Annotated in this window: 161 protein-coding genes, 1 tRNA gene, 4 pseudogenes and 1 riboswitch (1 of these 167 running past the window's edge); of the genes and pseudogenes, 60 read left to right on the top strand and 106 right to left on the bottom strand. The window is 72.4% G+C overall.

Going from position 1 to position 200,816, the window contains the following annotated elements; all coding sequences use genetic code 11:
• The 11 genes from PUR26_RS16965 to PUR26_RS16915 all read right to left on the bottom strand — a co-directional run.
• The coding region (locus PUR26_RS16965) for a carbamoyl phosphate synthase small subunit (RefSeq protein ID WP_329873211.1) at positions 1 to 801 on the bottom strand (801 nt) is incomplete at its 3' end.
• Positions 798 to 2,048, bottom strand: coding sequence for an ATP-grasp domain-containing protein (locus PUR26_RS16960; RefSeq protein WP_329873210.1), 1,251 nt, complete (start codon positions 2,046 to 2,048; stop codon positions 798 to 800). The genes PUR26_RS16965 and PUR26_RS16960, both read right to left, overlap by 4 nt.
• The gene (locus PUR26_RS16955; RefSeq protein WP_329873209.1) at positions 2,045 to 2,338 is read right to left on the bottom strand and encodes a hypothetical protein; all 294 of its coding nucleotides are present in this window, start codon (positions 2,336 to 2,338) and stop codon (positions 2,045 to 2,047) included. Before PUR26_RS16955 ends, PUR26_RS16960 begins: the two co-directional genes overlap by 4 nt.
• A gap of 117 nt (positions 2,339 to 2,455) precedes the next feature.
• Positions 2,456 to 3,709, bottom strand: a complete 1,254-nt coding sequence (locus PUR26_RS16950; protein WP_329873208.1) for an ATP-grasp domain-containing protein — start codon at positions 3,707 to 3,709, stop codon at positions 2,456 to 2,458.
• Between the two features lie 67 nt (positions 3,710 to 3,776).
• Complete coding sequence (locus PUR26_RS16945; protein ID WP_329873207.1) at positions 3,777 to 4,730, bottom strand: TauD/TfdA family dioxygenase; 954 nt, start codon at positions 4,728 to 4,730, stop codon at positions 3,777 to 3,779.
• A gap of 41 nt (positions 4,731 to 4,771) precedes the next feature.
• The gene (locus PUR26_RS16940) at positions 4,772 to 4,921 is read right to left on the bottom strand and encodes a hypothetical protein (protein ID WP_329873206.1); all 150 of its coding nucleotides are present in this window, start codon (positions 4,919 to 4,921) and stop codon (positions 4,772 to 4,774) included.
• 267 nt (positions 4,922 to 5,188) lie between these two features.
• Complete coding sequence (locus PUR26_RS16935; RefSeq protein ID WP_329873205.1) at positions 5,189 to 7,027, bottom strand: carbamoyltransferase family protein; 1,839 nt, start codon at positions 7,025 to 7,027, stop codon at positions 5,189 to 5,191.
• A gap of 78 nt (positions 7,028 to 7,105) precedes the next feature.
• Positions 7,106 to 9,364, bottom strand: coding sequence for an iron-containing redox enzyme family protein (locus tag PUR26_RS16930; protein ID WP_329873204.1), 2,259 nt, complete (start codon positions 9,362 to 9,364; stop codon positions 7,106 to 7,108).
• A gap of 569 nt (positions 9,365 to 9,933) precedes the next feature.
• Positions 9,934 to 10,944 (bottom strand): Inducer of phenazine A, encoded by a 1,011-nt coding sequence (locus PUR26_RS16925; protein ID WP_329873203.1) that lies wholly within the window; start codon positions 10,942 to 10,944, stop codon positions 9,934 to 9,936.
• 19 nt (positions 10,945 to 10,963) lie between these two features.
• The gene (locus PUR26_RS16920; RefSeq protein ID WP_329873202.1) at positions 10,964 to 11,725 is read right to left on the bottom strand and encodes an SDR family NAD(P)-dependent oxidoreductase; all 762 of its coding nucleotides are present in this window, start codon (positions 11,723 to 11,725) and stop codon (positions 10,964 to 10,966) included.
• Between the two features lie 921 nt (positions 11,726 to 12,646).
• Positions 12,647 to 13,885 (bottom strand): MBL fold metallo-hydrolase, encoded by a 1,239-nt coding sequence (locus PUR26_RS16915; protein ID WP_329873201.1) that lies wholly within the window; start codon positions 13,883 to 13,885, stop codon positions 12,647 to 12,649.
• Positions 13,886 to 14,253: 368 nt separating this feature from the next.
• Here PUR26_RS16915 and PUR26_RS16910 point away from each other — a divergent pair, with 368 nt between their 5' ends.
• Both PUR26_RS16910 and PUR26_RS16905 read left to right on the top strand, forming a co-directional pair.
• Positions 14,254 to 14,826, top strand: coding sequence for a carboxymuconolactone decarboxylase family protein (locus tag PUR26_RS16910; protein WP_329873200.1), 573 nt, complete (start codon positions 14,254 to 14,256; stop codon positions 14,824 to 14,826).
• A gap of 240 nt (positions 14,827 to 15,066) precedes the next feature.
• Positions 15,067 to 15,684, top strand: coding sequence for a TetR/AcrR family transcriptional regulator (locus tag PUR26_RS16905; RefSeq protein WP_329873199.1), 618 nt, complete (start codon positions 15,067 to 15,069; stop codon positions 15,682 to 15,684).
• Between the two features lie 23 nt (positions 15,685 to 15,707).
• On the opposite strand, the pseudogene PUR26_RS16900 reads toward PUR26_RS16905, so the two are convergent.
• Together PUR26_RS16900 and PUR26_RS16895 are read right to left on the bottom strand one after the other, a co-directional pair.
• Positions 15,708 to 16,499, bottom strand: a pseudogene (locus tag PUR26_RS16900) (SGNH/GDSL hydrolase family protein); the annotation flags it as partial.
• Positions 16,500 to 16,761: 262 nt separating this feature from the next.
• On the bottom strand, positions 16,762 to 17,688 hold the full coding sequence (locus tag PUR26_RS16895; protein WP_329873198.1) for a M23 family metallopeptidase: 927 nt from the start codon (positions 17,686 to 17,688) through the stop codon (positions 16,762 to 16,764).
• Positions 17,689 to 17,690: 2 nt separating this feature from the next.
• Positions 17,691 to 17,850: riboswitch (cyclic di-AMP (ydaO/yuaA leader) on the bottom strand.
• Between the two features lie 1,354 nt (positions 17,851 to 19,204).
• Here PUR26_RS16895 and PUR26_RS16890 point away from each other — a divergent pair.
• Positions 19,205 to 20,017, top strand: coding sequence for a tyrosine-protein phosphatase (locus PUR26_RS16890; RefSeq protein WP_329873197.1), 813 nt, complete (start codon positions 19,205 to 19,207; stop codon positions 20,015 to 20,017).
• Positions 20,018 to 20,078: 61 nt separating this feature from the next.
• Here PUR26_RS16890 and PUR26_RS16885 read toward each other — a convergent pair whose 3' ends face one another.
• From PUR26_RS16885 to PUR26_RS16805, 17 genes are all read right to left on the bottom strand, one after another.
• Entirely contained in the window at positions 20,079 to 20,228 is a 150-nt protein-coding gene (locus PUR26_RS16885) for a DUF6126 family protein (RefSeq protein WP_329873196.1), read from the bottom strand.
• A 20-nt stretch (positions 20,229 to 20,248) separates the two neighbouring features.
• Positions 20,249 to 20,917 (bottom strand): XRE family transcriptional regulator, encoded by a 669-nt coding sequence (locus tag PUR26_RS16880; RefSeq protein WP_329873195.1) that lies wholly within the window; start codon positions 20,915 to 20,917, stop codon positions 20,249 to 20,251.
• A 119-nt stretch (positions 20,918 to 21,036) separates the two neighbouring features.
• Positions 21,037 to 22,422, bottom strand: coding sequence for an aspartate aminotransferase family protein (locus PUR26_RS16875; RefSeq protein WP_329873194.1), 1,386 nt, complete (start codon positions 22,420 to 22,422; stop codon positions 21,037 to 21,039).
• A 170-nt stretch (positions 22,423 to 22,592) separates the two neighbouring features.
• A complete protein-coding gene (gene hpnH, locus PUR26_RS16870) occupies positions 22,593 to 23,615 on the bottom strand; it encodes an adenosyl-hopene transferase HpnH (protein WP_329873193.1) in 1,023 nt (340 codons plus the stop codon).
• Positions 23,616 to 23,620: 5 nt separating this feature from the next.
• Positions 23,621 to 24,274, bottom strand: coding sequence for a phosphorylase family protein (locus PUR26_RS16865; RefSeq protein ID WP_329873192.1), 654 nt, complete (start codon positions 24,272 to 24,274; stop codon positions 23,621 to 23,623).
• Positions 24,274 to 26,376, bottom strand: coding sequence for a squalene--hopene cyclase (gene shc, locus PUR26_RS16860; protein WP_329873191.1), 2,103 nt, complete (start codon positions 26,374 to 26,376; stop codon positions 24,274 to 24,276). Before shc ends, PUR26_RS16865 begins: the two co-directional genes overlap by 1 nt.
• Positions 26,377 to 26,483: 107 nt before the next feature.
• Complete coding sequence (locus PUR26_RS16855) at positions 26,484 to 27,584, bottom strand: polyprenyl synthetase family protein (RefSeq protein WP_329873190.1); 1,101 nt, start codon at positions 27,582 to 27,584, stop codon at positions 26,484 to 26,486.
• Positions 27,581 to 28,966, bottom strand: a complete 1,386-nt coding sequence (gene hpnE / locus PUR26_RS16850) for a hydroxysqualene dehydroxylase HpnE (RefSeq protein WP_329873189.1) — start codon at positions 28,964 to 28,966, stop codon at positions 27,581 to 27,583. The genes PUR26_RS16855 and hpnE overlap by 4 nt, the downstream gene beginning before the upstream one ends.
• A 100-nt stretch (positions 28,967 to 29,066) precedes the next feature.
• Positions 29,067 to 30,017 carry a presqualene diphosphate synthase HpnD gene (hpnD, locus tag PUR26_RS16845; RefSeq protein WP_443077090.1) on the bottom strand — a complete coding sequence of 317 codons (951 nt, stop codon included), beginning with the start codon at positions 30,015 to 30,017 and terminating at the stop codon, positions 29,067 to 29,069.
• A complete protein-coding gene (gene hpnC / locus PUR26_RS16840) occupies positions 30,014 to 30,925 on the bottom strand; it encodes a squalene synthase HpnC (RefSeq protein WP_329873187.1) in 912 nt (303 codons plus the stop codon). The genes hpnD and hpnC overlap by 4 nt, the downstream gene beginning before the upstream one ends.
• 399 nt (positions 30,926 to 31,324) lie before the next feature.
• On the bottom strand, positions 31,325 to 32,086 hold the full coding sequence (locus tag PUR26_RS16835; RefSeq protein ID WP_329873238.1) for an ABC transporter ATP-binding protein: 762 nt from the start codon (positions 32,084 to 32,086) through the stop codon (positions 31,325 to 31,327).
• A gap of 58 nt (positions 32,087 to 32,144) precedes the next feature.
• Positions 32,145 to 33,074, bottom strand: a complete 930-nt coding sequence (locus tag PUR26_RS16830) for an ABC transporter permease (protein ID WP_329873186.1) — start codon at positions 33,072 to 33,074, stop codon at positions 32,145 to 32,147.
• A gap of 98 nt (positions 33,075 to 33,172) precedes the next feature.
• A complete protein-coding gene (locus PUR26_RS16825; RefSeq protein ID WP_329873237.1) occupies positions 33,173 to 34,045 on the bottom strand; it encodes a glycosyltransferase family 2 protein in 873 nt (290 codons plus the stop codon).
• A 20-nt stretch (positions 34,046 to 34,065) separates the two neighbouring features.
• Positions 34,066 to 34,845 carry a CDP-alcohol phosphatidyltransferase family protein gene (locus PUR26_RS16820; protein ID WP_329873185.1) on the bottom strand — a complete coding sequence of 260 codons (780 nt, stop codon included), beginning with the start codon at positions 34,843 to 34,845 and terminating at the stop codon, positions 34,066 to 34,068.
• Entirely contained in the window at positions 34,823 to 35,884 is a 1,062-nt protein-coding gene (locus tag PUR26_RS16815; RefSeq protein ID WP_329873184.1) for an iron-containing alcohol dehydrogenase family protein, read from the bottom strand. The genes PUR26_RS16820 and PUR26_RS16815 overlap by 23 nt, the downstream gene beginning before the upstream one ends.
• Complete coding sequence (locus PUR26_RS16810) at positions 35,872 to 36,606, bottom strand: phosphocholine cytidylyltransferase family protein (protein ID WP_329873183.1); 735 nt, start codon at positions 36,604 to 36,606, stop codon at positions 35,872 to 35,874. The genes PUR26_RS16815 and PUR26_RS16810 overlap by 13 nt, the downstream gene beginning before the upstream one ends.
• The gene (locus tag PUR26_RS16805) at positions 36,603 to 38,330 is read right to left on the bottom strand and encodes a DUF5941 domain-containing protein (protein ID WP_329873236.1); all 1,728 of its coding nucleotides are present in this window, start codon (positions 38,328 to 38,330) and stop codon (positions 36,603 to 36,605) included. The genes PUR26_RS16810 and PUR26_RS16805 overlap by 4 nt, the downstream gene beginning before the upstream one ends.
• A gap of 305 nt (positions 38,331 to 38,635) precedes the next feature.
• Between PUR26_RS16805 and galE the strand changes: the two genes are divergently transcribed.
• The 4 genes from galE to idi all read left to right on the top strand — a co-directional run bounded on the left by galE (position 38,636) and on the right by idi (position 42,928).
• Positions 38,636 to 39,619, top strand: coding sequence for a UDP-glucose 4-epimerase GalE (gene galE / locus PUR26_RS16800; RefSeq protein ID WP_329873182.1), 984 nt, complete (start codon positions 38,636 to 38,638; stop codon positions 39,617 to 39,619).
• Between the two features lie 145 nt (positions 39,620 to 39,764).
• Positions 39,765 to 40,706 (top strand): cation diffusion facilitator family transporter, encoded by a 942-nt coding sequence (locus tag PUR26_RS16795; RefSeq protein ID WP_329873181.1) that lies wholly within the window; start codon positions 39,765 to 39,767, stop codon positions 40,704 to 40,706.
• Positions 40,707 to 40,953: 247 nt separating this feature from the next.
• Positions 40,954 to 42,213, top strand: coding sequence for a bifunctional class I SAM-dependent methyltransferase/N-acetyltransferase (locus PUR26_RS16790; protein ID WP_329873180.1), 1,260 nt, complete (start codon positions 40,954 to 40,956; stop codon positions 42,211 to 42,213).
• A 121-nt stretch (positions 42,214 to 42,334) separates the two neighbouring features.
• Positions 42,335 to 42,928 carry an isopentenyl-diphosphate Delta-isomerase gene (gene idi, locus PUR26_RS16785; protein WP_329873179.1) on the top strand — a complete coding sequence of 198 codons (594 nt, stop codon included), beginning with the start codon at positions 42,335 to 42,337 and terminating at the stop codon, positions 42,926 to 42,928.
• On the opposite strand, the gene PUR26_RS16780 is transcribed toward idi, so the two are convergent.
• Positions 42,894 to 43,385 carry an ATP-binding protein gene (locus PUR26_RS16780; RefSeq protein ID WP_329873235.1) on the bottom strand — a complete coding sequence of 164 codons (492 nt, stop codon included), beginning with the start codon at positions 43,383 to 43,385 and terminating at the stop codon, positions 42,894 to 42,896. The genes idi and PUR26_RS16780 overlap by 35 nt on opposite strands.
• A 305-nt stretch (positions 43,386 to 43,690) precedes the next feature.
• On the opposite strand from PUR26_RS16780, the gene PUR26_RS16775 reads away from it, so the two are divergent.
• Complete coding sequence (locus PUR26_RS16775) at positions 43,691 to 44,452, top strand: enoyl-CoA hydratase/isomerase family protein (RefSeq protein ID WP_329873178.1); 762 nt, start codon at positions 43,691 to 43,693, stop codon at positions 44,450 to 44,452.
• Positions 44,453 to 44,573: 121 nt separating this feature from the next.
• Here the strand turns inward: PUR26_RS16775 and PUR26_RS16770 are convergent, their stop codons facing one another.
• On the bottom strand, positions 44,574 to 45,536 hold the full coding sequence (locus PUR26_RS16770; RefSeq protein WP_329873177.1) for a GlxA family transcriptional regulator: 963 nt from the start codon (positions 45,534 to 45,536) through the stop codon (positions 44,574 to 44,576).
• Positions 45,537 to 45,701: 165 nt separating this feature from the next.
• Between PUR26_RS16770 and PUR26_RS16765 the strand changes: the two genes are divergently transcribed.
• From PUR26_RS16765 to PUR26_RS16755, 3 genes are all read left to right on the top strand, one after another.
• On the top strand, positions 45,702 to 46,565 hold the full coding sequence (locus PUR26_RS16765) for an SCO6745 family protein (RefSeq protein WP_329873176.1): 864 nt from the start codon (positions 45,702 to 45,704) through the stop codon (positions 46,563 to 46,565).
• A gap of 89 nt (positions 46,566 to 46,654) precedes the next feature.
• Positions 46,655 to 46,792 (top strand): LPFR motif small protein, encoded by a 138-nt coding sequence (locus PUR26_RS16760; RefSeq protein WP_329873175.1) that lies wholly within the window; start codon positions 46,655 to 46,657, stop codon positions 46,790 to 46,792.
• Between the two features lie 312 nt (positions 46,793 to 47,104).
• Positions 47,105 to 49,531, top strand: coding sequence for a Tex family protein (locus tag PUR26_RS16755; RefSeq protein ID WP_329873234.1), 2,427 nt, complete (start codon positions 47,105 to 47,107; stop codon positions 49,529 to 49,531).
• 137 nt (positions 49,532 to 49,668) lie between these two features.
• On the opposite strand, the gene PUR26_RS16750 is transcribed toward PUR26_RS16755, so the two are convergent.
• Together PUR26_RS16750 and PUR26_RS16745 are read right to left on the bottom strand one after the other, a co-directional pair.
• The gene (locus tag PUR26_RS16750; RefSeq protein WP_329873174.1) at positions 49,669 to 51,306 is read right to left on the bottom strand and encodes an ABC-F family ATP-binding cassette domain-containing protein; all 1,638 of its coding nucleotides are present in this window, start codon (positions 51,304 to 51,306) and stop codon (positions 49,669 to 49,671) included.
• Positions 51,307 to 51,441: 135 nt separating this feature from the next.
• Positions 51,442 to 52,548, bottom strand: a complete 1,107-nt coding sequence (locus tag PUR26_RS16745) for an oxidoreductase (RefSeq protein ID WP_329873173.1) — start codon at positions 52,546 to 52,548, stop codon at positions 51,442 to 51,444.
• Positions 52,549 to 52,615: 67 nt separating this feature from the next.
• Between PUR26_RS16745 and PUR26_RS16740 the strand changes: the two genes are divergently transcribed.
• On the top strand, positions 52,616 to 53,572 hold the full coding sequence (locus PUR26_RS16740; protein WP_329873172.1) for an NAD(P)/FAD-dependent oxidoreductase: 957 nt from the start codon (positions 52,616 to 52,618) through the stop codon (positions 53,570 to 53,572).
• Positions 53,573 to 53,674: 102 nt separating this feature from the next.
• On the opposite strand, the gene PUR26_RS16735 is transcribed toward PUR26_RS16740, so the two are convergent.
• The 4 genes from PUR26_RS16735 to PUR26_RS16720 all read right to left on the bottom strand — a co-directional run bounded on the left by PUR26_RS16735 (position 53,675) and on the right by PUR26_RS16720 (position 59,141).
• Positions 53,675 to 53,965, bottom strand: a complete 291-nt coding sequence (locus PUR26_RS16735) for a hypothetical protein (RefSeq protein WP_329873171.1) — start codon at positions 53,963 to 53,965, stop codon at positions 53,675 to 53,677.
• Positions 53,966 to 54,041: 76 nt separating this feature from the next.
• On the bottom strand, positions 54,042 to 55,859 hold the full coding sequence (locus PUR26_RS16730) for a BCCT family transporter (protein WP_443077089.1): 1,818 nt from the start codon (positions 55,857 to 55,859) through the stop codon (positions 54,042 to 54,044).
• A gap of 67 nt (positions 55,860 to 55,926) precedes the next feature.
• Positions 55,927 to 57,228: a M14 family metallopeptidase gene (locus tag PUR26_RS16725; protein ID WP_329873170.1), complete on the bottom strand. Its 1,302-nt coding sequence runs from the start codon at positions 57,226 to 57,228 to the stop codon at positions 55,927 to 55,929.
• On the bottom strand, positions 57,225 to 59,141 hold the full coding sequence (locus tag PUR26_RS16720; protein ID WP_329873232.1) for a Xaa-Pro dipeptidyl-peptidase: 1,917 nt from the start codon (positions 59,139 to 59,141) through the stop codon (positions 57,225 to 57,227). The genes PUR26_RS16725 and PUR26_RS16720 overlap by 4 nt, the downstream gene beginning before the upstream one ends.
• A gap of 321 nt (positions 59,142 to 59,462) precedes the next feature.
• Here PUR26_RS16720 and PUR26_RS16715 point away from each other — a divergent pair, with 321 nt between their 5' ends.
• The gene (locus PUR26_RS16715; RefSeq protein ID WP_329873169.1) at positions 59,463 to 60,986 is read left to right on the top strand and encodes a M1 family metallopeptidase; all 1,524 of its coding nucleotides are present in this window, start codon (positions 59,463 to 59,465) and stop codon (positions 60,984 to 60,986) included.
• Positions 60,987 to 61,160: 174 nt separating this feature from the next.
• Complete coding sequence (locus PUR26_RS16710; protein ID WP_329873168.1) at positions 61,161 to 62,201, top strand: LacI family DNA-binding transcriptional regulator; 1,041 nt, start codon at positions 61,161 to 61,163, stop codon at positions 62,199 to 62,201.
• Between the two features lie 83 nt (positions 62,202 to 62,284).
• Here PUR26_RS16710 and PUR26_RS16705 read toward each other — a convergent pair whose 3' ends face one another.
• Positions 62,285 to 65,086, bottom strand: a complete 2,802-nt coding sequence (locus tag PUR26_RS16705) for a glycosyl hydrolase (RefSeq protein ID WP_329873167.1) — start codon at positions 65,084 to 65,086, stop codon at positions 62,285 to 62,287.
• 243 nt (positions 65,087 to 65,329) lie between these two features.
• On the opposite strand from PUR26_RS16705, the gene PUR26_RS16700 reads away from it, so the two are divergent.
• From PUR26_RS16700 to PUR26_RS16685, 4 genes are all read left to right on the top strand, one after another.
• The gene (locus tag PUR26_RS16700; RefSeq protein ID WP_329873166.1) at positions 65,330 to 66,634 is read left to right on the top strand and encodes an ABC transporter substrate-binding protein; all 1,305 of its coding nucleotides are present in this window, start codon (positions 65,330 to 65,332) and stop codon (positions 66,632 to 66,634) included.
• A 185-nt stretch (positions 66,635 to 66,819) separates the two neighbouring features.
• Entirely contained in the window at positions 66,820 to 67,764 is a 945-nt protein-coding gene (locus PUR26_RS16695) for a carbohydrate ABC transporter permease (RefSeq protein WP_329873165.1), read from the top strand.
• Positions 67,761 to 68,669 (top strand): carbohydrate ABC transporter permease, encoded by a 909-nt coding sequence (locus PUR26_RS16690; protein WP_329873164.1) that lies wholly within the window; start codon positions 67,761 to 67,763, stop codon positions 68,667 to 68,669. The genes PUR26_RS16695 and PUR26_RS16690 overlap by 4 nt, the downstream gene beginning before the upstream one ends.
• Before the next feature lie 75 nt (positions 68,670 to 68,744).
• A complete protein-coding gene (locus tag PUR26_RS16685) occupies positions 68,745 to 70,145 on the top strand; it encodes a GH1 family beta-glucosidase (RefSeq protein ID WP_329873163.1) in 1,401 nt (466 codons plus the stop codon).
• Here PUR26_RS16685 and PUR26_RS16680 read toward each other — a convergent pair.
• Entirely contained in the window at positions 70,117 to 70,992 is an 876-nt protein-coding gene (locus tag PUR26_RS16680) for an oxygenase MpaB family protein (RefSeq protein WP_329873162.1), read from the bottom strand. The two genes, PUR26_RS16685 and PUR26_RS16680, sit on opposite strands and share 29 nt — an antisense overlap.
• 208 nt (positions 70,993 to 71,200) lie before the next feature.
• Here PUR26_RS16680 and sph point away from each other — a divergent pair, with 208 nt between their 5' ends.
• Both sph and PUR26_RS16670 read left to right on the top strand, forming a co-directional pair.
• The gene (sph, locus tag PUR26_RS16675; protein WP_329873161.1) at positions 71,201 to 72,217 is read left to right on the top strand and encodes a sphingomyelin phosphodiesterase; all 1,017 of its coding nucleotides are present in this window, start codon (positions 71,201 to 71,203) and stop codon (positions 72,215 to 72,217) included.
• Between the two features lie 78 nt (positions 72,218 to 72,295).
• On the top strand, positions 72,296 to 73,327 hold the full coding sequence (locus tag PUR26_RS16670) for a cation diffusion facilitator family transporter (protein WP_329873160.1): 1,032 nt from the start codon (positions 72,296 to 72,298) through the stop codon (positions 73,325 to 73,327).
• Here PUR26_RS16670 and PUR26_RS16665 read toward each other — a convergent pair.
• Positions 73,309 to 74,088, bottom strand: coding sequence for a GNAT family N-acetyltransferase (locus PUR26_RS16665; protein WP_329873159.1), 780 nt, complete (start codon positions 74,086 to 74,088; stop codon positions 73,309 to 73,311). The two genes, PUR26_RS16670 and PUR26_RS16665, sit on opposite strands and share 19 nt — an antisense overlap.
• A gap of 273 nt (positions 74,089 to 74,361) precedes the next feature.
• Between PUR26_RS16665 and PUR26_RS16660 the strand changes: the two genes are divergently transcribed.
• Positions 74,362 to 75,105 (top strand): MerR family transcriptional regulator, encoded by a 744-nt coding sequence (locus tag PUR26_RS16660; RefSeq protein WP_329873158.1) that lies wholly within the window; start codon positions 74,362 to 74,364, stop codon positions 75,103 to 75,105.
• Positions 75,106 to 75,278: 173 nt separating this feature from the next.
• Here the strand turns inward: PUR26_RS16660 and PUR26_RS16655 are convergent, their stop codons facing one another.
• The 4 genes from PUR26_RS16655 to PUR26_RS16640 form a co-directional block, all read right to left on the bottom strand.
• Positions 75,279 to 77,450, bottom strand: a complete 2,172-nt coding sequence (locus PUR26_RS16655) for a 3-hydroxyacyl-CoA dehydrogenase NAD-binding domain-containing protein (protein WP_329873231.1) — start codon at positions 77,448 to 77,450, stop codon at positions 75,279 to 75,281.
• A 43-nt stretch (positions 77,451 to 77,493) separates the two neighbouring features.
• Positions 77,494 to 78,708 carry an acetyl-CoA C-acetyltransferase gene (locus PUR26_RS16650; RefSeq protein WP_329873157.1) on the bottom strand — a complete coding sequence of 405 codons (1,215 nt, stop codon included), beginning with the start codon at positions 78,706 to 78,708 and terminating at the stop codon, positions 77,494 to 77,496.
• Positions 78,709 to 78,809: 101 nt separating this feature from the next.
• Complete coding sequence (locus PUR26_RS16645) at positions 78,810 to 79,952, bottom strand: acyl-CoA dehydrogenase family protein (protein ID WP_329873156.1); 1,143 nt, start codon at positions 79,950 to 79,952, stop codon at positions 78,810 to 78,812.
• The gene (locus PUR26_RS16640; protein ID WP_329873155.1) at positions 79,949 to 81,091 is read right to left on the bottom strand and encodes a CaiB/BaiF CoA transferase family protein; all 1,143 of its coding nucleotides are present in this window, start codon (positions 81,089 to 81,091) and stop codon (positions 79,949 to 79,951) included. The genes PUR26_RS16645 and PUR26_RS16640 overlap by 4 nt, the downstream gene beginning before the upstream one ends.
• 465 nt (positions 81,092 to 81,556) lie before the next feature.
• Here PUR26_RS16640 and PUR26_RS16635 point away from each other — a divergent pair, with 465 nt between their 5' ends.
• A complete protein-coding gene (locus tag PUR26_RS16635) occupies positions 81,557 to 82,750 on the top strand; it encodes a saccharopine dehydrogenase family protein (protein ID WP_329873154.1) in 1,194 nt (397 codons plus the stop codon).
• 79 nt (positions 82,751 to 82,829) lie between these two features.
• Here PUR26_RS16635 and PUR26_RS16630 read toward each other — a convergent pair whose 3' ends face one another.
• The 6 genes from PUR26_RS16630 to PUR26_RS16605 form a co-directional block, all read right to left on the bottom strand.
• Positions 82,830 to 83,207: a VOC family protein gene (locus tag PUR26_RS16630; RefSeq protein ID WP_329873153.1), complete on the bottom strand. Its 378-nt coding sequence runs from the start codon at positions 83,205 to 83,207 to the stop codon at positions 82,830 to 82,832.
• A gap of 136 nt (positions 83,208 to 83,343) precedes the next feature.
• Complete coding sequence (locus tag PUR26_RS16625; RefSeq protein ID WP_329873152.1) at positions 83,344 to 84,048, bottom strand: endonuclease V; 705 nt, start codon at positions 84,046 to 84,048, stop codon at positions 83,344 to 83,346.
• Positions 84,049 to 84,080: 32 nt separating this feature from the next.
• Positions 84,081 to 84,512 carry a hypothetical protein gene (locus tag PUR26_RS16620; protein WP_329873151.1) on the bottom strand — a complete coding sequence of 144 codons (432 nt, stop codon included), beginning with the start codon at positions 84,510 to 84,512 and terminating at the stop codon, positions 84,081 to 84,083.
• 246 nt (positions 84,513 to 84,758) lie between these two features.
• Complete coding sequence (locus PUR26_RS16615) at positions 84,759 to 86,345, bottom strand: alpha/beta fold hydrolase (protein WP_329873150.1); 1,587 nt, start codon at positions 86,343 to 86,345, stop codon at positions 84,759 to 84,761.
• Positions 86,342 to 87,529, bottom strand: coding sequence for a macrolide family glycosyltransferase (locus PUR26_RS16610; RefSeq protein ID WP_329873149.1), 1,188 nt, complete (start codon positions 87,527 to 87,529; stop codon positions 86,342 to 86,344). Before PUR26_RS16610 ends, PUR26_RS16615 begins: the two co-directional genes overlap by 4 nt.
• A 412-nt stretch (positions 87,530 to 87,941) precedes the next feature.
• Positions 87,942 to 88,892 carry a GDSL-type esterase/lipase family protein gene (locus tag PUR26_RS16605; protein WP_329873148.1) on the bottom strand — a complete coding sequence of 317 codons (951 nt, stop codon included), beginning with the start codon at positions 88,890 to 88,892 and terminating at the stop codon, positions 87,942 to 87,944.
• A gap of 356 nt (positions 88,893 to 89,248) precedes the next feature.
• Between PUR26_RS16605 and PUR26_RS16600 the strand changes: the two genes are divergently transcribed.
• The gene (locus PUR26_RS16600) at positions 89,249 to 89,554 is read left to right on the top strand and encodes a YciI family protein (protein ID WP_329873147.1); all 306 of its coding nucleotides are present in this window, start codon (positions 89,249 to 89,251) and stop codon (positions 89,552 to 89,554) included.
• Between the two features lies 1 nt (position 89,555).
• Here the strand turns inward: PUR26_RS16600 and PUR26_RS16595 are convergent, their stop codons facing one another.
• Positions 89,556 to 90,740 carry a WD40/YVTN/BNR-like repeat-containing protein gene (locus PUR26_RS16595; protein WP_329873146.1) on the bottom strand — a complete coding sequence of 395 codons (1,185 nt, stop codon included), beginning with the start codon at positions 90,738 to 90,740 and terminating at the stop codon, positions 89,556 to 89,558.
• 162 nt (positions 90,741 to 90,902) lie between these two features.
• Here PUR26_RS16595 and PUR26_RS16590 point away from each other — a divergent pair, with 162 nt between their 5' ends.
• From PUR26_RS16590 to PUR26_RS16570, 5 genes are all read left to right on the top strand, one after another.
• Positions 90,903 to 91,319: an SsgA family sporulation/cell division regulator gene (locus PUR26_RS16590; protein WP_329873145.1), complete on the top strand. Its 417-nt coding sequence runs from the start codon at positions 90,903 to 90,905 to the stop codon at positions 91,317 to 91,319.
• 390 nt (positions 91,320 to 91,709) lie between these two features.
• Positions 91,710 to 93,359 (top strand): ABC-F family ATP-binding cassette domain-containing protein, encoded by a 1,650-nt coding sequence (locus PUR26_RS16585; protein ID WP_329873144.1) that lies wholly within the window; start codon positions 91,710 to 91,712, stop codon positions 93,357 to 93,359.
• Between the two features lie 339 nt (positions 93,360 to 93,698).
• The gene (gene ddaH / locus PUR26_RS16580) at positions 93,699 to 94,475 is read left to right on the top strand and encodes a dimethylargininase (RefSeq protein ID WP_329873143.1); all 777 of its coding nucleotides are present in this window, start codon (positions 93,699 to 93,701) and stop codon (positions 94,473 to 94,475) included.
• Between the two features lie 115 nt (positions 94,476 to 94,590).
• Positions 94,591 to 95,565: an acyl-ACP desaturase gene (locus PUR26_RS16575; RefSeq protein ID WP_329873142.1), complete on the top strand. Its 975-nt coding sequence runs from the start codon at positions 94,591 to 94,593 to the stop codon at positions 95,563 to 95,565.
• 209 nt (positions 95,566 to 95,774) lie between these two features.
• Positions 95,775 to 96,692, top strand: coding sequence for a chitosanase (locus tag PUR26_RS16570; protein ID WP_329873230.1), 918 nt, complete (start codon positions 95,775 to 95,777; stop codon positions 96,690 to 96,692).
• 3 nt (positions 96,693 to 96,695) lie between these two features.
• Here PUR26_RS16570 and PUR26_RS16565 read toward each other — a convergent pair whose 3' ends face one another.
• Positions 96,696 to 98,048, bottom strand: a complete 1,353-nt coding sequence (locus tag PUR26_RS16565; RefSeq protein ID WP_329873141.1) for an SDR family oxidoreductase — start codon at positions 98,046 to 98,048, stop codon at positions 96,696 to 96,698.
• Between the two features lie 111 nt (positions 98,049 to 98,159).
• On the opposite strand from PUR26_RS16565, the gene PUR26_RS16560 reads away from it, so the two are divergent.
• Genes PUR26_RS16560 through PUR26_RS16545 form a run of 4 tightly spaced genes read left to right on the top strand, consistent with a single transcriptional unit; the run spans position 98,160 to position 100,981 of the window.
• The gene (locus PUR26_RS16560) at positions 98,160 to 98,462 is read left to right on the top strand and encodes a hypothetical protein (RefSeq protein ID WP_329873140.1); all 303 of its coding nucleotides are present in this window, start codon (positions 98,160 to 98,162) and stop codon (positions 98,460 to 98,462) included.
• A complete protein-coding gene (locus PUR26_RS16555) occupies positions 98,455 to 99,687 on the top strand; it encodes a hypothetical protein (RefSeq protein ID WP_329873139.1) in 1,233 nt (410 codons plus the stop codon). Before PUR26_RS16560 ends, PUR26_RS16555 begins: the two co-directional genes overlap by 8 nt.
• 47 nt (positions 99,688 to 99,734) lie before the next feature.
• Positions 99,735 to 100,391 (top strand): hypothetical protein, encoded by a 657-nt coding sequence (locus tag PUR26_RS16550; RefSeq protein ID WP_329873138.1) that lies wholly within the window; start codon positions 99,735 to 99,737, stop codon positions 100,389 to 100,391.
• A 20-nt stretch (positions 100,392 to 100,411) separates the two neighbouring features.
• Complete coding sequence (locus PUR26_RS16545) at positions 100,412 to 100,981, top strand: hypothetical protein (protein ID WP_329873137.1); 570 nt, start codon at positions 100,412 to 100,414, stop codon at positions 100,979 to 100,981.
• Positions 100,982 to 100,984: 3 nt separating this feature from the next.
• On the opposite strand, the gene PUR26_RS16540 is transcribed toward PUR26_RS16545, so the two are convergent.
• From PUR26_RS16540 to PUR26_RS16530, 3 genes are all read right to left on the bottom strand, one after another.
• Positions 100,985 to 101,236, bottom strand: coding sequence for a WhiB family transcriptional regulator (locus PUR26_RS16540; protein ID WP_329873136.1), 252 nt, complete (start codon positions 101,234 to 101,236; stop codon positions 100,985 to 100,987).
• Positions 101,237 to 101,368: 132 nt separating this feature from the next.
• Entirely contained in the window at positions 101,369 to 102,169 is an 801-nt protein-coding gene (locus PUR26_RS16535) for a VOC family protein (RefSeq protein WP_329873135.1), read from the bottom strand.
• Between the two features lie 333 nt (positions 102,170 to 102,502).
• On the bottom strand, positions 102,503 to 103,492 hold the full coding sequence (locus tag PUR26_RS16530; RefSeq protein ID WP_329873134.1) for a multicopper oxidase domain-containing protein: 990 nt from the start codon (positions 103,490 to 103,492) through the stop codon (positions 102,503 to 102,505).
• A gap of 195 nt (positions 103,493 to 103,687) precedes the next feature.
• On the opposite strand from PUR26_RS16530, the gene PUR26_RS16525 reads away from it, so the two are divergent.
• A complete protein-coding gene (locus PUR26_RS16525) occupies positions 103,688 to 106,168 on the top strand; it encodes a ThuA domain-containing protein (RefSeq protein ID WP_329873133.1) in 2,481 nt (826 codons plus the stop codon).
• Between the two features lie 62 nt (positions 106,169 to 106,230).
• Entirely contained in the window at positions 106,231 to 108,375 is a 2,145-nt protein-coding gene (locus PUR26_RS16520) for an OmpL47-type beta-barrel domain-containing protein (RefSeq protein WP_329873229.1), read from the top strand.
• Between the two features lie 463 nt (positions 108,376 to 108,838).
• Here PUR26_RS16520 and ligD read toward each other — a convergent pair whose 3' ends face one another.
• Entirely contained in the window at positions 108,839 to 109,858 is a 1,020-nt protein-coding gene (gene ligD / locus PUR26_RS16515; protein ID WP_329873132.1) for a non-homologous end-joining DNA ligase, read from the bottom strand.
• A 75-nt stretch (positions 109,859 to 109,933) separates the two neighbouring features.
• Between ligD and PUR26_RS16510 the strand changes: the two genes are divergently transcribed.
• On the top strand, positions 109,934 to 111,010 hold the full coding sequence (locus tag PUR26_RS16510; RefSeq protein WP_329873131.1) for an ATP-dependent DNA ligase: 1,077 nt from the start codon (positions 109,934 to 109,936) through the stop codon (positions 111,008 to 111,010).
• Here the strand turns inward: PUR26_RS16510 and PUR26_RS16505 are convergent.
• The 16 genes and pseudogenes from PUR26_RS16505 to PUR26_RS16430 form a co-directional block, all read right to left on the bottom strand.
• On the bottom strand, positions 110,987 to 112,309 hold the full coding sequence (locus tag PUR26_RS16505) for a lytic murein transglycosylase (RefSeq protein WP_329873130.1): 1,323 nt from the start codon (positions 112,307 to 112,309) through the stop codon (positions 110,987 to 110,989). The genes PUR26_RS16510 and PUR26_RS16505 overlap by 24 nt on opposite strands.
• Entirely contained in the window at positions 112,306 to 113,061 is a 756-nt protein-coding gene (locus PUR26_RS16500) for a hypothetical protein (protein WP_329873129.1), read from the bottom strand. The genes PUR26_RS16505 and PUR26_RS16500 overlap by 4 nt, the downstream gene beginning before the upstream one ends.
• Before the next feature lie 11 nt (positions 113,062 to 113,072).
• On the bottom strand, positions 113,073 to 113,600 hold the full coding sequence (locus tag PUR26_RS16495; protein WP_329873128.1) for a nuclear transport factor 2 family protein: 528 nt from the start codon (positions 113,598 to 113,600) through the stop codon (positions 113,073 to 113,075).
• Between the two features lie 42 nt (positions 113,601 to 113,642).
• A complete protein-coding gene (locus PUR26_RS16490) occupies positions 113,643 to 114,230 on the bottom strand; it encodes a hypothetical protein (protein ID WP_329873127.1) in 588 nt (195 codons plus the stop codon).
• A 10-nt stretch (positions 114,231 to 114,240) separates the two neighbouring features.
• A complete protein-coding gene (locus tag PUR26_RS16485; RefSeq protein WP_329873126.1) occupies positions 114,241 to 114,780 on the bottom strand; it encodes a hypothetical protein in 540 nt (179 codons plus the stop codon).
• Positions 114,777 to 116,009, bottom strand: coding sequence for an MlaD family protein (locus PUR26_RS16480; RefSeq protein WP_329873125.1), 1,233 nt, complete (start codon positions 116,007 to 116,009; stop codon positions 114,777 to 114,779). Before PUR26_RS16480 ends, PUR26_RS16485 begins: the two co-directional genes overlap by 4 nt.
• A complete protein-coding gene (locus PUR26_RS16475) occupies positions 116,009 to 117,109 on the bottom strand; it encodes an MCE family protein (RefSeq protein WP_443077088.1) in 1,101 nt (366 codons plus the stop codon). Before PUR26_RS16475 ends, PUR26_RS16480 begins: the two co-directional genes overlap by 1 nt.
• Positions 117,106 to 118,266, bottom strand: a complete 1,161-nt coding sequence (locus tag PUR26_RS16470; protein WP_443077087.1) for an MCE family protein — start codon at positions 118,264 to 118,266, stop codon at positions 117,106 to 117,108. The genes PUR26_RS16475 and PUR26_RS16470 overlap by 4 nt, the downstream gene beginning before the upstream one ends.
• Positions 118,230 to 119,306: an MCE family protein gene (locus PUR26_RS16465; RefSeq protein ID WP_329873123.1), complete on the bottom strand. Its 1,077-nt coding sequence runs from the start codon at positions 119,304 to 119,306 to the stop codon at positions 118,230 to 118,232. The genes PUR26_RS16470 and PUR26_RS16465 overlap by 37 nt, the downstream gene beginning before the upstream one ends.
• Positions 119,303 to 120,334 (bottom strand): MCE family protein, encoded by a 1,032-nt coding sequence (locus PUR26_RS16460; RefSeq protein WP_329873122.1) that lies wholly within the window; start codon positions 120,332 to 120,334, stop codon positions 119,303 to 119,305. The genes PUR26_RS16465 and PUR26_RS16460 overlap by 4 nt, the downstream gene beginning before the upstream one ends.
• Positions 120,331 to 121,584, bottom strand: a complete 1,254-nt coding sequence (locus tag PUR26_RS16455; protein ID WP_329873121.1) for an MCE family protein — start codon at positions 121,582 to 121,584, stop codon at positions 120,331 to 120,333. The genes PUR26_RS16460 and PUR26_RS16455 overlap by 4 nt, the downstream gene beginning before the upstream one ends.
• On the bottom strand, positions 121,581 to 122,387 hold the full coding sequence (locus tag PUR26_RS16450) for an MlaE family ABC transporter permease (RefSeq protein ID WP_329873120.1): 807 nt from the start codon (positions 122,385 to 122,387) through the stop codon (positions 121,581 to 121,583). The genes PUR26_RS16455 and PUR26_RS16450 overlap by 4 nt, the downstream gene beginning before the upstream one ends.
• Positions 122,388 to 122,389: 2 nt before the next feature.
• Positions 122,390 to 123,243: pseudogene (locus PUR26_RS16445) on the bottom strand (MlaE family ABC transporter permease); the annotation flags it as partial.
• Positions 123,244 to 123,378: 135 nt separating this feature from the next.
• Positions 123,379 to 124,362 (bottom strand): ABC transporter ATP-binding protein, encoded by a 984-nt coding sequence (locus PUR26_RS16440; RefSeq protein WP_329873118.1) that lies wholly within the window; start codon positions 124,360 to 124,362, stop codon positions 123,379 to 123,381.
• 199 nt (positions 124,363 to 124,561) lie between these two features.
• The gene (locus PUR26_RS16435; protein WP_329873117.1) at positions 124,562 to 126,079 is read right to left on the bottom strand and encodes a DUF6801 domain-containing protein; all 1,518 of its coding nucleotides are present in this window, start codon (positions 126,077 to 126,079) and stop codon (positions 124,562 to 124,564) included.
• Positions 126,080 to 126,232: 153 nt separating this feature from the next.
• The gene (locus PUR26_RS16430; RefSeq protein ID WP_329873116.1) at positions 126,233 to 126,886 is read right to left on the bottom strand and encodes a hypothetical protein; all 654 of its coding nucleotides are present in this window, start codon (positions 126,884 to 126,886) and stop codon (positions 126,233 to 126,235) included.
• Between the two features lie 551 nt (positions 126,887 to 127,437).
• Here PUR26_RS16430 and PUR26_RS16425 point away from each other — a divergent pair.
• From PUR26_RS16425 to PUR26_RS16415, 3 genes are all read left to right on the top strand, one after another.
• On the top strand, positions 127,438 to 128,652 hold the full coding sequence (locus PUR26_RS16425) for a helix-turn-helix domain-containing protein (protein WP_329873115.1): 1,215 nt from the start codon (positions 127,438 to 127,440) through the stop codon (positions 128,650 to 128,652).
• Positions 128,653 to 128,857: 205 nt separating this feature from the next.
• A complete protein-coding gene (locus PUR26_RS16420) occupies positions 128,858 to 129,118 on the top strand; it encodes a hypothetical protein (protein ID WP_329873114.1) in 261 nt (86 codons plus the stop codon).
• Positions 129,119 to 129,271: 153 nt separating this feature from the next.
• Positions 129,272 to 131,356, top strand: a complete 2,085-nt coding sequence (locus tag PUR26_RS16415) for an MDR family MFS transporter (RefSeq protein ID WP_443077086.1) — start codon at positions 129,272 to 129,274, stop codon at positions 131,354 to 131,356.
• A gap of 39 nt (positions 131,357 to 131,395) precedes the next feature.
• On the opposite strand, the gene PUR26_RS16410 is transcribed toward PUR26_RS16415, so the two are convergent.
• The gene (locus tag PUR26_RS16410; RefSeq protein WP_329873113.1) at positions 131,396 to 131,830 is read right to left on the bottom strand and encodes a YchJ family protein; all 435 of its coding nucleotides are present in this window, start codon (positions 131,828 to 131,830) and stop codon (positions 131,396 to 131,398) included.
• Positions 131,831 to 132,040: 210 nt separating this feature from the next.
• On the opposite strand from PUR26_RS16410, the gene PUR26_RS16405 reads away from it, so the two are divergent.
• The 3 genes from PUR26_RS16405 to PUR26_RS16395 all read left to right on the top strand — a co-directional run bounded on the left by PUR26_RS16405 (position 132,041) and on the right by PUR26_RS16395 (position 137,251).
• Positions 132,041 to 133,822 carry a hydroxysqualene dehydroxylase gene (locus PUR26_RS16405; RefSeq protein WP_329873112.1) on the top strand — a complete coding sequence of 594 codons (1,782 nt, stop codon included), beginning with the start codon at positions 132,041 to 132,043 and terminating at the stop codon, positions 133,820 to 133,822.
• 97 nt (positions 133,823 to 133,919) lie between these two features.
• Positions 133,920 to 135,266, top strand: a complete 1,347-nt coding sequence (locus PUR26_RS16400) for a 6-phospho-beta-glucosidase (RefSeq protein WP_329873111.1) — start codon at positions 133,920 to 133,922, stop codon at positions 135,264 to 135,266.
• Positions 135,267 to 135,334: 68 nt separating this feature from the next.
• Positions 135,335 to 137,251 (top strand): M64 family metallopeptidase, encoded by a 1,917-nt coding sequence (locus PUR26_RS16395; protein ID WP_329873110.1) that lies wholly within the window; start codon positions 135,335 to 135,337, stop codon positions 137,249 to 137,251.
• A 50-nt stretch (positions 137,252 to 137,301) separates the two neighbouring features.
• Here PUR26_RS16395 and PUR26_RS16390 read toward each other — a convergent pair whose 3' ends face one another.
• From PUR26_RS16390 to PUR26_RS16380, 3 genes are all read right to left on the bottom strand, one after another.
• Positions 137,302 to 138,111: an SAM-dependent methyltransferase gene (locus PUR26_RS16390; protein WP_329873109.1), complete on the bottom strand. Its 810-nt coding sequence runs from the start codon at positions 138,109 to 138,111 to the stop codon at positions 137,302 to 137,304.
• Positions 138,112 to 138,210: 99 nt separating this feature from the next.
• Entirely contained in the window at positions 138,211 to 138,447 is a 237-nt protein-coding gene (locus PUR26_RS16385) for a DUF397 domain-containing protein (protein ID WP_329873108.1), read from the bottom strand.
• Positions 138,448 to 139,311: a helix-turn-helix domain-containing protein gene (locus tag PUR26_RS16380; RefSeq protein ID WP_329873107.1), complete on the bottom strand. Its 864-nt coding sequence runs from the start codon at positions 139,309 to 139,311 to the stop codon at positions 138,448 to 138,450.
• Positions 139,312 to 139,511: 200 nt separating this feature from the next.
• Here PUR26_RS16380 and PUR26_RS16375 point away from each other — a divergent pair, with 200 nt between their 5' ends.
• The 4 genes and pseudogenes from PUR26_RS16375 to PUR26_RS16360 all read left to right on the top strand — a co-directional run.
• A complete protein-coding gene (locus PUR26_RS16375) occupies positions 139,512 to 139,973 on the top strand; it encodes an ATP-binding protein (protein ID WP_329873106.1) in 462 nt (153 codons plus the stop codon).
• 5 nt (positions 139,974 to 139,978) lie between these two features.
• Positions 139,979 to 140,389: a hypothetical protein gene (locus PUR26_RS16370; RefSeq protein WP_329873105.1), complete on the top strand. Its 411-nt coding sequence runs from the start codon at positions 139,979 to 139,981 to the stop codon at positions 140,387 to 140,389.
• A 715-nt stretch (positions 140,390 to 141,104) separates the two neighbouring features.
• Positions 141,105 to 142,808: a S8 family serine peptidase gene (locus PUR26_RS16365; protein WP_329873226.1), complete on the top strand. Its 1,704-nt coding sequence runs from the start codon at positions 141,105 to 141,107 to the stop codon at positions 142,806 to 142,808.
• A gap of 395 nt (positions 142,809 to 143,203) precedes the next feature.
• A pseudogene (locus PUR26_RS16360) lies at positions 143,204 to 146,140 on the top strand (AAA family ATPase); the annotation flags it as partial.
• 91 nt (positions 146,141 to 146,231) lie between these two features.
• Here PUR26_RS16360 and PUR26_RS16355 read toward each other — a convergent pair.
• The 3 genes from PUR26_RS16355 to PUR26_RS16345 all read right to left on the bottom strand — a co-directional run bounded on the left by PUR26_RS16355 (position 146,232) and on the right by PUR26_RS16345 (position 152,243).
• Complete coding sequence (locus PUR26_RS16355) at positions 146,232 to 147,338, bottom strand: glycoside hydrolase family 43 protein (RefSeq protein WP_329873104.1); 1,107 nt, start codon at positions 147,336 to 147,338, stop codon at positions 146,232 to 146,234.
• A complete protein-coding gene (locus tag PUR26_RS16350; protein ID WP_329873103.1) occupies positions 147,325 to 148,683 on the bottom strand; it encodes an MFS transporter in 1,359 nt (452 codons plus the stop codon). Before PUR26_RS16350 ends, PUR26_RS16355 begins: the two co-directional genes overlap by 14 nt.
• Positions 148,684 to 148,988: 305 nt before the next feature.
• Positions 148,989 to 152,243 carry an amidohydrolase family protein gene (locus PUR26_RS16345; RefSeq protein ID WP_443077092.1) on the bottom strand — a complete coding sequence of 1,085 codons (3,255 nt, stop codon included), beginning with the start codon at positions 152,241 to 152,243 and terminating at the stop codon, positions 148,989 to 148,991.
• Between the two features lie 444 nt (positions 152,244 to 152,687).
• On the opposite strand from PUR26_RS16345, the gene mmuM reads away from it, so the two are divergent.
• On the top strand, positions 152,688 to 153,608 hold the full coding sequence (gene mmuM, locus PUR26_RS16340) for a homocysteine S-methyltransferase (RefSeq protein ID WP_329873101.1): 921 nt from the start codon (positions 152,688 to 152,690) through the stop codon (positions 153,606 to 153,608).
• Between the two features lie 430 nt (positions 153,609 to 154,038).
• Here the strand turns inward: mmuM and PUR26_RS16335 are convergent, their stop codons facing one another.
• The gene (locus PUR26_RS16335; protein ID WP_329873100.1) at positions 154,039 to 154,605 is read right to left on the bottom strand and encodes a YcxB family protein; all 567 of its coding nucleotides are present in this window, start codon (positions 154,603 to 154,605) and stop codon (positions 154,039 to 154,041) included.
• 511 nt (positions 154,606 to 155,116) lie between these two features.
• Between PUR26_RS16335 and PUR26_RS16330 the strand changes: the two genes are divergently transcribed.
• Together PUR26_RS16330 and PUR26_RS16325 are read left to right on the top strand one after the other, a co-directional pair.
• Positions 155,117 to 155,857 carry a Clp protease N-terminal domain-containing protein gene (locus PUR26_RS16330; RefSeq protein ID WP_329873099.1) on the top strand — a complete coding sequence of 247 codons (741 nt, stop codon included), beginning with the start codon at positions 155,117 to 155,119 and terminating at the stop codon, positions 155,855 to 155,857.
• Positions 155,858 to 155,941: 84 nt separating this feature from the next.
• Positions 155,942 to 157,078, top strand: coding sequence for a sulfite oxidase (locus PUR26_RS16325; protein WP_329873098.1), 1,137 nt, complete (start codon positions 155,942 to 155,944; stop codon positions 157,076 to 157,078).
• Between the two features lie 139 nt (positions 157,079 to 157,217).
• Here PUR26_RS16325 and PUR26_RS16320 read toward each other — a convergent pair whose 3' ends face one another.
• Entirely contained in the window at positions 157,218 to 157,610 is a 393-nt protein-coding gene (locus tag PUR26_RS16320) for a DUF4180 domain-containing protein (RefSeq protein ID WP_329873097.1), read from the bottom strand.
• Between the two features lie 809 nt (positions 157,611 to 158,419).
• Between PUR26_RS16320 and PUR26_RS16315 the strand changes: the two genes are divergently transcribed.
• The 5 genes from PUR26_RS16315 (at position 158,420) to PUR26_RS16295 (ending at position 165,497) form a co-directional block, all read left to right on the top strand.
• The gene (locus PUR26_RS16315; protein WP_329873225.1) at positions 158,420 to 158,647 is read left to right on the top strand and encodes a type A2 lantipeptide; all 228 of its coding nucleotides are present in this window, start codon (positions 158,420 to 158,422) and stop codon (positions 158,645 to 158,647) included.
• Positions 158,648 to 158,798: 151 nt separating this feature from the next.
• Positions 158,799 to 159,605 (top strand): HlyD family efflux transporter periplasmic adaptor subunit, encoded by an 807-nt coding sequence (locus PUR26_RS16310; RefSeq protein WP_329873096.1) that lies wholly within the window; start codon positions 158,799 to 158,801, stop codon positions 159,603 to 159,605.
• On the top strand, positions 159,590 to 161,851 hold the full coding sequence (locus PUR26_RS16305; RefSeq protein WP_329873095.1) for an NHLP family bacteriocin export ABC transporter peptidase/permease/ATPase subunit: 2,262 nt from the start codon (positions 159,590 to 159,592) through the stop codon (positions 161,849 to 161,851). The genes PUR26_RS16310 and PUR26_RS16305 overlap by 16 nt, the downstream gene beginning before the upstream one ends.
• A 1-nt stretch (position 161,852) precedes the next feature.
• The gene (locus tag PUR26_RS16300; RefSeq protein WP_329873094.1) at positions 161,853 to 164,777 is read left to right on the top strand and encodes an NHLP bacteriocin export ABC transporter permease/ATPase subunit; all 2,925 of its coding nucleotides are present in this window, start codon (positions 161,853 to 161,855) and stop codon (positions 164,775 to 164,777) included.
• Between the two features lie 159 nt (positions 164,778 to 164,936).
• A complete protein-coding gene (locus PUR26_RS16295; protein WP_329873093.1) occupies positions 164,937 to 165,497 on the top strand; it encodes a hypothetical protein in 561 nt (186 codons plus the stop codon).
• 148 nt (positions 165,498 to 165,645) lie between these two features.
• Here PUR26_RS16295 and PUR26_RS16290 read toward each other — a convergent pair.
• The 18 genes and pseudogenes from PUR26_RS16290 to PUR26_RS16205 all read right to left on the bottom strand — a co-directional run bounded on the left by PUR26_RS16290 (position 165,646) and on the right by PUR26_RS16205 (position 188,283).
• Positions 165,646 to 165,733 (bottom strand) — tRNA-Leu (locus PUR26_RS16290).
• A 281-nt stretch (positions 165,734 to 166,014) separates the two neighbouring features.
• Positions 166,015 to 166,450: pseudogene (locus PUR26_RS16285) on the bottom strand (aldehyde dehydrogenase family protein); the annotation flags it as partial.
• 201 nt (positions 166,451 to 166,651) lie between these two features.
• Positions 166,652 to 167,701: a sugar phosphate isomerase/epimerase family protein gene (locus PUR26_RS16280; RefSeq protein ID WP_329873092.1), complete on the bottom strand. Its 1,050-nt coding sequence runs from the start codon at positions 167,699 to 167,701 to the stop codon at positions 166,652 to 166,654.
• A 33-nt stretch (positions 167,702 to 167,734) separates the two neighbouring features.
• On the bottom strand, positions 167,735 to 169,129 hold the full coding sequence (locus PUR26_RS16275; RefSeq protein ID WP_329873091.1) for a nucleotide pyrophosphatase/phosphodiesterase family protein: 1,395 nt from the start codon (positions 169,127 to 169,129) through the stop codon (positions 167,735 to 167,737).
• Entirely contained in the window at positions 169,126 to 170,295 is a 1,170-nt protein-coding gene (gene eboE / locus PUR26_RS16270) for a metabolite traffic protein EboE (RefSeq protein ID WP_329873090.1), read from the bottom strand. Before eboE ends, PUR26_RS16275 begins: the two co-directional genes overlap by 4 nt.
• A 13-nt stretch (positions 170,296 to 170,308) precedes the next feature.
• Complete coding sequence (locus PUR26_RS16265; protein ID WP_329873089.1) at positions 170,309 to 171,157, bottom strand: TatD family hydrolase; 849 nt, start codon at positions 171,155 to 171,157, stop codon at positions 170,309 to 170,311.
• Positions 171,157 to 171,777 carry an EboA domain-containing protein gene (locus PUR26_RS16260; RefSeq protein ID WP_329873088.1) on the bottom strand — a complete coding sequence of 207 codons (621 nt, stop codon included), beginning with the start codon at positions 171,775 to 171,777 and terminating at the stop codon, positions 171,157 to 171,159. Before PUR26_RS16260 ends, PUR26_RS16265 begins: the two co-directional genes overlap by 1 nt.
• Entirely contained in the window at positions 171,774 to 172,697 is a 924-nt protein-coding gene (locus PUR26_RS16255; protein ID WP_329873087.1) for a sugar phosphate isomerase/epimerase family protein, read from the bottom strand. The genes PUR26_RS16260 and PUR26_RS16255 overlap by 4 nt, the downstream gene beginning before the upstream one ends.
• Entirely contained in the window at positions 172,694 to 173,992 is a 1,299-nt protein-coding gene (locus PUR26_RS16250) for an SCO3242 family prenyltransferase (protein ID WP_329873086.1), read from the bottom strand. The genes PUR26_RS16255 and PUR26_RS16250 overlap by 4 nt, the downstream gene beginning before the upstream one ends.
• Complete coding sequence (locus tag PUR26_RS16245) at positions 173,989 to 175,104, bottom strand: inositol-3-phosphate synthase (RefSeq protein WP_329873085.1); 1,116 nt, start codon at positions 175,102 to 175,104, stop codon at positions 173,989 to 173,991. Before PUR26_RS16245 ends, PUR26_RS16250 begins: the two co-directional genes overlap by 4 nt.
• Before the next feature lie 89 nt (positions 175,105 to 175,193).
• Entirely contained in the window at positions 175,194 to 178,907 is a 3,714-nt protein-coding gene (locus PUR26_RS16240) for a ThuA domain-containing protein (protein ID WP_329873084.1), read from the bottom strand.
• Between the two features lie 620 nt (positions 178,908 to 179,527).
• Entirely contained in the window at positions 179,528 to 180,529 is a 1,002-nt protein-coding gene (locus PUR26_RS16235; protein WP_329873083.1) for a sugar phosphate isomerase/epimerase family protein, read from the bottom strand.
• Between the two features lie 12 nt (positions 180,530 to 180,541).
• On the bottom strand, positions 180,542 to 181,756 hold the full coding sequence (locus PUR26_RS16230) for a Gfo/Idh/MocA family protein (protein ID WP_329873082.1): 1,215 nt from the start codon (positions 181,754 to 181,756) through the stop codon (positions 180,542 to 180,544).
• 46 nt (positions 181,757 to 181,802) lie between these two features.
• On the bottom strand, positions 181,803 to 182,849 hold the full coding sequence (locus PUR26_RS16225) for a substrate-binding domain-containing protein (protein WP_329873081.1): 1,047 nt from the start codon (positions 182,847 to 182,849) through the stop codon (positions 181,803 to 181,805).
• 67 nt (positions 182,850 to 182,916) lie between these two features.
• Positions 182,917 to 183,948, bottom strand: coding sequence for an ABC transporter permease (locus tag PUR26_RS16220; protein WP_329873080.1), 1,032 nt, complete (start codon positions 183,946 to 183,948; stop codon positions 182,917 to 182,919).
• Positions 183,945 to 185,462 (bottom strand): sugar ABC transporter ATP-binding protein, encoded by a 1,518-nt coding sequence (locus PUR26_RS16215; RefSeq protein ID WP_329873079.1) that lies wholly within the window; start codon positions 185,460 to 185,462, stop codon positions 183,945 to 183,947. Before PUR26_RS16215 ends, PUR26_RS16220 begins: the two co-directional genes overlap by 4 nt.
• 379 nt (positions 185,463 to 185,841) lie before the next feature.
• Positions 185,842 to 187,023 carry an ROK family transcriptional regulator gene (locus PUR26_RS16210; protein WP_329873078.1) on the bottom strand — a complete coding sequence of 394 codons (1,182 nt, stop codon included), beginning with the start codon at positions 187,021 to 187,023 and terminating at the stop codon, positions 185,842 to 185,844.
• A gap of 321 nt (positions 187,024 to 187,344) precedes the next feature.
• Entirely contained in the window at positions 187,345 to 188,283 is a 939-nt protein-coding gene (locus PUR26_RS16205) for a beta-ketoacyl-ACP synthase III (RefSeq protein ID WP_329873077.1), read from the bottom strand.
• Positions 188,284 to 188,850: 567 nt separating this feature from the next.
• Between PUR26_RS16205 and fdhD the strand changes: the two genes are divergently transcribed.
• Positions 188,851 to 189,699 (top strand): formate dehydrogenase accessory sulfurtransferase FdhD, encoded by an 849-nt coding sequence (gene fdhD / locus PUR26_RS16200; RefSeq protein WP_329873076.1) that lies wholly within the window; start codon positions 188,851 to 188,853, stop codon positions 189,697 to 189,699.
• A 70-nt stretch (positions 189,700 to 189,769) separates the two neighbouring features.
• Here fdhD and PUR26_RS16195 read toward each other — a convergent pair whose 3' ends face one another.
• Positions 189,770 to 190,156, bottom strand: a complete 387-nt coding sequence (locus PUR26_RS16195) for a (2Fe-2S) ferredoxin domain-containing protein (protein ID WP_329873075.1) — start codon at positions 190,154 to 190,156, stop codon at positions 189,770 to 189,772.
• A complete protein-coding gene (locus PUR26_RS16190) occupies positions 190,153 to 190,674 on the bottom strand; it encodes an isochorismatase family protein (RefSeq protein WP_329873074.1) in 522 nt (173 codons plus the stop codon). Before PUR26_RS16190 ends, PUR26_RS16195 begins: the two co-directional genes overlap by 4 nt.
• An 887-nt stretch (positions 190,675 to 191,561) precedes the next feature.
• Here PUR26_RS16190 and PUR26_RS16180 point away from each other — a divergent pair.
• The 3 genes from PUR26_RS16180 to PUR26_RS16170 all read left to right on the top strand — a co-directional run bounded on the left by PUR26_RS16180 (position 191,562) and on the right by PUR26_RS16170 (position 194,915).
• On the top strand, positions 191,562 to 193,361 hold the full coding sequence (locus tag PUR26_RS16180) for an AMP-dependent synthetase/ligase (RefSeq protein ID WP_329873224.1): 1,800 nt from the start codon (positions 191,562 to 191,564) through the stop codon (positions 193,359 to 193,361).
• 159 nt (positions 193,362 to 193,520) lie between these two features.
• The gene (locus PUR26_RS16175) at positions 193,521 to 193,793 is read left to right on the top strand and encodes a hypothetical protein (protein WP_329873073.1); all 273 of its coding nucleotides are present in this window, start codon (positions 193,521 to 193,523) and stop codon (positions 193,791 to 193,793) included.
• A gap of 288 nt (positions 193,794 to 194,081) precedes the next feature.
• Complete coding sequence (locus tag PUR26_RS16170; protein ID WP_329873072.1) at positions 194,082 to 194,915, top strand: aldo/keto reductase; 834 nt, start codon at positions 194,082 to 194,084, stop codon at positions 194,913 to 194,915.
• 117 nt (positions 194,916 to 195,032) lie between these two features.
• Here PUR26_RS16170 and PUR26_RS16165 read toward each other — a convergent pair whose 3' ends face one another.
• The 4 genes from PUR26_RS16165 to PUR26_RS16150 form a co-directional block, all read right to left on the bottom strand.
• A complete protein-coding gene (locus PUR26_RS16165; protein WP_329873071.1) occupies positions 195,033 to 195,449 on the bottom strand; it encodes a universal stress protein in 417 nt (138 codons plus the stop codon).
• Positions 195,427 to 196,944, bottom strand: coding sequence for an APC family permease (locus tag PUR26_RS16160; RefSeq protein ID WP_329873070.1), 1,518 nt, complete (start codon positions 196,942 to 196,944; stop codon positions 195,427 to 195,429). Before PUR26_RS16160 ends, PUR26_RS16165 begins: the two co-directional genes overlap by 23 nt.
• Before the next feature lie 207 nt (positions 196,945 to 197,151).
• Entirely contained in the window at positions 197,152 to 198,060 is a 909-nt protein-coding gene (locus PUR26_RS16155) for a hypothetical protein (RefSeq protein WP_329873069.1), read from the bottom strand.
• Positions 198,061 to 198,244: 184 nt separating this feature from the next.
• Positions 198,245 to 198,763, bottom strand: coding sequence for a hypothetical protein (locus PUR26_RS16150; protein ID WP_329873068.1), 519 nt, complete (start codon positions 198,761 to 198,763; stop codon positions 198,245 to 198,247).
• Between the two features lie 344 nt (positions 198,764 to 199,107).
• Here PUR26_RS16150 and PUR26_RS16145 point away from each other — a divergent pair, with 344 nt between their 5' ends.
• The 3 genes from PUR26_RS16145 to PUR26_RS16135 all read left to right on the top strand — a co-directional run.
• Entirely contained in the window at positions 199,108 to 199,875 is a 768-nt protein-coding gene (locus tag PUR26_RS16145; protein WP_329873067.1) for a hypothetical protein, read from the top strand.
• 286 nt (positions 199,876 to 200,161) lie between these two features.
• Positions 200,162 to 200,695, top strand: coding sequence for a DUF4232 domain-containing protein (locus PUR26_RS16140; protein WP_329873066.1), 534 nt, complete (start codon positions 200,162 to 200,164; stop codon positions 200,693 to 200,695).
• 93 nt (positions 200,696 to 200,788) lie between these two features.
• Positions 200,789 to 200,816, top strand: the 5' end (the start) of a protein-coding gene (locus PUR26_RS16135) for a permease (protein ID WP_329873065.1). It continues 974 nt past the right edge of the window; only the first 28 of its 1,002 coding nucleotides appear in the window; it begins with the start codon at positions 200,789 to 200,791; the stop codon falls past the right edge of the window.

Raw genomic sequence — 200,816 nt, 5'->3', positions numbered from 1 at the left:
GAGGATCTGGTTGCCGAAGCAGATACCGAAGAGCGGCGTCCCGCGCTCCAGGACGGCCCGCATGACGGCGACGGGGCCGTCGGCGGTGGCGGGGTCGCCGGGTCCGTTGGAGAAGAACACGCCGTCCGGGTTCACCGCGTAAATGTCCTCGGCGGTGGCGGTGGCGGGCAGGACGTGGACCTCGATGCCGCGCTCGGCCATCCGGTGCGGGGTCATGCCCTTGATGCCGAGGTCGACGGCGGCGACGGTGAACCTCTTGCCACCGATCGCGGGAACCACATACGCCTCCGCGGTCGCCACCTCCGCCGCCAGGTCCGCACCCTCCATCCGCGGCGCGGCCCGAACCCTCGCCAGCAGCGACGCGTCATCCGCCACCGCCTCGCCGGAGAAGACACCCACACGCATCGCACCCCGCTCCCGCAGATGACGGGTCAGCGCACGCGTGTCGATACCCGAAATACCGACCACACCCTGACGCTCCAGCTCCTCATCCAGTGTGCGCACAGCACGCCAGCTGGAGGAAACCCGCGCAGGATCACGCACCACATACCCCGAAACCCAGATCTTCCCGGACTCGGGATCCTCATCATTCACACCCGTATTACCGACATGCGGAGCCGTCATCACCACAACCTGACGGTGATACGACGGATCGGTCAGCGTCTCCTGATAACCCGACATACCCGTGGAGAACACCGCCTCACCAAAAGTCTCCCCCACGGCCCCATAAGCACGACCGCGAAACACACGGCCGTCCTCCAGGACAAGAACCGCCCGAGTCTTCGCCGTGCGTTCGGTCATCGATCCAGCCCGCACACCACACGTCCTCCACTCTCGGGGATGCACTCCATGCGGAACTGAGCCGCCGTGCGCAGTACGGCCTTCTCCACGTCGCCACTCGATCCGCCGCGGAACCGGAACCGGGCGCCCACGTGCTCGTAACCGCCCACGCGCGGGACCACCTGGCCCACGGCGGGGATCACGGAAGCGTAGGGGCCTTCCTCGGGGCTCGGTGCCTCGGGGAGTTCCCATGCCGTCACCCGGCAGGGGGCAGGAACGGGTGAGGGCACCAGGAGCCACCCTCCCGTGCGCCAGCTGTCCGGCACGGGGAGCGCCGGCCTTCGGCCGAGCTGGATGTCGGCGGCGGCGTGCATCAGGTCGATGCCGTGCACCTCCCGCCACACGAACGGGATCTCCGCCCCGCCGACCCGGTAGCCCGCCTCCAGGAACTGGATCGAGGTCCGGCCGTCGGGTGACGTACCGACGAACGCCTCCAGGTGGAAGACCCAGGGTTCCGGGCCGAGTGCGCCGGCGACCCGGGCGGTGAAACCGGAGAGGGGTGCGAGGACGGCCGGGTCGTCGACCTCGACCGAGCCGAGGGCCTCGCCCTGGGTGAAGTCGACGCAGGTGTTGACGTAGCGGGAAGCCCGCCAGGGGCCGAGCTCGTCCCCGGTCCACAGTCCGTCGATGTGGAAGATCGTGTCGGGGCAGAACGCCTGCACCAGTCGCGGCTCCGGTGGCAGGGCGCGCAGCCTCGGCAGGTCGGCCGGGGAGTCGAGGCGCATGACGCCCCGGCTCGCGGTGCCCTTCCGCGGCTTGACCACCACGGGCCAGCCGTGCTGGTCGGCGAAGGCCAGGACGGCCGCCTCGTCGGGGGCGTCCGCGAAGGCGGGGGCCGGTATGCCCGCCCCGGCGACCACCTCGTTCATGGTCAGCTTGTCCCGGAAGCGGGCCAGCGGGCCGGGGGTCTGGCCCTCGCAGCCGAGCCGCTCGCGTACCAGAGCGGCGGTGTCGAGGTCTCCCTCGTTGAGCGCCACCACCCGCGCCGGCACACCGAAGTGGGTGCGCAGTTCGGTCACCGCGCGCCAGACCGCGTCGAAGTCGTCGGTCGCCGGGACCACCCGGGCGGCCGCCGCTCCACCGGGCACGGATCCGATCGCCAGCTCCGTCGTCACATAGGTGACCCGGTGGGTCCGGTGGTCGAGGTAGTCCTCGTAGCGGGCGTGCTGGTCGCGCCAGCGGTGGATGACGACGATGTGCCCGCTCATGCCGGCTCCGTCCCGGGGACGGCGGCCATGTCACGGATCCGGCCCACGGCGAAGGTCGCCGAGACCACCGCGGCGCGGGCCGAACCGAGCGCACCACGCGCCGCGTCGAGGTCACCGTCCGGGAGCTGGGCCACGATGTCGGTCGCGCAGTCGATCAGGTGGAGCGCGGCGCGGGCGAGCGGCTGTTCGCTGCTGTACTGCTCCTCGACGAGCCGGCGGACGGTGTGCAACTGGGCGACGGGGTCCGACGTGGAGCCCTCCGCCAGGACAGGGGAAGTGATCGTGTTCACGGGCGTTTCCATCCCAGGAGGCGATGAGGACGCCTTGCCCAGGCGGCCGGGCGGCCGGGACCACAGCTCGGGGCCCGCCGCCCGGCGGGGCAAGGAAGGGAGTCCAGCGGGCAGCCTTCAGCTCGTCTTGAAGCGGATCCGGTCGTTGACGGCGTCGCACTTGGCGACGGCGTCGTTCGCGTCGCGCCCGGAGGCGATGACGTACCCGGAGACGCAGTCGGCGACGGTCAGCAGCGGCGGCACGGTCTCGCCGACGCTCTTGCCGATCACCGCCGCCACGTCGGTGTCCATGAACTCGTCCAGGTAGGGGAGGAAGACGTACTGCTTCTCGCCCTGGGGGACCCGGCGGATCTCGTCGGCCGCGTCGTCGGGCACCTCGATCGCGTCGATGGTGCCCGGCTCCGGGGTGAAGAAGCGGACCGCGGCGCCGCCCAGCGGTTCGGGCGAGGTCTGCGGCAGCTCGTCGATGCCGAGCGGCACCGTGAGGAACATCCGGTTCAGGTTGAGTCCGAAGGCGCGGCGAACGAGCTCGGGTGCGCCGCTGCCGGCCAGCCGGGCGTGCGATTCGAGGACGCGCGGGCCCTTCTCGGTGAGGACGTACTCGCTGTGCGAGGGCCCTTCGGTGAGGCCCACGGCGTCCAGGAACTTGGGGGTGAGCTCGCGGAGTTCGGCGAGCCACGGCACCGCGTAGCGGCTGGGGGTGCTGACCTCCCACTCGACGTACTTGTCGTTCATGCGGTACTCGGAGTAGCCGATGGTGAGGTGCCGGCCCTCGTGCGAGAAGGAGTCCACACTGACGACGGGGCCGTCCAGGTACTCCTCGGCGATGATCGCGGCGATGCCCGCGGCCTGCAGGGCCTGCCAGGCCTTCTCGGCGTCCTCGGGACCGTCGACGGGGTGGATGTGCAGGCTCGCCACGCCGTCCACCGGCTTGACGATGATCCGGTCGCCGACCTCGGCCTGGAACGCGGCGATCTCGTCGGCGCTGTTCACCATGCGGTACTGCACCGGGCTCAGGTCGTGCTCGGCCAGCAGCTGCCGGGTGAGCGCCTTGTCCTTGAGGGCGCGGGCGGTCGCCTCGGTGACGCCCGGCAGGCCCAGGGAGTCCACGACGAAGCCGGTCGACTCGGCGGCCGGCTCCGTGGTGGTGAGGACGCGGTCGAAGGGACGCTCCTCGTGCAGCGGCTTCAGTACGTCGAGGATGGCCTGCCCGTCGGCGATGGGGGCGTGCACGATGCGCTCGCAGTGCTCCGCCACGGCCACGTCGTAGGCGCCCTCCTCGTGGACGAGAACGACGTCGATGCCGAGTTCCTTGGCGCCCGCGACGGGTGCCGGCCTGCCGCCGATGACTGCCACGCGGTACTTGCCCATGACGTTCCTTCCGGTGATGTGCGGTGTGTTGTGGTGGGGTGGGGGGTGGTGGGGTCGGTGCGGGCGGTCAGGCGGCGTAGCAGCGGCGCAGCCAGCGGGCGGTCGTGTGGGGACGCGGGGTGAACGCCTTGCGACGGTGCAGCACCCGCAGGTTGTCGAAGATCATGAAGTCTCCGGTGTCCAGCACGAGGTCGGCGGACGGAACGGTCTTCAGGACCTCTCCCCACTGCTCCAGTGCCTGCTGGGCGGCGGGCGTGACACCGACCGTCGTCCCGCGGTCGTAGCGCACACGGTGGCGGCCGTCCGGCGCGGGCTCCAGGACCGAGGCCTTCACCAGCGGGCCGATCGCCTCCCCGTCGTTGGAGTCGGGCGCGCCGACCTCGAACTCCGGGGCCAGGAGGCCGAGCCGGGTCTCCTCGTCGAGGCGTACGACGACGTCGTCGAGGGCCGCGATCTCGGTGGGTACCCGCTCTTCGTTGCGGATGGCGTAGAAGGTCAGGTACGGCGGTGTGTACAGCCGGGGGTCGGAACCGGGAGGGCCGAACGGCTGGTGAGGGTTGTCGGAGTGCCAGAAGAACTCCGAGTCGGCCCCCCAGGAGCTGGTGGTCCCGGAGGCCGCCGGGTTGGGCACCACGTTGCGGATGAGGCGGCCGTCGTTCTCGTAGCTGACGGCGAACGGGGTGCACCCGAGGATCCGTATGAGTCCCAGGTGGATCGCGTTGGTCACGGCGAGTTCGGACTCGTCCCCGAAGCCGCTGACCGGTGTGGCCGGGAAGTCCTGCGTGGGCAGGTTGGACAGCAGGAACGCGTGGAAGCCGGCCGCGGTGAACACCTGGATCCCCTGCAGGATGTCTCCGGGCAGGTGGCGCCGGAGCGCGTACGCGCCGATGCCGCCGAGGATCGCGTCGTCGAGGTCCGAGTCCAGTTTGGTTTCCGAGACCCGCGCCGAGATCTCCTTGCCCAGAAGATCGCGGACGCTGTCCTCGATACGGTACCGGGCGAACTGGAGCAAGCTGGTCATCGATGTCTCCGTTCAGTCAGTTGCACGCCCTTGTGCGCCACTCAGCGAGCCGCTGACGAGGCCGACGAAATCCAGTAGGTGTCCGCGCTCCGGTCCCAGCGGCGTGCCAGTGGGTCGTTGAGGATCCGGCTCAGCAGACCGACGGGCGTCACGAACACGTAGTAGACGATGAGGAGCAGGAAGGTACGCATGAACGTTCCGTTCTCTTGGCGGGTGACGCGGAGCCGGGGAAGGGCGACGGCGTCGTGTCGGACGCGCGTGGGGCCCGCGTCCTGGTGTGGTGCGGCGGGGTGGTCCTGTGGGCTTCCCTCTCGGGTCCTGCCGGGCCCGCGTGCCCCGGCGCCGCGCCTCGCCCGTGTGGTGGCCGGTCGCCGAAGCCGCGCTTCGGGTCCCTGCTCCACCCGCGATCCGCGGCACCGGATCCGCTCGCCGGTCCGGCCCGATCGGCGGGACACGACCTAGTCGAGGGGGATTTCCTCCCGCCAGTCGGACGCCTCGGTCCACTGGGGCTGCTCGCTCTTCTCCAGCAGGAAGTTCCCGAGCGCCAGCATGTCGATGTTGGTGCGCATGAAGCAGGTGTAGGCCTCGTGGGGGGAGTTCACGATCGGCTCGCCGCGCACGTTGAAGGAGGTGTTGACCAGGACCGGGCAGCCCGTGCGGGCCTTGAAGGCGGTCAGCAGCCGGTGGTAGGGCTCGTTGCTGTGCTCCGTGACCGTCTGGACGCGCGCCGAGTAGTCGACGTGGGTGACGGCGGGGATGGTGGAGCGCTGCACCTTCAGCAGGTCGAGGCCGGAGACGCCTTCGTTCCGGGCCTCCAGCCGCTGGGCGGCGGCGACCTGGGAGACGACCAGCATGTACGGGCTCTCCTGCGGCAGGTCGAAGAAGTCCTTGGCGTCCTCGGCCAGTACGGCGGGCGCGAACGGCCGGAACGACTCCCGGAACTTGATCTTCAGGTTCATCGCCGACTGCATCTCCGGATTGCGGGGATCGCCGATGATGGAACGGGCGCCCAGTGCCCGGGGGCCGAACTCCATGCGCCCCTGGAACCAGCCGACGATCTTCCCCTCGGACAGCCCCTCCGCGACCTGCGTGGCCAGCGTGGCGCTGTCCAGCCGCTGGTGCGGGATGTTGTTGGCCGTCAGGTAGGCGGCGATCTCCTCGTCGTCGTAGGCGGGGCCCAGCAGCGAACCGCTCATCGCGTCGCGGCCGGTACTCAGGTGGTCGCGCCGCACGCCCCGCTCCATGGCGACGGCCTGGGCCGCGCCGAGGGCGCCTCCGGCGTCACCGGCGGCGGGCTGGATCCACACCTCGTCGAAGATCCCCGCGTCGATCACCTTGCCGTTGGCCACGCAGTTCAGCGCGACACCGCCGGCCATGCACAGCTTGGTCTCCCCGGTGCGCTCGCGCGCCGTCTTGGCGAGCCGGAGCACGACCTCCTCGGTCACCTCCTGCACGGAGGCCGCCAGGTCGAACTCCCGCTCGGTGAGCGGGCTTTCGGGGGCGCGTCGCGGTCCCCCGAAGAGCTTCTCGAAGCCGCGTCCGGTCATCACCTGACCGCGCAGGTACTCGAAGAACCGCATGTCCAGGCGGAAGGATCCGTCGGGCTTGAGGTCGATGAGCTGTTCCCGGATGAGGTGCGCGTAGCGCGGCTTGCCGTAGGGCGCGAGGCCCATGAGCTTGTACTCGCCCGAGTCGACCTTGAAACCGCAGAAGTAGGTGAACGCGGAGTACAGCAGGCCGAGCGAGTGCGGGAAGCGCAGCTCCGCCACGGGCCGCAGGTCGGTGCCCCGGCCGTGCCACAGGGTGGTCGTGGCCCACTCGCCGACGCCGTCGATGCACAGGACGGCGGCGGACTCGTAGGGGCTCGGGAAGAAGGCCGACACGGCGTGCGACTCGTGGTGGCGGCGTACGGAGAGGGCCGGGACCCGGCCCCGGCGCAGCGCCTTGAGTTCGGCCCGCACGGTGTCGTCGGTGCGCAGCTTGCCACCGGGCCCGAGCCAGGCGGGCAGCGTGTCGCGGAAGGAGGGGAAGCCGGTGGGAGCGGCGCCGGCGAAGGTCGCCATCACCCGCCGGAACTTCAGCCGGGGGTCCTCGTAGTAGGCGACCGCGGAAATGTCGTCGAGGCTCACGCCCTGCTCGTCCAGGCAGTACTCGACCGCGCGCGAGGGGAACGAGGAGTCGTGCCGCCGCCTGGTGAAACGTTCCTCTTGTGCTGCGGCGACGGGCACGCCGTCGGAGATCAGCGCGGCCGCGCTGTCGTGGTAGAAGGCCGAGACTCCGAGAATCAGGTCAGACACCGCTGCGTTCCTCCGCCGGGATCGGGGCCACGCCCACGCGTGACCGGGTGCGTATGTACGTCGCCACGTCCACGGGCCTCACCGGCGCCGGCCGGTGAGACGGCTGCGGCGGGCGGCCAGGCGCGCGCCCACGCCGCTCGGCGGGTTCAGTGAGCGGTAGCCCACCCGTACCCGCTCCCAGACGTCCGCCCTGTTGCCGGGCCCTGGGGCGTCGGGAAGCGCGGACAGCAGGGTGTCCACGGCGTCGGCCGCCCAGGCGGAGTGCCCGGTGGCCACGTTGTCGATGGTGTTGTGGATGTCCACGAAACGGGTGTTGAAGCCGTACGCCTTGAGGGCCAGCCGCGCCCTGCGGTACGTACCTCCCACGCCGGACAGTTCCATGGCCAGGTTCAGCCCCAGGATCTCGGGCAGGAAGGTCCGCGGGAAGCGTCCCACGCACAGCCAGTACACGGGCAGTTCCAGCGACTCGTCGCGGAACCCGGACCACCGCGCGAACTCGGCCGAGGCCGTCGGCGGCAGTTCCACGCCCATCTCCTGCAGCACGTCGCGGTAGATGAGCGGGTGGTTCAAGGGCGGCTCGCCGTTGCCGAGTTCGTCCCAGTAGGTCTCGAAGAGGGAGTGCCCGATCGCGGACGACGCCTGCTCGTAGTCGGTGAAGCCCTGCAGCCAGCTGCCGTCGATCAGGGTCAGTGGCGCCGTCTGGACGGTGTCGTCGACGACGGCCTCCCTGGAGGGCAGCGGGATCGCCGCGTTCTCCTCGAACTCGGCTCCGTGCCGGTCGTGCTGGGACTGGAGCCATGGCCGCAGCCCCTCATGGCCCCAGCGCTCGGGCAGGGGCATGGTCGTACGGTCCATGCCGTGGCGGGAGCGCGCGAGCCAGCCGTCCACGTACTCCAGCGCCCAGGAGCGCAGAGCCGGGGTGTCCGTGCGGCGCATCAGCAGGTGGTACGCCTCGCGCAGGCCCGAAGGGGTACGGCCCTGGGAACGCGGCTGGGTCCGCAGCACTCGCGCCACGGCCGCCAGGGCGTCCCCGCCGCCCGGCGCGGCCGTCCGGGGGGACGGCCCGGACGGGCCGGCCTGTTCGGCCGTGTCGGGCGAGTCGGCGGGCTGCTTCGCGGGGAGGGAGTCGATCCAGCGGCGGACGACCGTCAGGTCCTCCGGCGAGAAGACCCGGAACATCGGGCCCCGCTCGCTCACCAGCCCCTTCACCAGCGAACTGGATCCGGAGCGGCCCGGCTTGATCAGCTTGCTGCGCGCCAGTACGCCGAGCAGCGGCCCCGGGTCGGTGCGGCACTCCGCCAGCCAGGTGGCCAGCGGCTTGCCCTCCAGCAGGAACTGGTGGTGGTAGACGGCGCCTTCCCGCGACCGCAGGCGCATCAGCTCCGCCATGTCGAACGCCGGGTCCCCGGCCGCCACCAGCTCGGCGTGCAGCGCCTCGGACCAGTCGCGCAGGGTGGCCAGCGTCCAGGCGAAGCCCTTGCGCACGGCCTCCGCGGCCCGCTCGCCCTCCAGCTCCAGCAGCTCGTCCACCGCGGTGCGGCACTGCTCCGCGGGTACCGGGCCGTCGTTCCGCTGGTGCGCGGGATCGATGGCGGCCCAGTCCGCCTCCGTCGGCAGCGCCTGCCGGACCATCGCCAGTGCGGGCAGCAGCCCGACGGCACGCAGGCACAGGTCGGCTCCGAGGATCTCCCCCCGGAAGTCGTCCGGTCGCCTGCTCATCGCCAGCAGCAGTGCCGGAAGGTGGAACGCGCCGTCCGCGATGCGCTGGTCACCGGTGAGCCGCACGGTCGGCTCCGCGTTCTCCGCGAGCCTCAGCCGGCGCAGCAGTTCCAGGTAGGCGTTGCCCCGGGAGGCTCCCGGGTGCCCCGCGCCCACGTCCGAGGCGTACAGCGCGAGGATCCTCAGTACCACCGGAGCGTCGGCGTTGCCCGGGGCGCTCAGCCACTGGAGCCACGCGCCGGACGTGAGGGACAGCGGGGCGCAGCTGAGGACGGCCCTTCGGACGAGCACGTCGCGGTGCCCCTCGGGGAGGTCCCCCGTCCCCTCGCCGTCCTCGCTGCCGAGGAGCGCGCGGTACCGCTCGCGCTCGTCGGCCGCCCAGTCGGCGGCCCGCCGGACGAGAGCGTCCAGCGTCCCCTCGCCCCCGGCGGGGGCGTGGCGGCGGAGTTCGTTGTGGACCTCGTCGACGAACCTGCCCTCGGGAAGGGACGCCTCCGGGTCGGCCGCCTGCGCGTAGACCGCCCGTGCGGAGCCACCGCCCTGCGACGGCCCGTGCGGGCCGTCCGTCCGGTGCTGTGCGGACAGCGTCGCGGTGGAAGCTGCCTCTTGGCCTTGCATCGTTCCCCTCTCTCCTGCGTGGTCGAGCACCCGGGCCGTGCGGTGCACGGCCGGTTGTCCGGTCAGAACATGGGGTAGATGGATGCGTCGTTCTTGGGCTTCCTCTTGCGCCTGAACAGCTTCGCGATGATGTTTCGCACGAATGACATGGCTGATGCCTCTCTTGGGTGCTGGTCGGGGTCGCGCGGGCCGGTGCCGGGGGGGCGTCCGCGCTGTGGCGTGGTCCGCCCGCCGGGCGGGTCCGCCGGGGAAGGGGGTGCGTGCGTGGGGCGCGGGAGGTGGCCGATGCGGTGGGGTGCCCCCCGGCCCGCGGGGCGAGGGGGTCGTCGACGACCGCCGATCCCGTGGCGGGACGGTGGGGGCCCGCCGCCGGACGGCGGCCGTGGACACGGCCGGGAAGCGGGTGATTATGGGGGGGGATCGTCCGGAAGGGCTCGGTGTGCGCCCTGAGGCGGGTCCCGGCGCGTCCGGTGCGTGCGGTCGCACGGCGGAGGAAGAGGCCATGGCGACCGACCACAGCGCGCCGAGCAGGCGTGGGGAGGGACCGGACGAGACCTCGCGGACGCTGCCTAGGACAGGCCGAGGGAGTCGGCGAGCAGGCCGGAGACGATCTCCGTGCCGTGGTCGGTGAAGTGGGCGCGGTCCACGTACAGCCAGTCGCTGCTCGTCACCGCGTCGGCGACCACCGGGCTGATGTCGAGGAAGCGCACGTCCTGTGCTTCACAGGCCACCCGGAGCGCGTCGGCGTACCTGCGGCCGGTCTCGATCGTGGCGATGTCGCCGTACAGCTCCCAGAAGTTGGACACCTCGTCCAGTTCGCCGAAGATCGCCTTCTCCTCGGTGGATCCGGTCTCCCTCACCCAGGTCGCCAGCGGCTGGAGCACATAGGTGATCCGCGCACCGGTCGGGGCCGCCAGCAGTTGCAGGGAGGCGAGGTGCCGCGAGGTCAGGTCCACCGCGTACTCGATCCGGTCCTTGAGCGGGGGCACCACGTGGTTCTCGCTCTTCACCGCTGCGGAACGCCGGCCGAAGCCGAGCTTCGTCTTGCGGTTCCTGGCCCGCAGCTCCTCCATCTGGTCGAAGTACTCGCCGCAGTTGAAGAATCCGCCGTGCTCACCGCGCTGCGATTCCGGGAGCCTCGCGAGCGCCAGGTCGTTGAGGCCCGAGAAGACGATGATCTCCTCCACCTCGGGCAGCAGCTCCCGATGCATCATGAACAGGAGGAGTTCCTGCATCGAGTTGTGGCTGCGCCCGGCGAAGTTGAGCCAGGGGACCGACGGCGCGTACTGGGACCACAGGCGGGACGCCATGGTGGCGGCGTCGCTGGTGGCGCCGATGCCGAACGGGGTGGAGCTGCCGGCCAGCAGGCGGACCGGGCCCTTCGGCTGGTTCAGCACGGAGGCCTTCTCGTCGGCGCCGTGCGAGATCCGGAACCCGAGCCGGTCGGTGTTGATCGTCTCGGAACGGTAGCCCGCCCGGTGGAAGTACATCAGATAGGGAAGGTAACGGGTCTCCGCACGGTCGTCGAAGTCGTCGTACCGCAGCATCTGCGGGGTCAGGAGTTCACGCTGGGAAGTCAAGGGGAGAACGCTCCTCGATTCAGTGCTCATTCTTCCGATTCATGAGCGGACCACGGTGGAGTCTGTGCTGGGCTGCCTGAGCGAGAGGGCGCACCACGAGCTGGTCGACGTTCACGTGCTGGGGCAGACCGACCGCCAGCGCCACGCACTCGGCGATGTCGTCCGCGGTCAGCGGGTGGTCGACGCCCTCGTAGACGGCGGCCGCCTTCCCGGCGTCACCGCGCAGGCGGTTGAGGGCGAACTCCTCGGTCCGCACCATGCCCGGAGCCACCTCGATGACCCGGACCGGCTCACCGCACAGCTCCAGCCGCAAGGTCTCGCTGAGCGCGCGTTCGGCGGCCTTGGCCGCGCTGTATCCGCCGCCGCCCTCGTAGGCCGTGAAGGCCGCCGTGGAGGTGATGGTCACGACCGTGCCACCCGCTCCGTCCCGCAGCAGCGGCAGGAGCGCCTGCGTCATCCGCAGGGTGCCGAGCACGTTGACGGAGAACATGCGCTCCCAGTCGTCGACCGATCCGGTCGCCACGCTGTCCGCGCCCAGGGCGCCGCCGGCGTTGTTGACCAGGAGGTCGCAGGTGTCCAGCTCACCGGCGAAGCGCCGGACCGCCTCGGTGTCCGTGATGTCCAGGCAGCCGACCCTCGCACCGGTCTCCTCGGCCACCTGGAGAAGCCGGTCCGCGCGCCGGGCCACGGCCACGACGTCGAATCCGTCCTTCACCAGACGGCGCACGGTCGCCGCGCCGATCCCGCTGCTCGCACCGGTCACCACCGCCGTACCGGCCACCGGGCACCACCACCTCTCCGCTCTTTTCCGTATTCCGCCGCGCGGCCGGCCGCGGAAATCCGCTCCGGATGACTCCCCGGGCTTTCCCCGGTGAGCCCGATGCTTCTTCTCGCGGCCGGCCCTCAGTTCGCAAGCGCGGGAGGAAGTGCTTTACGACGCTCCCGATTCGACTGACGTCGACTCCGTACGGTTCGAGCTTTCCCGGAACGCGTCGCCGACTGAACCGGTCCCCCTGGTCGGGAACGCGCAACGCGAGATCCCGAAGGGGCGACATAATCGGGCAAAGGTGCAAATATATTGGCATTCCCTGGCGGCTCGTCGGACGACGTGGGTCCGAGAGCCCCTTCGGAAGCCGGCTCGACGGGTGCGCCGCGGGGACATGGCGCCCGGCCGGGATGACGGCCCGCCTCGGGCGAGCCGCCGGATCATACGTCGGCGCCTGCCCCGCGAATGATGGTTTCGCACACCGAAGGCCACTTTTGTTTGGTGCGAAACACCAGCAACTCCCGCCTTGACGGAGGACGTTCACCGTTCTGGCGCGCAAAGCGGCCTGGTAGGGGGGTGGAGGAGCAGCGGGGCGGGCCAACCCGACGGAAAACGGGCCCTGTTGGGACGCGGGCGCGAAACGCTTCCTGACTCCCCCTGCGGGGCCGACCGCTCCGCGGCCTGGTTCGGCGGCCGCCGGCTCTCACCGGCAGCCGTCGCCCGATACCGGGTCCTGCCACAGCCGTGGCCCGGACCCCGGGGGGGGGATCCGGGCCACGAGGCGCGGGCGTCGGCGACGGGAGCGAGGGCCCGCGTCAGCGGTGCGGGGGCGGGCCCTCGGTGCCGGACAGCCCGCCGGGCGCCCTTACGCGACCGCGCTCGGCGCGACGGCACCCGAGGGGGCGGGCCGGTCCGTCCGGCCGGTCCTGCCGGCGGTCAGCGCTCGCCCGCGAGGTCGAGGTCACCTCGGTCGACCGGTGCCGGATCCGGCCACGTGGAGCCGCGCCACGGTCGCTCGATGGGCCTGGAAACAGCCCGCCACCAGGGGGCGTCCGGGAACTCCTTGGCAGGCTCGAACGACTCGCCGGGCCGGGGGAAGGCAGTGGCCTGTCCCGCCTCGTCGGCGACGTCCTTCGTCCATTCGCCGGGCTCCGCCCAGGGGTGCGGCGCGAGGTTGAAGGTGCCCCAGTGGATCGGCAGCAGCACCCCGTGCGGCTTGCCTCCCTGCAGATCGAGATGGGCCTGTACGCCCTGGTCGGGAGGCATGTGGATGTCCGGCCACGCTCCGGGCAGCGGGGTGCGGTCCTTGTACCCCTCGGGCCAGTACTCGCTGTACGCGCCGATCTGGATCATGGTGGCGTCGAACGGACCGTGGGCCGCGCCGATGTCCTTGAAGCCCGGGAAGTAGCCGGTGTCACCGCTGTGGAAGATCCGGTGCTCCGGTCCCTCGACGACCCAGGAGGCCCACAGGGTGTGCTGCTGGTTGCGCAGACCGCGTCCGCAGAAGTGACGGGCCGGGGTGGCGGTCAGCCGAACGTCACGGATCTCGGTCGACTCGTTCCAGTCGAGCTCCCGCAGGCGTGACGGGGAGACGCCCCAGTGCTCCAGATGGGCTCCGATGCCGAGCGGCACCGCGAAGAGCGTGTCCGTTAACGCGAGGGCCCTGATGGTGGGCAGGTCCAGGTGGTCGTAGTGGTCGTGCGAGATCACGACGACATCGACCGGGCCGAGCGCGGCGAGCGACAGCGGAACGGGGTGCATCCGCTTGGGCCCGGCGAAGGTGAAGGGTGAGCAGCGCTCGCCCCAGACGGGGTCGAAGAGGACCCGCAGGCCGTCGATCTCGGCCAGCACGCTGGAGTGGCCCAGCCAGGTGAGCCGCAGTCCGGATACCGGCGGCCGGGCGAGGTCGGCGACGGTGGTGGCGTGGACGGGGATCGGGCCGGCCGGAGCCCGCCGTATCCGCGCTTCCTTGCTCAGATAGAGCTTGGCGAACTCCAGGGACGAGCCGGAGGGTCTGTGCACGTCTGCCTGTGGGTTCTGGAACACTCCGTCCGCGAAGTTCGGCGAGCTGCGAATCCGTTCCAGCCGCTCACCCGTGGCATCCGCGCCGAAGGCGGCGGGACGCAGGGAGCGCACTCGGGAACGCAGCGAATGCTCGAAGTCAGCGCCGGTCACAGTACCTCCAGAGGTTTGGGGTCCTTCCATTATGGGCGGGGGGTCCGGGCACCACGGGTGCGGGCCCGCCCCAGGCCCGCCGGACCGGCGCCCGCGCAGGTCCGGGCGGGGCTCCGGGCCGGGCGCCCGCGCAGGTCCGGGCGGGGCTCCGGGCCGGGCGCACGGGACCGGACCGGGAGGGGCAGTCGCCGGAGAGGGGGCGTCTGCCGGAAGAGCGCGGGCCCCGGGAGAGGAGGCGGGCTTGAGGGGAGGGCACAGGCCCGACGACGCGCGGCTCACCCGGAGAACCCGGCGGGATGTCACATCCGGCGGCGCCGGGTCCGTCGTAGCGGTGAAAGGCACACACACCACTTCAAGGGAGGCCGCACATGGCCCGCATCTCGCTCACTCCTCCGCGCACGCTGCTCTTCCGTGCCATGGAGTGGTACTCGAAGCGGACGTACGGCAAGGTGCTCGACCCCGCTCTCGCCCTGGGGCACAACGCGCGCGTGCTCCGCACCGATCTCCGTCTGGAGATGGCCGTCGCCCGGTGGAACCGGCTGGACGAGGACCTCAAGGCCCTGGCCGTGATGGCGTCCGCCGCCTCCATCGGCTGCAGCTGGTGCATGGACTTCGGCCACTGGGAGAACACCCGGCGCGGCATGGACGTACGCAAGCTGCGCGAGGTCCCGGTATGGCGCGACAGCGACGTGTACACCGCGCTGGAACGGGACGTGATGGAGTACGCGGAGGCGATGACCGCCACTCCGCCCACGGTCGGTGACGAGCTGGCCGAGCGGCTGCGCCGGGCCCTCGGCGAACCGGCGTTCGTCGAGCTGACCGCGATGGTGGCGGTGGAGAACCTGCGCTCCCGTATGAACGCCGCCCTCGGGCTGACCAGCCAGGGATTCAAGGACCAGTGCGAGGTCGCGCCCCGCCGGGAGGCCTCGGCCCGCCGTTGACGGGCCTGCCACCGCCCTCCGGCACGGACCCGTTGTCCGGTGACACCGCCCCGGGAATCCCGCCCGGGGCCGCTCCGGCCGGTGCGCGGGGCCGTCCGGCGGGAGGCTGGGCGAGCCCGGCGGGTTCCCGGGGAAGGCACCGGGGAGTGGCCGGAACGTGTCGGTCTCCGCCCGGGGGGCGGGGCCCACGGGGCGTCGCGGCCCGCGCGAGACCTTCCGGACACGACCTAAGGTGACGGCGTGGGCAGAGTGCGGTTGAGCGTGGCCGAGCGGCGCGAGGAGCTGCTGCGGGCCGCCGTGGAGCAGATCGTGGCACGGGGCGTGGTGGCGGTGCGGATCGCCGATGTGGCCTCCGCGCTGGGCGTGAGCAACGCGCTGGTCCTTTACCACTTCTCGACGAAGGAGAAGCTCGTCGCGGCCGCTTTCGCGTACGCCGCCGAGGGTGAACTGGCGCATGCGCGCAGGCTGCTGGCCGGCCGCACCCCCGCGAGACGGCGTCTGCGGGCGGCCGTGCGCTGGTACGCCCCGGCCGGGCGGTCCCGGGGGTGGCGGCTGAGGGTCGAGGGCTGGACCGCCGCGCTGCGCGAGCCGGCACTGCGCGAGGTGGCCGGAGACCTCGACCGGCGGTGGAGGGCGGCGCTGGCCGAGGTCATCGCGGAGGGCGCCGAGGCGGGCGAGTTCCGGTGCCAGGACCCCGCGGCGGCGGCCCGCCGGCTGACCGCCCTGCTGGACGGCCTGGCCGTGCAGAGGACCTGCTACGCGGGGTCCCTCTCGCGCGCCGCCGTGCTGGAGTGGGCCGACGAGGCACTGACCCGTGAACTGGGGCCGCCCGCCCGGGGGGCTCCGCCCCGCGCGTGAGCGCCGAACGGGGCCTGCCGCTGCAGCGGTATGAGGTCCGGGCGCTTGGCGGAGACGTGGTCGCCGGACGATTCACCGCGCAGCCGTCGGCCGATCCAGGGCACCAGGTACTCGCGGGCCCAGTGGATGTCGTCGCGGCGCACCTCCAGGGTGCCGCGCGGCGGCTGCGGCGGCCACGGCTGCTCGGGGTCCGCGGGCACTTCGAGCCCCAGGACCTGGCCGGCCCGGAGCGCGACCCGGGTGTGGCCCTCGGGCGAGAGGTGCAGCCGGTCGTCGTCCCAGGCGCGCCTGTCCTGAACCGTCTTGAGGGACCAGAGGTCGAGGACGGGGCAGCCGTACCGGTCGGCGACGGCCCGTACATGCCCGTTGTACGTGGCGATCTTGCCGCGCAGATGGCGGAGCACCGGCACGCCGCGGGTGTCGAAGCCGGTCGTCACCACGACGGTTCCGACCGCCGAGGTGAGGTCGGCGACGGCCTTCTCGAAACGCTCGGCGACCTCGTCCGGGTCGCCGCCTGGCCGAAGGATGTCGTTGCCGCCGGCGGCGAACGTCACCAGATCGGGGGCGAGTTCCTTCGCGCGCGGAATCTGCTCCTCGACGATCTGGTCGAGCAGCCGGCCGCGTACGGCGAGATTGGCGTACCGGAACCCCGCGTCCTCCGGCAACCGGTCGGCGAGCAGCACCGCGAGGCGGTCCGCCCAGCCGACGAACATCCCACCGGGCCCGGGGTCGCCGACGCCCTCGGTGAAGCTGTCACCGATCGCCGCGTACGACCCGAATGCGTCACTGTCTCTGAATCTCGAATCGTCTGCCACGGGTGCACATCCTTCACCCGGGGGTGTGACCTACGCGACCGTAAGGAGGGGTTGACGTGGGGTGACATATGCCACCGGTCAAGATTCCGCCAAGCCGGAATACGCCTGCGCCCGGCACGGGAGGGTGCCGGGCGCAGGGCGGTCCGCGTGTCCGTCGGTGTGTCGGGGGCCGGCGCGTCAGGTTCGCCGGCCCCGGCCGGCACCCGTGCGGATGCCGCGCGAGCGGGGTGCGCGGGTACGGGGCGGAGCGGGTGCGGTGACGTCAGATGGAGACGCCGTGCTGGCGCAGGTAGGACACCGGGTCGATGTCCGAGCCGTAGCCGGGGCCGGTCCGGACCTCGAAGTGGAGGTGCGGGCCACTGGAGTTGCCCGTGGAACCGGAGAGGCCGATCTGCTGCCCGCCGCTGACGCTCTGTCCGGAGGAGACGGCGAGCGAGGAGAGGTGGGCGTACTGCGAGTAGTTCCCGTCGGCGTGCTGGATGACGACCTCGTTGCCGTACGCGCCGCTCCAGCCGGCGGAGACGACCGTGCCGGCGCCGACCGCCTTGACCGGGGTGCCGGAGGAGGCCGCGAAGTCGACGCCGGTGTGGTAGCCGGAGGACCACATGGAGCCGGAAGCCCGGTAGGGGGTGGTGACACCGGCGGAGACCGGGGCGGTGAAGCCGGAGCCACTGGCCTGCGCGGTGGTCCCGCCACCGGAGGAGGCGGCGGGGGAACCGGAGTCCTGGGCCTTGGCGGGGGCCTCGGGCCGGGCGGCGGAACGTGAGGCCCGGCCGTCGTCGGCCTTCGGCTGCTCCTTGGGCGCGGCCGTGGCCTTTCCGCCGAGCGTGAGCTTCATGCCGGGCAGGATCAGGGACGGGTCCTCGCCGATGACCTGGCGGTTGTCCTTGTACAGCTGCTGCCAGCCGCCCTTGACGCCCTTGTTCTGGGCGATCTTGGAGAGATGGTCGCCCGCGACCACGGAGTACGTCCGGGGGGCGGCCTTCGCGGCGGTCTGCGCGGCGGGAGCGGCCTTCGCGGCGGTGACCGCCTGCTGCGGGACCGCGGCCGGGGCGCTCTGCTCCGCCGCGTGGGCGCCGGTGGCGCCGAGCAGCGGAAGGGCGATGGCGGCGCCGCCGGTACCGGCGGCGACGAATCCGCGGGTGAGCGGGCTGGACTTGGGACGGCGGTGCTTACCCTTCGCGGGCATGACGGATTCCTCTCCGGCGCCTGCGAGGTGAGCTGTCGGGTTCGGGCTGGAGATGCCCGGCCGCGCTGTCGCACGGCTTCACCCCTAGCCGTACCGGGAATTACCCGTTCCGGCGTATCACCTGGGTCCCCCGCTCCTGCCACACATGGGTGGGTTCGAATTCCGGTCGGCGGCAGGATTCGGCGGTCCGTCCGGATTGACGGTGACCGTAGGCGAGGCGGGGCGGCACGAACAAGCCGCTGATTTCCTCAAAGGCATTCCGGTCGAGGAATTCCGGAGAATTTCCGGTCACCCTCCGTGGATATCGGATCATGGATTTCCGTCCGGGGCACGGCTTTTGCGCTCGACGCGCCACCACGGACGGTCACGGTTATGACGCTGCTCACGTGTCCCGGCCCATCTCCTGCGCGACCGGGGCACGTTATAACCAAAGCTCCAATACGGACAGATCCGCCATTAACCGACGAGCTCCCGCATTGCTCCCACGACATGACGTCAGTTGCGGTGCGACACGATGACGGTGGCGTCCCGGCCGCCCCGCGGGCCCGCCGCCACACCATGACGAGATGGACAGAACTCCTAAGAAATGTCCGGATATATACTTATGCGCGGGTGGCGTGAGGGTCGATATCGAGCAGCCGCAGCGCGGGGCGCCGGTTCCCCGTGGCTCGCGACTGGGGCCAGGCCGGGACGACGGAGTCGCCGCCGTACACGTACCGCACCGCACCGAGCCCCCTCGTCCGGGGCAGGCAGCCGGTACGGGGAACCCCGCCGCGCCCCGGGCCTGATCGCCTTGAGGGGCTCCACCCGGCGGCGCGCCCCGGCCGGTTCGGCCGGCCTCCCCCCGGCGAGGCCGCCGCACCCCGAGCACCACCATCACCCAGGCCGTGGCACTGGCGGGTGCCGGTCCCCCGTACGGCCGTGCCGGCTGCCGATGACCCTCTCGCCGTAGGTGAGTGGAGAGCGTACGGGCCAGGACGCGGCGCCCTGCGGCCGTGGAGCTCCGGGAGCCGCCAGGCGTCACGCGCGCGCGATCCCGGCGGCCGCCTCGGCGCGCGGCACCTCCAGGGCGGGCCGTGCGAACCGGGGACCACCCTCGACGGGGTACTCCTCATGCCCGTCGCGCCGCGACCCGACGGGTCGGCAGGGTGCAGGGCGGCCCGCTCCCCCAGCGCCACGGCGCCGTCGGCGGCGGTACGGGCGCTGCCGTGCAGATGCAGCGGATACACCAGGTACAGCGGACAGCAGGAGCACACCGGCGTCGGTGGGGCGCGGCGCCTGGCTGCCGACCGCGCCCGGGAAAGCGGACTGATCCCCCTCTCGTACCGTCTCGATCATCGAGATACCCAGATACGAACAGCAAGCGTCAGGTCCGCACATTCTTGGCCCTCGACCTCCGGCAGGGCAACGGATGTACGAGCTGCACGGAGATGATTGCCCCACGAATCGATGTCGTATCGTCGGACCCGCGACATCGTCGGCGACCAGCGCCGACGGCAGACACGGAGGAGCCCCCGTGACGCAGCAGCTGCCGCAGGTCCCGTCGACCGAGCCCGAACTGACCGGGGTGCGCAACTTCCGCGATGTGGGCGGGCTCCCGACCGTCGACGGCCGCCGGGTGCGGTACGGCCGCCTCTACCGCAGCGGCCACCTGGCCCACGCCACGGGCGAGGACGCTGCCTTCCTGGCCTCGCTCGGACTGCACACCGTCTTCGACTTCCGCAACGCCGCCGACCAGCGGCTGGAGGGTCCGGACGTCGAGCTGCCGGGCGTGCGGAACGTGAACATCCCGCTCACGGACCCGGCGGACGGTGCCGAGTTCTGGACCATGGTCCGGGACGGCAACATCGACCAGCTCCGTCGGATCCTCTCGGACGGCAAGGCGGCGGCGCGGATGTCCGGCTCCTACCGCGCCATCATCAAGGAGCGCACGGCCGAGCACAGCCGGGTGCTGCACGCGCTCGCGGAGGACAGCGTCCCGGCGCTGATGCACTGCGCGGCCGGCAAGGACCGTGCCGGGCTGTCGATAGCGGTGGCGCTGCTGGCGGTCGGCGTCGAGCGCGACGCCATCGAGGAGGACTACCTCAAGTCCAACGACCCGCACCGCCGTTACAAGGTGCGCCGCAGCGACAACTCGCCGGCGGGCATGTCCGCCGAGGTGATGGAGCTGCTCAGCCCGCTCTTCGACGCCCGCGCCGAGTATCTGGCGACCGCGTTCACCACCATCGAGGAGACCTGGGGCGACACCGATCGCTACCTCGAAGAGGGACTGAAGGTGACCCCGCAGACCCGTGAGCGGCTGCGCGAGCGGCTCCTCGACGAGGGCTGACCCGCCGTACCCGGCCCCGCCGGGCTCCCTGGCCCGCGCGTTCCGGCCTGCTGGTTCCGGTCTACTGGTTCTGGCCTCCCAGCAGGAAGAGCAGGTAGAGGAAGGCGGCGAACAGGTGGCCCGCCACCAGGTAGGCGAAGAGCCGGATGATCAGCCCGCGGGGGAACTTGCGTTCTTCCGTCCCCGAGCGGGAGCCGGTTTTCTGCGACATGGTGGAGCACTCCGATCGGATCAGCGGCGAAGGGCGCCGGCGCCGAGACACAGCTCGGCGGCGGCACTCTGCATCAGGGTGTGCACGAAGAGGATCTCGGCCCCGGCGCGCGTCGCCGCGGCGATGCGGTGCGGGGTGAGCGAGTCGAAGTGGGCGCTGTCACCGGGGTCGAGGACGTGCACCGAATCGCCCAGGGCCAGTCGCACCCGGCCGTCGAGCACGTACAGCCACTCCTCCCCCGGATGGACGCGGACGAGGTCGCCCTGGGTGCTGTGCGGCACCCGCACGCGCAGTGCCTGCATGGCCCGGCTCGGACCGCCGGCCTGGTAGTACGTCCAGCCGTCCGCCTCGGCCGGCTCGGCGGCGGCGCCCCGGACGACCGGGTCGCGTTCCGGCGCCAGCTCTCCCAGCAGCTCGGAGACCGTCGTACCGTAGATGCGGGCGAGTGCCAGCAGCATCGGCAGGGACGGCTGGCGCCGGCCGGTCTCCAGCCGGGACAGATGGGCCGGGGACAGACCGGCACGCCGGGCGGCGGCCTCCAGGGTGAGACCGCGGCGGCGGCGCAGGGCGCGCAGCTGCGGTGCCACGTCCGGCAGCGCCGTTGGCAGGGCGTCGGATCCCGCCTCCGCCGTCTGGTCGGCGACCGGGCGGGGCTCCGGGGACGATGCCCCGGCGGGAGAACTCGGCATGACGCCATTGGGCCAGGAATTCTCCTCTGAGGCAAACTTATTGCCTCAGAGGCAAAAGGTCCTGTTCCCGCCCTCCGACTCGTCGCTCCCGCACGTCTCCGGCGGCCGGTGGCCGCCGGTCAGCGGTTGCCGACCGCCTGCTTCATCAGCGTCCGGCCGAAGTCCCACATCAGCCCGCCGCCGCCGTGGGCGTCGTCCATGACGGCCGTGAACGCCTCCACGAACCGGTCGACCTCCCGTTCGCCGATGACGAGCGGCGGAATCAGCTTGATCACCTCCAGGTGATCGCCCGAGACCTGCGTCAGGATGCGGTGCCGTTGCAGCAGCGGCACCACCACCATCTGCGCGAAGAGACCCTTGCGGGCGGCCTGGAGCATGGCCCAGCGGCTGCGCAGGCCCAGCGACGAGGGGCGGCCGAACTCGATCCCGATCATCAGGCCCCGCCCCCGCACCTCGTGCAGCAGCTCATAACGGTCCACCAGAGCGGCGAGCCGTGACTTCAGCAGTTCCCCGGTGCGCCGGGCGTTCGCCACGACCCCCTCGTCCTCCAGCACCGAGAGGACCGCGAGGCCCGCCGCCATGGCCTGGGCGTTGGCACCGAAACTGGCCGAGTGGACGAGCACCCGGTCCATCGACGAGTACACCTTCTTGAAGATCCAGTCCTTGCCGAGGGTGGCGCCGACCGGCACGTAACCGCCCGAGAGCGCCTTGGCGACACAGACCAGGTCGGGCTCGACGCCGGGCTCGTGCTGGTACGCGTAGAAGTCTCCCGTGCGGCCGAGGCCGGTCTGCACCTCGTCGGCGATCAGCAGCGCCTTGTGCCGGTGCAGCAGTTCCTGCGCGGCCCGCAGGAATCCCGGCGGCGCCTCGTGCACGCCCTTGCCCTGGACGGGCTCGACGACGAAGCCAGCGACATCGCCCCGCTTCAGCTCCCTCTCCAGCGCGTCGAGGTCGCCGAGGCCGATGGCCGTGTCCGGCAGCAGCGGGGCGAAGCCGTCCCGGAAGCCGCTCTCGCCGTTGACCGACAGCGACCCGGTGGTCAGGCCGTGGAAGGCGTGCGCGCAGTACAGGACGCGCGGCCTGCCGGTCGCGTACCGGGCGAACTTGAGCGCGGTCTCCACCGCTTCCGTGCCGCTGTTGCCGAAGAAGACCCGGTCCAGGTGCGGCGAGTACGTCAGGAGCTTCTCGGCGAGCAGCCCGGGCAGGGGCTGGCAGTCGAAGCGGGTGAGATCGGCGAGCGAGGCGTCGAGGACGTCGTGGAGCGCCTTGCGGACGACGGGGTGGTGCCGGCCCAGCCCCATGACGCCGAACCCTGCCAGCATGTCGAGGTGGTCGTTGCCGTCGGCGTCCCAGAAGTAGGCGCCCTCGGCCCGCTCGTAGACCTTGTCGAAGCCGATGGTGCGGAGCATCCGCGGCAGCTGGTGGTTGAGGTGCCTGGTGTGCAGTTCGTAGCGTTCGGCGCCGCGCTCGGCCAGCAGTGCGGCCAGGTCGAACTCCTTGCTCATGCCTCGCACTCCTCGATGGTCCCTGGACCTCTCGGCCCCGTCCTCGGCCCGCCGTCCGCCGTCCGGGAGTGGAGCGGCGCCCCCTCGCCCCCCGTCCCGGCCCTCGCCGCCGGACCCGCCCGGACGGGCGGGCGGGTCCGGCGGGCACTGCCCCCGCTTCCGTCGTCACGTCACCCGCGGTTGCCGGTGACGGTCTCGCGGGCGGCGCGGATGGACTCGCGCAGCGATCCCATCGTGGCCAGGACGGCCGTGGGCTCGTAGCCGCAGTGCGCCATGCAGTTGGCGCAGCGCGGGTCCTTGCCCCGGCCGTACTTGCTCCAGTCGGTCTCCTCGACGAGCTCGCGGTACGTGGGGACGTAGCCGTCGCTCATCAGGTAGCAGGGGCGCTGCCAGCCGAAGAGCGAGTAGTTGGGGATCGCCCACGCGGTGCAGGGAAAGTCAGCCCTGCCCTCCAGGAAGTCCAGGAAGAGCGGGGAGTGGTTCAGCCGCCAGCGCCGTCTGTTGCCTCCCGCGAACGCCTTCCTGAACAGCTCGCGGGTCTGCTCGACGCCCAGGAAGTGCTCCTGGTCGGGGGCCTTCTCGTAGGCGTAGGCGGGCGAGATCATCATCTCGTCGACCTTCAGGTCGTCGTTGAGGTAGTCGAGCACCTCGATGACGGTCTGCGGGGTGTCGGTGTTGAAGAACGTGGAGTTGGTGGTGACCCTGAAGCCGCGCCGTTTGGCCTCCTTGATCGCCTCGACCGCCTCGTCGAACACGCCCTCCTTGGCCACCGACTCGTCGTGGCGCTCGCGCAGGCCGTCGATGTGCACGGCGAAGGCGAAGTAGGGGGAGGGCGTGAACTTCTCGATCTTCTTGCGCAGCAGCAGGGCGTTGGTGCAGAGGAAGACGTACTTCCGCCTCGCCACCAGCTGACGCACGATCTCGTCGATCTGCGGATGCATCAGCGGCTCGCCGCCCGCGATGGAGACCATCGGGGCCCCGGACTCCAGGACCGCGCCGACGGCCTGGGCGACCGGCATGCGCTGCTTCAGGATCCCGGCGGGATGCTGGATCTTGCCGCACCCCTCGCACGCGAGGTTGCACGCGAAGAGCGGTTCCAGCTCGACGATGAGCGGGAACTTCTCACGCTTGCGGAGCTTCTGTTCGAAGAGATAGGTCCCGACCCGGATGGTTTGGCGAAGCGGCATGGCCATCTGGCTCACCTCCTGGGGAGCAGCAAGGAACGGTGCCATTCATAGAAAGCCGGCAGGACTGAACGCAGGACACGGAAGGCTGATATTCCACCTCGAACCGTTCCGATCCGGACCAGTTCGTGTTCGGGGGCGTCCACGACCACCCGGACGGCGGCGACAGGGCGCGGCCCGGCGCCCAGGGCGGTCCGCAGGGTGGCCGCCGATTCCATGTCCACCGCGATCGCGCCCGTGGCCCGCAGCTCGGCCCGCTCCCGGCCGCGTACGACATGGTCGGAGCCGGTCAGCAGGCCGGTGTGCACGGCACGGCCGGGCGCGGCCCGCGCCAGGGCCTCGACGAGCAGCCGCGTGCCCGTACAGGCGCTGGAGCGGCCGGGGCCCCGGGTCTCTTCGGCGACGACCAGGTCACCGGGGTGCATGCCCGGGGCGAGCCCGGCGCAGAACCCGGCCGCGAGGACGGCGGCGTCCCTCAGGGCCCGGTCCGCGAGGGCCCGGGTCACCGCCCGCTCGGCGTTCACCGGGCCCATTCCGGTACGCAGCACGGTCAGCGGGCCGGACATACCGCTCCGGCCGCCGCTGCGCAGGGCGATCTTCTCGATGCCGAGCGCACAGGCGATCAGCAGCGGCGCGGCCCGGTCGGGCGGCTCCCGGTCCGCCGCCATCAGGATTCCTCGCTCCGGACGCCGGGGACGCCCGGGGAGCCGCCGACCGGCGTGGTGCCGGCGCGGGCCGGGGCGGGGGGTCGCGGTGAGCCGGTGACGCCGGAGCGGCCGTTGACGCCGGCCCCGCCGGGGGACGGTTCGCCGTGCACGTACCTGCCGAGCGCCGTGAGCGGGAAGACCTGCCGGTACAGGTGGTAGTTGATGGAGAAGTCCCAGGGGAAGCCGGTGCCCGTGAAGTACGGCTCGTCCCAGGAGCCGTCCTCGCGCTGGGTCCGGGCCAGCCACAGGACACCGCGCTCCACGGACCGGGCGTCCCGCTCCCCGGCGGCCAGCAGGGCCAGCAGGGCCCACGCGGTCTGGGAGGCGGTGGAGGCGCCGTGGCCGATCCACGCCTCCTCGCGATAGGAGCGCAGGTCCTCGCCCCATCCCCCGTCGTCGTTCTGGACCGATTCGAGCCAGGTGACCGCACGGCGGATCGCCGGGTGCGAGGAGGGCATGCCGGCCGCGATCAGGGCGGGGACCACCGACCCCGTGCCGTAGACGTAGTTGACGCCCCAGCGCCCGAACCACGCCCCGCTCGCCTCCTGTTCGGCGAGCAGCCACTCGATGCCCCTGCGGGTACGGGGGTGGCGGGCCTTGCCCTCGTACGCCAGCATCTCCACCACGTGCGCGGTGACGTCGGCGGACGGCGGGTCGATGACCTCGCCGAAGTCGCAGAAGGGCAGCCGATCGGGGAAGGCGCTGGTGTTGTCGGCGTCGAACGCGCCCCAGGCGCCGTTCCTGGACTGCATGCCGAGGTTCCAGCGGACGCCCCGCTCGATCGCGGAGTCGACCCGGTCCGGGTCGGGGTGCCTCACCCGGCGCAGCGCGAGGACGACCTCGGCGGTGTCGTCGATGTCGGGGTAGTTGTCGTTGTGGAACTCGAACGCCCAGCCGCCGGGTGTGAGACCCGGTCTGCGCACGGACCAGTCGCCCGGCCGTACGACCTGTTCGCCCAGCATCCAGTCGGCGGCCCTGACGAGCGCCGGGTGGTCGGGGCGTACCCCCGCGTCGGCGAGCGCGATGGTGGCCAGGCAGGTGTCCCAGACGGGCGACTGACACGCCTCGATCATGCGGGCGCCGTCGTCCCGCCAGACGGCGAACCGGTCGAGCGACTCAAGACCTGCCCGCATCACGGGGTGGTTCAGGTCGTAGCCCAGCAGGTGGAGGGCGATCACCGAGTACACGGCGGGAGGCTGGATGCCGCCCCAGCAGCCGTCGTTCTCCTGCCGTTCGATGATCCAGCGGGCCGCGGCGTTCATCGCTGCCCGGCGCAGCCGGCGCGGCGCGACCTTCCGGTAGGCGTGCAGCGCCTTGTCGAGCCGCTGGAAGGCGCCCTCCCAACTGGCCGCCGGAGCAAGGGGTTTGAGGGGTACCGGCCGCCGGGGGTCGGTGTGGAGTTCCTCCAGCGCGAAGGGGGCGGGGCGGACCGGCCGCTTGGCCGAGACGATGGTGAGGGGCACGATGGTCTGCCGGGCCCAGCAGCCGAAGTCGTAGATGTTCAGCGGGAACCAGGCGGGCAGGAAGATCAGCTCGGGCGGCAGCTCGGGCAGGTCGTCCCACTTCCACCAGCCGAACAGGGCCAGCCAGACGCGGGTGAAGACCCGGCTCGCGGCGATGCCGCCCTGTGCCCTGACCCAGCCGGCGGCGCGCGCCATGTGCGGCTCGTCCGGAGTGTCCCCGGCCAGCCGCAGGGCGACGTAGGCCTCGATGGTGGCGGAGAGATCGGCGGGCCCGCCGAGGAAGGTGGCCCAGGTGCCGTCCGCGCGCTGTTCGCCGCGGATGAACCGCGCGGAGGCGGCGGTGACGGCCTCGTCACCGATCCCGAGGAACTGCCGGAGCAGTAAATCCTCGGCGTCCATGGTGACGTTGGTCTCCAGGTCGCCCTTCCACCAGCCCTGGGCGTCCTGTCTGCCGAGGAGGTGCTCGATGGAACGTTCGGCGGCCCGCCCGGCGGTTTCGAGGACACCGTCCGGGGCGGGGATCGTGAGGGATGTGGTCTCGGTGGCCGAGGGGGCCCGGGGCGTGCCGGCTCCGGTGCTGCCGTCGGTCGTCGCTGTCATGGCTTCCCCTTCGTGCAGTTGGCGTTCTGCTGCTGCGGGTGGGCCGTCGGCCGGTGCCCGGGGGCACCGGCCGGCGACGGCGAGTCATATGGTGGCCGCGATGGCGATCATCTCTTTCGTACGACGACGAAGTCCGCGAGTGCGACGAGCTGGGCGCGGACCCGTTCCGGCATGTCCACACCGTCGAGGGCCTCGATGGCGACGGCGTGCTGGCGACGGGCCTCCTGGGAGGTCCACTCACGGCCGCCCGCCTCCTCGATGAGGGCCGCCCGCATGGCGAACTCCTCCTCGGAGAAGCTGTCGAAGTCGTTGCTCTTGGCGTCCGCCGAGAGCAGTTCCCCCAGACGCCGCGAGGCCGGTCCGCCGGCGGCGAGCGCGGCGACCACCGGCAGGGACTTCTTGCGCTGGCGCAGATCGCTCCAGGTCTGCTTGCCCGTCGACTCGGGGTCGCCCCAGATGCCGAGCAGGTCGTCGACGGCCTGGAAGGCCAGGCCGAGGTGGTAGCCGTACGCCTCCAGCGTGTCGGCGGTGCGATCGTCGGCGCCTCCGAGGACCGCGCCGATGGAGACGGCGCAGGCGAGCAGCGCGCCGGTCTTGTTGCCCTCCATCTCCAGGCACTCCTCGACGGTGACCCGCTCGCGGTGCTCGTAGGAGATGTCCTGGGCCTGGCCGTCGATCAGCTTGCGGGTGGCGGTGGTCAGCCGCCGGGTGGCCCGGCCCGCGTCGACGGTGCCGAGCTCCAGAAGGATCTCGTTGGCCAGCGCGAAGAGCGCGTCGCCCACGAGGATGGCCTGGGCGGGGCCGTGCACCTTCCACACGGTGTCGCGGTGGCGGCGCTGCTCGTCGCCGTCCATCAGGTCGTCGTGCAGCAGCGAGAAGTTGTGCACGAGCTCCACCGCGACCGCGCCGGGGACGCCGACCTCGGGCGCCCGGCCGGCCGCCTCGGCGGACAGCAGGGCGAGGGCGGGCCGGACGGCCTTGCCGCTGTCGCCGTGCGAGGGCTGTCCCTGGGCGTCGATCCAGCCGAAGTGGTACGCGGCGACGGTGTCCATGGGCGGCGCGAGCCGGTCCACGGCCGCCCGCAGCACCGGGGTGGACAGGGTCCTCCCGCGCTCCAGCAGGGCGGTGACGTCCGCGGTGTCGACGGCCGGATTCGCCGGGGGCACTGTCGGCACGGTTTCTCCTCTTGTTCCGGTACTCATGCTCATGCCGCCTCCTTGAGCGGATGTACGTGGGGGCGGCCGAGCGCCGAGAGGGCCGCGCCGGCGGCGGTGAATCCGCTGCGCACCGCGCCCTCCATGGTGGCGGGCCAGCCGGTGGCGGTCCACGCTCCGGCCAGATACAGACCGGGCGCGTGGGTGCGGGCACCGGGGCGCAGCCGCCCGACGCCGGGGGTCGGGGCGAACGTCGCCGTCCGCTCCCGGGTGACGAAGAAGTCCCGTACCTTGGCGCCGCGCGTGGCGGGCAGCAGCCGTTCGAGCTCGGGCAGGTAGCGCTCGCGCAGGGCGGCGACGGGCTCGTCGATCTCGTCCTGGGCCGCCGACTGCGACAGGGCCAGGTACTGGCCGTCCTTGAGGCCCGAGGCGTCCGTGCGGTCGAAGACCCACTGGACGGGCGAGCCGAGGGCGGTGAAGAAGGGCCGGCGCAGCACCTTGCGGTCGTACAGGACGTGGATGTTGAGGATGGGCGCGGTACCGATGTCCAGCAGTCTGCCGGGGTCGTCCAGCGCCCCTTCGGGCAGCAGGGCGTGGGTCTCGCGCTGCGGTACGGCGAGGACGACGGTGTCCGCCTCCAGTGTCTCGCCGGGGACCTCGACGGCCCAACGACCGTTGGCCGCGCGGGTGACGGCCGTGACCTTGGTGCGCGGTTCCGTCCGCACCCCGAGGGAGTCGAGGGCCTTGCGGGCGAGGGTGTCGTGCAGGTCTCCGAGGGGCACGTGCGCCCAGCCGATGTCGGCGGCGCCGGGGTAGGAGAGGAGGCCGGTCTTGAAGACCTTGGCGGCGAGCCCCATGGAGGCGTTCGCCGCGGTGGCGTTGAGGGTGGCGACGCCGACCAGGTCCCAGAGCGCTTCGACGGCCCGCGGCGACTGGCCGTGGCGGGCCAGCCAGGTGGCGAAGTCGATGCCGTCGAGTGCGGGGTCGGCGGGGTCGAGCGTCCGCAGGGCGAACGCGGCACGTCCGACGGCTGCCCGCTCGGCCGGCGAGAGGTGCGGATAGGTGGCGAGGCCGGCGGCCAGGTGGAGCGGGACGGGCAGACGGGTGCGGCGCAGCCGGCCGAGGCGGGGGCCGCGCGGACCGTCCGCGTCCAGGACGGGTACGTCGAGGCGGTCCTGGAGCGGCGCGAGGTGGGCGCCCTCGATCCGGTCGAGGAACCACCGGTAGGCGGTGCAGCAGCGCAGGTAGACATGCTGGCCGTTGTCGACGGTGAGGTCGCCGCGCCGGAAGGAGAAGGCGAGGCCGCCCAGGCGGGGCCGGCCTTCGAGGAGCGTCACGCGCAGGCCGGAGTCGGCGAGGCGCAGCGCCGCGGTGATGCCGGCGAGCCCGCCGCCGACGACCACGGCATGCCCCGCCGGTGTGGTGTCGTCCGTCATGCGACCGTCTCCTTCCGGGCCGTCCTCGTCAGGGACGCGGTGCGGCGGCCCGGGGTTGCGCTTCCGCGGTCGCGGCTGTCCGTCCGCGCGGTCACGGCCCTCACGCGCGCCTCCTCACGTACTGGCGGGAGATCGTCCGGGCGTCCAGACCCGACAGGCCGCGCACCGCCACATACGCCTTCTCGTGGCCGGGCAGGGAGACGCGGCCCCGCAGCACCGCCTCGGGTTCGCGTTCGATGCGGTCGAGCAGGCGCCGGTAGATACCGGCCATGGCGGCGACGCACGCGCCGCTGCGCCGGTCCAGCATGGGCAGCAGCCGGTAGCCCTCGGCGAACAGCGCGCGGGCCCGGCGGACTTCGAAGTGCACCAGGCCGGTGAAGTCGGCGCCGGGCGGCGGGGTCGCGGTGCGGAACCCGTCCGCGCAGCCGAATTTGGCGAGGTCGTCCGCCGGCAGGTAGGTGCGGCCGTTGTGGGCGTCCTCCCGGACATCTCTGAGGATGTTGGTGAGTTGGAGGGCGAGCCCCAGCGTGTCGGCGTACTCGGCGGCGCGTTCGGCGCCCCGAGCGCCGGGGGTCGTACCGAACACGCCGAGCGAGAGCCGCCCGATCGCGCCGGCGACGCAGCGGCAGTACGTCCTCAGGTCGTCCCAGGTCTCGTACGTCTCGCCGCGCACGTCCATCAGGACGCCGTCGATGAGCTCGTCGAGACCGCCGAGCGGCAGCGGGAAGCGGCGCGCCGTGTCGGCGAGCGCGACGGCCACCGGGTCGGTGTCGTCCTCGTCGACGGCGTCCCGGCGGACACGTTCCAGCAGTTCCCTGGTCGATTCGAGGCGCTCGCGCTTGGCTTCGGGGGCGAGCACGCCGTCGCCGATGTCGTCGACCCGCCGCGAGAACGCGTACAGCGCCGACATGGCCTGCCGCTTCTCGGTCGGCAGGAGCCGGATGCCATAGGCGAAGTTGCGGGCCTGCTGTCCGGTGACGGCCTCGCAGTAGCTGTACGCGGCCTGTACCGGCGCCGGCATCTCCGTCTGTCCTTCCACGATCCCGCTCACCCCTTTCTACGCGCTCTGCGCAACACTGTTCCCACTTCGCGCATCAGGTGCGGCTTGGACGACGCGGGCGGCCCGGGGAGCACGTCGTGTCCGGCGTCCGCGATCGCGTGGAGGGCCGCGTTCCCGCCGGCCACGAATCCGGCCAGCAGCAGCCGGAGTCTGCCGTGGACGCTGCCCACCAGCGGGATGCCCTCGTCCAGCAGCAGCCGGGCGCGTCCGGCCTCGAAGGCGACCAGGGCGCGCACCGACGCGCTCCCGCTGGGCCGGGCCAGGTCGGCCTCGGTGACGTGGAACCGGCGCATGTCCTCGGCGGGCAGGTAGATCCTGTCGCGGGCCAGGTCCTCGGAGACGTCCTGGAGGTGCTCGGCGATCTGCAGGGCGGTGCAGACGGCGTCGGAGCGGCGGACGCGTTCGGGGCTGGCGGTTCCGGTGACCGCCAGGACGAGGCGGCCGACGGGGTTGGCGGAGAGCTCGCAGTAGGCGAGGAGGTCGTCGTACGTCTCGTAGCGCCGCACCAGCTGGTCCTGGCGGTTGGCCGCGATCAGGCCGAGGAAGGGGCCGGGGGTGAGCGAGCGGCGCCGCACGGTGGGCTGCAGGGCGCGCAGCAGCGGGTGGGACGGGGTTCCCTCGAAGACGCGGCGCAGGTCGGCCTCGAAGGCGTCGAGGAGGGCCACGCGGTCGTCCGCCCGGTCGGCGGCGACGCCGAGGTGGCGGGCGTCGGCTCCGCCCGGGGCGAGGTCGCCGTCGCCGATGTCGTCGACCAGGCGGGCGAAGCCGTAGACGGCCATGAGGTCGTCGCGCCAGGCGCGCGGCAGGAAGAAGGGGGCCACGGGGAAGTTCTCGTCGGCGGCCTTGTCGAGTGTGGCGCGCGCGGAGGCGTCGGGGCGCACCTGCCGTACAGCCGTCACTTGTGGCTGCCCGGCGCGGGGACGGCTGGACCCTCGCGGAGCTGGAGATCTACCGTCATTGCCGTCACATCTCCCGTTCTACACTGCTGACCCAAAACATCCTATTTCGGACACGCCGCCGGTCCTCTCCAGTGGAGTGACCGCCCGGCGGGGCCGGGGCCCCAGGGGTTATCGCCCCACTTGCCGCGAATCAGCACCGGTACAGCTTACGTTGTACAGCGTCGGAACCGGTGTCGGGGTATTACGCGCAGGGGAACGACGACGCGTCCGGCGGCAACCTCCCCGGGCGCCAAGGGACTTGACCCGGCCCTGGCCCGCGGCGTCGGAGCCCGCCCGGCGGAAGGGCCCCCGCCGGGTGCTCCGGCGGGGGCCCTTCCGGTGGCGGTCGCGGCGTGCGTACTACTTGCCGGTCTCCTTCTCATACGCCTTGAGGACCTCGTCCGCGGGACCGTCCATCAGCAGCTCGCCCTTCTCCAGCCACAGGACGCGGTCACAGGTGTCCCTGATCGACTTGTTGCTGTGACTGACCAGGAAGACGGTGCCCGCGGTCTTGCGGAGCTCGCGGATGCGCTGCTCGGAGCGGATCTGGAACTTGCGGTCACCGGTGGCGAGCGCCTCGTCGATCATCAGGACGTCGTGGTCCTTGGCGGCCGCGATGGCGAACCGGAGCCGGGCGCCCATGCCGGAGGAGTACGTCCGCATGGGCAGGGTGATGAAGTCGCCCTTCTCGTTGATGCCGGAGAAGTCGACGATGTCCTGGTACCGCTCGCGGATCTCCTCGCGCGACATCCCCATGGCCAGTCCGCCGAGGATCACATTGCGCTCGCCGGTCAGATCGCCCATCAGCGCCGCGTTGACACCCAGCAGCGAGGGCTGCCCGTCGGTGTACACCCGGCCGCTCTCGGTGGGGAGCAGGCCGGCGATGGCACGGAGCAGGGTCGACTTGCCCGAACCGTTGGTGCCGATGAGACCGATGGCCTCGCCCCGGTACGCGGTGAAGGAGACACCGCGCACGGCGTGCACCTTGCGCACGCCCCGGGACTCGCCCTTGTCCCGCCGGACTATGCGGCTGAGCGCCGCGGTGGCGCTGCCCCTGCCTCCGCCACCGCCGCCGTTGACCCGGTAGACGATGTGGACGTCCTCGGCGATCACGGTGGGGATGCGGGCGCCGTCCGCGGTGACCGTCTCGTCGACGGCGGGGGTGGTGTCGTTGGTGTCCTCAGCCACGGCCGTACCGGTCCTCTGCCTTCCAGAAGTACACGAAGCCCGCGAAGCCGACGAGGACCGCCCAGAGGAGTCCGGCGAACCAGACGTGGGCGGGCAGGTTGTCGGAGCTGTAGCCGTCGATCAGCGCGAAGCGGATGAGGTCCATGTAGATCGCCGCCGGGTTGTACATCAGCACGTCGGCGATCCAGGCCGGCTTGTCCTTGAGCATCACCGGGATGGAGAACATGACACCCGACGCGTACAGCCAGGTCCTCATGATGAAGGGCATCAGCTGGGCGAGGTCGGGGGTCTTGCTGCCCAGCCGGGCCATGATCAGGGCGAGGCCGATGTTGAAGACGAACTGCAGCGCCAGGGCCGGCAGGACCAGCAGCCAGCTCAGCGACGGGTAGCTGCCGAACGCCACCACGATCAGCACCAGCACCAGCATCGAGAACATCAGCTGCTGGAGCTGCTGGAGCGCGAACGAGATGGGCAGCGAGGCGCGCGGGAAGTGCAGGGCGCGCACCAGGCCGAGATTGCCCGCGATGGAGCGGACGCCCGACATCACCGAGGTCTGGGTGAAGGTGAACACGAAGACACCGGTCACCAGGAACGGGATGTAGACCTCCTTGGGCATCCCCTTGCTGGCGTTCAGGATCAGCCCGAAGATCAGGAAGTAGACCGCGGCGTTGAGCAGCGGCGTCGCCACCTGCCACAGCTGGCCGAGCTTGGCCTGGCTGTACTGGGCCGTGAGCTTGGCCTGCGAGAAGGCCAGGATGAAGTGGCGCCGCCCCCACAGCTGCCGGACGTACTCGGCCAGACTCGGCCGGGCACCGCTCACCGTGAGGTTGTACTTGGCGGCCAGTTCCGCCGGGGACAGACCGTCGTCGGGAGATGGCGGGGCGCTCACGGCGATCGCTCCGGCATGGGTTGTCTCACTCACAAGTTGAAACTTTCGTGTTCAAGATGCGCGGCAGATGGGGCGCGGGTCAGGTGGCGGCCAGGTCCCGAACATGCCCGATGCTCTCAGATCCCAGCGTGTCAGATGACAGGAGGGCGGCCCAGTCGTGTCAGGCGCCACACCGTACGCCACCTCATCGGCCGCCTGGGTCCGCACGGGCTCGTCCAGCCCTCCTTGAAGCCGCCGAACCACGCCTTCAGCGCGGGCCCCGAGGGGCGCCGGGCCAGGGTGAGCAGCAGCCAGACGCCCAGGTAGAGCGGTACCAGGGGGGCGGGCAGGTTGCGCCGGGCCAGCCAGACCCGGTTGCGGGCGACCATCCGGTGGTACACGGCGTGCCGGGACGGCGCCGTCGTCGGGTGGAGCAGCACCATGTCGGAGCGGTAGTCGATCATCCAGCCGGCGTCGAGCGCCCGCCAGGCGAGATCCGTCTCCTCGTGGGCGTAGAAGAACTCGCCGGGCAGCGGTCCGACCTCGGCGATGACCTTCGTACGGACGGCGTTGGCGCCGCCGAGGAAGGTGGTCACCCGTGAGGAGCGCATCGGGTCGGAGGCGCGCAGCCGGGGCACGTGCCGGCGCTGGGTCGCACCGGTGTCGGGGTCGGCGATCCGGAAGCTGATGATGCCCAGCTCCGGGTCGGCCGTGAACGCCTGGCGGACCAGCTCGGCGGTGTCCGTGCGGGCCAGCAGACCGTCGTCGTCCAGGAACAGCAGGACGTCCACGTCGGTGCCGCCGGGGCCGAACGCCTCGATGCCGACGTTGCGGCCGCCGGGGATGCCCAGGTTCTCGGGGAGGTCGACGGTGCGCACGCCCTCGGGGACGCCCGTCACCGGGGCGCCGTTGCCGACGACGACCACCTCGACCGGGTCGCCGTCCTGCTTGGCGACCGAGTCGATCAGGGCGCGCAGGTCGTCGGGGCGGTTGCCCATCGTGATGATGACGGCGCCCAGCTTCATCGGAGGAGTCATGGCCGCGCTCACTTCAGCCTGCTCGACGCGAGGATCGACACCAGGTGCAGCACGGTCTGGAGCAGCGCGATGCCGGCCAGCACGGCGACGCCGAGGCGGGAGAAGAAGAGGTCACCGCGGACGGTGTCCAGGACGGCCAGCACCAGGATGAGGAGGGACGCCTCGATGCCGAGGACCAGCCGGTGGAACTTGAGCGCGGCGGCGGCCCTGCGGGCGAGGGCCACACCGGACGAGCGGGGCTCGGCCGCCGCGTCCTTGACCGGCGGCAGGCCGCCCTGGTGCCGGGCGACGCCGACCAGGTCGGTCTCCGCCTTGATCAGGATCGCGCCCAGCGCGGCGAGGGTACCGAGAAAGGCCCACAGCCAGTCGATCCGCCCGGAGCCCCACAGGTCGGCGGCGCGCAGGCCGAAGCCGACCAGGACCGCCGCGTCGCACAGGTACGCGCCGACCCGGTCCAGATACACCCCGGAGAGCGAGAACTGCTTCTTCCAGCGGGCCACCTCGCCGTCGACGCAGTCGAGCAGCAGGTAGAGCTGGACCGCGACGACGCCCAGGACGGCACCCCAGACGCCCGGCACCAGGAGGGCCGGGGCGGCGAGGACGCCGCAGAGGGTCATCAGGTAGGTCAGCTGGTTCGGCGTGACCTTGGTGGTGACCAGGCGGCGGGTGATGCGCAGGGAGATCTCACGCATGTACAGGCGGCCGCCCCAGTGCTCGCCGCTGCGCCGGTCCTTGACACCCGCCGGGTGAACGACGGGGCGGAGTTCAGCTACGGATGGTCTTGGCATAGTCGGCGTACGCGTCCCTGATCTGGTCGTGGGTGAGGTCGAGGTGCTCAAGGATGGTGAAGCGTCCGGGGCGGGTCTGCGGGGCGTACGCCACCGCCTCGACGAACTCCTCGGCACTGAACCCGATCTCCTCGGGCAGCACCGGCAGACCGTGCCGGCGGAGTACCTCGGCGAAGAGTCCCGACTGCTCGCGGGCGCCGCGCAGGTGCATGGCGAAGGCGGCCCCGAGGCCGACCTGCTCGCCGTGGAGCGCGGAGCGGGCCGGGTGGAGCAGGTCGAAGGCGTGCGAGATCTCGTGGCACGCGCCCGAGGCGGGGCGGGTGTCGCCGCTGATCGACATGGCGATGCCGGTCAGCACGAGGGCTTCGGCGAGCACGATGAGGAACTCGTCGTCCGCGACGGTCCCGGGGTGGCGGAGCACCGACTCGCCCGCCGTGCGGGCCATGGCGGCGGCCAGACCGTCGACCTGCTCGCCCGTGTGCCGGTGGGAGAGTTCCCAGTCGGCGATGGACGAGATGTTGGAGATCGCGTCCCCGATGCCGGAACGGACGAACCGCTCGGGGGCGTCCCGGATCACGTCGAGGTCGATGACCATGGCGATCGGCGAGGGGACGCCGTAGGAGCCGCGGCCGTTGTCGTTGTCGAGGGTGGAGACCGGCGAGCAGATCCCGTCGTGCGAGAGGTTCGTCGCGACGGAGACCATGGGCACGCCGATCCGCGCCGCGGCGTACTTCGCCACGTCGATGATCTTGCCGCCGCCCAGTCCCACGACGGCGTCGTACCGCTTGCCCTTGATCGCGTCGGCGAGCCGGACGGCGGAGTCGATGCTCCCGTCGGCCACCGGGTACCAGTCGGCGTCCGGCAGCACCGGCGCGAGCTTCTCGCGCAGTGCCTGGCCGGAGCCGTTGCTGATGGCGATGGCGAGCTTGCCGGAGGCGGAGATCCGCTGGTCGGCCAGGAGGCCGGCCAGGTCGTCCATCGCCCCGCGGCTGATGTCGACGACGACCGGCGAGGGGATGAGCCGGGTCAGTACAGGCACGCGATCCCACGGCCCTTCGCGAGGTCGTCGTGGTTGTCGATCTCGACCCACCTGACGTCGCCGATGGGCTCCACGTCGATCTGGAAGCCGCGGTTCACCAGCTCCTGGTAGCCGTCCTCGTAGTAGAGGTCCGGGTCGCGCTCGAAGGTGGCCTTCAGCGCGTCGGCGAGGTCCTCGGCGGCCTCGGGCTCGATGAGCGTGACACCGATGTACTCGCCGGTGGCGGTCGCCGGGTCCATCAGCTTGGTGATGGACCGGACGCCCCGGGCATCGGTGATGACCTTCATCTCCTCGTCGGCGAGGGACTTCACCGTGTCGAGGGCGAGGATGATCCGCCGCCCGTCGCCACGGGCCGCGAGCAGGGTCTTCTCGACGGAGACCGGGTGCACCGTGTCGCCGTTGGCGAGGATGACACCCTGCTTCAGGACGTCACGGGCGCACCACAGGGAGTAGGCGTTGTTCCACTCCTCGGCCTTGTCGTTGTCGATCAGGGTGAGGCGCAGGCCGTACTTCGCCTCCAGGGCCGCCTTGCGCTCGTACACGGCCTCCTTGCGGTAGCCGACGACGATGGCGACCTCGGTGAGGCCGACCTCGGCGAAGTTGCCGAGGGTCAGGTCGAGGACGGTGGTGTCGCCGTCCACGGGCACGAGGGCCTTCGGGAGCGTGTCGGTGTAGGGGCGCAGACGCCGTCCGGCACCGGCTGCCAGTACGAGGCCGATCATGCTGGTTCTCCTTCGTCGTGTACTGCGGGCGCTCCGGAGGACACCCAGAAACGGATGGACTCCACGAGCACGACCAGGGCCACGGCCACCGCGAGCGCGGTGAGGGCGAGGGTGAAGCCGTCGCCCCGCGTCGCCGTGACGGCGGCGAGGACCGCCACCACCAGCGTCCGCCCCTCGTGCCCGCCGATCGTCCGCACCAGCCACACGGGCGGCGCGCCGGTGCCACCGCGGATGCGGTACACCGTGTCGTAGTGATGGTAGGCGACTGCCGCGACCAGGCCGAAAGCCGCCGGGAGGGCCTGCGGGAGGTCCGAGCGGGCGGCGAGGACCAGGATCGTGACGTACTCGGCGGCCCGGAAGACGGGCGGGACGAGCCAGTCGAGCGCGCCCTTGAGGGGGCGGGCCACGGCGATCCCCGAGGTCAGTGCGTAGACCAGGGCGGCGACCACGGGCCAGGGGCCGCCGAAGGGCGCGAGGGCGGCGGTGGCGACGACGGCCGCGGCGCCGGCCACGGCCAGGGCGAGGGGTGCGAACCCGGGCAGGGCGCGCGCGGCCTTCGCGAAAGCGGCGGCGAAGCCCTGGGCGAGGGGGCCGGAGTCGGCGAGGTCGGCGAGGGCCTGGGCGGCCCGGTCCGTCCGGCGGGCCTTGCGGGTCAGCGAGCGGAGCAGGCGGCCGGCGGTGGTGTAGCAGGCGGCGAAGGCGCAGCCGATGAGCAGGGCGTAGAAGACGACGCGGGGCGTGGTGAGGGCCGTCAGGACGGCGATCATGGCCCAGCGTTCCCCGATGGGCAGGACTATCATCCGGCGGACCCAGACGGTCCAGCCCTTGGCGTCCAGCTTGTCGGAGAGCGCGGCGGTGGGGCTCGTGTTGGCCGTCGCGTCGTGGTTCGCCTCGTTGAAGGAGAAGTCCACGACGTGCCGGCAGGTCTGGAGGACCATCGCGCCGAGGGCCAGGGCCCATACGTCGTCCCCGCCGCGCGCGGCGCCGAGGGCGAGGCCCGCGTAGTAGGCGTACTCCTTTGCCCGGTCGAAGGTCGCGTCCAGCCAGGCGCCCATCGTCGAGTACTGCAGCGAGTAGCGGGCGAGCTGCCCGTCGGTGCAGTCCAGGACGAAGGAGAAGAGGAGCAGCAGGCCCGCGGCGACGTATCCGGCGCGGGTGCCGGTGGCCGCGCAGCCGGCCGCGACGAGCGCGGTGACCAGCGAAGCGGTGGTGACCTGGTTGGGGGTGAGACCGCGGCGGGCGCACCAGCGGGCGATGTAACGGGAGTACGGGCTGATGCAGTACGTGGTGAAGAAGCCGTCACGGGCCTTCACCGCGGAGCGCAGGCGCACGGCTTCGTCGTCGACGGCCTCGACGGCGTCCCGGGTCTCCTTGCGGGCCTGCGGGTCCGTGGGCACGGCGGCAACGAGCGAGCCGAGCTCGGGGCGGTGCACGGCGACACCGTCGGCGTCCAGCGTCTCGGCGAGCGCGTCGGTGCTGACGGCGGCCGTGCCGGCCAGCGCACGGGTGAGCGCGGGCCGGGCCTCGGGCTGGACGGTCAGCGCGCCCGGGGACGAGGCCGCGGGGAAGCGCGGGTCGGTCAGGGTCAGCCGCAGCGCGTGGACGTGACCCACGAAGCGCGGGTCGACGACGGCCACGCGCTCGGCGGCCGGGACGGCGGCGAGGAGTTCGGCGGTCTCCCCGGGGCCGGCGGCGATCCGGACCTCGAAGCCCAGCGACCGCAGGTCGCCCTCGAGCGGCGATCCGGGTACCGGAGGACCGGTGAGGATGGCGGTCGACAGACGAACTCACTCCTTGGCGCTGACTGGGCTGGTGCACGGCGGCTCGGCCCGGTCACGGGCGGCGGCACGTCGGCAGAGGCTATCGGATGAACGGAAGAGGAAGTCCACCGAGGTTTACGGGGAGAACGCAGCGGTCCCCGGCAGCCCCGTACGGCACGGGCCGGGCACGGAGGACCCGCCGGGATCATCATCGTCGATCGGCACCTCGCCCCACAAACCGCGCCCGCCCAGGGCATAGGCTGACCGTCATGACGTGGCTGATCACAGGCGGAGCTGGATACATCGGGGCCCACGTGGCGCGAGCCATGGCGGAGGCCGGCGAGCGGGTCGTGGTGCTCGACGAGATGTCCTCGGGCGTCCGCGAGCGGCTGCCCGCCGGCATGGCCCTGGTCCAGGGGTCGGTGTCGGACCGCGAGGTGGTGGACCGCGCGCTCGGCGAGCACGGGGTCACCGGTGTGGTGCATCTGGCCGCGAAGAAGCAGGTCGGCGAGTCCGTCGCCCAGCCGCTGCACTACTACCGGGAGAACGTGCACGGGCTGACCGTCCTGCTGGAGGCCGTGGTCGCCGCCAAGGTGGAGCGGTTCCTGTTCTCCTCGTCCGCCGCCGTGTACGGCGTGCCGGACGTGGAGCTGATCGGCGAGGACGCCCCGGCGGTGCCGATCAACCCGTACGGCGAGACCAAGCTCGCGGGCGAGTGGCTGGTACGCGCCACCGGCCGGGCCCACGGGATCGCCACCGCCTGTCTGCGGTACTTCAACGTGGCGGGCGCCGCGCGGCCCGAACTGGCGGACACCGGGGTGTTCAACATCATCCCGATGTTCTTCGACCGGATCACCCGGGGTGAGGCCCCCCGGATCTTCGGCGCCGACTACCCGACACCGGACGGCACGTGCGTCCGCGACTACATCCATGTCGCCGACGTGGCCGGGGCCCACCTCGCCGTCGCCCGCCGGCTGGCGGAGCGCACCGGCGCCGGGGATCTGACGGTGAACATCGGCCGGGGCGAGGGCGTCTCGGTGCGGGAGCTCGCCGACCTCGTCGCGGAGGTCACCGGTCACACGATGGAGCCGGTGGTGGAGCCGCGCCGGCCGGGCGACGCCGCCAAGGCCGTCGCGTCCGTCGACAGGATCACCGAGGAACTCGGCTGGACGGCCTCCCTCGGGGTACGCGAGATGGTCGAGTCGGCCTGGGAAGGCTGGTGCCTCCGTCACCCCGGAGCCATCGCCGACTGATCGTCGCACGGCTCTGACCTGTGGACATCACCGCAGGTCAGGGCAGATGACAACGGTGTTCAGTGCCGGGTTGCAGATACCCCCCACCCGTAGTTGACTGGCCGCTCGTACGGACGTTGCCGTCGATCAGCGGGAGGCGGAATCCATGGGGGCTGGGCACGACCACGGGCATGGCCACGGCGGGCCCCCGCCGACCGGTACGGCGGCGGCCTCGTACAAGGGGCGGCTGCGGGTGGCCCTCATGATCACCCTCGTCGTCATGGTGGTGGAGATCGCCGGCGGCCTCCTCGCCGACTCCCTGGCACTGATCGCCGACGCCGCGCACATGGCGACGGACGCGGTCGGCCTGGCGATGGCCCTGCTCGCGATCCACTTCGCCAACCGGCCGCCCTCGGGCAACCGCACCTTCGGGTTCGCGCGGGCCGAGATACTCGCCGCGCTGGCGAACTGCGTGCTGTTGTTGGGCGTCGGCGGTTTCCTGCTGTTCGAGGCGGTCCAGCGGTTCATCACCCCCGCGGAGACCAAGGGCGGCCTGGCCATCGCCTTCGCGCTGTTCGGCCTGGTCGCCAACATGGTCTCCCTCTCCCTGCTGGTACGCGGGCAGCAGGAGAGCCTCAATGTGCGGGGTGCCTATCTGGAGGTGCTCGCGGACGCGCTCGGCTCGGTGACGGTCCTGGTGGCGGCCGGCGTCATCCTGACCACCGGCTGGCAGGCGGCCGACCCGATCGCGTCCCTGGTGATCGGGCTGATGATAGTTCCGCGCACGGTGAAGCTGCTGCGGGAGACGATCGACGTGCTGCTGGAGGCGGCGCCCAAGGGCGTGGACATGGCGGAGGTGCGCGCGCACATACTGGCGCTGCCGCACGTGGACGACGTGCACGATCTGCACGCCTGGACGATCACGTCCGGGATGCCGGTGCTCTCGGCCCATGTGGTGGTAAACCAGGACGCGCTGGACACGGTGGGGCACGAGAAGCTGCTGCACGAGCTCCAGGGATGCCTGGGGACGCACTTCGACGTCGGCCACTGCACGTTCCAGCTGGAGCCCACCGGACACGCCGAGCACGAGGCGAAGCTCTGCCACTGAGCCGTCCCCGGCCGGGATCGCCGAGGCCCGTCGCTGCTAGGCTCGCGGGCGCACACTCGTACCCCGTGAGAGGAGCTGAGGTCGATGACCGTCACGCAGACGGCCGCCCAGTGCGGCCCCCGGACCGGCTTTCACTTCGGCTTCCGGGTTCTCGGCTGACCGGCGATCTCGTTCGTCCGACTGATCTCGTACGTCCGACCTGATCCGGCATGTCGGCCGGGAGCCCTCACACACAAGGGTTTCCACGTTGTCCGACAACGACGCGCACAGCGCTCTGTACGAGGCGTTCTTCGCCCTGCACCACGGGCTGCCGAGGCAGGGCCCCGGCTCCGACGACACCACCCGCCGACTGCTGTCCCTCGCGGGACCGCTGCCGGCCCGTCCGCGCGTGCTCGACCTGGGCTGCGGGCCGGGGCGCGCCGCCCTGCTGCTGGCCGCCGAGGCCGGTGCCCGGGTGACCGCCGTCGACCTGCACGAACCGTTCCTTGAGGAACTGCGCCTGGCCGCCGACGCCCGCGGGCTCGGCGACTCCATCCGCACGGTCAACGCCGACATGGGCGAGCTGCCCTGCGCGGACGGGTCGTTCGACCTCGTCTGGGCGGAGGGCTCGGCGTACTCGATCGGCTTCGACCGCGCCCTGCGCGCCTGGCGCCGGCTGCTCGCCCCCGGCGGCGCACTCGTCGTCACCGAGTGCGAGTGGACGACCGACCGGCCGGGACCGCAGACGCGGGCCTTCTGGGAGGAGCACTACGCGCTGCGCACCACCCGGGAGAACAGCGCGGTCGCCGTCGCGGCGGGCTACCACCTCCTCGGGACCTACGCGCAGCCGGAGAGCGACTGGGAGGAGTACTACGGGCCGCTGGCGGAACGCGCCGACCGGGCCGATCCGGCCGTGCCGGGCATGGCCGAGGCGCTCGCCGCGGCAAGGGCCGAGATCGGCCTGCGCCGCTCCTACGGGACGGAGTACGGCTACACCGGCCATGTCCTGCGGGCGGCGGACCCGCGCTGGCGGACGCGCCCGGAGACGGCGGCCGACGTCGCGGCCGTGCGGGCGGTCAACGCGGCGGCCTTCCCCACGGAGGAGGAGGCCCGGCTGGTGGACGCGCTGCGGGACGATCCGCAGGCCTGGCTGCCCGGGCTGTCGTACGTCGCGGAAGCGGCGGACGGCACGGTCGCGGCGTACGCGCTGATCACCAGGTGCCGGGTCGGGGACCGGCCGGCGGCCGCCCTGGCGCCGGTGGCGGTGGCTCCCGGGTACCAGCGCCAGGGGGCCGGGCAGGCCGTCGTCCGGGCGGCGCTCGACGCGGCCCGGCTGAGCGGCGAGCAGCTCGTACTGGTGCTCGGGCATCCTGAGTACTACCCCCGGTTCGGCTTCGCGCCGGCTTCGCGCCACGGGATCGCACCTCCGTTCGAGGTTCCGGACGAGGCCATGATGGCGCTGGTCATGGACGGTTCCGGGCCCGTGCCCCGGGGCATGATCCGTTACCCGTCCGCGTTCGGCGTCTGATCCGCCGGGCCCCCGGCCGGATCTGACATACCGGACGGGGGCCATGGTGTGCCGACAAGCCTCTTTTGTACGGCAGACTGAGGGTGCCCCACAGGGCCGAGAACCGAAGCGAAGGATGGTTATGCCGACCACACCAGCCACCGCGGCGAACAGCTCGTCGAACGGAACCCAGCCGTCGATCATGCTCGAACTGGTCGACGAGCACGGCAACACCATCGGTACCGCGGAGAAGCTGGCCGCCCACCAGGCGCCCGGCCGGCTGCACCGGGCGTTCTCGGTGTTCCTCTTCGACGAGGAGGGGCGGCTGCTCATCCAGCGCCGGGCGCTGGGCAAGTACCACTCCCCCGGCGTCTGGTCGAACACCTGCTGCGGACATCCCTACCCGGGCGAGGCGCCGTTCGCGGCGGCGGCCCGGCGGACCTTCGAGGAGCTCGGGGTCTCGCCCTCGCTGCTGGCCGAGGCGGGCACGGTCCGCTACAACCACCCCGACCCGGCATCGGGTCTCGTCGAGCAGGAGTACAACCACCTGTTCGTCGGAATGGTGCAGTCCACCCTGCGGCCCGACCCGCAGGAGGTCGAGGAGACGGCGTTCGTGACGGCGCGCGAGCTGGCCGAGCGGCATGCCTCCGCCCCGTTCTCCGCGTGGTTCATGACCGTGCTGGACGCCGCGCGTCCGGCCGTCAAGGAGCTGACAGGGGAGACCGGGGGCTGGTGACCCCAGGGGCGGGCCCGAGGGGCAGTGCGGCCCAGATGATCTTGCCACCGCTCGCGGTGTGCTCGACGTCGCACTCCCCGCCCGCCTCCCGCGTGACCTCCCGCACCAGCAGCAGGCCACGCCCCCCGGTCCGGGCGCAGTCGGTCTCCAGCGCCTTGGGCCGGTAGGGGTGCTCGTCCTCCACGGACACCCGGATCCACTCCCGGCCGATCGCGATTTCCACCGCGAGCTCGGGCGAGAGCAGGGCGGCGTGCCGCACGGCGTTCGTCACCAGCTCGGAGACGATCAGCAGCAGCGCCTGGACCAGGTCGTCGCCGGCCGGCACGTGCCGGCGGTCCAGCAGGTCTCGCACCGCGTGCCGGGACCGCGGCACGGAGGCGTCGACCGCCGGAGCGGTGAAACGCCAGACGCCTTCGTACGACGGTGGCCGGACCCGGGCTTTCCCGCCACCGTCCATGGCCCGGCTCCCGCTTCCCTCGTACTCGATTGTCGCCACGTCATCGAGTGTTGGGGTGAAGGGGCGCCACCCGGGCCACTGTCCATAAGTCGACGTGTATCGACGGCTTCTGACCGTGGCGGTAGGCCGGCGTCGGCCCGCCGACCGATCCCGGCTTCATTCTGACGGCTTGATGGCATCCACCGGCGCCGGCAGCCGGAGGGCCGCCGACGGAGCGGTCCCGTCACCCGCGCCTCGCCGCACCTCCTCCTGGTGCGGCACCCCCTCCCCGGCCGTACGGACGGCCCTCCCGTAGCATCCGGCCCATGGAGCCACAGCTTGAGCGGACCGTCATCAAGGGTGTGGACGGGGTGGCCGTCCTCGTCATCAGCAACCCCGCGAAGCGCAACGCCATGACCGCCGGCATGTGGCGGGCGTTTCCCGCGTTGCTCGCCGAGCTGGCCGCCGACCCCGCCGTGCGGGCCCTGGTCCTGACCGGGGCCGGTGCCACCTTCTGCGCCGGGGCGGACATCTCGACGCTGAGCGAGCCGGGCGACGAACAGCAGGCGCTGGCCGTGCGGGCGGAGGAGGCCCTGGCCGCCTTCCCGAAGCCGACGCTCGCCGCCGTGCGCGGCTACTGCGTGGGCGGCGGCAGCCAGCTGGCCGCGGCCTGCGATCTGCGGTTCGCCGAGGAGGGCGCGCTGTTCGGGGTCACCCCGGCGAAGCTCGGCATCGTCTACCCGGCCTCCTCCACCCGGCGGCTGGTCTCCCTGGTGGGGCCCTCCGCGGCCAAGTTCCTGCTCTTCTCGGGCGAGTTGATCGGTACGGAGCGGGCGCTGCGCACCGGCCTGGTGGACGAGGTGGTGGCCGGGGGCGGACTGGACGAGCGGGTGGCGGAGTTCGCGCGGGTCCTGGTGTCCCGCTCGCTGCTGACGCAGGAGGCCGCCAAGGAGTTCGCCTCCGGGCGTACCGACCGGGACGGGTACTGGGCGGATCAGGCGCGCGGAAGCGGCGACACCGCGGAGGGGGTCGCCGCCTTCCTGGAGCGCCGGTCGCCCCGTTTCACGTACGGCGCCGAACCCGCCTGACCGCCCGCCCGGGCGGCAGAGGAGCGCCCCCCCGGCCGAGCGCCACGCCACGTCACGTCACGTCACGTCACGTCACGTCACGTCATGTCAGGGGCAACGGCCCGACCGGCCGGGCGGGGCCTCAGCCGACGGGCGCGTGGAAGCGGCGGCGGTACTCGGCGGGGGCGGTGCCCAGCGCCTTGACGAAGGCCCGGCGCATCGCCTCGGGCGTGCCGTAGCCGGAGGCCCGCGACACCTCCCGCACGCCGTCGCCGGTGTCCTCCAGCAGCCGCCGGGCGTGTTCGAGGCGGACGCGGTCGACGTAACGTCCCGGTGTGGTGCCGGTCTCCGCCTGGAACGCCCGGGCGAAGTGGCGCGGGGAGAGCCGGGCGCGGGCCGCCAGGGCCTCGACGGACAGGTCTTCGCCCGGGTGCTCGGTGATGAACTGCTGGAGCTCGCGCAGCGGTTCACGGCGAGCCGTCTGAGCCGCCAGCTGGACGCTGAACTGGGCCTGGTTGCCCGGGCGCCGCAGGAACACGACGAGGTGACGGGCGACGGTGAGCGCCGCGTCCCGGCCCAGGTCCTCCTCGACCAGGGCCAGGGCCAGGTCGATCCCGGCGGTGACCCCGGCCGAGGTCGCCAGTTTTCCGTCCCGTACGAAGATCGGCTCCGGGTCGACCCGCACGGCCGGGTGGCGGCGGGCCAGGCGGTCGCAGAAGGCCCAGTGGGTCGTCGCCCGGTGGCCGTCGAGCAGTCCGGCCTCGGCGAGCAGCGCGGCACCGGTGCAGACGGAGACGATGCGCTCGGCGCGGGGCGCGTTCCCCCGCAGCCAGTCGATCAGCCGGGGATCGGGATGCTCGGTGCCCAGTCCGCCGGGGACGAGCAGGGTGTGCGGTGCGGCCGCGGCGTCGAGGCGGCCGTCGGGCACGAGGGTCAGGCCGCTGTGCGTACGGACCGGTGCGCCGTCGAGCGAGGCGGTGCGGATCGGGTAGGCGTCGGGTGCGCCGATGGCCCCGCCGGCGCCGGCGAACACCTCCACCGGCCCGGTGACGTCCAGGCTCTGCACCCCGTCGAAGAGGACGACGAGTACGGGTCTCTGCGTCATGTCCTCATCCTTGGCGGCCGGGCGGACGTCCGCAATGCCGCCCAGGCCACCTTTTCGGCCACAGGCGGCGGCCGTGCGCACGGGATCGAGCGGCCTCCGACGGCCGCCCGGGAGGGCCGGGCCCCGGCTCCATGAACGTACCAAGCAGTCGGTAACCTGCTCGCCATGACGACTCTGCCGCCGCGCGCCGGACGCCGCTGCCACAACGCCCTCAACCCGCTGCACTCGACGGTCTACTTCTCGCCGGACTACCTGAAGGAACTCGGTGAGCTGGGCATCGAGGACTTCGGCGCCGCCTACTTCGCGGGGCGCGCGGCGGCGATGGGCGCCGTCGGGCCGGGCGTCGTCGCCGCCTCCTTCTACAACTTCAACCACGAGCTGATAGCCCGTCACCTCCCGGGCGTCTGGGCCATCGCCTCCCCCGAGGCGGTTCTGGCCGCGCGGCTGCGGGCCGTCGACGTCACGCTGCGGCGTCTGCTCGGCGACGAGGTGGTCGAGTCGGCCGAGATGGCGGAGGCCGCCGGGCTGGCCCTGCGCGCCACCGAGGGATGCACCAGGCACGCCCGGCCCCTGTACGCGGCACACGCCGACCTGCCGGTGCCCGAGCAGCCGCACCTGGCCTACTGGCACGCCGCCACGCTGCTGCGCGAGCACCGGGGCGACGGGCACCTGGTCGCGCTGCTCTCGGCCGGCCTCGACCCGCTGGAGGCCCTGGTCAGCCACACCGCGACCGGTGAGGGCATGGCGCCGCGCTGGGTCCTGTCCACCCGCGGCTGGCAGCGGACCGACTGGGACGCGGCGGCCGGCCGGCTGCGCGAGCGGGGGCTGCTGGACGAGGCGGGCGAGCTGACCGGGGCGGGCACCGCTCTGCGCGCCGAGCTGGAGGAGCGTACGGACCGGCTGGACGCCGCCCCGTACGACCACCTCGGTGCCGAGGGCGTCGCGCGGCTCACCGAGCTGGGGCGCGGGTTCGCCGCCGCGGCGGTGGGCGCCGGCGCGTTCCCGGAGGGCCTCACCGGCAAGGCGTGACCGGGACGGGCGCCGGGGGTGCGGGTTTATCGGTGAGCCCCCCGGCAACCCGGAGGGCGGCCATCGAAGTCGTCCCAGGAGGTACTCCCTTGCGTACGATCGCGGACGCCCTGCGCACCGTCGGTTCCGCCGTCGCCACCGTGGTGACCCTGCCCTTCAGGCTGTTGGCCAAGCTCTTCGGCGGTGCTTCCCGGAGTGGCGGCCGCGCCCGGGCCCGTGGGGCCTGAGAAGAGCCCGAGGTGTCCGCGGCCGGGGTGTCCGAGGCCCGAGGTGTCCGAGAGACGCGTTCGGGGCCGCCCCACCCCGGCTGACGGCCCGCTTTCGCCTGCCGGACCGACGTGTGTCGGTCCGGCAGCCGTCGTTCGGGGAGCCCCGGGCCTCCGCCCCGCCGCCCGGGCCGGCGCGGCCGGCAGCCGGCTCCGGGACACGGACCGCCCCTTTCCGCGTCGGACCCACGGGGCAGGGACGCGACATGTCCCCCGGTCAAGCGGCACAATGCAGACGCAAGCTTGAGGCACGAGAAGGCGAGTCTGGACACCGTGACGACGTCCATCGAAGGCAGGATCGCCGAGGAGCTCGGCGTACGTGAGCGGCAGGTGAAGGCGGCCGTCGAGCTGCTGGACGGCGGTTCGACCGTGCCGTTCATCGCGCGCTACCGCAAGGAAGCGACCGAGATGCTCGACGACGCGCAGCTGCGCACGCTCGAGGAGCGGCTGCGCTATCTGCGGGAGCTGGAGGAGCGGCGGAGCGCGATCCTCGACTCCGTGCGCGAGCAGGGCAAGCTCACCGAGGAGCTGGAGGAGCGGATCCGGGCTGCCGACACCAAGGCGCGTCTGGAGGACATCTATCTGCCCTTCAAGCCCAAGCGCCGCACCAAGGCGCAGATCGCCCGCGAGGCCGGTCTCGAACCGCTGGCGGAGGGACTGCTCGGCGACCCGTCGGTGGAGCCGCTGGCGGCGGCCGCCGCGTTCGTCGACGCGGACAAGGGCGTCGCGGACGCCGCCTCCGCCCTGGAGGGCGCCCGGGCGATCCTCACCGAGCGGTTCTCGGAGGACGCCGACCTGATCGGCGAGCTGCGCGAGCGGATGTGGACCAAGGGGCGGCTGGCGGCCAAGGTGCGGGAGGGCAAGGAGGAGGCAGGCGCCAAGTTCGCCGACTACTTCGACTTCGCCGAGGGGTTCACCGAGCTGCCCTCGCACCGGGTGCTGGCGATGCTCCGGGGGGAGAAGGAGGACGTCCTCGACCTGGTGCTGGAGCCCGAGGAGCCGGTCGAGGGCCCGTCGACGTACGAGGGCATGATCGCCCGCAGGTTCGGTATCACCGACCGGGGCCGGCCCGGCGACAAGTGGCTGGGCGACACCGTCCGCTGGGCGTGGCGCACCCGGATCCTGGTGCACCTCGGTATCGACCTGCGGATGCGGCTGCGCACGGCGGCGGAGGACGAGGCGGTACGGGTCTTCGCGGCGAACCTGCGGGACCTGCTGCTGGCGGCGCCGGCCGGGACGCGGGCGACGCTGGGGCTCGACCCCGGTTTCCGTACGGGTGTGAAGGTCGCCGTCGTCGACGCGACCGGCAAGGTCGTCGCGACCGACACGATCCACCCGCACGTGCCCGCCAACAAGTGGGACGCGTCGCTCGCCACGCTGGCGCGGCTCGCGAAGGAGCACGCGGTCGACCTGGTCGCGATCGGCAACGGCACCGCGTCCCGGGAGACCGACAAGCTGGCCGCCGAGCTCATCGCCAGGCACCCGGAGCTGAACCTCACGAAGGTGATGGTGTCGGAGGCGGGTGCCTCCGTGTACTCGGCGTCCGCGTTCGCCTCGCAGGAGCTGCCGGACCTCGACGTGTCGCTGCGCGGCGCCGTCTCGATCGCCCGACGGCTCCAGGACCCGCTGGCCGAGCTGGTGAAGATCGACCCCAAGTCGATCGGCGTCGGCCAGTACCAGCACGACCTGTCCGAGGTGAAGCTCTCCCGGTCGCTCGACGCCGTCGTCGAGGACTGCGTGAACGGTGTGGGCGTGGACGTCAACACGGCGTCGGCGCCGCTGCTCTCCCGGGTCTCGGGCATCGGGGCGGGCCTCGCCGAGAACATCGTCGCGCACCGGGACGCCCACGGCCCCTTCCGGTCGCGCAAGGCGCTCAAGGACGTGGCGCGGCTCGGCCCGAAGGCGTACGAGCAGTGCGCGGGCTTCCTCCGCATCCGGGGCGGCGACGACCCGCTGGACGCGTCCAGCGTGCACCCGGAGGCGTACCCGGTGGTGCGCCGGATGGTGAAGTCCTCGAACGGCGAGGTCGCGGCGCTGATCGGCAACACCTCGGTGCTGCGGTCGCTGCGGCCCGACGACTTCGTGGACGACACGTTCGGTCTTCCCACGGTCACCGACATCCTGCGCGAGCTGGAGAAACCGGGACGTGACCCGCGGCCCGCGTTCAGGACGGCCACGTTCAAGGAGGGCGTCGAGAAGCTCGGCGACCTGGAGTCGGGGATGGTCCTGGAGGGAGTCGTCACCAACGTGGCGGCGTTCGGGGCGTTCGTGGACATCGGTGTGCACCAGGACGGGCTGGTGCACGTGTCGGCGATGTCGCGGAGCTTCGTCAAGGACCCGCGCGATGTCGTGAAGCCGGGCGATGTCGTCAAGGTGAAGGTGCTGGACATCGACATCCCGCGCAAGCGGATCTCGCTGACGCTGCGGCTGGACGACGAGGCGGCGGCCGGGCAGCCGGGCGGCGGGGCGCCGAAGCGGGAGCGCGGCGGCCAGGGAGGCCGTCCGCCGCAGCAGCGCCAGGGCGGTGCGGGGGGCGGCCGGGAACGGCGCGGCCAGGGCAACGGCGGCGCGTCCGGCGAACGCCGGGGCGGCGCGGGCGGCGGGGGCGGCCGTCAGGCGCCGGCGCCCGCGAACAGCGTGATGGCGGACGCCCTGCGCAAGGCGGGCCTGCTGGACGGCGGCGGCAAGGGCCGCCGCTGAGTGACACCGTCACGGCCGGGAGACGCGGGCGACCTGCCCCGCGTCTCCCGGCCGGTCGCTTTCCCGCCGGTGCGTCGACCGGGTCGCGTGGCCGGACGCGGGGCGGGCCCGGACGCCGGGCCCGCCCGCCGCTCCGGTCAGAGCTCGGTGATCCCGCCTTCGAAGACCTCGATACGGCGGGTCGTGCTGACCGCGTCGAGCATGCGACGGTCGTGGGTGACCAGCAGCAGCGTCCCCGCGTACGACTCCAGGGCCGACTCCAGCTGCTCGATGGCCGGCAGGTCGAGGTGGTTGGTCGGCTCGTCCAGGACCAGCAGGTTCACACCGCGCCCCTGCAGCAGCGCGAGCGCGGCCCGGGTGCGCTCCCCCGGCGAGAGGGTGGTGGCCGGGCGCATGACGTGATCGGCCTTGAGCCCGAACTTCGCCAGCAGGGTCCGCACTTCGGCCGGTTCGGTGTCGGGCACCGCCGCGCAGAACGCGTCCAGCAGTGTCTCCGTGCCGAGGAAGAGTCTGCGCGCCTGGTCGACCTCCCCGACGACCACGCCGGAGCCGAGGGAGGCGTGCCCCTCGTCCAGGGGGAGGCGGCCGAGGAGGGCGGCCAGCAGGGTGGACTTGCCCGCACCGTTGGCTCCGGTGATGGCGACCCGGTCGGCCCAGTCGATCTGGAGCGAGGCCGGACCGAAGTGGAAGTCACCGCGGCGGACCCGCGCCTCGCGCAGGGTGGCCACCACCGAGCCGGAGCGCGGGGCCGCCGCGATCTCCATGCGCAGCTCCCACTCCTTGCGGGGTTCGTCGACCGTGTCGAGGCGTTCGATCATGCGCTGCGTCTGGCGGGCCTTGGCTGCCTGCTTCTCGCTCGCCTCGCTGCGGAACTTGCGGCCGAGCTTGTCGCTGTCGGTGGCCTTGCGGCGGGCGTTCTTGACGCCCTTGTCCATCCAGGAGCGCTGCATCTGGGCGCGGCCTTCGAGGGCGGCCTTCTTGTCGGCGTACTCCTCGTAGTCCTCGCGCGCGTGCCGACGGGCGGTGTCGCGTTCCTCCAGATAGGCCTCGTATCCGCCGCCGTAGAGGGTGATCTGCTGCTGGGCGAGGTCCAGTTCGAGGACCTTGGTGACGGTACGGGTGAGGAACTCGCGGTCATGGCTGATGACGACCGTCCCGGCCCGCAGGCCCTTGACGAAGGTCTCCAGCCGTTCGAGCCCGTCCAGGTCGAGGTCGTTGGTCGGCTCGTCGAGGAGGAAGACGTCATACCGGGACAGGAGCAGGGAGGCGAGTCCTGCGCGGGCGGCCTGGCCGCCGGAGAGGGAGACCATCGGCTGGTCCAGCCCGACGGTGAGGCCGAGGGAACCGGCGGTCTCCTCCGCGCGCTCGTCGAGGTCGGCACCGCCGAGGTGCAGCCAGCGCTCCAGGCTGTCGGCGTACGCGTCGTCGGCCCCCGGAGCGCCGTCGACCAGGGCCTGGGTGGCTTCGTCCATCGCGGCCTGGGCGGCGGCGACGCCGGTGCGGCGGGCCAGGAAGGCGCGTACGGTCTCGCCCTCACGGCGCTCCGGCTCCTGCGGGAGGTGGCCGACGGCCGCGCCGGGCGGCGACAGGCGCAGTTCGCCCTGCTCGGGCTTGTCGAGTCCGGCGAGCAGCCGGAGCAGGGTGGACTTTCCGGCGCCGTTGACGCCGACGATGCCGATCACGTCCCCGGGCGCGACGACGAGGTCGAGGCCGGAGAAGAGGGAGCGTTCGCCGTGGCCGGCGGCGAGGTCCTTGGCGACGAGGGTTGCAGTCATCAGGGCACGCATTTTAGGTGAGCCCGCGGCGGCGGGTTCCCGCAGGGCCGGGCCGGCTCCCCGCCGGCCGGTCCGCCCGGGGTCCACGGCAGGCCGGGCCGGGGCCGGGGCCGGGGACGCGGCGACTCGCCCCGCTCAGGTCTTCGCCGCCGTCCTCGCCCCGGCCGGGCGGTGTGCCACGGGCGCCACCAGCACGCCGCCCGTGGTGCGCGCGACGACGAAGGACCGCCCCCGCACGGCCCGCGCGTCCAGCGGAACGCGGTGGGTGCCCGGCTCCAGCACACCGTCGAAGAGCGCGTGGGTGTGGGCCCGGGAGAGCCGGTCCAGACGGTACGCCGTGAGCTGGACACGACAGGTGGAACTCACCTCCACCACCGCCTCCCCGTCGGCCGCTGCCAGGCCGGTCAGTCTGCGCCGGGCGAGCGGGCCGCGGTCGAGGGCGTGCTCGATCTGCGCGACCAGCAGCGGGACGATCGGGGCGAGCCCGTCGACGTACACGACGTCCGCCTCCGCCCGGGCGAACGCCGCCTTCACCGCGGCCCGCCACTGCCGGTCGATCGCGCGGCCGAACGCGACCGCGCCGTAGGACCGCAGCTCGGCGGCCGGGACGTCGACGACCACGGAGTCCTGGGCGATGTCGGCGCCGATACCGATCGCGCGCAGCGCGGCCGCGAGCCTGGCGACCACGGCGACGCGGTCGCCGATCAGCAGGACCCGCCGGCGGACGGGTCCCGGGTCCGTGCCGGGTGGTCCGTCCGGTCGGCCGGCACCGTCCGGCAGCAGTCGTTCGAGCTCGGTGCGGTACTCGTCGCCGCGGAAGCGGAACGGGCCGATGCCGTGGTAGCCGTTGAGCTTCAGGTCGGCGGTCTCGGCCGTCTGCCAGGCGAAGTCGCGCCAGACGATGTCGTCGCCGTCGCGCTCGATGACGGCGGTGACGGCGCCGCACTCGATCCCCTCGCACTCGGGGCAGCCGTAGATGACGTACCGTCCGCCGGCCAGCGGCGGTTCCGCGTCGAGCAGCAGCCGGCGCACATGGTCGGTGAAGATGGCGGGCGGTACGTCGGAGGCGAGCGGGGACACGGCGTCCAGGTCGGAGAGCCGGTGGAGGAGTGGGCGCCCGTCGACGATGAAGTCGATGAAGTCGCGGTGCGTCTGGTACCCGCCCCGGGCGAGGACACCACCGGCCCGGATGGCCGGAGCCAGCGCGAAGGACGTGTGCACATGGTCGTGATCGGCAGACATGTCGGAAGTATTCCCGGCCGGGACGGGACGTGAGCACGGCTCCGGGTATTCCGCTACGGTCCCCGTCATGAGGGGCGATGTGGTCGTGGTGGGCGGCGGGGTCATCGGGTTGACGACGGCGTTGACGCTCGCCGAGCGCGGTGCCCGGGTGCGGGTGTGGACGCGCGACGGGGCCGGGGAGACGACCTCGGCGACGGCGGGCGCGTTGTGGTGGCCGTACCGCATCGAACCCGGGGAACAGGCCGGGGCGTGGGCGCTCGAATCGCTGCGGGTGTACGGCGGACTCGCGCGGGACGCGGCGCGCACCGGTGTGCGGATGGTGGCCGGTGTCCACGCGGGCGTCCGGCTCGACGGGCTCGGGCCCTGGGCGCGCGAGGTCGCGGGACTGCGCGGGACCGCCCCGGGCGAGCTGCCCGGGGCGTACGCGGCGGGGGTGGCGGCCCGTCTGCCGCTGATCGACATGCCGGTCCACCTGGCGTGGCTGCGCGGCCGGCTGGAGGCGGCGGGCGGCGCCGTGGAATCGCGGACGGTGGCCTCCTTCGGGGAGGCGGCCGCCGAGGCGGACGTGGTGGTGAACTGCACGGGGCTGGCCGCGCGCGAGCTGGTGCCGGACGACGGGATGCGGGCGGTGCGGGGGCAGTTGGTGTGGGTGGAGAACCCGGGCGTGGAGGAGTGGTTCACCGCCGCCGACGCCGGGTCGAGCGCCACGACGTACTTCTTCCCGCAGCCCGGACGGCTGGTCCTGGGCGGTACGGCGGAGGAGGGCGACGAGCGGACGGAGCCCGATGGGGCGACGGCCGCCGCGATCGTGGAGCGGTGCGCGCGGATCCGTCCGGAGATCGCGGACGCCCGGGTGCTCGCCCACCGCGTGGGCCTGCGCCCCGCGCGTGTGGGCGGTGTACGGCTGGCGGCGGGCCGGCCGGCGGGCGGTGACGCCCTGCTGGTCCACAACTACGGCCACGGCGGGGCCGGGGTGACGGTCGCCTGGGGCTGTGCGCGGGCGGCGGCCGGCCTGGTCCCGTAGGAGCCTCGTCCACGACCGGCCGGGCAGGCCCCGCCGACGCCTCGCCGGCGACCGGCCGGGCCCCGGGACGGCCGGCCCGCCCCGGGCGGGGCGGGCCGGCCGTCAGGCGTTGCGGTCGGCCTCGACGCAGGCGTGCACCTTGCGTTCGACGGCGTCGGCCCGCGCCCGCGCCCTCTTCGCCGCGGCCCGCTCGCCCAGCCGGTCGAGCCTGGCGGCCTTCGACCCGAGGGCGGCGGCCTGCTGCCGCATCTCGGGGATGTCGCAGCGGATCACCTTGCCCGCCCCGGCCATGGCCGGCTGCACGGCGGCGCCCGCCGGGGCCGCGCCGGTACCCAACAGCACGCCGCCGGCGACCAGCGCCGTGACCGCCAGGGGGGACATGCGTCGGCGCATGGGGAACTCCGACTTCCGGATGGGTCGCACCCGTTGAGGGGGTTGTACTACCACTCGGTGACCGCAACGGAGGCGATCACCGCGGACCCGGCCGGCCTCCGGCGCCCCCGCCCTGCGGGTCCGGCCCGTCCTCCCCCGTTTCCGGTGCGGCCGGCCCCTCCGTGCCCGCCGCGGGAGGCCGGTCGCCGGTCTCCGGGGCCGGCCCGATCCTGATCTCGAAGTCACCGGCGTACTTCTCGTGACCGGCGATCACCGCTTCCTCGACCGCCTCCTCGGCGATCTCGCCGCGGACGATCAGCGGGTCCCGGCGGAGGTCCCGTACGAGGGCCCAGCACATGCCGATCATCACCAGGACGAACGGGGCCGCGACGAGGATCGTCAGGTGCTGCAGACCCGCGAGGGCGTCGCCCTTGCCCTCGCCGACGAGCAGCATCACGGCCGCCACGCCACCGGTCACCACTCCCCAGAAGACGACGACGAACCGGGCCGGTTCGAACGTGCCCTTCTGGGAGAGGGTGCCCATCACGATCGACGCGGCGTCGGCGCCGGAGACGAAGAAGATGCCGACCAGGATCATCACGAGGAGGCTCATCACGCCGGCGATCGGGAACTCCTGGAGCACACCGAAAAGCTGTCCCTCGGGCGTGGTCGCGCCGCCGAGGTCTCCCCGCTCCTTCAGGTGCATGGCCGTACCGCCGAAGATGGCGAACCAGACCAGGCTCACGGTGCTGGGCACCAGGATGACGCCGCCGATGAACTGACGGATCGTACGCCCCCGGCTGATGCGGGCGATGAACATGCCGACGAACGGCGTCCAGGAGATCCACCAGGCCCAGTAGAAGACCGTCCAGGCGCTCAGCCACTCGGCGACGTCGCCGCCGCCGGTGGAGGCCTCGGTGCGGCCCATCAGCTCGGGCAGCTCGTCGAAGTACGCGGCGAGCGACGTGGGGATCAGGTCGAGCACCAGGATGGTGGGGCCGGCGACGAACACGAAGATCGCGAGGATGACCGCCAGCACCATATTGGTGTTGGAGAGCCACTGGATCCCCTTCTCCACACCGGAAACGGCGGAGAAGACGAAGCACACCGTCAGGACGGCGATGATCGCGACGAGCAGCCCCGTCCCGGCCTTGCCCAGCCAGCCGACCTCCCGCATGCCGCTGCCGATCTGGAGGGCGCCGAGCCCCAGGGAGGTGGCGGAACCGAACAGCGTGGCGAAGATCGCCAGAATGTCGATCACACGGCCGGGGGCGCCGTCGGCGCGCTTCTTCCCGAGGAGGGGGACGAAGACGGCGCTGATGGTCTGCCGCCTGCGGCGCCGGAAGGTGCTGTACGCGATCGCCAGCCCGACCACGGCGTAGATCGCCCACGGGTGCAGCGTCCAGTGGAAGAGCGTGGTGGCCAGCGCCGTCTGCATGGCGTCCGCCGAGTCGGCGGGGTCGGTGCCCGGCGGCGGGGTGGTGTAGTGGGCGAGGGGTTCGCTGACACCGTAGAACATCAGGCCGATGCCCATGCCGGCGCTGAACATCATGGCGACCCAGGAGACGGTGCTGAACTCCGGCTTCTCGTGCTCCTGGCCCAGCTCGATGCGCCCGTACCGGCTGATGGCGAGCCAGAGCGCGAAGACCACGAAGCCCGAGGCGGCCAGGACGAACGCCCAGCCGCCGTTGTGCATCAGGCCCTTCAGCAGGGAGTCGGAGAGACTCTCCAGCGAGCCGGTGGCCGTGGCGCCCCAGATCACGAAGCCCAGGGTGAGGACGGCCGTCACGCCGAAGACCACCCGGTCGGTGACGGGCGACTCGTCCTCGTGGGGATGGCGGCCGGGCAGGGCCGCCTTCACCGGCAGCCGCAGTCTTTGCCCCGGCTTACGTTGCTCCTGAGACACAGGCGGCACCTTTCGCGATCATGGCCTGATTTGGCTCCTGCTACCCCCTACCACGGCGCGCACGCCTGTCCCGGCATCAACAGGCCTCGACCGGGCGTCCTCCTGTGAGGTGATAGGCCGCACGGGTGTCGAGCAGGAGCGGCACGAGGGCGCGCCGCGACTGCCGCAGCGGCACGAAGGCCCCGTCGCGGCCGGCCCACGCGGTCACGCCGTGCAGTGCCAGTTCGTCCTTGACCTCGGCGTACTGCGCGGAGTCGAGCCGGTATCCGCAGGGCGGGTCCTCGATGGTCCCGCCCGGCCCGGCCGGGTCGTTGTCGGCCCCCTTCAGGTGGACCGGCCCCCGGTCCGCGAACCCGGCCAGCCGCGCCGCCGTGGTGGCGGCCGTGATCCTGCCGCGCCGCTCGTCGACGTACCTCATGGTCCCGTCGAGCGCGGCGAGCTGGGTGTCGACCCGGCGGCGGTTGTTCAGGGCCGGGTCCCGCCTCTCGTCGTCCGTGAGCGGGTCGACCCGGGTCTCCGCCAGCAGGCCGACGGCGTGCTTGAGGCCCGCGGTGTTCCGCAGGATGCGCTCCTGGCCGTCCCCGGCGACCTGTTTGAGCGGCTCACCCGTCACCGGGTCGGTCCAGATGCCGTAGATCCCGCTGTCGAAGCCGGCCTTCCCGGCGGCCGGGCGCACATACGACTCGGAGAGGGTGTGCGCCTCGTCGTGGACCCGCCGGGCGGTGTTGAGGTTGCGCGGCCACAGCGACAGCAGGTCCTTGTCGTAGTACGGCGGGGTGGCGCCGTACTCGTGGAGGTCGTGGATCACGTCGGGGCGCCGGTCGCGGATGAGGGCGGCCACGGCACGGGCCTCGGCGGTTTCGAGGGTGATGTGGTCGCGGTTGACGTCGACGCCGTCGGCGTTGCCCCGGGTGTGCGCGGCCCGCCCGTCGGGGTTGGCGGTCGGGACGACGAGGACCGTCGTTCGGGACAGGAAGCGGCGGGTCCGCTCGTCCTGGGCGTACGCCAGGTCGCGGACCGTGGTCAGGCACGCCTCACGGCCGGACGGTTCGTCACCGTGCTGGCTGCAGATCAGCAGCACGGTGGTGGCGCCGCGGCCGGCGCCGATCCGCACCGACCGGAGCGGGCGCCCCTGCCCGGTGGTGCCGATCGTCGAGACGGACACCCGGTCGGTGGCCCGGTCCACGGCGTCGAGGAAGTCCCGCTCCTCCGGCTGGGTGGTCCACCGGGCGCCGCCGCTCGCCTCGAATCCGGTGCGGGGCGGCTGCGCCGGGGCGGCCTGGGCCGGGGCGGTGACGAGCGGGAGCGCCAGGGCCGCGGCCGTGAGCGACAGGCCGAGGCCGCGGGCTCGTGTGCGGATGCGGGTGCGGGGTCTCATCGCGTGGTGCCTCCGGGGATCGGTCGGACCGGGCGGGGAGCGGTGACGCCGTCGAGCGGGGCCGTGCGCGGGGCCGCCTGCCACCGGGCGCCCGCCGTGGCGCGGGCGAACGCCCGAGCGCCACCGACCACGGGGACCTTCGCCGAGGTACGGGTCAGATCGAGCGTGAGCGTCGGAGTGGAGGCCGGCGGGTCGATCAGGTCGCGGTCGGTGCCGCCGATGATCAGCGCGAGACGGTGTCCGGCCGGTACGACATGGTCGGCGGCGGCGAGGTCGAGGGTGAGGGTGCGGGCCCTGCCGGGAACCAGCGGGCGGCCCTCGCGCTCGTCGGCCCAGTTGCCGAGGTCGGCCCAGCCGCGGCTGAAGACGGTGAAGCCGACGGTGGTCGTGTCCGCCTCGGTCTCCTTGAAGCAGGCGCTGTCGCCGGGGGTGCTCGCGCCCCAGCAGGTGCGCCCGGCGAGGGTGGTGATGCCTTCGCCGGTCGCTCCGTAGTCGCGGATGGTGTCCGGGCCCAGGTCGACGAGGACGGCCGAGAGGTGTGCGCTGGTGGTGTTCGGCGTGGCGGTCACGGTGACGGTGGAGGAACCGGAGAGCCGCAGGTCCCGCCCCAGGGGCCGGGAGACGAAGCCGGCCTTCGAGCCGGTGGCGGTGTCCACGGCCGAGGCCCAGTCGAGTTCGCCCAGCCCCGGGTCGTCGGTGAACGTCTCCCTGGCCCCGGGCCGGGCGGGGGTCAGGCCGAGGGTTCCGACCCCGGACGCCGGGCCGGCGGCCGGACGCAGCGTGGTGCCGACGGTGGTGCGCGGCGGCCAGACACGGTCGGTGGCCCACCGGTCGGGGGCCCGCTCGATGTCGGCCATGGGTTCACGGTCGACGCCGTTGTCGTGGCCGAGCAGATAGTGGTCGAACCAGCGGTGCAGGGTGCGCACCCACTCGGCGCGCCGGAAGTCGAAGGGGTCGACGTGGCCGGTCTGGGAGAGCCAGATCTTCCGCTCGACCCCCGCGTCGGCGAGGGCGTCCCACCACTGGCCGAAGTGCTTGGCACGGACGTTGAGGTCCTGGGCTCCGTGGACGACGAAGACGCTGGCCCGGACCTTCCCGGCGTCCGGCACGTAGTCGCGCTCGCTCCACAGCCGGGTCCAGTCGCCGGTGCGCGGCGATCCGTCCACGATCCGCTGCTGCACCGCCCCGCAGCGGGCCCGCGCGTCGGGACTGTTGACGTGGTCGGACAGCCATTCGGGTCCGGAGCCGTACAGCGGGGCGCCCTTGGCGAAGTAGTAGTCGTACCAGGAGGAGATGGCGCCGATCGGGACGATGGTCTTCAGGCCGGGCACGCCCGTGGCGGCGACGCCGTTGGCGACGGTGCCGTCCCAGCTCTTGCCGATCATGCCGGTCGCCCCGGTGGACCAGCCGGTGGCGCGGGCCCGGTCGGCGCCGGTACGGGTGGTGTAGCCGACGGCCCGGCCGCCCAGCCAGTCGACGACGGCCTTCGCGGACTGGACGTCGGAGCGCCCGCCCACGTCGTCGCAGCCGTCGGAGCGGTTGGTACCGGCCAGGTCCACGGCGACGAAGGCGTAGCCCCGCGGGACGAAGTAGGTGTCGTAGAACAGGGGGAACCGGACCGGATTCCCCTGCGCGTCGTAGGTCTTGCGCTGGGACTCGTTGCCGCGCCCGCAGCAGGAGTAGTAGGGGCTGGCTTCCATGATCACGGGGATCCTGCGGCCCTGCCGCGCGGCCTCGCGGGGGCGGACGATGTCGACGGCCACCCGGTCGCCGCGGCCGTCGCCGTCGCCGTCGAGCCCGGTGTCCACCCATACCGACTCCCGGACGGCGTCGTCGTACGAGTACACGGGCCTGGACTCGCGGACCGCGGCGGCCTGCGCCCCCGGGGCCCGGGCCGGGACCAGGACGGACATCAGGGCGGCCACGGCCGCCACCACCACCAGCGTTCCCCTCGGCAGGGGGGTGGCCCCCGTCCGGCGGAAGCGGAGAGCTTGGGGAAGGGTGAACCCCGTACGGATTGGCATGGGCGGACAGTACTCCGGTCAACTCCCGCACAAAAGAAGGCATTAAGGGCATCAAAGTGGCGCATGGGGTGCAAAGGACGTCACGGACGATCGACGTTCATGTCGGCCAAATGGCGATCGTGTGACAGCAGGAGCCATGGACATGACTGATCCCGAAGGGGCTGAATAGGGTTCAAGAGATCTTCCGGCCCTACGACTTGGAGAGCTTCCGTGCACCGCAGACTGATCGTCCCGAGCGCTCTCGCGGCCTCCCTCCTGCTGGCGATCCCAGCGTCGGCCGCCGACTTCGCTCCGGGCGCCCCGGGCATCGGCGACCCCTACTACCCGGCCAGCGGCAACGGCGGATACGACGTATCCCACTACGACCTGCGCCTGAAGTACCAGCCCACGACGGATCTGCTGGAGGGTACGGCGACCATCCTCGCCACCACCAAGCAGAACCTGTCCCGTTTCAACCTCGACCTCGGCCTGAAGGTCAGCGAGGTGCTGGTGAACGGCAGGAAGGCGAAGTTCACCGCCTCCGGCGACCACGAGCTGGAGGTCACCCCCGCCTCCCCGCTGGAGAAGAACAGGGCTATCTCGGTCGTCGTGCGGTACGCGGGCAAGCCGTCCGAGCTGAAGATCGGCGGCTGGACGGCCTGGCACCGCACCCCGGACGGCGGCGTCGCCGCCCAGGAGCCGGACTCGGCCGTCTGGTGGTTCCCGTCCAACGACCACCCGCTGGACAAGGCGACGTACGACGTCTCGGTCTCGGTGCCGGACGGGACGCAGGCGATCAGCAACGGTGTGCTCCAGTCGCAGTCCTCGCGGCTCGGCTGGACCAGGTTCAACTGGCGCTCCAACAAGCCACAGGCCTCCTACCTGGCCACGCTGGCGGTCGGCAAGTTCGACATCACCACCGACAAGACGTCCAAGGGCCTGCCCGTCCTCAACGCCTACAGCAGGGACCTCGGCGACAACGCGGGGGCCGCGCGCGCCAGCATCGAACGCACGGCCGAGGTCGCGGAGTGGCTGGAGGAGGTCTTCGGCCCGTACCCCTTCAACGCGCTCGGCGGTTACGTCCCCAATGTGACCAGCGGTTACGCGCTGGAGACGCAGACGCGGCCCTTCTACAGCCCGCGCCAGTTCTCCAACGGCGCCAACGTCTCCGTGGTCGTCCACGAACTCGCCCACCAGTGGTACGGCGACAGCGTGTCGGTGGACGGCTGGAAGGACATCTGGGTCAACGAGGGCTTCGCCCGCTACAGCCAGTGGCTGTGGTCGGAGAAGGAGGGCGAGGGCACGGCGCAGGAGCTCGCGGACTACGTCTACGCCCAGCACCCGGCCGACGACGCGTTCTGGACGGTCAAGCCGGGTGACCCGGGGCCGGACAAGCAGTTCGACCTCGCCGTGTACGACCGCGGCGCACTCGCCCTCCAGGCGCTGCGCAACGAGATCGGCGACGAGGACTTCTTCGCCATCCTCAAGGGCTGGCCGGCCGAGCACGCCTACGGCAACGCCAAGGTGAGCGACTTCGTGAAGTACGCCGAGCGGATCTCGGGCAAGCCGCTGGCCGGGCTCTTCGACACCTGGCTGTACCAGCCGTCGCGGCCGGACGCGCCGGCCGCCGCCGAGTCCCGGATCGCCCGCTCGCAGGCGTCGGCATCGGGTACGGCCACGCCCGCCCGGCCCAAGTCGTGGCAGAAGATCGCCGCGACCAACACGATCCACGACCACGGTCACGACCACCACTGAGAAGCCCGTGCCGAAGCCGCCGCCCGTGATGCCGGGGTGGCGGCTTCGCGCGTTCCCCCGGAGGGCCTGCCCGCCCCTGCCGCGTCCAGAGCGTGAGAGCGCTCTCACCCGGTTGGCCGCACCGAATATGCTGCTCCTGTACGTTCGGTCCGCCGCACCGCCGAGGAGCCTCCCTTGTCCGATCCGACCCCTGGGTCCCGCCCCACCCTGGAAGCCGTCGCGGCCCATGCCGGGGTCTCCCGGGCGACGGCCTCGCGCGTCGTGAACGGCGGGGCCGGGGTCCGCCAGCCGCTGGTGGACAAGGTGCGGCGGGCCGTGGAGGAGCTCGGCTACATACCCAACCACGCGGCCAGGACCCTGGTGACCCGGCGCAACGGCGCGGTGGCCGTGATCATCGCCGAGCCGGAGTTCCGGATCTTCTCCGACCCGTTCTTCGAACAGCAGGTGCGCGGCATCAGCCGCGAGCTGACCGCCCACGACTCCCAGCTCGTGCTGCTGTGGGTGGAGGGGCCGGGCGACTACGAGCGGATCGCCCGTTACCTGGGCGGCGGCCATGTGGACGGCGCGCTCGCCTTCTCCGTGCACAACGACGACGAGCTGCCCTCGATCATCCGGCGGGCCCAGCTGCCCGCGGTGTTCGGCGGCCGGCCCGACTGGACGGGCGCCGCCGACGATCCGGCGGTGCCCTACGTCGACTGCGACAACCGGGGCGGCGCCAGGGCGGCGGTGCGCCACCTCCTCTCGCTGGGCCGTGAGCGCGTCGCTCACATCGCGGGCCCCCGGGACCAGACCTCCGCGATGGACCGGATCGACGGCTACCGGGACGTCCTGCTCGACGCCTCCCCCGAGCTGATCGCCCAGGGCGACTTCACCGAGGCGAGCGGGGCGCGGGCCATGGCCGAGCTGCTGGAGCGGCGACCGGACCTGGACGCCGTGTTCGCGGCCAACGACGTGATGGCCTCGGGGGCCCTTCGCGTGCTGCGCGAGCGCGGGCTGCGGGTCCCCGAGGACGTCGCGCTGGTCGGCTTCGACGACATGGCGTCGGTGGCCGAGGCGACCGATCCCCCGCTGACGACGGTCCGGCAGGACATCGAGGGGATGGGCCGGCTGATGGTCCGGCTGCTGATGCGCGGGCTGAACCAGGACGAGCCCGGGGCCGAGGCCCCGGGCTCGGTGATCACGCCGACCGAACTGGTGCGGCGGGCTTCTGCCTGAGCAGCCATGCGGTACGGACGTACGACGGGCGACGGCGCGTACGGCACGACGACGGTTCGCAGGGCCCGGCCGCGCGACACGACCTAGGCGTACGGCACGACGAGCACGGAACGGTCGGTGCCGGTCTGGAGCTTTGCCGTGCCGTTGCCGATGGCGTGCCAGACCTCCAGGCGCACCGTGCCGCCCTTCAGGTCGCCGAGCGCGCCGGTCGCCGACTTCAGCCCGCGTGCCTGGGAGTACTCCTCCCAGCCCGTCACCGGGTCGGTGGCGAAGTAGTGGTAGGTCTCCGTACGGTCGAAGGAGCCGTCACCGGTGAGGTCGTAACTGACCCGGGCCTGCTGCCCGAGGCCGACCGCCGCACCCGCGTCGACCTGGAGCCGGAAGGCGGTGGCCGCGCCGGGCTTGAGCGTGCCGTTGACCCCCTTGATCTCGTACACCAGCGGCTGGTACGGGGCGCCGTCGTGGTTGGCGCCGCCCGCCGAGGCGATGGTGTCGCTGCCGGCGGTCGCCCCGGTCGCGGTGGTGAGGGCGCCGCCCGTGCGGAGCTGGAAGGTGTTCCCGGTGGAGGGTCCGGGGTCGCCGGGGCCCGGGTCGGTTCCGCCGGTGCCGGTTCCGGTGGCCGTGGAGCGGGCCGGGACGGTGAGTCTGGCCCCGTCCGTGAAGGTGACGGTGCGGGCGGTGGAGTCGAAGTTGTGCGCGGCGTAGGTCCGCACCGTGCCCTTGCTGAAGACCGCCGAGGTGGGCAGGTCACCGGTCACGGTCGCATCGGGCGCGCCGAGCGCGTCCAGGGTGCCGATCCAGTGGTAGGTGTGCGCCTTGGACTCTCCCTGCTCGGGGGTGTAGCCGGCGTTGCCCGCGTCCCATTCGGCCTTGGCTGCGGCCGGGTCGGCGAGTGCCTGGAACTCCCACAGGATGTCGCGCCACTCGACGGCCGGTCCGCCGTTCTCCCGCTCCATCTCGGTGATGTTGCGGTGGATCGCGTTCTTCTCGCCGCCGAGGTGGAGCGAGCCCCCGGTCACCGGCAGGACGTTGATGCCGTGGATCTCCTCGGGGTTGGCGGTCCACCAGGTGGCGTACGCGGCGCCGCTCCCCCACACCATGCCTGCCGTGTCGTGCCCGAAGGAGGACGGGAAGACCTGCTGGTCGGCGTCGAACCAGTACTGGGCGATGGCCTCGGCCTCGGTGGTCAGCAGGAAGACCCCGAGGTCCCGCAGGGCGGTGTCGCCCGTCGCCGACCCCCACAGCACCAGCCCGGCGCTGAGGTTGGTCGACTCCGAGGACGACTCCTGGTTGTTGCCGGCCGCGAACCCCTGGTGGCCGGAGGCCCAGCTGTGCCCCGCGTAGACGTCGAAGCCGCGCAGGAACGGGAAGGCGGTGTCGGTGCGGCTGGGGTTGGCCGCGTCGCGCACGAGTGTCCTCACCATCCCTCCCCAGGCGGAGTCGGCGGCCCAGGCCGGGTCGTACTGGGCCACGATCGCCGCCGCGTAGACGTAGTAGGAGTAGTGGAAGTGGTGGTCGTTGAGCTCGGTGTCGCTGCCGTAGGAGGCCGGATAGCCGGTCAGCGTCCGCCACGACCTGTCGTACGAGAACTCACTGGCGCCGCCCGCGGTGAACCACTCCTGGAGCCGGCCCTTCAGCAGGCCGATGAGCTTGTCGCGGGTGGCGGTCTCGCCGATCTGGTCGGCGACCGGGACGAGCTGGGCGAGCTTCCCCAGCGCCTTGCCCGTCCAGTAGGTGTCGGTGGCGCCCGAGAAGGGGTCGGAGGCGTTCGCGGCCTCGTTCAGATAGCCGCGCAGCCGGGCCGTGTCCGTGCCGGACGACCTGGGCAGCCCCGGCAGGACGGCGGAGGCCCGCTGGCCGGTGGTGAAGGAGGCGCTCTCGCGGACCTTCATGGTTCCGCGCGGGGAGACGTAGGTGTACCCGGTGAGGGCGTCGGTGGTGTTGAGCCACTGGTGACGGTAGAGGGCTTGGAGCGTACCGGTCTCGGTGCCCTCCTGGGCCTGGGTGGTCAGGGTGTAGGTCGCCCTGACGTTGCCGCCGGCGTAGCTCCAGCCGACGCGCGAACCGGTGACGAAGCTGTAGGCGTACTTCCGGTACGCGGCCAGCGCGTCCGTGGAGGGCAGGACCGCGAGGGAGAAGTAGTCCTTGGAGCCCAGGCCGGCGGTGAGGGTGGAGCCGGAGACCGTCCAGTCGCTGCCGGTGGGCGCGAAGAGCGCGTAGTGGTGGCCGGCGACCGTGATGCCGAGGACGTTGCCCTGGTCGGCGAAGACGGCGGGCGCGGTGGCGGTGGTGATGAGGGCGTTGCCGCCGGTGCCCTTGGCGTACACGAAGGGCATGCCGTGGCCGATGGTCGTGCGCAGGGTCCGCGCGCCGTCGGACCAGTAGGGGGTGACGGTCCAGTCGGACCAGGCGTCGGCCTTGGTGTCAGGGGAGTTGAGCCCGGTCAGCCCGAGTGTCAGGTCGCGCTTGTGGGCGTACTCGTACTGGCGTCCCTCGCCGACGATCGCCGGGCTGGTGGGGTATCCGATGTCGAGGCCCGCGGCGGTGGCCTGGTAGGTGAGGGGGTGGCCGTACATGGGGGTGGACCAGGGGTTGTCGCCGTACCGCTGGAAGGCGAGCGACGACCACCAGTCGTTGGTGGGGACCGGCTTGCCCTGGGCGGCGGGGGTGACCTTGGGGGTGACCGGGGCGCCCGTGTTGGTGGTGGGGCCGGAGGTTCCGGCGGGCCGGCTGTCGGAGTAACTTCCGGACCCCACGGGGATGGTGGCGGCCGAGGCGGGAGCGGCGGCCGGGACGACCAGGCCGAGCGCGGCGAGGGTGGTGGCCACCAGGAGGGCGGGCGGCCGGAAGCGTGAGGGGGGCGTTCCGGGGCGGGGGGCTGGCATCGGGAGCACCTCAAGGGATGGCGGGGATGAGCGCCCGAGAGCGCTCTCAGGTGCCCTGGAACGTAAAACTCCTGAAACGCGACTGTCAATACGCTTGACGGCGGCGGTAGTTGAGGACGGCTCCAAGCCGTTATGCGTTCGAGTCTTGACGGGGGAAGGCCGCCCGGGGCACGCTCCACTCGCATCTCTGAGAGCGCTCTCAACCGGGCGGTCTCGCTCCGCCGAAGCCAAGGGAGGCTTCTCATGCCCATCGCCCGAGCCGCCAAGAGGGCCGTCGTCCGACTCGGTGCGGTCGCACTCACCGGAGCCCTGCTCGCCGCCTGCGGTTCCGGCTCGTCGGACGGCGGGTCCGACAGCGCGGGCGGCAAGGTCACGCTGACGGTCGACCTGTTCGGCTCGTTCGGCTACAAGGAGGCCGGACTCTACGCCGAGTACGAGAAGCTGCACCCGGGCGTCACGATCAAGCAGACCGACACCGAGGACGAGCAGGACTACTGGAAGTCGCTCCAGACCCGGCTCGCGGGCGGCGGCGGACTCGCCGACGTCCAGGCCGTCGAGGTCGGCCGGATCGCTTCGGTGACCCAGCAGCAGGCGGACAAGTTCGAGGACCTCACGAAGTACGGGGCGGACAAGCTCAAGGACCAGTTCGCCGAGGCCAAGTGGTCCGCGGCGACCACCAAGGAGGGCGGGGTGCTGGGGCTCGGCACCGACGTGGGGCCCGAGGCGATGTGCTACCGGACCGACCTCTTCCAGCAGGCCGGCCTGCCGACCGACCGCACCGAGCTGGCCGGCAAGTGGGCAACCTGGGACGGGTACCTGGAGCTCGGCAGGCAGTACAAGGCGAAGGCCCCGGCCAAGAGCGCCTGGCTGGACAGTGTGGGCAGCCTGTTCACGATCATGATCGGACAGGAGAAGGAGCGGTACTACGACGCCTCCGGCAAGCTGATCTACGAGGACAACCCCGCGGTCAAGGCGGCGTGGGACGCCTCGACGGAGGCCGCCGCCTCCGGTCTGAGCGCCAAGCTGGACCAGTGGTCCCCCCAGTGGAACCAGGCGTTCGCCGCCGGCTCCTTCGCGACGCTCCCCTGCCCCGCCTGGATGCTCGGCTACATCAAGGGCCAGGCCGGTGACGCCGGCAAGGGCAAGTGGGACATCGCCAAGCTGCCCGGGGGCGCCGGGAACTGGGGCGGCTCGTACCTGACGGTGCCGCGCGCCGCGAAGCACAAGAAGGAGGCGTACGAACTGATCCAGTGGCTCACCGCCCCCGAGCAGCAGGCCAAGCTCTTCCAGAAGCAGGGCAACTTCCCCTCCTCCACGGGTGCCATCGCCAAGGTCGCGGACGCCAAGGACCCGTACTTCTCGGGCGCCCCGATCGGCCGGATCTTCGGTGACGCGGCGAAGGCCGCCCCGGTGCAGGTGCTCGGCGTCCACGACAAGAACGTGGCCGACCAGATCACCAACGCGCTGAGCGAGGTGGAGCGCAAGGGCACGTCGCCGCAGAAGGCGTGGTCGAACGCGAAGAAGGGCGTCGAGAACGCCACCGGCTGACACGGCGTCCGGCCCCGTGCCGGAGCCCGGCTGCCGGACACGGCCGCCGCACGGACACGGCCGCCCACGCGCCGGCACCTCGCGGTGCCGGTCCATGGGCGGCGTCCCGCCCCGGCACGACGGCCGGAGGCACCCCTCCCTCCGGCACCACCCCCGTACCGACTCCCCCCGAAGGGCCTCGCACCGTGACCCTCACCGCTCCGGCCGGAGCCGCCGTCGCCCGGCCGTCGGCGGCGCGCCGAGCGTGGCGTACCGTCTCGCCGTACGCCTACATCGCCCCCTTCTTCACGCTCTTCGCCGCCTTCGGCCTCTTCCCGCTCATCTACACCGCCTTCGTCTCGCTCTACCGGGTCGAGCTCCAGACCCCCGGCGAGATGGAGTGGCGCGGCTTCGGCAACTACACCGCGCTGTTCACGGACGAGTTCTTCTGGATCTCGCTGCGCAACACCTTCACGATCGGCGTCGTCTCCACGGTCCCGCAGCTGGTGATGGCGCTGGGCCTGGCCCATCTGCTCAACTACCGGCTGCGGGGCCGGACCTTCTTCCGTACGGCGATGCTGCTGCCGTACGCGACGTCCGTGGCCGCCGCGACGCTGGTCTTCGCGCAGCTCTTCGGCCGGGACTTCGGTCTCGTCAACTACGTGCTGGGGCTGATCGGCATCGGCCCGGTGGACTGGCAGACCGGCACGGTCGCCTCCCAGATCGCGGTGTCCACGATCGTGATCTGGCGCTGGACCGGATACAACGCGCTGATCTACCTGGCGGGCATGCAGTCGATCCCGAGCGAGCTGTACGAGGCCGCGGAGATGGACGGCGCCTCACGCTGGCGGCAGTTCGTGCACGTCACCCTGCCGGGCCTGCGCCCGACGATCGTGTTCACGACCGTGGTGTCGACGATCGGCGCCACCCAGCTGTTCGGTGAGCCGCTGCTGTTCGAGGGATCTGTGTCCGGCGGCATCTCCCACCAGTACCAGACACTCGGCCTCTACATGTACGAGCAGGGCTGGGGCTTCTTCCACCTGGGCCGGGCCGCCGCCATCGCCTGGGTGATGTTCCTCTTGATCCTGGTGCTGGTCGGGGTGAACGCCCTGATCGCGCGCCGCCGTTCCCGTAAGGAGGCCGGCCGATGACCGCGCTCGCCGCCCCGCCGTCCGAGCGTGCCGCCTCGGCCGCCGCCCCGCACCCCGCCCGCCGCCGGGGCACGTCGCGCGCGGGCCGCACGATGCACGGCGGCAAGCTGGCGTACGCCTTCCTGATCGTCGCGGTGCTCGTCTCGGCCTTCCCGTTCTACTGGACGATCGTCGCCGCGAGCCGCTCCAACGCCGACCTCGCGAAGGTGCCGCCGTCCCTGCTGCCGGGCCCCCATCTGATCCGCAACTTCGAGGCGGTGATGGAGGAGGCGGACATCGGCAAGGCGCTGCTCAACTCCTTGATCGTCTCGGGCTCGATCACCGTCGGGACCGTGCTGTGCTGCACGCTGGCGGGGTTCGCCTTCGCCAAGCTGCGGTTCCGGGGCCGGGGTGCGCTGCTGGCCGTCACGGTGGGCACCATGATGATTCCGCCGCAGCTGGGCGTGATCCCGTTGTTCATGCTGATCGCGAAGCTCCAGTGGGTCAACCAGCTCCAGTCGGTGATCCTGCCGGGTCTGGTGTCGGCCTTCGGTGTGTTCTTCATGCGCCAGTTCCTGGTGCAGGCGCTGCCCGACGAGCTGATCGAGGCCGCCCGGGTGGACGGGGCGTCCTCCGCGCGCATCTTCTGGTCGATCGTGGTGCCGATCGCCCGGCCGGGCATGGCCGTGCTGGGGCTGCTGACGTTCATGGCCGCGTGGAACGACTTCTTCTGGCCGATCATCGCGCTCTCCTCGCAGGAGCCGACCGTCCAGGTCGCGCTGCGCCAGCTCGGCGGCGGTTACGTCCACGACCAGTCCGTGATCATGGCGGGCACGCTGCTCGGCACGCTGCCCGTGCTCCTGGTGTTCGGCCTGCTGGGCCGTCAGATCGTCGGCGGCATCATGCAGGGCGCCGTCAAGGGCTGACCCGGCAGGTTCCCGGGGTTCTCACGTTCGGCCCGACCATCCCTTTCCACGCACCTGTTGGGAGTCCTCCACACCATGACCGCTGTCGACGCACGTCTCCACCCGACGACGGAGCTCGTCTTCCCCGCGGGTTTCCGCTGGGGCACGGCCACGGCCGCGTACCAGATCGAGGGCGCCGCCCGGGAGGACGGCCGTACGCCGTCCATCTGGGACACGTTCAGCCGCGTTCCGGGCAAGGTCCGCAACGGCGACACGGGCGACATCGCGGCGGACCACTACCACCGCATGCGCGACGACGTCGCCCTGATGAAGGACCTCGGGGTGACGGACTACCGGTTCTCGGTCTCCTGGCCGCGGGTCCAGCCGACCGGCCGCGGCCCGGCCGTGCAGAAGGGCCTGGACTTCTACCGGCGGCTGGTGGACGAGCTGCTCGGCGCGGGGATCCGCCCGGTCGCCACGCTGTACCACTGGGACCTGCCGCAGGAGCTGGAGGACGCGGGCGGCTGGCCGCACCGGGAGACCGCCGAACGGTTCGCCGAGTACGCCGGGATCATGGCCGGCGCGCTGGGCGACCGGGTCGCCACCTGGACCACGCTGAACGAGCCGTGGTGCGCCGCGTTCCTGGGGTACGCCTCCGGGGTCCACGCCCCGGGCCGTACGGAGCCGGCCGCCGCGCTGCGGGCGGCCCACCACTTCAACCTGGCGCACGGGCGCGCCGCCCAGGTGCTGCGCGCGGCGCTGGGGAACTCGGCGGAGATCTCGCTGACCCTGAACCTCCACGCCGTCAGGGCGTTCACGGAGTCGGAGGCGGACCGTGACGCGGCCCGCCGGGTGGACGCGCTGGGCAACCGGATCTTCCTGGACCCGGTGTTCCACGGCCGGCTGCCGCGGGACCTGGTGGAGGACACGGCCGCGCTGACCGACTGGTCGTTCGTCCGGGACGGGGACCTGGAGACCGCCGCCACGCCGATCGACTCGCTCGGGATCAACTACTACTCGCCGACGGTCGTCGCGGCCGGTACGTCGCAGACGCCGTCGCCCTGGCCGGGGACCGAACGCCACGTACGGTTCCTTCCGGCGCCGGGCCCCCGCACCGCCATGGACTGGCCGGTGGACGCCGACGGCCTGTACGAGCTGTTGACCCGGCTGCGGGACGAGCTGCCCAAGGTGCCGCTGGTGATCACCGAGAACGGTGCGGCGTACGACGACTACGCCGATCCGTCGGGCGCCGTCCACGACCCGGAGCGGGTGGCCTACCTGCACGCGCATCTGGCCGCCGTGCACCGCGCGATCACCGACGGCGCGGATGTGCGCGGCTACTTCCTGTGGTCGCTGCTGGACAACTTCGAGTGGGCGTACGGGTACGGCAAGCGGTTCGGGATCGTCCACGTGGACTTCGCGAGCCAGCGCCGTACCCCCAAGGACAGCGCCCGCTGGTACGCGGACGTCATCGCGAGGGGCGGTCCGACCCGCTGAGCCGGTGCCGCCTGCGCGCCTCCCGGGCCAGCGGGAGATAGCGCAGGCGCTCGGGGAGTACGGGCACCACCGCCCGTACGACCCGGCCGAAACGGCGCAGGGCGCGCTCCTGCGCGTCGCTCCACTCCAGGCCGATCGCCTCTCGCGCGTCCGGCGGCATCAGTCCGACGGTGACGAAGGCGCGGAAGCGCGCGAACGGCGGAAGGATCACCGGCCACAGTGCCCTCAGGAGCAGCCGCAGCACCAGCGGCCCCCGGTCGGGCGGGGGCACCGCGCCGTCGGTCGCCACGAGCTCCCGCACGACGGCGGTGGCCTCGATCTCCTCGGCGAGCACCTTGCGGTAGTACGGCCAGAACTCCTCGATGGTCGGGGGCATGTCCCGGTCGTGGATGCCGAGGACGCGCCCGACCTGGAGCCACTCGGCGTACAGCTTCCGTTCCTGGGCCTCGGTCATGGGCCGTACGAGATAGCGCGCGGCGTGCTGGTAGACGGGGAAGCCGGTGGCGTGGACCCAGGCGTAGTTCGCCGGGGTCAGGGCGTGGTAGCCGCGGCCGCGGGTGTCGGTGCCCTGGATGGTCCTGTGGAGCCTCCTGAGCCGGCGGCCCTCCTCCGCGGCGGCCTCGCCCCCGTAGACCCAGAGCTGGAGCGAGCGCAGGGACCGCTCGCCGCGGCCCCACGGGTCGGTGCGGAAGACGGAGTGCTCGTCGACACCCGCGCCGACGGCCGGGTGGGCCACCTGGAGGGTGAGCGCGGCGGGCAGCATGAGCAGCCCCCGGATGTCACCCGTGAGGCTCCACAGGACGCCGCCGGGCGGGGGCGGTGCGGGGTGGGCGGCTGCCTTGTCCATGAGCGTGCTCCGTGTCCGTTCCGGAGTTCCAGTATGCGATCACCCCCGGGCGGGCCGGGAGGGCTGCCCGGGGACGGCGGCCCGGGAGAGTTCGGGTGATGGTGGGCGGTGCGCAAGATTCCCTGCACCCGGTGGCTACCGGAAGGTAACCGTGGCTGATTTGATGTGCCGCGCCAGGTCCAACCCCCCACCAGCATCAGGAGTTTCCTTGCCGCACTCCGTGCTCCGCCGTGTCCCGGGCGCTGCCCTGTCCGCCGTGCTCGCCGCTGTCACGCTGGCCGTGACGGCACCATCGGCCTCCGCCGCCCCGGCCGCCGCTCAGGTCCCGGTCGCCTCCGCCTCCGCCACTCCACGGCTGAAGGTGCTCACGTACAACACGTTCCTTTTCAGCAAGTCCCTCTACCCCAACTGGGGCCAGGACCACCGGGCGCGGGCGATCCCCGCGGCGCCCTTCTACCAGGGCCATGACGTCGTGGTGCTCCAGGAGGCGTTCGACAACGCGTCCTCCGACGCGCTCATGCGCGATTCCGCCGCCCAGTACCCGTACCGGACGCCCGTGATGGGGCGGAGCAAGGACGGCTGGGACGCCACCGGCGGCGCGTACTCGGCCACCACCCCGGAGGACGGTGGCGTCACGGTCCTGAGCAAGTGGCCCATCGTCCGCAAGGAGCAGTACGTCTACAAGGACGCCTGCGGGGCCGACCGGTACTCGAACAAGGGCTTCGTCTACGCCGTGCTGGACGTGAACGGCAGCAGGGTCCATGTGGTCGGCACGCACGCCCAGTCCACCGACCCGGGCTGCTCGGCGGGTGAGGCGGCGCAGACGCGCGGACGCCAGTTCAGGGCGCTGGACGCCTTCCTGGACGCCAGGAACATCCCGGCGTCCGAGCAGGTGCTGGTGGCCGGGGACCTCAACGTCGACTCGCACACCGGCGAGTACGCCACGATGCTCTCGGACGCCGGCCTGGTCGGTGCGGACGCGCGCACCGGGCACCCGTACTCCTTCGACACCGAGCAGAACTCGATCGCCTCCGAACGCTACCCCGACGACCCGCGCGAGGACCTCGACCACGTCCTGCACCGCGCGGGGCACGCCCGGCCGGCGGGCTGGTCCAACGAGGTGGTCAAGGAGCAGAGCGCTCCGTGGACCGTCTCCAGCTGGGGCACGCGGTACACCTACACCAACCTTTCGGACCACTACCCGGTCATCGCCTCCGGTCAGTAGTCGCAACCCCGTCGCACCTGGTCGGAGGGTGCTTCTGGTCAGTGGCCGCAAGGGTTCCGAGCTGTCATGGTGGTGTCCATGACCGGTCGTGGACACCACCATGAGTACGACGACGGACGCCGTCGCGGGCACCGCCACGGACACCATCACCACCATCACGGTGAGCGGATCGACGCCGCGCTGGAGACGTCGGCCGCGGGGTTGCGCACCCTGTGGTTCTCGTTCGCGGTCCTCGCCGCGACGACCGTCGCCCAGTCGGTCATCGCCTTCCTGTCGGGCTCGGTCGCCCTGCTCGGCGACACCGTGCACAACGCGACCGACGCCCTGACCGCGCTGCCGCTCGCCCTCGCCTTCGTGCTCGGACGACGGGCGGCCACCCGGCGCTACACGTACGGCTTCGGGCGCGCCGAGGATCTGGCGGGCGTGTGCGTGGTGCTGGTGATCGCCGCGTCGGCCGCCTTCGCCGGGTACGAGGCGGTGCGGCGGCTGCTGGATCCGCAGGACGTGAGCCATCTGCCGGCCGTCGCCGCGGCCGGTCTGGTGGGGTTCGCGGGCAACGAGTGGGTGGCCAGGGCGCGGATCGGGACCGGGCGCCGCATCGGTTCCGCCGCCCTGGTCGCCGACGGTCTGCACGCCCGCACGGACGGGTTCACCTCACTCGCGGTACTCCTGGGTGCGGGCGGCTCGGCCCTGGGATGGCGGTGGGCCGACCCGTTGATCGGCCTGGCCATCACGGCCGCGATCCTGCTGGTGCTGCGGGGCGCGGCACGGGAGGTGTGGCACCGGTTGATGGACGCCGTCGATCCGGCGCTGGTGGACGGCGCCGAGGAGACGCTCGCCCGGGTCGAGGGCGTAAGGGCGGTGGGGAGCGTACGGATGCGGTGGCTGGGCCACGCCCTGCGGGCCGAGACCTCCGTCGTCGTCGACCCGGCCCTGACGGTGGTCCAGGCGCACGCGGTGGCGGTCGCGGCGGAGCACGCCCTGCTGCACGAGGTGCCGCGGCTGACGTCGGTGACCGTGCACATCGACCACGGGTACACGGGCGGCTCCGACCCGCACCAGGAGCTCGCCCACCACTTCCCCGCCGCGGCTCAGGGCTCGTGGACGTAAGGGGTGGTCGTGGTGAGCCGGGCGAAGCCCAGGCGTCGCAGGACGGGGCCGCTCATGGCGGAGGCGTCGACCTGGAGGTGGCGGTAGCCCCGGGCGGCCGCGATGCGCGCCCGGTGGGCGAGGAGCGAGCGGTAGAGGCCCCTGCCCCGCCAGTCCTCCACGGTGCCGCCGCCCCACAGTCCGGCGAACCGGGTGCCGGGCGGCATCTCCAGCCGGGCCGAACCGACCGGCCGGTCACCGGCCATGGCGACGACGGCGGCGACCGTGTCGGGGTGGGCCGCGAGCCGGTCGAGCAACTGCCGTTCGATGTGCGTGCCGTCCGTGCCGAACGCCTGGTCGTGGACGGCCGCCACGAGCGCCGCGCCCGCCGCGTCGGTGACCGGGCGCAGCTCGATGCCCTCGGGCGGCGCAGCGGGCAGGGCCGCGATGTCGTCGGCGCCGGCGACCATCAGGGACTCCTCCGGCTCCGGCCGGAACCCGGCCGCGCGCAGCCGTCCGGCGAGGTCCCCGGGCCGGTCGTGCGCGTACAACTTCCATTCGAAGGCCAGCCCCAGCGAGGTGAAGTGCCGCACCTGCCGGTCGATCGCCGCGTCGGCGCGGGCGGGGTCGAGGTCCGACCAGAGGATCCCGTTCCACCCGTGGGCCGGGCCGGTCTGGCGCACGACGTCGCCGTCCCGCTCGATCCGCATGCCGGGACCGTCGGGGCGGGCGTCCCGCCGTCCCTCCCGGTCGAAGAGCGCCAGCAGCGCGTCGTGCTCCATGGCGCCAGCCCACCACCCCGGTCCGGCGGACGGCAACAGGGTTTCGCGGCGGAGGGGGCCTCCCGCGTGTCCGTACGCGGCGTGCCGAAGGCCGTGCGCGCCTGACGGGGCGAGCCGGGACCGAGCGGCAGGGTCATCGTGCGGGACGGGGCGGGGCCGGCCCACGCGCCGTGCCACCCGTCCCCCGGTCGTCGCCGGGCACTTTCACATCACTGGTGAGACAGCAATACTGTTCTGCCGAAGCAGCGCACCACCGGAAGTGAGGCCCCACGGATGGCGACCGACACCGAGGAGCAGCCGACGCTCACCGTCGACGAGCTGGCCGCCCGGGCCGGGGTGACCGTGCGTACGATCCGCTTCTACGGCACTCGCGGTCTGCTGCCGCCGCCGGTGATCGGGCCCCGCCGGGTCGGCCACTACGGCCCCGAGCACCTGTCCCGGCTCGCGCTCATCGAGGAGCTGCAGCATCAGGGGATGACGCTCGCCGCGATCGAACGCTATCTGGAGCAGCTGCCGCCGGACCTGAGCCCCCACGACCTCGCCATCCACCGGGCCCTGGTGGCGACCTGGGCGCCGGACGCAGCGGAGGAGGCGACCCGCGCCGAGCTGGAGCGGCGCGCCGGGCGGCCCCTGACGGACGAGGACCTCGACCTGCTCGCCGCGATGGACGTCCTGGTGCGCGTCGGGGGCGGGCCCGGGGGCCCGGAGACGTTCCAGGTGGACCCGGGTCTCCTGCGGCTGGGGGTGCAGCTGCTGGACGTGCCCATCGCACACGGGACGATCCTGGCGGCCCGCACGGTGCTGATGGACCACACCCGGTCGGCGGCGCAGGCGCTGACCCGGCTGTTCCGGGACGAGGTGTGGAGCCCGTACCGGGAGCGCGAGTCGGACCCCGAGCACGTGGCGGCGATGAAGTCGCTGTCGGCGCACATGCAGCCGCTGGTGGTCCAGGCCCTGGTGACGGCGTTCCAGCGGTCGCTGCGGGAGGAGCTGCGCGCCGCGTTCCGCGCGCAGTAGCCGTTCGCTCGGCGGGGCGGCTCCCGCCGCACCGCGTGTCGCGCCGCATCGGCCGCCGCTGACGGTGACCGGGACCGGGCCGGAGACCACCCGCCGCCACGACCGGCGGCGGGCCCGGGCCGCACCGGGGCGGCCGTCCGTGCCCGTGGACGGCCGCCCCGGTGCCACCGGGCTCAGTCGGTGAAGACCTCGCCCCGCTCGGCCTTCTCCACCAGCAGCGCGGGCGGCAGGAACCGCTCCCCGTACCGCTCGGCGAGCTCGCGCGAACGGGCCACGAAGCCCGCCGGCCCGCCCTCGTAGCCGTTGATGTACTGCAGCGCGCCGCCCGTCCAGGCCGGGAAGCCGATGCCCATGATGGAGCCGATGTTGGCGTCGGCCACCGACGTCAGGACGCCTTCCTCCAGGCAGCGGACGGTGTCCAGGGCCTCCGAGAAGAGCATCCGCTCCTTCATGTCCTCGAAGGGCACGGTGACCTCGGGCTTGGTGAAGTGTTCCCGCAGGCCCGGCCAGAGACCGGCCCGCCTGCCGTCCTCGTCGTACTCGTAGAAGCCGGCGCCGCCGCCGCGGCCCGGGCGGCCGAACTCGTCGACCATCCGGTCGATCACCTCGTCCGCCGGGTGGCCGGGCCAGGTGCCGCCCGCCTCCTCCACCGCGCGCCTGGTCTCGTCGCGGATCCTGCGCGGGAGGGTGAGCGTCAGCTCGTCCATGAGCGACAGGACCTTCGCCGGATAACCGGCCTGTCCGGCCGCCTGCTCGACCGACGCGGGCTCCAGGCCCTCGCCGACCATCGCCACGCCTTCGTTGATGAACCGGCCGATGACCCGGGACGTGAAGAACCCGCGCGAGTCGTTGACCACGATCGGGGTCTTGTTGATCTGGCGTACGAGGTCGAAGGCGCGCGCCAGTGCCTCGTCCCCGGTCCGCTCACCCTTGATGATCTCCACGAGCGGCATCTTGTCGACCGGCGAGAAGAAGTGCAGCCCGATGAAGTCGGCGGGCCGTGCGACGCCCTCCGCCAGCACGGTGATCGGCAGCGTGGAGGTGTTGGAGCAGAGCAGCGCGTCCGGCTCGACGACGTCCTGGATCTCCTGGAACACCTTGTGCTTGAGCGCCGTGTCCTCGAACACCGCCTCGATGACGGCGTCACAGCCGGCGAGGTCCGCCGGGTCCGCCGTCGGGGTGATCCGGGCCAGCAGCTCGTCGCGCCGCGCCTCGGTGGTGCGGCCCCGGGACAGCGCCTTCGCCAGGAGCTTCTCCGCGTACCCCTTGCCCTTGTCGGCCGCCTCCGGCGTCACGTCCTTCAGGACGACCTCGATGCCTGCCTTGGCGCAGGAGTACGCGATGCCCGCGCCCATCATCCCGGCGCCGAGCACGGCGACCTTGCGGACCGGGCGGGGCTCGATGCCCTGGGGCCGGTTGGCGCCGGAGTTGACCGCCTGGAGGTCGAAGAAGAACGCCTGGATCATGTTCTTGGCGGTCTGGCCGGTGACCAGCTCGGTGAAGTACCGGGCCTCGATGGTCTGGGCGGTCTCGAAGTCGACCTGGGAGCCCTCGACGGCCGCCGCGAGGATGTTGCGCGGGGCCGGGTACGGGGCGCCGCCCACCTGCTTCTTGAGGTTGGCGGGGAAGGCCGGCAGGTTGGCGGCGAACCGGGGACTGGCCGGCGTCCCGCCCGGGATCCGGTAGCCCTTGACGTCCCAGGGCTGCTGCGACTCGGGGTGGGCGTCGATGAAGGCCCGCGCCGCGGCGAACATCTCGTCGGGGGTCTCGGCGACCTCGTGGACCAGCCCGTTGTCGAGGGCGCGGCGCGGCGGGTACTGGGTGCCCTGGAGGAGCACCTTCAGCAGCGCGTCCGCGATGCCCATCAGCCGCACCGTGCGGGTGACGCCGCCGCCCGCCGGGAGCAGACCGAGGGTGACCTCGGGCAGGCCGATCTTCGAGCCGGGGGCGTCCAGGGCGATCCGGTGGTGGCAGGCGAGGGCGATCTCGTAACCGCCGCCGAGCGCCGCGCCGTTGATGGCGGCGACGACCGGCTTGCCGAGGGTCTCGATGCGGCGCAGGGCGCGCTTGATCGCCATGCCGGTGTCGAAGACCTGCCGCGCCTGCTCCGGGCCGACCTTGATCATGTCCTTGAGGTCGCCGCCGGCGAAGAACGTCTTCTTGGCGGAGGTGACGATGATGCCGCGGATGGAGTCCTTCTCGGCCTCCGCCCGCTCGGCGACCGCCGCGATGGAGTCCTTGAACGCCTGGTTCATGGTGTTGGCGGACTGGTCGGGGTCGTCCAGGACGAGCGTGACGACACCGGTCTCGTCCTGTTCCCAGCGGATGGTGGAACTCGTCGGCATGTCTGTCATTGCTGCTTCTCCGTAACTGGGGTGGACGGGACGGTCAGAGACGCTCGACGATCGTGGCGATGCCCATGCCGCCGCCGACGCAGAGCGTGGCGAGGCCGTACCGCTTGTCCTGGCGCTCCAGCTCGTCGATGAGGGTGCCGAGGATCATCGCGCCGGTGGCTCCGAGCGGGTGTCCCATGGCGATCGCGCCGCCGTTGACGTTGACCTTGTCCAGGGAGAGCCCCATGTCCTTGGCGAAGCGCAGGACGACACCGGCGAACGCCTCGTTGATCTCGACCAGGTCGATGTCGTCGATGGTGAGTCCGGCCTTGGCGAGGGCCTTGCGGGAGGCGGGCGCGGGACCGGTCAGCATGATGGTCGGCTCGGAGCCGGAGACGGCCGCGGAGACGATCCGGGCGCGGGGCGTCAGCCCGTACCGCTCGCCGACCTCCTTCGAGCCGATGGCGACGAGGGAGGCGCCGTCGACGATGCCGGAGGAGTTGCCGGCGTGGTGGACGTGGTCGATCCGCTCCACCCAGTGGTACTTCTGCAGGGCCACGGCGTCGAAGCCGCCCATGTCCCCGATGCCGGCGAACGACGGCTTGAGACCGGCGAGCGAGTCGGCGGTGGTGCCGGGCCGCATGTGCTCGTCGTGGTCGAGGACGACCAGGCCGTTGCGGTCCTTGACGGGGACGACGGAACGGTCGAAGCGGCCGTCCTTCCAGGCCGCCGCGGCCCGCTCCTGGGACAGCGCGGCGTACTCGTCCACGTCGCGCCGGGAGTAGCCCTCCAGGGTGGCGATGAGGTCGGCGCCGATGCCCTGGGGGACGAAGCCGGTGTCGTAGTTGGTCATCGGGTCGGCGAACCAGGCGCCACCGTCCGAGGCCATGGGCACGCGCGACATCGACTCGACGCCGCCCGCCAGGACCAGGTCCTCCCAGCCGGAGCGGACCTTCATCGCCGCCATGTTGACGGCCTCCAGGCCGGAGGCGCAGAAGCGGTTCTCCTGTACGCCGGCGACGGTGTCGGGCAGCCCGGCGGCGATGGCCGCGATGCGCGCGATGTCGGAACCCTGGTCGCCGACGGGCCCGACGACGCCCAGCACGATGTCGTCGATCGCGGCCGGGTCGAGGCCGGGGAAGCGGCCGCGGATCTCGTGGATGAGGCCGACCACCAGGTCGATCGGCTTGGTCCCGTGCAGGGCTCCGTTGGCCTTGCCGCGCCCGCGCGGGGTGCGGATCGCGTCGTATACGTACGCTTCGGTGCTCACTGGTGAAGAGCCTTTCTTTGCGGCCGGGGGTCGGGGTCCGGGGCTCCCTCCGAGGGCGCCCCTGGGGACGCACGGGACGTCCCGGAACGGGGTGGGCGTGGTCAGCCGAGCAGCGAGCGGCCGATGATCTCCTTCATGATCTCGGTCGTCCCGCCGTAGATCGTCTGGATCCGGCCGTCGGTGAATGCTCTGGCGACCGGGAATTCGGCCATGTAGCCGTACCCCCCGTGCAGTTGGAGGCAGCGGTCGGCCACCCGCTTCTGGAGCTCGGTGGCCCACCACTTGGCCATCGACGCGTGGACCGCGTCCAGTTGCCCGTTCGAGTGATCGACGATGCAGCGGTCGAGGAACGTGCGGGTGACGGCGCACTCGGTGGCCATCTCCGCGATCTCGAAGCGGATGTGCTGGAGCTTGGCCAGCGGCCGTCCGAACGCCTCGCGTTCCTTGACGTACGCGGTGGTGATCTCCAGCAGGTGCTCGGCGGCGGCGATTCCCGCGACCGCTATGTTCAGCCGTTCCTGCGCCAGGTTGGTCATCAGATGGATGAACGCCCCGTCGAGCTCGCCGAGGAGGTTCTCCTTGGGGACGCGTACGTCGTGGAAGAAAAGCTCGGCGGTGTCCTGGGACTTCTGGCCGATCTTGTCGAGGTTGCGGCCCCGCTCGAAGCCCTCCATGCCCCGCTCGACGACCAGCAGCGACAGACCGTGCGCCCCGCCCTCGGGGCTGGTCTTGGCGACGACGATCACCAGGTCGGCGAGGATGCCGTTGGAGATGAAGGTCTTGGAACCGTTGAGCAGCCAGTGGTCGCCGCGGTCCTCCGCCGTGGTGCGGATGCCCTGGAGATCGGACCCGGCGCCCGGCTCGGTCATGGCGATGGCGGTGATGATCTCGCCGCTGCAGAAGCCGGGCAGCCAGCGCCGCTTCTGCTCGTCCGTGGCGAGGGAGGTGAGATAGGGGCCGATGATGTCGTTGTGCAGCCCGAGGGCCAGTCCCGGGGTTCCGGCGCGGGTGAACTCCTCGGCCAGCACGGCGCTGTAGCGGAAGTCGGTGTCACCGCCGCCCCCGTACTCCTCGGGGACGGCGAGACCCAGCAGCCCCTGCCGTCCGGCCGCGAGCCACGCCTCGCGCGAGACGATGCCGTCCTTCTCCCACTGCTCGTAGTGCGGCAGTACTTCCTTGGCCAGGAAGGTACGGACGGTCTCGCGGAACGCGTCGTGCTCGGCGCTGAAGATCTGACGCTTCAACTCGGCCTCCTGTCGGGCTGCTGGATGATGCTCGGTACGTCCCAGTCGCGGGCGACCCCCTCGGTGTCGGCCCCCGGCCGGGCGGGCGGCCGGCGCACGGAGCCGGGGGTGACCGAGAAGCGCGGCGCGGGCGCGGGCTGGGTGATCCCGCCGTGGTCGACGAAGGTCCCCCGGGCCGCCAGGTGCGGGTGCGCGGGCGCCTCGCGCAGGGAGAGGACCGGGGCGACGCACGCGTCGGACCCCTCGAAGACGGCCGTCCACTCGGCTCGGGTCCTGGTCCGGAACCTTTCGGCGACGATCTCGCGCAGCTCGCCCCAGCGGTCGAAGTCCTTACGGGACGGAGCGTACTCGTCGATGCCCAGCAGCTGGGTGAACCGGTCGTAGAACCGCTGTTCCAGCGCGCCCACCGCCATGTACCGGCCGTCGGCGGTCTCGTAGGTGCCGTAGAAGGGGCAGCCCCCGTCGAGGAGGTTGGCGCCGCGCCGGTCCTGCCAGCCGCCGGCCGCCATCATGCCGTGGATCATGGTGGCCAGATGCGCCGTCCCGTCGGTGATCGCCGCGTCGACGACCTGGCCCGCGCCGCCCTCGCTCTGGGCGTGCCGGAGCGCGGCGAGGATGCCGATCACCAGGTAGAGGGAGCCTCCCGCGTAGTCCCCGACCAGGTTGGCGGGCACGGTCGGCGGTTCGTCCGCCTTTCCGATCATGGACAGCGTGCCGGTGATCGCGATGTACGCGATGTCGTGCCCGGCCCGCTGGGCGAGCGGCCCTTCCTGGCCCCAGCCGGTCATCCGCCCGTACACCAGCCGGGGATTGCGGGCGAGGCATGGGCCGGGGCCGACGCCGAGCCGTTCGGCGACCCCGGGCCGGTACCCCTCGATGAGGATGTCGGCCCGGTCCACGAGGTCGAGTACCTGCCCGGGGCCGTCATCGGCCTTGAGGTCGATGAGCACGGAGCGCTTGTTGCGGTTGGTGAGGTCGTAGGCCGGATCGATCGCCAGCCCCGCGCCGCCGGGCCGGTCGACCCGCACGACATCGGCACCCAGGTCGGCCAGGAGCATGGCGGCGAACGGACCGGGGCCGATGCCCGCCAGTTCGACCACCCGCACCCCGGTGAGCGGGCCGTTCCCTGTCGCTGCCATCGGACCCCCAGCACTGTGACACAACCGCTGTAACATCGACGATGCTAAGAACGTGTTCCACTTCGCACAAGCCCTTGGAACGAGCAAGCGCTTAGAAGTTACGGCCTTCGGCCGACGGGCGCACGGTGCCACCCGGGTCATGGCCGCGGACGGCGCACGCCAGGGTCCGCACGACAGGCGCCAGGGGGGTGTCTCGTCGATCGGGCGGGACGGGTGAGCGACGTCTGGTGCCGTTGCGTCGCACGGCGGAGGAGGCGACACGGTAGGGGTACCCCCGTGCCCGGAGGGCCACGGGGGACGACGTCGACCGAGGACAACGCGGCGTGGGGGCACCTCCCGTGCCCGAAGGGCTACGGGGGTAGGCGGTGCCAGGGGTCGCGAGCCTGGCAGGACCGGCGAGACACCCCCTAACCTCTGCCTCCGACGACACAGCGCGGCACACGCGGCACGAACGGCGGAGGCTCGATGGACAGGCTGAAAGACCCGGCACGGGCGTATGACGTCGTGCTCTTCGGGGCCACCGGATTCGTGGGCGAGCTCACCGCCCGCTACCTCGCCGCACACGCGCCCGCCGCCTGCCGCTGGGCACTGGCCGGGCGCGACCAGGAGGCGCTGGAGCGGCTGCGCGAGCGGCTCGCCGCCGTCGAACCCCGGTGCGCGGACCTCCCCCTGCTGCACGCCGACGCCACCGATCCGGACTCGCTGCGCGCACTCGCCGATTCCGCCCGGGTGGTGGCGACCACCGTCGGCCCCTACCTCTGGTACGGGGAGGGGCTGGTCGCGGCCTGCGCCGAGGCCGGGACCGACTACGTGGACCTCACCGGTGAGCCCGAGTTCGTGGACCTGATGTACGTGCGTCATGACGCGCGGGCCCGGGAGACGGGGGCGCGCCTCGTGCACGCCTGCGGCTTCGACTCCGTCCCGCACGATCTGGGCGTCTACTTCACCGTCCGGCAGCTGCCCGAGGGGGTGCCGCTGCGCATCGACGGCTTCGTCCGCACCAACGCCGTCTTCTCGGGCGGCACGTTCGCCTCCGCGCTCACCGCGATGGGGCGCGGCCCCGCCATGCTGCGGGCCGCGCGCGAGCGGCGGCTGCATGAGCCACGGCTGGTGGACCGCCGGGCGCGGGCGCCGCTCGGCGCGCCGCGGTACAGCCGGGAGACGGGAACGTGGGCGCTGCCCCTGCCCACCCTGGATCCCGGCGTCGTGGCCCGTTCCGCGAAGGCGCTGCCCCGGTACGGCCCGGACTTCCGCTACCGGCACTACGCCGGCGTACGGACCCTTCCGATGGCGCTGGGCGGGGTGAGCGCGGTCGGGGCGGGTCTGGCACTGGCTCAGATCCCGGCCGCCCGGCGGTGGCTGATGAGCCGTTACCAACCGGGACAGGGGCCGGACGCCGAGCGTCGCGCGCGCAGCTGGTTCACGGTCCGGTTCGTCGGGGAGGGCGGCGGGCGCAGGGTGTTCACCGAGGTGTCGGGCGGCGACCCCGGCTACGGGGAGACGGCGAAGATGCTGGCCGAGTCCGCCCTGTGCCTGGCCTTCGACACCACCCTGCCGAAGACCGCGGGCCAGGTCACGACGGCCGTGGCGATGGGCGACGCGCTGCTGGAACGCCTGCGGGCGGCGGGCATCGGCTTCCGCGTCGCCGACCTGCGCTGACCCGGCGGCCGGGCGGGCGGTACCCGCCCGTCCGCCGTCACGGCGACCGCGGCCGCTCCCGCCTGTTCCCGGCCGTCGCTCAGTGGCCCACGAGACAGAAGGGATGCCCGGCCGGGTCGGCGTAGACGTGCCACCCTCGGCCCGGCTCCCCTTCCTCCAGCAGTACGGCACCGAGCGCGAGCGCCTCGTCCCGCGCCCCGTCGAGGTCGGGCACCGCGATGTCCAGGTGGGCCTGCTGGGGCCGCTCGGGATCCGGCCACGCCGGCCGCCGGTAGGCGTCGACCCGCTGGAACGCCAGCACCTGTCCGTTCTCCAGGTGCAGTGTCGCCCAGTGGTCGTCGAGCGACCAGCGCGGGTCCGGCCGGTTCACCTCTCCGCCGAGCAACCGGCCGTAGAAGTCCGCGAGTTCGCGGACGTCCGGACAGTCCAGTACCACACACTGCAGGGAACCGAGCACGGGAAGCGTCCTTTCACGGGGCCGACACTTGAGCAGTGATCATGACAGCCCCGCCCTCCGCCGGGATCGACGGGGCGCCACGAACGCGACGGCCGTCGTGGACGCGGAGCGTGCGGGGCTCCCGGGGATCGCTCCCCTACGCGGTCGCCCGGCCTCCGGACGCCTCGCGCAGGGCGGTCCGGCAGAGGGCGTCGGCCCGCCGGGTGGTCTCGGGCAGCCGGTATCGGGGCGTCAGGTTCAGGGTGTGCGCGCAGGCGTTGTCCAGGGTGACGCGGTGCCCCGACGAGACGAACACCGGCTTCACCCCGGCCCGGGTGCGCAGCGCGCGGCCGACCTCCTCGTCGCCGGCGAGGAGGGGGCCGGCCGCGCCGCGGGCCTGGCCGGGCTGCTCGTACGAGAACGTGAAGGGGTTCTTGGCGACACCGATCACCGGCAGGCCGGTGAGCACCCCGAGATGGCTGGCGAGCCCGAAACGGCGCGGGTGCGCCTGCCCGTAACCGTCGCAGACCACCAGTCCGGGGCCGGTCGTGAGCGCGTCCAGGGCCGCCAGGACGGTGGGGATCTCGCGGAAGGCCAGGAGGCCCGGGACGTACGGGAAGGAGATCCGGCCGACCGCCGTCACCTCCTCGACCACGGCGAGGGTACGGGCGTCCAGGACGACGGCGGCCGCCGCGACGAGGTCGTTCTCGTCGTCGTACGCCACGTCGACGCCGGTCACCAGGCCGGTCCCGGGTGGTGGGCCGGGCTCGTCCAGGATGACGCGTCCCCGCAGTCCGTCCTGGACGGCCAGGGCCTCGGTCTCGGTCGTCGGCCAGTCGGCGGGCGTTGGGATGATCTTCATGATGCCCGCCACCCTACGGCCGCCGGGCGGGCTCAGTACCAGGGCGTGTACGCCAGGTCGTCGCCGTGACAGGAGAGGATCGCGCGTGAGAGGCGCCCGTTCAGATTGTTGGCGATCTTGGTGTAGGCGTAGGTGATGCCCGGATCGACGGACTCGGAGACCCAGCCGCCGCCGTCGGCGCGCTGGGCGACCGCGACACAGTCCCCCGGCGCGTCGTCGATGCGGGCGAAGGAACCGCACCTCGACGAGTAGAAGTACGTGAGCTTGATCCCCTGCCACGAGGCGGTGTGCTTCTGCGAGAACGTGCCCACGCACCCGGAGACGGTCGGATACGAGCCTTCGTAGGCGTACGCGCCGTAGTTGCCCCCGCTGTAGGACGCGGCCTGGGCGCTGAAGGGGGTGAGGACGACGGCGATGAGTGCGCCGGCGGCGGCCAGCGCGGTCGTGAGGATGCGACGCTGCATGATTCCTCTTTCCGGTCTCGGTCGTGCGGGCACACGACGCGCCCACCGTAGGGTGTGGCCCGATGCGCCCCTCTTGGGAAGGGTCGCGATCCGGTCGGATGTGACCTGCCCGGACACGCACATGGCGGTACGCGCCCCAGGTTGCCGCGCCGGCGTCCGGTCCGGCCGATGGCGGGTTCCGGCCGGTGCCCTCTTGCGGGGCTCCTCGCCCACGCGGGAGCCGGACGGACCGGGGCCGTCGGGGCGCTACCGCGCCCGGCCGGTCGTGTCGTGGGCCGTCGGCAGGGACAGACGCGCTGAGGCCGCGTCGAAGTCGAGCAGGGCGCCCACGGGGTTGCCGGTGGCGTAGCGGTGGTCGGCGGTGTCGATGACGAGGGCGACGCGATGGCCGGCCGGGACGGTCCACGCGGTGGCGGGCAGCGCCAGGGAGGCCCTGACCGGCGTGCCGGGGACGGCGCGGAAGGCGCGTGGCTGGTGGGTGAGGAGGCGGGCGGTACCGAGGGGGTCGACGTCGTAGAGGTGGACGACGAAGCCGCCCGCCCCGGCCGACGGTGTGAACCGGATGTCCAGATGGGGGCTGCCCCTCAGTGCCCACGGCCGCGGCAGCGGGGAGGAGTGCCAGACGGCCGCCACCGGTGGGCCGAGCAGGGGCCGGAAGGTCGTCGGCGGCAGGCCCGCGCCGTCGAGCAGCCCCGAGACGGGGAAGGCGCCCGAGTCGGCCGGGGAGTCCGCGCCGGCGACCAGGCGCAGGGTGGCGGCGCTCGCGCCGGGGGGCCGCACGGCTACGGGGCGACGGCTCCGTTCGAGCGCGGCCCAGCCGGGATACGTCTCCACCCGCGCGCCGTCGCGGGGCCGGACGAGCAGAGGGGGCAGGCGGTCGGCGCCGTTGGGGACGGCGCGCAGGTGGTGGTCGAGCCATGCGAGCGCGTGGTGGCGGGTCCGCGCGGGGCTGTCGAGGAGCTCGGACTCGGCACTGCTGGAGTCACCGTGCCCACCGGGGTTCATCCACAGCTGTCTGGGGCCGGTGAGGGCGTCGAGGAGGGCCCCGGTCTGGCCGGCGGGGACCAGGGGGTCGCTCCACTCGCCCGACAGGAACACGGCGGTGCCATGGGCGTTGAGGCGCGCGGCGTGGGTGAGCGGGGAACGCTCACGGGCCCAGGTGCGCAGCGGGTCCGCTCCTGCCCCCGTACGCATCCGGTCGAAGGCCTGCCGGGTGGCCGGGCTGAGACGTCCGTTGAGGCGGCCGAAGAGCTCCTGATAGGAGGAGACGGAGGCGGCGCGGGTGTCGCCGGGCAGGTAGGCGGCGTTCAGGTCGGTCCAGGGGCACAGGGCGGCGACGGCGCTGACGCGCCGGTCGTGGGCGGCGGCGTTGAGGGCGAGGGCGGCGCCGTAGGAGCTGGCGAGCATGCCGACCCGGCGGGGGTCGGCGGTGGTGTGGTCCAGTGCCCAGGTGACGACGGTGGCGGCGTCGGCGACGTCGACGGGGCCCGCCATGTCGATCTCGCCGCCGGATCGGCGCAGGCCCCTGGGGTCGTAGGCGACGACGGTGTAACCGGCCCGGGCCAGGGACCGGTTGCGGTCGAGGAGCATGTCCAGGGGCATCACCCACCAGGCTCCCGGCACCACCAGCAGGGGGTGGGGGCCGGGGCCGGGGGGCTGGTGGACGGTGGCGGCGAGGGAGGTGCCGTCGGCCATGGTGATGGCGGCGCGCCGAACCGTGTCCTGGCTGCTCTCTCCGACGGAGGCTTCGGGTGCGGGCGCGGCCGCCGCGGGCGGGGCCGGAGCCCCGGACAGGGCGAGCAGGGAGGCCAGCAGCAGCCGCGCCCCGCTCATCCGGCGGTCGCCCGGTGGGCGGGGAGGGACTGTTCGATGAAGTCGGCGGCGGCCCGGGCTCCCCCGGCCTCGGTGATCTCGTGGCGCAGGGCGGCCACGCCGCGGGCGATGCCGGCGTCGGCGGTGACCCGCCGCACCGCGTCCAGGAGGGCGTGCGCGGTGGCCTGCTCCCGCGGCAGACGGACGCCGAGGCGGAGGTGTTCGACCAGGTGGGCGTTGGCGTGTTGCTCGGCCATCTGCGGGACGGCGACGAGCGGGACGCCGTGGGACAGGGCCTCCATGACGCTGCCCATGCCGGCATGGGTGATGAAGGCCCGTGCGTGGGCGAGGACTTCGAGCTGCGGAACACCGGCGTGGACTTCGACTGTGGCGGGCAGGGACCCGAGGGCGCTCGGGTCGACGGCGCCGCCGATCGACATCACCACGTGCCACTCGGTGGCGGCGAAGGCGTCGACGCACGCCCGGTAGAAGTCGGGGCGGCGGTTGTACTGCGAGCCGAGGGAGATCAGCAGGACCGGCCGGTCGCCGGTGGGCGGGCACCAGCGGCCCTGGTGGGAGCGGTCGCCGAGGGCGGGACCGACGTAGGCGACGCTGCCCGCCGTGACGGTGTCCGCCTTCCGCTGGAAGGCGCGGGGGAAGAACGCCACCGCCCTGCGGGGGGCCAGCGTCAGCTCGTGGACCGATTCGGTCACGCCGTGCGCGGCGAGCGCGTCGCTCAGCTCGGTGAAGCCGGGGATGTGGGTGATGTCCGGTACGCCGAGGAGTTCGGGGACGATGCCGTCGTAGGGCAGGTGGGTGGGGGCGAGTTGGACGGCGGGGACCTGCCAGCGGGCGGCCAGCAGGGGACCGGACCAGGCGTACATGTCGTACAGGACGAGGTCGGGGCGGTCCTCGGCGAACGCGGCGGCCAGCTCGGGCAGGGCGCCGATGGTCTGCCCGATAGCCGTCGTCACACCGGCCGCCAGGTCCTCGGGGGCCTCCTGACCGGTGCCGCCGGGGTGGTGGACGACGGGTTCGGCGCCGCATGCCTTGACCGCGCCGGCGAACTCCTCGGTGACGGCGTAACTGACCCGGTGTCCCCGGGCGACGAGTTCCGACACCACCGCCAGGGTCGGAAAGACGTGGCCCTGCTGGGGCACGTTGAACACCGCGATGTGCGCGCGGCGGGGAGACGGGACGGCCATGGATGCTCCAGTACGAGGGAGGGGAACGACGTGATGTTGATCAAACGGCCGGATGGGCCGACGGGTGGTGCGGCGGACGTCCGGATCGCCTGAACGAGAGCGCTCACGGGGGTCGTTGACGGGACCGGCGCCGGTGCGGCGGTCGCGTCGGCGTGGGTGCGTCAGACGCCGGCGGCCACGGCGGAGGCAGGGGGCGCACCGGCATCGCGGGCTTGCCGCGATCGGGGGCGGGTGGCGGGACGCACCCGGGGCAGTACGCTCGCGGCCGGCGCCATGGAGGTTCCCGCCCGCGGGACGGCGGTGAGCGCCGGGATCGCGGGCAGCGCCGTCAGCGGCGCGACATGGCCGAGCCCGCCCGGGAACACCGTCAGGCCGTTCACCGCGCACGCGCCCCACGCCCCGATCCGGCGTGTCACCGCCGCACCAGAGCGGCCGCCCGCGCGTCGCGCTCCACGGGAGCGCCGTCCGGCACCGCGGTGTGGCGGCGCATCACCACCAGGCCGTCCGGGCCGAGGGGGAGGAAGCAGGCCCCGTGCTCGCGGGTCACGTGCCGGGCCGCCTGCGCGGGGCGATCGAAGTACACGTCCCCCGCATGCGCGGGGCCGGCCCCGGTGAGATGGGCGCGTACCGCCTCCGTCACCGCCACCGCGGCCCTCCGGGCGTACAGCAGGTATCCGTCCGCGTTGGGGTGGAACCCGTCCGGGCAGTACAGCTCCCGCGGCCGGTCGCGGAAGGCGTCCGTGGACAGGGAGACCACCGAAGCACCGTGGGCCAGCGCGGCCGCCGCCTGCTTCCGGGCCAGCCGGCGTGAGCGCGCGGAGGCCACCGGGCCGACACCCCGCCGCAGGGCCGGGGCCGCCCCGATGTCCGCGCACGCACCGACCACCACCTGCCAGCCCGCGCCGCGCAGCCGGGCGACGTACCGACCCAGACGGGCGGCCGGGCGGCGCACCGGCAGGGGGAGCATCACATCGTTGCCGCCGACCAGGATCAGCGCCACTCCCCGGTCCGGTCGGGCGAGGGCCGCTTCCACCTGCCGGGCCATTCCCGCCGTCGTCACCCCCGCACGTGCCAGGACGTCGACCTCCACCGCGCAGCCGAGCTCCGCCACCAGCCCCTCGGCCAGCCGGAACCCGTTCGTCTGCCCGCGCTCGACCACGCCCACCGTCACCGCCGAGGAATCCCCCAGCAACACCACCGGCACCGAAGGCGCTTCGCCGCTCCCGTAACGCCCTTGCGCACTGGGCGACTTGCGGCCGTCCCACAACTCCCCGCGCACCAGCAGCCACGCGTACCCGCCCACCAGCGCCCGACGCACACGGCGCCTGGTCCGCCTGCCGCGTCCCGTACTCCCACCCACCATGACACTCCCTTGTCAGGACCTGACCTGTCATCGGCGGCCGATCACGGCCCGCACTCCGCTGGAGGGGAGGGGGCTCCGACCGTCGCCGTGCACCGCTAAACGATCAAGCGGGCCGCAGGAAACGAGAGCGCACACGCCGTGCGGTGGGTGGTCGCGGTGTTCAGGGGGAGGCGCCCGAACGCGGCTTCCACGGAGCAGTGTTCAGGGGCGTACCTGCGTGGGGCGGGGCGACGGGCCGCGGAGCACCGGTCGGGGAGACCGGGGAGCAGGTCCCGGCCGGCCCGTGGGTGCGGGCGGCTCACCGCCGTCGCGGGGGCCTCCTCGGCGGTGCCGAGTCCGTCGATAGGCTGGCGATCATGTTCGTACTGGAATTGACCTACACCGGCCCTGTCGAGCGCGCCGACGCGCTCATGAGCGAGCACATCACCTGGCTGGACACCCACTACGCGTCCGGCGTCTTCATCGCCTCCGGCCGCAAGAACCCTCGGGACGGAGGGGTGATCCTGGCCGTCGGGGACGACCGCTCGCGGATCGAGGAGATCACGGCGGCCGACCCGTTCGTGACCGGCGGGGTCTGCGAGTACCGCGTCACGGAGTTCATCGCGACCAAGACCGCGCCGGAACTGGCCCCCTTCCGGCAGCAGTCGCCCCCGCCGGCCTGAGTCACGACACCCGGCCCCGGGGCTCCAGGCGGGCGACCCGGCCCTTCTCGCCCGAGGCCCAGCAGCCGAGATCCGGCGCACAGTCGACGGTGTCGTACGAGCCGTTGTCCACCGTGCGCCAGGTGAGCCCGCCGTCGGTGGTCAGGTCCGTACCGCCCGGCCCGACGGCCAGCGCGGCGGACCGGCTGTGCGGCAGCCAGGTCACACCCGACCGGTAGCCGGCCGGCGGAGTGTGCGCCTGTCGCCAGGTCCGCCCGCCGTCCGAGGTGACGGCGCCCGCCCGGGGCGACGCCTGGCCGGCGCGGTAGTCCCCGCCGACCGCGAGCCCGTGCGTACGGTCGCGGAACGCGAGGCCGAACACCCCCCGCGCGGGGTCCCCGGCGGGGATCGTCGACTCGGCGACGGTCCAGTTCAGCCCGCGGTCCGGGGAGTGCAGCACACGCCCCGTCGCTCCGCCGCCGGTCGCCAGCCAGACGTCGCTGGGGCCGGCGCTGACCAGGCACTGGCCGCTGGCGGCGAAACCCGCCTCCCCGGGCAGCGCGGCGGGCATGCCCGCACCGGGCAGCACCCGCCAGGAGCGGCCGCCGTCGCCGGTCGACAGGATGCGGTAGGCGCCGTCCACCGGGTCGCTCAGGGCGAGGCCGTTGCGGCTGTCGAAGAAGGTGACGCAGTCGTAGAAGGCCCTCGGGTCGTCGTTGCGGAACGTCTCGTTCCAGGTCGCCCCGCCGTCGGCGGTGCGCAGGATCCGGGACGCCTCGCCCTCGCCGATCGCCAGCACCACCGCGCGGCGGGCGTCGAACGCCTCGATGTCGCGGAACTCCAGCTCGGCGGCGCCGGGCGGGGACACGTTCCGCCAGCTGCGGCCGCCGTCGGCGGTGCGCAGGACGGTGCCGTCGGACCCCGCCACCCAGGCGTCGGCGCGGCCGACCGCCGCCAGCCCCCGGAAGCGGACCTCCGTGCCGGTCTCCTTCAGCCGCCAGCCGGGAACCCGGCCGTACGCCGTCTCCGCCCGGTCGGCGGCGGTCCGCCCGCCGGCGGCCCCGCCGGGAAGCCCCTGCGCGGGGGCCGGCCGCCGCGGCTCCGCCGTGGTGGGAACCGCGTGCGCCGGTGCGGCCAGCGCGGCGGTCAGCGCCACCCCGCAGAGCCCCAGCGACATCATTCGTCTCGTCTTCCCCATGGACGTCATGGCGCGGGAAGCTAGCCCACCGCTCCCACCCCGTCCAGAGCGCCTCCGCGGGGTGCGGTGACACAGGTCACGTCCCCCGCCGATGCACGCACTGGCCGGATTCCTCGTCCTCCCCCCTGTAAGGAGGCGTACGCCGAAGCCTTGTGTTGTAGGGAGCTGGCCTTGTCCAACGTCGTCGAGCAGGCCGTCGAGGCCCGTCTGGTCGCGTCCGCTCCCCGTATGGAGACGGTTCCGGCCACGCTGAAGTACGACCGCGACGACCCCTTCGCCGTGCGGATGGCCTTCCCGGCCCCGGCGGCGCTGGAGGGCACCGAGGTGACCTGGGCGTTCTCCCGCGAGCTCCTGGCGGAGGGCCTTGACGCGCCCGCCGGGGTCGGGGACGTACGAGTACGGCCCTACGGGTTCGACCGGACGGTGGTGGAGTTCCACGCCCCGGAGGGCATCGCGATGGTGCACATCCGGACGTCGGAGGTGCGCCGCTTCCTCAAGCGCGCCCAACACCTGGTGCCGGTGGGCCAAGAGCTGCAGTTCCTGGATCTGGACCAGAACCTGGCGGACCTGCTGCGCGACGCCCGCTGAGGCGATCACGGCGGCAGCTTGCCGGACCGCGCGCCCTCCGCTCGCCACGGCGGGGCCGGGCAGGTCACGGCCGCGCAGGGGCGGACCCGTGCGGGACGGGCCCCGCGGGGCCGGACCGGATAAACGGGTTGCGCCCCGGACGCGGCCGGACGTAGCGTCGTTCCTGGCCTTGTTGTCGCCGATTGGAGTAGGACGTTGCTCGTCTGAGGTTTCGAGACACCGTGTCGCTCAGCCCCGTGCTGCGCGCCGATGTGTGCGACCTCCGCGTACGAGCCGTCCCTGCCGATCGCCGGATCAGGGCCTTCGCGCTGTCCGGACCCCTGGTCCCGACCGGTCGCCCGGTGTCTCACCCGTTGCCCAGCCCATCACCCACGCAACAGGGAGACCCCTATGTCCAGCTCTTCCAGCTCTTCCAGCTCCATCACCTGCACGTCGCTGTCCTTCTCATGGCCGGACGGCACCGAGGTCCTCGACGGCTTCCAGCTCGCCGTCGGCCCCGGCCGGACCGGCCTCATCGGTCTCAACGGCTCCGGGAAGTCGACCCTGCTCAAGCTGATCGCCGGGGAGCTCACCCCGACCGAGGGCGCCGTCCGTACCGCGGGCGAGGTCGGGTACCTGCCGCAGAACGCAACCCTCGACACCGGCCTGCGGGTCGACGAGGCACTCGGCATCGCCGGGACGCGCGCCGCGCTGCACGCCATCGAGGCGGGTGACGCGAGCGAGCGGAACTTCACCGCGGTCGGTGACGACTGGGACGTGGAGGAGCGGGCACGCGCCACGCTCGACCAGCTCGGCCTCGGGCACATCGGCCTCGACCGCACCATCGGCGAGGTCTCCGGCGGCGAGTGCGTCCTGCTGCGGCTGGCCGCGCTCCTGCTGGCCCGGCCCGGTGTGCTGCTGCTCGACGAGCCGACGAACAACCTCGACCTGTACGCGCGGCGTCGCCTCTACGCCGCCGTGTCGGCCTGGTCCGGTGTGCTGCTCGTGGTCAGCCACGACCGTGAACTGCTGGAACTCGTCGACCAGATCGCCGATCTGCGGGACGGCGAGGTCACCTGGTACGGCGGCGCGTACACGGCGTACGAGGAGGCGCTCGCGGCCGAACAGGAGGCGGCCGAACGCATGGTGCGGGTCGCCGAGGCCGACGTGCAGCGCCAGAAGCGCGAACTGGCCGACGCACAGGTGAAGCTGGCCCGGCGCAAGCGGTACGGGCAGCGGATGTATGACAGCAAACGCGAGCCGAAGATCGTCATGGGTGGGCGCAAACGGGCGGCCCAGGAGTCGGCCGGCAAACACCGCATCATGCACACCCAGAAGCTCGCCGACGCGAAGGAAAGGCTCGACGAGGCGGTCGAGGCGGTACGGGACGACGACGAGATCCGCATCGAACTCCCCTCCACGACGGTCCATCCCGGGCGGGGGGTGCTGCTGCTGCGCGAGCTGGAGCTGCGCTACGGGGCGCGGGTCGGCGGCGAGTTCGAGTTGCGCGGTCCCGAGCGGATCGCCCTCGTGGGCCGCAACGGCGCGGGCAAGACGACGCTCCTGCGCACCGTCGCCGGCGAACTGGAGCCGGTGTCGGGCGAGGTGGCAGCACAGGTGCCGCTGCGCTTCCTGCCACAGCGGCTCGATGTGCTCGACGACGAGCTGAGCGTGGTGCAGAACGTCGCCCGGTTCGCGCCGGACGCGACCCCCAACCGGATCCGGGCACGGCTGGCGCGGTTCCTGTTCAGGGGGGCCAGGGCCGATCAGCCGGCCGGGACGCTCTCGGGAGGAGAGCGGTTCCGCGCCGCGCTCGCCGCGCTGATGCTGGCCGAGCCGGCGCCACAGCTGCTGATGCTGGACGAGCCGACGAACAACCTGGACATGGCCAGCGTGCGGAAGCTGACGGCCGCGCTGGAGGCGTACGAGGGAGCGCTGATCGTGGCCAGCCACGATGTGCCGTTCCTGGAGTCGATCGGCATCACGCGCTGGCTGCTGCTCGACGGCGAGCTGCGTCCGACGACGCCGGAGGAGGTGCGGGAGAGCCTGGGGGCGCGCTGACACCCCGCGGCTCCGGGGCCGTGCGGCTCCCCCGGCACAGGGTGCTCGCCTGCCCGCCGGCACATGCGGGCTCCCGGGGGGCCGTGCTCCCTCGCCTGCGCCCGGGGGGGGACCGCACTCCGGCGCGCGGCTCCCGCGGCCGTGCTCCCGGGCCGGCGTCCGGGAGCACGGCCGGCGGCCCGGCGCGCGTCCCAGGCGGCGGACGTGCCCGCGGGCATGCGGGCGGCGGATTTGTGTGCGGGCATGCGGGCGGAACACCGGCGGCCCGGGGATCGACCGGCCGGTTACGGGGTAGGTGACGTCGGTCACCGTTCCCTGCCGCGATCCGGAGAAGTGCCCGTGCCGAGCAGAAGAGCCCTGGTCCGCCGTCCGAGCCCGCGCCTCGCCGAGGGCCTGGTCACCCATGTCGAGCGTCTGCCCGTCGATACCGCTCTGGCGCTCACGCAGTGGGAGCGGTACGTGGAGATCCTGGGCGCGCACGGCTGGGAGACCGTCGCGGTGGACCCGGCCGACGACTGCCCGGACGGGGTGTTCGTCGAGGACACGGTGGTGATGTTCCGCAACGTCGCGCTGATCGCCCGCTCGGGCGCCGAGCAGCGCCGGCCCGAGACCGCCGCCGTCGAGGAGACGGTGGCGCGGCTCGGCTGCTCGGTGAACTGGATCTGGGAACCGGGGACCCTCGACGGCGGGGATGTGCTCAAGGTCGGCGACACGGTGTACGTGGGGCGGGGCGGCCGCACCAACGCGGCGGGCGTCCAGCAGCTGCGGGCGGCCTTCGAGCCGCTGGGCGCCCGGATCGTCGCCGTACCGCTCAGCAAGGTGCTGCACCTCAAGTCGGCGGTGACGGCCCTGCCGGACGGCACGGTCATCGGGCACGGACCGCTGGTCGAGCAGCCGTCGGCCTTCCCGCGCTTCCTTCCCGTGCCGGAGGAGACGGGTGCGCATGTGGTGCTGCTGGGCGGCGGGAAGCTGCTGATGGCCGCGAGCGCGCCCCGTTCGGCGGAGCTGTTCACCGACCTCGGCTACGAGCCGGTCCTGGTCGACATCAGCGAGTTCGAGAAGCTCGAAGGGTGCGTGACCTGCCTGTCCGTGCGCATGCGTGACCTGTACGCATAACCGAACGTAATCGCTCATCACGGCGCCCGGACTTGGCGCAGGCTTACGGCCCCCTTAACCTACGGTCTCGTAACCTACGAGTCCGTAAGTATTTTCCCGTCCCCCAGGAGCACCCGTGACCCTCACCTCTCCCCACCTCGGCAGCTCGGAAGCGTGGACCGACGCCCGGCTGCTGTTCGCGCTGGAGGAGGTGGTCGAGAAGGAACTCAACCGCCATCTCAAGGTGACCAAGGACTGGATGCCGCACGAGTACGTCCCCTGGTCGGACGGCCGGAACTTCCCGGGCCTCTTCGAGGACGGTGAGCCCTGGGACCCCGCTCAGTCCAAGGTCACCGACCTCGGCAAGATCGCGCTCGTCGTCAACCTGCTCACCGAGGACAACCTCCCCAGCTACCACCACGAGATCGCCAGCCTCTTCGGGCGCGACGGCGCCTGGGGCACCTGGGTGCACCGCTGGACGGCCGAGGAGGGCCGCCACGGCATCGTGATGCGCGACTACCTGCTCGCCTCGCGCGCGGTGGACCCGGACAAGCTGGAGCAGTTCCGGATGACGCACATGAGCGAGGGCTTCGAGTCGGACAACCGGCACTCGATGCTCCACTCGGTCGCGTACGTCGCCTTCCAGGAGCTCGCGACCCGCATCTCGCACCGCAACACCGGTCACAAGTCGGGCGACCCGGTCTGCGACCGGATGCTGGCGCGCATCGCCACCGACGAGAACCTGCACATGGTCTTCTACCGGAACCTGCTGGGCGCCGCCTTCGAGCTCGCCCCCGACCTGACCATGCAGGCCGTCCGGGACGTCGTCGTCAACTTCCGGATGCCGGGACACGGCATGCCGGGCTTCGAGCGGGCGGCCGCGCAGATGGCGATCGGCGAGGTCTACAACATGCGCATCCACCACGACGATGTGCTGCAGCCGGTCCTGCGCTTCCTGAAGGTCCTCGACATCGACGGGCTCGGCCCGGAGGGTCTGAAGGCGCAGGAGGAGCTCGGCCTGTACATGCGCGGCCTGGACGCCGAGGCCAGCAAGTTCGACGAGAAGCTCGCGGCCCGCAAGGCCCGGATGGCGGCGCGCGCCGCGGGCTGACCGGCCGTGGGGTCCGCGGGCCGCCTCCGAGTCGCCGAAGGCCGCCGGGGCGGCCGCGTAGCCCCGGAAGCGGCCGAGGCCCTTCGAGGTGTCGAGCCCCGGGGGCCGGGAGCCTTCGGGCTGAAAGGGGCGCATTCCGGTTGCGCCCGGCGCACAGGCCACTCACAGGGCGCGCGACGCTGCCACGTACGCTGTGCCGCGTGAAGCCTGTGACCCGCTTTTTCCTGATCGGCGCCCCGATAGCCATCGTCGCCTCCATCGTGTTCGGTGGAGGCGGCGGCTCGCAGCGCCCCGCCGACATGGCCGATGAAGCCACCGCCCCCAAGGCGACCGGAGCACCGAACCCTCTCAAGACGGGCAGCGCGGACGAGCAGAAGGCGCTGGAGGAGCGGATCGCCAAGATGCCCCCCGGCCTCGCCGCACCGGGCAAGAAGGAGATCGCCGCCCGGCTGGTGGCGAGCGCCGAGAACTCGACCCTCGACTGGCGCGGCCAGTACGACTCCATCGAGGACATCGGCGACGGCAACGGCTATACCGCCGGCGTCATCGGCTTCTGCTCCGGTACGCACGACATGCTCGAGCTGGTCGAGTACTACACGGAGCAGCACCCGGACAATCCGCTCGCCGCGTACCTCCCGGCACTGCGGGAGGTCGACGGCACAGACTCGCACGAGGGCCTGGACCCCGGTTTCACGGCCGCGTGGGTCAAGGCCGCGAAGGACCCCGCGTTCCGTACCGCCCAGGACGTGATCCGGGACCGCGTCTACTTCGATCCGGCCGTGCGCCTGGCGAAGATGGACGGACTGTCCACCCTCGGCCAGTTCGTCTACTACGACGCGATGGTGCTGCACGGCCCCGGCGTCGGGCAGAGCGGCTTCTACGGCATCCGCGACGCGGCCATGAAGAAGGCGCGCACGGTGGCGGAGGGCGGCGACGAGAAGGCGTTCCTCGACGCCTTCATGGACGCGGGCCGGGCCGTGATGAAGACGCAGCTGACCGAGCGGGAGCGCGACACGTCCCGCATCGACACCGCCCAGCGGGTCTTCCTGCGCGACGGCAACATGGATCTCAAGATTCCGCTGACGTGGAAGACCTATGGAGAGACGTTTCGCATCGATGCGCTGTGACCGTCACCAGGCGGCTTCGCGGTAGTCCTTGAGGAACACCCCGGCGACGGGCGAGCCCGCCTCGCCCCGCACGATCGGGTCGTAGACGCGGGCGGCGCCGTCCACGACGTCCAGCGGCGTACGGGTGCCGACGGCGGCGATCCGCGCCTTGCGGGGCGCGGGGTTCTCGTCGGTGATCCAGCCGGTGTCGACGCTGCACATGTACACGCCCTGGTCGGCCAGCTGCTCGGCGCTGGTCCGCGTGAGCATGTTGAGCGCGGCCTTCGCCATGTTGGTGTGGGGATGACCGGCCGTCTTGTTGCGCACGGTGAAGCGTCCCTCCACGGCGCTCACGTTGACGATGTAGCGGCGCGGCCGCGGCGAGGCGAGCAACAGCGGCAGCAGGCGGTCGCAGAGCAGCGCCGGTGCGAGGGCGTTGACGAGCTGCGTCTCCAGCAGCTCGGCGGGGTCGAGCTCGCCGAGGCGGACGGACCAGGAGTTCCGCTCCGAGGGGTCGGCCAGCAGCCCGGCCTCGTCCACCTGTCCTCCCAGTACGAGGGCAAGGGCGCCGCTCGACGCGGAAAGGGCGTTCGGCGGCTCGTAGCCCGGGGCCACGAGCACACCGCCCGGCAGGGCTCCCCGCCGCTCGCCGTCGCCCAGCAGGGCGTACGACTCGGGCGGCCGGCGTATCGTCTGGGCGGCGTTGTTGACGAGTATGTCGAGGGGCTGCCCGTCGGCGAGGAGCCGGTCGCACAGTCCGAGGACCTGCCGGGGGTCGCGCAGGTCGATGGCGGCCACGGTCAGCCGGTCGAGCCACTGTTCGCTGCCCTCGGCCGCGCGGAAGCGTCTCAGGGTGTCCTGGGGAAAGCGGCTGGTGACGAGGAGCTCGGCGCCGTCGCGGAGCATCATCAGCGCGAGCTGGAACCCGATCTTCACCCGCCCGCCGGTGAGCAGCACCCGGCGCCCCGCCAGATCGGTCGCCGAGGCCCGCCGGCCGGTGTTCTCCTCGGCGCAGGCCGGACAGAGCCGGTGGTAGAAGGCGTCCGCCCGTCTGTACGACGACTTGCAGACATAGCAGTGCCGCGGCTTGATGAACTCTCCGGGGCTGTCGTTCCCGGCGACCCGCAGGGGCGCGTCCTCGCGCCGGTCGAGCGCACCGGTGGCGGTGGCGGCACTGATGGCGGCATCGGCGGCTGCCTCTGCGCGCCGACGCGCCCGGCGGCGCTTGTTGCGGCTTTCGCGCGCGAAGGAAGCGGCGAGGACCTCGCCCTGGACGCGCATGGGGTCGTCCAGCGGCAGGGCGCGCAACCGCCCGACCGTGCGGCTGAACGCCGCCAACTCGTCGTCCGTGAGGGTGCTCGGGTGCTGATGCTCCATGCGCAGGTGATCTTAGCGAGGGCCCGCGCGGGTCAGCACCGGGTTATCCGACCACTCGGGAGAGGGACGGCATTTCTGTGCTTTGCTCATGATCTGCCAGGGTGGTCGGCCATGGAATCCGATCTCCGTGTGGACACCGACCAGCTGGGCCGATTCTCCCGCGCCCTGGGCGAATCGCTGACATCGCTCGGGGAGGCCAGACGGGCCCTCGAACACGCCCGGGCGGACCAGCTGGGCACGGGCGCACTCGACGAGGCCTGCGACGGCTTCCAGCAGCGCTGGAAGTACGGCGCGGAGCTGCTGGGCATCCGGATCACGGCGGTCCACGACGGCGTGCGCGCCAGCCACGCGGGATACGACCAGCTCAACCGGGCCATCGAGTCGGCGTTCAAGGCGGTGGAGACGCGTGGCTGAGACGCCCTACCCGCACCTGGGCTGGAACCCGGCACCGGGCAGCCCACCCGAGATCGCGCGGCTGCGGACCAAGCTGTCGTCGTCGGCGACCGCCCTCGGGACGGCCCATCGCCTGGTGGATCAGCTGCTGGGCGAGAGTTCCCACTGGCACGGCGAGGCGGCGGACGCGTTCCGAGAGGCCCTCGACGGCGACCTTCCGCGATACCTGAAGAACGCCCACCGCTCCCTGACGAAGGCGGCGAACCGTCTGGGCGGATGGCACGACGACCTGGTGGGCTACCAGGCCACCGCGAAGCGGTACGAGACACAGGCGGGCCTGCACGCCTCGAAGCTGCAGGCCGCGGAGTCGGCCCACGCCACGACGTCCGCCCGCGCCGACGCCCCGGCCTCCGACCTCCGCTCCGCGGCGGACGCGGTCACCCGCGCGAGGGAGGCCCTGTCGCACGTCCGCCGCCTGGCCCGCGAACTGGAGGAGACCCACCACACGGAGGCGGCCCGGGTGGCGAAGACCCTCAACGAGGCGACGGACCGCCTGGCCCCGAAGGAGCCGGGGGCATGGGACAAGGCCTTGAAGTGGATCGAAGAGGACTTGGGCGACGTGCTGTCCGACATCTCAGCTGTCGCGGGCTTCCTCGGTCTCGTACTGGGTGCCTTCTTTCCGCCAGTTGGCCTCGCACTGCTGATCGTGGCCACCGGCGCAAGCATGGGCGCACTCGCCCTGCACTTGGCGGACCCGAAGGTCACCGCCTCGCTGAAGGACGGCTTCACCGAGGGAAAATTCGATGCGGATTTCTGGGACAGTGCTGTGACCATCACAGGTGACGCTCTGGGGTCTGTCCCTGGCATCGCCTCCTTGGCACAAGGCGCAAAGGTCGGGGCCGGAGCACTTCGAACCGCCTCTGCAGCATCCGAGCCCGGCGCCTTCGGCATCGGTGCAAGGGAGTTCGCGAGTGCCTCCAAGAACACGATCTCCGAGCTGTCCAGCGTGGAGAACCCCCTCCATCAATGGGCTTTACGGGAGACAAGCCCAGCAACGAAGAAGGTGATTACATATGGATTCCCTGCAACGGGGGCCGTAACCGCTGGAAGTCACTACACCTCATACGACGACGACAGTGCAGTGGCCAATTCTGCAACCGGGGTGGACGGCGCACGAGCCGTACTCGAAGACGGCCCCACCTCAGCGGCGAAGGTCGCGCACGCATGGGCCTTGCTCCGCCCATGAGAAGCGACAGGAAAGGTGCTTCGGTGATCGCAGCTACTCGCTCTCCTATGATCTGGTTCCGCCTACCTCCCGGCTACCACACGCTCGATCCATCAACCTACGGACTCTTGGAAAGCGCGGGCGCAACCATTGTCGCGCCGATCATCGAGGGAACACAGCCAACGGGTCAGCTACGTGCCGAAATGCGCGCCGTCGTGGACCTGCTCACGGCGCTCACGGAGCAGGGGTGCATGCACATGGCGCTCGGCGTGCACCCGGACGGAGCGCATGGCGCCTGCACCTCTCTCTTCTCGTTGTCAGCTCTGGAATCAACCGCTCCCACCCCTCAGACGGCGGCAGCACAGGCAGCCCTGGGAATGGCCAACTCACCGCTCTGGCAGGCCAGTCGGCGCGCGCTCCTGGAGCTCCCTGGCGGAACCCCTGCAGCACTCGTCGCGGGCACCTTGACCCCTCCGACGGGTCTGCTGCACAGCTGCGGAATCACGGTCGCCGCTCAAGAGGTCTTCCAAGCGCGGGTGGCGGTCCCATTCCCAGATGCTTCCCATGTCGCCATCGCCGATCTGACCAGCGCAGCCGTACGCCACGCCGAGGAGTACACCGACATCCTCGAAGGAATTGCCCATACTTTCACATTCGTCAACCCGGAATCTCCTTCGGCCGTTCCGAATTCGACATCCTCAAGGATTTTGGACTTGCTGACATGACGCCATCCGGGTCGTTGCCCTTGACGAAGGCCGCATTCGATCATCCACCCACCGATCTAGGTCACAAAAAACTGGTGATCAAGCGCTGGATCTGGCTGATCTTCACTTCCACTGCGGCCATCGCTGCAGGATCTCTGTGTACGGTCGAGAAGTCGTGGGAGCTAGCAGCGTTGAGCTTGTTCTTCTTCTCATTCATGCTCCCGCTCACGGTGATCGCACTTCAGCGCACACGCCGGGTCGCACAGATCCTCCGGACCTATCCCTGGCAGGCGTACGCATGCTCGTACCCGCCGCGCGCACTGGACAGACCCACGGTGATCCGGATCGGCTTCAGCGAGCAGCACACTCCGGTCCTGCGCATCACGCCGTTCTCCGTGGAACTCGCGCGGAAGCAGAACTCCCAACCGGACATGATCTGGTTCGCCGGGGATCCCCGCTTCGGGGGCGTCGTGTCGCCCGTCGGGGGGCACTTCCCCGTCCGGGTCGTGCCCGAGGACATGGGAGACGGCGCTCCTCAGGGGACAGCTGAGGACGATGCCCTCGCCGAGAAGGCCGACCTCGTCAAAGAAGGCAAGGTCCGCAAGACATGACCCTCAGCCCCGCCCGCGCTTCAGCTGGTACCGCTCCTTCTCCGAGAGCCCGCCCCACACGCCGAAGCGCTCGTCGTGCGTGAGGGCGTACTCCAGGCAGGCCTCCCGGCCCTCGCAGGCGCCGCAGAGGCGCTTGGCCTCGCGGGTGGAGGAGCCCGGGTCCGGGAAGAAGAACTCCGGGCCCGTCTGGGCGCACAGGGCGTTCTCCTGCCAGGAGAGTGCGTTGTCGATCGGGGCAGCGGTGTTGGTCGGCATGTGCGACACGCTGCCCTGGCGCGATAAACATGACGTCAACGAAAGATCAACGCCCCGCGCCGGAAGCACCGCAGATCGCCCTTCGTAAGCATGGGCCTCCACGGCGTGATCGGCAAGGCGTTCGGCCGGGTGTCACGCGCCGGTCCTGGCGCTCTGGATCACCGCGAAGCGCGCGCCGTAGGGGTCGGTCAGCTTGGCGTAGCGGCCGACACCGTCCATCATGGTCGGCGCCAGGCGCACCTTGCCCCCGAGCTGCTCCGCCCTGGTGGCGGTCACATCGGCGTCGGCGACCTCGAAGTAGGGCTCCCAGTGCGGGCCGTCCGCCGCCTCCACCGGGTCGTCGTCGAGCGGGACGACTCCGCCGAACGAGGCGTTCTGGCCCTGCCCCGCCGGTGTGAGCAGGGTGTACGAGCCGGTGCCGTCGGGCAGCGGAATGGTGGCCGCCCGGATGCCGAGCACGGCCCCGTAGAAGGCCGTCGCAGCGGCGGGGTCCTCGGTGTACAGCTCCGTCCAGCAGAGCGTGTGGCGGTCGTTCACCACGTCGAGGCCCTTGTTGGTCCCGGGCTGCCAGACGGCGAAGCCGACGCCCGCCGGGTCGGCGAAGACCGCCATCCGGCCGAATTCGAAGACGTCCATCGGCTCGAACAGCACCGTGCCGCCGCCCGCCAGCACGGCCTTCGCCGTGGCGTCGGCGTCCGGGGTCCGGAAGTAGACCGACCACGCGGACCGCGTCGCCCGGTCGGGCGGGATCGTCATGCCGCCGGCCGCGGTCCTGCCGTCCAGCTGGAACATGCCGTATCCGCCGGCCTGCGGCCCGGCCGACCGGAAGCGCCAGCCGAAGAGGCCGCCGTAGAAGTACTCGGCGCCCTCCAGGTCGGGTGTGCCGAGGTCGAGCCAGTTCGGGGAGCCGGTGACGTAGCGGGTGGTGAGCATGGGTGCCCCTTCGTGGTCCCGTGCGCGGGACCGGTTCACCGCCGCTCCCGCGCACGGGTGCGGTACGCCACGTGGGAGGGGCGTGGCGCACCACGGCCGTACGTGGGCCGGGATGCCCGGGCCCGTTCTGTCGCGCTCACGAGTCTGCTCCCGAAGCGGCTGCCTCGCACACGGAGATCTCCGGCAGAGCCCGCGCCGGTTCCGCCGCACGCGTCCTCAACGGCCTTGCGCGCCTCGGCGCTGTTCACTCGCTCGGGGGAGCGCGGGGGGCGGTCCGCTGCCGAAGGGGTGCCGTGCGGACCCCGCGGGCGCGGCCCGGGCCCGCGTCATGGATCAATGGTCGTGTCCGGGGGCGGCGCCGGCCGGCGGATGGTGGGGCTCGTGTCCGGGGACGGTGCCGTCGGGTTTGGCCACCAGGAAGAGTCCGGCCATGCCCATGTCCGAGTGGCTCTGCACATGGCAGTGGTACATCCAGGCGCCCGCGCCCACGTGCTCGCCGGCGATGATCTGGAAGCCGAAGGAGTCGGCCGGACCGGTGATCTTGTTGTCGACGATCCGGCTCGGGTCGTCCGGTCCCGTGAGCAGGCCCGTGCGGTTGTCCGCCCAGCGGTGACCGTGGATGTGGAACGTGTGGTAGTACTCGCCGTGTGTGATCATGATGATCTCGACCCGGTCCCCCACCGTGGCCCGGAACTCCGGACTCTGGTGACCCGGCCTGTTGTTGATCGTCATGTCGTTGAAGACGATGGTGAACTGCTTGTCGGGCAGGATGTCGCCCTGGCGCCGGACGACCACCGGGCCGTAGAGGCCCTTGCGGATTCCGCCGGTGCCGTGATCCGTGCCGACGACATGGTCGTGGTAGTGCCAGTAGCCCGCGCTTCCCGGCCGCCAGGTGCCGTCCTTGCGCCGGCCCGGGGTGTGGGTGCGCCAGGTGTACGTGCGGGTGGCGCCCGGCTCGACGTGGCTGCGGTTCATCCTCGTACCGTCGCTCGCCACGTCGTAGTCGACGCCGTGGACATGGAGGCTGACGGGGACGTCCATGGCGTTCTCGAACTCGATGTGCAGGGTGTCGCCTTCGGTGATCTCGATGAGGGGGCCGGGCACGGTCGCCTTCCCCTTCTCCAGGCCATAGCCCATCTGTCCGTCCGCCAGTTTCTCCGCGTACAGCTTCAGATGGCGCACCCGGCCGCCCGCCGGCGCCGTCCTCGGGGGCGTCTCGGCGGAGACCGCGTTCGGCGCGGCAGCAAGCGACAACGATGTCACGCCGGTCGCGGCGACTGCCCCTCCGGCCAGCAGCCTCCGGTTGAAGCTCCGTCTGTCCATGCCGAACTCCCTTGCCTGATGCGGAAGCTGACGGGGCGCGGAGCCCCCGGGAACGGGCACACCGTAGCCGGGGCAGATTCGTTTTTCCACAGCCAGGACAAAGTTCGCGGGATTCGTGCCAACCTATTGGCGTGCCACGGAAAGAGGTCTAGCTTCGTCGACGTTTGCTGTGACCACAGAGGGGTGGGTGAACACATGCACCGTGCACCACATCACCGGTCGAGATCCCGCCGAGCGATGGCGGCGGCGCTGGCATCGGGCGCACTGACGGCGACACTGCTCGGCGGGACGGCCGCCACCGCCGAACCCAATCCGGGAGAACGGCGGACAACGTTGTCGATCCAGTCGCCGCCGGGTGGCGCCGACGTACGGGTGCTGGTCTTCCACGCTTCGGCCACCGCCGAGTCACCGACCGTCGATGCCGGGATCGCGGCCATCGAGGCGATCGGGCAGACGGGCCCGACGGCCCAGCGCTTCCGCACCGAGGCCACCGACGACGCCGCCGTGTTCACCAACGCCACCAAACTCGGCCGCTACCACGCGATCGTGTTCCTGACCGGTGCCGGCGATGTGCTCGACCCCGAGCAGGAGGCGGGCCTGGAGGCGTACATGGAGGCCGGTGGCGGTTTCCTCGGCGTCCATGACGCGGCGCGCACAGAGCCGTACTCCGACTGGTTCGGCGGACTGGTCGGCGCGCGGCCGGCCGCCAGCAGTCCGGCCGCCGTCCAGCGTGCGACCGTCGAGGTCGGCGACCGGCAGCATCCGGCCACCCGGCAACTGCCGCTGAACTGGAAGCGTCCGGACAAGTGGCTGAACTGGACGGCCAACCCGTCCGGCTCGGTGCACACGGTGGCCCGGGTCAAGGAGAGCACGTACAAGCCGGGGGCGAGCGCCAACGGCTGGGACCACCCGGTCTCCTGGTGTCGTGACTACGACGGCGGCCGGTCCTTCTACACGGGCATGGGCGGCACGGTGGAGTCGTTCGCCGAGACCGACTTCCGCGACCATCTGCGCGGCGCGCTCCACTGGACGACACGGCTGTCCCGTGCCGACTGCAAGGCGACCATCGACGCCAACTACAAGGCCGAGCGGGTGACGCAGCCCAACCAGCCGGGGCAGAACGACCAGATCGGCGAGCCGCACGGGCTGGTCGCCGCCCCGGACGGGCGCATCCTGTACATCGGCCGGGGCGGCGCCGACTCGTCCAGGCCGGTGATCACCGACTGGAACGACCCGAACATCGGCAAGGGGCTCGGGGAGATCCACGTCTACGACCCGAGGACCGGGAAGGCGCAGCTCGCGGGCGCGCTGACGGTGTTCGGCAACAAGGGCGGCGGTGACGAGCTGGTCAAGAACGAGGAGGGCCTCCTCGGCATCGAGCTCGACCCCGGCTTCCAGACCAACGGCTGGGTGTACCTCCACTACACCCCCCACTCGAAGATCAACCGTGAGACGCACATGGCGGAGCGGTACGTGTCCCGCTTCACCCTCGACCTCACGACCAACAAGCTGGACCTGGCGAGCGAGAAGGTACTGCTCAAGTGGCCGGTGCAGATCCACAGCTGCTGCCACGCGGGGGGCGGCATGGCCTGGGACTCCCGGCAGAACCTGTACATCGCCACCGGTGACAACAACTCCAGCGGTTTCACCTCCGGCTACTCCGGCAACAACCCGGAGCCGAATTTCAAGGGTGTCTCGTTCTCCGACGCCCGCCGCACCTCCGGCAACACCAACAACCTCAACGGGAAGATCCTGCGGATCCACCCCGAGGACGACGGGACGTACACGCTTCCCGAGGGCAATCTCTTCACCGGCGAGGAGCCTGACGAAGGCGGGGGCAAGACCCGCGGGGAGATCTATGTGATGGGCGTGCGCAACCCGGCCCGCATCTTCGTCGACCGGACGACGGACATCCTCTACGCGGGATGGGTCGGCCCCGACGCGGGCGCGCCGTCCACCACCTGGGGGCCTGCCAAGTACGACACGTTCGCCGCGATCACCAAGGCGGGCAACCACGGCTGGCCGTACTGCATGGGCAACAACCAGCCGTACCGGGACCGCAACCTGCCCGATCCCGCCAAGCCCCTCGGCTGGTACGACTGTGCGAAGCCGAGGAACGAGTCGCCCAACAACGACGGTCTGGTGAACCTCCCGCCGGTCACACCCAACACCATCTGGTACTCCCCGCAGGGCGGTGGCGTGGACTATCCGCGTGACGCCAGCGGCGTGCCCAGCTACAAGACGGAGGAGCAGAAGCTGCTGCTGCCGTGGCTCAAGGGCGGTGGCCAGGCGACCATGAACGGTCCGGTGTACCGCTATGACGCGGCCTCCGCCAGTGGGGTCAAGTGGCCGGCGTACTGGGACGGCAAGTGGTTCGTCGGCGACTTCTACGACGGTGACCAGCCCCGGCACGCGGTGCTCACCGATCCGAGGACGGTCGGCAAGGGCGGCCTGCCCGTCCACGCCGAGTCGCTGAAGAGGATCATTCCGGTCGGGGCGAACGGCATCCGCAACCTGATGGACTGGAAGTTCGCACCGGACGGTTCGCTGTACGTCCTCGACTACGGCCGGGGCTTCTTCACCTCGGACTCCAAGTCCGCGCTGTGGCGCGTGACGTACAAGGGCGGCGAGGCGACGCCCGCCGCCGCCGATCTGGCGAGGAGGGCGGTCCGGTGAAGCGACGCACGGTCGGACACCACTCACTCAGGCTGTGGACGGCCCTGCTCGGGTCACTGCTCATGGTCCTCGGCCTCACCTCCACCGCGTACGGACGGGCCGACGACCGGGAAGGGGCCGCCGCCCAGACGCTGACCTGGACGGCGGGTGACCCCATCGACCGTTACCTGTCCTTCCCGACCACCGCGGTGGCGGGCACCACGACCATCGTCTTCGAGAACAGCGCGGCCACCGGAAACACGACCGGGATGCCGCACACCCTGACGTTCGACGTGTCGGACCCCGAGTACAACAACGACGTGCCGCTGAACATCCTGGCCAACCCCAGCGACGACCAGGGCGGCAGGCACAGCGTCGAGGTGACCCTCTCCCCCGGCCGGTACCGGTTCCACTGCACGATTCCCGGCCACGGCTCGATGCAGGGCATCCTCACGGTCTCCGATCCGGGCGGCGAGGACACCACCGCACCTGAGACGTCGGCGAAGGTCGAGGGTGAGCGGAACGCGGACGGCGCCTACATAGGGCACGCCAACGTGACCCTCGCGGCGACCGACGCGGGGTCGGGCGTGGACCGGATCGAGTACGCGGTCGGCGCCGACGGCTCATGGCTGGCCTACACCGGCCCGGTGATGGTCCACGAGGTGGGCACCCACACATTCCGCTACCGGGCCACCGACAAGGCGGGCAACACCTCCGCCGAGAAGACCGCCGAGTTCCAGGTGGTCGCCCCGCCGACGGACGACAGGACCCCGCCGGAGACCTCGGCGACGGTCGGCGGCGAGAAGAACGAGCAGGGCCAGTACCTGGGGATGGCGACGGTCACCGTCACCGCCTCCGACACCGGGTCGGGCGTCAACACCATCCAGTACGCCATCGGCAGCGGCGCCTGGCAGACCTACGGGGCGCCGGTGATGGTGCACGAGGCCGGCACCCACACCGTGCGCTACCGGGCCACGGACAGGGCGGGGAACGTGGCGGCCGAGAAGTCGGTCGGGTTCACCGTCGTCACGCCGCCGGCCCAGGACAGGACCCCGCCCGGGACGACGGCCGCGGTGACGGGGAGCAAGAACTCCGACGGCGCGTTCATCACCAGCGCCAAGGTGACGGTCACCGCGACCGACGCCGGGTCGGGGGTCGACAAGGTCGAGTACTCCCTGGACGGCGGCCCCTACCTCGCGTACACGGCGCCCGTCATCGTCGACCGGGTCGGGTGCCACACGGTGCTCCACCGGGCCACCGACAAGGCCGGCAACACCTCCGGGGCGAAGGAGGCGAGCTTCCACGTGGCCGAGGGCGGCGGGGTGCCGGCGCCCCACTGCCCCGAGTTCGACGAGCGGCTCACCGTCATCGTCGGCACGGTCGACACCGGCGTACCGAACCGGATGACCCGCAGCAGGTGCAACGTCAACGAGCTGATCGAGGACGAGAAGGACTGGTCGTCGCACGCGCTCTTCCTGAAGCGCGTGGACACGGTGCTCGACTCGCTGCTCGCCGACGGTGTCATCGACGCCCGTGAGCACCGGACGATCTACCGGGCGGCCAGGGAGTCCGGCATCGGCAGGCCGGGCCAGAACACCGGCTACCGGTCGCTGTTCGACGGCACGGCGGCGTCCTTCGCCCGCTGGCAGCATGTGGGCGGCGGCAGGTTCGGGCTCACCGCGGACGGCGCGATGACCAGCAGCACGTCCGTCCCGGGCATGGGCATGCTGTGGTTCCCGCAGCGCCAGTACGGGGACTTCTCGCTGAAGCTCCAGTGGCGTGACGACGCCCCGGGGACGGGCAACGCCAACGGCGGTGTGTTCGTACGCTTCCCGAACGTCCACGACCACCCGGAGGAGACACGGCCGGAGTGGGTCGCCATCAAGTTCGGGCACGAGGTGCAGATCCTGGACCGGCCGGAGGGCGACATGTACAAGACGGGCTCCGTCTACGGCTTCGACCGGGTCGGGCTGGGCGGCGCGGGAGTCACCCCCAAGGGCACCTGGAACGACTACGAGATCCGGGTGGAGGGCCAGCACTACTCCGTCTTCCGCAACGGTGTCCTGATCAACGAGTTCGAGAACAGCGGCGGCCAGGACTTTTATCCGGCCCGCGGGGACGACCCGGGCACGGACGGACGGCGCTACGCGACCGGCCACATCGGGCTCCAGGTGCACGGGACCACGGATGTGATCTCGTACCGCGACATCCGGATCAAGGAGCTGTAGGGACCGCTCTCCCCTGGGGCCGGCCAGGCCACCGGGCAGGCCGGCCGGCCTGGTCGGTCCGGTCGGTCCGGTCGGTCCGGTCGGCCCTGCGCGGGCCTGGCCGGCACTCTTCGGCGTCGGCCGCTCCTCGTCGGCGCCGGCCGGCGGTCCACAGGGCCGACGGCGCGGATGGCCGCTGCCTCCGCCGGAACGGAACTGCGGGCCCCGTCGGCCCGTCCGTCCAGATCGGCTGAGGTCTTTCGTTCGGACAGGGCCGGACGGGTGAGCGGGGTCCGATGCCTGGGGCATCACCGGGGCCCCCGGGGGCCGGGAGGACGGATCGCACGGCGGAGGAGGGAGGCGACGGGGGCGGCTCCCGGGCCCGGAGGACTACGAGAAACGTCGGCGACCGTCGACCGACGACAACGCGGCGAGGCGCGGTGCCGGGGCACCCGAACCCGGCACGATCCAGATCCAGACGAACCTAATCGGCCGGCTCGGTCCGCTTGGCGCGGCTCGGCTGTACCCGCTTGGGCTCACCCGGCATCTTCGGGTAGTCCGGCGGGTACGGCATGTCGGCCAGGCCGCGGTCGTGCTCGTCCTTGGCCGCAAGCTCCAGCAGGCTGTCGAGGGTGAAGGCGTGGTCGTCCATGTCCGCGTGGACGTCGCCGACGTCGGCGTACCGCACGGGCATGGTGGCCAGGTCGAAGTCGCGCGGCTGGATGTCGTCGAGCTCGTCCCAGCGAAGGGGCGCGGAGACCGGGGCATGCGGTCTGGGCCGGATGGAGTACGCGGAGGCGATGGTCCGGTCGCGGGCCGTCTGGTTGTAGTCGACGAAGATCCGCTCGCCCCGCTCCTCCTTCCACCAGGCGGTGGTGACCCGGCCCGGCATACGCCGTTCCAGTTCCCGGCCGATGGCGATGGCCGCCCGGCGGACCTGCGTGAACTCCCAGCGGGGTTCGATCGGCACGAAGACGTGCAGCCCGCGGCCGCCGGAGGTCTTGGGCCAGCCGCGCACGCCGTGCTCGTCGAGCAGGGCGCGCAGCTCGTGGGCGGCGCGCACCGCGTCGTCGAACCCGGTGCCGGGCTGCGGGTCCAGGTCGATGCGCAGTTCGTCGGGGTGGTCGGTGCGGTCGCCGCGTACCGGCCAGGGGTGGAAGGTGAGCGTGCCGAGGTTGGCGGCCCAGAGGACGGCGGCGATCTCGCCGGGGCGGATCTCGTCGGCGAACCGGCCGCTGGGAAAGGTGATGTGGGCGGTGGGGATCCAGTCGGGCAGGTTCTTGGGCGCGCGCTTCTGGAAGAAGGACTCGCCCTCCACCCCGTCGACGAAGCGCTCCAGGGTGGTCGGCCGGTCGCGCAGGGCGCGGGTGATCCCCGGTCCCACCGCGAGGAAGTAGCGCGCGACGTCCAGCTTCGTGAAGCCGCGCTCCGGAAAGTACACCTTGTCCGGGTTGGACAGCCGCACGGTCCGGCCGCCCGCCTCCAGCTCCACCGCGTTTCCCATAGGCGTCACGGTAGGCCGGTCACCCTTACCTCGCATATCGGGGCGCATCAACACCATCTCGGGCAGAATCGAGCCATGGATCTGCCGGTGATGCCGCCCGTGAAGCCGATGCTCGCCACCTCGGTGAAGAAGATTCCGCCGGGCATGCAGTACGAGGCCAAGTGGGACGGGTTCCGCGCGATCGTGCATCGGGACGGCCCGGAGCTGGTGATCGGCAGTCGTACGGGCAAGCCGTTGACCCGGTACTTTCCCGAGCTGGTCACGGCGCTCCTCGAACGGCTGCCCGAGCGCTGTGTCGTCGACGGCGAGATCGTGATCGCCCATGAGGGGCGGCTGGACTTCGACCGGCTCACCGAGCGGATCCACCCCGCCGCCTCCCGGGTGAACATGCTCGCCGAGCGCACCCCCGCGCGCTTCATCGCGTTCGACGTACTGGCGCTCGGTGACGAGTCGCTGATGGACACGCCGCTGACCGAGCGCAGGGCGCTGCTGGCCCGGGCCCTGGCCGGGGTGGACGCCCCGGTCCATCTGGCACCCGCCACCACCGATGTCGACGTGGCGCGGGAGTGGTTCGAGCACTACGAGGGGGCCGGGCTCGACGGGGTGGTCGCCAAGCCGCTGGACCTGCCCTACCGTCCGGACACCCGGCTCATGTACAAGATCAAGCACGAGCGGACCGCCGATGTCGTGGTGGCCGGCTACCGCTTCCACAAGAGCGGCCCGGTCGTCGGCTCGCTGCTGCTGGGCCTGTACGACGACCGGGGCGCCCTGCAGCACGTGGGCGTCTGTGCCGCCTTCACCGCCCGGCGGCGCGCGGAGCTCGTCGAGGAGCTGGAGCCGCTGCGCATGGATCCGCCCTCCGGGCACCCGTGGGCCGCCTGGACCGAGGAGACGGCCCACGAGAGCGCCCGGCTGCCGGGCGCCCCGAGCCGTTGGTCCGGCAAGAAGGACCTGTCGTGGGTGGCGCTCCGCCCCGAGCGGGTGTGCGAGGTGGGGTACGACCACATGGAGGGCGACCGGTTCCGGCACACGGCTCAGTTCCGCAGGTGGCGGCCGGACCGCGCGCCGGAGAGCTGCGGCTACGGACAGCTGGAGGAGCCGGTCTCCTACGACCTGGGCGCGGTGCTGTCAGCCTCCGGAGGGCGTGTCTGAACCGGACGTGGCCGATGCCGGCACGGTGGCCGAGGGGGACAGGGTGGCCGAGGGCGTCGGTGAGGGTGAAGGCGAGGGCGGCGAGGGGCAGGGACCGTCGCCGTCCGGCGCACCCGGGTCCGCCGGAGAGGTACCGGCCGGTGGTGTCCGCGTCGGTGACGGGGCCGGACAGGTGGGGCCGGGGTCCGTGGGGCCGGGAGCCGGATCCGTGGGGCCCGGACCGGGCGCGGTCTCCGAAGGATCGGGCGAGGGGGCCGTGGGGCTCGGTGACCCCGGTGTGCTGGTGGACGGCCGGGGCCGGGCGGGCGGACGCGGCAGCAGCGTCGGACGGCCCGAGGGCCGCGGTCCCACGACGACACCGCCTCCGGTCCCCGGCCGCGGAGCCCCACCGCCGCCACCGCCGCCCGTGCCACCGCCGACGGGACGGGCCGCCGGAGTGCCGCCGCCGGCGCCAGGACCGGCAGGCAGCACCCCGGTGCCGTCCGGGACCCCGTGCACGCCCCGCCGGTAGAAGTCCAGCCACGACAGCACCGTGCGCAGGTAGGCGTCCGAGCGGTTGTAGCTGAGGACCGCCTGGTCGAGGTGGGCCTTGACGGTGAGACTGCGCGGCCCCGCGCACAGGTAGTGCCCGGCGGCCAGCGCCGCGTCGTACATGTTGTGCGGGTCCCGCCGTCCGTCGCCGTTGCCGTCCGCGCCCCACCGTGCCCATGTGGAGGGAATGAACTGCATCGGTCCGACGGCCCGGTCGTAGGTCCGGTCGCCGTCATGGGCCCCGCCGTCGGTGTCCGTGATCCGGGCGAAGCCGTTGCCGTCGAGCACCGGCCCGAGGATCGGCGTGAGGGTGGTGCCGTCGGCGTTCACCCGGCCACCGCGGGCCTGCCCCGACTCGACCTTGCCGATCGCGGCGAGCAGCTGCCAGGACAGCCGGCAGCCCGGGTCGGTCCGGGCGATCGCCGCTTCGGCGCGCCGGTAGGCGGCCAGCACGGTCGAGGGAATGCCCGACTGCGCCGAGGCCCGCACCGCCGGGGGCACGCCACCGTCCGGACGGGGCGCGGCGGACGGTACCGGAGAGCTCAGCGGCGGAAGCTCGGTGTGGTACGAGTCGTCATGGGGCGGTGCGGCCGGTGTCCGCACGGCGGCGGGCCCGTCGGCAGCCGCCGGCTGCTCCTCCGGTAACAGGCCGGGGGCGCCCGACGCGGTGAGCGCCGCCATGGCGGCGACCGCCGCCGCCGTCCCGGACAGTCCCCGCCGTATCCGGCGGCGCGGCATCCACCCGCCCCGGCGCGTCCCGGTCGTCATGATCCCGCCCCCAGTGTGTCGATGACGGCGATCCGCCAGGTGCCGTCCGTGTGTACCGCCTCCACCGCGAACATCGCGGCGCCGTACGTCGTCCCGTCCTTCTTCGCCGCCGTCCGGGTGTTGCTCTGATCGGCGTAGAGCAGCACCCGTGCGCGGTCGCCGTCGATGAGCTCCACGCCGCTCTCGGTGACGGTGGTCGTCAGCACCAACTTCTGCTTCCCGGCCTGCTGGCGTACGGGCGCGAGCATCCGGCGGTGCTGCTCGACCGCCTTGCCGGTCAGGTGGTCCCGTACGGCGCGGTCGGCGGTGGCCGGCGAGGCGTAGTCGTACGAGAAGAGGTCGTTGACCGCCTTGGTGATCCGGCCCTTGACCTCGCTGGTGCGGGCGATGTCGGTGAGCGCGGTGTTGCGAGCGGCCGGGTCGTCGCGCAGGGCGGACGCCTGGCTGCCGGCCCAGGCTCCGAAACCGCCCAGCAGGACGGTGAGCGCGGCCAGGGCGACGGGGAGCGCGCGGCCGGGGCCCGGCCTCGCGGCGGATCGGACCGGTCGTGCCGAGGTCCCCCGACCGCCGGTCCCGGGGCCGGTCGTGGACGGCGACGGGGACTTGCGGCCCCGGGGACCTGTTTCGGCCGTGGGCGGTGGCGCGGCTCTGCGGCTCCGGGCCCCGGGCTCGGCGGGCGGTGGCGCGGTGCGGGCGGCCTCGGCGGAGGCCAGGCGGCGCTGCCGGTTGATGAGATGACGGGTCGTCGACATGTCGGCTCCTCTCAGTCGGCCGCGGTGTTGCCCACCGGCGCCTGGCCGAGGGCGCTGAGCTTCCAGCCCTCGGGCGTACGGGTGAGTTCCCCGAGCATCCGGCTCTCCTTCGCCGTCGGCCTGCCCTTCGCCGGGGTCACCGTGACCCGCAGGGCGACCATCACACGGGCCCGTCCGGCGCGGGTGTCCAGTTCGGTCACCGCTCCCGACAGCACCTTCGCGCTGCTCACCGTCTTCGCCTGCTGGATCTGCTGCTCGAACTGCGCCCGGCCCTCGGTGAGCTGTGCGCGCAGATCGCCGGTGGCGGAGTCCTGCCAGGTGTCGAGCCCCCGGCGCACATCGCGGTGGTCGAGCGTGTTCATGTTCTGCACGGCCTGCTCCCCGGCGGCGAGCACCTCGTCCCTGGTCACGGCATACGCGGCGGAGTCGTCGTGCGCCGCGGCGTACCAGGCCCAGCCGCCCCAGCCGGCGCCGCCCGCCGCGAGCAGGGCCAGCCCGGCGGCCGCCGTGAGCAGCGGGTTCCGTGTCGTACGTGCCATCGGTGCCAACGCCCCCTGTCGGTGGTGCGGAATCTGCGGGATCTACCGGGAAGTGATGTCGACGATCCGCCAGTGCCCGTCGTGCGGTTCGGCGGTGACCGAGAGCTGCGCGGCAGCGGTGGTGGCGGGTTTTCCGGCGCGTTCGGCCACCTGGTCGAGGAAGACCAGCAGGTGTGCGTCGCGGTCGGTCAGCCGGGTCACTCCCGCGCGTACGACATGGGTGGTGAGCGTCAGTCGCTGCTCCGCCGCACGCTGCTCGACCTGGGAGAACAGCGTGGCGTACTGGCGTGCCGCCTTGCCGCCGAGGAGCCGGCGCGCCGCCTGGCGGGTGGTCTCGGTGTCCTGCGGACTGTAGGAGAAGACCTGGCTGAGCGCGCCGCTGACCTCGCCGACGACGCGGGAGGTGGCCCCGGTGTCGGACAGGGCGCGGTTCTGGGCGGCGGGTGAGCCGGCCAACTGCTGTCCCCGCCACAGGAGTCCGCCCCCGGCGAGCAGCAGGGCGGCCACCAGCAGGGCGGCGAGCCGGGAGGCGGCGCGCCGCCGGGGCGGCCGGGCGGGCGGCGGTTCGTTCTCGGGTGAGGAACGCGGGGCCGGGATGAGCCCCTTGGTGTCCTCGCTCGTACGCGCCATCGCTGTCCTTTCAGGCCCCGGCCACGGGGACCGCGGTGAGTGCCGTGACCTTCCAGCCGCCCTCGGTGCGGGTGAGGGTGGCTTCGAGGCGCTTGCGGTCGGTGCCGGGCTGCCCGGTCCGTCCGGCCGGGCCGCCGGCCGGTGTCAGCACCACATCGACGGTGGCGATGAGTTCGGCCGTTCCGGCCCGGGTGTCGAGTGCGGTCAGGGCGGCGTCCGTGACGGTGGCCCGCGCCGATGTGCCCGTCCCTTCCGTCCCTCCTGTCCCTCCCGTTCCCTCCGTACGCGGTCGTGTCCTCTTCAGCTCCTCGTGGAGCGCGCCGGCCGACGCGTCGAGCCACTGCTCCAGGCCGGCGTCGGCGCGGGACGCGTCGAAGCTGCTCAGCCGGGCGAGGTGCTGGCGTCCGGTGCTCAGCACGGTGTCGCGGGTCTGCGCGTAGGCGCGGGTCTCGTCACCGGCCGTGCGCGCGTACGACCATCCGGCCGTCCCGCAGAACAGTGCCGCCAGGACGAGGGCGGCCCCCCACGCGTACCGTCTGCCGGGCCTCATCGGTCCTCCCCCAGGCCCAGCAGCCCGCCCATGCCGGCGGGGCTCCCGTTCACGCGCGGCAGACCGAGTGCTCCGGGGAGTGCGGAGGAGGTCCCCGGGGCGGCCGGGGCGGGGACGGGGCCGCCGCGCGGGGCGTTGGCCGAGCCGCGGACGTTGACGCCGCTGGAAGGGGCGGCGGCGCAGCGGGCCCTGGTGTTGAGGGCGGGTGGGGTGGAGAGGTCAAGGCCGTTGCGGTAGGTGGTGCCGCCGTATCCGGTGGTGCAGGGCAGCGGTTCGAAGAAGGTGACCGACATGCCCAGGTTGACGCCCTGGGCGGTCACGGCGGTCGATCCCGCGGCGACGACGGCCGGCATCTTCACCAGGAACTCCTCCATGCCGCGCTGGCGGGTGACGGCCACCTCCGAGGTGGTGAGCAGATTGGCGAGGACCACTCCGAAGGCCGGGTCGAGGTCCCGCAGCAGCCCACTGATCTGGCCGGCGGCTCCGGGAGCGGCGGCGATGAGCCGGCGCAGGTCGGTGTCGGAGCCCTTGAGCCGCGCGGCGAGCTCCTTGGCCCCCGAGGCGAAGGACTTCAGCGCCTCGCCCTCCTCGGCCTGGGTGCGCAGGACCGTCTCTGCGTCGATGATCAGCCGGGTGTTGGCGGGCAGGGCCTTGTCGGCGGCGAGCACGAAGTCGTTGCCGCTGTCCATGAGCGCCTGGAGGTCGTCCCCGCGTCCGTTCAGCGCCGTGCCGAACTCGTCGACGACCGTGCGCAGGGACTCCAGGTCGATGGAGGAGGCCAGGTCGTTGACGCCGGTCAGCACGTTGGTGACAGGTTCGGGGGTGTGGGTGTCGGCACGGGGGATCACGGTGCCGTCGCGCAGGTACGGGCCGCCGTCGCCGGCCGGACGCAGGTCGATGTACTGCTCGCCGACGGCGGAGAGGCCGGCGACGACGGCCTGGAGGTCGGCGGGGATGTCCGGGGCGGACTCCTTGATGCGCAGTTCGGCCTCGACGCCCTCGTCGGTCAGTGCGATGGGTCCCACGCGGCCGACCGAGACGCCCCGGTAGGTGACGTTGGAGTGGGTGAACAGCCCGCCGGTGCGTTCGAGCTGGACGCGCACGGTGTAGTAGTCGCGCAGGCCGACGTAGTGGCCGAGGTCCGCGTACCTCACTCCGGTCCAGCCGAGGACCAGGACGGCGACGAGGAGGAAGGCGAGGTTCTTGAGGCGGATCGCCGGGGTCGACATCAGTTCCTCCCGGTCGACGGCAGGGGCAGCGGCAGCCCGGAGGCGGCGGGGGGCGTGGTGCTGGGCGGGGTGAGCGCGGGGACGATCTGGGTGCCGGGCACGGCGGTCACGTCCAGGTAGACGTTGAGGTAGTCGCCCTTGACGCCACGCAGCACCTCGTCGGTGAACGGGTAGGTGAGCAGCACCTGGAGCGAGTCGGGCAGGGCCGTGCCGGAGTCGGCGAGCGCCTCCAGGGTGGGGCCGAGCGCCTTGAGGTCGGCGATGATGTCGGCCTTGCTCTTGTCGATGGTGCCGACGGCGACATCGGAGAGGGTGTCGAGGGCGCCGAGCATGGTGAGGAGCGAGGCGCGCTGCTTCTCCAGGACCTTGAGCCCGGGGCTGAGGCCGGTGAGGATCTTGCCGACGTCCTGTTTGCGGGTGGCGAGGGTCGCCGAGAGCCGGTTGACGCCGTCGAGGGCGGCGGTGATGTTGCTCTTGTTGTCGTCGAGACTCGTCACGAGGGTGTTGATCCGTTGCAGCAGGGTGCTGACCTCGGTCTCGTTGCCGCTCAGTGCCTTGCCGAGTTCGGTGGTGATGGTCTTGATCTGCTGGAGCCCGCCGCCGTTGAGGAGCATCGAGAGGGCGCCGAAGACCTCTTCCACCTCGGGGTTGCGGTTGGTGCGGGTGGCGGGGATGCGGGCACCGTCGCCGAGTGTGCCCCGGGCCCGGGAGGGGGCGTACAGCTGGATGTACTTCTCGCCGAGCATGCTGGACTGTTCGAGGTGGGCGTAGGCGTTGGCGGGCAGCCGTACGTCTCCGTTGACCCGCATGGTGACCTTGGCGGACCAGTCGTCCCCGGTGAGGGTGATCGCGGTGACGCGGCCTACGGCGACGTCGTTGACCTTGACCGCGGACTGCGGGACGAGGCTGAGGACGTCGGCGAAGTCGGCGGTGATCTCGTACGGGTGGTCGCCGAGGTCGGCGCCGCCGGGCAGCGGGAGTTGCTCGATGCCGGACAGCTCCATGCCGGCCGTGTCACAGCCGACGGCGGTCGCCGTGAAGCCGACGGCCAGCGCGAGGGCGGCGGCGATCGACGTGGTGGTGCGGGAGGGTCGGTTCACCGGGCTGTTCCCTTCCGCTGCGGGTTCGGCTCTCCCTGTGCGCCTCGGCCGTCGCCTTCCGGGGTGCCGTAGACGGTGCCGACGGCGGGCAGGGGGAGGCCGGGGAGGGCCTTGCGGCGGTCCGGTTCGACGGGGACCAGACCGGTCAGCGCGTTCGCCCCCGATCCGAAGCTCAGTTCGTTGATGTCGGCGCGGCCGTTGAGGGTGCGGTGGAGCGGGTCGTACGCCTTGAGGACGTTGCCGGCGGCGAGCGGCGCGGTGTCGAGCAGCTCGGCCAGCGAGGCGCGCTGGTCGACGAGGGTCCGGGTGAGGGGCATCAGGAGGTCGACGTTCTGTTTGAGGCTGCCCCGGTTGTTCTCGATGAAGGTCTTGACCTGGGCGAGGGCGGTGCCGAGCTCCTTGAGCGCGGCGCCCAGGTTCTCCTTGTCGTCGGCGAGGAAGCCGGTGACGGTGGCGAGTTGTCTCTCGGCCTGGCGGACGTTGCCGTCGTTGTCCTTCAGCATGGTGGTGAAGGACTGGAGGTAGGCGAGGGTGTCGAAGAGGTCGCCGCTGCTGGAGTCCAGCGTCCTGGCGGCCTTGCCGAACTGCTCGATGGAGTCGCCGATCGCCTTTCCGTTGCCCTTGAGGTTGGCGGCGCCCGTGTCGATGAGGCCGGCCAGGGCTCCCTCGGCGTTGGCCCCCCGCGGACCGAGTGCCTCGCTGAGTTCGGTGAGGGAAGCGTAGAGCTGGTCGATCTCCAGGGGCATCGCGTTCCGGGCGGCGGGCAGGACCGCGCCGTCCTCGATCCGCGGGCCGCCGGTGTAGGCGGGCGCGAGCTGGATGTAGCGGTCGGACACCACGCTGGGGGCGACGACCACCGCGTGGGCGTTCGCCGGGACGGTGACGCCCTCGTCGATGAGAAGGGTCACCTCGACCTCCTTGCCCACCGGGCGCACGGAGTCGACGGTTCCGACCTTCACGCCCAGGACGCGCAGATCGGAGCCTTCGTAGACACCGGTGGCCCGTTCGAACCGGGCCGTGATGCGGGTGGTTCCGGATGCGTCCAGTGCCAGGACCCCGGAGGTGGCGGCGGCCACGACGACGGCGAGTCCGGCGCCGATGCCGATGAGGCGTCTGGGGTTCACCGGGCACCGCCCGCGGGCTTGGGCGGCATGCATCCGCTGGCCGGAGGCGTGCCGGGGGGCAGGTAGGTCCTGGGGACGAGACCGCAGACGTACGTGTCGAACCAGCGGCCGTTGCCGAGGGTGTTGCCGACCAGCCGGTAGTAGGGGCCTGCCAGGGCCAGTGTCCGGTCGAGGCTGTCGCGGTTCTTCAGCAGGACACCGGTGACCCGGCTGAGCGCGGTCAGGGTCGGCTCCAGTTGCCGTTCGTTGTCCTGGACCACCCCGGTGAGCTGGATGCCGAGGTCCTTCGCGCCGGTCAGCAGGGAGTGGATGGCGTCACGGCGGGCCTGGATCTCGCCCAGCAGCAGACCGCCGTCCTCCAGCAGTGTCTCGAAGCTGCTCTTCTTGGTGGCGAGCGTCCTGGACAGCTGTTTGCTGCCCTTGAGGAGTTCGGCGAGTTGCGCGTCGCGGGTGGAGACCGATCGGGAGAGCGCGGAGAGTCCGGTGGCGGCGCTGCGTACGTCGGGCGGGGAGTTCTTGAAGGTGGCGGAGATCGCCTCGAAACTGGCGGCGAGCTGCTGGGTGTCGATGGCGCCGATGGTCTCGCCGAGGCCGGTGAACGCCTGGGTGACGTCGTACGGGGAGGTGGTGCGGTCGGCCGGTATGCGGGCCGAGGGGTTCTGGCGGCCGGCGCCGAGCGGGTCGAGGGCGAGGTACTTCTCGCCGAGGAGGGTCTTGATGCCGATGGCGACGGTGCTGGCGTCGCCGACCCAGACGTCGTCCTCGACCTCGAAGGTGACCTTCACCTTGGCGCCGTCGAGCGCGACGGCGGTGACGTCGCCCACCTTGACGCCGGCGATGCGGACCTCGTCGCCGGTGTCGAGCCCGGCGGCCTCGGTGAAGTCGGCGCTGTAGGCGGTGCCGCCGCTCAGGGCGTCGCTCTGGTACGCGCCGACGCCGATGAGGACGAGGACGAGCAGTCCGACGAGACCGACGGTGACGGGGTTGCGTTCCCGTACGGGCTTCAGGCGGGGGCGGCGGAGCGCGGGCGAGGTCTTCGCGCCGCGCGGGCGCCCGGTGCGCGGGAGCTTCATGCGCGGCACCTCGATTCGGTGACCGGAATGCCGGTGGGCGGCCTGGAGCCGTCGTCGGTGGTCACTCCGGCGACCTTCGCCTCGCAGAGGTAGAGGTTCAGCCAGGACCCGTACGACGCGAGCCGGCCGATGGTCTCCATCTTCTGGGGGGTCCTGCGCAGGAAGTTCTCGATCTGCGGTGTGCTGTCGGCCAGCCGGGCGCTCAGCCTGCCCAGTTCCCGGATGTCCTGCTTCAGCGGGGCCCGGCCGTCCGCGAGGAGTCCGGCCGTGACGGTGGTGAGCGAGCCCATGGCGCTGATCGCCTCACCGAGCGGTTCACGGTCCCCGGCGAAGCCGGTGACGAGTTGCTGGAGGGTCACGACGAGGTCGTTGAAGCCCGCCTCACGGTCGTTGACCGTCTTCAGCACCGTATTGAGGTTCTTGATCACTTCACCGATGACCTTGTCCTTGCCGGCGACGGTGGTGGTGAGCGAACCGACGTGGCGCAACAGGGAGTCGACGGTGCCGCCGTCGCCCTGGAGGACCTGCACGATGGACCCGGCCAGGCCGTTGACCTCGGTCGGCGAGAGTCCTTCGAAGAGGGGCCGGAAGCCGTTGAAGAGCTGGGTCAGGTCGAGTGCCGGGGTGGTGCGCTCCAGCGGGATGGTCGCACCGGCCGGCAAGGAGCGTCCGACGGGGCCGGTGCCCCGGTCGAGGTCGATGTAACGCTGGCCGACCATGTTGAGGTACTTGATCGACGCGGTGGCCGACGCGGGCAGCGTGCGGCCCTTGCGGACCGTGAAGGCGACTTCGGCGACCCGCCGGTCGGCGACCCTGATCGAGGAGACCTGGCCGACCTTGACCCCGGCGATGCGGACGCTGTCGCCCTCGACGAGGCCGGTGGCGTCGGAGAACCGGGCCCTGTACGTGTCGGTGTCGCCGACGCCCGTGTTGGCGATGGAGAACGCCAGCACGGTGGTGGCGAGCACGGTCACCAGGATGAAGGCCAGGGACTTGGCGACCGGTCCGGCGAGGGAGCGGCGCTTCATTCGAGGGTCACCTCCGCTCCGCGGAAGACGGGGCCGGTCAGGACGGTGCTCCAGTCGGGCAGTGACCGGGGCGCCACCTTCAGGCCGGGGGCCATGAGTTCGTTGACGAGCTGGTTCTCCTGGGGGGAGTTCGCCGGGCCGAGGCCGCGGTCGCCGGCCTTCGCAGCGGCCGTGGGGGCGGGCTTGCCGGAGTAGGGCACCGTGTAGCAGTGCGGTCCGCCGCCCGCCCCGTACACCGGGGTGTCCTTGCCGGGGACGTACTTGCCGAGGGAGGGCACGGTCTTGACGTTGACGTGCAGACCGGGTTCGTCGGAGCCCTTGCCGAGCGCCTTGTCCATGGCCGGGACGAAGCCGGCGAGGGTGCGCAGGGTGCACGGGAAGGAGGACGAGTAGCGGGCGAGGAGCTCCAGGGTCGGTCTGGACGCGGCGGAGAGCCTGATGATGTTGCCCCGGTTCTGTCTCAGGAAGGCGGTCAGGTCCTGGGCGGAGGTGGTGGCGGAGCCGTACACCGAGGCGAGCTGCGCCTGCTGTTCGGCGAGGGTGCCGCTGGTGGTGGTGAAGTCGGTCAGGGCGTCGAGCACGTCGGGGGCGGCGTCGCCGTACGCCCGGCTGACCCGCACCAGGTGGGCGATGTCGCGGTTGAGCGCCGGCAGGTGCGGGTTGAGCCTGCGCAGATGCGCTTCCAGGGTGACGAGGGTGCGCCCGAGCTGGTCGCCGCGGCCTTCGAGGGCCTGGGCGACGGCCGTGAGGGTGGCGGAGAGCTTCGCGGGCTGGACGGCGGTGAGCAGGGGCAGGAGCTGGTCGAGGACCTGTTCCAGTTCGATGGCGTTGGCGGAGCGGTCCTGGGGGATGGTGGAGCCGGCCGCGAGGGGGCGGGGGGAGGGGTTGACGGCGGGCGGTACGAGGGCGACGAACCGTTCGCCGAAGAGGGTGGTGGGGAGCATCTGGGCGGTGACGTCGGCGGGGATGCGGTCGAGGTGGCGGGGGTCGATGGCCAGGGTGAGGCGGGCGCCGGAGCCGTCGGCGCCGATCTCGCGGACCTCGCCGACGACGACGCCGCGCAGCTTCACCTCCGCTCCTCGGTGCATCTCGTTGCCGGCGCTGCCGGTGAGGACGGTGACGGTGGCGTCCCGGCTGAACTCCTTGTCGTACACCGCCACCGCGAGACCGGCAAGCAGCACGGGTACGAGCAGGAACGCCACGCCGGCGAGCCGCAGCCGAAGGGTCCTGGGGTCGGGTCGGGCGCTCATCCGGCCACCTTCACGGTCGTGGTCGCGCCCCAGATGGCCAGGGACAGGAAGAAGTCGGTGACGCTGATCAGCACGATCGCGTTCCGCACGGAACGGCCCACCGCGACGCCGACGCCTGCCGGTCCGCCTTCGGCCCGGAAGCCGTAGTAGCAGTGCGCGAGGATCACCATCACGCTGAAGATGAGCACTTTGAGGATGGAGAGCAGCACGTCGTCCGGGGAGAGGAAGAGCGCGAAGTAGTGGTCGTAGGTGCCCGCCGACTGGCCCTTGAACAGGACGATGACCATGCGGGAGGCGAAGTAGGAGGAGAGCAGCCCGATGGCGTACAGCGGGATGATGGCGACCACCCCGGCGATGATGCGGGTGGTCACGAGGTACGGCATGGAGCGCACCCCCATCGCTTCCAGGGCGTCGACCTCCTCGTTGATGCGCATCGCGCCGAGCTGGGCGGTGAAGCCCGCGCCCACGGTGGCCGAGAGGGCGAGGCCCGCGACGAGCGGGGCGATCTCGCGGGTGTTGAAGTAGGCGGAGATGAAGCCGGTGAAGGCGGACGTGCCGATCTGGTTGAGCGCGGCATGGCCCTGGAGTCCGACGACGGTGCCGGTGAACAGCGTCATGGCGATCATCACGCCGATGGTGCCGCCGATGACGCCGAGCCCTCCGCTGCCGAAGGCGACCTCGGCGAGCAGCCGCTGCACCTCGCGCAGATAGCGGCGCAGGGTACGGGGGATCCAGAGCAGCGCCTTCAGGTAGAAGACGAGGTGGTCGCCGGACCGGTCGAGCCAGGTGAGGGGGGAGGCCACGGTCAGGCCCCCTTCGCCGGAACGATCTGGAGGTAGATCGCGGTGAGGACCATGTTGACGAAGAAGAGGAGGAGGAAGGTGATGACGACGGACTGGTTCACGGCGTCGCCCACCCCCTTGGGGCCGCCCCGTGGGTTGAGGCCCCGGTGGGCGGCGACGATCCCGGCGAGGAAGCCGAAGATCAGGGCCTTGATCTCGCTGATGTAGAGGTCCGGCAGCTGGGCGAGGGCGGAGAAGCTGGCGAGGTAGGCGCCGGGGGTGCCGTCCTGCATGATCACGTTGAAGAAGTAGCCGCCGAGGGTGCCGACGACGGAGACCATGCCGTTGAGCAGAACGGCGACCAGCATGGTCGCCAGTACCCGGGGGACCACGAGCCGCTGGACGGGCGAGACGCCCATGACCTCCATGGCGTCGAGCTCTTCCCTGATCTTCCGGGAGCCGAGGTCGGCGCAGATCGCGGAGCCGCCGGCGCCGGAGATCAGCAGGGCCACGATCAGCGGGCTCGCCTGCTGGATGACGGCGAGGACGCTGGCGCCGCCGGTGAAGGACTGGGCGCCGAGCTGCTGGGTGAGCGAGCCGACCTGCAGCGCGATGACGGCACCGAACGGGATGGAGACGAGCGCTGCGGGCAGGATGGTGATGCTGGCGATGAACCAGAACTGCTCCACGAACTCCCGTAACTGGAAGGGCCGCCGGAAGATGTCACGGGAGACGGTGGCGGCGAGGGCGAAGAGCCGTCCCGTCTCGCGCAGGGGGGCCAGGAGCCGCGCGGGCGGCCGCTTCCGCCCGCCCGCGGTACCGGCCCCGGTACCGGCCGCGGCCTCGCGGGCGGCGTCGGGGGCGGCCGAGGGGACGGGGGCGAGGGCCGTGGGTACGGTGGCGGGGTCGCGGTCCGGGGTGTGGCGGGCGGACCGTCCCGTGCCGTGGGCGGGGCCCTGGTGCGGCTCCCCCGGTGGGTCCTGGCCCACCGGCCGTATGGGCAGCTCGGCGGTCATGACACGGCACCGCCGCGCACCGGGGCGTAGCTCTGCAGGATCGCGGCCCTGGCGGCCTCGGGCAGCTGGGGGAGCATGCCGAGGACGCGTTCACGGCGGCGCGACACGGCGGCCCGGACGGGCATGCCGGGCGAGGGTTCGAGCTGCGGGGCCAGGGACCGGGTGCGCTCGGTGTACGCGGGGGCCGCGCGCGACTCCCGTGCGAGGGTCGCGGCGTCCTTCTCCTCGGACATCCCGATGGGGCCTTCGCGGCGTCCGCCGAGGAACTGGGAGACCACCGGTTCGTCGCTGGTGAGCAGGACCTCGCGGGGGCCGAAGGTGACGAGGTTGCGGCGGAACAGCATGCCCATGTTGTCGGGCACGGTCGCCGCGATGTCGAGGTTGTGGGTGACGATCAGCATCGTGGCGTCGATCTGCGCGTTGAGGTCGATCAGCAGCTGGGAGAGGTAGGCGGTGCGGACCGGGTCGAGGCCGGAGTCGGGCTCGTCGCACAGGATGATCTGCGGGTCGAGGACGAGGGCGCGGGCGAGTCCCGCGCGTTTGCGCATTCCGCCGGATATCTCGCCGGGCAGTTTCTCCTCGGCGCCGACCAGTCCGACCATCTCCATGCGCTCCATCACCGTCCGGCGGATGTCGGACTCCTTCCTGCGGGTGTGCTCGCGCAAGGGGAAGGCGATGTTGTCGAAAAGTGACATGGATCCGAAGAGCGCCCCGTCCTGGAACATCAGGCCGAAGAGCTTGCGGGTCTCGTAGATGTCCCGTTCCGGGCTGTTGACCATGTCGACGCCGTCGATGAGGACCCGTCCGTGCTCGGGCTTGAGGAGCCCGATGATGGATTTCAGGAACACGGTCTTTCCCGTGCCGGACGGGCCGAGCATGACGCTGACCTCGCCGGCGGGCAGGGTGAGGGACACGTCCTGCCAGATGTTCTGCTTGCCGAAGGATTTGGTGAGCCCTTCGACGACCACTTCTGTTCCCACCACAACTCCCAGATGCTGCTCGTGCTGAGGAAGTGACAAAAGCGCGCTGGGGGGCGCACGTTACGGTCACTGAGGGGGGCCGGACAAGCATTCCGCCGCCGGATTCCGGATCATCGGACCCGGCCGCCACCGACTTGTCACCCGGTGACAAGTCCGGCCGGCGGTTCTGTTCCCGGGTGCGCGTTTCCGGCGGGACCGCTCACCGTTCGGGCTTCGGCCTGGGCGGATCCGGGCAGTGCGGCGACTCGGGGGTGCACAGCGGGCCCTGCGTCATCTTGGTGTAGTTGCCCTCACCGGAGAGGGACGCCGTGAACAGCCGGTCCAGGTCCTCGCCGACGCCGCAGCCGCTGAACGGCGGGATGGTGGAGACGGCCGTCAGCGGACCGCCGTTGGCCACGGTGTATCCCTCGGGCCCGGAGCCTCCGGTGGAACCCTTCCCGGTCAGGACCAGCTCCATCGGGCGTGCCGTCCGGCACTTCGGTCCGACCGGGAGGGGGGTCCCGTCGACCTTCACGTCGTACAGCCGGACCCACAGTCTCGCCGTCGCCGTCGTCGTCTCCGGGAACCGCCCGGTCTGCTCGTCGGGCGGGTAGCTCCTGGTGACGAGTTCGATCGGACCGTCCAGGGACAGCTCGACCGTTGCCGTGGTGGGCATGAATCCGAAGGTGAGAAAAGTCGACCGGGCGGGCGGTATCTGCGGCTTTCCGTGATGGTCGAACGTGGCGTCGCTGTAAATGGTGAACTGCGGTCCGTCCGGCGGATTGCAGGGCGGGGGGAATTGGATCGCCTTGCTCATGTTCACCCGGATGAATCCAGGATCCTTCAGGAACATGGCACTGCCGAGTTTGGCGACATTCGAGTACCCGGCGATATATCCGGTGCCGGGTGTGGGCGGCAGGGGAATGGGGTCCGTGGCGGGGCAGTCGTCGTCCGCCCCGTCCCGGCGCGCCGGGTCCTTCGCGGTGTCACGGCCGCCACCGGCCGTTCCGCCACCGGCCGTTCCGCCACCGGCCGTTCCGTCACCGGCCGGGCCTTCGTCCGTGCGCCCTGCCGAGTCGTCGACCGACGGGGGCGTCGGGCGGCCGCTCGCCCCCGGGGCGGGCAGCACGGCGACCCGCGCGAACGTCGTGTCCGCGTCCGGGACGGGCACGCAGGTGACGGAGAGGCCGGGCGGAGTGGTGGGGGCGTCGTCCGCCGTACGCATCAGCAGGTCCAGCGTGAGCGTCCCGGCCGAGAAGGTGAGCTCGCCGCCGGAGCGCGCCGTCACCGTCGGTACGGCTCCCGCGGCCTCGATGGTGTGGTCGCCCTCGGCGGGCAGCTTCGTCTCCCGGGCGGACAGCTGCGACCAGTCCACCTCGGTCGGCTCGCCCCGCTGGGCGACCTTCGTGGTGAGCCGGGCGGCGCCGCCCGTCCCGGCCGCGCCGAGGGCCCTCAGATCACCGACGGCCTCGGGTCCCAGCCGCAGGCGTACGGTCACCTGTTCGACCCGGACCGGCCTGCCGACCGGCACCTGCCGGGGCAGTACCGCCGATATCCGGACCGTCGCCGGCCGTTCCCCGCCCGGCAGGAGGCACCGGTGGGCGAACTCCCGGCCGACGCTCTGCTCGCCCTCGTCCACGGCGACGCCCGTGCCGGGGATCAGTCCCGCGACGAGTACGACGGCTCCCGCCGCGGCCGTCCGCAGGAGCCGTCGGCGGCGGTCCAGTGTGCTGCTCATGCTGCTGCCCATCGGTCGAGGTCCACGACGCTGCCCTGCCCGTGGCGCCCGGCCGGGCGCCGCCCCGCCCGCACCCCGAGCGCGCGGCCGGTGGATCCGGCCGCGCGACGTGGCACGGGACGCCGACCGGTCCGGACCGGTCCTGGCCGCTCCTTACGGGCTGGTCACCGTGATGATCGGCGTGACCTGGTACTTGGCCGTGAACTTGGCCGTGTTGCCGTTGTTGAGCAGCCCGGCGCAGTTGCCGGTCACGTTGGAGATCGTGAGGGCGGGGGTGGTGTCGGCCAGGATCTGGAGCACGCCGGTCGCGTTGGTGTACGTACCGGTGTTGGCCGCTCCGGTGATCTTCGCCGTGCAGGAGCCGAGGAGGCTCGTTCCGCTCAGCGTGATGTCGACACCGGTGATCGTGCCCTTGGTGACACCGGCGCTGTAGGACACGCCGTTGAGCGCCATGGGAGCGTTGCTCTTCGCGGTCCACGTGGAGCCGAGCGGACCGGTGCACTTGGCGGAGGTGGTGCCGAAGGTGGCGTTCTGGATGGTGGCGAGACCGGAGCCGGTGGGACGGACGCCGTCCGCCGCGACACCGTTGGCGGCGTAGGTGTTGCACACCAGCTGGGCGCCCGTGCTGGAGTTGGTGAGCACCGCGCTGACACCGGCCGAGTTCACGGCGGTGAACGTGTCGGCCACGGACGGGTTGGTGACGGTCCACTGCGCCAGCGGCGCCGCGGAGGCGTTCGTGGCGGTCAGTGCGGCCGCGCCGAGAAATCCGGCGGCGGCTATTGCGGAGAGTCTCTTCATTCGTCGCATGTGCTGTTCCCTCCTAGGGGAGTCGGGCGTACCTGATTGACCGCTCCCCGTTCCGTACACGGCCCGTACGCGGAACGAAAAGCGGCAGCGGCTCAGTTCACGGAACGCGGTGGCGAATTACTCCGGCCACCAGGTCGAGCACCTTGCGCGATTGACGCTACGAGTGAGTAACCGGCCGCGCAATACTCGCCCGTAAGTTTTCCGCGACGCTCTTACCGGCCGGTATTTTCTTGTCGCGTCGGCAACAGAACCGCGTCGGAACCATGTGGTTTCTTATCCGGAAGTGAGTACTCCCGCCTCCGGTCCCCCGCTCCCCCGGCCCTCCGGCACCGCACCCCACCATGGGAAGGTCGACCTTCGGCCAACTCTGCGCGGTGGGCGTCCGAGGCGGTTCCGACTACTGCGCACGCGGTGTCCCCTGGTCTATGTTCAGCACCCACGAAGTGGTCACACCTGTAGGTCCGTGGGAGCGCTTTCCCCCATCCCGCACGAGGCGCGCCGCACCCGCACCCACCCCCCACCGGACATCCGGAGAGCGAGGGGACACCCGCATGCCGAGAACCACCCAGCCGTCGGACGTGGGCGAGCCGCTGGGCCCGCTCCCCCAGGAGTTCGCCGCGATCATCCGTCCCGAACTGCCCAGCCTGATCAAGGAGATAGAGATCGAGGTCACCCGCGCCTATCCGGAGTACGCGCGGCTGCTCAACGGCCCCTACGGCCGGGCGATCCGGGTCGGGGTCGAGCAGAGCATCTCCGCCTTCGTCGACCAGGTCGCCTCTCCGTCGACACCGACGACCCTGCGCGACGAGATGTGCCGCAGGTTCGGCCGGTTCGAGGCGTACGAGGGGCGGAGTCTGGAGACCTTGCAGGGCGCCTTCCGCCTGGGCGCCCGCGTCGCGCTGCGACGGGCCAAGAAGGTCGGCCGGCGCTACAACCTCTCCCCCATGCTGATGCTCAGCTTCGCGGACGCGCTGTTCGCCTACATCGACGAGCTGGAGGCCCTCTCCCGCGAGGGCTACCTGGAGGTGCAGGCGCAGACCGGCGAGCAGTCCGAGACGTTACGCAGACGGCTGCTGCACCTCGTCCTGTCCGGGCCGCCGGTGCCCCGCGCCGCCATCACCGAGCTGTCCGAGCAGACCGGCTGGCCGGTTCCGGACCGGGTCACGCTCGTGGCGCTGCGCTCCGCCGCGGGGGTCGAGCGGTCCGCCGTGGACAACGATGTCCTGCTCGATCTCACGGACCCGCAGCCGCACTTGCTCGTTCCCGGTCCCCTGGACGAGGAGCGAAGACGGATGCTGGAGGCGGCTCTGGCGGCCACACACGCCGCGGTCGGCCTCACCGTCGCGACCGAGTCCGCCGCCGACTCGGTCCGCTGGGCCAGGCGCGTCCTCGAACTCATCGACGCGGGCGTCATCGACGACACCCCGCTGGCCCTCTGTTCGGACCACCTCGTCACGCTCTGGCTGCTCGCCGACCCGGCGCTCCTCGACCAGATCGCCGAACGCGAGCTCGCCCCGCTCGCCGAACTCACCGCGACCCGCAGGGACCGGCTCGTGGAGACACTGCGCATCTGGCTCGACACACGGGGCACGGCGGCCCAGATGGGTGAGCTTCTCGATGTGCACCCGCAGACCGTCCGCTACCGGATGCGCAATCTGGAGGCCCGGTTCGACGGCCGGCTCGGGGCACCGGAGACCAGGTTCGCCACCGAGGCGGTGCTGCGCGCTCTCCGGCTGCGTGCCAGGCCGGGGCGGGGCCGGGTCTGAGGAGGCGCCGTGGCCGGTGCGCGCCGGGGCCGCCGGCGGCGGTGATCGTACTGTCAGGCGGGGACGAAAAGCGGGTGCTCGGCCGGTGAAACGGTTGCAGTACGGATACGGACCCGGGAGAAGACGCGCACCGTTCGCCCGTCACCATGGAGGGAGTGCACCACTCAGGACAGCTGCCACGAGCAGCGCAAGCAAAGGACCTCACGTGACCGCGTCGCCTCTGATTCCCGTCCCGATCCCCGATCGCGTGGCCGCCCTCATCGGGTCGTGCATGCCGATCGGCGTCCTTCAGGCGGAGGTCGACGCCGAGTGCGCGGCGCGCGAGGTGCGTCGCTTCCGCGTCCCGATGTGCGCGGAGGACCAGGCGGACCGCGAGCACGCGCTCGCGGTGGTGGCCAGGGCGAACAAGGTGCTCGGCGCCTACAATCCGGGGCTGGTCCTGCGCCCGGGCGCGTCCGCGTTCTGATCGCCCGGGCGGCGCCGCCCGTACCCCCCCGCCCGGCGCCCGTGACGGCGCGGCCGGGCGGACCGGGGGCCCGGCCCGCCCGGCCGCCGCGGGCCTCACCGGTCCGGACCCGTCCCGCATGCGGGCCGCTCCGGCCGGTGTGAGGGTGCAGAGGTGACCACGACCACCACCCAGGCCGACCGGGCGGCGGCCGCGCCGCCCGTGCTCGACGCCCGGCAGCGGAACGTCGTCTTCGGGACAATCATGCTCGGGGTGCTGCTGGCCGCCCTGGACCAGACGATCGTCGGCACGGCGCTGCCCACGATCGTCGCGGACCTGGGCGGGGGCGCGCACATGTCGTGGGTGGTCACCTCGTATCTGCTCGCGGAGACCGTCGCGACCGTGCTCGTGGGCAAGTTCGGCGATCTCTTCGGCCGCAAGGTGATCTTCCAGATCTCGGCGGTCGTCTTCATCACCGGGTCCTTCCTGTGCGGCCTGGCCACCAACATGACGCTGCTCATCGTCTGGCGGGCTCTCCAGGGCATCGGCGCCGGCGGACTGATGGTGACCTCGATGGCGCTGATCGCGGACGTCATCCCACTGCGCGACCGGGGCAAGTACCAGGGCGCCATCGGTGCGGTCTTCGGTGTCTCCACCGTGATCGGGCCGCTGCTCGGCGGGCTGTTCACCGACCATCTGACATGGCGCTGGGCGTTCTACGTCAACGTCCCCCTGGCGATCCTCGTGGTGATCGCCGCGGCCCGGTCCATCCCGACGGTCCGGTCGGCGGGCCGCCCGGTCATCGACTATCCCGGCATCGCGCTGGTCACGGCCGGCGCCTGTGCCCTGATCCTCGCCACCAGCTGGGGCGGCAACGAGTACGCGTGGGGCTCACCGGTCATCGTCGGGCTGTTCGCGGGCGGACTGCTGGCGCTTGCCCTGTTCTGCCTGGCGGAGACCCGGGCGGCGGAACCGATGCTCCCCATGCGACTGTTCCGCGATCCGGTGTTCACCGTCTGCTCGGTGCTGAGCTTCATCGTGGGCTTCGCGATGCTCGGCGCGATGATCTTCCTGCCGACGTACCTCCAGTACGTCGACGGGGACTCGGCGACCGTCTCCGGCGTACGCACGCTGCCCATGGTCGTCGGCCTGCTGATCGCCTCCGTCCTCAGCGGCACCGTGGTCAGCAGGACCGGCCGGTACCGGATCTTCCCCATCGTCGGTGCGCTGGTGATGACGGCCGGGCTCTTCCTGCTCTCGCTGATGGACGCGGACACCGGCGTGTGGCTCGAATCGCTGTACATGTTCGTGCTCGGCACCGGCATCGGTCTGTGCATGCAGGTGCTCACCATCGCCGTCCAGAACACCGTCGACTACGCCGATCTGGGTACGGCCACCTCGGGCGTGACCTTCTTCCGTACCCTCGGCAGCTCCTTCGGGACGGCCGTCTTCGGCACCCTCTACGCCAACTCGCTGGAGCCGAACCTGCGCGAGGGGGTCGGGGAGGCGGCGCGGGTCGCCGGCGCGGCGGACCCGTCGGTCCTCGCCGCGGCGGCCCGGAGCCCGGCGGGGCTGCACGCGCTGCCGGCCGAGCAGGCCGCGCCCCTCATCCAGGCGTACGCCGACACCCTGCACACCGTCTTCCTGTGGACGGTGCCGGTGGCGGTGGCCGGGTTCGTGGTGGCGCTGTTCCTCAAGCAGGTGGAGCTGCGCGACTCGGCGCGGGCGACCGCGTCGGACATGGGTGAGGGGTTCTCCGCGCCCGTCGCCACCGCCGACTCCGCGAAGCTGCTGGAACTGTCGATCGCCAAGCTGATGCGCCGGATCGGTCCGGACACCGCCCGCCGGGTGGTCGGGGAGTCCGACACCCGCCTCGACCCCGCGGGGGCGTGGGCCGTGATGCAGGTGGAGGTGTTCACCCGCATGGTGGGGCACGCGAGCCTGCGCCTGATCGCCGCCCGGCACCGGATCCCGCCGGAAGTGCTGGTGCCGGTCTTCGACCGGATGATCGAGGAGGGGTTCGTCACGGGCGACGGCCACCTGTTCTCGCTCGCCCCGGGCGGGACGCGGGAGGCCCGGGTGATCACGGAGGCGTGGGGCCGGTGGCTGCGGAAGCACATCGAGCGGGAGGGCGGCCGCCCGAGCGGGCCGGAGCTGCGGGCGGCGACGGACGCGATCGCCAAGCGGATGCTGGCCGAGGATCTGGCCCGGGGGCTGGTCGGTTCGGCCGGGGCGCCCGCTCGGGTGCCCTCCGGATGACGCGGCGGCGGGAGCCGGGCGGCAGACGGCCGGGTCCCGTCAGAGGAACGTACCGTCCACGTAGACCCAGGCTCCGTCCACCTTCTCGAAACGGCTGCGCTCGTGGAGCGAGCCGGGCTCGCCGCCCTGGGTGTAGCGGGCGACGAAGGTGACCGTGCCCGTGGTGTGGAACAGCGTGCCGTCGGTGGTGCCGGCGATCTCCAGCCCCGCCCAGCGCGTACCGGGGTCGAAGTCGACGCTCGCGGGGCGGGTGGCGGGCGCCCAGGTGCGCAGGAGGTACGGCTCGTCCCGGACCACGAAGGCGCTGTAGCGCGAGCGCATCAGCGCTTCGGCGGTCGGGGCGGTCTCCCGGCCGGAGTGGAACCGGCCGCAGCACGCGGCGTAGGTGCCGCCGGCGCCGCAGGGGCAGGGCGAGCCGGCGCGGACGGAGACCGGCTCGGGGCGTGCGGAACGGCGGTTGGCGCGTCGGGGCATGTCCCCATTCTGCCTGCCGGCGAGGGGTGCGCCCGCCGCCGCGTCCGCCCGCCGGACGGGGACCCGACGGGCGGATGCGGCGGCGGGCGGGCGCGGGACGCGATCGAGCCATTGTGGGATGTGGCCCGCCCAGTGGTTCCGGGGCCGGACGGGGCCGCCCTATGCTCCTGCGCCTGACGTGACAGTTACCGCGGGTAAAGGGGTGGGGCCATGCACCGTACCGGCACGACGCGACGCACCTTCATGGCGGGAGCCGCCGCTGTCACCGGCGCGGTCGGCACGGCCGCCGCCACCACCACCGCCTCGGCGGCGCCCTCGGTACGGGGCGACGGACCGGGCGGCTCCGTCGCGGTTCTCGGCGGCGGTGTCGCCGGGCTCACGGCCGCGCACGAGCTCGCCGAGCGCGGATTCCGGGTCACCCTGTACGAGCGCCGGGCGCTCGGCGGCAAGGCCCGCAGCATGGACGTGCCCGGCAGCGCGAGGGGCGGCCGCAGACCGCTGCCCGCCGAGCACGGTTTCCGCTTCATCCCGGGCATCTACCACAACCTGCCGGACACGATGCGGCGCATCCCCTTCCCGGGCAACGCGGACGGGGTGTTCGGCAACCTCGTGGCGCCCCCCGAGATGATGTTCGCCCGCACCGGTCGCGAGGACATCCGGATGCCCATCCCCTGGCCCGGCCACAAGCCGGCCCGGCTCACGTTGGACGAGATCCGCCGGGCCCTGACGGCGGTCCTCGAAACGGCCCTGAACCTTCCGTTCCACGAGACCGCGTACTTCGTCAACCGCGCCCTGGTCTTCCTGACGAGCTGCGACGAGCGGCGCGACGAGGTGTGGGAGAGGACGCCCTGGTGGGAGTTCGTACGAGCCGCCCGCATGTCCGAGGACTACCGGCGGATCCTCGCCATCGGTGTCACCCGCAACATCGTGGCCACCAAGGCCGAGGAGGCCAGCACCCGCACGGTCGGCACGCTCGGCGAGGCGTTCGTCTTCAACGCTCTGGGGCGTGGTGCCGACGGACCGCCCGACCGGATCCTGAACGCTCCCACCAACGAGGCGTGGATCGACCCCTGGGTGGCGCATCTGCGGACGCTCGGCGTGGAGTTCCGGGTCGGCTGGTCCGTCCACGAGGTGCTGTACGGCGAGGGACGGGTCAGCGGGGCGCTGGTCGAGGATCCGGGCGGGGTCCGCCGGACGGTGACGGCCGACCACTACGTCTGCGCGCTGCCCGTGGAGCACGCCCGGCGGACCTGGGGGCCGGCCCTGCGGGCGGCGGACCCCCAGCTCGCGCGGTGCGACCTGCTCCGCACGGACTGGATGACCGGCATCCAGTTCTATCTGACGGAGCGCCCGCCGCTGGTGCGGGGCCATCTCAACTGCATCGACTCGCCGTGGTCGCTGACCGCGATCGCCCAGGCCGGGCACTGGCCGGGCCGCGACTTCGCGGCGGAGTACGGCGACGGCGCCGTGCGCGACTGCCTGTCGGTGGACATCTCGGAATGGGACAGGCCCGGCATCCTCTACGGGAGGACGGCGAAGCAGTGCACCCGCGAGCAGGTGGCCCGTGAGGTGTGGGCCCAGCTCAAGGCGGCGCTCAACGACACCGGCGCCCCCGCCCTCAAGGACACCGCGCTGCACTCCTGGTTCCTGGATCCGGGGGTGGACGGCCTCGGCACCCCGCACCCGACCAACGAGGACGAGCTGCTCATCCACCCGGTCGGTTCGTTCCACCACCGCCCCTCGGCGGCGACGACGGTTCCCAATCTCTTCCTGGCGGGGGACTACATCGCCGTGGACATCGACCTGGCGACCATGGAGGGCGCCAACGCCTCGGCCCGTCAGGCCGTCAACGCCCTGCTGGAGCGGACCGGTTCGCAGCAGCCCCGCTGCACGGTGCGGCCGCTGTTCCGCGCCCCGGAGATCGAGGCGCTGAAGCGGCACGACCGCACCCGCTACCGGCTGGGCCTGCGCAACGCGCTCGACGTGGGGTGACACCCGGCCCGCCTTGTGGTGGCGCCGTTCGCAGGGCGGGCCCGGACCACCCGAACGCCCGCCGCCCGGCCCCCGCGGCTCACGTAGCGTACGGACCATGAAGCTTACGATTCTGGGCGGCGGCGGGTTCCGGGTGCCGCTGGTGTACGGGGCGTTGCTCGGCGACCACGCGGAGGGCCGGGTCACCGGGGTCACCCTGTACGACACGGACGCGGGACGGCTCGGGGCGATCGCCGGGGTGCTGGCCGAGCAGGCGGCGGGGGTGGCGGACGCTCCGGTGGTGAGGGCCACCACCGATCTCGACGAGGCGCTGCGCGGGGCGGACTTCGTGTTCTCGGCCATCCGGGTCGGCGGACTCGCCGGGCGGGCGGCCGACGAGCGGGTGGCGCTGGCCGAAGGGGTACTGGGGCAGGAGACGGTGGGCGCCGGGGGCATCGCGTACGGGCTGCGCACGGTCCCGGTCGCCGTCGCCCTCGCCCGCCGGATCGCGGAGCTCGCGCCGGACGCCTGGGTCATCAACTTCACCAACCCGGCAGGTCTGGTCACCGAGGCCATGGCGCGGGTGCTGGGTGAGCGGGTGGTCGGCATCTGCGACTCACCCGTCGGCCTGGGGCGCCGGGTGGCGCGGCTGCTGGGCGCGGACCCGGACGAGGCGTGGATCGACTACGTCGGGCTCAACCATCTCGGCTGGCTGCGCGGGCTGCGGGTGGCCGGGCGGGACGAGCTGCCCCGGCTGCTGGCGGACACCGGGGCGCTGGGCTCCTTCGAGGAGGGCAGGCTCTTCGGTCCGGAGTGGCTGCGCTCACTGGGCGCGATCCCCAACGAGTACCTGCACTACTACTACTTCAACCGGGAAGCGGTCCAGGCGTACCGGCAGGCGAAGCAGACGCGCGGTGCGTACCTGCGTGAGCAGCAGGCGGGTTTCTACGCGGACGCGGTGCGCTCCGGCGGCTCCGCGCTGGCCGCCTGGCGGCGCACGCTGGCGGACCGGGAGGCCACCTACATGGCGGCGAACCGGGAGGCGGCGGGCGCCGGGGAGCGCGACGAGGACGACCTGGAGCCGGGCGGCTACGAGAAGGTCGCCCTCGCGCTGATGCGGGCCGTCGCGCGGGACGAACGCACCACCCTGATCCTCAACGTCCGCAACGGCGCGACGCTTTCGGTGCTCGACGCGGACGCGGTGGTCGAGGTGCCCTGCGTCGTCGACGCGAACGGCGCCCATCCGGTGTCGGTGGCACCTCTGCCGTACCACGCGGTGGGTCTGGTGACGGCGGTCAAGGCGGTCGAGCGGGAGGTCATGGCGGCGGCCGCGAGCGGGTCGCGTGCCGCGGCCGTGAAGGCGTTCGCCCTGCACCCGCTGGTCGATTCCGTGTCGGTGGCGCGGCGGCTCCTCGACGGGTACGTCGCCGAGCATCCCGGCCTGGCCTACCTCGCCCGGCACTGACGCGGGACCGCGAGTGGCCGGGACCGCCGTCTTTACGGCACATATGACGCGTCGTACGCTCCGGCCCCATGGTTGCTCATGGCGCACGCCTGCGAAGAACCACCGCGCTGCTCGGTGCGGTGTCCCTGCTCGCCGCGGGTCTCCTGGGGGCCGGGCCGGCCACGGCCCGGGAGGATGCCCCCGTGACCGCGCGGGCCACCGTCGTACCGGTGCGGACGACCGGCCCGGCCGACCGGCGGTTCAATCTCGTCGTGCTCGGCGACGGCTACACGGCCGGACAGCTGCCACGGTTCAGGGCGGACGTCGACAAGCACCTGAACGTGCTGTGGAGCATCGAGCCGTTCGCCTCCTACCGCTCATACATCAATGTGTGGGCCGTCGAGACGGCGTCGCCCGAGTCGGGGGTCGACTGCGACCCCGCCCTGGACGCGCCGCGCCGTGACACGCCCCTGGGCATGGGCTTCTGGGGCGGGTGCGACGCCGGCAGCGTGCAGCGTCTGCTGACGGTGGACAGCCGGGCGGCGAACGCGCTGGCCGACCTCGTGCCCGGCGCCACCGCCGCCAACCGGCAGATCGTCGCCCTCGCCAACAGCGACACCTACGGCGGGGCGGGCGGCACCTACGCCACCGCGTCGGGCGGCAACGCGCTGTCCTCCCTGATCACCCCGCACGAGATCGGCCACTCGCTGGGCGGGCTCCAGGACGAGTACGACTACTACGGACGCGGTGTGCCGGGCGGTGCCCACCAGGGCGGTGAGCCCTCGTCCGCCCACCACACCGTCCTCACCGAACGGCAGATGGCCCGGCAGCGGGCCAAGTGGTGGCGGTGGCTGGGCGAGAGGAGCGAGTCGGGCGGCGTGATCGGCCGGCACGAGGGCGGCCTGTACAGCACGAAGGGGGTGTGGCGGCCGAGCAGGCACTCGATCATGAAGACGCTCGGGTACGCCTTCGACCAGGTGGGGCGCGAAGTGATGGTCCAGGCGATCTCGGCCAGGGTGAACCTGGTGCAGGGGCACGCGCCGAACGCGCAGCCGATCGGCGACGACCGGACGGTGTGGGTCGACACGCTGCACCCGGGCGGCGGTGGGCTGGATGTCGTGTGGCGCCTCGACGGACGTCCGCTGCGCTCCGGGGGTGCCCGGACGGTCGATCTGCGGAGGCTGGAGCTGACGCCCGGGGTGCATACGCTGACCGCCACCGTCAGCGACCCGACGCCGTTCGTCCGCGACCCGGCCGTACGCGGTTCGGCGGCCCTGACCCGTACCGTCGAGTGGAGCGTCGACACGGCGGTGGTCACCCGAGCGACGCCCGTGACGCCGGAGTTCACCGGCCACACCGGCACGACCGCCGCGGTGGGCGCCGGCTCGGTGGTGTACGCCGACACCTCGCACCCGGTCGACCGGACGCTCGCCGTCCAATGGCACCTGGACGGGCGGCCGGTGTCGGTCCCGGGCAACGACCGTGACCTGGACCTGTCCGCGCTGCGGCTGCGTCCGGGGACGCACACGCTCACCGCGCGGATCGACGGTACGGAGCGGGAACTGCGCTGGACGGTGGACGCGACACCGGCCTCGGCGTCGTACGAGCTGTCCGAGCCGCTGCGGACGGTGATGCGGCCGGGGCGACCCGTCGAGTACGTCTACGACGGGGAGTTCACGATGAGGCTGACGGCCCGTGACGACCAGGACGGGTACGTCGTGAGCCAGTTCCGGGTCGACGGCGACGGCTGGTACACGTACTACGGCTGGCCGACCGACGCGGACGCCCCGTTCCGGTTCTCGCCGGGCGGGACGGTCCTCGACGGCCTGGTGTACGGAAAGCTGGGCACGTCCCGTGCGGTGCCCTGGGACGACGCCACCGCGGACTTCGGTACGCACACCGTCGAGTACCGCACGATCGACGCGGCGGGGAACACCGGCGCGGCGAAGAGCTTCCTCGTCACGCTGGTGCCCCCGGCGGGGAGCCGGGGGCCGTCCGCGAGGTAGCGCGGCTCTCCGCCGGGAGGGCGGGCCCCGGGCGCGGGGCCGGCCGTTCGCTACGGCTTGCGGGCGACGCCGGCCCAGCCGGGGATCGGGGCGTCCCCCGCGACCGGCACGGCCTCGCCGAGCTCCGGATGCCATTGCGCCGTCAGGGAGACCCCGGGCTCCACGAGCTCCAGGCCGTCGAAGAACCGCGTGAGCTCCGCCCGTGTGCGCGGCCGCAGGGTGAGGCCGCGCTCCCGGTACATGGCGCGGGCCTTGGCCGCGCCCTCCGGGTCGAAGTCACCGGTGACGTGGGACAGCACGAGGTAGCTGCCCGACGGCAGCTGCTCGACGAGGCGGCCCAGCAGTTCGTAGGCCCCGTCCTCGTCGTCCACGAAGTGGAGCAGGGCGAGGAGGGAGAGGGCGATCGGCCGCTCGAAGTCGAGGACCTTGCCCGCCCGTTCGAGGATCGCCTCGGGGTCGCGGGCGTCGGCCTGGATGTACTCGGTGGCGCCCTCCGGGGTGGAGCGCAGCAGCGCCTCGGCGTGGGCGAGGACGATCGGGTCGTTGTCGCAGTAGACGATCCGCGACTCGGGGGCGACCTGCTGGGCGATCTGGTGGAGGTTGGGCTCGGTCGGTATGCCGGTGCCGATGTCGAGGTACTGGCGGACCCCGTTGGCGCCGAGCCAGCGGATGGCCCGGTGCATGAAGGCCCGGTTGACCCTGGCCATGTCGCGTCCGCGCGCGTCCAGGGTGAGGAGCTGGCGGGCCATCTCCTCGTCGACCGGGTAGTTGTCCTTGCCGCCGAGGAACCAGTCGTACATCCGGGCCGGATGCGGCTTGCTGGTGTCGATCCGCACGGCGGAGGGTTCTTGCCCGGTCATATGACGCTCCAGTGGTCGGCTGGTCCGGTCGGTAACTGTCGTACTGACCTACGGGGTTGGCAGGTCAGAGAATCATAGGATCCGTTCGTCCGCGTCGGTTCAGGTGAGCAGGAAGTCCGCGTGCCCCGACTTCGCGCCCTGGATGAACGCGGCGATCTCGCCATGGGTGTAGATGAGCGCGGGGCCTTCGGGGTCGGCGGACTGGCGCACCGCGACCCTGCCGTCGGCCAGCTTCATGGCCTCGACGCAGTTGCCCCCGTTGCCACCGCTCCACGGCTTGTGCCACCCCTCGGCGCCGAGGTCGGCGGCGGGCATGCCGTTGTATATGGGATCCATTCACAGCTCCTTGCGGAGACCGGCGAGGATCTCCTTCGTACGTTGTGCGGTGGCGGCCTGCGCCGCCATGCGGTCCATGACCTCGAGGTGCGAGGACACCTCGGGACGCGCGTCGAGGTACACGGCGCCGGTCAGGTACTCGCTGTAGACCATGTCCGGCAGTTCGGGCATGGCGAACCGGAAGAGCACGAAGGGCCCGTACGTGCCGGGGTGGTGGCCGGACGAGAACTCGGCGATCTGCAGGGTGACGTGGGGCAGGGAGGCCGCCTCGATGAGCCGGTCGAGCTGCTCGCGCATGACGGCCGGGCCGCTGCCGACGGGGCGGCGCAGCACCGTCTCGTCCATGATGACCCAGAACTTGGGCGCGTCCGGCCGGCGGAGCAGGGACTGCCGTTCCATGCGCAGCGCCACATGGCGTTCGATGTCCTCGGGCCTGGTCGCGCCGACGGCTCCCGAGCGCATCACCGCCCGGGCGTACTCCTCGGTCTGGAGCAGCCCGGGGACGAACTGCGGCTCGTAGGCCCGGATGAGGCTGGCCGCCCCCTCCAGGCTGACGTACATGCTGAACCAGCCCGGCAGTACGTCGTGGAAGCGCTGCCACCAGCCGGGCTGGTTGGCGTCCTCCGCCAGCCGGACGAACGCGTCGGCCTCGTCGGCGGCGACCCCGTACTCCTTGAGGAGCAGCTGCACATAGGGGATCTTGAGCGCGACCTCAGCGGTCTCCATCCTGCGGATCGTGGCCGGGGCCACGCGGAGCACCTTCGCGGCCTCCTCCCGCTTCAGGCCGGCCCGCTCCCGCAGATCCTGCAGACGTTTGCCGAGTACGACCTGTCCCACCGTGGGGGCGGACCGCGGCTCGCTCACTTCAGACCTCCCCACGCGCTTTTTTCATGAGTGTGCCATGCGAAGACCAGAGAGAACACCGCACTCTGCAATTTTCAGAGTGGCACTTGCCAAGTGTCCGCGGCGGGAGGAAAGTATTCCGGTGAACCAGTTCACGCGCTGCCGCGCCCTGCAGGGGAGAGGCGACGTCCGGCGCTGCTTCCCCACGTAAGGAATCGGTCGTGGCACCTGGTAATGCGCTCAGCCCCCAGCTCGTGGCCCGGCGACCGCAGACAGCCGATGTCCGCCGTTTCGCCTTCGAGTTGCCCGCCAGGGCCGAATCGGCCGCCAGGGCGAGACATCTCATGGGCCGGCGACTCGCCCTCTGGGGGATCGACGAGGACGTCCGGGACACGGTCGAGCTGATCGTCTCGGAGCTCGTGACCAATGCGGTGGTGCACACCGCGAGCAGCCGGGTCGTCTGCGAACTGCGGGACGGCGGCGAGCAGTTGCGCATAGCCGTCCAGGACGAGGGGTGCCCCGCGCTGGGGCCCGGGCTGCGGCACGTCGCCGCCGACGAGTGCGGGCGGGGACTCATGATCGTGGACGCGCTGAGCAGCGCGTGGGGAGCGCATGACGCCCGGCACGGGGTGGGGCGCATCGTCTGGGCCGAGCTGGCCCTCGACCCGGCGGATCCGTGCTGAGGTCCATGGCCACGCTGCTGTCCGCGCGTGGCCGCCGGGCCCCGTACACGGACCCGGGCGAGGTGCGGCTGGCGCTGCCGCCGTCGCTGCCGGCCACGCTGGGCCGCGACGCGGTGGGGGTGCCGGCGCGGCACGGGCTCCGGCTGATGTCGCGGCTGCCGGGCAACGGGTGCGTCTTCGCCGACACCGACTGGTGGTGGTGGATCGTGCCGGCCGGCTCCGACGCGGATCTGCGCTGGCCGCTGCCGTCCTGCTACGCGGTGGACGCGCAGGTTCCGGGCCGCCGTCCACGGCTGATCCACCGGCCGGACACCACGTCTCCGTACACCCCTCCCATCCCGCTCTACCTCATGATCTGCCAGCTCACCGGGGTCGCCCCCGCCTGGTCGGTGTACGGGGTCGAGAGCAGCCTCTGAGCCCGGCCGGCAGCCGGCCGCCTCCTTCCGCCACCCGCTCCCCCGCAGACCGCCCGCCCCCGCGCCCGTGACATCCGTCGCGGGCGTCGCCCGTGCCGTCCCGCCTCCCTCGGGCCGGTACGGCGGGCGGGAGCGGTCGCCCGCGGTCGCGCGAGGAGCACGTCACGCACGGTGAGCGGCCGCGGGGAAGGCCCGGCCGCCGACGCCGTCCTGGTGACGGCCTTCCCGTACCGCGCACCGCTTCCCGCGCCCGTCCCCCCGGGCCGCCCCTCGCCCCTCGCGGGGGTGACAAGGGTTTTCCCCGTATCGGCTTCATCTCGCCGTTCCCTACTGTCTGCCGAACCGGCGGTTCTCATCCTCTGACTCTTCACTGTCAGGTGCATGTAACCCATGAGCTCCACCGGTGACGGTCCCCGCACGGGGTCCGTCGCGCCGGCGGCGGCGCATGGGCGCACCCGGCCCAGGGGACCGCGGACTGCCACCCCCACGGCGTGACCGCGGTCCCCGCTCCGCCCGCCCGCGCTCTGCACCGTCAGCTGCTCCGGGAGTCGCCGGAGCCGCCCTGAAAGGGAACACCTTGAACGGTTCCAGGCGGAGACTCATATCCGTCGTGGCGGCGAGCGCCACCCTCATCGGCGTCGCGGCCACCTCATCGGTGGCACTCGCCGCCCAGCCGGACCCCGCGCCGAAGGCGACCGCCCCCGCCTCGCAGTCCATGACCACACAGCCGAGCGCGCCCGTCGACAAGGTCATCGTGACCTACACGTCACGTGCCGAGGAGGCCACTTCGAACGCGGCGGCCACGAAGGACGCCGCGGCCAAGGGCAGCGAGACGGGTGAGCGGCTGTCCTTCGAGCGCCGCCTCGCCAACGGCTCGGCGCTGGTCGACCTGGGCGCCGACACCACGAAGCAGGACGCGGCCGAGGTCATGGCCGCCTTCCGCGCCGACCCGGCCGTCGCCTCGGTGGAGCCCGACATCCGCGCCTACGCGATGGCGGTCACCCCCGACGACACCGAATACGCCAAGCAGTGGGACCTCTTCGAGGCCACCGGCGGCATGAACGTGCCCGCGGCCTGGGACACCACCACCGGGTCCGGCGTCACCGTCGCGGTCATCGACACCGGCCAGACGACCCACACCGACCTGAGCGCCAACACCGTCGCCGGTTACGACTTCATCTCCGCGTCCGCCGACGCGCGCGACGGCAACGGCCGGGACGCCAACCCCAAGGACGAGGGCGACTGGAACGCCACCGACGGCGAGTGCGGCACCGGCTCACGGGCGAGCAACTCCTCGTGGCACGGCACGCACGTCGCGGGGACCATCGCCGCGACGACCCACAACAGCAAGGGTGTCGCGGGCGTCGCGTACGGGGCGAAGGTCCAGCACGTGCGTGTGCTCGGCAAGTGCGGCGGCTCCTCCTCGGACATCGCCGACGCGATCACCTGGGCCTCCGGCGGCACCGTCCCGGGCGTCCCGGCGAACCCCACCCCCGCCAAGGTCATCAACATGAGCCTGGGCGGCGCGAGCGCGACCTGCCCGACCGTGTACCGCAACGCCATCGACGGAGCCGTCGCGCGCGGCACCACGGTCGTGGTCGCGGCCGGGAACAGCAACGCCAACGCTTCCGGCTCCACGCCCGCCAACTGCGGCAACGTCATCAACGTGGCGTCCACCACCCGTGAGGGCAACCGTTCGTACTACTCGAACTTCGGCTCCGTCGTCGACGTCTCGGCCCCCGGCGGCGAGACCCGCCGCGCCACCGACACGCCGGGCACCATCACCACGCCCCAGAACGGCATCCTCTCCACGCTGAACTCCGGCACCACCACGCAGTCGGCGGAGAACTACCAGCCGTACCAGGGCACCTCGATGGCCGCCCCGCACATCGCCGGTCTCGCCGCCCTGGTCAAGGCGGCCAAGCCCGCGCTGACCCCGGCCGAGATCGAGAGCGCCATCAAGGCCAACGCCCGTCCGCTGCCCGGCAGCTGCTCGGGCGGCTGCGGCGCGGGCATCGCCGACGCGGCGAAGACGGTGAACGCCGTCTCCGGCACTCCCACCACGCCCGGCACGGGCACCACGTTCACCAACGCCACGAACGTGACGATCTCGGACAACGCCACCGTGACGTCCCCGATCGCCGTCACCGGCCGGACCGGCAACGCCCCGGCCGCCCTCAAGGCGGACGTGGACATCAAGCACACCTGGCGCGGCGATGTCGTCGTCGACCTGGTCGCCCCGGACGGGACCGCGTACCGGCTGAAGGGCTCCAGCAGCAACGACTCGGCCGACAACGTGCTCGCCACCTACACGGTCGACGCGTCCGCGGAGGTGGCGAACGGGACCTGGAAGCTTCAGGTCCAGGACGTGGCCTCGGGTGACACCGGCTACATCGACTCCTGGAGTCTCACCTTCTGATCACCCGGCGGGATCTGCATCCTCGCTGGTCAGAAGCGTGTCAGGGGCGTGTCAGCGGCACTTCGCCGCGGGCACGCCCCGCGGTGCTCCCGTCCACATGCCGGACAAGGGGCATGGACTGCGGCGGCCGGGTTCGTATTCTCTGGTCGCGGGCAGGGGGCCCGTGCACGGGGAGGGTGGTGGTGCGGGTGAGGTCGACGCCGAGCGGCGCCCCCACGCCGGCCGGGCAGCCTCCGCGAACGGGCCGGCCGGCCCGGAACGGACAGCCGCCGCGAACGGGACGGCCCTCCCCGGCACCCGGTGAACGTCCCACGGGACGGTACCCGGCCGCCGGGCGCACCGCCTCGCCCGGGCGCCCCGGGTCCGGACGGACCGCGCCGGCCGGAGGCGAGGCTCCGGTCGGACGCGACGAACTCCTCTCACGCCTCGAAGGGGTGCTGCACGGCCGCGGCCGTGCCGTGCTGACCGGCCCGGCGGGCGTGGGCAAGACCGAAGTGGCCCGGGCGGCGGCCGCACGGGCCACCGCCCGTGGTGAGACCGTGCTGTGGCTCGCCCCGCAGCCCGCAGACCAGGACATGGCGGGGGCCGCCGCCGCGGCCCTCGTCGCCTCGGTGCCCGCCTACGCGCTCGACGGGCTGCCCGGCCCCCAGCGCGCCTCCGTCGCCGTGCTGTGCCGTGAGGCCACGGCGCCCGAGACCGGCTGGGACCCGGTGGCCCTGCGCCTGGGCATCGCCCGGATCCTGCGCACCCTGGCCGACCGGGGGCCCGTGCTGCTCATCGTCGACGACGCCCAGCGCATCGACGCCGACAGCGCCGACCTGCTGCGCTTCGCACTCCACCTGGCCCCGACGTCCCTGCGCGCCCTGGCCGTCGAGACGCCCGCGCCCGGCGGCCCCGAGCACCTGAGGGCGGTCGGCGCGGTACGGGGAGCGCACGCGGCGGCCACGCCGGGCGCCTCCCCCGACACCGGTGCCACCCTCGACACGGGCACCACGGGCGCCTCCCCCGACACCGGCGGGATCCTCGACCCGGGCACCTCCCCCGGCCGTCACGGCCGCGTCGAACCGGCCGGCGGCACCGGCGCCGCCCACGCCTCCCTGTGGGTACCGTCCGAGGCCGACGTCCTGCTCGTACCGCCCCTGCACGCCGACGAGATCGCCGAACTCCTCCACCACCACCGGCTGCCGTCCCGGATGGCCGGGCGCATCCACCGGGCCAGCGGCGGCAACCCGCGCCTGGCGCTCGCGGTCGGCCGGTCCATCGCCGACGCCCGGACGCCGGTGCGCCACACCGAGGCGCTGCCGCTGTCCGGCCGCGCCCGCGATCTCGCGCGCCGCATGCTCGCCCCCGCCTCCCCGGCCGTGCGCGCCGCCCTGCTCCTCGCCGCCCTGGCCCTGCGTCCGACGACCGGGCTGATCCGCCGGGCGGGACGACCTGCCGCCGAGGCGGAACTGGCCGCGGCGGAGCGCGCCGGTCTCGTGTCGCTCGCGGAGGACGGGACGGTCGCGTTCACCGCGGGTCTGCTGCCCTCCACGCTGGTCCACGACGCCTCCTGGACCGAGCGGGGCGAAGGGCACGCCGCACTCGCCCGGGTGGTCGACGACGCCGTCGAGGAGGTGCGGCACCGCGCGCTCGCCACCGACGTGCCCGACGAGGGCCTGGCGGCCGAGGTCGCCGGGGCCGCGGACACCGCACGCCGCCGCGGCAACAGCGCCCTCGCCGCCGAACTGGCGCTGCTCGCTGCCGAGACGACCCCCGCCCACCTCGGCCGGGTACGGCTGGACCGGCTGGTGGACGCCGCCGAGGAGGCGGCCCGGGCCGCGCGCGCGGACCTCGCGATGCGCGCCGCGGCCGATCTCCTCGCCCGGGACGCGGCCCCGGCCGACCGGGTCCGCGTCCGGCTCGCGGTGCTGGACACCGCCGGGCAGGGCCTGACCGACCTGGACGAGATCTATGTGAACGCCCTGGAGGACTCCGAGGGCGACCCGGCGCTGCGGGCCGGGGTGCTGCTGCGGCTCGCGGTGAAGTACGTCCTGGCGGACGGCGATCCGGTGCGCTCGCGGGTCGCCGCGGTCGAGTCCGCCGAGCTGGCGGCGTCCGTGGGCGACCGCCACACGCAGACCCAGGCGCTGACGGTCCAGGCCCGTATGGACCGGGTGCTCGGGTCGCCGGAGGCCGAGCGCACGCTGGAGCGGGCCCGCGCCCTCGAAATGACCGACCGCCCGCTGGGCATCCGCAACGCCGCCCAGATCCTGACCATCCGTCACGCGCTCTTCGACGACCGCCTCGCCGACGCCCGCGACCAGCTCTACAGCCTGCTTCCGCTGGTGGAGCGGCGCGGGTCCGTCGAGGACGCCATCGAACTGTTCCGTACGCTCGCCGAGGTGGAGGCCCGTCGGGGGCAGTGCGCGGCAGCCCTGTCGCACGCCGGGCGGTCGCTCGCCCTGACGCTGGAGGCGGGCCTGTCGCCCGGGCCCGCCTGGTACGCGCTGGCGCTCGCCGAGACCGCGGGCGGCAGCTTCACGCGTGCCGCCGGCTATGCCCGTCGCAGCGTCCAGGCGTCGGAGGAGGAGGGGGACCGGGTCTTCCTCTCCCGCAGCCTGTACGCGCTGGGCCGGGTCCAGTTGGTCACCGGGGACGTGGCGAACGCGCTGGAGACGCTGCTGCGGGTGCGGGACGGCGAGAGCGCCCAGTGCACCGTCGATCCGTCCATGCTGCGCTGGCACGAGGAGCTGGCCGAGGCACTGCTCGCGAACGACGCCCTGGCCGAGGCCGAGGCGCTGCTGGCCGATGTGGGGCCGGTCGCCGAACGCCTCGGCAGCGCCACGGTGCTGCTCGGCTGCGACCGTGCCTACGCCCTCTGCCTGGCCGCCGGCGGCAGGCCCGAGGAGGCGGTCGGTCTGCTCGTGGAGACCGCCGAGCAATTCGCCTCGCGCGGGCTGGTGCTGGAGCAGGGCCGGTGCCTGGTGGCCCTGGCCCGGGTCGAGCGCCGGCGCCGCAGACGGTCGGCCGCCCAGCAGGCGTTGCAGGCGGCGGCCGCGGTGTTCGAGCGGGCGGGGGCCGTCCCCTGGCTCGATCTGGCCGCGGAGAGCCCGGCCCGTGCCGACGCCGTTCCCGCCGCCGGCGGGGCGCTGTCCCGGCTCACCGAGGCGGAGCTGCACCTGGCCCGGCTCGTGGGGCAGGGCGCGAGCAACCAGGAGGCGGCCGCCCGGCTGTATCTCAGCGTGAAGACGGTCGAGTCCCGGCTGACGCGCATCTACCAGAAGCTCGACGTCCGCTCCCGCGCACAGCTCGCGACGGCCCTCACCACGTCGTCGCCGCCCGTACGGTGACCTCGCACCGGACACGGGCCGGGCGGCGGGGCGGCGGGGAAGGCACGCCCCGACCACGTCGACGTCGCGCCCGGCGGCTACGACGTGCCCGTCACGCTCGGGGGCGGGCCGGGCGCCACAGGCCCCCGGCGCTCTGCGCGGGACCGTCCGCGACGGGGATCCCGAAGTCCGGAGTGCCGTCGGCCTTCCAGCCCAGGCGCTGGATCCGGGTGTGCCGGTTGGGGTCGTTCAGGGGGTCGCCGCCGATCTCCTTGTACTGGCGGGCGTGGTAGACGAGGACGTCGGTGCGGCCGTCCTCCGCCACGGTGAAGGAGTTGTGGCCGGGCCCGTACTGCTTGGTGGCGTCGTTGCTGGTGAAGACGGGTGTCGGGGACTTGGTCCAGGAGGCCGGGTCCATCAGGTCGCTCCGGGTGTCGGCGGTGAGCAGGCCCATGCAGTAGTTGCTGTCGGTGGCGCTCGCCGAGTACGTCATGAAGACCCGGCCGTTGCGCTGGATGACCGAGGCGCCCTCGTTGACCTTGAAGCCGACGCACTCCCAGTCGTACTCCGGTGTGGTGAGCCGGATCTGGGGCCCGGTGAGGGTCCAGGGGTTCGCCATCCGGGACAGGAAGACACCGGTGTTGTTGTCCATGCCGGGTTCGTGCTGCGCCCAGGCCAGGTAGCGGCTGCCGCCGTGGGTGAAGGTGGTGGCGTCGAGCGAGAAGGTGTCCCAGGCGGTGGTGATGCTGCCCTTCTCGGTCCAGGTGCCCTTGAAGGGGTCCCGGCCGGGGTTCGCCAGCACCCACATCCGGATCTTCCACACGTCCTCGGCGGGCGCCGCGGCGAAGTAGACGTACCACGTGCCGTCGATGTGGTGGATCTCCGGAGCCCAGATGTGGGCGCCCATCTCGCCGCTGGTGTGCTTCTTCCAGATCACCGACTCGGCGGCCCCGGTGAGGCCGCGCAGGGTGCGGGAGCGGCGCAGGACGATCCGGTCGTACTCGGGTGCGGTGGCGGTGAAGTAGTAGTGACCGTCCGTGTGCCGGTGGATGTGCGGATCGGCGCGGTGCGGGACGAGGGGGTTGGCGTACCGGGCGGCGGCGCGGGCCGCGGCCCCGCCGGAGGCGGCGTGGGCGACGCCGGGCGCTGCCGTGAGTGCGCCTGCGGCGAGAGCGCCCTGCAGCAGGAGTCGGCGGCTGGGCAGGTCATTGCGGCTCATGCGGACTGCCTTTCGGGACGGGAGCGGGGAAGGGGACCGGGGTGGTCGAGGCCGGGTCCGGGGTGGACGCCGGCGCGGGCGCGGGCGCCGGGCTCAGGGCACGCCGCAGCAGCGGGACGGCCGCGAGGCCGAGGACGGAGACCGCCAGAAGGAACATCAGGCCGGTCAGTGCGGTGCCGGTGGAGTCGACGACGGCCGCGATGCCCAAGGGGCCGAAGCCGCCCCCGAGGTTGCCGATCGCGTTGACCGCGGCGATTCCGGTGGCAGCCGCCGCGCCGGTGAGGAAGCGCGGGATGAGGGTCCAGAAGGCCGGCTGGGCGGCGTAACCGCCGACGGCGGCGGCGCACAGACCGGCCATCCGCAGGAGGGGCGAGTCGGCCAGAGCGGTGACGGTGAAGCCCACGACGGTCAGGCCGAGCATCGCCGCGATCCAGGTGTACGGGGTGTCCCGGCGCGCCACCAGACGCGGGACGGCGACGAGTCCGGCGGCCACGCAGACGTACGGTACGGCCGAGACGAGGCCCACTTCGGTGTGGGTCAGGTCGCCGAAGCCGTCGATGAGGGTGGGCAGCCAGAACGACAGGCCGTAGGTGGAGAGCGGAAAGACGAGGAAGAACAGCGCTGCCGTCAGCACCCGCCGGTCGCCGAGCACGGCCCGCGCGCGATGCGGCTGCTCCCCCGCCCGGGCCCGGTCGGCGGCCAGTTCCGCCAGCAGCCACCGCCGTTCGTCGGGCGCGAGCCAGCGGGCCTGCTCGGGACCTCGGGGCAGCAGGCAGAGCACCAGGGGCGCCGCCAGGACGGCGGGGATGCCGGTGACGACGAACACCCACTGCCAGCCGGCCATCCCCCCTGTGCCGTCGAGGTCCATCAGCAGGCCCATGAGGGGGTTGCCGAGGATGAAGGAGACCGGCGCGGCGAGCATGAACGCGCCGATGGCGCGGCCCCGGTGGCTGCCCGGGAACCACTGGGAGAGGTAGTACAGGACCCCGGGGAAGAAGCCGGCCTCGGCGGCGCCCAGCGCGAACCGGGCGAGATAGAACTGCCAGGTGGTGTGCGCCAGGGCGGTGGCGACCGTGACGACACCCCAGGTGAGCAGGATCCGCGCGATCCAGCGGTGGGCGCCGACGCGGTGGAGCATCAGGTTGCTGGGCACTTCGAAGATCGCGTACGCGGTGAAGAAGAAGACCTGGCCGAGGGTGAACGCCGTCGCGCCGACTCCCAGTTCCGCCTGGAGTTCCAGCTTGGCGAAGCCCACGTTGGAGCGGTCGATGTAGGCGATGACGTACAGGAGGCCCAGGAACGGCAGGATCCGCCGGGCCGTCCTGCCCAGGACTCTGGTCTCCACAGGGCCTCCCCGCCTCCTCTTGTTCGTCATACCGAACAGCATCTGCGATGTCGAACGGCGAAACGGTAAGGGTGTGTTACGGAGAGGTCAACGGGTCGGGAGAGGTTTGCGGGTGGTTTCTCGGAGCCCGCGCGGCATCTCCCCAGGCCGGGCTCTTCCGGGGGTCGGCCGCGGGTCCGGAAACGCCGCGGATCAAGATGCCGGGTGCCGGTGCCGGAACCGGAACCGTTCCACCGGCCGGAACCGTTCCACCGGCCGGGCCCGGGGCGCCCCGGGGCCCCCGCCCCGGCGCTCCGGGTCACCCCTCAGCCGTGGACGTCCCCGCAGCAGCCGTCCCGCCGCATCATCCGGCCCACCCGGAGCCAGTCCGTCGTGTCGTCGCCCCGCCCGGGCGCGGGGAGGACCGGGCGTGCGGGCGGCGTGAACGCCGCGACCAGGTCCGCCTGTTCGTAGGGCACGCCGCCCCTGAGCACCGACACCGTCCGTACGAGCGTGTCGAAGTCCGTGAACGGATCGCCGTCCACCACCGTCAGGTCGGCGACCTTGCCGACCTCCACCGTGCCGAGCTCGTGCTCCACCCCGAAGAGCCGGGCCGGCAGAGCCGTCGCCGTGCGCAGCGCCTCGGCGGGGCTGAAGCCGCCGCGGTGCAGCGCCCGCAGGCCCAGGTGGAGGGAGAGGCCCACCGGAACGATCGGCGCGTCCGTGCCGAGCGCCACCACGCCCCCCGCCGCCAGCACCTTCCGGTACACGTCCGTCTCCGTGCGCAGGGTCGCCAGCTGGGCCCGCGTCGGCGGCTGGGCGGCCATCCGGCGCACCGACGCGGCGTCCCAGGGCGGCATGACGGACGTGACCCGCGGGTCCTCGGCGAGCCGGGGATCGGCGCCGGTCAGGGACATCGCGGTGAACGGCGTCGCGATCAGCGAGAAGCCGGCACCCCGGGCCGTGTAGATCTCCATGACGTCCTGGTACGCCCGGCCGCTCGCCGTCGTGGCGTGCCCGGCCTCCAGACGCTGCGTGGCCTGGAGGTGGGACGTCAGGTCCTGCCCCGTCAGCACTCCGGGGGAGCAGAAGTGGCTTCCCGCCCGTACGCCCAGGCGCTCATGGGCGAACCGCGCCGCCTCCTCCATCAGCCAGCCCGGGGCGCGCACATAGGTCTTGACGAAGTCCCAGTCGAGCGCCACCCCCCGTTCCAGGGACCGCCGCAGCCCTTCCCGGGTGCGATGGGCCCGGCCCATGCTGTACGCGACCCGGGCGCCGTCCAGCAGTTCCCCGCTCGTCAGCAGCCTGGGGCCGGCCAGCGCCCCGGCGGCCACGGCCTCCCGGACACGGGCCTGTTCGTACGCGAACCCGCCCAGTGACACGGCCGTCGTGATGCCGTAGGCCAGCTGGGCGACGGTCTGCCGTCCTCCGTAGGTGCTCTGCCAGGGGTGGGTGTGGGCGTCCCACAGCCCGGGGATCACGGTGCGCCCCGAGGCGTCGACGCGGCGCGCGGCGGGTACGGCGCGCCGGGGCCGGTGTGGTTCGACGGCGGCGACCCGCCCGCCGCTCACGACCACGTCCACGTCCTCGCGCACGGACCCGTCACCGCCCGTGCCGTCCCAGAACCGCCCCGCGTGCACCACCGTCCCGGCCGGCCGGGGCCGCCGGTGGTCGAGCGGCACACGTACGGTACGGGCTCTCCCGCCCGCCACCGCCACGAGCCGCAGCCGGTCGCCGGAGAGGTAGAGCAGCGTCCGTGAATCACCGGACCAGGACGGGTGGTCCGCGGCCTCGTCGGTGAGACGGCGGGGCGGACCCTCGGGAACCCCGTCGGGCGCCACGGGCAGCACCCACAACGCGGATTCGACGATCACTGCCATCCACCGGCCGTCCGGTGACCAGACCGGACCGGAGTCGTAGCGGTCCGAGAGCGAGACGTGCGGCGCGACGGCGTGCAGCCGGGCTTCGCCCGTCGCGCCGTCCACCACCCGGATGAGGTTGTAGCCCTCGCGAAAGCGCCGGTTGAGCCTGTTGCGGTCGCACAGGGCGATGAACCTGCCGTCGGGTGACCAGCTCGGCCGCCCCGGCAGTCCTCCTCCGCCGAGCGGTTCCACAAGCGCGCGTTCCGTGCCCGTGGCCGGGTTGCACACGATCAGACGGCCCGTCAGGTCGAGGCAGGCCAGCTTCGTCCCGTCCGGTGAGAGCGCCGGGTGGACCCGCCCGCCCGTCGCCAGGGCGCTCTCCTCACCGGTGCGGACATCATGGCGGTACACGCCCATCAGCCCGTCCCGGTCGTCCGCGTAGAGGAGGGAACGCCCGTCCCGTGCCCACACCGGGCCCAGCAGGTAGCGGGTCGGCCCGGCCGTGACCAGCCGGCGGGGCGGACGGCCCCCCGTGGTGTCCGCCAGCCACAGCGCGTCGAGCGCGGCGAACGCGACACGCCGGCCGTCCGGGGCCAGGGCGGGCAGGTGGATGCCGCGCACGGGACGGGCGCGACCGGCGCCCAGGTCGTACTCCTTGACCCGGTACCGCGGCCGGTCCAGCCGCAGCGCCCCCTGGAAGGCGAGGGCCCGCGCCCCTCCCGGCGCCTCGGGGCGTACGAGTGTGAAGCGGCCGCCGACCGTCAGCAGGAGCTCACCCGTCGCCGTCCAGCGCGGCGGGACGGGTTCGACGTCGCCGTCGAGCGGAACCGCCGCTCCGTCCACGACCAGGGTGCAGGAGCCCTGCGGCGGCGCCGTGACCCGCAGGTGGGCCAGGTGCCTGCCGTCCGGTGACGGCGCCGGCGTCATCAGCTGCGCGGCGTCCGTGCCGGTGTGCTCCACGCGCACCGCTCCCCGGCCGTCCGCCCGGACGGAGGCGATGGTCCGCGCCTCCAGGGCCGAACCGGTGGCCGTGGTCACGGCCCTTCCACGGACGAAGACGATCCGTTCGCCGTCCGCCGACCAGGCGGGATCGAAGTCCTCCCACGGGCCCTCCTGCACCGGCCCTTCCTGCCCGGGCAGCCCCGTGACCTGCTTCAGGTGCCCCGTGCGCAGGTCCAGCGTCCATACGCGGTACGCGCTGCCCGCCACCGGGTCCCCGCCGCGCTCCGACGCGAACGCGATCCGGCCGCCGTCCGGCGACCAGGCCGGAGACCGGTCGTCCCAGGGGCCGTCGGTGCGCCGGCGCAGCCCGGTGCCGTCCGGCCGAAGGGTCCACACATGGAAGGCGCCGTCCCGGTAGGCGCAGACGGCGATCGACGAGCCGTCCGGCGAGAAGACCGGGCGGGTCGGCTCAAGGCCGGGCAGGGGCAGCCGTACCGCCTCCCCTCCCCCTCCCGGCAGTGACCACAGGATGTGCTGGACCTCGGCGACGAGCAGGTCACCGGAGGGCGCGAGGGTCGCCGAACCGTTGGTGACGGCGGTGAAGGACAACCGGACAGCGGCTCTTCCGGAGACCTCTGCCGCTCCCGCCGCACCGGCCGCTCCCGCCGCACCGGCGAATCCGGTGGCGGCGACTCCGGCAGCGGCGAGGAACCGGCGCCGCGAGAGCCTCGACGCCGTGTCCTCCCGGTCCGCGGCAGCTGCTTCCCGACCCTCCACCACGCCTCCTGGGATCGTCTTCCGCCACCGGCGGGAGGCGGAGTGCCCGATCGTCCAGGTACCCGCGGCAGGTGGCAACAGCGCCGCTTCGGCCAGCCGACGACACCGCCCGAACGGCCCAGTGATCGCCTCGGGAGCGGCCGCGCGCGACGGGGCCGGGGAATCGGTCGGCCCGGTCGACCCGCGCGGTGGTCGGGAACCGCCCGCGGCGCCCTGCGCGGAGCGGAGCCGTGGGCCGCCGGGGAGAAGCGGACGTACCCGGCGAACTCCCGTGGCATGTGAGGCAGGAGAGACAGGGCAAGCACCTGGGGGGGGGACGGGTGGCCCGCGCCGCGGACGACAGGGGGACGGCGATCCATGTCGACAGATCCGCATACCGACCCCGATGTCCAGTTTCCGGACACCGGGGCGAACCACGGGGCGCTTTCCGCTAGCTTCACCCTCATGACCCGCCCCGCCAGCCTCACGTTCACCGAGGCGCTCGCCACCTCCGCCCTCGTGCTCGACGGTGGACTCTCCAACCAGCTGGAATCCGCCGGGCACGACCTGAGCGACGAGCTGTGGTCGGCGCGGCTGCTCGCCGACCGGCCGGAGGCGATCGTCGAGGCACATCTGCGCTACTACGAGGCCGGGGCGCGCGTCGCCATCACCTCCAGCTACCAGGCCACCTTCGAAGGCTTCGCCCGCCGCGGCATCGACCACGACCGGACCGCCGAACTCCTCGCCCTGAGCGTGGAACTGGCCCGGAAGGCCGCCCGTCGCGCGGAGGCCAAGTCGCCGGGGCGGTCGTTGTGGGTGGCCGCCTCCGTCGGCCCGTACGGTGCGATGGCGGCGGACGGCTCGGAGTACCGGGGCCGGTACGGGCTGAGCGTCGGGGAGCTGGAGCGGTTCCACCGGCCCCGGCTGGAGGTGCTGGCCTCCGCCCGGCCCGACGTGCTGGCACTGGAGACCGTGCCCGACACGGACGAGGCGCGGGCCCTGCTGCGCGCGGTCCGAGGTCTCGGCGTACCGGCGTGGCTCTCGTACAGCGTCGCCGGGGACCGGACGCGGGCCGGCCAGCCGCTGAAGGACGCCTTCGCGCTCGCGGCGGACGCCGAGGAGATCGTCGCGGTCGGCGTGAACTGCTGTGCGCCCGAGGACGCCGACCGGGCGGTCGAGCTCGCCGCCCGCGTCACCGGAAAGCCGGTGGTGGTCTATCCGAACAGTGGCGAGCGGTGGGACGCCGAAGCGCGTGAGTGGCGCGGGCGTTCGACGTTCTCCGTCCGGCGGGTGACCGGCTGGCAGCGGGCCGGAGCCCGGCTGATCGGCGGCTGCTGCCGGGTGGGCCCCGACACGATCGCCGGGCTGGCCGCCCAGTTGCGCTGAGGCAGGGCTGGGCGACGGGCCCGGACGAGCCGCCGACCTCGCGGTTGTACGGCGTGCACGGCTGGGCGGAGCCGGCGGAGCGGCCGCGCGCCCCGCAGGGCACGGCGTTCACCCGCTGGGCGTCGTTCCCCCGCCGCACGGCCGGACCCGCCGGGGACACCGCCGCGTCGGTCGCGCTCGCCCCCCTGACGGGCGGACAGGAGCCGCAGCCCCTGGACGGCGTGGCGAGGGCCGGCGGTATCCGCAGTACCGGCCCAGGGCAACACGGGCGGCGGCGAGGGGGCGGCTCGGCCGAGGTGCGGTGGGCGACCGACGGGACCGCCGCCCGGATCACGTTCGAGCCGCTGAGCGTGACCGGCACCGGAGGGGGCGGTCTTCCCGGCCGGCGGCTGCCGCCGGTGCGACCGGTCACGAGCGCCCGCCCACCGCGTCACACGCGCGTGGTGTACCGGTCCAGGAGCGCCCGCAGGCGATCGACGTCGCCGGCCTCCTGTGCGCCCCGCTTGGGCAGGACGTCCAGGCACATGACGTTGGGATCCCGGCTGAGCAGGACGAAGTGGCCGGCCGTCTCCCGGTAGCCCCGGAAGACGGTCCACTGCTGGATCAACGTGCTGTGGTCGGTCCGGCAGGTGATCCCGGCCGCAGACACGGTGGCGCGGTACTGGCCCTGCCAGGCGACGATCCGCTGCACATGGGCGGCCTGCAGCCGCGGGTACCCCCACAACGCCAGGACGACGAAGAGGAACAGGACGGTCGAGACCACGTCGACGCTCCCGCGCCCCACGACGGAGAGCAGCCAGTGCCCCACCCACAGTGCGAGGAACGCCATCCGCAGCACGAGCCCCGTCCGCTTGATCCGCTCGCGGATCCGCAGTCCGACGAGCGCGTCGGCGGATCGTGGCTGATACACCAGCTGGACCCCGGTCCGCTCGTCCACGCCGTCGTCGGCGTTTTCCGCACTGTTGTCGGTGCCTTCGGCGCAGCGGCACTCGGCCACGGTCCCTCCCCGGTACGAAGATCCGCCGGATCCTACCGAACGCCGGCGCCGGGGCGGACAGCCACCGGGCGACGCCCGATGGCAGCCGGGTCCCCCTGGCCCGGCCGGCCGATCCTCCAGCAGGCGCGTGGCCTCCTGCCGGTCCTCGACCGGGCGAGGGTGGGGCCGGCGCTGGTACCAGGCGTTCCGTTCGCCGACACACGGGAGTCCGAGCCCGCCCCGGGGCTGCCCCCGCGCCATGCCGAGGACAGTGACGTGGTGGCGCCGGCGGCCTCCTCCTCCTCCCCCCCGACGGTCGCGAACCGGCGGTGGCCACCGGCCCGTTCACCGTGCGGGGCCGTTCGCCCGGTCCGCCTGGACCGCTCCCGGCTGCGCAGTCGGCACCGACGTGCGGGGCGGCGACGAGGTCGCGGCCTTCTCCGCGGGGCCCCTGCGGATGGCTGCTGAGCCGTACCCCCCGACCGACAACCACGGGTTGACACCTCGATCGGTGTCAACCTAGGGTTGACATATGACGAATCCACTCGGCATGACCAACCCGGTGCGGCTCGACGACCTGATCGAGGCCATCAAGAAGACCCACACCGACACGCTCGACCAGCTCTCCGGAGCCGTCATCGCGGCCGACCACCTCGGTGAGGTGGCGGACCATCTGATCGGTCACTTCGTCGACCAGGCCCGGCGATCGGGCGCCTCCTGGACGGACATCGGCCGGAGCATGGGGGTCACCCGGCAGGCGGCGCAGAAGAGGTTCGTCGCGAAGCCCGGCGAGGCCTCGGACCTCGACCCCTCCCAGGGGTTCGGCCGGTTCACCGAGCGCGCGCGAAACGTCGTGATGGCCTCGCAGAACGAGGCCCAGGCGGCCGGGAACGACGAGATCCGGCCCGCCCACCTGATTCTGGGGCTGCTCCACGAACCGGATGCGCTCGCCGCGCGGGCGATCGTCGCTCAGGGCGTCCCGCTGGAGTCGGTCCGGCAGGAGGCGACGGCGGCGCTGCCGCCGGGGGCGGAGCGGGTGCCCGACCTCGTCCCGTTCGACGCGGGGGCGAAGAAGGCCCTGGAGCTCACCTTCCGGGAGGCCCTGCGCCTGGGCCACAACTACGTCGGTACCGAGCACATCCTGCTGGCCGTGCTGGAGTTCGAGGACGGCGAGGGCGTTCTCGGCGGCCTGGGCATCGACAAGGCGGCCGCCGAGGCGCACATCTCCGCGGCCGTGGCGGCGGCCGCCGAGAGCGAGGCCGCCGAAAGGTAGGCACTGGAGCGAGGCCCACGAGGGACAGCCGGCGGGGACGGGTGCCCGCATGCCCCCGGCCCCGGGCGGGGGCACCATGGAGTCATGGCCGAGCGCATCGGCGAGGTGAGCGGACCGGCCCGCCTCGCCCGATCCGGCGAAGGCATCAGTGCGCAGGAACTGGCCCTCGCCGCCCGCAACCACGGGCTCCCCCTGGAGGCCCTGCGCTATGACGTGACGCCGCCCGGGCTGCACTACGTACTGACGCACTTCGACATTCCGGCCGTCGACACCACCGCCTGGCGGCTGGCCCTGAACGGCCGGGTGCGTACCGCCCTCGACCTCGATCTGCGCGCCCTGCGCGGGCGTCCCGCCGTGACCCACCGCGTCACCATGGAGTGCGCCGGGAACGGCAGGGCGCGGCTCAGCCCGCGCCCGGTCAGCCAGCCGTGGCTGGTCGAGGCGGTGGGCACGGCCGACTGGACCGGAGTGCCGCTGCGGCACCTCCTCGCCGAGGCGGGGGTGGAGCCGGACGCCGTCGAAGTGGTCTTCACGGGCGCGGACCACGGAGTGGAACGCGGGGTCGAGCAGGACTACCGGCGCAGTCTGCCCCTCGCGGTGGCCCTCGCCGGCGACCCCGAGGTCCTGGTGGCCTACGGAATGAACGGCGCTCCGCTGCCGCCGCAGCACGGCTGCCCGCTGCGGCTCGTGGTGCCCGGCTGGTACGGGATGGCCCATGTGAAGTGGCTGCGCGAGATCACCGTCACCGACACCCCGTTCACGGGCTTCCAGCAGTCGGTCGCCTACCGCTACCGTCACGAGCCGGACGACCCCGGCGAGCCGGTGACCCGGATCGAGCCGCGTGCGCTGATGGTCCCGCCCGGGTTCCCCGACTTCATGTCCCGCGTGCGGGTCGTACGGCCCGGTGAGGTGCGCCTGGAGGGCCGCGCGTGGTCCGGCCACGCCCCGGTCGTCCGCGTGGAGGTGAGCACCGACGACGGCCGCTCCTGGACGCGGGCGGAACTGGCACCGCCGGACGGCGGCTCCTGGTCCTGGCACCACTGGCACACCACGTGGACGGCCACCCCCGGCAGCCATGTCCTCAGCGTGCGCGCCACCGACGCCGACGCCCGCACCCAGCCGCTGTCCCAGTCCTGGAACCGCGGGGGCTTCGGGAACAACCTCGTCCAGCGGGTCGATGTGCTCTGCCCGGCCCCCGACGAGTCCCTCCCTCCCGCATGAGCGGGCGGGGCCGGCGGGGCCTGCCGGAGCGGGTTCGGGGGCCTGGGACGCGACACCGTCACGGCGGGGCACGACCCGGCACGCGGCTCCTGGGCGGGGTGCGCGGGGCCCGGGGCGACGACAGTGCCGGCAAACGGGCCTACGACCCCGCGCCCTGCCGTGCCGGATCCTGGTTCCTCAGCCGCTCCGTGAGCTCCTCGATGCCGGTGACGAACCACGTCTGACGGCCGCGGTTGCACTCGAGGACGAAGTCGCGCAGCGCCGGACTGGCCTCCGTGCGACGGGTGATGTCACCCAGCACCACGATGCCCATCCGGTAGTTGACGAACTTCTGGATGATGTCGCCGGCGATCCGGGTGCGCAGTCGGAAGAACCCCTCGTCGAGCCGCTCGGCGGGGATGACGACCCACTGGGCACCCGAATAGCCCGCGTTGCCGATGAGATCCAGGGCGTCGTTCTCGCCGGCGATGGTCTCGCCCTCCGGGTCGCATATCAGGAGGGGCACGTCATGGACGGTCTGAAGGGCGGTCATGGAGGACAAGGTTAGGTCCTTTCCCCCTCCGACGGGGGGGGCGCCAAGGCCCTGGTTGTGCGGGCGGTCCGGTGCTCCCGGGCGGAGCCCCCGTGGACCGGGCGGTGGAGGAGGCGAAGTTCCGGCGGATGCCGAAGCCGCCGGAGCTCCCCGGGTGGCGCTGGTGACGGACGCGGGCGCGGACATCGGCACGGCGATCGCGCGCACCGCCTGGCCGCCGGGGCGGTCGCCGACCTGAACCCCACGGGTGCCGCGGCCGCCGCGGAGGAGCGCGGCCCGGCCCGGCCCCGTCCGCCGACCAGGATCCCGGGCCCCTGGGCCGCCAGTGACATCGAGCTCGACCGGGCCGAGGGGGTCCACGGCCCGCGGAGCCGGCCCGGCCCGTGCGCCGCCTCCTCCTCGCGCTCTGTGCGCTCCTGACGCGACATCAGGCCGTGGCCGGTCGCGCGCACGTCCCGTGACGGCACCCTTCAGCGAATCTGCACACCGACTGCGCAGGCGTCACACCGTCTTCCCCGGCCCCCCACCACGATCCCGGAGGAGCCCTCCCCGCACAGCCGGAATGTCCCATTCCGAAACAACCGCGCAGTCACCGCCGGAAATCCCCCTGGCAAGCCGTGTGAAGAAGGTGGCACCAAGTGATGAACACGTGTGCACAAGGCCGCAATAAAGGACCGGATACCACCCGTGTCAGCGACTGACCGATTAGCCGTTCAAAGCGGGCGCGTGCTTTGATCCATCGCACTGCGGACGAGAGCACAAAGGCTCGGTCGTGGCCATTTGAAATATCCGTGTGAAGGGAACCTCACATCATGAACACCCCCCAGATCCAGACGCAGGAAATCTCCGACGCCGACCTCGACAACGTGTCGGGCGGTCTCCTCGGCGGCATCGTCGGCAACGCCACCGCCGCTGTCGACTCCATCGTGCCGGTCTCGGGCACCGTGGGCTCGGTCGTCGGCACGGTCGAGGGTGTTACCGGCCTGAACACGGGCGCGATCACCGGCCTGGCCACCGTCACGGTCGCCGGCGTCTGATTCGTGTGCCGCTGAGCGGCACTGGGCCGTGCGCCCCGGGGTCCGTCCGATTCCGGGGCACACGGCTGCCGTTTATCCGCCCGTTCTCGCGCATTTCACGGGAACGGCATTGTTCCCTGCCGAAAAACGTCGCAGTCCCGAGGAAAGTGTCATGGAGTTCCGTCAACAGGCTCTTTCCAAACTGCAATCGCCCGAGGAGATCGACCTCCCGGTGCGCTTCGCCCGCCCCCAGGGCCTGCTCGTCCTGATCGTCACGGTGCTCGCCATGGCCGGGGCTTCCGTCTGGGCGGTGGCCGGCTCCGTCTCCTCCACCCTCGGTGCCCCCGGCATCCTCACCCACGCCCAGGGCAGTTACATCCTCCAGAGCCCCGTGGCGGGCCAGGTCACCGAGATCCTGGCCGAGGAGGGCGCGCGGCTTCCCGCCGACGCGCCCCTGGTGAAGGTCCGCACCGCGCGGGGCGAGGACACCGTCATCCGCACTCTCGCCGCCGGCCGGCTGACCACCATCGTCCCGACGATCGGTTCCGTGGTGACGACCGGCACCGATGTGGCGGCCGTGGAGCGCGCCGCCAAGAAGGACGACCCCCTGATGGTGATGCTGTACGTACCGGCCGACAGCGGTTCGTCCGTCCCCCTCGGCGCCCCGGTCGACCTCACCGTCCAGTCCGTGCCGAAGCAGCAGTACGGCGTGTTGCGCGGCAGGGTGAAGGCGGTCGGCCGCACCGCCGAGACCCGCAGGCACATCACCTCCTTCCTCGGCAGCAGCGAGCTGGGCGAGCACTTCACACGGTCCGGGCAGCCCGTACCGATCCTGGTCCGGCTGGAGCCGTCGACGACGAGGACCGGCTATGCCTGGTCGACCTCCGACGGCCCGCCCTACGGGATCGCCTCCATGACCCTGGTCGACGGCTCCGTCCACCTGGCCGACCAGCACCCGATCGAATGGCTGCTCCCGTGACCGCCCGCGGCGGCCGGCGCCGCGCGCAGCCCGCGCCCGGCCGCAGGAACCGCGGGAGCGGGCGGACCGGCGCGGGAAGCCCTCCCAAGAGGCGCGGAACCGTACGGACCCCCACCGTCCTCCAGATGGAGGCCGTGGAATGCGGCGCCGCCTCGCTCGCCATGGTCCTCGCCCACCACGGGCGCCACGTACCGCTGGAGGAGCTGCGCATCGCGTGCGGCGTCTCCCGCGACGGATCGCGGGCCAGCAACCTCCTCAAGGCGGCCCGGGGATACGGCCTCCAGGCCAAGGGCATGCAGATGGAGCCGGCGGCCCTCGCCGAGGTGCGGGCACCGGCCATCTTGTTCTGGGAGTTCAACCACTACGTCGTGTACGACGGCATGGGGCGCCGCTTCGGCCGCCGGGGCGTGCACATCAACGACCCCGACAAGGGCCGCCGCTTCGTCCCCGCGGAGGACTTCGACACCAGTTTCACCGGCGTCGCCCTCGTCTTCGAGCCCACCGAGGCCTTCCGCCGGGGCGGTCGCAGGCCCGGCATCCTCAGCGCCGTGCCCGCGCGGCTGCGCGGCACCACCGGCACCCTGCTGGCGGCGCTGCTCGCGAGCCTGCTGCTCGTCGGCGTCGGCGCGGCGGTGCCCGCGCTGAGCCGTACGTACATCGACATGTTCCTGATCGGGGAACAGACCTCGCTCCTGGGGCCGCTGTTCGCGTCGATGGCGGCGATGGTCGCGCTCACCGCCCTGCTGACCGGCCTGCAACAGGCCAATCTGCTGCGCGGGCGGATCATCTCCTCCACGCTCAGCAGCGCCCGCTTCATGCGGCACCTGATGCGGCTGCCCGTCACCTTCTTCGCCCAGCGCAGCCCCGCCGATCTGGTTCAGCGGCTCCAGTCCAACGACGCCGTGGCCGAGACCCTGGCACGGGATCTCGCCGCCGCGGGCGTGGACGGCGTCGTGGTGGTCCTCTACGCGCTGCTGCTGTGGACGTACGATCCCCAGCTGACCGTGGTCGGGGTGCTCATCGCCCTGCTCAACGTCGTCGCCATGCGGATCGTCATCCGGCTGCGGGCCACGCACACCCAGAAGCTGAGGGCCGACAGCGCCCGGCTGACCAACACCTCGTACACCGGACTCCAGCTGATCGAGACGATGAAGGCGACCGGCGGCGAGAACGGGTTCTTCCGGCGCTGGGCCGGACAGCACGCGACCACGCTGGAGGTGCAGCAGCGGCTCGGGGTGCCGAGCGCGGTGCTGGCCGTCGTCGCGCCCACCCTCGCCACGCTCAACAGCGCGGTGATCCTGTGGATCGGCGGTCTGCGAGCGGTCGAGGGGCATATCTCGATCGGTCTCCTCGTCGCCTTCCAGGCCCTGGTGACCCGGTTCACCGCGCCCCTCACCCGGCTCAACGGAGTGGCGGGCAGGATCCAGGACTTCGCGGCCGATGTGGCGCGGCTGCGGGACGTCGAGAGCTTCCCGGCCGACTCGCTCTACTCCCGTCCGGAAGCGGAGGCGAGCACCCGCCGGCTCAAGGGGCACGTGGTCCTGGACGACATCACGTTCGGCTACAGCCCGCTGGACGCTCCCCTGCTCAGCGGCTTCTCGCTGGCCGTGGGCCCGGGCAGCCAGGTGGCACTCGTCGGCGGCTCCGGCAGCGGCAAGTCGACCGTCTCCCGGCTGATCTCCGGCCTCTACACGCCCTGGGAGGGCACGATCCGCATCGACGGGCAGCGCCTGGAGGACATCCCGCGCAGCACGCTGGCCGCCTCCGTCTCCTTCGTCGACCAGGACATCTTCCTCTTCGAGGGCACGGTCCGGGACAACGTGACGCTCTGGGACCCGTCCATACCCGACGACGCCGTCATCGCCGCGCTCCAGGACGCCGCCCTCTACGACGACGTGATCGCCCGGCGCCCCGAGGGCATCCACAGCCGGGTCGAGCAGGACGGCCGCAACTTCTCCGGTGGCCAGCGCCAGCGACTGGAGATCGCGCGGGCCCTGGTGCGCCGGCCGAGCATCCTCGTCCTGGACGAGGTGACCAGCGCCCTGGACGCCCGGACCGAACAGGTCGTCATCGACAACCTGCGCCGGCGCGGCTGTGCGTGCGTCGTCATCGCCCACCGGCTGAGCACGGTCCGCGACAGCGACGAGATCGTCGTCCTCGACCACGGCACGGTCGTGGAACGCGGCCGTCACGAGGAACTGCTCGCCGCGCGGGGCGCGTACGCCGAACTGGTCAAGGAGCGCTGACATGACCTTCCCCTCCCCGGCCCCCTCGGACGTGACGGGCTCCGACGCGGTCGTCCAGGCCCTCGGCGGCCTCGGGCGGGAGCTGGACTGCACGGGTCTGCGCAGCGTGCCGCTGGAGGGTCCGCAGGTGCTGTGGCTCGTGGCCGACGGAGGGCTGGACCTCTTCGCCGTGGACGCCGCCGGACAGGGGCACTGGCACTTCCTCGGCCGCCTGGAGGCGGGGAGCCTGCTCCTGGGCCCGGTCGAGGGGCCGCAGCACACGCTGGTGGGCAGGCCGGCGCAGGGCTGCGCGCTGCGCCGGATCCCGCTGCGGGCGCTGTACGGCGGTTACGGACCGGAGCACGGCGCGGGATACGACCCGGGGTACGGCGTGGGCGCCGGTACGGGATACGGGGCGGGGTTCGCGGGGTACGGAGCCGGTCACGGGGCCGGATACGCACCCTCGTACGGCAGACCGACCCTCCTGGAGCATGCCTTCGCCCTCGGCACGGCCCGCAGCCTCGGCGTCCTGTTCGAGGCTCCGCTGGACGGCCGGCCCGGCGCCGACGACGGCACGGCCCTGGCCGACGACGACATGCTGTGGATGCCGGTGCCGCCGGGAAGCGTCCAGTACGGCGCCGCGTACGGCGCGGACACCGCGGGCGACCTGTTGATGGACGGCTCCCTGTGGCAGCGGATGGTCAACCAGCAGTACCGGCTGCTCTCCGCGGTGGACCGCTGGATCGAACAGCTCGAACGTGCCCATGAGGACCGGGCCGCCGCCGGCATCAGGGCGGGCGAGGCCGTACGCGCGCGGGCCGACCAGGCGCTGCTGGCCTCCATCGGCGGCCCTGAGCGCCCCGGGCGGCCGGGCGGGGACCGGGCGAGCGACGACGCCACCTTCGCGGTGTGCCGCCAGGTGGCCCGGGCGGCCGGGATCACCCTGGCGGAACCGTCCAAGGGGGGTGCCGTCAGTGACCGCGTGAGCGCCGTCGAGCGCATCGCGGTCGGCTCCCGGATCCGTACCCGGGCGGTCAGGCTCGACGGGACCTGGTGGCGTACGAACGCCGGTCCCCTGGTCGGGCACTGGGCCAAGTCGGGGGCGCCGGTGGCGCTGTTGTGGCGCCGGGGCCGGTACGAGGCGGTGAACCCCGCGTCGGGTCTGCGCATGCGGATCGGTGAGGAGACGGCCGCCGAGCTGGAACCGCGCGCCGTGATGTTCTACCGCCCGCTGCCCGAGCGGCCCATGAGCGCGTGGCGGCTGCTGCTGTTCGGCCTGCGCGGCAACGGGTCGGACTTCCGCACTCTGGTGCTCGCCGGGCTGGTGACGGTCGGGCTGGGCGCGCTGGTGCCGATCGCGACCGGGCGGGTCCTCGGCGAGTACGTCCCGGCGGCCGAGCGGAGCCTGATCGTCCAGGTCGCGCTCGCCGTGATGATCACCAGTATCGTCTCGGCCTCCTTCATGCTGCTCCAGAACCTGACGGTGCTGCGGATGGAAGGACGCGTCGAGAGCGTCCTCCAGCCGGCCGTGTGGGACCGGCTGTTGCGGCTGCCCACCCGGTTCTTCGCCGAGCGGTCCACCGGGGAACTGGCCGGCGCGGCCATGGGCATCAGCTCGATACGCCGGGTCCTGACCGGCGTCGGTCCGGTCGCCGTCCAGGCGACGACGGTCGGCACGATGAACCTGGTCCTGCTGCTCTGCTTCAGCGTGCCCCTGGCGCTGGCGGCGATCGCCATGCTCACCGTCATCGCGGTCGTCTTCCTGGGCCTCGGCCTGTGGCAGGTGCGGTGGCAGCGGAAGCTGATCGAGCTCGGCAACAAGCTGAACAACCAGGCGTTCCAGACCCTGCGCGGGCTCCCCAAACTGCGTGTCGCGGCGGCGGAGAGCTTCGCGTACGCCGCCTGGGCACGGGAATTCGCCCGCTCCCGTGAACTCCAGCAGCGGGCGGGCCGGATCAGGAACGTGACGACGGTCCTCGACGCCGTCTATCTGCCGCTCTGCTCGCTCATCATGTTCATGCTGCTGGCAGGCCCGGCTCGGGGCAGCATGTCGGCCGGCTCGTTCCTGACGTTCAGCACCTCGGTGACCATGCTGCTGACCGCTGTCACACAGCTCACGGGCGCACTCGTGTCGGCCGCCGCCGCGCTGCCCCTGTACGAGCAGATCAGGCCGGTCATGGACGAGGCCCCGGAGGTACGCGGCGGCAGTACCCGGCCGGGCCTCCTCTCCGGGGGCGTCGAGGCCAGGAAACTGTCCTTCCGCTACTCGGACGACGGCCCGCTCGTCCTCGACGACGTGTCCTTCGAAGTGCGGCCCGGCGAGTTCGTGGCGGTCGTCGGGCCCAGCGGCTGCGGCAAGTCGACCCTGCTCCGCCTCCTCATCGGCTTCGACCGGCCGGACGCGGGCAGCGTGCTGTACGACGGCCAGGACCTGACGGCACTGGACCAGTCCGCGGTGCGCCGGCAGTGCGGGGTCGTCCTGCAGAACGCCCAGCCCCTGACCGGCTCGATCCTGGACTGCGTCTGCGGCGCGGAGGCGTACTCCCAGGAGGAGGTGTGGGCGGCGGTCGAGATGGCGGGGCTGGCCGAGGACATCAGGCGCATGCCCATGGGACTGCACACCATGATCTCCGGCGGCGGGGCGATATCCGGGGGTCAGCGCCAGCGCCTGATGATCGCTCAGGCACTGATCCGGCGTCCGCGGATCCTCTTCCTCGACGAGGCGACGAGCGCTCTCGACAACGAGGCGCAGCGCGTCGTCATCGAGAGCACCCGCGAGCTCGAAGCCAGCCGACTGGTGATCGCCCACCGGCTGACCACGGTCATGGACGCCGACCGGGTGATCGTGATGTCGGCGGGCCGCGTCGTGGAGCAGGGCGCCCCGTCCGCTTTGCTGGCCGATCCGAACGGCCACCTGCACGAGCTGGTACGCCGTCAGATGAGCTGATCGGAACGCCGTCCGACCGGTGCACCCGGGGCCACACGGGCTCCGCTCGAAAGGGTGGGCTTCGGTCGGCCCGCGTACCGGCCCCCGGCCGACGGGAACCCCTGACTCCGAACCCGCCCGGACGGACCGGGCGGCGCTTCCACGCGACCCGGAGGAACAATGATCAGGAAGGCCCTTGCCTGCGCGGCCATCGTCACGGCTGCCACGGCAATCGGTATCGGCCCCGCCGCCGCCGACAACGACCACGGCCCCGCCGTCGGCGGAAAGCACCACGCGGCTCCCACGGACACCGACGCCCGCCCGTCCCAGTCGCGCCCGTCCGACGCCCGTCCGTCCCAGTCGCGCCCGTCCGACTCGCGCCCGTCGGCGTCCCGCCCGTCCGACGCGCGGCCCTCGCGCCCGTCGGAGTCGCGCCCGTCGGACGCGGGCCAGCAGGCGACCGACCAGCAGGCGGCCGCCCAGGAGCAGGCCGTCACGGAGGAGGCCGGCCAGCAGGCGGCCGGCCGGCCCGAGACCGGCCACGAGGCCACGGGCCAGGCGGAGGCCGGCCAGGAGGCCACCGGGTCGGAGAAGGAGACCGAGAAGGCGACCGAGGACCACGGCACCTTCTACGGCGCCGAGTACGACGCGGCCAAGTTCCTCGGCCTCGAGTCGGCCGGGGGCTCGAAGATCTTCCTCGGCGGCTTCAAGCACGGCGAGGCCATCGGCGGCACCTGGTAATCACGTGGTGACCACCTGGTGACCACCCGCACCGCGGAAAGCCGTCGGGGACGACACACCGTCCCCGACGGCTCCGTCACGCCATCGGTCATGGTCTCGACATCAGTACCGGAAACGCAGAAAACCCCAGATCAACTGGGGTCTCTACTGGTGTCCGAGGGGGGACTTGAACCCCCACGCCCGATAAAGGGCACTAGCACCTCAAGCTAGCGCGTCTGCCATTCCGCCACCCGGACAAGGTGTCTGTCGTTTTGGGGTGTTCCCCGCGGCGACATGGATAACTCTACCAGGGGTTTGAGGTGCCCTTCACCCACATATCCCGTGGTCAGGTGGCCGGGGCGGGTCCGCGCGAGGGCCGGCGGTCCATCATGCGGACGGAGCGTCGCGCACCGTGTGCGCGGCGTGAGAGCGGTCACGGCCGGGGCCGGGTGCGCCGTCGCGCGCCCCCCGGAGCGGGAGAACGCGGGCGGCGCCCGGTGACCGGTTGCCGAGGGCCCGGTCGGGGTGAGGGGTGGGGTCAGGGCATCAGGTGATGGTCGGGGAAGTGCCCGGGCGGACGCTCGTCCGCCGCGCCCTGGGTGACCGGCGTCACGAGCAGATCGCCTCCGGCGAAGGCGCCGCGTCAGGAGGCGCCGACGCCGCCGAACAGCTCTTCCCCCTCCCCGCGCGAGCGCGGCTTGTCGTGCCCCACCTCTAAGGCACGGATCTGGGGGACAGGCGTTCGTAGGTCGCCACGTCGCCGGTGGAGAGGGTGGCGACCAGAGCACCGTGCGACGCGTTCATGGCGGCGAGCGGTGCGGCCTCCGTGTCCACCAGGACGATCGTGTCGACCGGGCCGAACGGTTCCGCGTGGTGGCGCGGCGAGGAGGCCGGGGGTTCAGCAGGGTCACCGGGGGGAGGTACGCCGAGGTGTCCTGGGTCGGCAGGAAGGAGCCGTCGTCGAGGGAGCCCCGTCACAGGGGGACGGAGCGAGGGGCGCGGGCGGGAGCGGGCCGCCCGGCCGGCCCGGCCCGCCTTCCCGGTCCGCCCGCCGTGGCCGCGCCCGATCGTGTGATCATCCCCGGGCGGGCGCCCGTGGACGCCGGCCCCGGCCGCTCCGGCCTGGGGCACGGGTCCACGGGCCCACGGGTCCTAAGGGGTGTCCTGAGGGCGGATCAGCAGTCCTTCTCGCGCAAGGAGTGCAGGTGCGCGCTGGACTTGCGGGCGAAGGCCAGCGACTCGACCGGGTTGTCGTGCTCGGCCTGCCAGTGGTGGTCGGCGCGGCCGTGGCGGGTGCGGGTGACCGCCGAGATGAAGCGCTGGTAGTCGATGTCGCCGTCCCCGACATCCGTCATCCGGTACCCGTCCTGGGCGGAGTCGTCGCGTTCCCCGTCCTTGACGTGGAAGAGCGGGTAGCGATGGGGCTGGTCGAGGACGTACCGCAGGGGGTCGAAGGGGGCGGGCGTGCCGTCGACGCGCCTGCCGAAGCGGAACTGGGCCGCGTACGCCCAGTAGATGTCCATCTCCAGGTACACCAGGTCCGGGTCGGTCTCGGCGAGCAGTACGTCGTAGAGGCGCACGTCCGGCCGGTCGGTGGCGAAGGAGAACTCCTCGGCGTGGTTGTGCTGGTAGAACTTCATGCCGCGCTTCCTGGCCTCGGCGCCGTAGTGGTTGAACTCCTCGGCGCAGCGCTTCCAGCCGTCGACGGTCGCCCCGTAGCGCCAGGGGCCCGAGGCGGTGCCGATGTGCTTGAGGCCGAGGGCCTGGGCGTCGTCGAGGACCTGGTCGAGGTTCTGGGCGAAGGTGTAGGCCCGGGGGTCGGACGAGTAGTAGCCGACGTGACTGCCGATGCCGCGCAGGCCGTGGTCCCGGGTCAGTCGCCTGAGCTGCGCGAGTGTGATGGGGCCGGCCGAGCCCTGGGTGTACCCGGCGTACTCGACCTCGTCGTAGCCGTAGCGCCGCAGTTCCTCGAAGACCGGCCCGAAGCCGAGGGTGGCGACCTTGTCGCGCAGCGAGTAGAGCTGGATGCCGAGACGGCCGGGGGGCAGGACGGGGCGGCCCCGGCTCTTGCCGCCGGCCGCCGCGGCGGGGGCGGGGGCGGCGGTGGCCGGTCCCGCCGCGCCGAGGAGCGCGGCGGCGGTTGCTCCGGCCGTGACGCCGAGCATTCCGCGTCTGCTGAGCTTGTGGACGAGTTCGGGATCGCTGTGCTTGCCGGTTCGGCTCATGTGGACGACTCCTCGTTGTCAGTGGTGTCTGGTTCAGTGGATTCCGGCGAGTCGAAGCAGCAGGGACTTCACATCGGTGGCCGCGACACGGCCGTTCACAGCGCGGGGGGTGGAGCACAGGATGAGCGGACCTTCGTCATCGTGCGCGGGGAGGCGGCCGTGGCTGCCGCGAACAGGTGAGGCGTCGAGGGGAACGACCGCCAGGCGGTAGCGCATGCCGAGCTTCTTGCGGGCGACCGCCGTGGCCGCCTTGAGCCGCACATAGGGGTCGAGGGGGTCCATGAACAGTTCGACGGGGTCGTAGCCGGGTTTGCGATGGATCTCGACGAGCCGGGCGAAGTCGGGGGCGTGTGCGTCGTCGAGCCAGTAGTAGTACGTGAACCAGGCGTCCGGCTCGGCGATGGCGACGAGCTCCCCGGCACGGGGGTGGTCGAGGCCGTGGGCCTTCTTGCCCTCGTCGTCCAGGAGCTGTTCGAGACCGGGCAGGCCGTCGAGCGCCGCACGGGTGGCGTCGAGGTCCCCGGGCCGGCGCACGTACACGTGCGCGAGCTGGTGGTCCGCGACGGCGAAGGCTCGTGAGGCCATGGGATCGAGGTACTCCATGCCGTCCTGGGTGTGGACTTCGAGCAGGCCCGCGCGGCGCAGGGCGCGGTTGATGTCGACGGGCCGGCTGACCCGGGTGATGCCGTATTCGGAGAGGGCGACGACCGTGCGGCCCTCGGCACCGGCGTCGTCGAGGAGGGGTGCCATGGCCTCGTCGAGGTCGGCGGCCGCCCGGTGGGAGCGCGGGTCGTCGGGGCCGTAGCGCTGAAGGTCGTAGTCGAGGTGGGGGAGGTAGCAGAGTGCCAGGTCGGGGTGGCGGGTGCGGAGGATGTGCCGGGTGGCGTCGACGATCCATCGGCTGGAGACGATGTCGGCGCCCGGGCCCCAGAAGTGGAACAGGGGGAAGGTGCCGAACGTGTCGGTGAGTTCGTCGTGCAGCTCCGGCGGCCGGGTGTAGCAGTCGGGTTCCTTGCGGCCGTCGGCGTAGTAGACGGGCCGCGGGGTGACGGTGATGTCGGTGTCGGCGCCCATGGCGTACCACCAGCAGATGTTGGCGACCGTGTAGCCGGGGTGGGTCCGGCGGGCCGCGTCCCAGAGTTTGTCGCCGGAGACGAGACCGTTGTGCTGGCGCCACAGCAGGACGTCGCCGAGTTCACGGAAGTACCAGCCGTTGCCGACGATGCCGTGCTCGGAGGGGAGGGTGCCGGTGAGGAAGGTGGACTGGGCGGCGCAGGTGACGGCGGGCAGGACGGTGCCCAGGGTGGCCTGCGATCCGGAGCGGGCGAGTGCCTTCAGTCGCGGCATGTGCTCCAGGAGCAGGGGGGTGAGGCCGACGACGTCCAGCACCAGGAGGGGGGTGGGGCGGGTGGTGTCGTTGTCGCTCATGGCAGTTCCTTGAGGCCGAGGTCCGTCAGCAGGTCGCGGGCGAGCGTCAGTTCGGCGGCGATGCCCTCGACGAGCCGGCCCCGTGAGCGGGGGCGCAGCTCGGGCGGGAGGGCCTGCCAGGTGTAGGTCTCGACCTCCAGGTGGCGGGTGCGGGGGGACGGGCCGCCGACGAGCCCGGTCAGGGTGTCCCGGAGTACGGGGAGTGTGGAGGTGAGGGGCGGGGCCGGGGGGCTGTGCAGGGGAACGTGGAAGTGTGCCCGCCAGGGCGCGCCGTCCGGGAGGGTCCCGCCCGTGAGGGCTTCGGGGAGGTCGTCGGTGCCGCGCAGGCCGGCGGCGGTACGGGTGCGGGTCTGGTGGAGGAAGCGCGGTTCCGCGAAGGCGGCGAGGGCTTCGCGTACTTCGGGAAGGTGGGGCTCCTCCGCGTGGAGGGCGGCGGAGAGCTGGGCCTTGGGGATCGGTACGCGCGCGGCCTCCAGGGCGTCCAGAGCGGTCTGCGGATCTTCGAAGGAGGTGGCGAGGTGGCAGGTGTCCACGCAGATGCCGATGCGGGGGCCGGCTATGCCGGTGAGCGGGCCGATGGCGTCGGCGGTGGTCTCGATGGTGCAGCCCGGCTCGGGTTCCAGGGCGACGCGCAGGGACTTCCCGGTGAGGTCTTCGAGGGCGTCCAGGCGTTCGCCGAGGGTGGCGAGCGCGGCGCGGGCGGTGTCGGCCGCCGCGGCGTCGAAGGGGGTGCGCCAGGCGATGGGGAGGGTGGAGATGGAGCCTTCGGTGACGTCGTCGGGGAGCAGCGCGGCGAGGAGCCGGGCGAGGTCACCGGTGTGGGCGAGGCGTTCGGGCCGGGTCCAGTCGGGCTGGTACACCCGGTACTTGACCTCTTCGGCGCCGAAGCCCTCGTAGGGGAAGCCGTTGAGGGTGACCACCTCCAGGCCGCGCCTGTCGAGTTCGGCGCGCAGTGCGCGCAGGGCGGCGGGATCGGTGATCAGGGCGGCCGCGGCCTTGTGTGCGAGCCAGAGGCCGATGCCGAGGCGGTCGCGTCCGAGGCGTCTGCGGACGGGTTCGCAGTGGTCGCGGAGCTGGGCGAGGACTCCGTCGAGGGTCTCGGCGGGGTGGACGTTGGTGCAGTAGGCGAGGTGGACGGTGGAGCCGTCGGGATGGCGGAAGCGCATGGCCTGCCTTTCCTCATTCCCCGCCGCGGAGGATGGAGTTGCCCTCGTGGAGGGTGTCGGGGGCGGGGAGGTCGAGCTGGAGCCGTCCGCTGAGGCCGTAGAAGGCGACGGGGTTGCGCCACAGGACCTGGTCGACGTCGTCCTCGGAGAATCCGGCGCCGAGCATGGCGTCGCCGACCTTCCGGGTCTTGAGCGGGTCGCTCCTGCCCCAGTCGGCGGCGGAGTTGACGAGGACCTTCTCCGTGCCGTGCCACTTGAGGATCGCGACCATGCGGTGCTCGTCCATCTTGGTGTCGGGGTAGATGGAGAAGCCGAGCCAGGCCCCGCTGTCGGAAGCGGGTCCCACCGTCGTCTCGTTGAGGTGGTCGAGCAGGACGTGTTCCGGGGACAGCGGCGATTCGCGGATGACGTCGACGGTGCGGTGCAGCCCGGCCAGTTTGTCGCGGTGCGGGGTATGGACGAGTGCGGGCAGTCCGTGGTCGGCGGCGAGCTGGAGCTGGGCCGCGAGGGCGGTGTCCTCGGCGGGGGTCATGGAGTCGTAGCCGATCTCGCCGACGGCGACGACGGAGTCCTTGACGAGATAGCGGGGCAGGGCGTCGAGCACCGGGGCGCAGCGGGGGTCGTTGGCCTCCTTGGGGTTCAGGGCGATGGTGCAGTGGTGGGTGATGCCGTACTGGGCGGCCCGGAAGGGCTCCCAGCCCAGCAGGGCGTCGAAGTAGTCGAAGAAGCTCTCCGGTGAGGTGCGGGGCTGTCCGAGCCAGAAGGACGGCTCGACGAGGGCGCGGACTCCGGCCTCGTACATCGCCTGGTAGTCGTCCGTGGTGCGGGAGGTCATATGGATGTGCGGGTCGAAGATGCGCATCAGGACTCCTGCGGAGGGACGGTGAGGGCGAGGACGCGGGGAAGGTCGTCGGGGACGGGCCGGCCGGCCGCGGTCCGCTCGGCCGCGTAGTCGGAGAGCATCCGGGCCAGCTCGGCGTCGGCGCGGGCCCGCTCCCCGAGGGCTGCGACGGCATCGACGGGGACACCGGTGAAGAGGCACTTGAGAACCGCGTGGCGCCAGGAGTGCGCATCGAGGTGGGCGGCCGCGTACGGGCCCACGGCAGCGGCGACCAGCCGGGTGTCGTTGGTGCGCAGCGCGTCCTCGACCAGGGGCAGGGCCTGCGGCCCCGGTACGAGGGAGGGGAGGGCGAGCAGGACGGCGCGGCGCTCGGCGGCGGTGCCCTGGTGGTAGAGCCGGGCGAGGGTGGCCTCGTCGGCTCGGGCCTCGTGGAGGAGGAGTCCGCGTACGGAGTCGGCGTGGTCCTGCCCGCAGTGGCGGCCCGCGGAGGCGAACCGCAGCTCCCAGGAGGGCGGTGCGTACGGGGCGGTGGCGTCGCGGGCCGTGCTCGCGGCGTGGGCGGCCTCGGCGACGGCCCCGTCGAGCCAGGCGCGGGCGGCGCCGCCGAGGCGGTTGTCGAGTTCCGCTCGGGTGAGCGTCACGAGGCGGGTGCTCCCTTCGCTCGGAGGAATGCGATGGAGGTGCGGGCCAGCTCCGGACCGGCATGGGAGTGCCGGGGCAGTTCGACGACGGTCAGCCCCTGGTAGCCGGTGCCGGCCAGGGCTTCGAGCACGGGAGGGAAGTCGATCTCGCCGTCGCCGAACGGGAGGTGTTCGTGGACGCCGCGCCGCATGTCCTCGATCTGGACGTGACGCAGCCAGGGCGCGGCGTCGCGTACGCAGTCGGCGGGCGACGCGGGTTCCAGGCACTGGCAGTGGCCGATGTCGAGGGTGAGCCCCAGGGGTCCGGGGTCGCCGAGCCGGCGGCGGAGGTGGTGGAAGTCGGCGAGGGTGGCGACGAGGTGGCCGGGCTCGGGTTCGAGGGCGAGCGGGACACCGGCGCTCGCGGCGGCGTCCAGGACGGGGGTGAGTGACTCTTCGAGTCGCTTCCACACCGTGTCGTCCGGGGTGCCGTCGGGCTCGGTGCGGTCGGGCCGCGCGCCCCCGGCTCCGGCCTTCTCGGGGCTGATGCCGGTGAAGCAGTGCACGGCGTGTGCGCCGAGGTCGGCGGCGACCCGGACCGCGCGGATCAGCAGTCGGGTGCGGGCGGCGCGGCCTTCGGGGTCGGCGTCGAGAAGGGAGGGGCCGTGTTTGCGGCGCGGGTCGAGTACATAGCGTGCGCCGGTCTCGACGGTGACGCCGAGCCCCAGCTCCGCCAGGCGACGGGCGGTACGGGCGGTGCGGGCCGCGAGATCGGGGGCGAGCGGGTCCAGGTGCATATGGTCGAGCGTCAGGCCGACGCCGTCGTAGCCGAGGTCGGCGAGGAGGGCGAGGGCGTCGTCGAGGCGAAGGTCGGTGAGACCGTTGGTGCCGTACCCGAGGCGCGGGCCGGTGGCGCCGGTGGCCGCGGTGGTGGCGCTCATGTGGGGCTCACCTTCCGTGCGAGTCCGCGCGCGAGCGGGGCCAGCCCCATCACGGCGAGGCCCGTGCCCAGGGCTCCGCCACGGGCGGCGAGGGTGGCCTGAAGGGGGATCATGGCGCGGATTCCGCCGCCCACGGCACGTCGGGTGAGGGGGGCCGATGGGTTGAGGGCGGCGTGCAGGAGCGGCGCGGCGGCCGTACGGAGATAGGCGGCGGCGAGTGCCGTGGTGACCAGGCGGGCGCGTCCGGCGGCGCCCCGGGCCGGTGCCGGGGAGAGGCCCGGTCCGCTTCGGGCCCGGCGACCGTGTGCGGCCAGGGCCCCCATCGCCGCAGTGGCACCGAGCGCGGCCAGCGGCGCGGCCGTCGAGCCTCCGTGGGCCTCGTGACGGGACACCGCGGTGACCGCACAGGTGTGGACGCCGAGCAGCAGGGCCGCCGGCAGCGCACCGCGCACTCCCCTCGGTGCGCGCACGCCGGGTTCTGCGCGCACGCCGGGCCGGGCGGCGCCGGGGAGCCTCCTCCCACCGCCGGCGCGGCCACCCGCGCTGCCGGCCACGGGAGCGGCCACGCCCACGGTCGCGCCCGCTCCCGCGGCTGTCGCTGTGGCGCCCAGAAGGAGGTCCAGGGCACGGGCGGTCCCCATCGTCACCGCTGCCGCTCGCGTGTGCTTCAGACCCAGGTCGTACGCCCAGACGGTGGCGCCCAGGGCGGTGGCGACGGCCAGGGGCGCGCGTCCGGCGCGGGCCGCCAGGACCAGGCCCGTCACGGTGAGCGCCGCCGACGCCGTCAGCGCGGCGCCCGGGGTGACGCGGCCCGACGGGATGGGGCGGTGGGGCCGGTCGACGGCGTCCTCGTCGCGGTCGGCCCAGTCGTTGAGGGCCATGCCCGCCTCGTACAGACAGAGGGAGGCACCGATGGCGAGGGCCGTGCGCCGGTCCGGCCGCAGCCCTGCTGCCGCCGCGCCCGCGAGCGCGTCGCCCGGCACGGTGAACAGCGCCGAGACGCGCAGAAGTTCGGCCCAGGCGCGCAGCGGGTCCGTGGCCGGCCGGGGCCCGCCCGAAGGCGCGGCGGGGCCCGCCCCCGCCGGCCCGGCCGTCGCGCGGTCGCGGCCGGCGACCGTACCCCCCGCCCCCGTACGGTCCGCGTCCGCACCGCCCCGGGCAAGACCGCCCAGGCCGCCCCGGTCAAGACCGCCCAGGCCGGCCCGGTCCGGTCCGGCGCTCTCCGCCGCCGGGCCGTGCGACGGTCCCGCCGCGCGGTCGGCCCCCGGCCCCGGTCCCCTCGACGGGCCGCTCAACGGGACTCCCCCAGCCCGGCGGCGAAGGAGAGCAGAGCCGCGTACTGCTCGGCGAGCGCCGCCGGGCCGCCGTCCGGGTCCTTGAAGTAGAAGCCGAGCTGGGGCAGCGGCCCGGACAGCCCGGCCTCGTGCGCGCGGGCCACCAGCCGGGCCAGGTCCAGGACCAGCGGGGCCGCCAGCGCCGAGTCGCATCCCTGCCAGATGGTCTGCAGGATCATGCGGGAGCCGAGAAAGCCGTCGAAGGCGATGTGGTCCCAGGCGGTCTTCCAGTCGCCGAGGGCCGGCACGTCGTCGATGTGGACCCGGCCCTCCGGTGTGTGGCCCAGGGTGTCGGCCAGGACCCGTTCCTTTCCGGCGTTCTTCGCGGCCGCCGCGGCCGGGTCGGCCAGCGCCGCCCCGTCCCCGCCGCCCAGGAGGTTGGTGCCCGACCACGCCCGGACCGGCAGGGCGCGCTGGACGAACATCGGGGCGAGCACGGAACGGAGCAGCGTCTGGCCGGTCTTGCCGTCCCGGCCCGCGTGGGGAAGCCCGCCGGCGGCGAAGGCGTCGGCGAGGTCCTCGGTGTGCAGCCCGGTGGAGGGGGTGAAGTTGATGTAGGGGCAGCCGGCCCGCAGGGCCGCCGCCGCGTACAGCGAGCTGGGCGCGAGCCGCTCGGCGTCGGGGCCGGGTGCCGGTTCGGTGGAGGCGACGTTGACGACCACGGCGCGTGCCAGGGCGTGCCGGCGGAGGAAGTCCGTGATGTCGGCGGTGAAGGCGGTGATCAGTTCCTCGTCCGTGCGGGTGTCGCCCGGCATCGGGCCGCCGGCCCGGATCTCCGTGTCCGCGGCGGCCAGTTCCTCCCGTACGGCGGTGGCCAGGCCGTGCGGGAGCACGCCCGCGGCCGTCAGCTCCTCGGCCCGTTTGGGCAGGGGGGCCGACGTCGTGTCGTGACCGCCGAAGACGAGCGATGACAGGGGCGGCAGGCCGGTGGAGCGGAAGGGCGTGGTCTCGGTGACCATGCCCGTCGGCGGGTGCAGTCCCGCGGCGACCGCCGCGCATCCCGCCACAGCGGTCGTGGCCACGGAGCCGCGCGCCCCGACGAACCAGACCCCGACACGACGTTCATCGAACATGGCCAGCCTCCCTGAATGCGGTGCGTTGGAGACGGCGGGCGGGGGGTACGGCGCCTCCCCGCCCGCCGCCGGCTTCTGCGGGCGCCGCCCTACGAGGGCGAGGGCAGCTCCCTGAGCTGGATGTTGCGGAAGGACACCTGGTCGTCGGCTCCGTGGTTCTGGATGCCGATGTGGCCGTCCTTCAGGCTGCGGGCCGGATCGGCGTTGGTGAAGTCGTTGATCTTCACCCCGTTGAGGAAGACCCTGAGGCGCTCCCCCTGGACCCTGATCTCGTAGCTGTTCCACTGGCCGGGCGGCCGCAGGACTCGGTCGCGCGCCCTGATGTCCGCCGACTTGGAGCCGTAGACGGCACCGGTGGTGCGGTCCGCGGCGTCGGTGGCGTCGATCTGGATCTCGTAGCCCTTGGTGACCGCGGACCAGGGGTCGTCGGAGGCGGGAAAGCCGACGAAGACGCCGGAGTTGTCGTCGCCGGCCATCTTCCAGTCCAGCTTCAGCGAGTAGGACGTCAGCTCCTTGGCCTGGTACCAGAGCATCCCCATGCCTCCCTCGGTGCGCAGCTCGCCGTCCACGACGTCGAACCCGCCCGGCCCGGCCTGCTTCCAGCCGTCCGCCGACTCGCCGTTGAAGATGTCCCGGTAGCCGGTCCCGGGCCTGCAGTCGGCCTTGACCTGGCCGGTGGCGTAGCGCAGGCCGCCCAGCAGGTGCTGCCGGAAGGCGGGCTCGGCGTAGGACTCCTTGGTGTGTCCGCCGCCCGTGTAGAAGGACCGTCCGCCCTCGTAGGCCTGGCACCAGGCGATCGGGTGGTCGCCCTTCATGGTGCCGCCCCGATAGGTGGTCTCGTCGAGGGTGGCGAGCACGCGTGCCCGGCCGCGCGGGTTGGTGCGGTAGTTGTACCACTCGTCGGTGCGCTCCCAGGCCGGTGAGGTCAGATGCGCGGTGGACGGGTGGCCGTGGTCCTCGACCCGTACGGTGGCGGTCTGGATCTCGGGGTGCGAGGCGAAGTGGGCGCCGACCAGACCGCCGTAGAACTCCCAGTGGTACTCGGTGTCGGCGGCCGCGTGCACACCGACGTATCCGCCGCCGCTGGCGACGTAGTCCTCGAATGCCTTCTGCTGCTCGGCGTCGAGCACGTCCCCGGTCGTCGAGAGGAAGACGACCGCGTCGTAGCGGGCGAGGTTGTTCGTCGTGAACTGCCTGGGCTCCTCGGTCGCGTCGACCGTGATGCCGCTGGCGGCGCCCAGCTCCTTCAGCGCGGCGACACCGGCCGGGATGGAGTCATGGCGGAAGCCGGCGGTCCTGGAGAAGACCAGGACGCGCTTGGCGGCGGGGTCCACGGGGGTGCGGGACAGCTCGAAGTCGTCCAGGTCGTAGAGGGCTCCGGCGCCGCCCTTGAAGACCAGGAAGAGTTCGGTGGTCCTCTTCGGCACGGCTCGCAGGGGGACGTCGATGTCCTGGAACGTCTCCCAGCCGCCGGTCACCGGGACGGGGGCGGATCCGAGCAGATTGCCGGTGGCCGATCCGGTGCGTACCTCCAGGAAGCCGCCCGCGCCCCCGGACGAGATCCGGGCGGTCAGCCCGGTCGCCCCGGTGAGGTTGTAGGGCTTGAAGGAGATCCAGTCGCCGTCGTCGATGTCGCCGACGGTCCTGCCGCCGTTGGCGGTCGCCTTGTCGTACGTACGGGTGCCGGACTGGGCGGTGAAGTGCTCGGCCTGGCGGTGGCGAGGCTGGAGCTGCGCCTGGTCGTGGCCGGTCAGCGCGGCCTGGCCGCCGCCTCCGCCGTCCGTGTACTCGGCGTCGAAGACCCCGAAGATGTTCGCGTTCGGGTCGTGGCCGCCGTCGGAGGACGTCTTGATGGTGCCGGTGCACCCGTTGGCGGAGGTCACGGGGTGGCCGTGGCTGTCGTGGCCGAGGATGTAGGTGACCTTCACCTTGGCGCAGTCGATCGGACCGTTCGCGCCGTCCTCGGGGTCGGTGACGGTCACCTTGAACGGAATGGCGTCACCGAAGCTGAACAGCGCACCCTCCGCCGGTAGTTCGAGCGTCACCTTGGGAGCGGTGTTGCCGACGACCACGTGGACGCTGGCGGAGCCGGTGCGGCCGGTCGTGTCCTTGGCGGTGACGGTCGCGGTGTAGGTGCCGTTCTTCCGGTACGTGTACGCGGGGTCGGCGGCCGTGGAGGTGCCGCCGTCGCCGAAGTCCCAGCTGTAGGTGAGGGCGTCGCCGTCGGCGTCGGCCGTACCGGCGGAGGAGAACGCCACCCGCAACGGCGCCTTGCCGGAGGTCCGGCTCGCGGCCGCCTCCGCGACGGGCGAGCGGCCGTCGGTGGCGTTCTCGATCCGGTACAGGCCCGCGTTGTGGTCTCCGCCGAACCAGGCGGTGCCGTAGTCGAGCACGTACAGCGCCCCGTCCGGACCGAACGCCATGTCCATCACCTGGGTGCCCGTCCACGGGACCGGGTTGACGGACCGCACGGTACCGTCGTCGTCCTGCTCGATGCGCTTGATCCAGCGCCGGCCGAACTCCCCGGCGAAGAAGTCCCCGTCGTACGCCTCGGGGAACTTCACGGGTGAGGTCGAAGCGGCGTCGTAGCGGTAGACCGGTCCGCCCATCGGCGACTCGGAGCCGGAACCGAACTCGGGCAGCGATCCGTCGTCGTAGGGGATCCACGCGGCCTCCGCGGGCGGCAGGTCCACCAGGCCGGTGTTGTACGGCGAGTCGTTCCTGGGGGCGGCGCAGTCGAAGGCCGCGCCCGACTCCTTGGTGGCGAAGTCGTAGTCGACGTAGGCGTCGTTGTCGCCGGTGCAGAAGGGCCAGCCGAAGTTGCCGGGCTTGGTGACGCGGGCGAACTCGACCTGTCCCGCCGGGCCGCGCCTGGGGTCGGCGGCGCCCGCGTCGGGGCCGTAGTCGCCGACGTACAGCACACCGGTCTTCTTGTCGACGCTGAAGCGGAACGGGTTGCGGAAGCCCATCGCGTAGATCTCGGGCCTGGTCCTCGCCGTGCCCGGCGCGAAGAGGTTGCCGTCGGGGACGGTGTACGAGCCGTCGGACGCGACCTTGATCCGCAGGATCTTGCCCCGCAGGTCGTTGGTGTTCCCGGAGGTGCGGCGGGCGTCGTACGCGGGGTTGCGTCCGGGGCGCTCGTCGATGGGGGTGAAGCCGTCGGAGGCGAACGGGTTGGAGTCGTCGCCGGTCGACAGGTACAGGTTGCCCTGGGCGTCGAAGTCGATGTCGCCGCCCACATGGCAGCAGATGCCCCGCGTGGCGGGGATGTCGATGACCTTCTTCTCGCTGGCGTTGTCGAGGGTGCCGTCCGCCTTGAGGACGAAGCGGGAGAGCCGGTTGACGCCGTCGAACTTCGCGAAGTCGGCCGCCGTGCCGTCGTTGGGGGCGTCCCCGGCCGGGGTGTCCAGGGGCGGGGCGTAGTAGAGGTAGACGGCCCGGTTACGTTCGAAGTCCGGGTCGAGCCCGATGCCCTGGAGGCCCTCCTCGTCGTGGGAGTAGACCGGGACACTGCCGATGACCTCGGTGTTGCCCGCGGCGTCGGTGCGCCGCAGTTCACCGCTGCGGGAGGTGTGCAGCACGCTGCGGTCGGGCAGCACGGCCAGCGACATGGGTTCGCCGACCTCCTCGCCGCCCTTGGCGAGGGTGATCTGCTGGAAGTCCTCGGCGGCCGCGTCGGCGGCGGGGACCCGGGGGCCGGCGGCCACGCTCTGCGGGGCGCCCAGGGCGAACGAGGTCACGGCGAGCAGGCCGCTGGTCAGAAGGGCGAGTGCGCTGCGGGCTCTGAGCTTCTTTCTGTGCACGAGTGTCCTCCGGAGAAGGCCGGTCGTACGGGGGGTCACCCGCGACCGTCGGGACGCGGGGGGGCGGGTTGCCCCGGCGGGCGGCCCTGGGGCCGCGCCGGGTGTCCGGGGCCCCCGTGCGCCGTCACGCTGGTCGGGGGCGGGTCGGGGTCGGGGGCGCTCCCGGCGGCCCGCCGCGGCCGCCGGGAGCACGGGAAGTGCCGGGCGCGCGGGACTGCGGGGGTCGCGGGGGCTGCCAGGAACGCAGGACGTGCGGGGAAGCGCAGGACGTGCGGGGAACGGAAACCCCGGACGAGCGGGAGGTCCGGGAGAGGCAGGGACCGGGAGAAGCGGCGTGCGGGAGAAACGGGACGCGGGAGAAGCAGGACGCGCGTGAGGCCGGAGGCCGGGAGAAGCGGGCGGACGGGAGAGGGAGCGACGGGGAGGGGAGCGACGCCAGTTGTGTCCTGTACACCTCAGAGGTGCACCTGATGGACGGTAGTCGGGTTGGTCCTGGACCGAAAGCCCTTGTGCGGCACCGGAGTTCCACTTTCCCCCGCCGCAGGACAAAGCCGTGCGCGGGCAGGGCTGCCCCGCCCGGTGGCGGGTGCGCCACCGGGCTCCGGGCTGCGGTCACCTGCTCAGTCGGCTCCGAAGGCGGCGTCGAACGATGCCGAGGGCGGGTCGAAGTCGTACCGCTTGAGCGTGGCGAGTGCTTGGGGGGCGCCGGTCAGACGGTCCATCCCGGCGTCCTCCCACTCCACGGACACCGGCCCTTCGTAGCCGATGGACCGCAGCATGCGGAAGACGTCCTCCCACCGCACCTCCCCCCGCCCGGCCGATACGAAGTCCCAGCCGCGCCGTGGATCGCCCCACGGCAGGTGCGAGCCGAGCCGCCCGTTGCGGCCGTCGAGCCGTGTGCGCGCCTCCTTGCAGTCCACGTGGTAGATCCGGTCCCGGAAGTCGTAGAGGAAGCCGACCGGGTCCAGGTCCTGCCAGACGAAGTGGCTCGGGTCGAAGTTGAGCCCGAAGGCCGGGCGTCGGTCCACCGCCTCCAGCGCCCGCTGGGTGGTCCAGTAGTCGTACGCGATCTCGCTGGGATGCACCTCATGGGCGAAGCGCACGCCCTCCGCGTCGAAGACGTCCAGGATGGGGTTCCAGCGTTCGGCGAAGTCCTCGTACCCGCGCTCGATCATCCGCTCGGGCACCGGCGGGAACATCGCGACCAGATGCCAGATGGACGAGCCGGTGAAGCCGATGACGGTCCGCACACCGAAGGCGGCGGCCGCGCGGGCGGTGTCGGCGAGCTCGCGGGCGGCCCGCCGCCTCACGCCCTCCGGGTCGCCGTCCCCCCAGATCCGGCCCGGAACGATCGCCTGGTGGCGTTCGTCGATCGGGTGGTCGCAGACCGCCTGACCGGCCAGGTGGTTGGAGACGGCCCAGCACTTCAGCCCGTACTTGTCGAGCAGTGCCCGCCGCCCGTCCAGGTAGGACGGGTCGGAGAGCGCCTTGTCGACCTCGAAGTGGTCGCCCCAGCAGGCCAGTTCCAGCCCGTCGTAGCCGAAGTCGCGGGCCAGTCGGCAGACCTCCTCCAGCGGGAGGTCCGCCCATTGGCCGGTGAAGAGGGTGAAGGGACGTGACAAGGGATCGGCCTCCTAGTCCGGTACGGGCGTGTAGACGGCGTTCTTCTCGGCGCTCTCCTCCACGGCGGCCAGCACGCGCTGCACCTGGAGCCCGTCGGCGAAGGAGGGAGCCGGGTCGGTGCCCGACGCGATCGCGTGCACCAGGTCGCGCGCCTGGTGGGCGAAGGTGTGCTCGTAGCCGATGGCGTGGCCCGGCGGCCACCATGCCTCCAGGTAGGGGTGGTCCGGCTCGGTGACGAGGATGCGACGGAATCCGGCCGACGCGGCGGCCTCGGTGTGGTCGTGGAAGGACAGCTCGTTGAGCCGCTCCAGGTCGAAGGCGAGCGACCCCTTCTCGCCGTTGAGCTCCAGCCGCAGGGCGTTCTTGCGGCCCGCCGCCATCCGGGTCGCCTCGAAGGTGGCGAGCGCCCCGGACGCGAGCCGCCCGGTGAACACGGCGGCGTCGTCCACGGTGACCGCACCGCGCCCGACGGTTCCCGGCGCGGCTCCCGCCCCGGACAGTCCGGCCGAGGCGCCCGCGAGCAGCGGCCGTTCCCGTACGAACGTCTCGGAGAGTGCCGAGACCCCCACCAGCCGCTCCCCCGCCAGATACTGCGCGAGGTCCACGATGTGCGCGCCGAGATCGCCCAGCGCGCCCGATCCGGCGTGCTTGCGCTCCAGCCGCCAGGTCAGCGGGAAGTCCGGATCGACCAGCCAGTCCTGGAGGTAGGTCACCCGTACATGGCGCAGCGCGCCGAGCCGGCCCTCGGCGACGAGCCGGCGGGCGTACGCCATCGCGGGCACCCTGCGGTAGTTGAAGCCGACCATCGCGATCTGCCCACGGGCCCGGGCCCGGTCGGCCGCCTCGACCATCGCCTCGGCCTCGGCGACCGTGTTGGCCAGCGGCTTCTCGCACAGGACGTGCTTGCCCGCCGCCAGCGCGGCGATGGCGATCTCCGCGTGGCTGTCGCCCGGCGTGCAGATGTCGACGAGCTGCACGTCGTCGCGCGCGATGAGGTCCCGCCAGTCCGTTTCGGCGAAGGCCCACCCGTGTCTGTCCGCCGCGTCCCGTACGGCGGCCGCGTCCCGTCCGCAGACCGCGGTGAGCGCGGGCCGCAGCGGCAGGTCGAAGACCCGGCCGACGGTGCGCCACCCCTGGGAGTGGGCGGCGCCCATGAACGCGTATCCGACCATGCCGACCCCTAGGGTGGGCAGGGCGTCGGAGCCTGTCTGTTCCTTCCGGGCCATCCGGGTTCCTCCTCGTCGGTTGCTCGGTGGTGGCGGGCGGAGCCGGTCAGCTGAAGCCCGTGGGCAGGTACTCGTCGACGTTCTCCTTGGTCACCACGGCCGAGTAGAGGGTGATCGAGGCCGGGATCTCCAGCTCCGACATACCGCCCACGCCCTTCTTCTGGCCGAGGGCGCGTGCCAGGTCGATGGCGGAGGCGGCCATGGTCGGCGGATAGAGCACGGTGGCCTTGAGCACGCTGTTGTCGGCCTTGATCGCGTCCATCGCCGCCTTGGCCCCGGCGCCTCCGACCATCAGGAAGTCGTCGCGGCCGGCCTGCTGGATGGCTCGCAGGGCGCCCACGCCCTGGTCGTCGTCGTGGTTCCACACCGCGTCGAACTGCTGCTGCGCCTGGAGGAGCTGGGCCATCTTCGCCTGCCCCGACTCGACGGTGAAGTCGGCGGCCTGCCGCGCCACCTTGCGGATGTTGGGGTAGTTCTTGAGCGCGTCGTCGAAGCCCTGGCTGCGCTGCTTGGTCAGTTCCAGGTTGTCCAGGCCGGCGAGCTCGACGACCTTGGCGTTCGGCCTGTCCTTGAGCTGTTCGCCTATGTAGCGGCCCGCGTTGAGGCCCATGCCGTAGTTGTCGCCGCCGATCCAGCAGCGGTACGCCTGCGGGGAGGCGAAGACCCGGTCGAGGTTGATCACCGGAATGCCGGCCTTCATGGCCTGGAGGCCGACCTGGGTCAGTGCCTTGCCGTCGGCGGGCAGGATCACCAGCACGTCGACCTTCTTGTTGATCAGCGTCTGGATCTGGCCGATCTGGGTGGCGGTGTCGTTGGAGCCCTCGGTGATCTCCAGCGTCACCTCGGAGTACTTCCCGGCCCGCCGCTTGGCGTTCTCGTTGATGGCGTTGAGCCAGCCGTGGTCGGCCTGTGGTCCGGCGAAGCCGATGGTGACGGGGGTGCCGGGCTTGTCGTCGGCGGCCGGGGCGGTGTCGCCGGCGGGTGCTGTGTCCTTGGCGGCCTTGGGTTCGTTGCTGGTACAGGCGGTGAGCAGCGCACCGGCGGAGACGGCGGCGGTACCGAAGAGCAGTCCTCTGCGGCTGGTTTCTGGCATGGCGGTGGGGCCCCTTTCGGGAGAGGGGGTGCGGGGCGGTGCCGGGTGCCGGGCGGGTGAGGGGCTGTCAGCCCTCGCCGCCCCGCGCGGTGCGGCGCTGGACCAGGACGGCGGCGACGATGATCGCGCCCTTGGCGATCTGCTGGACGTCGCTCTGCAGGTTGTTGAGGGCGAAGATGTTGGTGATCGTGGTGAAGACGAGGACTCCGAGCACCGAGCCGACGATGGTGCCGCGTCCGCCGCTGAGCAGGGTGCCGCCGATGATCGCCGCGGCGATCGCGTCCAGCTCGTACAGGTTTCCGTTGGTGTTCTGGCCCGATCCGGCCAGGACGATCAGCAGGAAGGCCGCGATGCCGCAGCACAGCCCGGAGAGCAGATACAGGTAGAGGCGCTGGCGGCGGACGTCGATGCCGGCGAGCCGGGCGGCCTCCGCGTTTCCGCCGACGGCGACGGTCCGCCGGCCGAAGGTCGTCCGGTTCAGCAGCAGCCAGCCGACGGCGGTGACGGCCGCGAAGACGAGGACCAGGGGCGGGATGCCGAGGACGTACGCGTCGGGGACGCCGAGGTCCAGGACCGACTGCACGCCGACGATCTGGGTCCGGCCGTCGGTGATCTGGAGGGCCAGCCCGCGGGCCGAGGCCAGCATGGCCAGCGTCGCGATGAAGGGGACCATGCCCCCGTACGCGATGAGCAGGCCGTTCACCAGGCCGCAGCCGAGGCCCACCACCACGGCGGTGAAGAGGATGCCGGCGAAGCCGTACTCCTGGGTGGCGACGGTGGTCGCCCATACCGATGCCAGGGCGACGATGGCTCCGACCGACAGGTCGATGCCGCCGCTCGTGATGACGAAGGTCATGCCCACGGTGACGACGCCGATGACGGACGCCTGGGTGAGGACCAGTTGCAGGTTGGAGGTGTCGAGGAACTGGTCGGGCCTGGTGATGCCGCCGACCGCGACCAGCACGGCGAGGACACCGAGCAGGGAGAGGTTGCGGACGTCGGCCCGCAGGCCGAGGGGCCGCCGCCGCCCTGGCTTGTCCGGTGTTCTGGCGGTGGTGGGCGGCGCATCCTGCTGCGCCGCAGAGGCAGGCTGCGTCATGACGTCGGGCTCCCTTCCATCACAAGGTCGAGTACGCGGTGTTCGTCGAGTTCCGCGGCGGGCGCGGTGTGCACGACGTGGCCTTCCCTGAGCACCAGCACCCGGTCGGCGAGGCCCAGGACCTCGGGCACCTCGCTGGAGACGAGCAGGACGGCGAGACCGTCGTCGGCCAGCCGCCGGATGACGGCGTACAGCTCGGCGCGGGCGCCGACGTCGACGCCCCGGGTGGGCTCGTCGAGCAGGAGGACCCGGCATCCCCGCAGCAGCCAGCGGGCCAGGACGGCCTTCTGCTGGTTGCCGCCGGAGAGGGTGCGGATACGGGCGTCGGGATTGCCGGGACGCAGGGAGAGCTCCCTGGTCGCCCGCCGGGCGGCGTCCCGCTCGGCGGTGCGGTCGAGCCAACCGCCGTACGAGAAACGGGACATCGACGACACGGTGACGTTGCGGGTGACGGATTCGAGCATCAGCAGGCCCTGGGCCTTGCGTTCCTCGGGGGCGAGGCCCAGCCCGGCGCGCACGGCGGCCCGGACGCTGCCCGGCCGCAGGGGCGTGCCGTCGACGAGGACGCGGCCGGCGCTGGGCCGGCGGGCGCCGTAGATCGTCTCCAGGATCTCGGAGCGTCCGGAGCCGACGAGTCCGGCGAGGCCGACGATCTCGCCCGGCCGCAGTTCCAGGTCGACCGGTGCGAACTCCCCGGGGCGGGTCAGCCCCTCGACCCTCAGTACGGGAGTGCCGGCGGCCGGACGGGCGGGGCGCCCGGGGAAGACGTACTCGACGTTGCGGCCGGTCATCATGGCAACGATGTCACGCGTCGGGGTGTCCTTGGCGGGAAGCCCGCCGGCCACGGCCCGCCCGTCCTTCAGCACGGTCACCCGGTCGCCGATCCGGCGGATCTCCTCCAGGCGGTGCGAGATGTAGACGACCGCTACGCCGCCGGCGGTGAGGTCCCCGACGATCCGGAAGAGGTTGTCGACCTCGTCGGGATCGAGGGCCGCCGACGGCTCGTCCATGACGATGAGGCGGACGTCGTGGGAGAGCGCGCGGGCCATGGAGACGATCTGCCGCTGAGCGGCCGACAGGTCGCCCACGGCCCGCCCCGGTGCGATCTCGGGGTGGCCGAGCCGCTGGAGCAGGGCGGCGGTCGTGGCCCGTGCCGCCCTTCCCCTGACGACGAAACCGGCGGTGGTCGGCTCATGGCCGAGGAAGACGTTCTCGGCCACCGACAGCCCTTCGACCAGGTCGAGTTCCTGGTAGATGGTGGCGATTCCGAGGCGCATGGCGGCGATCGGGGACTTCAGCGAGACGGGCTCGCCACGCCAGGTGATCCTGCCGCCGTCGGGCTGGTGGGCCCCGGCGAGCACCTTGATGAGGGTGGACTTGCCGGCGCCGTTCTGGCCGAGCAGGCAGTGGACCTCGCCGGGCTGGACCGCCAGGTCGACGCCGTCGAGTGCGCGGACGCCGGGGAACGACTTGGTGATGCCGGACATGGTGAGCAGGGGTGGTTCTGGTGCCATGACGAATCCCCTCGGCGGGTGCGGCCGGTGAGTGGGCAGGGCGATGTACGGGGAGGGTGGCGCGGGAGCCGGGTGGCGCGGGAGCCGGGTGGTGCAGGAGCCGGGTGGCGCGGGAGCCGGGTGGTGCAGGAGCCGGGTGGGTGTACGAGGTGTGCGCGGGACCTGTGTGGCGTCCGGTCCGTGCGACGGGTGCGGTGCGTGCGTGCCCTGCGTGCGGTGCGTACGTCGCGGTCACCCCGTGTGACCGGCGCCGGGTGTGCGTGTGCCGGGTGTCGTGCGACGGATGGTGCGGTGGTGCCGGGTGGGTGCGGGTGCGCCGTGCCGTGGTGACGGATGAGTGCCGTACGAGTGGTGCGGGCGGTGCGTGCCGGTCGCCGGGTCAGGCCGGCGAGAACAGGTGGTCGCTGATGAGCCGGGCGGCGCCGATGACTCCGGCGACGGGGCCGAGCTCGCCCAGCACGATGGGGAGGTTGCCGGTGGCCAGGGGCAGGGACTTGCGGTAGACCTGGGTGCGGACGCTGGCGAGCAGGTTGTGGCCGAGGCCGGTCACCCCGCCACCGATCACCACGAGCCCGGGGTTGAAGAAGCTGACGAGCCCCGCGATGACCTGGCCGACGTGGTTGCCGCCCTCGCGGATCAGCTCCAGGGCGGTCGCGTCCCCGGCCGCCGCTCCGGCGGCGACGTCGACGGCGGTGAGCCTCCCTGCCGCCTCCAGTCGCCGGGCGAGCTCCTCCGACTGCCCGGCCCGCGCCGCGTCCTCGGCGTCACGGGCCAGCGCGGCGCCGCTGAAGTGCGCTTCCAGACAGCCCTGATTGCCGCAGGCGCAGGGCCGGCCGTCCGGTACGACCTGGATGTGACCGATGTCGCCGGCGCTGCCGGTCGTACCCCGGTAGACCTCGCCCCCGACGACGATGCCGCACCCTATGCCCGTACCGATCTTGACGCAGAGGAAGTCGCCCACGGAACGGGCGACGCCCGCGTGCTGCTCCCCCATCGCCATCAGGTTCACGTCGTTGTCGACCATGACCGGACAGCCCAGCTCCTGGCTGAGCGCCTCTCGCACCGGGAAGCCGTCCCAGCCGGGCATGATCGGCGGAGCGACCGGTACGCCTTCGGGGAAGCGGACCGGACCGGGCACGCCGATCCCGGCGCCGTCGAAACCCTCGGCCAGGCCCGAGTCGCGCAGCTTGGCCGCCATGGCCAGGGCCTGTTCGAAGACGGCGACGGGCCCCTCCCGTACGTCCATCGGGTGGTTGAGGTGTCCCAGCACCTCCAGTTCCGCGTTGGTGACGGCGACGTCGATGGAGGTGGCGCCGATGTCGACGCCCAGGAAGCGCAGCCCGGGGGCGAGCCGGATGTTGTGCGAGCGGCGCCCGCCCCGTGAGGCCGCGAGGCCGTCCGCCACCACCAGGCCGGTGTCGAGGAGACGGTCCACCTCGACAGCGAGCTTGGAACGGGAGAGGTCGACCTGGTCACCCAGCTGCGCACGGGAGTTGGGGCCCCCGTCGCGCAAGAGCCGGAGCAGTCGGGCCTGGTGCGCGTTGGCGGGTCGAGCCGTCATACGTCTCACGCGCCCCTCCCCGCCGTGTTGGCTGTGCCCGCCGGACCGGCCGTCCCGCGGATCGTCCCCGGCGGATCCGTCCGGCCGAGCACGCCGGGCCGATTCCGTCGGCTTTCGAGGGGGAACGTAGCAGCGCTTTGCCGCAGGGGGAAGAAGTTGCGCAGCGATCCGCTCCAACTTTCTCCACACTCAGGACAAAGCATCGGGGGAAGCCGAGAGCCGCGACGGGGAGGCGGGGCGGACGGGCGCCGCCCGATCGGCCCCGCTGACGGAACGCGGACGGCCTGGCCCGCGTCCCGGCTCACGGCCGATCGGCCCCGCTCACGGGACGCGGACGACCTGGCCCGCGTACGAGAGGTTGCCGCCGAAACCGAAGAGCAGCGCGGGAGCGCCCGACACGACCTCGCCGCGCTCGACGAGCTTGGACAGGGCCAGCGGGATGGAGGCGGCCGAGGTGTTGCCGGAGTCGACCACGTCACGCGCCACCACCGCGTTGACCGCGCCGATCCTCTGCGCGACGGGCTCGATGATGCGCAGGTTGGCCTGGTGCAGGACGACGGCCGCCAGGTCCTCCGGCGTGATGCCCGCGCGCTCGCACACCTTGCGTGCGATCGGCGGCAGCTGGGTGGTGGCCCACCGGTAGACCGCCTGGCCCTCCTGCGCGAAGCGTGGCGGGGTGCCCTCGATGCGCACGGCGTGGCCCATCTCCGGGACGGAGCCCCACAGCACCGGTCCGATGCCCGCCTCGGGCGCGGCCTCGACGACCGCCGCCCCGGCACCGTCGCCGACCAGCACGCACGTGGTGCGGTCGGTCCAGTCGGTGATCCCGGTCATCTTGTCGGCGCCGATGACCAGGACGCGCTGGGCCGAACCCGCCCGGACGGCGTGGTCGGCGGTGGCCAGCGCATGGGTGAAACCCGCGCACACCACATTGAGGTCCATGGTGGCCGGGGACGCCATGCCGAGCCGGGCGGCGACCCGGGCAGCGGTGTTCGGGGACCGGTCGATGGCCGTGGAGGTGGCGACCAGGACCATGTCCACGTCGGCCGGGGTGAGCCCTGCCGACGCGAGCGCCTTGGCGCCCGCGTGCGCGGCCAGCTCGTCGACCGGCTCGTCGGGGCCGGCGACATGGCGGGTCCTGATGCCGACCCGGCTGCGGATCCACTCGTCGCTGGTGTCCACCAGCGCCGTGAGATCGTCGTTGGTGAGCACCTTGGCGGGCTGGTAGTGGCCGAGCGCGGCGATACGAGTGCCCGTCATGCTCGGGACCCCCTTGGCTTGAGGTGTGCAGGAGCCCTCCAGTTTCGTCAACGACTCACCGGTAACCGGACGGGTGACCCCACAGGATTCCGGCCCATGTGTTGGAGAGTCCACCACAACTCCGTACCCCTCCCGGGTTACCTGGTGAACGGTTGTGGTGCCTTTCTGACCGGTTCGTAGCGGCCGTAGGCGAGCGGTGCGCCCCCCATGTCCGGCCAGGGCGTCAACGGGGAGACGACGACCACGGCTGCCGCCTCGCCGGGCCCCGGTACGTTCCGGACGGGTCCCCCAGGCACGCGGGGACGGTCGCGAAGCCGCCGCTGCGGAAAGAAGGGGACGACCGAGCGCAGTCGGCGAGCAGCGGCTTCGAACACCGGGCGGCCGGGTGCGCGCGGGCGCGGAGGCCGCTGCGATCGGGCGCCGCGTGTGCAGGACAATGACACCGTGGAGGCCACCGGCCACCTCCGCGCACGACGCCCGGTGGCACACGGCCCTCCGTGCGGCACGGGCCGTTTTCGGTTTCCAGCCTGGCCGCAGCGCTGGACGAGACGAGTGGACTGATCAGATATGGGACGGGTCACCGAGCGCCGCCGCGTCATCCGCATCCGGGACGGGGCGGTCTCCTCCCGCCCCGACACCCTTGTCGCCGAGGAGCCACTGGAGATCCGGCTGAACGGCAAGCCGCTCGCCATCACCATGCGCACTCCCGGTGACGACTTCGCCCTCGCGGCGGGCTTCCTGGTGAGCGAGGGGGTGCTCGCCGAGGCGTCCGACGTGCGTTCCATCGTGTACTGCGCCGGGGCCACGGACGACGGGACGAACACCTACAACGTGGTGGACGTCCAGCTCGCCGCGGGTGTCGCCGTCCCCGACATCACGCTGGAGCGCAACGTGTACACGACCTCGTCGTGCGGTCTGTGCGGCAAGGCCAGCCTGGACGCGGTACGCACCACGGCCCGGTTCCCCATCGCCGACCGTCCTCCGGTGCGGGTCGACCCCGAACTCCTCGCCGTCCTGCCCGAGCGGCTGCGCGCGGCGCAGCGGGTCTTCGACCGGACCGGGGGACTGCACGCCGCCGCGCTCTTCTCGGAGACGGGCGAGCTCCTGGACGTACGGGAGGACGTCGGGCGCCACAACGCGGTGGACAAACTGGTGGGCCGGGCCCTGCGCGAGGACCGGCTGCCGCTGGACCGGGCGATCCTGCTGGTCTCGGGCCGGGCGTCGTTCGAGCTGGCGCAGAAGGCCGTGATGGCCGGCATACCGGTCCTGGCGGCGGTATCGGCTCCGTCGTCGCTGGCCGTGGATCTGGCGGCCGGGACGGGACTGACCCTGATCGGTTTCCTGCGCGGCCGGAACATGAACGTGTACGCGGGTGAGCACCGTCTCGTCCTGGAGGAGGCGGCCCCGCTGATCTGACCGCGAAGCGGTCCGGCACACGAACCGGCCGGTCGGCGGGGTCACCCCGCGCCGACCGGTTCCGGTCCCCTCAGCCGCGCGGCGCGTCGATCATCTGGAGCGTCAGCGTGGCGGGCGGTTCCGCGACGCCGGGGCCTCCCGCGTCGACCCAGGCGAGGAGGTCGTCGAGGCAGTCGTCGTCCAGCGCCCAGCCGATCCAGGCGGCGCGGGCGCCCCGGCTGCGGGCCTCGCCGGAGGGCTGGACGACCACGACGTTGGCCTGGCCGCAGGGGCCGAGGCAGTCGCTGGTGCGTACGGCCAGCCGGCCGCCGGAGGCCTCGGCGGCCTCGCGCAGCCGCCGCAGCTGACCGGCGTGGTCGGTACCGGGGTGCTTGCGGGCATCGCCGCAGCAGCAGCCGCGGCAGACGACGAGGGTGCAGGGGCGGGCCGCGCCGGGGCGTATCCAGGTACGGGTCATCGCGCGCCGTCCAGGGTGATGGCGGAGGCCGGGGCGACGGTACCGAAGCGGGGGAAGTCGAGCTCGGTCGTGGCGCGGTGTTCGTCGGCGGTCAGGGCCGCCATGGCGTCCTCGGCGAAGACGAGGCCGTAGCCGAGGTCGGCGGCGGCGCGCGCGGTGGACTCGACCCCCAGGTTGGTGGCGATGCCGCCGAGGACGAGGGTGTCGACGGAGCGTTCGGCCAGCAGCTCGTGCAGCCCGGTGTCCTGGAAGGCGCCGATGGTGCGCTTGACGACGACGAGGTCGCCGTCGTGGGCGAGGCCCGGGAGGAGGTCGCTGCCGGGCGGCTGCACCTCGATGTGCGGGCGTTCCGCCCTGACGAGGACGACGGGTGCGCCCGCGGCGCGGAAGGCGGAGGCCAGTCCGGTCGCGGCGGCGGCGACATCGGCTCCCGTGCGGGGGCCGAGCGGGAGCGCGACGATGCGCTCCATCAGGTCGACGAGGACGAGGGCGGTACGACGGGCGTCGAGTGCGGGCATGGGGGCCACGTTATCGGCCGGGATGATCACCGCGGCGGGTCGGGGCGCGATCGCGCCACGGGCCCCGGGGCCGCGCCGGGGGGTCGGTCCCTCGGCGACCGGCGCCCCGGCGGCCGCGGCACGCGGGCCGGACGGCGTCGGTGGCAGTGGCGGTGGTGGCGGGCGGATCCCGCGCACGGCGCTTCGCGACGACCACGCGGACCGTCAGCCGCATCCGGCGGAAGAGCGTCGGCGGCAGCACCGCGAGGGACACCCGCGGGCCGAAGAGCACGCCGGCCCTCGGCAGCCCGGGGGCCGGACCCTTCGTCGAGCCGGCGAACCGGACCGAACGATCCGGTCCGATCCGGTCCTCCCTGCCGAACCCGGGCCGCCGGGCGCCGTACCGTGTCAGCGGCGGCATCACGGTGACGGCCCGACAGCGGCGGCCCGCACGGGGCGGCGGGTCATGGCCCGCACCCGGGCCTGATTCCCCGGGGCCTCGCGCCGGTGCCGGACCGGGCGGGGCTGCCGGACCCCGGCGACGTGGGCTTCGTTCGGCTGTACGGGTCGCCCCGAGGGCGCCGCGAAGAAGGCGTGGGACGCGCCGGCCGCCGCGATCCTTGCGGGCGGGGACCGGCCGCACCACCGGATCGTGTCCCTGCAGCTCGGGCGAGTGATCACCGCGTACAGATTCGGTGGAGATTCCACCGGCCGCTACTTACTCCGCGGTCAGTAGCGTGCGCGGACCGTGCCCCGCCACCGGCCACTTGGTCCCTGACCAGTGGCGATACCGCTTCTGCGGACTTCGTGAAGGCCCCTCCCGCGTGGCTTCGCCTTGGGGTACCGTCACCCACCGCTGTGCGAGCGCCACAAGGAGCAGGCTATTGCGCGAGTTCACTGTCCCACCCCTGGCGACGGCTCCCCCGGTCGGCGGACTGGCCGACGCCGTGTTCGATCACGCGTCCGACGATCCGCACCGTGTCGCGCTCGGCCGCAAGGACGCGGACGGCCGGTGGGGCGATGTCACATCCGGCCGGTTCCGGGACGAGGTACTGGCGCTCGCCAAGGGTCTGCTGGCGAACGGCGTACGGTTCGGCGACCGGGTCGCCATCATGTCGCGCACGCGCTACGAGTGGACGCTCTTCGATTTCGCGCTGTGGACGGTCGGCGCCCAGCCCGTGCCGGTCTATCCCACGTCCTCCGCCGACCAGGTGTACTGGATGCTGCACGACGCCGAGGTGACGGCATGCGTGGTGGAGCACGAGGACCACGCCATGACCATCGGCTCGGTGGTCGACCGGCTGCCGCAGCTGAAACGGCTGTGGCAGCTGGACTCGGGCGCGGTCGACGAACTGATGCGGGACGGCGCCCCCATCGACGAGGAAGTGGTGCAGCGGCACCGGCGGGCGGTGACACCGGAGTCGGTGGCGACGGTGATCTACACCTCGGGGACGACCGGCCGCCCCAAGGGGTGCGTCCTCACCCACGCCAACTTCATGTTCGAGGCGGACACCCTCGTCGGCCGGTGGGAGGAGGTGTTCCACTCCAAGCCGGGCGACGAGGCGTCGACGCTGCTCTTCCTGCCGCTGGCCCATGTCTTCGGGCGCATGGTCGAGATCGCCGCGATCCGCAAGCGGGTGAAGCTCGGCCACCAGCCGGTGCTGACGGCGGGCGCGCTGCTGCCGGATCTGATGGCGTTCCGCCCGACCTTCATGCTGGCGGTGCCGTACATCTTCGAGAAGGTCTTCAACGCGGCACGCCGCAGGGCCGAGACCGAGGGCAGGGGCGGTCCGTTCGACAAGGCCGTCGAGGTGGCGGTGCGGTACGCGGAGGCCCTGGAACACAGGGCGTTCGGACTGGGCCCCGGCCCCTCGGCGGCCCTGCGGGTGCAGCACCAGTTCTTCGAGAAGGTCGTGTACGGCAAGGTCCGGGAGGCGCTCGGCGGACGCATGCGGCACGCGATGTCCGGCGGCTCGGCCATGGACCGGCGGCTGGGCCTGTTCTTCGCGGGCGCGGGAGTCCAGATCTTCGAGGGCTACGGGCTGACGGAGTGCGCGGCGGCGGCCACGGCGAACCCGCCCGAGCGCACGAAGTACGGAACGGTCGGCCAGCCCATTCCGGGGACGACGGTGCACATCGCCGAGGACGGCGAGGTGATGCTGAGCGGGGCCCATCTCTTCTCCGGATATCTGAACGACCCGGTGGCCACCAAGGCCGTACTGAACAACGGCCTGCTCGCCACCGGTGATCTCGGCGCGCTCGACGAGGACGGCTATCTGACCATCACCGGGCGGAAGAAGGAGATCCTGGTGACGTCGGGCGGCAAGAGCGTGTCGCCCGCCGGGCTGGAGGAACGGGTCCGGGCGCACCCGCTGGTGGCGCAGTGCATCGTGGTGGGCAACGACCGGCCTTACATCGCCGCGCTGGTGACGGTGGATCAGGAGGCCGTCGAGCACTGGCTGGCGATGCAGGGCCGGATGCCGCTGCCGCCGGCCGCGCTGGTACGCGATCCGTCCCTGGAGACGGAGATCCGGCGGGCGGTCGTGGCCGCCAACACGCGGGTCTCACAGGCCGAGTCGATCCGTACGTTCCGGATACTGGCGCACCCCTTCACCGAGGACCACGGCCTGCTGACCCCCTCGCTGAAGCTGAAGCGGAAGGCGATCGAGTCGGCGTACGCGGTGGAGGTGGACGCGCTCTACCAGTGACACCGGCGGCGCGGGCCCGGCCTCCCCGGCATTGCGGCCGTCGGCGTCACCCGGCAGGTCGAGCGGAGCCCGGCCACCGCGCCGGCCCCGGCTCAGGGCCTGCCCGACGAAGGGGCGCCCAGGAAGCCCGGCAGGCTGCCCCGACGGGCGAGCCGGCTGTTGTCGCGCCTGTCCACGCGATCGGACCGGCTGATCGGCGAAGGACGGGCCCAGGTCGACGCCCGCGAGTGGCACGACGCCGTGCTCGCCCCACTGCGGGACCACGGGCCCGGCAGCCAGGCGACACGGGGCCGGCGCACCGGCATCCACCGCAGCGACATGGTCGGCGTGCTCGACGAACCGGCCGGGCGCCGCCTCGTCGAGCGGACACCGGATCCCGCCGACGTACGGCTGCTCACCCGCGTGCTGGACCACCACGCCCACACCTCCTGACCCGCACGGCGGCATCCGCTTCCGGCACCGACGCCGCCCGGGCCATCCGGGGGCGCGCGGAGCGGAGGGCCGTCCGGCGGTCCGCCGTGCCGGAAAGCGGGGTTCGCAAGCGCCGGACGGGGCAAGAAGGGCGTTCAGACGCACGCACTGCGTTCATCCCCGTGCAGCGACGCGCAAGGACGTCGCGCCTTGGCGTGGCGCGGTCAACGGTCGTCCCGGGGAATGCGTTCCGGGAGGTGACCGTTGACCATGGGAGTACCAACCGACCGACGTAAGGATCTACCCCTCGTGAGCAAGGTCCCCTCCATCACCCTCAACAATGGCGTCTCCATGCCGCAGCTCGGCTACGGTGTCTGGCAGGTGCCCGACGACGAGGCGGCGAAGGCGGTGGGCACGGCCCTTGAGGCCGGTTACCGCAGCATCGACACCGCGGCCGTCTACGAGAACGAGAAGGGCACCGGGCAGGCCGTCACCGAGTCCGGCATCCCCCGCGACGAGCTGTTCGTCACCACCAAGCTGTGGAACAGCGAGCAGGGCTACGACTCGACGCTGCGTGCCTTCGACGCGTCGCTGGAGAGGCTGGGCCTCGACTACGTCGACCTGTATCTGATCCACTGGCCCCTGCCGGCCAGGAACGCGTACGTCGACACCTACAAGGCCTTCGAGAAGATCTTCTCCGAGGGCCGCGCCAAGGCGATCGGCGTGTCCAACTTCCTTCCCGAGCACATCGAGCGCCTGATCGGCGAGACCTCGATCGTGCCCGCGGTCAACCAGATCGAGCTCCACCCGCAGCTCCAGCAGGCGGACACGCGCGCCTTCCACGCCCAGCACGGCATCGCGACCGAGGCCTGGTCCCCGCTGGGTCAGGGCAAGGGTCTGCTGGAGGTTCCCACGATCGTGGCGATCGCCCGGAAGCACGACCGCACCCCGGCCCAGGTCGTGCTGCGCTGGCACATCCAGCTCGGCAACGTGGTCATCCCCAAGTCGGTGACCCCGTCGCGCATCCAGGAGAACATCGACGTGTTCGGCTTCGAGCTGGACGGCGACGACATGGCCGCCCTCGCGGCCCTCGACGAGGGCAGGCGCCTGGGGCCGGACCCGGCCACCTTCGACAACAGCTGACGACCGGTGCCGGCGGCCGCGGCGGACGTCCGCCGCGGCCACCGGGCCGTACACCGGCAAGGACACCGGCCGCCGTGCTTCGCGGCCGGTCGCCCGGCCCGTCGGCCGGCCGGTCGCTCAGTCGGCGGTGGGGACGCACAGGACCGGCACGGGGGACAGGTGCAGGAGCTTGTGGGGAGTGGACCCGAGGAGAGCGCCCCGGATCGGGCTCTCGCTCCAGCTGCCGACGACGATGACCCGTGCGCGATGCCGTTCCGCCGCGCCCAGCAGGGCCTGGGCGGGTTTCTCGTCGACGATCTCGACGATCGAGGGCACCCCCGCCTCATCGGCGAATCCGACGGCACGGGAGAGGGCGGAGCGTCCGGTCTGGCGCAGGGCTTCCAGATGGGCGCGGTACTCCTCGCCGACACCGCCGGGGGCAGCGGCTCCGTAGACGAGGACGAGGGGCTCGCCGAAGGCGGCCGCGACCTCCACCGCCACCCGCAGCGCCCGGTCCGCGCCGGGCGACTCGTCATACCCCAGGACGATCGACATCTCGGGACTCCTTGCGCCGGACGAGCTCCGGATCGGCCACACCCCTGCGCTCCGTCCAGAAGGCCCCGCGGCGCAGACGCCAGAAGCACATGAACAGCACGCCGATCAGGGTGATCACCAGACCGATGACCAGTGGCGGGCCGAGGCCGAACCAGGAGACACCGCTGTAGGAGTTCTCCGGGTCGGCCATGTCGGCGACCGACTCCACCAGCAGCCAGGCCAGCAGAAGGGCGCCGGCCAGGGGGCCCACACCGATGAGCAGGAAGTTGGAGACGCTCTCGGTCAGATGACGGCGGTAGTAGACCACGCAGGCCAGCCCGGTGAGGGCGTAGTAGAAGGCGATGAGCAGGGAGAGCGCGGTGAGCGAGTCGAAGAGGGCGTTCTCGCTGATCCGGTTGACGACGAGATACCAGACGATGGCGATGCCGGCCACCCACCAGGTGCTGACGTCGGGCGTACGGAAGCGGGGGTGGATGTGCGCGAGCGGCGCGGGCAGCGCCTTGCGGCGGGCCATGGACAGCGCCGTACGGGAGGCGGGAATGATCGTGGTCTGTGTGGAGGCCAGCGCGGAGGTGGAGACCGCGAGGAGCACCACCCAGTCCCAGCCGCCCATCACCTCGTGGGCGAGCACCCCGAAGATCGCCTCCTCCTCGTCGGCGTTCTCGGCGAGGAAGGCGGGGCCCGCGTAGGCCACGACCGCGAAGCCGACCGACAGGTACGTCACCAGGAGCACGACGGTCGACCAGATCCCGGCCTTCCCGGGCGCGGTGGCGGAGTCCTCGACCTCCTCCGTGAGGTTCACCGCGGACTCCCAGCCCCAGTACATGAACACACCGAGGAGCAGTCCGCCGGTCAGCGCCGCACCGCCGGCGCCGAAGGGGTCGAGCCACCCGATCGCCGGTTCGACGGCGTCCAGCGAACCGGTGCCCGCGTAGACGCGGTAGAGGGCGACCACGGCGAACACCAGCAGGAAGAAGACCTGCGCGAGGATCAGGACGTCCTGGAGCCGCGCCGAGAGCTCGGTACCGATGACGCACACGGCGGTCATCACGAGGATCACGACGACCGCGAGGAGCTGCCGTACGACGGCGTTCTCCGCCCAGCTGTCGAGACCGACGGCCAGCAGAGCGAAGCCCACGGCCACGTCGGCCAGCGAGCCGATCACCAGGACGCCCGTCATGGCGATGGCCCAGCCGCCGAGCCACCCCGACCAGGGCCCCATCGCCCGGGTCACCCACGAGAAGGTCGTGCCGCAGTCCTGGTCGACCCTGTTGAGGTAGAAGAAGGCCGAGGCGATCAGCAGCATCGGCACGAACGACGCCAGCATCACGCCGGGGGCGTGGATGCCGACGAGGGCGACGACCGGGCCGATGACGGCGGCCAGCGAGTACGCGGGCGAGGTGGAGTTGAGACCGATGACGAGCGCGTCGAGGAAACCGATCGCGCCGGCCTTCAGTCCCTGGGGCTGGGTGGTGCCCGCGGCATCGTCGGCCATGATCCCCCGCTTCGTCGTCGCGCGAGTACACGCCTCATCGTCGCGCCGCCCGAGCACCGCCGCATGGCGAGCACCGCCGCATGGCGGGCTGCCCGCGCGACGGGAGGACCGACAGGAGGCGAGCGCCACCGCACCGGAAGGGCGGAGCACCGGACAAGGCGGAGCACCGGGCCGCTCCGGGGCATGGTGCCGGGGGCGGCCCGGTGCTCAGACGTCCCGGTGCAGCTGGGCGAAGACGGGGTGGAGCGTCCGCCGGAGGTAGTCCCGCCGGACCGTGGAGGCCCGGGTGACCGGCACCGGCACCTTCCTGAACGGAATGGCGTACGGAGTCCCGTCGGGCCCGAAGAAGATCGCCCCGCGCATGCTCAGCCCGCCGTCCGGGAAGTCGAAGACCGGGGAGTACGGCGGCAGGTGAACCGCGAGCTCCGTCCACGCCCGCCGGCGGAACCGCTCGTACTCGTCGGTCCCGTCCGGCACGAGCAGCAACAGCCGTTCCGGACTCAGCCGGGTGCGCGCCTGCTCGAACTCCCACCACAGGCCCTCGGTGGTACCCAGGCGCAGCACGACCAGGCGAGCGCCGGTCATGAGGTCGATGACCCTGGCCTGCCAGCCTTCGTCCATGTAGAGGCGGGACGCGCCCAGCTGGGGCAGTTCCTCTCCGGGTTCGCCGACCGCGATGAAGGGGCCCATGTGCTCCAGCGCCTGGGCGAGTTCCTGTTCCTCGGTGTACTGGGTGTAGCCGTAGGCGTACGAACCGGCCAAGGTCGAGCGCCTCGTGACGGAGTCGTCGAGGAACGACCGCAGATAGAGCACCGGAGGCCGGGTGTCCCGGGCGGTGACCTCCTCGGCGGTGGGCTGGAGGTGGCGCTGCCCGCGCGAGTAGAGCAGTCCCCCCGTGCCGCACACGATGCCGCCGCCGATGAGGACGGTGACCAGGTCCTGCCAGAAGGTCTCGAAGAGCCCGCGCCCGGGGTCCCGGGTGAGGATCCGCGCGCCGAAGACCCCGAAGGATCCCAGCAGGAGCAGGGCGCTCCCCGCCGCCGTGAGTAATCGTCCCTTGATCCTCGACCGTCGCGACCCCGTGCCGTCGTCCGTCCGCGTGCGCCGTTGCGACATCGCTGTGCCTCCCCCGTGAGACGTCCCGCTCCCGGATGACGGCGAGGGTCCGGTCCGTCACCGGCCCGGCAGTCCGAACGGCTCCCGGTGGAACGGCCCCCCGACGCCCGTACCGGGAGACATCGTCGGGCAACGGACGCGGTACGTCGAGAGGGCCCGGCACGGAAGGACGGCGGGCGGCGCGTCAGTGGTCGCCGCGGACGGCGCGACGGCGCAGGGTCACGACGGCGAGGCCCAGAGCGGTGGCGGCCAGCGCCGCGCCGACGACGATCTCGGTGGTGTTGCCTTCCTCGTTGCTGCCGCCCACGCCTCCCCGGGCCGGGCCCGGTGACGTGGTCCCGGCGGGCACGGGGGTGGGCCGGTCGGGCTGCGTGCCGAGACTGCGACCGGTGCGCGCGTCCCAGATGGAGTAGGGGGTGCTGCCGCCCTGGGTCCTGGTGTAGAGCCGGGTGCCGTCGTAGTGGATGAAGATGCCGCTGTCGATGGTCTGCCCGGTGAAGAGGGCGACCCCGTTGTAGTAGGGGATGCCGTTGATGATCTCGATCGACACCCCGGCGCCGATGTCGATGGTGACGGTGGCTTGCGCGATCGCGGTTCCGGCCGAGACCGGCGCGCCACCGGGCAACGCGGTGGCGGCAGCGGCGGGCAGGGCGCCGGTGATCGTGATCAGAGCCGTCGCGGCCAGTGCGCGCAGGATACGCATGGGGGTCCTCCTCCTGGTGTCGGTCCTGCGCTCCCGATCGTTCGCACAGGGCGGGTCACCCCCAGCTCACCCGGCCCCTCGGGCGCCCGCACGGCGGCGCGGCGGCCGAAGGAGTGAGCCCTGGGCCGTTGTTGGCGCTGTCCTCGCAGGTCACACAGGTGCGAGGAGGGAATCAGAGATGCGGTCCTCGGTGCTCCGGGCGGGCGGTGGTGTACGCGGACCGGGGGAAATTCCCGCGCGCCGGGCGTCGCCGGCGGGCGCGGGCGGCCTGATGAACACATCATCGTCTTCCATGGTCGCAGTCGCCGCCGCACGCCCTCCCGCACTGAAGGAAAGGCCCTGACATGCCCGTCAACAACGGCGCAGGACGTCGCGCGCTGCTCGGCGCGGTGTGCGCCGCGATCCTCCTCGGTGGGTGTGCCGACCCCCAGTCCCCGGGCGGCCGCCGCCCCGAGGGGAAGGGCGGCACGGTGTCGCCGTCACCCGCTTCACCGGCGCCGGGCGCAAGCCTTCCGCGGCCCGCCGAGATCCCCGCCCTCGGCCCGGCCACCCGGGCACGCATCGAGCCCACCACCGAGCAGGCGCTCGTCGTCATGGGCGACGGTCGCGACTCCGACCGCTCGACCGCCGTGCTGTACGAGCGCGATCCGGTCCGGGGCTGGCAGGCCGTCAGCACCCCCTGGCCCGCGCACAACGCCCTGCGCGGCTGGACCGACCACCACCGCGCGGGGGACCTCCGCTCTCCGATCGGGGTCTTCGGGCTGCGCGACGCGGGCGGCCGGCTGCCCGACCCGGGGACCCGTCTGCCGTACGACCGTACCGAGGAGTTCAACATGCCCGGGACGGGGTTCCTGGGCGAGCCGCTGGAAGGGTCGTTCGACCACGTCATCGCCATCGACTACAACCGCACGCCGGGCACCACACCCCTGGACAAGACCCGGCCCCTCGGGCTCGACAAGGGCGGCGGTGTATGGGTCCACGTCGACCACGGCGGTCCCACCCGCGCCTGCATCTCGCTGCCCCGGGAGCGGATGCGCCAGCTGCTGCAGGCCCTCGATCCCGACAAGAACCCGGTGATCGTCATGGGGGACACGGTGGCACTCGCACGCTGACTCCCCGGTCACCGGACGGCCCTCGCGCGGCGGCCCCTCCCCTTCGGCGGAAGCGCCGATGAACCGCCCCTCCCCCGTCCGGTGGCGCCCGGTCGGCAACGGTGGTAAGGCGCCACCGGCGCACGGGCGATGGGGTCCCACCGCCGGGCTCGACGCGAGCATCGGGACGAGATCACCGATACTGGGATGTGGCGTCCGTCCGGGACGCGAGGTCCGCCGACGCGTGCCGAGAGGCACGTGCGGTGCCCCGGACCTCCCTCGATCCACCCTGTCGTGGAGGTGGAAGATGTCCCGCGTACCCACGTGCACCCTTCGTCGCGCCGCCGGGCTCCTGGCGGCGCTCGCCGCGGCGGCCTCGGCCCTGGCCACGGCCCCGGCGGCGACCGCGGCCCCCGCTCCCTGCCGCAGCGCGGTGATGGCGCTGTCCTGGGGCACCGGGGGGACCGCCGTGCCCGGCGGCTCCGCTCCCGGCACGCAGAGGACCGCGGACGTGTCGGTGACCAACAAGGGTTCCGACGCGTGCGCGTTGCGCGGCTACCCGGATGTGAAGCTGGTCCAGGGCGAAACGGTGGAGACACTGTTCGACCAGACGTCGGCCTCACCGGGCACCGTGACCGTGGAACCGGGCGCCTCCGCCCGCTTCACCCTCACGTTCCTCGCCGCCAAGGCGGGCGAGGCGGCGGTGATCGAGCCGACGCACGCGGCCGTCGTCCTCCCCAACACCACGGCCGGCAAGCATCTGCAGTGGCAGTGGGGCCCCGTCGCCCAGCAGGAGGCGGCCACCCACCCCGGCAACTACACCGGTCCGGTGCGCGGTTGACCTGCCGGTGGTGACCGGGGTCCGGCAGCAGGCGCGGATCTGGAACATAGTATGAAATGATTTTCATTGGCGCTGCGGTTAAGGTCATGGCCCATGACCCGAGCCGCACCCGCGCCGGAGC

Origin of the sequence: Streptomyces sp. SP18CS02, assembly GCF_036322365.1 — a bacterium.
In the GTDB taxonomy this organism is placed as follows: Bacteria; Actinomycetota; Actinomycetes; order Streptomycetales; family Streptomycetaceae; genus Streptomyces.
The sequence above is the reverse complement of the archived record's forward strand: the minus strand, read 5'-3'. Positions and strand labels throughout refer to the sequence as shown.

Excerpts from the sequence above, each read along its gene's own strand:
- PUR26_RS16770 (WP_329873177.1), bottom strand. The coding sequence starts at position 45,536 with ATGACGCAGAGACCCGTACTCGTCGTCCTCTTCGACGGGGTGCAGAGC.
- PUR26_RS16225 (WP_329873081.1), bottom strand. The coding sequence starts at position 182,849 with ATGCCAGAAACCAGCCGCAGAGGACTGCTCTTCGGTACCGCCGCCGTC.
- PUR26_RS16600 (WP_329873147.1), top strand. The coding sequence starts at position 89,249 with ATGTTCGTACTGGAATTGACCTACACCGGCCCTGTCGAGCGCGCCGAC.
- PUR26_RS16320 (WP_329873097.1), bottom strand. The coding sequence starts at position 157,610 with ATGACCGCCCTTCAGACCGTCCATGACGTGCCCCTCCTGATATGCGAC.
- PUR26_RS16560 (WP_329873140.1), top strand. The coding sequence starts at position 98,160 with ATGGAATCCGATCTCCGTGTGGACACCGACCAGCTGGGCCGATTCTCC.
- PUR26_RS16610 (WP_329873149.1), bottom strand. The coding sequence starts at position 87,529 with ATGGCCGTCCCGTCTCCCCGCCGCGCGCACATCGCGGTGTTCAACGTG.
- PUR26_RS16460 (WP_329873122.1), bottom strand. The coding sequence starts at position 120,334 with ATGAAGCGCCGCTCCCTCGCCGGACCGGTCGCCAAGTCCCTGGCCTTC.
- PUR26_RS16150 (WP_329873068.1), bottom strand. The coding sequence starts at position 198,763 with ATGCGTATCCTGCGCGCACTGGCCGCGACGGCTCTGATCACGATCACC.
- PUR26_RS16660 (WP_329873158.1), top strand. The coding sequence starts at position 74,362 with ATGGCGACCGACACCGAGGAGCAGCCGACGCTCACCGTCGACGAGCTG.
- PUR26_RS16540 (WP_329873136.1), bottom strand. The coding sequence starts at position 101,236 with ATGCCGACCAACACCGCTGCCCCGATCGACAACGCACTCTCCTGGCAG.
- PUR26_RS16780 (WP_329873235.1), bottom strand. The coding sequence starts at position 43,385 with ATGGACGGTGGCGGGAAAGCCCGGGTCCGGCCACCGTCGTACGAAGGC.
- PUR26_RS16205 (WP_329873077.1), bottom strand. The coding sequence starts at position 188,283 with ATGACGGGCACTCGTATCGCCGCGCTCGGCCACTACCAGCCCGCCAAG.
- PUR26_RS16230 (WP_329873082.1), bottom strand. The coding sequence starts at position 181,756 with ATGGCCCGGAAGGAACAGACAGGCTCCGACGCCCTGCCCACCCTAGGG.
- hpnE (WP_329873189.1), bottom strand. The coding sequence starts at position 28,966 with ATGACGGACGACACCACACCGGCGGGGCATGCCGTGGTCGTCGGCGGC.
- PUR26_RS16480 (WP_329873125.1), bottom strand. The coding sequence starts at position 116,009 with ATGTCGACCCCGGCGATCCGCCTCAAGAACCTCGCCTTCCTCCTCGTC.
- PUR26_RS16750 (WP_329873174.1), bottom strand. The coding sequence starts at position 51,306 with ATGACTGCAACCCTCGTCGCCAAGGACCTCGCCGCCGGCCACGGCGAA.
- PUR26_RS16505 (WP_329873130.1), bottom strand. The coding sequence starts at position 112,309 with ATGACGACCGGGACGCGCCGGGGCGGGTGGATGCCGCGCCGCCGGATA.
- PUR26_RS16795 (WP_329873181.1), top strand. The coding sequence starts at position 39,765 with ATGGGGGCTGGGCACGACCACGGGCATGGCCACGGCGGGCCCCCGCCG.
- PUR26_RS16385 (WP_329873108.1), bottom strand. The coding sequence starts at position 138,447 with ATGGATCCCATATACAACGGCATGCCCGCCGCCGACCTCGGCGCCGAG.
- mmuM (WP_329873101.1), top strand. The coding sequence starts at position 152,688 with ATGACCCGCCCCGCCAGCCTCACGTTCACCGAGGCGCTCGCCACCTCC.
- PUR26_RS16330 (WP_329873099.1), top strand. The coding sequence starts at position 155,117 with ATGACGAATCCACTCGGCATGACCAACCCGGTGCGGCTCGACGACCTG.
- PUR26_RS16565 (WP_329873141.1), bottom strand. The coding sequence starts at position 98,048 with ATGGAGCATCAGCACCCGAGCACCCTCACGGACGACGAGTTGGCGGCG.
- PUR26_RS16305 (WP_329873095.1), top strand. The coding sequence starts at position 159,590 with ATGGCTGCTCCCGTGACCGCCCGCGGCGGCCGGCGCCGCGCGCAGCCC.
- PUR26_RS16275 (WP_329873091.1), bottom strand. The coding sequence starts at position 169,129 with ATGAGCGACAACGACACCACCCGCCCCACCCCCCTCCTGGTGCTGGAC.
- PUR26_RS16775 (WP_329873178.1), top strand. The coding sequence starts at position 43,691 with ATGGAGCCACAGCTTGAGCGGACCGTCATCAAGGGTGTGGACGGGGTG.
- PUR26_RS16455 (WP_329873121.1), bottom strand. The coding sequence starts at position 121,584 with ATGAGCGCCCGACCCGACCCCAGGACCCTTCGGCTGCGGCTCGCCGGC.
- PUR26_RS16960 (WP_329873210.1), bottom strand. The coding sequence starts at position 2,048 with ATGAGCGGGCACATCGTCGTCATCCACCGCTGGCGCGACCAGCACGCC.
- PUR26_RS16295 (WP_329873093.1), top strand. The coding sequence starts at position 164,937 with ATGATCAGGAAGGCCCTTGCCTGCGCGGCCATCGTCACGGCTGCCACG.
- PUR26_RS16390 (WP_329873109.1), bottom strand. The coding sequence starts at position 138,111 with ATGACCGGGCAAGAACCCTCCGCCGTGCGGATCGACACCAGCAAGCCG.
- PUR26_RS16255 (WP_329873087.1), bottom strand. The coding sequence starts at position 172,697 with ATGAGCGCCACCACCGCGGCCACCGGCGCCACCGGCCCGCGCCTCGGG.
- ligD (WP_329873132.1), bottom strand. The coding sequence starts at position 109,858 with ATGGGAAACGCGGTGGAGCTGGAGGCGGGCGGCCGGACCGTGCGGCTG.
- PUR26_RS16520 (WP_329873229.1), top strand. The coding sequence starts at position 106,231 with ATGGTCCTCGGCCTCACCTCCACCGCGTACGGACGGGCCGACGACCGG.
- PUR26_RS16490 (WP_329873127.1), bottom strand. The coding sequence starts at position 114,230 with ATGGCGCGTACGAGCGAGGACACCAAGGGGCTCATCCCGGCCCCGCGT.
- PUR26_RS16265 (WP_329873089.1), bottom strand. The coding sequence starts at position 171,157 with ATGCGCATCTTCGACCCGCACATCCATATGACCTCCCGCACCACGGAC.
- PUR26_RS16930 (WP_329873204.1), bottom strand. The coding sequence starts at position 9,364 with ATGCAAGGCCAAGAGGCAGCTTCCACCGCGACGCTGTCCGCACAGCAC.
- PUR26_RS16810 (WP_329873183.1), bottom strand. The coding sequence starts at position 36,606 with ATGATCGGCCTCGTACTGGCAGCCGGTGCCGGACGGCGTCTGCGCCCC.
- PUR26_RS16470 (WP_443077087.1), bottom strand. The coding sequence starts at position 118,266 with ATGCATGCCGCCCAAGCCCGCGGGCGGTGCCCGGTGAACCCCAGACGC.
- PUR26_RS16740 (WP_329873172.1), top strand. The coding sequence starts at position 52,616 with ATGAGGGGCGATGTGGTCGTGGTGGGCGGCGGGGTCATCGGGTTGACG.
- PUR26_RS16280 (WP_329873092.1), bottom strand. The coding sequence starts at position 167,701 with ATGAGCCGAACCGGCAAGCACAGCGATCCCGAACTCGTCCACAAGCTC.
- PUR26_RS16500 (WP_329873129.1), bottom strand. The coding sequence starts at position 113,061 with ATGTCGACGACCCGTCATCTCATCAACCGGCAGCGCCGCCTGGCCTCC.
- PUR26_RS16550 (WP_329873138.1), top strand. The coding sequence starts at position 99,735 with ATGATCTGGTTCCGCCTACCTCCCGGCTACCACACGCTCGATCCATCA.
- PUR26_RS16245 (WP_329873085.1), bottom strand. The coding sequence starts at position 175,104 with ATGTTCGATGAACGTCGTGTCGGGGTCTGGTTCGTCGGGGCGCGCGGC.
- PUR26_RS16910 (WP_329873200.1), top strand. The coding sequence starts at position 14,254 with ATGGCCCGCATCTCGCTCACTCCTCCGCGCACGCTGCTCTTCCGTGCC.
- PUR26_RS16465 (WP_329873123.1), bottom strand. The coding sequence starts at position 119,306 with ATGAAGCTCCCGCGCACCGGGCGCCCGCGCGGCGCGAAGACCTCGCCC.
- PUR26_RS16395 (WP_329873110.1), top strand. The coding sequence starts at position 135,335 with ATGGTTGCTCATGGCGCACGCCTGCGAAGAACCACCGCGCTGCTCGGT.
- PUR26_RS16615 (WP_329873150.1), bottom strand. The coding sequence starts at position 86,345 with ATGAGCGGGGCGCGGCTGCTGCTGGCCTCCCTGCTCGCCCTGTCCGGG.
- PUR26_RS16865 (WP_329873192.1), bottom strand. The coding sequence starts at position 24,274 with ATGGCGGCGGACCGGGAGCCGCCCGACCGGGCCGCGCCGCTGCTGATC.
- PUR26_RS16365 (WP_329873226.1), top strand. The coding sequence starts at position 141,105 with ATGACCACACAGCCGAGCGCGCCCGTCGACAAGGTCATCGTGACCTAC.
- PUR26_RS16195 (WP_329873075.1), bottom strand. The coding sequence starts at position 190,156 with ATGACCCGTACCTGGATACGCCCCGGCGCGGCCCGCCCCTGCACCCTC.
- PUR26_RS16685 (WP_329873163.1), top strand. The coding sequence starts at position 68,745 with ATGACCGCTGTCGACGCACGTCTCCACCCGACGACGGAGCTCGTCTTC.
- PUR26_RS16210 (WP_329873078.1), bottom strand. The coding sequence starts at position 187,023 with ATGACGGCTCGACCCGCCAACGCGCACCAGGCCCGACTGCTCCGGCTC.
- PUR26_RS16720 (WP_329873232.1), bottom strand. The coding sequence starts at position 59,141 with ATGTCCGTCCTGGTCCCGGCCCGGGCCCCGGGGGCGCAGGCCGCCGCG.
- PUR26_RS16535 (WP_329873135.1), bottom strand. The coding sequence starts at position 102,169 with ATGCTCACCACCCGCTACGTCACCGGCTCCCCGAACTGGCTCGACCTC.
- PUR26_RS16140 (WP_329873066.1), top strand. The coding sequence starts at position 200,162 with ATGTCCCGCGTACCCACGTGCACCCTTCGTCGCGCCGCCGGGCTCCTG.
- PUR26_RS16635 (WP_329873154.1), top strand. The coding sequence starts at position 81,557 with ATGGACAGGCTGAAAGACCCGGCACGGGCGTATGACGTCGTGCTCTTC.
- PUR26_RS16705 (WP_329873167.1), bottom strand. The coding sequence starts at position 65,086 with ATGCCAGCCCCCCGCCCCGGAACGCCCCCCTCACGCTTCCGGCCGCCC.
- eboE (WP_329873090.1), bottom strand. The coding sequence starts at position 170,295 with ATGCGCTTCCGCCATCCCGACGGCTCCACCGTCCACCTCGCCTACTGC.
- PUR26_RS16895 (WP_329873198.1), bottom strand. The coding sequence starts at position 17,688 with ATGCCCGCGAAGGGTAAGCACCGCCGTCCCAAGTCCAGCCCGCTCACC.
- PUR26_RS16875 (WP_329873194.1), bottom strand. The coding sequence starts at position 22,422 with ATGAGCAAGGAGTTCGACCTGGCCGCACTGCTGGCCGAGCGCGGCGCC.
- PUR26_RS16355 (WP_329873104.1), bottom strand. The coding sequence starts at position 147,338 with ATGAGCCGCAATGACCTGCCCAGCCGCCGACTCCTGCTGCAGGGCGCT.
- PUR26_RS16370 (WP_329873105.1), top strand. The coding sequence starts at position 139,979 with ATGGCCACGCTGCTGTCCGCGCGTGGCCGCCGGGCCCCGTACACGGAC.
- PUR26_RS16605 (WP_329873148.1), bottom strand. The coding sequence starts at position 88,892 with ATGGTGGGTGGGAGTACGGGACGCGGCAGGCGGACCAGGCGCCGTGTG.
- shc (WP_329873191.1), bottom strand. The coding sequence starts at position 26,376 with ATGACAGCGACGACCGACGGCAGCACCGGAGCCGGCACGCCCCGGGCC.
- PUR26_RS16485 (WP_329873126.1), bottom strand. The coding sequence starts at position 114,780 with ATGAGGCCCGGCAGACGGTACGCGTGGGGGGCCGCCCTCGTCCTGGCG.
- PUR26_RS16410 (WP_329873113.1), bottom strand. The coding sequence starts at position 131,830 with ATGCCCCGACGCGCCAACCGCCGTTCCGCACGCCCCGAGCCGGTCTCC.
- PUR26_RS16310 (WP_329873096.1), top strand. The coding sequence starts at position 158,799 with ATGGAGTTCCGTCAACAGGCTCTTTCCAAACTGCAATCGCCCGAGGAG.
- PUR26_RS16145 (WP_329873067.1), top strand. The coding sequence starts at position 199,108 with ATGCCCGTCAACAACGGCGCAGGACGTCGCGCGCTGCTCGGCGCGGTG.
- PUR26_RS16325 (WP_329873098.1), top strand. The coding sequence starts at position 155,942 with ATGGCCGAGCGCATCGGCGAGGTGAGCGGACCGGCCCGCCTCGCCCGA.
- hpnH (WP_329873193.1), bottom strand. The coding sequence starts at position 23,615 with ATGGCCATGCCGCTTCGCCAAACCATCCGGGTCGGGACCTATCTCTTC.
- PUR26_RS16690 (WP_329873164.1), top strand. The coding sequence starts at position 67,761 with ATGACCGCGCTCGCCGCCCCGCCGTCCGAGCGTGCCGCCTCGGCCGCC.
- PUR26_RS16510 (WP_329873131.1), top strand. The coding sequence starts at position 109,934 with ATGGATCTGCCGGTGATGCCGCCCGTGAAGCCGATGCTCGCCACCTCG.
- PUR26_RS16190 (WP_329873074.1), bottom strand. The coding sequence starts at position 190,674 with ATGCCCGCACTCGACGCCCGTCGTACCGCCCTCGTCCTCGTCGACCTG.
- PUR26_RS16820 (WP_329873185.1), bottom strand. The coding sequence starts at position 34,845 with ATGCCAAGACCATCCGTAGCTGAACTCCGCCCCGTCGTTCACCCGGCG.
- PUR26_RS16665 (WP_329873159.1), bottom strand. The coding sequence starts at position 74,088 with ATGGAGCACGACGCGCTGCTGGCGCTCTTCGACCGGGAGGGACGGCGG.
- PUR26_RS16735 (WP_329873171.1), bottom strand. The coding sequence starts at position 53,965 with ATGCGCCGACGCATGTCCCCCCTGGCGGTCACGGCGCTGGTCGCCGGC.
- PUR26_RS16300 (WP_329873094.1), top strand. The coding sequence starts at position 161,853 with ATGACCTTCCCCTCCCCGGCCCCCTCGGACGTGACGGGCTCCGACGCG.
- PUR26_RS16640 (WP_329873155.1), bottom strand. The coding sequence starts at position 81,091 with ATGGCAGCGACAGGGAACGGCCCGCTCACCGGGGTGCGGGTGGTCGAA.
- galE (WP_329873182.1), top strand. The coding sequence starts at position 38,636 with ATGACGTGGCTGATCACAGGCGGAGCTGGATACATCGGGGCCCACGTG.
- idi (WP_329873179.1), top strand. The coding sequence starts at position 42,335 with ATGCCGACCACACCAGCCACCGCGGCGAACAGCTCGTCGAACGGAACC.
- PUR26_RS16825 (WP_329873237.1), bottom strand. The coding sequence starts at position 34,045 with ATGAAGCTGGGCGCCGTCATCATCACGATGGGCAACCGCCCCGACGAC.
- PUR26_RS16400 (WP_329873111.1), top strand. The coding sequence starts at position 133,920 with ATGAAGCTTACGATTCTGGGCGGCGGCGGGTTCCGGGTGCCGCTGGTG.
- PUR26_RS16595 (WP_329873146.1), bottom strand. The coding sequence starts at position 90,740 with ATGACGTCCATGGGGAAGACGAGACGAATGATGTCGCTGGGGCTCTGC.
- PUR26_RS16765 (WP_329873176.1), top strand. The coding sequence starts at position 45,702 with ATGACGACTCTGCCGCCGCGCGCCGGACGCCGCTGCCACAACGCCCTC.
- PUR26_RS16950 (WP_329873208.1), bottom strand. The coding sequence starts at position 3,709 with ATGGGCAAGTACCGCGTGGCAGTCATCGGCGGCAGGCCGGCACCCGTC.
- PUR26_RS16620 (WP_329873151.1), bottom strand. The coding sequence starts at position 84,512 with ATGCAGCGTCGCATCCTCACGACCGCGCTGGCCGCCGCCGGCGCACTC.
- PUR26_RS16725 (WP_329873170.1), bottom strand. The coding sequence starts at position 57,228 with ATGAGACCCCGCACCCGCATCCGCACACGAGCCCGCGGCCTCGGCCTG.
- PUR26_RS16880 (WP_329873195.1), bottom strand. The coding sequence starts at position 20,917 with ATGCCGAGTTCTCCCGCCGGGGCATCGTCCCCGGAGCCCCGCCCGGTC.
- PUR26_RS16405 (WP_329873112.1), top strand. The coding sequence starts at position 132,041 with ATGCACCGTACCGGCACGACGCGACGCACCTTCATGGCGGGAGCCGCC.
- PUR26_RS16885 (WP_329873196.1), bottom strand. The coding sequence starts at position 20,228 with ATGTCGCAGAAAACCGGCTCCCGCTCGGGGACGGAAGAACGCAAGTTC.
- PUR26_RS16745 (WP_329873173.1), bottom strand. The coding sequence starts at position 52,548 with ATGTCTGCCGATCACGACCATGTGCACACGTCCTTCGCGCTGGCTCCG.
- fdhD (WP_329873076.1), top strand. The coding sequence starts at position 188,851 with ATGGGACGGGTCACCGAGCGCCGCCGCGTCATCCGCATCCGGGACGGG.
- PUR26_RS16425 (WP_329873115.1), top strand. The coding sequence starts at position 127,438 with ATGCCGAGAACCACCCAGCCGTCGGACGTGGGCGAGCCGCTGGGCCCG.
- PUR26_RS16625 (WP_329873152.1), bottom strand. The coding sequence starts at position 84,048 with ATGAAGATCATCCCAACGCCCGCCGACTGGCCGACGACCGAGACCGAG.
- PUR26_RS16945 (WP_329873207.1), bottom strand. The coding sequence starts at position 4,730 with ATGACCAGCTTGCTCCAGTTCGCCCGGTACCGTATCGAGGACAGCGTC.
- PUR26_RS16165 (WP_329873071.1), bottom strand. The coding sequence starts at position 195,449 with ATGTCGATCGTCCTGGGGTATGACGAGTCGCCCGGCGCGGACCGGGCG.
- PUR26_RS16155 (WP_329873069.1), bottom strand. The coding sequence starts at position 198,060 with ATGTCGCAACGGCGCACGCGGACGGACGACGGCACGGGGTCGCGACGG.
- PUR26_RS16700 (WP_329873166.1), top strand. The coding sequence starts at position 65,330 with ATGCCCATCGCCCGAGCCGCCAAGAGGGCCGTCGTCCGACTCGGTGCG.
- PUR26_RS16530 (WP_329873134.1), bottom strand. The coding sequence starts at position 103,492 with ATGGACAGACGGAGCTTCAACCGGAGGCTGCTGGCCGGAGGGGCAGTC.
- PUR26_RS16525 (WP_329873133.1), top strand. The coding sequence starts at position 103,688 with ATGCACCGTGCACCACATCACCGGTCGAGATCCCGCCGAGCGATGGCG.
- PUR26_RS16435 (WP_329873117.1), bottom strand. The coding sequence starts at position 126,079 with ATGAGCAGCACACTGGACCGCCGCCGACGGCTCCTGCGGACGGCCGCG.
- PUR26_RS16430 (WP_329873116.1), bottom strand. The coding sequence starts at position 126,886 with ATGCGACGAATGAAGAGACTCTCCGCAATAGCCGCCGCCGGATTTCTC.
- PUR26_RS16940 (WP_329873206.1), bottom strand. The coding sequence starts at position 4,921 with ATGCGTACCTTCCTGCTCCTCATCGTCTACTACGTGTTCGTGACGCCC.
- PUR26_RS16855 (WP_329873190.1), bottom strand. The coding sequence starts at position 27,584 with ATGAGCATGAGTACCGGAACAAGAGGAGAAACCGTGCCGACAGTGCCC.
- PUR26_RS16670 (WP_329873160.1), top strand. The coding sequence starts at position 72,296 with ATGACCGGTCGTGGACACCACCATGAGTACGACGACGGACGCCGTCGC.
- PUR26_RS16215 (WP_329873079.1), bottom strand. The coding sequence starts at position 185,462 with ATGGCACCAGAACCACCCCTGCTCACCATGTCCGGCATCACCAAGTCG.
- PUR26_RS16220 (WP_329873080.1), bottom strand. The coding sequence starts at position 183,948 with ATGACGCAGCCTGCCTCTGCGGCGCAGCAGGATGCGCCGCCCACCACC.
- PUR26_RS16655 (WP_329873231.1), bottom strand. The coding sequence starts at position 77,450 with ATGCCGACGAGTTCCACCATCCGCTGGGAACAGGACGAGACCGGTGTC.
- PUR26_RS16585 (WP_329873144.1), top strand. The coding sequence starts at position 91,710 with ATGTCCAGCTCTTCCAGCTCTTCCAGCTCCATCACCTGCACGTCGCTG.
- PUR26_RS16680 (WP_329873162.1), bottom strand. The coding sequence starts at position 70,992 with ATGGACAAGGCAGCCGCCCACCCCGCACCGCCCCCGCCCGGCGGCGTC.
- PUR26_RS16160 (WP_329873070.1), bottom strand. The coding sequence starts at position 196,944 with ATGGCCGACGATGCCGCGGGCACCACCCAGCCCCAGGGACTGAAGGCC.
- PUR26_RS16495 (WP_329873128.1), bottom strand. The coding sequence starts at position 113,600 with ATGGCACGTACGACACGGAACCCGCTGCTCACGGCGGCCGCCGGGCTG.